This is a genomic window from bacterium, from assembly GCA_026129405.1.
Taxonomy (GTDB): domain Bacteria; phylum Desulfobacterota; class Binatia; order DP-6; family DP-6; genus JAHCID01.
This window is the reverse complement of record JAHCID010000006.1, coordinates 1-228,322: the sequence shown is the minus strand read 5'-3', so window position 1 is coordinate 228,322 and position 228,322 is coordinate 1. Positions and strand designations below refer to the sequence as shown.

At 72.9% G+C, this 228,322-nt stretch carries 199 protein-coding genes, 2 tRNA genes, 1 other RNA gene and 2 pseudogenes (1 of these 204 cut by a window edge); 132 read left to right on the top strand and 72 right to left on the bottom strand.

Annotated features, from left to right (window positions below):
- The 4 genes from KIT14_20000 to KIT14_19985 all read left to right on the top strand — a co-directional run.
- On the top strand, positions 1 to 97 hold the 3' end of the coding sequence (locus tag KIT14_20000; protein MCW5892803.1) for a dodecin domain-containing protein. 110 nt of this gene lie to the left of the window's left edge; 97 of the gene's 207 nt are visible here — the last part of the coding sequence; the start codon falls outside the window, past its left edge; the stop codon is at positions 95 to 97.
- Positions 97 to 1,578, top strand: coding sequence for a wax ester/triacylglycerol synthase family O-acyltransferase (locus KIT14_19995; GenBank protein ID MCW5892802.1), 1,482 nt, complete (start codon positions 97 to 99; stop codon positions 1,576 to 1,578). The genes KIT14_20000 and KIT14_19995 overlap by 1 nt, the downstream gene beginning before the upstream one ends.
- A 5-nt stretch (positions 1,579 to 1,583) precedes the next feature.
- The gene (locus KIT14_19990; GenBank protein ID MCW5892801.1) at positions 1,584 to 1,946 is read left to right on the top strand and encodes a hypothetical protein; all 363 of its coding nucleotides are present in this window, start codon (positions 1,584 to 1,586) and stop codon (positions 1,944 to 1,946) included.
- A 254-nt stretch (positions 1,947 to 2,200) separates the two neighbouring features.
- Positions 2,201 to 2,362: a hypothetical protein gene (locus KIT14_19985; GenBank protein MCW5892800.1), complete on the top strand. Its 162-nt coding sequence runs from the start codon at positions 2,201 to 2,203 to the stop codon at positions 2,360 to 2,362.
- Here the strand turns inward: KIT14_19985 and KIT14_19980 are convergent.
- The 3 genes from KIT14_19980 to KIT14_19970 form a co-directional block, all read right to left on the bottom strand.
- Entirely contained in the window at positions 2,351 to 2,752 is a 402-nt protein-coding gene (locus KIT14_19980; protein MCW5892799.1) for a cytochrome c, read from the bottom strand. The two genes, KIT14_19985 and KIT14_19980, sit on opposite strands and share 12 nt — an antisense overlap.
- A gap of 74 nt (positions 2,753 to 2,826) precedes the next feature.
- On the bottom strand, positions 2,827 to 4,047 hold the full coding sequence (locus KIT14_19975) for an adenylate/guanylate cyclase domain-containing protein (protein ID MCW5892798.1): 1,221 nt from the start codon (positions 4,045 to 4,047) through the stop codon (positions 2,827 to 2,829).
- Between the two features lie 94 nt (positions 4,048 to 4,141).
- On the bottom strand, positions 4,142 to 4,423 hold the full coding sequence (locus KIT14_19970) for a hypothetical protein (protein MCW5892797.1): 282 nt from the start codon (positions 4,421 to 4,423) through the stop codon (positions 4,142 to 4,144).
- A gap of 188 nt (positions 4,424 to 4,611) precedes the next feature.
- Between KIT14_19970 and KIT14_19965 the strand changes: the two genes are divergently transcribed.
- From KIT14_19965 to KIT14_19950, 4 genes are read left to right on the top strand one after another with little or no spacing between them, the layout of a single operon-like run.
- Entirely contained in the window at positions 4,612 to 6,921 is a 2,310-nt protein-coding gene (locus tag KIT14_19965; GenBank protein ID MCW5892796.1) for a DNA topoisomerase IV subunit A, read from the top strand.
- Positions 6,922 to 6,925: 4 nt separating this feature from the next.
- On the top strand, positions 6,926 to 8,836 hold the full coding sequence (locus KIT14_19960) for a type IIA DNA topoisomerase subunit B (protein MCW5892795.1): 1,911 nt from the start codon (positions 6,926 to 6,928) through the stop codon (positions 8,834 to 8,836).
- A complete protein-coding gene (gene fabF, locus KIT14_19955; GenBank protein ID MCW5892794.1) occupies positions 8,833 to 10,080 on the top strand; it encodes a beta-ketoacyl-ACP synthase II in 1,248 nt (415 codons plus the stop codon). The genes KIT14_19960 and fabF overlap by 4 nt, the downstream gene beginning before the upstream one ends.
- 5 nt (positions 10,081 to 10,085) lie before the next feature.
- Positions 10,086 to 10,565 (top strand): hypothetical protein, encoded by a 480-nt coding sequence (locus tag KIT14_19950; GenBank protein ID MCW5892793.1) that lies wholly within the window; start codon positions 10,086 to 10,088, stop codon positions 10,563 to 10,565.
- A gap of 75 nt (positions 10,566 to 10,640) precedes the next feature.
- On the opposite strand, the gene KIT14_19945 is transcribed toward KIT14_19950, so the two are convergent.
- Together KIT14_19945 and KIT14_19940 are read right to left on the bottom strand one after the other, a co-directional pair.
- A complete protein-coding gene (locus KIT14_19945; GenBank protein MCW5892792.1) occupies positions 10,641 to 11,684 on the bottom strand; it encodes an alcohol dehydrogenase catalytic domain-containing protein in 1,044 nt (347 codons plus the stop codon).
- A gap of 2 nt (positions 11,685 to 11,686) precedes the next feature.
- Positions 11,687 to 13,255, bottom strand: a complete 1,569-nt coding sequence (locus KIT14_19940; GenBank protein MCW5892791.1) for a B12-binding domain-containing radical SAM protein — start codon at positions 13,253 to 13,255, stop codon at positions 11,687 to 11,689.
- Positions 13,256 to 13,519: 264 nt separating this feature from the next.
- Here KIT14_19940 and KIT14_19935 point away from each other — a divergent pair, with 264 nt between their 5' ends.
- From KIT14_19935 to KIT14_19910, 6 genes are all read left to right on the top strand, one after another.
- Positions 13,520 to 14,152: a TetR/AcrR family transcriptional regulator gene (locus tag KIT14_19935; protein MCW5892790.1), complete on the top strand. Its 633-nt coding sequence runs from the start codon at positions 13,520 to 13,522 to the stop codon at positions 14,150 to 14,152.
- Positions 14,149 to 15,171 carry a diiron oxygenase gene (locus KIT14_19930; GenBank protein ID MCW5892789.1) on the top strand — a complete coding sequence of 341 codons (1,023 nt, stop codon included), beginning with the start codon at positions 14,149 to 14,151 and terminating at the stop codon, positions 15,169 to 15,171. The genes KIT14_19935 and KIT14_19930 overlap by 4 nt, the downstream gene beginning before the upstream one ends.
- A gap of 117 nt (positions 15,172 to 15,288) precedes the next feature.
- Complete coding sequence (locus tag KIT14_19925; protein MCW5892788.1) at positions 15,289 to 16,227, top strand: metalloregulator ArsR/SmtB family transcription factor; 939 nt, start codon at positions 15,289 to 15,291, stop codon at positions 16,225 to 16,227.
- Positions 16,224 to 19,928 (top strand): methionine synthase, encoded by a 3,705-nt coding sequence (gene metH / locus KIT14_19920; protein MCW5892787.1) that lies wholly within the window; start codon positions 16,224 to 16,226, stop codon positions 19,926 to 19,928. Before KIT14_19925 ends, metH begins: the two co-directional genes overlap by 4 nt.
- A 71-nt stretch (positions 19,929 to 19,999) precedes the next feature.
- Positions 20,000 to 20,836, top strand: coding sequence for an SDR family oxidoreductase (locus tag KIT14_19915; GenBank protein ID MCW5892786.1), 837 nt, complete (start codon positions 20,000 to 20,002; stop codon positions 20,834 to 20,836).
- A 57-nt stretch (positions 20,837 to 20,893) separates the two neighbouring features.
- Positions 20,894 to 21,853 carry a YihY/virulence factor BrkB family protein gene (locus KIT14_19910; GenBank protein ID MCW5892785.1) on the top strand — a complete coding sequence of 320 codons (960 nt, stop codon included), beginning with the start codon at positions 20,894 to 20,896 and terminating at the stop codon, positions 21,851 to 21,853.
- A gap of 5 nt (positions 21,854 to 21,858) precedes the next feature.
- Here the strand turns inward: KIT14_19910 and KIT14_19905 are convergent, their stop codons facing one another.
- A complete protein-coding gene (locus KIT14_19905) occupies positions 21,859 to 22,407 on the bottom strand; it encodes a hypothetical protein (protein ID MCW5892784.1) in 549 nt (182 codons plus the stop codon).
- Positions 22,408 to 22,508: 101 nt separating this feature from the next.
- On the opposite strand from KIT14_19905, the gene KIT14_19900 reads away from it, so the two are divergent.
- The 4 genes from KIT14_19900 (at position 22,509) to KIT14_19885 (ending at position 30,106) form a co-directional block, all read left to right on the top strand.
- Positions 22,509 to 23,981 carry a sulfotransferase gene (locus KIT14_19900; protein MCW5892783.1) on the top strand — a complete coding sequence of 491 codons (1,473 nt, stop codon included), beginning with the start codon at positions 22,509 to 22,511 and terminating at the stop codon, positions 23,979 to 23,981.
- Positions 23,982 to 24,088: 107 nt separating this feature from the next.
- Positions 24,089 to 28,069 carry a glycosyltransferase family 4 protein gene (locus KIT14_19895; GenBank protein ID MCW5892782.1) on the top strand — a complete coding sequence of 1,327 codons (3,981 nt, stop codon included), beginning with the start codon at positions 24,089 to 24,091 and terminating at the stop codon, positions 28,067 to 28,069.
- Between the two features lie 76 nt (positions 28,070 to 28,145).
- Positions 28,146 to 29,027, top strand: coding sequence for an exodeoxyribonuclease III (gene xth / locus KIT14_19890; protein ID MCW5892781.1), 882 nt, complete (start codon positions 28,146 to 28,148; stop codon positions 29,025 to 29,027).
- A complete protein-coding gene (locus KIT14_19885) occupies positions 29,027 to 30,106 on the top strand; it encodes an ATP-dependent DNA ligase (protein MCW5892780.1) in 1,080 nt (359 codons plus the stop codon). Before xth ends, KIT14_19885 begins: the two co-directional genes overlap by 1 nt.
- Here the strand turns inward: KIT14_19885 and KIT14_19880 are convergent.
- Positions 30,057 to 31,376, bottom strand: a complete 1,320-nt coding sequence (locus KIT14_19880; GenBank protein ID MCW5892779.1) for a DNA primase — start codon at positions 31,374 to 31,376, stop codon at positions 30,057 to 30,059. The genes KIT14_19885 and KIT14_19880 overlap by 50 nt on opposite strands.
- Positions 31,377 to 31,402: 26 nt before the next feature.
- Here KIT14_19880 and KIT14_19875 point away from each other — a divergent pair, with 26 nt between their 5' ends.
- From KIT14_19875 to KIT14_19835, 9 genes are all read left to right on the top strand, one after another.
- On the top strand, positions 31,403 to 32,326 hold the full coding sequence (locus tag KIT14_19875; GenBank protein MCW5892778.1) for a DUF3445 domain-containing protein: 924 nt from the start codon (positions 31,403 to 31,405) through the stop codon (positions 32,324 to 32,326).
- Positions 32,327 to 32,430: 104 nt separating this feature from the next.
- Entirely contained in the window at positions 32,431 to 33,924 is a 1,494-nt protein-coding gene (locus tag KIT14_19870; protein MCW5892777.1) for an FAD/NAD(P)-binding protein, read from the top strand.
- Between the two features lie 229 nt (positions 33,925 to 34,153).
- The gene (cysK, locus tag KIT14_19865) at positions 34,154 to 35,218 is read left to right on the top strand and encodes a cysteine synthase A (GenBank protein MCW5892776.1); all 1,065 of its coding nucleotides are present in this window, start codon (positions 34,154 to 34,156) and stop codon (positions 35,216 to 35,218) included.
- Positions 35,215 to 36,171, top strand: a complete 957-nt coding sequence (locus tag KIT14_19860) for a serine acetyltransferase (protein ID MCW5892775.1) — start codon at positions 35,215 to 35,217, stop codon at positions 36,169 to 36,171. The genes cysK (KIT14_19865) and KIT14_19860 overlap by 4 nt, the downstream gene beginning before the upstream one ends.
- A gap of 134 nt (positions 36,172 to 36,305) precedes the next feature.
- Complete coding sequence (locus tag KIT14_19855; protein MCW5892774.1) at positions 36,306 to 37,730, top strand: cyclic nucleotide-binding domain-containing protein; 1,425 nt, start codon at positions 36,306 to 36,308, stop codon at positions 37,728 to 37,730.
- Between the two features lie 489 nt (positions 37,731 to 38,219).
- Positions 38,220 to 40,037: a SufS family cysteine desulfurase gene (locus KIT14_19850; GenBank protein ID MCW5892773.1), complete on the top strand. Its 1,818-nt coding sequence runs from the start codon at positions 38,220 to 38,222 to the stop codon at positions 40,035 to 40,037.
- A gap of 11 nt (positions 40,038 to 40,048) precedes the next feature.
- The gene (locus tag KIT14_19845) at positions 40,049 to 40,657 is read left to right on the top strand and encodes a DsrE/DsrF/DrsH-like family protein (protein ID MCW5892772.1); all 609 of its coding nucleotides are present in this window, start codon (positions 40,049 to 40,051) and stop codon (positions 40,655 to 40,657) included.
- A gap of 11 nt (positions 40,658 to 40,668) precedes the next feature.
- On the top strand, positions 40,669 to 41,757 hold the full coding sequence (locus KIT14_19840) for an MBL fold metallo-hydrolase (protein MCW5892771.1): 1,089 nt from the start codon (positions 40,669 to 40,671) through the stop codon (positions 41,755 to 41,757).
- A gap of 20 nt (positions 41,758 to 41,777) precedes the next feature.
- Positions 41,778 to 42,020, top strand: a complete 243-nt coding sequence (locus KIT14_19835) for a sulfurtransferase TusA family protein (protein MCW5892770.1) — start codon at positions 41,778 to 41,780, stop codon at positions 42,018 to 42,020.
- Positions 42,021 to 42,041: 21 nt separating this feature from the next.
- Here the strand turns inward: KIT14_19835 and KIT14_19830 are convergent, their stop codons facing one another.
- From KIT14_19830 to KIT14_19815, 4 genes are all read right to left on the bottom strand, one after another.
- On the bottom strand, positions 42,042 to 42,593 hold the full coding sequence (locus KIT14_19830; GenBank protein ID MCW5892769.1) for a L,D-transpeptidase: 552 nt from the start codon (positions 42,591 to 42,593) through the stop codon (positions 42,042 to 42,044).
- An 84-nt stretch (positions 42,594 to 42,677) separates the two neighbouring features.
- Complete coding sequence (locus KIT14_19825) at positions 42,678 to 42,860, bottom strand: hypothetical protein (GenBank protein ID MCW5892768.1); 183 nt, start codon at positions 42,858 to 42,860, stop codon at positions 42,678 to 42,680.
- Between the two features lie 123 nt (positions 42,861 to 42,983).
- On the bottom strand, positions 42,984 to 44,507 hold the full coding sequence (locus KIT14_19820) for a YifB family Mg chelatase-like AAA ATPase (protein MCW5892767.1): 1,524 nt from the start codon (positions 44,505 to 44,507) through the stop codon (positions 42,984 to 42,986).
- Between the two features lie 60 nt (positions 44,508 to 44,567).
- A complete protein-coding gene (locus KIT14_19815; GenBank protein ID MCW5892766.1) occupies positions 44,568 to 44,858 on the bottom strand; it encodes a DUF493 domain-containing protein in 291 nt (96 codons plus the stop codon).
- 93 nt (positions 44,859 to 44,951) lie between these two features.
- On the opposite strand from KIT14_19815, the gene KIT14_19810 reads away from it, so the two are divergent.
- The 4 genes from KIT14_19810 (at position 44,952) to KIT14_19795 (ending at position 48,645) form a co-directional block, all read left to right on the top strand.
- Complete coding sequence (locus KIT14_19810; protein ID MCW5892765.1) at positions 44,952 to 45,584, top strand: CDP-alcohol phosphatidyltransferase family protein; 633 nt, start codon at positions 44,952 to 44,954, stop codon at positions 45,582 to 45,584.
- A gap of 49 nt (positions 45,585 to 45,633) precedes the next feature.
- Entirely contained in the window at positions 45,634 to 46,863 is a 1,230-nt protein-coding gene (locus KIT14_19805) for a M20/M25/M40 family metallo-hydrolase (GenBank protein ID MCW5892764.1), read from the top strand.
- A 224-nt stretch (positions 46,864 to 47,087) separates the two neighbouring features.
- Positions 47,088 to 47,537 (top strand): hypothetical protein, encoded by a 450-nt coding sequence (locus KIT14_19800; GenBank protein ID MCW5892763.1) that lies wholly within the window; start codon positions 47,088 to 47,090, stop codon positions 47,535 to 47,537.
- 376 nt (positions 47,538 to 47,913) lie between these two features.
- Positions 47,914 to 48,645, top strand: coding sequence for an MgtC/SapB family protein (locus KIT14_19795; protein ID MCW5892762.1), 732 nt, complete (start codon positions 47,914 to 47,916; stop codon positions 48,643 to 48,645).
- Here the strand turns inward: KIT14_19795 and aroC are convergent, their stop codons facing one another.
- From aroC to KIT14_19780, 3 genes are read right to left on the bottom strand one after another with little or no spacing between them, the layout of a single operon-like run.
- Positions 48,646 to 49,728, bottom strand: coding sequence for a chorismate synthase (aroC, locus tag KIT14_19790; protein MCW5892761.1), 1,083 nt, complete (start codon positions 49,726 to 49,728; stop codon positions 48,646 to 48,648).
- Between the two features lie 50 nt (positions 49,729 to 49,778).
- Positions 49,779 to 53,057, bottom strand: a complete 3,279-nt coding sequence (locus tag KIT14_19785; protein ID MCW5892760.1) for a hypothetical protein — start codon at positions 53,055 to 53,057, stop codon at positions 49,779 to 49,781.
- A 52-nt stretch (positions 53,058 to 53,109) separates the two neighbouring features.
- The gene (locus KIT14_19780; protein ID MCW5892759.1) at positions 53,110 to 53,538 is read right to left on the bottom strand and encodes an acyl-CoA thioesterase; all 429 of its coding nucleotides are present in this window, start codon (positions 53,536 to 53,538) and stop codon (positions 53,110 to 53,112) included.
- A 91-nt stretch (positions 53,539 to 53,629) separates the two neighbouring features.
- Here KIT14_19780 and KIT14_19775 point away from each other — a divergent pair, with 91 nt between their 5' ends.
- The 4 genes from KIT14_19775 to KIT14_19760 all read left to right on the top strand — a co-directional run bounded on the left by KIT14_19775 (position 53,630) and on the right by KIT14_19760 (position 58,073).
- Entirely contained in the window at positions 53,630 to 55,351 is a 1,722-nt protein-coding gene (locus KIT14_19775; GenBank protein ID MCW5892758.1) for an aldehyde dehydrogenase family protein, read from the top strand.
- A 15-nt stretch (positions 55,352 to 55,366) separates the two neighbouring features.
- Positions 55,367 to 56,575, top strand: coding sequence for an MFS transporter (locus KIT14_19770; GenBank protein ID MCW5892757.1), 1,209 nt, complete (start codon positions 55,367 to 55,369; stop codon positions 56,573 to 56,575).
- Positions 56,576 to 56,619: 44 nt separating this feature from the next.
- Positions 56,620 to 57,270, top strand: coding sequence for a hypothetical protein (locus KIT14_19765; GenBank protein MCW5892756.1), 651 nt, complete (start codon positions 56,620 to 56,622; stop codon positions 57,268 to 57,270).
- 128 nt (positions 57,271 to 57,398) lie between these two features.
- Entirely contained in the window at positions 57,399 to 58,073 is a 675-nt protein-coding gene (locus KIT14_19760; protein ID MCW5892755.1) for a hypothetical protein, read from the top strand.
- Positions 58,074 to 58,080: 7 nt separating this feature from the next.
- Here KIT14_19760 and KIT14_19755 read toward each other — a convergent pair whose 3' ends face one another.
- The 5 genes from KIT14_19755 to KIT14_19735 all read right to left on the bottom strand — a co-directional run bounded on the left by KIT14_19755 (position 58,081) and on the right by KIT14_19735 (position 62,605).
- Positions 58,081 to 59,235 carry an LLM class flavin-dependent oxidoreductase gene (locus tag KIT14_19755; GenBank protein ID MCW5892754.1) on the bottom strand — a complete coding sequence of 385 codons (1,155 nt, stop codon included), beginning with the start codon at positions 59,233 to 59,235 and terminating at the stop codon, positions 58,081 to 58,083.
- A gap of 79 nt (positions 59,236 to 59,314) precedes the next feature.
- The gene (locus KIT14_19750; GenBank protein ID MCW5892753.1) at positions 59,315 to 59,743 is read right to left on the bottom strand and encodes a PaaI family thioesterase; all 429 of its coding nucleotides are present in this window, start codon (positions 59,741 to 59,743) and stop codon (positions 59,315 to 59,317) included.
- Positions 59,743 to 60,510 carry an SDR family oxidoreductase gene (locus KIT14_19745; GenBank protein ID MCW5892752.1) on the bottom strand — a complete coding sequence of 256 codons (768 nt, stop codon included), beginning with the start codon at positions 60,508 to 60,510 and terminating at the stop codon, positions 59,743 to 59,745. The genes KIT14_19750 and KIT14_19745 overlap by 1 nt, the downstream gene beginning before the upstream one ends.
- Positions 60,511 to 60,518: 8 nt before the next feature.
- Positions 60,519 to 61,718: an acyl-CoA dehydrogenase family protein gene (locus tag KIT14_19740; protein MCW5892751.1), complete on the bottom strand. Its 1,200-nt coding sequence runs from the start codon at positions 61,716 to 61,718 to the stop codon at positions 60,519 to 60,521.
- A gap of 80 nt (positions 61,719 to 61,798) precedes the next feature.
- Positions 61,799 to 62,605 carry a DUF3298 domain-containing protein gene (locus tag KIT14_19735; GenBank protein ID MCW5892750.1) on the bottom strand — a complete coding sequence of 269 codons (807 nt, stop codon included), beginning with the start codon at positions 62,603 to 62,605 and terminating at the stop codon, positions 61,799 to 61,801.
- A gap of 94 nt (positions 62,606 to 62,699) precedes the next feature.
- Here KIT14_19735 and KIT14_19730 point away from each other — a divergent pair, with 94 nt between their 5' ends.
- Positions 62,700 to 65,642 (top strand): DUF748 domain-containing protein, encoded by a 2,943-nt coding sequence (locus tag KIT14_19730; GenBank protein ID MCW5892749.1) that lies wholly within the window; start codon positions 62,700 to 62,702, stop codon positions 65,640 to 65,642.
- A gap of 140 nt (positions 65,643 to 65,782) precedes the next feature.
- Here the strand turns inward: KIT14_19730 and mscL are convergent, their stop codons facing one another.
- Positions 65,783 to 66,205 carry a large conductance mechanosensitive channel protein MscL gene (gene mscL, locus KIT14_19725; GenBank protein ID MCW5892748.1) on the bottom strand — a complete coding sequence of 141 codons (423 nt, stop codon included), beginning with the start codon at positions 66,203 to 66,205 and terminating at the stop codon, positions 65,783 to 65,785.
- Positions 66,206 to 66,382: 177 nt separating this feature from the next.
- On the opposite strand from mscL, the gene KIT14_19720 reads away from it, so the two are divergent.
- From KIT14_19720 to KIT14_19690, 7 genes are all read left to right on the top strand, one after another.
- Entirely contained in the window at positions 66,383 to 67,366 is a 984-nt protein-coding gene (locus tag KIT14_19720; protein MCW5892747.1) for a hypothetical protein, read from the top strand.
- Positions 67,363 to 68,721 (top strand): sigma-54-dependent Fis family transcriptional regulator, encoded by a 1,359-nt coding sequence (locus KIT14_19715; protein ID MCW5892746.1) that lies wholly within the window; start codon positions 67,363 to 67,365, stop codon positions 68,719 to 68,721. Before KIT14_19720 ends, KIT14_19715 begins: the two co-directional genes overlap by 4 nt.
- A 43-nt stretch (positions 68,722 to 68,764) precedes the next feature.
- A complete protein-coding gene (locus KIT14_19710) occupies positions 68,765 to 69,193 on the top strand; it encodes a pyridoxamine 5'-phosphate oxidase family protein (GenBank protein ID MCW5892745.1) in 429 nt (142 codons plus the stop codon).
- Positions 69,194 to 69,237: 44 nt separating this feature from the next.
- On the top strand, positions 69,238 to 69,762 hold the full coding sequence (locus tag KIT14_19705) for a sigma-70 family RNA polymerase sigma factor (protein ID MCW5892744.1): 525 nt from the start codon (positions 69,238 to 69,240) through the stop codon (positions 69,760 to 69,762).
- Complete coding sequence (locus KIT14_19700) at positions 69,759 to 70,217, top strand: hypothetical protein (GenBank protein ID MCW5892743.1); 459 nt, start codon at positions 69,759 to 69,761, stop codon at positions 70,215 to 70,217. The genes KIT14_19705 and KIT14_19700 overlap by 4 nt, the downstream gene beginning before the upstream one ends.
- A 26-nt stretch (positions 70,218 to 70,243) precedes the next feature.
- Complete coding sequence (locus KIT14_19695; protein ID MCW5892742.1) at positions 70,244 to 70,861, top strand: periplasmic heavy metal sensor; 618 nt, start codon at positions 70,244 to 70,246, stop codon at positions 70,859 to 70,861.
- A gap of 70 nt (positions 70,862 to 70,931) precedes the next feature.
- A complete protein-coding gene (locus KIT14_19690) occupies positions 70,932 to 72,215 on the top strand; it encodes a beta-lactamase family protein (protein ID MCW5892741.1) in 1,284 nt (427 codons plus the stop codon).
- Between the two features lie 6 nt (positions 72,216 to 72,221).
- On the opposite strand, the gene KIT14_19685 is transcribed toward KIT14_19690, so the two are convergent.
- Positions 72,222 to 72,533 carry a Dabb family protein gene (locus tag KIT14_19685; GenBank protein ID MCW5892740.1) on the bottom strand — a complete coding sequence of 104 codons (312 nt, stop codon included), beginning with the start codon at positions 72,531 to 72,533 and terminating at the stop codon, positions 72,222 to 72,224.
- 2,118 nt (positions 72,534 to 74,651) lie between these two features.
- Here KIT14_19685 and KIT14_19680 point away from each other — a divergent pair.
- The 11 genes from KIT14_19680 (at position 74,652) to glnE (ending at position 88,863) form a co-directional block, all read left to right on the top strand.
- Positions 74,652 to 75,191, top strand: a complete 540-nt coding sequence (locus KIT14_19680) for a discoidin domain-containing protein (protein MCW5892739.1) — start codon at positions 74,652 to 74,654, stop codon at positions 75,189 to 75,191.
- A gap of 56 nt (positions 75,192 to 75,247) precedes the next feature.
- Entirely contained in the window at positions 75,248 to 76,795 is a 1,548-nt protein-coding gene (locus KIT14_19675; protein ID MCW5892738.1) for a hypothetical protein, read from the top strand.
- Between the two features lie 198 nt (positions 76,796 to 76,993).
- Positions 76,994 to 77,236 carry a transposase gene (locus tag KIT14_19670; GenBank protein MCW5892737.1) on the top strand — a complete coding sequence of 81 codons (243 nt, stop codon included), beginning with the start codon at positions 76,994 to 76,996 and terminating at the stop codon, positions 77,234 to 77,236.
- 397 nt (positions 77,237 to 77,633) lie between these two features.
- Entirely contained in the window at positions 77,634 to 78,113 is a 480-nt protein-coding gene (locus tag KIT14_19665; protein ID MCW5892736.1) for a hypothetical protein, read from the top strand.
- Between the two features lie 46 nt (positions 78,114 to 78,159).
- Positions 78,160 to 78,900, top strand: coding sequence for a glycosyltransferase family 2 protein (locus KIT14_19660; GenBank protein ID MCW5892735.1), 741 nt, complete (start codon positions 78,160 to 78,162; stop codon positions 78,898 to 78,900).
- On the top strand, positions 78,897 to 79,748 hold the full coding sequence (locus tag KIT14_19655) for an amidohydrolase (protein MCW5892734.1): 852 nt from the start codon (positions 78,897 to 78,899) through the stop codon (positions 79,746 to 79,748). The genes KIT14_19660 and KIT14_19655 overlap by 4 nt, the downstream gene beginning before the upstream one ends.
- Before the next feature lie 53 nt (positions 79,749 to 79,801).
- On the top strand, positions 79,802 to 80,926 hold the full coding sequence (gene dprA / locus KIT14_19650) for a DNA-processing protein DprA (protein ID MCW5892733.1): 1,125 nt from the start codon (positions 79,802 to 79,804) through the stop codon (positions 80,924 to 80,926).
- On the top strand, positions 80,926 to 83,538 hold the full coding sequence (gene topA / locus KIT14_19645) for a type I DNA topoisomerase (protein ID MCW5892732.1): 2,613 nt from the start codon (positions 80,926 to 80,928) through the stop codon (positions 83,536 to 83,538). Before dprA ends, topA begins: the two co-directional genes overlap by 1 nt.
- The gene (trmFO, locus tag KIT14_19640) at positions 83,535 to 84,875 is read left to right on the top strand and encodes a methylenetetrahydrofolate--tRNA-(uracil(54)-C(5))-methyltransferase (FADH(2)-oxidizing) TrmFO (GenBank protein MCW5892731.1); all 1,341 of its coding nucleotides are present in this window, start codon (positions 83,535 to 83,537) and stop codon (positions 84,873 to 84,875) included. Before topA ends, trmFO begins: the two co-directional genes overlap by 4 nt.
- A complete protein-coding gene (locus KIT14_19635; protein ID MCW5892730.1) occupies positions 84,875 to 85,861 on the top strand; it encodes a hypothetical protein in 987 nt (328 codons plus the stop codon). Before trmFO ends, KIT14_19635 begins: the two co-directional genes overlap by 1 nt.
- A complete protein-coding gene (gene glnE / locus KIT14_19630; GenBank protein ID MCW5892729.1) occupies positions 85,840 to 88,863 on the top strand; it encodes a bifunctional [glutamate--ammonia ligase]-adenylyl-L-tyrosine phosphorylase/[glutamate--ammonia-ligase] adenylyltransferase in 3,024 nt (1,007 codons plus the stop codon). Before KIT14_19635 ends, glnE begins: the two co-directional genes overlap by 22 nt.
- 18 nt (positions 88,864 to 88,881) lie before the next feature.
- On the opposite strand, the gene KIT14_19625 is transcribed toward glnE, so the two are convergent.
- Both KIT14_19625 and KIT14_19620 read right to left on the bottom strand, forming a co-directional pair.
- Complete coding sequence (locus KIT14_19625; protein ID MCW5892728.1) at positions 88,882 to 89,532, bottom strand: hypothetical protein; 651 nt, start codon at positions 89,530 to 89,532, stop codon at positions 88,882 to 88,884.
- Positions 89,533 to 89,602: 70 nt separating this feature from the next.
- Positions 89,603 to 91,354: a cation:proton antiporter gene (locus tag KIT14_19620; GenBank protein ID MCW5892727.1), complete on the bottom strand. Its 1,752-nt coding sequence runs from the start codon at positions 91,352 to 91,354 to the stop codon at positions 89,603 to 89,605.
- Between the two features lie 100 nt (positions 91,355 to 91,454).
- Here KIT14_19620 and KIT14_19615 point away from each other — a divergent pair, with 100 nt between their 5' ends.
- Together KIT14_19615 and KIT14_19610 are read left to right on the top strand one after the other, a co-directional pair.
- Complete coding sequence (locus KIT14_19615; GenBank protein MCW5892726.1) at positions 91,455 to 92,366, top strand: branched-chain amino acid transaminase; 912 nt, start codon at positions 91,455 to 91,457, stop codon at positions 92,364 to 92,366.
- Between the two features lie 99 nt (positions 92,367 to 92,465).
- Positions 92,466 to 92,891 carry a PKD domain-containing protein gene (locus KIT14_19610; protein ID MCW5892725.1) on the top strand — a complete coding sequence of 142 codons (426 nt, stop codon included), beginning with the start codon at positions 92,466 to 92,468 and terminating at the stop codon, positions 92,889 to 92,891.
- A 331-nt stretch (positions 92,892 to 93,222) separates the two neighbouring features.
- Here the strand turns inward: KIT14_19610 and KIT14_19605 are convergent, their stop codons facing one another.
- The gene (locus KIT14_19605; protein ID MCW5892724.1) at positions 93,223 to 93,873 is read right to left on the bottom strand and encodes a hypothetical protein; all 651 of its coding nucleotides are present in this window, start codon (positions 93,871 to 93,873) and stop codon (positions 93,223 to 93,225) included.
- 138 nt (positions 93,874 to 94,011) lie between these two features.
- Here KIT14_19605 and KIT14_19600 point away from each other — a divergent pair, with 138 nt between their 5' ends.
- Complete coding sequence (locus tag KIT14_19600; GenBank protein ID MCW5892723.1) at positions 94,012 to 94,629, top strand: hypothetical protein; 618 nt, start codon at positions 94,012 to 94,014, stop codon at positions 94,627 to 94,629.
- 14 nt (positions 94,630 to 94,643) lie between these two features.
- Here KIT14_19600 and KIT14_19595 read toward each other — a convergent pair whose 3' ends face one another.
- Positions 94,644 to 94,952 (bottom strand): DUF1232 domain-containing protein, encoded by a 309-nt coding sequence (locus tag KIT14_19595; GenBank protein MCW5892722.1) that lies wholly within the window; start codon positions 94,950 to 94,952, stop codon positions 94,644 to 94,646.
- 110 nt (positions 94,953 to 95,062) lie between these two features.
- Here KIT14_19595 and KIT14_19590 point away from each other — a divergent pair, with 110 nt between their 5' ends.
- On the top strand, positions 95,063 to 95,545 hold the full coding sequence (locus KIT14_19590; GenBank protein ID MCW5892721.1) for a MaoC family dehydratase: 483 nt from the start codon (positions 95,063 to 95,065) through the stop codon (positions 95,543 to 95,545).
- A gap of 866 nt (positions 95,546 to 96,411) precedes the next feature.
- Positions 96,412 to 96,792 (top strand): hypothetical protein, encoded by a 381-nt coding sequence (locus tag KIT14_19585; GenBank protein ID MCW5892720.1) that lies wholly within the window; start codon positions 96,412 to 96,414, stop codon positions 96,790 to 96,792.
- Positions 96,793 to 96,878: 86 nt separating this feature from the next.
- Here KIT14_19585 and KIT14_19580 read toward each other — a convergent pair whose 3' ends face one another.
- Together KIT14_19580 and KIT14_19575 are read right to left on the bottom strand one after the other, a co-directional pair.
- The gene (locus tag KIT14_19580) at positions 96,879 to 97,835 is read right to left on the bottom strand and encodes a hypothetical protein (GenBank protein MCW5892719.1); all 957 of its coding nucleotides are present in this window, start codon (positions 97,833 to 97,835) and stop codon (positions 96,879 to 96,881) included.
- Positions 97,832 to 100,300, bottom strand: coding sequence for a GAF domain-containing protein (locus KIT14_19575; protein ID MCW5892718.1), 2,469 nt, complete (start codon positions 100,298 to 100,300; stop codon positions 97,832 to 97,834). Before KIT14_19575 ends, KIT14_19580 begins: the two co-directional genes overlap by 4 nt.
- A gap of 265 nt (positions 100,301 to 100,565) precedes the next feature.
- On the opposite strand from KIT14_19575, the gene KIT14_19570 reads away from it, so the two are divergent.
- Together KIT14_19570 and KIT14_19565 are read left to right on the top strand one after the other, a co-directional pair.
- A complete protein-coding gene (locus KIT14_19570; protein MCW5892717.1) occupies positions 100,566 to 100,787 on the top strand; it encodes a hypothetical protein in 222 nt (73 codons plus the stop codon).
- Between the two features lie 26 nt (positions 100,788 to 100,813).
- Positions 100,814 to 101,593: an alpha/beta fold hydrolase gene (locus KIT14_19565; GenBank protein ID MCW5892716.1), complete on the top strand. Its 780-nt coding sequence runs from the start codon at positions 100,814 to 100,816 to the stop codon at positions 101,591 to 101,593.
- On the opposite strand, the gene cysK (KIT14_19560) is transcribed toward KIT14_19565, so the two are convergent.
- Positions 101,557 to 102,513, bottom strand: a complete 957-nt coding sequence (cysK, locus tag KIT14_19560; protein MCW5892715.1) for a cysteine synthase A — start codon at positions 102,511 to 102,513, stop codon at positions 101,557 to 101,559. The two genes, KIT14_19565 and cysK (KIT14_19560), sit on opposite strands and share 37 nt — an antisense overlap.
- A 144-nt stretch (positions 102,514 to 102,657) precedes the next feature.
- Here cysK (KIT14_19560) and KIT14_19555 point away from each other — a divergent pair, with 144 nt between their 5' ends.
- The 4 genes from KIT14_19555 to KIT14_19540 all read left to right on the top strand — a co-directional run bounded on the left by KIT14_19555 (position 102,658) and on the right by KIT14_19540 (position 109,978).
- Positions 102,658 to 104,286, top strand: a complete 1,629-nt coding sequence (locus KIT14_19555; GenBank protein MCW5892714.1) for a glycosyltransferase — start codon at positions 102,658 to 102,660, stop codon at positions 104,284 to 104,286.
- A gap of 1,347 nt (positions 104,287 to 105,633) precedes the next feature.
- Entirely contained in the window at positions 105,634 to 106,860 is a 1,227-nt protein-coding gene (locus KIT14_19550; protein MCW5892713.1) for a hypothetical protein, read from the top strand.
- Entirely contained in the window at positions 106,857 to 107,960 is a 1,104-nt protein-coding gene (locus tag KIT14_19545; GenBank protein MCW5892712.1) for a hypothetical protein, read from the top strand. The genes KIT14_19550 and KIT14_19545 overlap by 4 nt, the downstream gene beginning before the upstream one ends.
- The gene (locus KIT14_19540; GenBank protein ID MCW5892711.1) at positions 107,957 to 109,978 is read left to right on the top strand and encodes a diguanylate cyclase; all 2,022 of its coding nucleotides are present in this window, start codon (positions 107,957 to 107,959) and stop codon (positions 109,976 to 109,978) included. Before KIT14_19545 ends, KIT14_19540 begins: the two co-directional genes overlap by 4 nt.
- A 259-nt stretch (positions 109,979 to 110,237) precedes the next feature.
- Here KIT14_19540 and KIT14_19535 read toward each other — a convergent pair whose 3' ends face one another.
- Positions 110,238 to 112,571: a hypothetical protein gene (locus KIT14_19535; GenBank protein ID MCW5892710.1), complete on the bottom strand. Its 2,334-nt coding sequence runs from the start codon at positions 112,569 to 112,571 to the stop codon at positions 110,238 to 110,240.
- 233 nt (positions 112,572 to 112,804) lie between these two features.
- On the opposite strand from KIT14_19535, the gene KIT14_19530 reads away from it, so the two are divergent.
- Entirely contained in the window at positions 112,805 to 113,821 is a 1,017-nt protein-coding gene (locus KIT14_19530) for a hypothetical protein (protein ID MCW5892709.1), read from the top strand.
- Positions 113,822 to 113,876: 55 nt separating this feature from the next.
- Here KIT14_19530 and KIT14_19525 read toward each other — a convergent pair whose 3' ends face one another.
- Positions 113,877 to 114,341 carry a c-type cytochrome gene (locus KIT14_19525; GenBank protein MCW5892708.1) on the bottom strand — a complete coding sequence of 155 codons (465 nt, stop codon included), beginning with the start codon at positions 114,339 to 114,341 and terminating at the stop codon, positions 113,877 to 113,879.
- Positions 114,338 to 115,987, bottom strand: a complete 1,650-nt coding sequence (locus KIT14_19520; protein MCW5892707.1) for an AAA family ATPase — start codon at positions 115,985 to 115,987, stop codon at positions 114,338 to 114,340. The genes KIT14_19525 and KIT14_19520 overlap by 4 nt, the downstream gene beginning before the upstream one ends.
- Before the next feature lie 188 nt (positions 115,988 to 116,175).
- Here KIT14_19520 and KIT14_19515 point away from each other — a divergent pair, with 188 nt between their 5' ends.
- Both KIT14_19515 and KIT14_19510 read left to right on the top strand, forming a co-directional pair.
- Entirely contained in the window at positions 116,176 to 116,508 is a 333-nt protein-coding gene (locus KIT14_19515) for a hypothetical protein (GenBank protein MCW5892706.1), read from the top strand.
- 10 nt (positions 116,509 to 116,518) lie between these two features.
- Complete coding sequence (locus KIT14_19510; protein ID MCW5892705.1) at positions 116,519 to 117,007, top strand: universal stress protein; 489 nt, start codon at positions 116,519 to 116,521, stop codon at positions 117,005 to 117,007.
- Positions 117,008 to 117,101: 94 nt separating this feature from the next.
- On the opposite strand, the gene KIT14_19505 is transcribed toward KIT14_19510, so the two are convergent.
- Positions 117,102 to 117,590 (bottom strand): universal stress protein, encoded by a 489-nt coding sequence (locus KIT14_19505; GenBank protein ID MCW5892704.1) that lies wholly within the window; start codon positions 117,588 to 117,590, stop codon positions 117,102 to 117,104.
- A 194-nt stretch (positions 117,591 to 117,784) separates the two neighbouring features.
- Between KIT14_19505 and KIT14_19500 the strand changes: the two genes are divergently transcribed.
- Both KIT14_19500 and KIT14_19495 read left to right on the top strand, forming a co-directional pair.
- Positions 117,785 to 119,536 carry an HAD hydrolase family protein gene (locus KIT14_19500; protein MCW5892703.1) on the top strand — a complete coding sequence of 584 codons (1,752 nt, stop codon included), beginning with the start codon at positions 117,785 to 117,787 and terminating at the stop codon, positions 119,534 to 119,536.
- Between the two features lie 44 nt (positions 119,537 to 119,580).
- The gene (locus KIT14_19495) at positions 119,581 to 120,564 is read left to right on the top strand and encodes a zinc-dependent alcohol dehydrogenase family protein (protein ID MCW5892702.1); all 984 of its coding nucleotides are present in this window, start codon (positions 119,581 to 119,583) and stop codon (positions 120,562 to 120,564) included.
- A gap of 52 nt (positions 120,565 to 120,616) precedes the next feature.
- On the opposite strand, the gene KIT14_19490 is transcribed toward KIT14_19495, so the two are convergent.
- The 7 genes and pseudogenes from KIT14_19490 to KIT14_19460 all read right to left on the bottom strand — a co-directional run bounded on the left by KIT14_19490 (position 120,617) and on the right by KIT14_19460 (position 127,015).
- Entirely contained in the window at positions 120,617 to 121,927 is a 1,311-nt protein-coding gene (locus KIT14_19490) for a hypothetical protein (protein ID MCW5892701.1), read from the bottom strand.
- Positions 121,902 to 123,257: a sigma-54-dependent Fis family transcriptional regulator gene (locus KIT14_19485; protein ID MCW5892700.1), complete on the bottom strand. Its 1,356-nt coding sequence runs from the start codon at positions 123,255 to 123,257 to the stop codon at positions 121,902 to 121,904. Before KIT14_19485 ends, KIT14_19490 begins: the two co-directional genes overlap by 26 nt.
- Positions 123,258 to 123,355: 98 nt before the next feature.
- Positions 123,356 to 123,889 carry a hypothetical protein gene (locus KIT14_19480; GenBank protein ID MCW5892699.1) on the bottom strand — a complete coding sequence of 178 codons (534 nt, stop codon included), beginning with the start codon at positions 123,887 to 123,889 and terminating at the stop codon, positions 123,356 to 123,358.
- Positions 123,890 to 124,394: 505 nt separating this feature from the next.
- Positions 124,395 to 124,477, bottom strand: a tRNA-Leu gene (locus tag KIT14_19475).
- Positions 124,478 to 124,849: 372 nt separating this feature from the next.
- Positions 124,850 to 125,077, bottom strand: a pseudogene (gene secG / locus KIT14_19470) (preprotein translocase subunit SecG).
- Positions 125,074 to 125,823 carry a triose-phosphate isomerase gene (gene tpiA, locus KIT14_19465; GenBank protein MCW5892698.1) on the bottom strand — a complete coding sequence of 250 codons (750 nt, stop codon included), beginning with the start codon at positions 125,821 to 125,823 and terminating at the stop codon, positions 125,074 to 125,076. The pseudogene secG and the gene tpiA overlap by 4 nt, the downstream one beginning before the upstream one ends.
- 16 nt (positions 125,824 to 125,839) lie before the next feature.
- The gene (locus tag KIT14_19460) at positions 125,840 to 127,015 is read right to left on the bottom strand and encodes a phosphoglycerate kinase (protein ID MCW5892697.1); all 1,176 of its coding nucleotides are present in this window, start codon (positions 127,013 to 127,015) and stop codon (positions 125,840 to 125,842) included.
- Between the two features lie 224 nt (positions 127,016 to 127,239).
- Here KIT14_19460 and tolQ point away from each other — a divergent pair, with 224 nt between their 5' ends.
- From tolQ to truA, 26 genes are all read left to right on the top strand, one after another.
- Positions 127,240 to 127,920: a protein TolQ gene (gene tolQ / locus KIT14_19455; GenBank protein MCW5892696.1), complete on the top strand. Its 681-nt coding sequence runs from the start codon at positions 127,240 to 127,242 to the stop codon at positions 127,918 to 127,920.
- A 3-nt stretch (positions 127,921 to 127,923) separates the two neighbouring features.
- Positions 127,924 to 128,343: a protein TolR gene (gene tolR, locus KIT14_19450; protein ID MCW5892695.1), complete on the top strand. Its 420-nt coding sequence runs from the start codon at positions 127,924 to 127,926 to the stop codon at positions 128,341 to 128,343.
- Positions 128,344 to 128,381: 38 nt separating this feature from the next.
- Entirely contained in the window at positions 128,382 to 129,626 is a 1,245-nt protein-coding gene (gene tolA, locus KIT14_19445) for a cell envelope integrity protein TolA (GenBank protein MCW5892694.1), read from the top strand.
- Positions 129,623 to 130,936 (top strand): Tol-Pal system beta propeller repeat protein TolB, encoded by a 1,314-nt coding sequence (tolB, locus tag KIT14_19440; protein MCW5892693.1) that lies wholly within the window; start codon positions 129,623 to 129,625, stop codon positions 130,934 to 130,936. Before tolA ends, tolB begins: the two co-directional genes overlap by 4 nt.
- A 12-nt stretch (positions 130,937 to 130,948) precedes the next feature.
- Complete coding sequence (gene pal / locus KIT14_19435; GenBank protein ID MCW5892692.1) at positions 130,949 to 131,482, top strand: peptidoglycan-associated lipoprotein Pal; 534 nt, start codon at positions 130,949 to 130,951, stop codon at positions 131,480 to 131,482.
- Positions 131,479 to 132,315: a tetratricopeptide repeat protein gene (locus KIT14_19430; protein ID MCW5892691.1), complete on the top strand. Its 837-nt coding sequence runs from the start codon at positions 131,479 to 131,481 to the stop codon at positions 132,313 to 132,315. The genes pal and KIT14_19430 overlap by 4 nt, the downstream gene beginning before the upstream one ends.
- Positions 132,316 to 132,361: 46 nt before the next feature.
- Positions 132,362 to 133,294, top strand: a complete 933-nt coding sequence (locus KIT14_19425; GenBank protein MCW5892690.1) for a bifunctional riboflavin kinase/FAD synthetase — start codon at positions 132,362 to 132,364, stop codon at positions 133,292 to 133,294.
- A complete protein-coding gene (locus tag KIT14_19420; GenBank protein MCW5892689.1) occupies positions 133,291 to 134,283 on the top strand; it encodes an RluA family pseudouridine synthase in 993 nt (330 codons plus the stop codon). The genes KIT14_19425 and KIT14_19420 overlap by 4 nt, the downstream gene beginning before the upstream one ends.
- Positions 134,284 to 134,476: 193 nt before the next feature.
- The gene (gene rho, locus KIT14_19415) at positions 134,477 to 135,778 is read left to right on the top strand and encodes a transcription termination factor Rho (protein ID MCW5892688.1); all 1,302 of its coding nucleotides are present in this window, start codon (positions 134,477 to 134,479) and stop codon (positions 135,776 to 135,778) included.
- An 88-nt stretch (positions 135,779 to 135,866) separates the two neighbouring features.
- Complete coding sequence (rpsB, locus tag KIT14_19410; protein MCW5892687.1) at positions 135,867 to 136,646, top strand: 30S ribosomal protein S2; 780 nt, start codon at positions 135,867 to 135,869, stop codon at positions 136,644 to 136,646.
- Entirely contained in the window at positions 136,643 to 137,293 is a 651-nt protein-coding gene (gene tsf / locus KIT14_19405) for a translation elongation factor Ts (GenBank protein MCW5892686.1), read from the top strand. Before rpsB ends, tsf begins: the two co-directional genes overlap by 4 nt.
- Positions 137,271 to 138,038 carry a UMP kinase gene (gene pyrH, locus KIT14_19400; GenBank protein MCW5892685.1) on the top strand — a complete coding sequence of 256 codons (768 nt, stop codon included), beginning with the start codon at positions 137,271 to 137,273 and terminating at the stop codon, positions 138,036 to 138,038. The genes tsf and pyrH overlap by 23 nt, the downstream gene beginning before the upstream one ends.
- Positions 138,035 to 138,592, top strand: coding sequence for a ribosome recycling factor (frr, locus tag KIT14_19395; protein MCW5892684.1), 558 nt, complete (start codon positions 138,035 to 138,037; stop codon positions 138,590 to 138,592). Before pyrH ends, frr begins: the two co-directional genes overlap by 4 nt.
- A gap of 5 nt (positions 138,593 to 138,597) precedes the next feature.
- Entirely contained in the window at positions 138,598 to 139,350 is a 753-nt protein-coding gene (locus tag KIT14_19390; protein MCW5892683.1) for an isoprenyl transferase, read from the top strand.
- 36 nt (positions 139,351 to 139,386) lie between these two features.
- Positions 139,387 to 140,187 (top strand): phosphatidate cytidylyltransferase, encoded by an 801-nt coding sequence (locus KIT14_19385; GenBank protein ID MCW5892682.1) that lies wholly within the window; start codon positions 139,387 to 139,389, stop codon positions 140,185 to 140,187.
- A gap of 12 nt (positions 140,188 to 140,199) precedes the next feature.
- A complete protein-coding gene (gene rseP, locus KIT14_19380; GenBank protein ID MCW5892681.1) occupies positions 140,200 to 141,282 on the top strand; it encodes an RIP metalloprotease RseP in 1,083 nt (360 codons plus the stop codon).
- A 3-nt stretch (positions 141,283 to 141,285) separates the two neighbouring features.
- On the top strand, positions 141,286 to 141,972 hold the full coding sequence (tsaB, locus tag KIT14_19375) for a tRNA (adenosine(37)-N6)-threonylcarbamoyltransferase complex dimerization subunit type 1 TsaB (protein ID MCW5892680.1): 687 nt from the start codon (positions 141,286 to 141,288) through the stop codon (positions 141,970 to 141,972).
- A 57-nt stretch (positions 141,973 to 142,029) separates the two neighbouring features.
- Positions 142,030 to 142,254 (top strand): DUF465 domain-containing protein, encoded by a 225-nt coding sequence (locus KIT14_19370; GenBank protein MCW5892679.1) that lies wholly within the window; start codon positions 142,030 to 142,032, stop codon positions 142,252 to 142,254.
- Between the two features lie 8 nt (positions 142,255 to 142,262).
- The gene (gene ilvN, locus KIT14_19365) at positions 142,263 to 142,781 is read left to right on the top strand and encodes an acetolactate synthase small subunit (GenBank protein MCW5892678.1); all 519 of its coding nucleotides are present in this window, start codon (positions 142,263 to 142,265) and stop codon (positions 142,779 to 142,781) included.
- A complete protein-coding gene (ilvC, locus tag KIT14_19360) occupies positions 142,778 to 143,794 on the top strand; it encodes a ketol-acid reductoisomerase (protein ID MCW5892677.1) in 1,017 nt (338 codons plus the stop codon). Before ilvN ends, ilvC begins: the two co-directional genes overlap by 4 nt.
- A gap of 33 nt (positions 143,795 to 143,827) precedes the next feature.
- Positions 143,828 to 144,490 carry a phosphatidylserine decarboxylase family protein gene (locus tag KIT14_19355; protein MCW5892676.1) on the top strand — a complete coding sequence of 221 codons (663 nt, stop codon included), beginning with the start codon at positions 143,828 to 143,830 and terminating at the stop codon, positions 144,488 to 144,490.
- Between the two features lie 50 nt (positions 144,491 to 144,540).
- A complete protein-coding gene (gene pssA / locus KIT14_19350) occupies positions 144,541 to 145,359 on the top strand; it encodes a CDP-diacylglycerol--serine O-phosphatidyltransferase (protein MCW5892675.1) in 819 nt (272 codons plus the stop codon).
- A 210-nt stretch (positions 145,360 to 145,569) separates the two neighbouring features.
- Positions 145,570 to 147,123 carry a 2-isopropylmalate synthase gene (locus KIT14_19345; GenBank protein MCW5892674.1) on the top strand — a complete coding sequence of 518 codons (1,554 nt, stop codon included), beginning with the start codon at positions 145,570 to 145,572 and terminating at the stop codon, positions 147,121 to 147,123.
- Positions 147,120 to 148,220: a 3-isopropylmalate dehydrogenase gene (gene leuB / locus KIT14_19340; protein ID MCW5892673.1), complete on the top strand. Its 1,101-nt coding sequence runs from the start codon at positions 147,120 to 147,122 to the stop codon at positions 148,218 to 148,220. Before KIT14_19345 ends, leuB begins: the two co-directional genes overlap by 4 nt.
- A 4-nt stretch (positions 148,221 to 148,224) precedes the next feature.
- Positions 148,225 to 149,244, top strand: coding sequence for an aspartate-semialdehyde dehydrogenase (locus KIT14_19335; GenBank protein ID MCW5892672.1), 1,020 nt, complete (start codon positions 148,225 to 148,227; stop codon positions 149,242 to 149,244).
- A gap of 11 nt (positions 149,245 to 149,255) precedes the next feature.
- Positions 149,256 to 150,017: a tRNA pseudouridine(38-40) synthase TruA gene (gene truA, locus KIT14_19330; GenBank protein MCW5892671.1), complete on the top strand. Its 762-nt coding sequence runs from the start codon at positions 149,256 to 149,258 to the stop codon at positions 150,015 to 150,017.
- Positions 150,018 to 150,126: 109 nt separating this feature from the next.
- Here the strand turns inward: truA and KIT14_19325 are convergent, their stop codons facing one another.
- Entirely contained in the window at positions 150,127 to 151,479 is a 1,353-nt protein-coding gene (locus KIT14_19325) for a replication-associated recombination protein A (GenBank protein ID MCW5892670.1), read from the bottom strand.
- An 81-nt stretch (positions 151,480 to 151,560) separates the two neighbouring features.
- Here KIT14_19325 and KIT14_19320 point away from each other — a divergent pair, with 81 nt between their 5' ends.
- The 6 genes from KIT14_19320 (at position 151,561) to KIT14_19295 (ending at position 160,677) form a co-directional block, all read left to right on the top strand.
- Entirely contained in the window at positions 151,561 to 152,448 is an 888-nt protein-coding gene (locus KIT14_19320) for an NAD(+)/NADH kinase (GenBank protein ID MCW5892669.1), read from the top strand.
- Positions 152,423 to 154,108 carry a DNA repair protein RecN gene (recN, locus tag KIT14_19315; GenBank protein ID MCW5892668.1) on the top strand — a complete coding sequence of 562 codons (1,686 nt, stop codon included), beginning with the start codon at positions 152,423 to 152,425 and terminating at the stop codon, positions 154,106 to 154,108. The genes KIT14_19320 and recN overlap by 26 nt, the downstream gene beginning before the upstream one ends.
- 53 nt (positions 154,109 to 154,161) lie before the next feature.
- Positions 154,162 to 155,082 carry a peptidoglycan DD-metalloendopeptidase family protein gene (locus tag KIT14_19310; protein MCW5892667.1) on the top strand — a complete coding sequence of 307 codons (921 nt, stop codon included), beginning with the start codon at positions 154,162 to 154,164 and terminating at the stop codon, positions 155,080 to 155,082.
- Positions 155,083 to 155,168: 86 nt separating this feature from the next.
- A tRNA-Ala gene (locus tag KIT14_19305) sits at positions 155,169 to 155,241 on the top strand.
- 532 nt (positions 155,242 to 155,773) lie between these two features.
- Positions 155,774 to 158,695: a response regulator gene (locus KIT14_19300; GenBank protein ID MCW5892666.1), complete on the top strand. Its 2,922-nt coding sequence runs from the start codon at positions 155,774 to 155,776 to the stop codon at positions 158,693 to 158,695.
- Positions 158,696 to 158,874: 179 nt separating this feature from the next.
- Positions 158,875 to 160,677: an HAD family hydrolase gene (locus KIT14_19295; protein ID MCW5892665.1), complete on the top strand. Its 1,803-nt coding sequence runs from the start codon at positions 158,875 to 158,877 to the stop codon at positions 160,675 to 160,677.
- Positions 160,678 to 160,685: 8 nt separating this feature from the next.
- On the opposite strand, the gene KIT14_19290 is transcribed toward KIT14_19295, so the two are convergent.
- From KIT14_19290 to KIT14_19275, 4 genes are all read right to left on the bottom strand, one after another.
- Positions 160,686 to 161,294, bottom strand: coding sequence for a DUF4126 domain-containing protein (locus KIT14_19290; GenBank protein ID MCW5892664.1), 609 nt, complete (start codon positions 161,292 to 161,294; stop codon positions 160,686 to 160,688).
- Positions 161,295 to 161,387: 93 nt separating this feature from the next.
- Complete coding sequence (locus KIT14_19285) at positions 161,388 to 162,002, bottom strand: 3-isopropylmalate dehydratase small subunit (GenBank protein MCW5892663.1); 615 nt, start codon at positions 162,000 to 162,002, stop codon at positions 161,388 to 161,390.
- Position 162,003: 1 nt separating this feature from the next.
- Complete coding sequence (gene leuC, locus KIT14_19280) at positions 162,004 to 163,431, bottom strand: 3-isopropylmalate dehydratase large subunit (GenBank protein ID MCW5892662.1); 1,428 nt, start codon at positions 163,429 to 163,431, stop codon at positions 162,004 to 162,006.
- 66 nt (positions 163,432 to 163,497) lie between these two features.
- On the bottom strand, positions 163,498 to 163,947 hold the full coding sequence (locus KIT14_19275; GenBank protein MCW5892661.1) for a MarR family transcriptional regulator: 450 nt from the start codon (positions 163,945 to 163,947) through the stop codon (positions 163,498 to 163,500).
- A 227-nt stretch (positions 163,948 to 164,174) separates the two neighbouring features.
- Between KIT14_19275 and KIT14_19270 the strand changes: the two genes are divergently transcribed.
- A complete protein-coding gene (locus KIT14_19270; protein ID MCW5892660.1) occupies positions 164,175 to 165,638 on the top strand; it encodes a potassium/proton antiporter in 1,464 nt (487 codons plus the stop codon).
- A 25-nt stretch (positions 165,639 to 165,663) separates the two neighbouring features.
- On the opposite strand, the gene KIT14_19265 is transcribed toward KIT14_19270, so the two are convergent.
- The gene (locus KIT14_19265) at positions 165,664 to 166,551 is read right to left on the bottom strand and encodes a serine acetyltransferase (protein MCW5892659.1); all 888 of its coding nucleotides are present in this window, start codon (positions 166,549 to 166,551) and stop codon (positions 165,664 to 165,666) included.
- Between the two features lie 124 nt (positions 166,552 to 166,675).
- On the opposite strand from KIT14_19265, the gene KIT14_19260 reads away from it, so the two are divergent.
- Both KIT14_19260 and KIT14_19255 read left to right on the top strand, forming a co-directional pair.
- Positions 166,676 to 166,984 carry a hypothetical protein gene (locus KIT14_19260; protein MCW5892658.1) on the top strand — a complete coding sequence of 103 codons (309 nt, stop codon included), beginning with the start codon at positions 166,676 to 166,678 and terminating at the stop codon, positions 166,982 to 166,984.
- A 230-nt stretch (positions 166,985 to 167,214) separates the two neighbouring features.
- Positions 167,215 to 169,164 carry an ATP-dependent DNA helicase RecQ gene (locus KIT14_19255; GenBank protein ID MCW5892657.1) on the top strand — a complete coding sequence of 650 codons (1,950 nt, stop codon included), beginning with the start codon at positions 167,215 to 167,217 and terminating at the stop codon, positions 169,162 to 169,164.
- On the opposite strand, the gene KIT14_19250 is transcribed toward KIT14_19255, so the two are convergent.
- Complete coding sequence (locus KIT14_19250; protein MCW5892656.1) at positions 169,155 to 170,348, bottom strand: ABC transporter permease; 1,194 nt, start codon at positions 170,346 to 170,348, stop codon at positions 169,155 to 169,157. The genes KIT14_19255 and KIT14_19250 overlap by 10 nt on opposite strands.
- Positions 170,349 to 170,491: 143 nt before the next feature.
- Between KIT14_19250 and KIT14_19245 the strand changes: the two genes are divergently transcribed.
- Both KIT14_19245 and KIT14_19240 read left to right on the top strand, forming a co-directional pair.
- Positions 170,492 to 172,408 (top strand): heparinase II/III family protein, encoded by a 1,917-nt coding sequence (locus KIT14_19245; GenBank protein MCW5892655.1) that lies wholly within the window; start codon positions 170,492 to 170,494, stop codon positions 172,406 to 172,408.
- 13 nt (positions 172,409 to 172,421) lie between these two features.
- Positions 172,422 to 174,245, top strand: coding sequence for a hypothetical protein (locus KIT14_19240; GenBank protein MCW5892654.1), 1,824 nt, complete (start codon positions 172,422 to 172,424; stop codon positions 174,243 to 174,245).
- A gap of 6 nt (positions 174,246 to 174,251) precedes the next feature.
- Here the strand turns inward: KIT14_19240 and KIT14_19235 are convergent, their stop codons facing one another.
- The 4 genes from KIT14_19235 to KIT14_19220 are packed head-to-tail and all read right to left on the bottom strand — an operon-like array spanning position 174,252 to position 178,368.
- Positions 174,252 to 175,466, bottom strand: a complete 1,215-nt coding sequence (locus KIT14_19235) for a CoA transferase (GenBank protein ID MCW5892653.1) — start codon at positions 175,464 to 175,466, stop codon at positions 174,252 to 174,254.
- The gene (locus KIT14_19230; GenBank protein MCW5892652.1) at positions 175,463 to 176,695 is read right to left on the bottom strand and encodes a CoA transferase; all 1,233 of its coding nucleotides are present in this window, start codon (positions 176,693 to 176,695) and stop codon (positions 175,463 to 175,465) included. The genes KIT14_19235 and KIT14_19230 overlap by 4 nt, the downstream gene beginning before the upstream one ends.
- Complete coding sequence (locus tag KIT14_19225; GenBank protein MCW5892651.1) at positions 176,695 to 177,915, bottom strand: hypothetical protein; 1,221 nt, start codon at positions 177,913 to 177,915, stop codon at positions 176,695 to 176,697. Before KIT14_19225 ends, KIT14_19230 begins: the two co-directional genes overlap by 1 nt.
- 3 nt (positions 177,916 to 177,918) lie before the next feature.
- Entirely contained in the window at positions 177,919 to 178,368 is a 450-nt protein-coding gene (locus KIT14_19220; protein ID MCW5892650.1) for an SRPBCC family protein, read from the bottom strand.
- A gap of 156 nt (positions 178,369 to 178,524) precedes the next feature.
- On the opposite strand from KIT14_19220, the gene mtnA reads away from it, so the two are divergent.
- From mtnA to smpB, 6 genes are all read left to right on the top strand, one after another.
- Positions 178,525 to 179,817, top strand: a complete 1,293-nt coding sequence (gene mtnA, locus KIT14_19215; GenBank protein MCW5892649.1) for an S-methyl-5-thioribose-1-phosphate isomerase — start codon at positions 178,525 to 178,527, stop codon at positions 179,815 to 179,817.
- 1,018 nt (positions 179,818 to 180,835) lie between these two features.
- Positions 180,836 to 181,486: a deoxynucleoside kinase gene (locus KIT14_19210; GenBank protein ID MCW5892648.1), complete on the top strand. Its 651-nt coding sequence runs from the start codon at positions 180,836 to 180,838 to the stop codon at positions 181,484 to 181,486.
- Between the two features lie 228 nt (positions 181,487 to 181,714).
- Positions 181,715 to 182,563, top strand: coding sequence for a 3-methyl-2-oxobutanoate hydroxymethyltransferase (panB, locus tag KIT14_19205; protein ID MCW5892647.1), 849 nt, complete (start codon positions 181,715 to 181,717; stop codon positions 182,561 to 182,563).
- Between the two features lie 5 nt (positions 182,564 to 182,568).
- On the top strand, positions 182,569 to 183,423 hold the full coding sequence (gene panC, locus KIT14_19200; GenBank protein ID MCW5892646.1) for a pantoate--beta-alanine ligase: 855 nt from the start codon (positions 182,569 to 182,571) through the stop codon (positions 183,421 to 183,423).
- On the top strand, positions 183,420 to 183,818 hold the full coding sequence (locus tag KIT14_19195) for an aspartate 1-decarboxylase (protein ID MCW5892645.1): 399 nt from the start codon (positions 183,420 to 183,422) through the stop codon (positions 183,816 to 183,818). Before panC ends, KIT14_19195 begins: the two co-directional genes overlap by 4 nt.
- Positions 183,819 to 184,292 carry an SsrA-binding protein SmpB gene (gene smpB, locus KIT14_19190; protein MCW5892644.1) on the top strand — a complete coding sequence of 158 codons (474 nt, stop codon included), beginning with the start codon at positions 183,819 to 183,821 and terminating at the stop codon, positions 184,290 to 184,292.
- Between the two features lie 12 nt (positions 184,293 to 184,304).
- Here the strand turns inward: smpB and KIT14_19185 are convergent, their stop codons facing one another.
- A complete protein-coding gene (locus tag KIT14_19185) occupies positions 184,305 to 184,946 on the bottom strand; it encodes a hemolysin III family protein (protein ID MCW5892643.1) in 642 nt (213 codons plus the stop codon).
- A 263-nt stretch (positions 184,947 to 185,209) separates the two neighbouring features.
- Here KIT14_19185 and KIT14_19180 point away from each other — a divergent pair, with 263 nt between their 5' ends.
- Both KIT14_19180 and KIT14_19175 read left to right on the top strand, forming a co-directional pair.
- Complete coding sequence (locus tag KIT14_19180) at positions 185,210 to 185,401, top strand: hypothetical protein (protein MCW5892642.1); 192 nt, start codon at positions 185,210 to 185,212, stop codon at positions 185,399 to 185,401.
- Positions 185,398 to 185,619, top strand: coding sequence for a hypothetical protein (locus KIT14_19175; GenBank protein MCW5892641.1), 222 nt, complete (start codon positions 185,398 to 185,400; stop codon positions 185,617 to 185,619). Before KIT14_19180 ends, KIT14_19175 begins: the two co-directional genes overlap by 4 nt.
- Positions 185,620 to 185,625: 6 nt before the next feature.
- Here the strand turns inward: KIT14_19175 and KIT14_19170 are convergent, their stop codons facing one another.
- Positions 185,626 to 186,717 (bottom strand): ROK family protein, encoded by a 1,092-nt coding sequence (locus KIT14_19170; protein ID MCW5892640.1) that lies wholly within the window; start codon positions 186,715 to 186,717, stop codon positions 185,626 to 185,628.
- Between the two features lie 81 nt (positions 186,718 to 186,798).
- Here KIT14_19170 and KIT14_19165 point away from each other — a divergent pair, with 81 nt between their 5' ends.
- The 6 genes from KIT14_19165 to KIT14_19140 all read left to right on the top strand — a co-directional run bounded on the left by KIT14_19165 (position 186,799) and on the right by KIT14_19140 (position 194,804).
- Entirely contained in the window at positions 186,799 to 187,593 is a 795-nt protein-coding gene (locus KIT14_19165; protein ID MCW5892639.1) for a dienelactone hydrolase family protein, read from the top strand.
- 343 nt (positions 187,594 to 187,936) lie between these two features.
- Positions 187,937 to 189,604: a biosynthetic-type acetolactate synthase large subunit gene (gene ilvB / locus KIT14_19160; protein ID MCW5892638.1), complete on the top strand. Its 1,668-nt coding sequence runs from the start codon at positions 187,937 to 187,939 to the stop codon at positions 189,602 to 189,604.
- Positions 189,605 to 189,890: 286 nt separating this feature from the next.
- Positions 189,891 to 191,561, top strand: coding sequence for a sulfatase (locus KIT14_19155; protein ID MCW5892637.1), 1,671 nt, complete (start codon positions 189,891 to 189,893; stop codon positions 191,559 to 191,561).
- Positions 191,562 to 191,609: 48 nt separating this feature from the next.
- Positions 191,610 to 191,968: a transfer-messenger RNA gene (ssrA, locus tag KIT14_19150) on the top strand.
- Between the two features lie 131 nt (positions 191,969 to 192,099).
- Complete coding sequence (locus KIT14_19145) at positions 192,100 to 193,725, top strand: alkaline phosphatase family protein (GenBank protein ID MCW5892636.1); 1,626 nt, start codon at positions 192,100 to 192,102, stop codon at positions 193,723 to 193,725.
- Complete coding sequence (locus tag KIT14_19140; protein ID MCW5892635.1) at positions 193,722 to 194,804, top strand: glycosyltransferase; 1,083 nt, start codon at positions 193,722 to 193,724, stop codon at positions 194,802 to 194,804. Before KIT14_19145 ends, KIT14_19140 begins: the two co-directional genes overlap by 4 nt.
- Positions 194,805 to 194,816: 12 nt before the next feature.
- On the opposite strand, the gene KIT14_19135 is transcribed toward KIT14_19140, so the two are convergent.
- The gene (locus tag KIT14_19135) at positions 194,817 to 196,001 is read right to left on the bottom strand and encodes a hypothetical protein (protein MCW5892634.1); all 1,185 of its coding nucleotides are present in this window, start codon (positions 195,999 to 196,001) and stop codon (positions 194,817 to 194,819) included.
- Between the two features lie 183 nt (positions 196,002 to 196,184).
- Between KIT14_19135 and KIT14_19130 the strand changes: the two genes are divergently transcribed.
- Entirely contained in the window at positions 196,185 to 198,083 is a 1,899-nt protein-coding gene (locus KIT14_19130) for a sulfatase (GenBank protein MCW5892633.1), read from the top strand.
- 119 nt (positions 198,084 to 198,202) lie between these two features.
- On the opposite strand, the gene KIT14_19125 is transcribed toward KIT14_19130, so the two are convergent.
- Genes KIT14_19125 through KIT14_19110 form a run of 4 tightly spaced genes read right to left on the bottom strand, consistent with a single transcriptional unit; the run spans position 198,203 to position 203,262 of the window.
- Entirely contained in the window at positions 198,203 to 199,690 is a 1,488-nt protein-coding gene (locus tag KIT14_19125) for a TolC family protein (protein ID MCW5892632.1), read from the bottom strand.
- Positions 199,687 to 201,837 carry an FUSC family protein gene (locus KIT14_19120; GenBank protein MCW5892631.1) on the bottom strand — a complete coding sequence of 717 codons (2,151 nt, stop codon included), beginning with the start codon at positions 201,835 to 201,837 and terminating at the stop codon, positions 199,687 to 199,689. The genes KIT14_19125 and KIT14_19120 overlap by 4 nt, the downstream gene beginning before the upstream one ends.
- Positions 201,838 to 201,848: 11 nt before the next feature.
- Entirely contained in the window at positions 201,849 to 202,895 is a 1,047-nt protein-coding gene (locus KIT14_19115; GenBank protein ID MCW5892630.1) for a biotin/lipoyl-binding protein, read from the bottom strand.
- 7 nt (positions 202,896 to 202,902) lie between these two features.
- Positions 202,903 to 203,262 carry a hypothetical protein gene (locus KIT14_19110; GenBank protein ID MCW5892629.1) on the bottom strand — a complete coding sequence of 120 codons (360 nt, stop codon included), beginning with the start codon at positions 203,260 to 203,262 and terminating at the stop codon, positions 202,903 to 202,905.
- A gap of 227 nt (positions 203,263 to 203,489) precedes the next feature.
- Here KIT14_19110 and KIT14_19105 point away from each other — a divergent pair, with 227 nt between their 5' ends.
- From KIT14_19105 to ychF, 4 genes are all read left to right on the top strand, one after another.
- The gene (locus KIT14_19105; protein ID MCW5892628.1) at positions 203,490 to 204,656 is read left to right on the top strand and encodes an acyl-CoA dehydrogenase family protein; all 1,167 of its coding nucleotides are present in this window, start codon (positions 203,490 to 203,492) and stop codon (positions 204,654 to 204,656) included.
- A 12-nt stretch (positions 204,657 to 204,668) separates the two neighbouring features.
- A complete protein-coding gene (locus KIT14_19100) occupies positions 204,669 to 205,799 on the top strand; it encodes an acyl-CoA/acyl-ACP dehydrogenase (protein ID MCW5892627.1) in 1,131 nt (376 codons plus the stop codon).
- A gap of 202 nt (positions 205,800 to 206,001) precedes the next feature.
- A complete protein-coding gene (locus tag KIT14_19095) occupies positions 206,002 to 207,435 on the top strand; it encodes an alpha/beta hydrolase (GenBank protein MCW5892626.1) in 1,434 nt (477 codons plus the stop codon).
- A gap of 88 nt (positions 207,436 to 207,523) precedes the next feature.
- Entirely contained in the window at positions 207,524 to 208,615 is a 1,092-nt protein-coding gene (gene ychF / locus KIT14_19090; protein MCW5892625.1) for a redox-regulated ATPase YchF, read from the top strand.
- Between the two features lie 192 nt (positions 208,616 to 208,807).
- Here ychF and KIT14_19085 read toward each other — a convergent pair whose 3' ends face one another.
- The 7 genes and pseudogenes from KIT14_19085 to KIT14_19055 all read right to left on the bottom strand — a co-directional run bounded on the left by KIT14_19085 (position 208,808) and on the right by KIT14_19055 (position 215,740).
- A complete protein-coding gene (locus tag KIT14_19085) occupies positions 208,808 to 209,350 on the bottom strand; it encodes a DinB family protein (GenBank protein ID MCW5892624.1) in 543 nt (180 codons plus the stop codon).
- 86 nt (positions 209,351 to 209,436) lie between these two features.
- The gene (locus KIT14_19080) at positions 209,437 to 209,985 is read right to left on the bottom strand and encodes a hypothetical protein (GenBank protein ID MCW5892623.1); all 549 of its coding nucleotides are present in this window, start codon (positions 209,983 to 209,985) and stop codon (positions 209,437 to 209,439) included.
- 147 nt (positions 209,986 to 210,132) lie between these two features.
- Positions 210,133 to 210,573: a hypothetical protein gene (locus KIT14_19075; protein MCW5892622.1), complete on the bottom strand. Its 441-nt coding sequence runs from the start codon at positions 210,571 to 210,573 to the stop codon at positions 210,133 to 210,135.
- Positions 210,574 to 210,796: 223 nt separating this feature from the next.
- The gene (locus KIT14_19070; protein ID MCW5892621.1) at positions 210,797 to 211,084 is read right to left on the bottom strand and encodes a hypothetical protein; all 288 of its coding nucleotides are present in this window, start codon (positions 211,082 to 211,084) and stop codon (positions 210,797 to 210,799) included.
- Positions 211,085 to 211,122: 38 nt separating this feature from the next.
- The gene (locus KIT14_19065; protein ID MCW5892620.1) at positions 211,123 to 211,602 is read right to left on the bottom strand and encodes a hypothetical protein; all 480 of its coding nucleotides are present in this window, start codon (positions 211,600 to 211,602) and stop codon (positions 211,123 to 211,125) included.
- A 45-nt stretch (positions 211,603 to 211,647) separates the two neighbouring features.
- Positions 211,648 to 212,850 (bottom strand): annotated as a pseudogene (locus KIT14_19060) (integron integrase).
- A 1,261-nt stretch (positions 212,851 to 214,111) separates the two neighbouring features.
- The gene (locus KIT14_19055; protein ID MCW5892619.1) at positions 214,112 to 215,740 is read right to left on the bottom strand and encodes an amidohydrolase; all 1,629 of its coding nucleotides are present in this window, start codon (positions 215,738 to 215,740) and stop codon (positions 214,112 to 214,114) included.
- Positions 215,741 to 215,962: 222 nt separating this feature from the next.
- Here KIT14_19055 and KIT14_19050 point away from each other — a divergent pair, with 222 nt between their 5' ends.
- Positions 215,963 to 216,460 (top strand): hypothetical protein, encoded by a 498-nt coding sequence (locus KIT14_19050; protein MCW5892618.1) that lies wholly within the window; start codon positions 215,963 to 215,965, stop codon positions 216,458 to 216,460.
- Between the two features lie 23 nt (positions 216,461 to 216,483).
- Here the strand turns inward: KIT14_19050 and KIT14_19045 are convergent, their stop codons facing one another.
- Genes KIT14_19045 through KIT14_19030 form a run of 4 tightly spaced genes read right to left on the bottom strand, consistent with a single transcriptional unit; the run spans position 216,484 to position 220,733 of the window.
- A complete protein-coding gene (locus KIT14_19045; GenBank protein ID MCW5892617.1) occupies positions 216,484 to 217,053 on the bottom strand; it encodes a hypothetical protein in 570 nt (189 codons plus the stop codon).
- A gap of 50 nt (positions 217,054 to 217,103) precedes the next feature.
- On the bottom strand, positions 217,104 to 218,054 hold the full coding sequence (locus KIT14_19040) for a fumarylacetoacetate hydrolase family protein (GenBank protein ID MCW5892616.1): 951 nt from the start codon (positions 218,052 to 218,054) through the stop codon (positions 217,104 to 217,106).
- Between the two features lie 16 nt (positions 218,055 to 218,070).
- Positions 218,071 to 219,144, bottom strand: a complete 1,074-nt coding sequence (locus KIT14_19035) for a VOC family protein (protein MCW5892615.1) — start codon at positions 219,142 to 219,144, stop codon at positions 218,071 to 218,073.
- Positions 219,141 to 220,733 (bottom strand): bifunctional 3-(3-hydroxy-phenyl)propionate/3-hydroxycinnamic acid hydroxylase, encoded by a 1,593-nt coding sequence (locus KIT14_19030; protein MCW5892614.1) that lies wholly within the window; start codon positions 220,731 to 220,733, stop codon positions 219,141 to 219,143. Before KIT14_19030 ends, KIT14_19035 begins: the two co-directional genes overlap by 4 nt.
- A gap of 75 nt (positions 220,734 to 220,808) precedes the next feature.
- On the opposite strand from KIT14_19030, the gene KIT14_19025 reads away from it, so the two are divergent.
- Complete coding sequence (locus tag KIT14_19025) at positions 220,809 to 221,471, top strand: TetR/AcrR family transcriptional regulator (protein ID MCW5892613.1); 663 nt, start codon at positions 220,809 to 220,811, stop codon at positions 221,469 to 221,471.
- On the opposite strand, the gene KIT14_19020 is transcribed toward KIT14_19025, so the two are convergent.
- The 4 genes from KIT14_19020 to KIT14_19005 all read right to left on the bottom strand — a co-directional run bounded on the left by KIT14_19020 (position 221,468) and on the right by KIT14_19005 (position 224,497).
- Entirely contained in the window at positions 221,468 to 221,716 is a 249-nt protein-coding gene (locus tag KIT14_19020) for a hypothetical protein (GenBank protein ID MCW5892612.1), read from the bottom strand. The two genes, KIT14_19025 and KIT14_19020, sit on opposite strands and share 4 nt — an antisense overlap.
- 75 nt (positions 221,717 to 221,791) lie before the next feature.
- Entirely contained in the window at positions 221,792 to 222,457 is a 666-nt protein-coding gene (locus KIT14_19015) for an RNA-binding protein (protein ID MCW5892611.1), read from the bottom strand.
- Positions 222,458 to 222,483: 26 nt separating this feature from the next.
- Entirely contained in the window at positions 222,484 to 223,311 is an 828-nt protein-coding gene (locus KIT14_19010) for a DUF2092 domain-containing protein (GenBank protein ID MCW5892610.1), read from the bottom strand.
- 145 nt (positions 223,312 to 223,456) lie between these two features.
- Complete coding sequence (locus tag KIT14_19005; protein MCW5892609.1) at positions 223,457 to 224,497, bottom strand: helix-turn-helix domain-containing protein; 1,041 nt, start codon at positions 224,495 to 224,497, stop codon at positions 223,457 to 223,459.
- Positions 224,498 to 224,651: 154 nt separating this feature from the next.
- Between KIT14_19005 and KIT14_19000 the strand changes: the two genes are divergently transcribed.
- The 4 genes from KIT14_19000 to KIT14_18985 are packed head-to-tail and all read left to right on the top strand — an operon-like array spanning position 224,652 to position 228,128.
- Entirely contained in the window at positions 224,652 to 225,323 is a 672-nt protein-coding gene (locus KIT14_19000; protein ID MCW5892608.1) for a paraquat-inducible protein A, read from the top strand.
- Between the two features lie 20 nt (positions 225,324 to 225,343).
- Entirely contained in the window at positions 225,344 to 225,961 is a 618-nt protein-coding gene (locus KIT14_18995) for a paraquat-inducible protein A (protein ID MCW5892607.1), read from the top strand.
- Between the two features lie 40 nt (positions 225,962 to 226,001).
- Positions 226,002 to 227,540: an MCE family protein gene (locus KIT14_18990; GenBank protein ID MCW5892606.1), complete on the top strand. Its 1,539-nt coding sequence runs from the start codon at positions 226,002 to 226,004 to the stop codon at positions 227,538 to 227,540.
- 3 nt (positions 227,541 to 227,543) lie between these two features.
- The gene (locus KIT14_18985) at positions 227,544 to 228,128 is read left to right on the top strand and encodes a membrane integrity-associated transporter subunit PqiC (GenBank protein MCW5892605.1); all 585 of its coding nucleotides are present in this window, start codon (positions 227,544 to 227,546) and stop codon (positions 228,126 to 228,128) included.
- Positions 228,129 to 228,322: the final 194 nt, after the last annotated feature.

Here is a 228,322-nt window from a genome sequence, read left to right as displayed (position 1 = left end):
CATCGAGGTGCTGAAGGAGAACGCCGCGGTGGAGGACGGCCGGGTCGCGGAGTTCCGGGCGACCGTGCTCGTGACCTTCGTCCTCGAGGGCACCTGATGGCCGACGCGTCCCCGTCGCGCGGCGGCGACCGCATGACGGCGCTCGACGCCGCGTTCTGGAACCTCGAGCGCACGGGGCAGCTGCTGCACGTCGGCGGGCTCTACACGGTCGAGGGCGGGCTCGACTTCGCGCGCATGCTGGACGACCTCGCCGGCCGGCTGCACGTCATCCCGCGCTACACCCAGCGCGTCGTGCCGGTGCCGCTCGGCCTCGCGCATCCCACCTGGGAGCCGGCGCCGCGCTTCGACATCCGCGACCACGTGCTGCGCCACACCCTGCGCGCGCCGGGCGACGACGAGCAGCTGAAGCGGCTCGCGAGCCGGCTCTTCGCGGCCCCGCTCGACCGCACCAAGCCGCTCTGGGAGCTGCATCTCATCGACGGCTACCGCGGCGAGCGCAGCGCCATCTTCGCGAAGGTCCATCACTGCATGATCGACGGCGTCAGCGGCGTGCAGCTGCTCGGCGTGCTGTTCGATCCGACGCCCAGCCCGACGCCCTATCCGCCGCCGCCCGCGGTGGCGGAGCCGCCGCCGCCGGCGACGCCGGCGCGGCAGGTGTGGCGGGCGCTCCAGGACGGCGCGAGCGCGGGCGCGGCGCTCGCGACCAGCGTCGCCGAGCTGGCGCGTCGGCCCGCCGACCTGGTCGCGGCCGCACAGGAGCTCGGCACCACCGCCTGGCAGCTCGCCGAGCTGGCGCTCGCGCCCGTTCCCGAGACGCCGTTCAACGGCCACGTCAGCATCCTGCGACGCATCGAGTGGGCGACCTTCTCGCTGAACGAGACCAAGGGCATCAAGAACCGCCTCGGCGGCACGATGAACGACGTCGTGCTGACGACGATCGCGGCGGCCCTGCGCCGCTATCTCGAGGAGCGCGGCCTCGTGCCCGACCGCGTCGAGCTGCGCGCGATGTGTCCGGTGAACGTGCGGACGGCGTCGGAGCATCTGCGCCTCGGCAACCGCGTGTCGATGATGGTCGCGCCGCTCCCGGTCGGCATCTTCGATGCGCACGAGCGCTTCCGCCAGGTGCGGGCGGCGACCGACCAGCTGAAGCGCGCCGGCGAGTCGGTGCGCAACGAGCGGCTGCTGGCGGCGCTGGCGTGGCTGCCGGTGCCGCTCCAGACGCAGCTCGGCTGGCTCCAGCTGGTGCATTCGCCGGTGAACACCGTCTGCACCAACGTCCCCGGGCCGCCGGTGTCGCTCTACACCCAGGGCAAGCGGCTCGACGCGATGGTCGCGATGGTGCCGCTGGCCCAGGGCGTCGGCCTCGCCTTCGCGATCCTCAGCTACGCCGACACGATCACGATCTGCGCCTCGTTCGATCCGGCCCTGCTGCGCGACGGCGAGCGCATCGTCGAGCACCTCCAGACGAGCTTCGAGGAGCTGCGCACGCTCGCCGGCGTCGAGCGCGTCGAGCGCCAGGCGCCGGTGCGGCCCGAGCGGCAGCGCCGTCCAGGCGGCTCGTCGAGCCGGGTGGCCTGAGCGCCGTGCCCGACCTGGTCGCGTTCGCCGCCCTCGATTGGGAGGCGCGGGCGATGTGCGATGCCCTGGGCGGCGTCGAGCCGGCGCGCGCCGCACTCGCGTGGCAGGGACACCTCGGCGACGCCACGACCTGTCTCGTCCTCCAGATCGGCATCGGCCCGGCGCGCGCCGCGGCGGCGGCCGCCGCGGCGCCGGCGGCGCAGGCCCTCGTCTCGGTCGGCTGTGCGGGGGCGCTGGTCGCGCCGCTCGCGGCGGGCGACGCGCTCGCCGCGGGCGAGGTTCTGGCGGTGGACGCGGCAGGCGCGGTGGCGGCCCGCCTGCCGGCCGACGCCGCCGGGCCGTCGCCTGGGCGGCGGCGCGCGGCATGACGTTACCCGCGGTGCCGATCGCCTCGGGGCACGTGGTGGTCGGCGGCGCCGTCGCCAAGGCGCGGCTCGCCGCCACGGGCGCGGTGGCGGTCGAGATGGAGGAGCGCCGCGATCGCGGCCGAGGCGCAGCGGCGCGGCGTGCCGTTCGTCGGCCTGCGCGTCGTGCTCGACGGGCCCGAGGACGGCGTGCCGTCGCTGGACGGCGCGGTCGACGAGGCGACCGGCGCGCTGCGTCGCTGCGGGCCGCGGCCGCGGTGGCGGCGCGGCCCTGGGCCTGGCCCGCCGTCGCGCGGCTCGCGCGGCAGCAGCGCGTGGCCGAGCGCCAGCTCCGCCGGCTCTGTGCCGTGCTGGCCGGCGGCGGCCTGGAGGCGTTCCTGCCGCCGGCCGTCGCCGGCCGCCACCGCTCAGGGGAGTGAGCGCAGGTACGCGGCCACGGCCTCCGCGTCTTCCTGGCTCATGTGGAACGTCGGCATCGGTCGCCGCGGTACCTCGCCCGTCGTGCGCCGGCCGGTGGTCAGGATCGGCACGATGATGGTGTTGACCGCGCCGCCCGAGATCTGCGGCGCGCGCAGGGCCCAGTCGCTCGTCGCCAGGAAGGGCGGGGTGCCGACCGGAATGGGCGCGCCGCGGAAGAGCTGGCTGCGCTCGAGGTTGCCGTTGCCGTCGCGCGGCGTGTGGCACTCGACGCACTTGGCGACGTCGTTGGCGAGATAGCGTCCGCGCTCGATCTGCTCCGGATCGTTCGCCCGGACGTTGGTGGCGAGCAATGCGACGGCGATCGCCGCGATCCACAGGGAGGCATGCATGGCGGCGGTCCATAGCAACCGTCGTGGCGCGTTTCCACGGACGGGCGGGCCGCGGGCGCCCGAGGGCCGGCGTGTCAGACGACGGTGAAGACCTCGGCCGCATGCCGCACGCCGCGCAGCGCGTGCGTGCCCAGGCTGCGGAAGCGCGCCGGGGTTCCGAGCTGCTCGACGAAGCGGCGGCTGGCGACGAGCGGCACGGCCAGGGGCGCGCACAGGAGCTCGAGCCGCGCCGCCTCGTTGACGGCCGGGCCGACGACGGTGAAGTCGAGCCGGCGCTCGGAGCCGACGTTGCCGTAGAGGACGTCGCCGGCGTGCAGCGCGAGGTCGAGGGCGGCGGCGGGACGGCCGTCGCGGCGGCGCGCGGCGGCGAGCGCGTCGATGCGGGAGAGGGCGTCGAGCCCGGCGTCGAGGGCCGCGGCGCAATCCTGCGCCGGTCCGTGGGTCGAGAACGTGGCGAGGAGTCCGTCGCCGAGGAACTTCAGCACCTGGCCGCCGCGGTCCTCGATGGCGCCGACGAGCGCGTCGAGGTGGTCGTCGAGCATCGCGACCAGCTCGGCGCCGGGCGTGGCGTCGGCCAGCGCCGTGAAGCCGCGCAGATCGCCGACGACGATCGCCGCGGCGATCGTCTCGACCGAGCCGCGGCGGATCTCGCCGCTCAGCACGCGCCGGCCGACGTCGCGTCCGAGGTAGACGTCGAGGAGGCTGCGCGTGGTGTCCGCGTGGGCTGCGATCCGCAGGGCCGCGGCGAAGGACGGTATCAGGTCGGCGAGCCGTTCGACGTCGGCCTCGGCGAAGCCGCCCGGGCGGTCGGAGGTGAAGCTGACGGCGGTGCCGGAGAGATGCGGATCGACGTGGCCCGCGGTGCCGAAGACGGCGACGAAGCAGAGGTAGTCGGTTCCGCCGGCTTCGCGAAACCCCGCCAGCAGGGGAAAGCGCAGCCCCTCACCGCGCTCGAGGCGGTAGCGCGTGCGCGGCAGCGTCGTGCCGGCCGCGCCGGCGCGCGCCTGGCGCTGCGCCGCCACCACCGCGTCGTGGAAGGGGCTCGTCTGCGCGATGGCGGCGAACGAGCCGTGCCCGTACGTTTCGAGCTGCACCGCGCTGCCGCGTGTCCAGGTGACGCCGGTCGACTCGACCTGGGGATGGAGGGCGCTGGTGCCGACGTGCAGCCGCCAGAGCGGCAGGCCGAGCGCGACCAGCGTCTCGGCGAGGTGGATCACGAGGCGCTCGGCCGGCGTCGCGTCGAGCGCCTGACGCGACAGCCAGCGGGCGAGGGCGTCGAGGGACGGCTCGGGCATCGGCGAGGCGACAGTGGGCCGCGCGCACGCGCCGGGCAAGCGGCGGCCTCTGAGCCGCGCCGGGTGCCGCAGCACCCGGCGCGGCCGGCAGCGGCTAGGACCCCGAATGGCCCGGCGAGTCGGCGGCGAGGCGCCGGGCGCCGGAGGTGCTGATGGGAGTGACGGCGGCGAGGGGCACGAAGCCCCCGACCGCGCGGCCCGGCTGGGCGAGCATCTCGTCGCGCAGACGCCGGGCTCCTTCCTTGGCCTGGCCCGCGATCGCATCGACGAGCCAGGTCTGCCACCGGGGATCACCCTGATCGACGTCGAGCGCCGTGGACACGGTGGCGACGTCGCCGTCCGCGTCGGCGGCCCGCAGCTCGATCGTGACCGTCACGGGTGACCCGTCCTTCTGCACGGGGAGCGAGACGAGCAAGCACGGTGCCAGCGCGGGGCCATGCGAACCTGGCTCCCGCGTGGTGGGTCGTCTCGCAGAGCTGCATCGTCTCTGGGAATCCGTGCGGCTGCGCTCGCCTTCGCGGGTCGGGTTGCTAAGATGCGGCGGCTTTTGGGGTGGGGAGGACGATGGCAACCGCCGCAGCACAGTCGCTCGAAACAGATCTGCGCGACGCCGCCGAGGAGCGGTATCTCAGCTACGCCCTCAGCGTCATCACCTCGCGCGCCCTGCCCGACGTGCGCGACGGCCTGAAGCCGGTCCAGCGCCGCATCCTCTATGCGATGTGGTCGAACCTCCGCCTGACGGCCGGCGCGCGGCCGCGCAAGTCCGCGGCGATCGTCGGCGAGGTGCTGGGCAAGTACCATCCGCACGGCGACGTCGCCGCGTACGAGGCCATGGTGCGCATGGCCCAGGACTTTGCGCTCCGCTACCCGCTGGTCCACGGCGAGGGCAACTTCGGCTCTCTCGACGGCGACGGCGCCGCCGCCTACCGCTACACCGAGGCGAAGCTGACGGCGCTCGCCGAGGAGATGCTCGCCGATCTGGGCGCCGACACCGTCGACTTCCGCTCCACCTTCGACGCCATGCACGACGAGCCGATCGTGCTGCCGAGCGCGATCCCGCAGCTGCTGATGAACGGCTCCACCGGGATCGCCGTCGGCATGGCGACGAACATCCCGCCGCACAACCTGCGGGAGATCGTTGCCGCGCTGACGGCGATGATCGACGAGCCGGACCTCGACGTGAAGGGGCTCATGAAGCACCTCCGCGGCCCCGACTTCCCCACCGGCGGCGAGATCCTGAACGCGAAGAAGGAGCTGCGCGAGATCTACGAGAGCGGGCAGGGCGCCGTGCGCGTGCGGGGCGAGTACGGCGTCGAGGACCTCGCGCGCGGCAAGCGGCAGATCGTGGTCACCTCGATCCCGTATGCCGTCAACAAGGGGGAGCTCGTCGAGGCGATCGCGCAGGAGATCATCGCGCGCAAGGTGCCGCAGATCACCGACGTGCGCGACGAGTCGACCACCGACGTCCGCATCGTGCTCGAGCTGAAGGCCGAGGCGTCGCCCGAGGCGGCGATGGCCTACCTCTACAAGCACACGAGCCTGCAGACGAACTTCAACGTGAACCTGACGTGCCTCCTGCCGACGCAGAATCCCGCCGTCGGCCAGCCGGCGCGGGTCACGCTGCGCGACCTCTGCCGCCACTTCCTCGACCACCGCATGGTCGTGCTGGTCCGCAAGCTCGAGCACGAGAAGCGCAAGCTGCTCGAGCGGCTCCACATCCTCGAAGCGCTGGTCGAGATCTACGACGACCTCGACCGCGCCATCCGCCTGATCCGCACCGCCGACTCGCGCAGCGACGCGCAGCAGAAGCTGATGAAGGCTTTCGCCCTGGACGAGGTCCAGGCCGACGCCATCCTCGAGATCCGCCTCTACCAGCTCGCCAGGCTCGAGATCGAGAAGATCCGTGAGGAGCAGCGCGAGAAGAAGAAGCGGCTGGCCGAGATCGAGGCGCTGCTGAAGAGCCCGAAGGCGCGCTGGAAGCTCATCCGCGAGGATCTCGAGCGCATCGGCACGGCATACGGCGACAAGCGGCGCACGTCGTTCGCCGCCGGCGAGGAGCTGGCCTACGACCCCGAGGCGTACATCGTCCACGAGGAAGCCGTCGTGATCCTGTCGCGCGACGGCTGGATCAAGCGCCTGCGCGAGGTGAAGGACCCGGCGTCGACGCGCCTGCGCGAGGGCGACGCGCTCTTCGCCGTCCTGCCCGGTACGACGCGCGACCGGCTCGTGCTCTACTCGAGCCACGGCTCCATCTACGTGCTGCGCGTCGCCGACGTGCCGGCGACGACGGGCTACGGCGAGCCGGTGCAGTCGCTGCTCAAGTTCGGCGACGGCGAGCGCGTCGTCGCCGCGCACCTCGTGCAGGAGGGACCGCCGCCGCAGCCCGAGGCGGGGCAGCAGTCGCTCCTGCCCGGGATGGGCGCCGCCGCCGGCGGGGAGGCGCCGGGACCCATCCTGGTCGCGACCGCGCGCGGCTACGGCTTCCGCGCCACGCCCGACCTGTCCGAGACGACGCGCGCCGGCCGCCGCGTGGCGCGCGTCGGCGAGGGCGACGAGGTCGTGTCCGTGCACCCCGCCGCCGACAGGCACGTCGTGCTCGCGAGCGCGAAAGGCAAGATGCTGCGCTTCCCGCTCGCCGACGTCCCGGAGCTGTCGGGACCCGGGCGCGGCGTCTTCCTCATGCGGCCCGACGACGACGACCGCGTCGTCGGCGCCGTCACCGTCGCCGACCGCAGCGGGTTCTTCGTGCTGACGCCCGAGGGCGGCGAGCGCAAGCTCGGCGTCACCGAGGTGCCGCCGGGCAAGCGCGCGCAGAAGGGGCACAAGGTCGTGAAGCGGGGCGGGGTGGCCGGGCTCCGCCGGCTGGAGGAGTGAGGGGATGGCAGCGACGTACACCGCCAAGGACATCCTGGTGCTGGAGGGCCTCGAGCCCGTGCGGCGCCGTCCCGGCATGTACATCGGCGGGACCGACGCGTCCGGCCTGCACCACCTGCTCTGGGAGATCGTCGACAACTCCGTCGACGAGGCCATGAACGGGCACGCGAACCGCATCGTCGTGACGCTGCACAAGGACGGCGCCTCGGCGACGGTGGCGGACAACGGCCGCGGCATCCCCGTCGACAAGCACAGCCAGTACAAGAAGTCGGCGCTCGAGTTGATCCTCACGACGCTGCACGCCGGCGGCAAGTTCGAGGCGAAGAGCTACTTCCACTCGGGCGGCCTCCACGGCGTCGGCGCGTCGGTGGTGAACGCGCTCTCCGACAAGCTGGTCGCACGCGTGAAGCGCGACGGCGCCGAGTGGGAGCAGGCGTTCGCGCGCGGCAAGGCGACGGGCCCGCTCAAGAAGGTCGGCGCGGCGCGCGGTAGCGGCACGTCGATCTTCTTCCATCCCGATCCGCACATCTTCCCGGTCACGCGCTTCGACGCGAAGCACATCGCGGAGCGGCTCGAGTCGAAAGCGTACCTGCACGGCGGCCTCACCATCGAGCTCCGCGACGAGGCGGCCGGCACGTCGCAGACGTTCCACTACGAGGACGGCCTCAAGGCGTACCTCCAGAAGATCGTCGGCGACGCCGGCGCCGCGCCGCTGGCGGGCGAGATCCTGACGCTGCAGAAGGTGCAGGACGACCTGCATCTCGACTGCGCGCTGGCGTGGACCGAGGAGACCAGCGAGCGCGTCTGGTCGTACGTGAACGGCATCCCGACCGCGCAGGGCGGGGCGCACGAGAACGGCTTCAAGTCGGGCCTCGTGAAGGCCGTGCGCAACTACCTCACGACGCACAACCAGATCCCGCGCGGGCTCACGATCACGGCCGAGGACGTGCGCGAGGGTCTCGCCGGCCTCCTGTCGATCAAGATCGCGGCGCCGCAGTTCCAGGGCCAGACCAAGGAGCGTCTCAACAACACCGAGGTGACGCCCGTCATCGACGGCCTCGTGCGCACGGCGGTCGAGAACTGGCTCAACGGCAACCGCACCGCCGGCGACGTCATCGGAGGCCGCGTCGTGCTGGCGGCGAAGGCGCGCACGGCGTCGCGCGCGGCGGCGCAGCAGGTGCAGCGCAAGGGCGGCGTCTCGCACCGGCTCAACCTGCCCGGGAAGCTCGCCGACTGCTCCTCGACCGATCCGGGGGAATGCGAGCTGTTCCTCGTCGAGGGCGACTCGGCCGGCGGCTCGGCCAAGCAGGGGCGCGACCGCCGCTTCCAGGCGATCCTGCCGCTGCGCGGCAAGGTGCTGAACACCGAGCAGGCGTCGATGGCGAAGGTGCTGCAGAACAAGGAGCTGTCCGACATCGTCTCGGTGCTCGGCTGCGGCGCGGGGAAGGACACCGACCTCGGCAAGCTGCGCTACCACAAGGTCTGCCTGCTGATGGACGCCGACTCCGACGGCAACCACATCTGCACGCTGCTGCTGACGTTCTTCTACCGCCACCTCCCCGCGCTGATCCGCGCCGGGCACGTCTACATCGCGCAGCCGCCGCTCTACCGCGTCGACGTCGGCAAGCAGACGCACTGGGCCAAGGACGACGCGGCCAAGGACAAGCTGCTCGCGGGTTTGAACGGCAAGCGCGATCGGGTACAGGTCCAGCGCTTCAAGGGACTCGGCGAGATGAACCCGAGCACGCTGAAGGAAACCACGCTCGATCCGGCACGTCGCGCGCTCCTGCGCGTCACCATCGACGACGCCGCCGGCACCGAGCAGGCCATCCAGACCCTGATGGGGCGCGACGTCGCGCCGCGCTTCCAGTTCATCATGGAGCGGGCGCCGCGCGTGGACGAGGTGGACGTATGAGCTTGCGGCGCGTGGTGATCACCGGCATCGGCGGCGTCACCCCGATCGGCATCGGCAAGGACGCGATGTGGGAGTCGGCCTGCGCCGGCCGCTCGGGCATCGGCCCGATCACGCTGTTCGACGTCGCAAGCCAGAAGTGCCGCATCGCCGGCGAGGTGAAGGACTTCGACGCCACGAGGTGGATCCCGGCCAAGCACCTGAAGCGCATGGACGACTTCGCGCGCTACGCGGTGTCGGCCTCGGTGATGGCCGTCGACGACGCCCGGCTCGAGATCACGCCCGAGAGCGGCATGCGCATCGGCGTCATGCTCGGCAACAACAACGGCGGCGCGCGCACGATCTTCAAGACGGTGACGAAGTACAACGCCGAGGGCCCGGACTCGGTGTCGCCGTTCTACATCACGGCGATCACCACCAGCCTCGGCGCCGGCCAGGTGGCGATCCGTCTCGGCGTGCGCGGGCCGAACTACACCATCGGCAACGCCTGCGCGTCGGGCCTGAACGGCGTCGGCGAAGCGTGGCGCTGGGTGCGCGAGGGCACCTGCGACGCCGTCCTCGCCGGCGGCACCGACGCGCTGATCGACCCGACGGAGATCGCCGGCTTCTCCAACTCGCGCGCGGTGTCCTTCCGCAACCAGGAGCCCACCCGGGCGAGCCGCCCGTTCGACAAGGACCGCGACGGCTTCGTCCTCTCCGAGGGCAGCGTGATGATGGTGGTCGAGGCGCTCGAGCACGCGCAGGCGCGCGGCGCGCACATCTACGCGGAGATCATCGGCTACGCGACCGGCAGCGAGGCCTTCCACATCGCCGCGCCGGCGCCCGAGGGGATCGGCGCCGCGATGACGATGCAGGCCGCGATCGCGAGCGCCGGCATCCGGCCCGAGGAGATCGACTACGTCAACGCGCACGCCACCTCGACCCCGGCGGGCGACGTCAACGAGACGCAGGGGATCAAGAAGGCGCTCGGCGATCACGCGTACCGGGTGCCGGTGAGCGCCACCAAGTCGATGACGGGGCACCTCATCGGGGCGTCGGGCGCGCTCGAAGCCATGATCGTCGCGCGCACGCTCGAGACCGGGATCGTCACGCCGACGATCAACCTCGACGCCCCCGATCCCGCCTGCGACCTCGACTACGTCCCGCACGAGGCCCGCAAGGCCGACGTGCGCACGGCGATCACGAACTCGTTCGGGTTCGGCGGCGCGAACGCGGCGCTCGTCATGCGCCGTTGGGACGGACGCTAAGCCGGATGCGGCGTCGTCCCGGGCTCGTGCACCGCCTCGCGGCGCTGGCGCTGCTCGGGCTCGGCGCGTCGCCGGCGGTCGCGACCCGGCCGCCGCCGCTCGTGCTCTGGGCGTGGGAGCGCCCGGAGGATCTGCGGTTCGTCGATCCAGGTGAGGTCGGCGTCGCCTTCCTCGCGCGCACGGTGCGTGTCGGTGCGGACGGGCGGCTGGCGGTGCTGCCGCGCCGGCAGCCGCTGCGGGTCCCGGCCGCGACCTATCGTCGGATCGCGGTCGTCCGCCTCGAGGCGGTGCCGGCGGCGCCGGCGGTGGACGCCGTTGCCGCGGCGATCGTGCCGGCGCTGGCGGCGCTACCAGGCACGACGGCGCTGCAGATCGACTTCGACGCGCGGCGCTCGCGGCGCGCCTTCTACGTCGCGCTGCTGCGCCTGCATCGCCGCTATCCCACGAGCCCGTTCGCGGCCGACACGCCCTACTGGTTCCAGTGACGCGGCCGGGTCACGGGCGGACGAGCCCGCCCGGCGGAACCTCACGACCGTTCCCCACCTCGACGTCGGCGGTGATCAGCCGGCGGGGTCGAGCACGACCTTCAGGCATCCGTCGCGCCGCGCCGCGAAGACCCGATAGGCCTCGGCGCCGTCGCGCAGCGGCAGGCGGTGCGTGACCAGCTCGCGCGGTCGCAGGCGTCCCGCCTGCACCAGCGCGAGCAGCGGCGGCAGGTGGCGGTGGACGTCGGCGATTCCGAAGTGGAGGGTCACGTCCTTCGTGAACGCGAGGCCGGCGGCGAAGGGCAGGGCGGACTCGACGAAGACACCGACGGCCGACACGCGCCCTCCGACGCGCACGAGCGCGAGCGACGCGGCCAGCGTCGACTCGTGGCCCACGGCCTCGATCACGACGTCGGCACCCTGACCGCCGCTCGCGGCCAGGACGGCGTCGGCGGCGTCGGCGGGCGTCACGGGCTCGCCGCCGAAGCGCGCGACCGCCGCGCGGCGTCCCGGATCGGGGTCGCTGACGAAGACGCGCGCCGCACCCATCACGCGCGCCGCGAGCAGCGCCGAGAGGCCGACCGGTCCGCCGCCGACGATGGCGACGATCTCGCCCGGCGCGACCGCGCCCTTCACGGCACCCTGGTAGCCCGTCGGGAGGATGTCGGTGAGGAAGAGCACGTCCTCGTCCTCGAGGCCGTCGGGGATGGGAACGAGATTGAAGTCGGCGTGCGGGACGAAGACACGCTCCGCCTGACCGCCCGGCATGTCGTGGCCGAAGCCGTACACGCGGGTGAACGGGAAGCCCGTGCACGCCGAGACGCGTCCGGTCATGCACGCGCGGCAGCGGCCGCACCCGAATACGCCGGGTGCGATCACGCGTTGCTCGGGGCGCACGGCGGCTACCGCGGGACCGACCGCGTCGACCACGCCGACGAACTCGTGGCCGATGACGAAGCCGCCCGGCATCGGCATGCGGCCGTGGTAGAGGTGCAGGTCGGACCCGCAGATCGACGCCGCGGTCACGCGCAGCACGGCGCCGTCGGGCGTGCCGAGCACGGGCTCCGGCACGTCGTCGCAGCGCACGTCCGCCGGCCCGTGGAAGACGAGCGCGCGCACCGTCAGCCGGCGGCGGCTCGGGGCAGCTCGGCGGCCGGCGTTCCGACGGTCGACGATTGCTTGGAGCCGTGCTCGTCGGTGAGCTCGAGCGTGCCGGCGGCGAGGTCGAGCGCGCCGTTGTCGAGGTAGAAGAACGGCAGCGTCTTCGGGAGCAGCGGCTCGATGAGCTTCGGCCAGCGGCGGAAGACGCCCGTCGTCCCGACGCGACGTTTCACCCACTCGGGCCACGTCGTACGCGTGAGCAGGTAGAGACGGTGCCAGTACGCGTAGTCGTGGTCGTCGAGCGTCGCCTGCTGGTTCGTGGCCAGCACCCCGCGCTCGTAGCCGTATCCGGGAAAGCGGATCATCGGGTAGAAGCCGACGGTCTGCATCGCCTGCGGGAAGCGCAGCAGGAAGTCGAACGTCTCGCGGCAGGTGGCGTCGGTCTCGTACTCGCTGCGCGTGATGAGATCGAAGAAGCCGGAGAGGCCGCAGTCGATGATCGTCTGCGCGGCGCGGATCGCGAGGTCCTGCTCGACCGGGCGGTCGTACGCCTTCAGCACCTTCTCGCTGCCGGACTGGATGCCGACGGTCACCGAGCGCAGGCCCGCGTCCTTCAGCAGGAGCAGGTCGTCGCGGCGGGTGGTGCGCGGATACGTGTAGCACCAGAAGGGCAGGCCGATCTCCGCCTTGTAGCGGGGCGCGAACTCGCGCAGCCAGCGCGGGTTCAGGGTGAAGACGTCGTCCCAGAACATCACCGCGTGGGGATCGAACTTGCGCTTGGCCTCGACGAGCTCCGCGATGACGGCGTCGACGGAGCGGCGGCGCAGCGATTCCTTCTTGCCCCACTGCTCCTGGTACCAGCTCTCGATGCAGAAGGAGCAGGAGTACGGACAGCCCCGCTGCGTCATGATGTGGTACTGGCGCCCGAGGTTGTGCGGGTAGACGTTGCGGCGGCGCTTGTCGTCGTTGATGTAGACGCAGCGCGCGAGGTCGAAGTCCGGCACCGCGATGTCGTCGAGGTGAATCAGCGGGTACGCCTCGGGCGTGATCAGCGCCCCGTCGTGGGCGCGCGTGTGCAGCCCGGGGACGCCGACGAGGCTCTCGCCCGCGTCGAGGCGGCGCGCGACCTCGAGGATCACCTTCTCGCCCTCGCCGACGCAGACGAAGTCGGCCCACTGGAGGCAGCGCTCGGGCTCCAGCGTCGGCCCCGAGCCGCCCCACAGGATCGGAACCCGGAAGTGCCGCTTCAGGTGCTCCGTCACCTGGGCACACTCGCCGATCGGCACCGAGCACATGCTGAGCCCGATGGCGTCGGGCTGGAACTCGCGCAGGGTGTCGACGAGCAGGTCGTACTCGCGCTCGGAGAAGCGCGTGTAGAGGTTGCAGTTGAACTCCTTGCCGCGCGCCGCGACCCAGGTGCCGCACAGCTCGCTGCGCTCGAAGCGGTCCGAGTCGTCCTCCGGCGCGACCACGTAGTCCTTGAAGTAGACGATCAGGCTCTCGTGACCGGCGCGCTGGAGCTCGCCGGAGAGCTGGGAGACGCCGAGGTTGAGGCCGGTGAAGACCTTCACGAACGCGATGCGCGCCACGGCGGGAAGGTATCGCCGGCGTGCGCGCGGCGTCAACGAACTTCGCTCGGTGGCGCGATCGGGCGCTGTGCGGAGTGGGACGCGTGTGCGGCGGCGACGATCGCACGGGCGCGTCGCGGTCGTCTCGGTGGACGACGCCGTGGACGACGTGGTTCGCCGCGAGCTCCCCGAGCGGGGTCGTCATCGCTCCCGGCCGTCGCCGGAGGCCGTCGAAGGTTACGTTCAGGCTTGACTGTTTCTTTGTGCGTGCGTAGACCCGAGGACGTGAGCGAGGTCGCGGTGCTCAAGCCGGAGCGGCGGACGCAGGCGGCGCGGAGTGCGTCGACGCGGGCGAGGCTGCTCGATGCGACCATCGAGTGCCTCAACGAGCTCGGCTATGCGCACACGACGACGCCCGAGGTCGCGCGCCGGGCGGGGGTCTCGCGGGGAGCGCAGCTGCACCACTTCCCGACCAAGGCGGAGCTGGTCAGCAACGCCATCGAGCACCTCTTCGCGCGGCGGCACGAGGAGTTCCTGGCCGCGATCGCGGCGCTGCCGGCGTCGGCCGATCGGGCCTCGGCGGCCATCGACCTCCTCTGGTCGATGATCTCGGGGCCGACGTTCTACGCCTGGCTCGAGATGGCGGTGGCGGCACGCACCGACCCCGAGCTGCGGTCCCGCTTCGAGGCCTTGTCCGGGGGCTTCGCGGCGACCATCGACCGCACGTTCCGCGACATCCTGCCGCCGGCGGCGCCGGGACCGGACCTCTTCTACGACGCCGCCCCCAAGTTCGTCTTCGCTCTGCTCGACGGGCTGGCGCTGCACCGCATCCAGAGCCCCGACGATTCCACGGTCGGCGAGGTGCTCGGGGCGCTGAAGGCGCTCGCGCAGCTCGTCGGCCTGTCCCAACGCGAATGAGCCGTCACGGAGGATCCCCCATGTCGACCACTGCCGGAGCGCTGCTGGGCAGCACCTACGAGGTCCCGCAGGAGGAGTGCATCGAAGGCCGCAAGGAGAGCTACCCGCAGCTGATCCGCCGCCTGAGCCATCAGTCGGTCGTGAAGCACTTCGACGCCTACGCCGACATCGACTGGGACGCGCCCGAGATGCGCGTCGACCACGACGATCCGCGCTGGGAGCTGTCGGGCGAGGACGTGCTCGGCGGGACCGCCTGGTACCGGAACCAGCCCGCCGGCGTGCGCTCGCGCATCGGTCTCCACATGATGGCGAGCTTCGCGAAGATCGGGCTCGAGTTCGAGAACGTGCTGAAGCGCGGGCTGCTCGAGTACGCGCAGACCCTGCCGAACGGCGCGCCGGAATTCCGTTACGTCTACCACGAGGTGATCGAGGAGGCGCAGCACGGGCTCATGTTCCAGGAGTTCGTGAACCGCACCGGCTTCGATCTGCCGGGACTGCCGTGGTGGGCGCGCTTCGGGGCGCGCCAGGTCGTGCGCTTCGGACGCCGCTTCCCCGAGCTGTTCTTCGTCTTCGTGCTGGGCGGCGAGGACCCGATCGATCACGTGCAGCGCCAGGCGTTGCGCGGCGGTCGCGAGCTGCACCCGCTGCTCCGCCGCATCATGCAGATCCACGTCACCGAGGAGGCGCGGCACCTCTGCTTCGCGCGCCACTTCCTCAAGCAGAACGCGCCGAAGCTGCGCGGGCTGCGCCGTGCCGTGGTCTCGTGGCGCGCGCCGTTCATCCTCGCCACCATGGCGCAGATGATGATGCGGCCGTCGCCGCGCATCATCGCCACCTACGGCATCCCGAAGGACGTCATCGCCGCGGCGTACACGAACAACCCCGTGCACAAGGCGCGCACGCTCGAGGCGCTGGCGAAGGTGCGGGGCCTCTGCGAGGAGGTCGGGCTCGTGCCGCCGGCGGTGCAGCCGCTGTGGCGCGTGCTCGGGCTGTCGCAGGACGCCGTAGCGCCGGCGTGAGGACGCGCCGGCCCGGCACCTGCCCGTAGCGTCCGCAGGGGCTTCGGGGTTGACAGCCCGGGAGGCCTCGTCCATCTGTGTGGCTGTCTCTATCCAGTCATCAGGATGGACGGATAATTGCCTTCGCTGGCGGAAACGCTCGATCTTCTCCACCTCTTCGGTGACGCCACCCGCGTGCGCCTGGCGGCGCTCCTCGCCCGCCACGAGCTGACGGTCGCCGAGCTGACCGGGGTGACGGAGCTGGCGCAGAGCCGGGTCTCCACCCATCTCGGCAAGCTGCGCGAGGCCGGCGTGCTGCGCGATCGCCGGCAGGGCGCGTCCACCTTCTACGCCCTCAACGACGGCGCCATGCCCGCCGACGTGCGGCGCCTGTGGGCGCTCGTCGAGGGCGAGGTCGACGACGAGCTGCTGCGCTCCGACGCCGCCCGCGCCGAGCGCCTGGTGCGCGCGCGCGACGGTGCCGCAACCTGGCCGGACAGCGTCGCCGGGCAGATGGAGCGGCACTACTCGCCCGGCCGCACCTGGGAGGCGATGGCGCGCGGCTTCCTCGGCCTGCTGACGCTGGGCGACGTCCTCGACGGCGGCTCGGGCGACGGCGCCGTCGCGCAGCTGCTCGCACCGCGCGCGCGCACCGTCACCTGCCTCGACCGCAGCCGCCGCGTGCTCGAGGCCGCGCGCGCGCGGCTGCGCGGTGCCGCCAACGTGCGCTTCGCGCACGGCGCGGTCGAGGCGATGCCGCTCGCCGACGCCGCCTTCGACCAGGTGCTGCTGTTCCACGTCCTCGCCAGCACGCGCGAGCCCGGCCGCGTCCTCGCCGAGACGGCGCGGGTGCTGCGTCCCGCCGGCCGCGTCGCCCTCGTGACGCTGAACGCGCACCGGCATCTCGACGCGACCGCCCCCTACGGGCACGTCCAGCCGGGCTTCACGCCCGCCGCGCTGCGCGCGCTGCTCGCCGGCGCCGGCCTCGCCGTCGACGCCTGCGAGGTGGTCGCGCGCGAGCGCCGGCCCCCCAACTTCGAGGTCGTCACCGCGTTCGCGCGCAAGGAGACCGCATGACCACGACCGACGTCGCCCGCACCCTCGAGGGGCTGCTCACCCGGCGCATCCTCGTCCTCGACGGCGCGATGGGCACGATGATCCAGCGCTACCGGCTGGGCGAGGCGGACTACCGGGGCACGCGCTTCGCGGACCACGGCCGCGACCTGAAGGGCGACAACGAGCTGCTCGTGCTGACGCGGCCCGACGTGATCCGCGAGATCCACGACCAGTACCTCGACGCCGGCGCCGATCTCGTCGAGACCAACACCTTCAGCAGCAACGCCATCTCCCAGGCCGACTATGCGCTCGAGCCGCTCTGCCGCGAGCTGAACGTCGCCGCCGCACGCCTCGCCCGCGAGGCCGCCGACGCCGCCACGGCGCGCACGCCCGAGCGGCCGCGCTTCGTCGCCGGCGCGATCGGCCCGACGAACCGTACGCTGTCGATCTCGCCCGACGTCGACGATCCGACCTTCCGCAACGTCACCTTCGACCAGGTGCGCGAGGCGTACGCCGAGCAGGTGCACGGCCTGCTCGACGGCGGCGTCGACCTGCTCCTCGTCGAGACCATCTTCGACACGCTGAACGCGAAGGCGGCGCTGGTCGCGATCGAGGAGGTCTTCGCCGTGCGCGGCGTCCGGCTGCCGATCATGATCTCGGTGACGATCACCGACCGCAGCGGCCGCACGCTGTCCGGCCAGACGATCGACGCGTTCCACACCTCGATCGCCCACGCCCGCCCGCTGCTGGTCGGCATCAACTGCGCGCTCGGGGCGCAGGAGATGCGACCGTATCTCGCCGAGCTCGCGGCGATCACGCCCTCGTTCGTCAGCTGCTACCCGAACGCCGGGCTGCCGAACGCCTTCGGCGGCTACGACGAGACGCCCGACACGACGGGCGCGCTGCTGCGCGAGTTCGCCGCGGCGAATCTGATCAACCTGGTCGGCGGCTGCTGCGGCACGACGCCCGACCACATCCGCGCCATCGCCGAAGCGGTCGAGGGCCTGCCGCCGCGGGTCCGCGCCACGCCGCCGGCGCTCACCCGATTCAGCGGCCTCGAGACGCTGACCCTGCGCCCCGACGGCACCTTCACCATGATCGGCGAGCGCACCAACGTCACCGGCTCGGCCAGGTTCGCCGGGCTGGTGAAGCAGAGCGACTGGACCGGCGCGCTCACCGTCGCGCTCGATCAGGTGCGCGGCGGCGCGAACCTGATCGACGTCAACATGGACGAGGGTCTCCTCGACTCCGAGCGCGCCATGACGACGTTCCTGAACCTGGTCGCCACCGAGCCGGAGGTGGCGCGCGTGCCGATCGTGGTCGACAGCTCGAAGTGGTCGGTCATCGAGGCCGGCCTGAAGTGCATCCAGGGCAAGCCGGTGGTGAACTCGATCAGCCTGAAGGAGGGCGAGGCCGAGTTCCTGCACAAGGCGATGCTGGTGCGGCGCTACGGCGCCGGCGTCGTGGTCATGGCCTTCGACGAGACCGGCCAGGCCGACACCACGCCGCGGCGGGTCGCGATCTGCCAGCGCGCCTACAGGCTCCTCGTCGAGCAGGCGGGCTTCGATCCGCTCGACGTCATCTTCGATCCGAACATCCTCGCCGTCGGCACGGGGCTCGAGGAGCACGCGGACTACGCCAAGAGCTTCATCGAGGCGACGCGGATCATCAAGGCGACCTGTCCCGGCGCGAAGGTGAGCGGCGGCGTCTCGAACCTGTCGTTCGCCTTCCGCGGCAACAACGCCGTGCGCGAGGCGATGAACGCGGCGTTCCTCTACCACGCCATCGCCGCGGGCATGGACATGGGCATCGTCAACGCCGGCCAGCTCGCCGTCTACGAGGACATTCCCGCCGAGCTGCGCGAGCTCGTCGAGGACGTGCTCTGGAACCGCCGGTCCGACGCCACCGAGCGGCTCGTCGCCTACGCCGACCGCGTGAAGGGGCAGGGGAAGAAGCGCGAGCAGGATCTCGCGTGGCGTGAGGCGCCGGTCGAGAAGCGGCTCGCGTACGCGCTCGTCCACGGCGTCGTCGACTTCATCGAGGCCGACGCGGAGGAGGCGCGGCTCGCGTACCCGAAGCCGCTCGACGTCATCGAGGGGCCGCTCATGGACGGCATGAAGATCGTCGGCGACCTCTTCGGCGCCGGCAAGATGTTCCTGCCGCAGGTCGTGAAGAGCGCGCGCGCGATGAAGCGGGCGGTCGCCTGGCTGGAGCCGTTCATGGAGGCCGAGAAGGCCGCGGCGGGCGGCGGGCGCAGCGCCGGCAAGGTGCTGCTCGCCACCGTGAAGGGCGACGTGCACGACATCGGCAAGAACATCGTGGGCGTCGTCCTCGGCTGCAACAGCTACGAGGTGATCGACCTCGGCGTCATGGTGCCGTGCGAGAAGATCCTCGCGACCGCGAAGGAGCAGCAGGCGGACATCGTCGGCCTCTCCGGCCTCATCACCCCGTCGCTCGACGAGATGGTGCACGTCGCGAGCGAGATGGAACGCCTCGGCTTCGAGCTGCCGCTCTTGATCGGCGGCGCGACGACGAGCCGCGAGCACACGGCGGTGAAGGTCGCCCCGGCCTACGGGCGGCCGACGGTGCACGTGCTCGACGCCTCGCGCGCGGTGCACGTCGTGGCGAGCCTCCTCGATGCCGACAAGCGCGCCGTGCTGGACGCCGAGAACCGCAGCGAGCAGGCCCGCATCCGCGACGTCTTCGCGCAGAAGGTGGCGCGGCCGCTCGACCCGCTGGCGGCCGCGCGTGCCGCGGCGCCGAAGCTTGCCTGGAGCCCGGACGTCGTCGCGCGCCCGCAGTTCCTCGGCCGCCGCGTGGTCGACGACGTGACGCTGGAGCAGCTCGTCCCGTACGTCGACTGGCGTTTCTTCTTCACCGCCTGGGAGCTGCCCGGGAAGTTCCCCGACGTCCTCGACGACCCGAAGTACGGCGAGGCGGCCCGCGATCTGTGGACCAACGCCCAGGCGGTGCTGGACCGCATCGTGCGCGAGCGGCTGCTCACGGTGCGCGGCGTCTACGGCTTCTGGCCCGCGGCGCGCGACGGCGACGACGTCGTCCTCTTCACCGACGAGACCCGCCAGACGGAGCAGACGCGCTTCCACATGCTCCGCCAGCAGGCGAGCCGCGGCGCGGCGGAGTCGCACTGGTCGCTCGCCGATTTCGTCGCGCCGGGGGCGAGCGGGCTCGACGACCACGTCGGCGCGTTCGCCGTCACGGCCGGCATCGGCTGCGACGCGCTCGCCGCCGCCTACGAGGCGGCGCGCGACGACTACCAGGCGATCATCGTGAAGGCCCTGGCCGACCGCCTGGCCGAGGCCTTCGCCGAGCTGCTGCACGAGCGCGCACGCCGGGCCTGGTACGCCCCCGACGAGCGGCTCGACGTGCCGGCGCTGCTGCACGAGCGCTTCCGCGGCATCCGTCCGGCCTTCGGCTACCCGGCCTGCCCGGACCACACGGAGAAGACGGCGCTCTTCGCGCTGCTCGACGCGCCGGCGGTCGGCATCACGCTCACCGACCACTTCGCCATGCTGCCGGCGGCGAGCGTCAGCGGCATCTACCTCGGCCATCCCGAGGCGCGGTACTTCCCCGTCGGCCGCATCGACCGCGATCAGGTCGCCGACTACGCCCGCCGCAAGGGTATGACCGTCGCCGAGGTCGAGCGCTGGCTGGCGCCGAACCTCGGCTACGATCCGCGGGGGTCGGGCGCCGCCGCGGCGTGAGCGGCCGCCGCCGGCCCGGCTGGTGTCCGCGCCCGACCCGGGGCTAAAGGGAGGCCGGGAGGAGGCGACGCATGGCCAACGTCTTCGTCACCGGGTGCAGCAGCGGCTTCGGCGAGCTCGCCGCGCTCGCCTTCGCGCGCCGCGGCGATCACGTCACCGCCACCATGCGCACGCCGGCGAAGGGCGAGCGCCTGCGCGCGGCGGCCGCGGACGCAGCGGGTACGCTGGTCGTCGAACGCTGCGACGTCGACGACGCGGCGTCGGTCGGCGAGGCCGTCGCCGGCGCGCTGGCGCGGGGGCCGATCGACGTCCTCGTCAACAACGCCGGCATCGAGTGCCGCTCGTCGATCGAGGACGCCTCCGACGCCGACGTGCGCCGGCAGTTCGAGACCAACGTCTTCGGCACCCTGCGCCTGATCCGCGCCGTGCTGCCGGGCATGCGGGCGCGGGGGCGGGGCGCGATCGTCAACGTCTCGTCGGTCGCCGGCCTCGTGGCGCGGCCGTTCGGCGGGCTCTACTCGGCGAGCAAGCACGCGCTCGAGGGGCTCTCCGAGGCGCTGGCGCTCGAGGTCGCGCCGTTCGGCATCCGCGTCGCGCTCGTCGAGCCGGGACAGTACGCGACGCGCCTCCTCGACAACGCCTGGACCGGGGCCGGGTTCGGACCGGCGTCGCCGTACTGGGAGCGCTCCGAGCGCTTCGACCGGGCGATGCACAAGGTCGTGCCCGAGGGCAGGAGGGCCGACCCGCAGGAGGTCGCCGACCTCGTGGTGCGCGTGGCCCACGACCCGCAGGCGCCGCTGCGCACGCTCGCGGGCCGCGACGCGGAGATGATCGCGGCCGCCCATCGCCAGCTGTCGTTCGAGGATTACGTCCGGGCGATGCGCGGCACGCTCGACTGGTGGGACTGATCGCGCCGCGATCTGCTATCACGGGACGTGATGGCGATCGCCGCGTCGCGGGGCCGCGTGTCGGCCACGGCCAGCTCCTGGCATGCGCTTCGCCAGCGGGTGCGCCGGCCGGGGCAGCTCCTCAACGCCCTGCGCACGCGCATCTCCGACGATCGCATCGCGACCCTCGCGGCGGCGCTGTCGTACTACTTCTTCTTCGCGCTGTTCCCGTTCCTGCTCTTCCTGCTGTCGCTCGTCACGATGCTGCCGGGCGTGGGCGGGATCGAGGACTGGCTGCTCGAGCAGGCGGCGCAGTTCGTCCCGGATACCGCGTTCGGGATGCTCGAGACCACCATTCGGGGCATCCTGGCGCAGCCGCGTAGCGGGCTGCTGTCGCTCGGCGCGGGCCTGGCGCTGTGGAGCGCGTCGGCGGCGCTCGCCGGCGTCGCCGACGCGCTGAACGTCGCCTACGGCGTCGAGGAGACGCGGCCGTGGTGGCGGGTGCGCCTGCGCGCGCTCTGGCTCACGGTGGCGCTGTCGTTCTTCATGATCCTCGCCTTCGTGCTCGCCGTCGGCAGCACGCCGCTCGCGCGCTGGGTGGCCGGCTACCTCGGCCCCCTCGGCGGCGTCGGCCTGCTGGCGGCCAACTGGCTCGTCGTGATCGCCGCCGTGACGCTCGTCGTGGCCACCATCTACGACGCCTGCCCGGACGTCGAGCTGCCCTGGCGCTGGTTCTCGCCCGGCTCGGTGCTGTTCACGCTCGGCTTCGGGGCGACCTCGCTGGCGTTCTCGACGTACGTGTCGCGCTTCGGCTCGTACGACCGGACCTACGGGTCGCTCGGCGCGGTGATCATCCTGCTGCTGTGGATGTATCTCCTCGCGCTGTTCCTGCTGCTCGGCGGCGAGCTGAACGCGCTCCTCGATCGCGACGAGGGCGTCGGCGCGACGCCGCCGCCGCGGCCCGCGGACGAGGGGACGGCACCGCCGTCCGACGCGAACCCGCCGCTGCGTCCCGCGGGCGACGACGCTCCGGCCTGAGCCGCTCAGCGCCGCCAGAGCGAGACGGCCTCGGCGAAGCGGCGGCGCTCGTCGGCGGTCTGCTCGGGGTTCAGGTCGGGGTGGTTCTCCTTCAGGAACTTCCGCCAGACGCGCATGAAGCGCTTCTGCGTGCAGTTCGGCGGCAGGGCGAGGATGCGCAGGAGCTGCGTCGGCTGCTTCGAGAGCGGCTCCTTCGGCTTCGTCGTCTTCGTGGCGCCGGCGGCGTCGCGGGTGCCGTTGCGCTTCGGCGGGGCCTCGCGCCAGCGCTCGGCGACGGAGAGCCACCAGCGGAAGTCGGCCACCACCTCGCCGTAGGTGGGGTTGCGCCGCCACGTCTTCGGGAACCACTCCTTGTGCAGCCGGCCGAGGAAGCCCTCGAGCCGCAGCGCCAGCTCCGGCGGCATGCGGCCCTGGTAGCGCGACAGCTCCATGAGGAGATCGCCCGCCTCCTGCTGGTACAGCGCGCGGCTGCGCGACCAGCGTGCGTGCACGGCCTTCCCGAGCCACGGGTAGATACGGCGCAGCATCAGCGCGGCGGGGACGGAGTTCGGCATCGGCGCTCGGGAGCCAATGCAGATGGCGCCGGGCGCCCGGGATGTCAACGTACCCGTCGCAGTGGCAACGCGCCCCGCTCGTCGCATACTCTGCGCGCCCGATGCTCGACGGCCAGACGACCGCCGGCGCCCATCTCGTGGGCGCGTCGATCCCGCGCTCGGGGCATCATTTCCTCGTCGACCTGCTGACGGCGCTGCTGGGCGACGGCATCCGCTACTGCGAGTTCTACGCCGAGGCCGGCTGCTGCCGGCGAATCCCGTGCGCCGTGCCGACGGCGGGGGCGATCCGCTTCCAGAAGCACCACGACCTCGCGCTCGACCTGCCGACCGACGTCCCGGGCGTGCTCTACGTCGTGCAGACGCGGGATCCGGTGATGAGCACGCTCTCCGACCGCGAGCACCTCGCCCGCTTCGAGGGCGAGGCGCGTGCCGCCGATCGCGACGAGTCGGTGCTGTGGCTCGGTCGCAAGGCGTCCTACTACCAACGCTTCGTCGAGAAGTGGGTGCACCGGCCACCGGCGGCGCACCTGCACCTGCCGTACGACGACCTGGTCGCCGATCCCGCGGCGGCGTTGCGGCAGCTCACCGCCGCTTGCGGCGTCGAGGTCGACGACGCGCGCCTCGCGGCCGCCGTCGGCGCGGTCGCCGGCCATCGCGCCGCGCCGGCCGAGGAGGCGCCCGAGCGCTTCACCCGTCGCCGGCGCACCGACAGCCCGTATCTCGACGCCGAGCTGCTCGCGGCGTTCGAGTCCCTGCTCTGCGAGCATCTGCCGGAGCTGCGGCCCGGCCGCCTCCTCGCCGACGTCGACCATCGCCGCAGCCCGGTGACGCCGGTCTACGAGGCCGAGCAGGCCTGCGCCGCCGGCGATCTCCTCGGCGCGCTCGGACACCTCGACGCGGCCCGCGCCCTCGAGCCCCGCAACCGCTATCTTCTCGGCGCCCGCGCCGACCTCCTCGCGCGGCTGGGGCGCCTCGACGAGGCGATCGCCGCCGCCACCTCCGCGGCGGAGCTGGAGCCCGGCGACGCCCTCGCGTTGCGCCGGGTGAGCAACCTCCACGTCCGCCGCACGATGGCCGACCTCGTAGGCGCCCGCGCCGTCGCCGAGCGGCTGGTCGCCCTGCGTCCCGACGACGCGGGCGATCGCGTTCACCTGGCGTCGATCTGCATGCGGCTGGGCGATCGTGACGCGGCCGTGGGGCACGCGCGGCGGGCGCTGTCGGCCGGCGCGCGCGACGCCTTCGTCTGGCGGTACGCGAGCGAGGTGCTTGCGACCTTCGGGCAGCTCGAGGCCGCCTTGGCGGCCGTGCAGGGCGGCATCGAGCGTTCTCCCTTCGTCGGCGAGTTCCACCACCACGCGGCCAATCTCCTCACCGGCCTCGGGCGTCCCGGCGAGGCCGCCGCCGCGCATCGACGCGCGCTCGAGCTCGAGCCCGACCAGCCGCACTGGCACTGGAAGTACGTCGAGGACCTCCTCCGCGCCGGGGCCACGGCCGAGGCCGAGGGCGCGCTCGCCGATGCGCTCGCGCGCTTCCCCGCCGATCGGCGGCTCGTCGCGCAGCGGGCACGCCTCTGACTGGACAACGGGCGACGTGCGCGGGTACACCACCCCCCGCGCTCGAGCTGCCCGTCGGGGGGGAGGGGATCGAGGGGTCGGCGCGACCTGCGCGCGGGGTCCGACGCATGGACGGAGAATGGAGCTTCGAAGACGTCGTCGCCGCGCCGCGCGACCTGAATACCGCGGCGCCGGCTTGGGCCGTCGAGCGCCCGGCCGCCGACGCCCGCCACAATGCCGTCGTCGGCTGGCTGCTGCTGCGCGACGACGTCGTCACGCACGCGGAGGCGTACACCGACGACGGCGGCGTGGCGCCGCTCACCGTCGGCCTGCCGAGCGTCGACGTCGCGGAGGAGTACCCTGCCGAGGCAGGTGCGCGCTTCGCCCGCTTCCAGGGCTTCGTGCCGTGGGAGCCGAGCGCGCGTCTCCGCACGACCTTCCGACTGGTGTTCCACACGCAGCGGCGCGGCGAGGTCGTGCTCGGCCCGTTCGCCCTCCAGGCGAGCGACTGGTTCCTCTCGGTCGTCACCGAGGACCCGGTGACGGTGCTCGCCCGCGGCACGTGCACGCTGCGGCTGTGGTCGGCGACGCCGCTCGAGCGCGCGCCGCGGCTCGAGGGTCTGCGCGACGCGCGCGCGACGCCGGCCTGGACGCGGACGCCGGGCACCCGCGGCGAGGTGTGGACGACGTGGCTCCCGCTCGGCCAGTGGGCACACCGCGTGGGCGGGCATCCGACGAGCCTGGTGGCGCAGATGGGCCGCCAGCTCGTGCGCGAGCCGCTGCCGCTCGAGCCCACGCCCTCGTTGCCCGCGATCGGCGCGGCGCTCGGCCATCCGCACTTCGCGCGCGTCGACGCCGCGCCCGAGCCGGCCGATCCCACCGCGGTGCCCGCGTGTCTCGTCGCGGACGACGACGGCCGCTCGCGGCGCCGGACGGACACGGGAGGAGCCTGCGTCGTCACCGTGTGCACGCGCGACCATCTGCACTTCGCGAAGGTCCTCGCGGCGTCGGTGCGGGCCAAGCATCCGGAGCTGCCGGTGCTCGTCGTCCTGGCGGACGGGTACGAGCCCGAGGACCTGGGTGTGGCCGACGCGACGACCGTGCCGGCGCCGGCGCTCGGCGTCGACCGCCTGCCGTATCTCGCGCTCAAGTACTCCGCGACCGATCTCTGCTGCGCCCTCAAGCCGGCGGCGGTGCAGTTCGCCGGCCGCGAGCTGGGATTCGACCGCGTCGTGTACCTCGACGCCGATATCCGCCTGTACGCGCGCATGGACGCGCTCCTCGCGGCGCTCGACCACGCCGACGTCGTGGCGGTGCCGCACACGCTCGCGCCGCTGCCCAATCCCGAGCGGCTCTGGGAGCGGCCGTCGCTGGGCGACCTCGCGTACGCCGGCGTGCTGAACGCGGGCCTCTTCGCCATGACGATGGGGGAGGCGAGCACCCGCTTCCTCGCCCAGTGGGAGCAGCTGGTCACGCGCGAGGGCGCGTTCCTGCCGTCGCAGGGCGGGCAGATGGAGCAGAACGCGTTCAACTGGGTGATCGCGTTCGCCGACCGCGTCCACGTGTTGCGCGATCCGGCCTACGACGTCGCGTACTGGAACCTGCACGACCGCTCCGTGCGCTGGGCCGGGCTCGACGGCGGCGCGGGCTGGCTGGTCGACGGCAGGCCGCTGGTCGCGTTCCACTTCAGCGGCTTCTCGCCCTTCGACCCGACGACGCTGTCGCGGCACCAGAACCGCTACTCGCTCCTGCACCTGCCGTCGCTCGCACGCCTCTACGAGACCTACGCCGACGAGCTCCTCGGCGCGGGCGCGGCGGCGTACACCGCCCGCGGCTACGGCTTCGACCGCTTCCCCTCCGGCATTCGCATCGACACGCGGATGCGGGACATCTTCAAGGAGCACGAGGAGTTCCTCTACCGCGACCTCGATCCGTGGACGCCGGAGGGCGAGCGCTGGTACTGCCGCGCGCTGCTCTCGCCCGTGCCGTACCTCGGTAGCATCGTGCCGGTGCTGTTCGACGCGATCTATCGCGAGCGCGCCGACCTCCAGGTCGGCTATCCCGACGCGCCGCTGTCGCCGAAGGGCTTCCTCGTCTGGATCGTGCGGCACGGCCTCGTCGAGTACGACTACGAGGCGCTCTTCTGCCGCCATCGGCCGACGCTGCCGACGCGCCGGCTGCTCCAGCAGGTCGCCCGCGCCCGCGACGAGACGCCCGCGCTCGTCGCGGACATGGCCGCGCCGCTCGGCGACGACGTGCTGGCGCTCGCGGCGCGCGCGGCGACGACGGGGCACCGCCACCTGGCCGACGACCTGAACTCGCTCGCCGGCGAGTTCGCGTTGCTCGCGCCGATGCAGCTGATCCGCGACGTCTGGGAGGCGCACGACGACCTGCGCGAGGCGTATCCCGATCCGCTCTGCACGCAGGTGGAGCAGTTCGCGCACTGGCTCGACAGCTTCGGTGTCACCCTGCACGGGCTGCCGTCGAACCTCGGCGACACGCTCCGCCGCCGCGCCGGCGGGCGTGCGCTGGCGCGGGTGTTCTCGTACGTCAATCGCGACTGGGCCCTCATGGAGCGCTTCCCGCTCTGCCTCGTCGGCGTCGGGCGCGCCGAGGCGGCCCAGGCGCTCCTCGCCACCACGCGCCACGGCCTCGAGTACGACGGCGACGACGTTCTCACCTACCTCTGGCTGATGGACACCCGCCCGTGGATGGGCATCGACCTCACGCTGGAGCTGGCGGTGAATCTCCGCCGGCCGTGCTCGAGCCGGCTGCCGGAGGGACAGGACGCGCTGCTCGGCCCGCTGCTCGCGAGCGACGAGCGCTTCCGCCAGGCGCTCGTCGAGTACCGCCGGCGCTGGCACGAGGACGAGGACGGCCGGCGCGTGATCGCCCGCGTGCGCGCCGCCGCCCGCCGCAGCGAGCGCGCCGTCGTGCCCGATCGTCGCATCGACCCGCTGGCGCTGCCGGAGCAGACGGGCGACGACGCCACGACGCCGGGTCCGCGCGCCGCGCCCGGCGTCAACCTCTTCGGCTACTTTCTGAGCCCGATCGGCCTCGGCAGCATGACCCGCGGCCTTGCGAAGGCGCTGCGCGCGGCGGGCATCGCGGTGGCCGAGAACGTGGTCGGCAACGTCGCGATGGAGGCGGACGTCCGGCCGGAGCACTTCCTGCGCCGCTGGGACTGGCGCTACGAGACGAACCTGTTCGTCAGCTACCCGCACCTGCGCGAGCACCTCCTGCACGCGCTGCCGGAGTACATGGTGCGCGATCGGCGCAACGTCGCCTACCTCGCGTGGGAGCAGCGCGACGCGCTCCACTGGTGGGTCGACGCCTATCGCGACTTCGACCAGGTCTGGGCCCTCTCCGCGTTCGCGGCGACCAGCCTGACGCGGGTGCTCGAGCGCCCCGTGCTCGACGTGCCGTGCGTCCTCGATACGGCCGCGTTCCCTCCCGCGGCGACCAAGGCCGACTGGGGCCTGCCCGAGGACGCCTGCGTGTTCCTCTACGTCTTCGACGCCAACAGCTCGATCGAGCGCAAGAACCCCGAGGCGGCGCTCGAAGCCTTCGCGCAGGCGTTCGGCCGGCGGCGCGACGTTCTCCTCCTGGTGAAGGCGTCGAACGCGCACCGCCTGACGCACCGGACCCGGCTGCGCGCGCTCGCGCGCCGTGCCGAGCAGCTCGGCTGCAACGTCCGCTTCCTCACCCGCCACCTCCCGACGCCCGACATCCTGCGCCTCATCTCCGCCGTGGACTGCTACGTCTCGCTGCACCGCTCGGAGGGCTTCGGCTACACCTGCGCCGAGGCGATGGCGTACGGCCGCCCGGTGATCGCCACCGGCTACTCGGGCAACCTCGACTTCATGTCGGACGACGACTCCTTCCTGGTCATGGCCGGCGAGACGCCGGTGACGGTCGCCGACGGCCCGTTCCAGCGCGGCAGCGTCTGGGCCGAGCCCAGCATCGCGCACGCCGCCGAGCTGATGGGCCTCGTGCAGCGCGAGCCGGAGCGGGCGCGCGCGGTGGGCTGGCGCGGCCGCGAAGCGGTGCGGCAGAAGCTCTCGCCCGAGGCCATCGGCGAGCGCGTCGCGCGCGCCCTCGTCGGCTGAGGCGACGCCGGCACGCGATCTGGCGCCGCCGGGCGGCGCGGCGTAGGGGAACGGGGTCGCCCGCGGGCGGCGCGCCATGCGGATCGCGACCTGGAACGTCAACTCGCTGCACGCGCGCCTCGACAAGGTGCGCTGGTGGCTCGAGCGCGCGAAGCCCGACGTCCTCCTGGTGCAGGAGACGAAGCTCGCCGACGCCGACGCACCGGCGGACGCGTTCGCCGACGCCGGCTACAGCCTCGCCCATCACGGCGAGGGGCGCTGGAACGGCGTGGCGGTCGCGAGCCGGGTCGGTATCGCCGACGTCGTCACCAACTTCGGCGCTCCGCTCGCGCCGGCCCGGACGGCCGACACGGGCGACGACGAGCCGCTCGCCGAAGCCCGCATGCTCGCGGCGACGTGCGGCGGGGTGCGCGTCGTCTGCGTGTACGCGCCGAACGGCCGCCGGGTCGACTCGCCGTTCTACACCGCGAAGCTGGCGTGGTTCGCCCGCCTGTCGCGCTGGCTCGCCGCGACGGCCGATCCGGCCGCGCCGCTCGTCCTCGGCGGCGACCTCAACGTCGCGCCGGCCGATGCCGACGTGTGGGACCCGCAGGCGTGTCACGGCGGCACGCACGTCTCGCCGCCGGAGCGGGCGGCGTTCGCGGCGCTGTGCGCCTGGGGCCTCGTCGACGCGTACCGCCTGCGTCGTCCGGAGCCGGAGCGCTACACGTGGTGGGACTACCGCGCCGGCGCGTTCCATAAGAACCACGGCATGCGCATCGATCACCTGCTGGCGACCGCCCCGCTCGCGGCGCGCGTGGTGTGGGCCGAGATCGACCGCGAGGCGCGCAAGGGCAAGCCCATGCCGTCCGACCACGCCCCGCTCGTCGTCGACCTCGACGTACCCGGCCATCCGCTCGATGCCGGCTGGACGACCGCCGACGCCCGCATCGCCGCGCGCCGTCGCGGAGGTCGCTGATGGCGTTCCCGCTCGCGCCGCCGATCGCGCCCATGCTGGCGAAGCTCGCGAGCGCGCTGCCGCCCGGCGACGGCTGGCTCTTCGAGCCCAAGTGGGACGGCTTTCGCGCCCTCGTCTTCCGCGACCGCGAGCAGGTCTACCTCCAGAGCCGCGACGCGAAGCCGCTGGACCGCTATTTCCCCGAGCTCGCACCGATGCTGCGCGCGAGCCTGCCGGCGCGGTGCGTGGTCGACGGCGAGATCGTCATCGCCGGTCCGCGCGGGCTCGACTTCGACGCCCTCCAGATGCGTCTCCACCCCGCGGCGTCGCGCGTGCAGAAGCTGGCGGCGGCGACCCCGGCGGGGTTCGTCGCCTTCGACCTCCTCGCCGAGGGCGACGACGACCTGCGCCCGCGCGCGCAGCAGGAGCGGCGCAGGCGGCTCGAGCGCGCGCTCGCCGGCGCTCGCGCGGGCGTGCACCTGACCCCGTGCCGGCGCGAGCGTGCCGTCGCCGAGGAGTGGTTCCACCGCTTCGAGGGCGCCGGGCTCGACGGCGTGGTCGCGAAGCACGAAGGGGCGCCGTATCAGCCCGGCAAGCGCGTCATGGTGAAGGTGAAGCACCTGCGCACCGCCGACTGCGTCGTCGCCGGCTTCCGCTGGCACAAGAACGGGCTCGGCACCCTGGTGGGCTCGCTGCTCCTCGGGCTCTACGACGACGCCGGCGCGCTGCAGCACGTCGGCGTGACCTCGTCGTTCACGCTGGCGGCGCGGCGGCAGCTCGTCGCGGAGCTGTCGCCGCTGCGGGCGAACGCGCTCGCCGGCCACCCGTGGGCGGGCTGGGCGGAGCAGTCGGCGGGATCGGGCCGTATGCCGGGCGGGCAGAGCCGCTGGAGCACGGGCAAGGATCTCGCGTGGGAGCCGCTGCGCATCGAGCGCGTCTGCGAGGTGCACTACGACCACCTCCAGGGCGACCGCTTCCGCCACGCGGCGGTGTTCCAGCGCTGGCGGCCGGACAAGCCGCCCGCCGACTGCCGCTACGACCAGCTCGAGGTCATTGCGCCGGCGGAGCTGGCCGGGCTCTTCGGCGCGGACCGGCGGTAGGGCGCGCCGGGATCTCGTCGGGATCGGGCGGCTCGGGCGCGGGCCGGAGCGCCGGCGGCACGTGCTCGAGGTTCACGCGGACGCGGGTCCAGGTCGACGAGCGGCCGCGCATGGCATCCACCAGAACGTCGGCCGGGGCGAGATGCGCGGCGGCGTCGGCGTGGCGCACCTTCCAGCGCGCGAGGCCGGCGAGGGCGTCGTCCCTGCGGGCCGCACGCGCGATCTCGACGAGCGGCTTCGTCGGCACCCGGCGCCCGGTGCCGGCGGCTCGGCGTCGCGAGGGGGCGACGCGCGGCGGCTCGTCGGCCTGCTTCGCGTAGTGCGGCGGCCAGGGGGCGTCGCCGAGGCCTTCGGCTTCGTGGCGCGCGGACAGGGCGAGGAGGGCGTCCAGCGACGCGGGCTCGACGTCGATGCCCGCGTGCCGGTCGCCGACGGCGGCGAACCGAGCCGGCATCGTGCGCAGCGTGAAGTCCTCGGGCACGCAGGCGTCGAGCTCGTCCCAGGTGACGGGTGCGGAGACGCGGGCGTCGACCGTCGGGCGCACGGAGTAGGCCGCGGCGACGGTGCGGTCCTTCGCGTTCTGGTTGTAGTCGAGGAAGACCCCATGCCGTTCCTCCTTCCACCACTTGCTGGTGGCGAGCGCCGGCGCGCGTCGCTCGACCTCGCGGGCGACCGCGAGCGCCGCCCGTCGCACGGCGGTGAACGTCCAGCGCCGCAGCAGGCGGACGTTCACGTGGATGCCGCGCGAGCCCGACGTCTTCGGCCAGCCGGCGAGGGCATGCGCGGCGAGCACCTCGCGCACGACGCGGGCGACCTCCTGCAGCTGGCGCCAGGGCACGCCGGGCATCGGGTCGAGATCGATGCGCAGCTCGTCGGGGTGGTCGAGATCCTCGGCGCGCACGGGATGGGGATGCAGCTCGAGGCAGCCGAGGTTCGCCATCCAGGCGAGCGCCGCCGCGTCGCGCGGCACGACCTCCTCGGCGCTGCGCCCGGACGGGAAGCGCAGCGCCACGACCTCGAGCCACGGCGGCCGCGAGGCTGGTGCCCGCTTCTGGTAGAAGTGCGCGCCGTGGATGCCGTCCGCGTAGCGGACGAGGACGTTCGGCCGTCCGCCGGCGCCGCGCAGGGCGCCGTCGGCGACCGCGAGCCAGTAGCGCACGACGTCGAGCTTCGTGATCCCGGCCTCGGGGAAGTAGACCTTCGACGGGTTCGAGACGGCGACCTCGCGGCCGGCGACCTCGAGCACGACGCGTTCGTCCGGGCTCGGCACCGGCGTCGAGGATACGTCGTGGCGCCGTGACGGTCATCCCCGTCTCGGGCGGCTGGCCTCCGGCGCCGGAGTCGGTCAAGGAGGTCGCGATGCCGGCGCTCGACGCACCGCCCGCGCGCTACTACCCCTTCGCCTGGGACGCGGCGGGGTATCGGCGGGGCCGCTACGTCGTGGTGCCCGGGCTGACGCCGCTCACGGCGCCGCTCGTCGACCATGCGGGCGTCGTCCGCGCCGACGATCGGCTGCTCCAGGCGGATCGCGAGCGTCCGCGCTACCTGGTGCAGAAGCGGCCCGGCCCGCAGCTCGACCGCTGTGACCTCGCGCTGCGCGCCGCGGTGACGGCGCGTCTGCGTGCCGAGGCGGCGTCGGCCTACGGCCTCGCCGAGGGGGACGCGGGCGAGCTCGACGCGCTCGTCGGCCTCCTCCAGGAGGACGTCGCGGTCGTCCGGCTCGACGGTACGCGCAGCCGGCTCTGCTACCTCCACGTGAGCCTACCGAGCGGCTGGAGCCCCGACGCCGTCGCCGCCGAGCGGGTGTCGACGTTCGGGCGCGTCCACGCACCGCTCGCCGCCGACATGGGCTCGGACGCGGTCACCGGGCTGCGCGGCGAGGAGTGGCTGCGGACGCTCGTGCACGCCGGCCCGCATCGCCGCTTCACCTGGGGCCTCCAGCTCGACGCGGGGCTCGATCAGCATCCCGCGCGTCGCCCGCAGGTCGACGCCGTGCGCGGGCTGTGGCTGCGGGTCGAGCGACAGGTGACGGTCGGGCTGCCCGACGAGCAGGCGATGCTGTTCCTTATCCGTCCCTACGTCGTGGAGCTCGCCGAGGCGCGAGCCGCCGGCGTGCTCGCGGATCTGGTCGCCGCCGTGCGCGGCATGGACGCGGGGCAGGCGGCCTACAAGCTGCAGGGACGCCGCGACGAGGTGCTCGCGCTCCTCACGCGGCCCTGATTGACTCGCGCACCTGCCGCAGCGGCGGACACGGCGCGCGCGCGACTCGCGATCGTCCCCGTCAAGCGCTATTCTAGGGAACCATCTCGCATGAGGAGGTGCCGATGAGCACGGTGGCGATCGTGGGCGGAGGGTTCAGCGGGACCATGGTCGCCGCGCATCTCCTGCGCCGGGGCCTGCGCGGGCGGGTGCTCCTGGTCGAGCGGCACGGGCCGTTCTCGGGCGGCGTCGCCTACGGCACCCGCTGTCGCGCCCACTCGCTCAACGTCCCCGCCGGGCGCATGAGCGCCTTCGCCGACGACGAGGACCACTTCCTCGCCTGGATGCGGCGCCGAGAGCCGGGTACCACCGGCGCGAGCTTCGTGCCCCGACTCGCCTTCGGCCACTACCTCCGCCAGGTCCTCGCGGAGGCCGAGGCCGACGCGCCCTCGTGGACCGAGCTCGAGCGCATCCCGGGCGAGGCCGTCGGGCTCGAGCCGCTCGCCGCCGGCGGCATCCAGGTGCGGCTCGCGGACGGGCGCCGTCTCGCGAGCGACGTCACCATCCTCGCCGTCGGCAACTTTCCGCCCGCGACGCCGGCGCTCGCCGATCCGTCGGGCCTGGCCTCGCCGCGATACGCCCCCGACCCGTGGGCGCACGACGCGCTCGACGTCGATGCCGACGATCCGGTGCTGCTCGTCGGCACCGGCCTCACCATGATCGACGTCGTGCTCGGGCTGGTGGAGCAGCAGCACCGCGGGCCGATCTACGCCGTCTCGCGACGCGGCCTGCTGCCGCAGCCGCACCGCCAGTCGGCGGTGCCGCCGCCGCACTACCCGCGGCCCCGCGATCTCGACGAGTGGCCGCGCACGGCGTCGGGTCTCGTGCGCGCGCTGCGGCGTGAAGTGCTCGAGGCGACGTGCGAAGGGCACGACTGGCGCGAGGTGCTGGCGTCGATCCGCGCCGATACGCCGGCGATGTGGGCGTCGCTGGACGAGCGCGCCCGCGCCCGTCTGCTGCGCCACCTGCGGCCGTACTGGGAGACCCATCGCCACCGCGCCGCACCCGCGCCCTGGGCCGGCGTGCAGGCGACGATCGACACCGGCCAGCTCGACGTGCGGGCGGCGCGGCTTCTCGGCATGCGGCCGGTCGACGGGGCGATGGAGGTCGCGCTGCGCGGCCGCGGCGGCGCCGACGTCGAGCGGCTGCGCGTGGGGCGCGTGATCAACTGCACGGGGCCGGACACGGATCTGTCCCGCGTGCGGGAGCCCCTCATCGTCGCCCTGCGCGAGGTGGGCATGCTGCGGCCCGACGCCTTCGGCCTCGGCCTCGATACCGACGGCGATGGCGCGCTGCTCGACGCCGCCGGTCGCGCGAGCGATCGGCTGTTCCTCGTCGGGCCGCTGCGCAAGGGGCGCCTCTGGGAGAACACGGCGGTGCCCGAGCTGCGCGTCGAGGCGGCGGCGCTCGCCGAGCGTCTCGCCATGCGGCTCGCGACGACGGCACCGCCGGCCGGCAACGGCCGGATGAAGCCGGCGCCGCGGGATCAGGCGGCCGGCATGCGGTCCGCGATGCCGTTCGAGCGTGCGCGCGCCGGCGTGCGACGAACCTTCGGTTGACGCCGGAACAGCGGCCGTGTTAGCTAGCCATCCAGTGAGTTCGATCCGACAGTCGGCCCTGTGTTGTACGACCGCGGTGGTGGGCACGTGCCCGCCCGCGGCCGGATAGGCGCCGCGGCGGATCACGCGATAGCGCCCACCACCCGCGAGGGTCGGTGGGCGTTCTGCTTTCTGGAGCCGAACATCCCCCAGCGGCCCACGCCAGCGTGCGTCGGGCATCGGAGGATGCATGGCCCAGACCCCGTCGATCCAGTCCCACGACAGCAGCTACCCGCTCGGGCTCGGGTCCGCGCCCGCCCAGGGAGCGGAGGCGCTCGCGCCGTCGTGGTTCGAGGACAACGCGCAGTCGATCGGCGGCACGCCGCTGGTCCGCCTGAATCGCATCCCGGACGGCGCACCGGCGACCATCCTGGCCAAGGTCGAGGGCCGCAACCCCGCGTATTCGGTGAAGTGCCGCATCGGCGCGGCCATGGTCTGGGACGCCGAGCGCCGCGGCGTCCTCGTCCCCGGCAAGGAGCTCGTCGAGCCGACGAGCGGCAACACGGGGATCGCGCTCGCCTTCGTCGCCGCCGCCCGCGGCTACCCGCTGACACTCACGATGCCCGACACGATGAGCGTCGAGCGGCGCAAGTTGCTCGTCGCCTACGGCGCCAAGCTCGTCCTCACCGAGGGCTCGAAGGGCATGGCGGGCGCGGTCGCCCGTGCGGAGAGCATCGTGGCGTCGGACCCCGATCGCTACGTCCTGCTCCAGCAGTTCGAGAACCCGGCGAACCCGGCGATCCACGAGCGCACGACCGGCCCGGAGATCTGGGCCCAGACGGGTGGGCGGATCGACGTGTTCGTCTCCGGCGTCGGCACGGGCGGAACGATCACGGGCGTCTCGCGCTACCTGAAGCACACGCGCGGGCACGACGTCGTCTCGGTCGCCGTCGAGCCCGCCAACAGCCCGGTGCTCACGCAGCAGCGCGCGGGCGAGCCGATCGTGTCCGGCCCGCACAAGATCCAGGGCATCGGCGCGGGCTTCGTGCCCGCGGCGCTCGATCTCTCGGTCGTCGATCGGATCGAGCAGGTCACCAACGAAGAGGCGATCGCCTACGCGCGCCGGCTGGCGCGCGACGAGGGCATCATCGCCGGCATCTCGTGCGGCGCGGCGGTGGCGGTGGCGGTGCGGCTGGCGCGGCGTCCCGAGTTCGCCGGCAAGACGATCGTCACCGTGCTCCCCGATTCGGGCGAGCGCTACCTCAGCACCGCGCTGTTCGAGGGCATCTTCGACGCGCAGGGAGTTCCACTATGACGGCACTGAAAGTCATCTCCGATCGCGCGGAGAGCACGCCGCGTGCGGGCGAGCTCGCCCACGTGATCGACGCGCTCACCGACGCCAACGTCGACCTCCTGTCCGAGCGCGTGCGCCGCAACCCGCGCCAGGCGCTGCCCTCGCGCGACGCCCTCGAGCGGGTGCTGGTCGATCTGCGTGCGGTGCTGTTCCCGGCGCACTTCGGCACCACCGACCGCACGCCCGAGGGCATCCGGCACGCCATCGCCCTGCGGCTCGAGGACACCATGGCGCGCCTCCAGGACCAGGTGCGCCGCGGGCTCCTGTCGGCGTGCACGCACGGCGACGGCGACTGCGTCGTGTGCGGGCGGCGCGCGGCGGAGGTCGTCCGCGAGCTTGCGCGGCGGCTGCCGGCGATTCGCGCGCTCCTCGGCAGCGACGTGCGCGCGGCGTACGAGGGCGACCCCGCGGCGACCAGCATGGACGAGGCGATCTTCTGCTACCCGGGCATCGCCGCGATCACGCACCATCGCCTCGCGCACCAGCTCTACGAGTTCGGGGTGCCGCTCATCCCGCGTATCATCGCGGAGCTGGCGCACGCGGCGACCGGCATCGACATCCATCCCGGCGCGAACATCGCCGGCAGCTTCTTCATCGACCACGGCACGGGCGTCGTCGTGGGCGAGACCTCGGTCATCGGGCAGCGCGTGCGGCTCTACCAGGGCGTCACCCTGGGGGCGCGCAGCTTCCCGGTCGACGAGAGCGGGCGGCCCATCAAGGGGCGGCCACGGCACCCGATCGTCGAGGACGACGTCACCATCTACGCGGGGGCGACGATCCTCGGACGCATCACCATCGGTCGGGGGTCGAGCATCGGTGGGAACGTCTGGCTCACGCGCGGCGTGCCTCCGGGCAGCTACGTGAGCCAGGCGCAAAGTCGGGACGATCTGTTCGACGGAGGACTCGGAATCTGAGGCAGGGGCACCGTCCTCCGGGCCGAGACCCGGACGCAGCCATCGTGCGTGGCGCAAGGACGCGCTGACGACAACCCATCCGTGTGGGGACACGGGTCGAGGGTGCAGCGGAGCTGCACGGAGGAGACAGTTCGATGGCGGAAGCAGCACGACCGGTAGGCAACCACACCTTGACGGTGCGCGCGGCGCGGACCCTGTCCAACCCGACGCTCACCGTCCCGCAGATGCTGGCGGTGACTCCCCGCTGGCTGCTGCACCTGTTGCCGTGGGTGAACATCGAAGGCGGGACGTATCAGGTGAACCGCCGGCGCATCGTCCTGAAGCAGGGCGGGCGCATCGTCGCCGGCCTGGACGGCGATCACGCGCAGCTCGATCCGAAGGCGCTGCGCTCGCTGCCGCTCTTCCGCAACGCCGAGCCGGCGTTGCTCGACGCGGTGGCCGGTCTGCTCTTCGACGAGCGCCACAACGCCAACGAGGTGCTCTACGGCGAGGGCGATCCGGGCGCCAAGCTCTACGTCATCGTGAAGGGCAAGGTGGAGATCAGCACCACCGACGCCCACGGCGAGAAGCTCCGCCTCGCGCTCTACGGCGACGGCGACTACTTCGGCGAGCAGGCGCTCGCCGGCGACTGGCGGCACACGACCACCGCCCAGACGCTCACGCCGACCGTGTTCCTGACCCTCGAGCGCGCGCGGCTGCGCACGCTGCTGGGCGAGTCGCCGTCGCTGCGCGGCCAGTTCGAGGAGCTGCTGCGCCTGCACCAGGAGCAGGGCGTGAAGCACAACGATCAGGGCGAGGCCGGCATCGACATCGCGTCGTACCAGGAGGGCGAGCCGGAGCTGAAGCGGACCTTCGTCGACTACGACGAGGCGCCGCGCCAGTACCAGCTGAACGTGATGCAGGCCGTGATCCGCCTGCACACGCGCGTCACCGACCTCTACAACGACGTGCATGACCAGCTGCGCGAGCAGCTGCGCCTCACCTTCGAGGGCATGAAGGAGCGCCAGGAGTCCGAGATCATCAACGATCCGGAGATCGGGCTGCTGCACAACGTCGCGCCCGGCATGCGCATCCAGACGCGCTCCGGCCCGCCGACGCCGGACGATCTCGACGATCTCCTCGCCCTGGTGTGGAAGGAGCCGGCCTTCTTCCTGGCGCATCCGCGGGCGATCGCGGCCTTCGGGCGCGAGTGTACCCGCCGCGGCGTGCCGCCGCCGACCGTCAGCCTGTTCGGCTCGCCGTTCATCACCTGGCGCGGCGTGCCGCTCGTTCCCTGCGACAAGCTGCTCGTGAACCGGACCGGCGGCGACCACTCGGCGGGGCTGACGAACATCCTCCTGATGCGCGTCGGCGAGCCGAAGCAGGGCGTCGTCGGCCTGCACCAGGTCGGCATCCCGGGCGAGCAGATGCCGGGCGTGTCGGTGCGCTTCATGGGCATCGATCAGTACTCGACGGCGTCGTACCTCGTGACGCTCTACTTCTCGGCCGCGGTCCTCACCGAGGATGCGCTCGGCGTCCTCGAGAACGTCGAGGTCGGGAACTACCATGCGTACGAGTGAGCCGGGGGTGGTCGGGCTGACGTCGGCCCCGGCGGACGCGGTGGGCGGTGCGGGGCGGGGGTCGTTGGCGCAGGTCGACGACGCGGCAGTGCAGCGGATCGCGGCGAGCCTCCTCGCCGCGATGCCCACCCAGGGCATGCCGGGGGGGGCCTCCCCCGGCAGCGTCCTGTCCCAGGTGAGTGCCCCGCCGGCCGCGGCGGGGCTCGACGCGGTGCAGGCGCGGCACCTGCAGGCGACGAAGCCCGACGTGCCCGACGCCGAGCGCCACGTGCCGCAGTCGGCACCGGTGTCGTCGCCGCTGGCGGCGCCGCAGGCCGCCGCCACGGGCGGCGTGCCGATCGCCGGCACGGCGGTCTCGGCCGTGCCCGGCGTCGTCGTGCCGGGCATGGCGGCGCCGAGCCCGTCCGTGCCCGGCGCGGACGTGACGGGCGTCCCCACCCCGGCGGCGCCGGGCATCCCCGGCACGCGCAGCGGACCGGACGCGTCGCCCTGGAAGGCGCCCGCCGTCGGCGTCGACGGCGCGCACCTCCCGCCGCTCTTCACGGGCGGTGCGCCGCCGGCCTCGCCGGCGCCCGCGATCGGTGGGCGCGACTACTACTTCCTCGGGCCCTCGGGGCCCGAGACGGCGACGAGCCCGCTCGCGGCCCGGCCCGGGCGGCGGGGCTCGACGCGCTGCATATCCGGGAGCTGCCCACGACCAGACCGGACGCGCCCGACGCCGCACGCCACGCGCCGCCGTCGCCGTCGGCGGCGACGCTGCCGTCGGCGACCGCACCGTCCTCGACGGTGCCGTCGCCGGCATCGGTGCCGCAGGGCGCTGCGGCCGGCCCGCGGCCGGGCCTGTCCCTGCCCGGCGGCGCCGCGAGCGGGGCTCCGGTTCCGGCGGCTCCGGGGCTCCGCAGCAGCCACGCCCCGTGGACGTCGCCCCCGGTGGGCATCGAGGCCGCGCACCTCCCGCCGCTGTTCGGCGGCGGCTCGCCGGTGCCGGCGCCGAGCGCGAGCGGGCGCGACTACTACTTCCTGACGGCGTCCGGACCGCAGAGCGCCGCCGGCACGCCGTCGAGTCCGAAGCTCCTCACCCCGACCGGCCGCCGCATCTTCGACGTCCGCGACGTCCGCAACGACTTCCCGATCCTGCGCGAGCGCATCAACGGCCGCCCGCTCGTGTGGCTCGACAACGCCGCGACGACGCACAAGCCGCAGGCGGTGCTCGACCGCATCGCGCACTACTACACGCACGAGTACTCGAACGTGCACCGCGCCGCGCACACGCTGGCGGCGCGCTCGACGGACGCCTACGAGGGGGCCCGCACGAAGGTGCAGCGGTTCATCGGGGCCGCGTCGCCGAGCGAGATCGTCTTCGTGCGCGGCACCACCGAGGGCGTGAACCTCGTCGCCAACGGCTGGGGGCGACGCAACGTCCGCGCCGGCGACGAGATCGTTCTCACCACGCTCGAGCACCACTCGAACATCGTGCCCTGGCAGTTTCTCGCCGAGGCGGTCGGCGCGCGCATCCGCGTCGTGCCGGTGTCGGACCGCGGCGAGGTGCTGGTCGACGAGTACGAGAAGCTCCTCAACGACCGCACCCGGATCGTCGCCATCACCCAGGTGTCGAACGCCCTCGGCACCATCGTGCCGGTGCGCGAGATGGCGCAGATGGCGCACCGCTACGACGCGCGCGTGCTGGTCGACGGCGCGCAGGCCGTGTCGCACTTCCCCGTGAACGTGCAGCAGCTCGACGCCGACTTCTACGTCTTCTCCGGCCACAAGCTCTTCGCCCCGACGGGCGTCGGCGTGGTGTACGGGAAGCGGGCGCTGCTCGACGCGATGCCGCCCTGGCAGGGCGGCGGCAACATGATCGATCGCGTGACCTTCGAGCGCAGCACGTTCGCCGACCCGCCGGCGCGCTTCGAGGCCGGCACCGCGACGCTCGCGGACGCCGTCGGGCTCGGGGCGGCCGTCGACTATCTCGATCAGCTCGGGATGGAGAACGTCGCCTGGCACGAGCGCGAGCTGCTGGCGCACGCGACCGAGGCATTGCGCTGCATCCCGGGTCTGCATCTCGTCGGCACCGCACCCGACAAAGCGGGTGTCGTGTCGTTCGTCGTCGACGACTTTTCTGTCGAGGACATGGGCCGTATCCTCGATCGGGACGGCATCGCGGTGCGGGCCGGGCATCACTGCGCGCAGCCCACCATGGATCGCTTCGGCCTCGCAGGCACCGTGCGACCGTCGCTCGCGCTCTACAACACCCACGACGACGTCGACCAGCTCGAGCGGGCGATCCGCCGCGCGCTGCAACGATGACGGAGGACCCGATGCCGAACGCCAACGCTGCGCAGCACACGGACGGGAGCGATCTCTCGTCCGCCGTCGCCGCCGAGGTCGCCCGCCAGGTCGGCAGCCTGCGCGCCGACCTGGAGCGCGCGATCGCCGAGGTGCGCGAGCGCACCCCGGACGACAAAGTGTCCCTGATCGTCTTCAGCGGCGACCTCGACAAGGTGCTCGCCTCGTTCGTCATCGCCACCGGGGCGGCCGCGTCCGGCCTCGAGGTGTCGATGTTCTTCACCTTCTGGGGCCTCTCGACCCTGAAGAGCACGACCGCGAGCGCGGTGCAGAAGGGGCTCAAGCAGAAGCTCTTCACGATGATGACGCCCGCGAGCTCCGAAGGCCTCGGCACCTCGAAGCTGAACTTCTTCGGCATGGGTGCCGTCATGCTGCGCGCGATGATGAAGGAGCAGGGCATCGCGTCGCTCGAGGAGCTGATGGCGATGGCGCGCGACCTCGGCGTCAAGATCACCGCCTGCACGATGTCGATGGACGCGATGGGCGTGACGCGAGAGGAGCTGGTGGACGACATCCAGTACGGCGGCGTGGCGGCCTTCATGGCCGACGCGTCGAAGTCGCGCGTGTCGCTCTTCATCTGAGCGTGCGAGCCGTGGAGACGCCCGAGATCGGCATCGGCGAGCTGCTGCGGGCCGTCGACGACGGTGCGTCCCTCGTGCTCCTCGACCTGCGCAACGCGGACGAGCACGCCGCCTGGCGTGTCGAGGGACGCCGGCCGGTCACGACCGTCCACGTGCCGTACTTCGACTTCATCGAGGATGCGGAGGCGGCGATCGCCCGCGTCCCGCGCGACCGCGACGTCGTCGCCATCTGTGCGAAGGGCGGCTCGTCGGCGATGGTGGTCGACCTGCTGCGGGACGCCGGCGTCCCGGCGCGCAACGTCGCCGGCGGGATGGTCGCCTACGGCGAGCATCTGGAGCCGGTCCGGGTGCCGGCGCCGTTCGGGCTCTGGCAGGTGAACCGCCGCGGCAAGGGGTGCCTCTCGTACGTCGTCGTGGTCGACGGGGAGGCGCTGGTCGTCGACCCGTCGCGCGACGCCGCCTGGTACGCGCGCTTCGTCGCGGACCTCGGGGCCCAGGTCGTGGGGGTGGTCGACACGCACGTCCACGCGGACCACGTGAGCGGGGCGCCCGCGCTGGCGGCGCGCTGGGGGGTGCCGTACGCGGCGCCGGTCGAGGCGCCGGCCGGGGAGGGCGGGCTCGCCGTCGGCAGCCTCGACGTCCGCGTGCTGGCGACGCCGGGCCACACGCCGGGATCGGTCGGGTATCGCGTCGGCCGGCACCTGCTGTGCGGCGACACGTTGTTCGTCCGCGGCGTCGGGCGGCCGGACCTCGGGGATCGCGCCGACGAGTGGGGGCGCGCCCTGCACCGCACGCTGCACGGGCCGCTCGCGGCGCTGGCCGACGACACGATCGTGCTCCCGGCCCACGCGGCCGGCGTGCACGACGCCGGGCCGGACGGCACCGTGGGCGCGCGGCTGGCGGCCCTGCGGGCGCTGCCCGAGTTCCGCCTCGCGTCGGAGGACGCCTTCGTGCGCGCCATCACCGCGCGCATCGCGCCGCCGCCGGCGGCATACGCCGAGATCGTCCGCGCCAACCTCGGGCTCGCCACCATCGCGCCCGACGCGGCGACGGAGTGGGAGCTCGGCCGCAACCAGTGCGCGAGCGCTCGCGTCGCGTGAGACCGGGAAGGGAGCATTCCATGGAGGACGAGGTTCTCGACGTTCGCGGCGCCAAGTGTCCGGTGCCGATCGTCAAGGCGAAGCAGGCGCTCGACGCGATGGCGCCGGGGCAGCAGCTGCGCGTGCTGGCGACCGACCCGGGCTCGGTGCCCGACTTCCAGGGCTGGGCGAAGACGAGCAAGCTCGCGTCGCTCGAGTCGCAGGCGGAGGAGACCGACGGCGGCGCCACGGTCTACGTCCACGTGCTCCGCCGCAAGGGCTGATCCGCGGCGCCGGCGCCGCCTCTACTCCTCGACCACGACCGGCGTGCCGAGCTGCACGCGCTCGTAGATGCGCACGACGTCCGCGTTGCGCATGCGGACGCAGCCGTTGCTGACGGCCTGGCCGAGCAGCTCCGGGCGCGGCGTCCCGTGGATGCCGAGCGTCCAGCCGGGGCCGTGCGTGATGCCGATCCAGCGCTTCCCGAGCGGGTTGTCCGGGGCGCCCGGCGGGATGCGCCGGACGATCTTGGGCGGATCCACCGAGCGGTCGTACTTCGTGAAGTCGGGATCGACGACCAGCTCCTCGACGTGGAAGCTGCCGGTCGGCGTCTCGGTGCCCGGCTTGCCGATGGCGATCGGGAAGGACTCGGCCGGCGTCTCGGGGTCGTGGTGGAGTAGATAGAGCCGCCGCTCGCGCAGCTTCAGCAGCAGGCGCACCGGCGACGGCGGCGCCACGGCCTCGACGGCGGGCGGCGGGGGCGGCGGAGCCGGGGGCGGCGTCGCCGCGCAGCCGGCCAGGAGGACCGCGGCGAGGAGCACGGGGACGGGTCGGCGGAGCAGGGAGGGTCGGCGCATGCAGGTTCGTCGGTGCCCGGGGCGCACCCCTCGGCCTCGTCCTGTATGCCAGAGGGCCGCGCCCGGGTGAAAGCAGCGCGGCCGTCACTCCTGCGCCACGACGGTCGCCGCATCCCAGCCGCCGCCGAGCGCCTTGTAGGTCGCGATCAGCGCCTCGACGACGGCCTGGTCGGACTGCACCAGCGAATCCTCGCTGGCGTACTCGGCGGCCGGGGGCGGCGCGGCGGTGTCGGCACGGTCGGCGGTGGTCGGCATGCTGTCGGTCACGGCGGAAGTCGGGTGGGCGTGGTGTTGCACCAATCGCGCCAGCGACGTCGGCGCATGCGACGCAGCCGCGTGGGCCGGTCGCGGCGAAGACTCGGCTGGCGTGCCGACGAGATGTCGTCGCGCTCACGGACGCGGCGGCGTGCGGTCGAGGCTGCGGTACTGGATCGCTTCGGCGAGATGCCCGGTGGTGATTCGGGCGTCTCCCGCGAGGTCGGCGATCGTCCGGGCCATGCGCACGATGCGCGTCCAGGCACGCGCCGACAGGCCGAGTCGTTCGCTCGCCGCCTCGAGCAGCTGGCGCCCGCGTGCGTCGAGCGTCGCCACCCGCCGCAGCTCGCGTGCGGGCAGCTGCGCGTTGAGCGCCGGCCCGCGCGCCCGCTGGCGCGTCCGCGCCCGCTCGACGCGGGCGCGGACGGCGGCCGACGGCTCGCCGCGAACCTCCGCGTCGCCGAGGAGGGCAACGGAGACGCGCGGCACCTCGACGTGGAGGTCGATGCGGTCGAGGAGCGGTCCGGAGACCTGCGTGCGGTAGCGCGCGATCTGCGGCGGCGCGCAGCGGCAGCGGTCGGCGGCGTCGCCGAGCCAGCCGCACGGGCACGGGTTCATCGCTGCGACCAGCACGACGTCGGCGGGGAAGCGTACGGCGCCGGCGCCGCGCGACACGGTGATGGTGCGCTCCTCCAGCGGCTGGCGCAGCGGCTCGAGCGCGTTGCGGCGGAACTCCGGCAGCTCGTCGAGGAAGAGGACGCCGCGATGCGCCAGCGTCAGCTCGCCGGGACGGATGGGATGGCCACCGCCGAGGAGGGCGGCGTCGGAGATGGTGGAGTGCGGGGCACGCACGGGACGCGCCGCGACCAGCGGGGCGTCGCGCAGCAGACCGGCGACGCTGTGGACCGCCGTCACCTCGATCGCTTCGGCCAGCGACAGCGGCGGCAGGATCGAGGGCAGACGGCGCGCGAGCATGGTCTTGCCCGAGCCGGGCGGGCCGAGGAGGAGGAGGTTGTGGCCGCCCGCCGCCGCCACCTCGAGGGCCCGCTTCGCGTGCTCCTGGCCGCGCACCTCGGCGAGGTCGCCCCACGCCGCCGGCGCGGTGGCGAGCAGCGCCGCCGCGTCGACGACGGTCGGGCTGCGCACGGTCTCGCCGCGGAGGTGGGCCACCGCGTCGGCGAGCGTGTCGACGCCGATCACCGGCGGGCCGCCCGCCAGCGCCGCCTCGGCCGCGTTCGCCGACGGCACCATCACGTGGGGAATGCCCGCCTGCGCCGCCGCCGCCGCGACGGGCAGGGCGCCGCGCACCGGCTGGACGCGGCCGTCGAGCCCGAGCTCGCCGAGGACGCACCACACGGCGAGGTCGGGGAGCGGCGGCTTCGCTTCGGCCGCGAGCAGCGCGAGCGCGATCGGCAGGTCGTAGGCGGCGCCCTCCTTGCGCACGCCGGCCGGCGCGAGGTTCACGGTCACGCGCCGCTGCGGGTACTCGAAGCCGAGATTGCGCAGGGCCGCGCGGATGCGGTCGCGGCTCTCGCGCACGGCGCCGTCGGGGAGCCCGACCGTGGTCGTCTGCGGCAGGCCGGGTGCGACGTCGACCTCGACGTCGACGAGGACCGCGTCGATGCCGCGCAGCGCGGCGGAGCGGATGCGGGCGAGCATGCGTCCCGCCGTGCCTGCCGCCGCCCGGTGCGGCAATCGCTGCGGGCGCGATAGCGCGCCTCAGAGTATGGTGACCACCCCCGTCACGGCGCGCACGCGCGCGTAGAGCGCCAGCACCGCGTCGGCGTCCGTGCACGGCACCGTCACGCGGTGGCTCACGTACTTCGCGTTGGCGCTCTCGCGCGTCTCCCAGTCGAGCCTCGGCGTCGCGAGACCGTCTTCGATGGCGGCGCGCAGCGCGACGAAGACGTCGGGGTCGTTGTGGGTGATCACGGACAGGAAGAACGGGCCGGGGAACGTATGGGTCGATTGGAGGAGCGCCAGCAGGCGCTCCTCGTCGGCGGTGGACATGGGGCCGAGCGTAGCCGGTGCGAGCGGCATCGTCACCACGGTGCGTGCGTGTAGTTTGCGGCCGGCGGGCGGGCGCGTCATACGGGGCGCTCGATGGACGTCCCGACGCCCGCCGGCTCGTCGCGCTCGCTCGTGCGCTCCCTCGTGCCCGCCGACTTCCTGACGCTGGGCAACGCCATCTGCGGCACCGTGTCGATCTTCCTGTGCCTCAACTACCTCGAGGGCGGACGGCATCGTCCCGACCTCTTCGGCGCGTTCGTCCTCCTGCCGCTGGCGGCGGTGCTCGACGCGGCCGACGGCTTCGTCGCCCGCCGGCAGCGGCGCGCGTCGGCCTACGGCGCCGACCTCGACTCCCTCGCCGACGTCGTCTCCTTCGGCGTCGCGCCCGCCGTGCTCGGCTTCACCGTCGGGCTGCGCGGGGTGTGGGACTCGCTGATCCTGTCGCTGTTCGTGTGCTGCGGCGTCGCCCGGCTGGCGCGCTACAACGTGACGGCGGCGACGCTCGCCGCCGGCACCGGGAAGGTGCGCTACTACGAGGGCACGCCGATCCCGACGAGCCTCGTCATCGTCGCGCTGCTCGGCGTCGCGTGGTGGTCCGGGGCCACGGGCGACGCCGTCTGGTTCGGGCGCCTCCAGCTCGGGCCGGCCGGCTTCCATCCCCTCGTCCTCGTCTACCTCCTGAGCGGCATGCTCATGGTGAGTCGCGTGCGCATCCCCAAGCCCTGACGACGGTTTTCCTTGACCCCCGCGGCGGCGGCGACGTACCACCCCGCCCATGCGGATCCGTTTCCTCGCCGTCGCCCTCTGCTGCGCCATTGCCACCAGCGCCCTCGCGCTCACCCAGGCCGAGATCGACCGCGGCTCGCGGCGGGCGGCGGGCGGCCTGAAGGGCGTCACCCGCACGCTGGCCGGCGACCGCTTCCAGGGCCGCGACAACGACACGCAGGGCTCGTTCGATACCCAGGCCTACCTCGTAAAGAAGCTCCGCCGCCTCGGCGCCGGGCCGGCGCCGGGCGCCGGCGACGCCGCCTACAAGCAGCCCTTCACGCTCTCGGGGCAGACGGGCACGAACCTCCTCGCCGTCATCCCCGGCCGCGACCTGCCGCACGAGTACGTCGTCGTCGGCGCGCACTACGACCACCTCGACACGCGCAGCAACGCCGCCGGCAACTGCTCGGCGAACGGCGCGCCGGGCGGCGCGGTCTGCCACGGCGCCACGGACAACGCCGCCGGCGTCGCCGCGGTGCTCGCGATCGGCCGCGCCGTGAAGAAGCTGCGGACGCCGCCGCGGCGCTCGATCGTCCTGGCGCTGTGGGACAGCGAGGAGGACGGCCTCGTCGGCTCGCGCTACTACACGCAGAATCCGCTCGTGCCGCTGGTGCAGACGAAGGGCTACATCAACTTCGACATCATGGGGCAGAACCTGCTCCCGAGCCTGCGCAACACGAGCTTCTCGATCGGTGCCGAGACCGGCGGCTCGGCGTTCCAGGCCTTCGTCGCCGAGGCCGCCGAGGCCGAGGGCCTCGGCACGCTGCCGCTGAGCTTCATCTTCGGACAGCTGCGCAGCGACTACGTGAACTTCGTCACCGCGAGCGTGCCGACGGTCTTCTTCTCCGACGCCGACGGCGCCTGCTACCACACCGTCGGCGACACCATCCGCATCGTCAACATGAAGAAGCTGAAGGCGCAGAGCCGCATCGCCTACCGCGTCGCCATGGCGCTCGCCGAGGGCGCGACCACGCCGGCGTTCGTGGCCCCGAACCCGGCGCTCGCGGTCTACGCCGACGCGCTCTCGCTCGGGCAGGCGGTGGCGCTCGGTCAGACCGACCTCGGCCTCTTCGCGCCGCCGCAGCAGGCCACGCTGACCGGCCTCCAGGCGACGCTCTCGCAGATCATCGCCGACGGCCCCGCGGCCTTCGACGCGAGCGACGTGAACGCGCTGCTCGGCGCCGCGGTCCAGACCGTCGGTACGATCAAGACGCTCGAGTGCGGCCCGATGAAATAGCCGCGCGGAGTCGACCCTGCCGGGCTTTCCCGCTAGTGTCCCGAGTCCGAAGTTCGTCGCCGAAGATCGGGTGGGATCGCACCGTCCGGCGCGGCGCGACGACGAGGCATAGCCGTCGCTATGGTGAGGAGGAGCAACGCAGGCGGGCGGCGTGAGACCGCCCGAGATTCGGCGACGAACTTCGGACTCGAGACACTAGATGCGCGGGAAGGAGGAGCTTCGCGATGCGGACGATCCGGTGGACGACGACGATGACGATGACGGTGGTGCTGGCCGTGGGGGCGCTCATGCTGCCCGCCGCGGTGCGCGCCGAGGAGAAGGCCGACGGCACGCTCACGCTCGAGGTGAAGCAGGTGGCGGTGGGTGTGGGATGGACGTGGGGCAGCGGCGTGCTGCACTACAAGGGGGCCAAGCACCGCTTCAAGGTCGACGGCTTCTCGGTCAATGCGGTCGGCGTGTCCAGCGCCGAGATCGACGGCTTCGTCTACGACCTCCACAAGCTGAGCGACTTCGCGGGCACCTACACGGCCATCTCCGCCAGCGCGACCGCGGGCGGCGGCGTCGGCATCACCAGCCTGAAGAACGCCAGCGGCGTGCGGCTGACGTTCCGCAAGACCACGCAGGGTCTCGAGGCGCAGGCCGGCCCCGAAGGCATCAAGATCACGCTCGAGTAGCGCAGCGGGCCGCCGGCGGGTCGGGACGACGGCGCCCGCCCGCCGGCGAGCTCGCTCGGCCGCCGGCAACGGGAGAGCGACCGGTGCGCGGCTGTCGGTCCTCGAGACGACGCGGCGCCGATCGAAGCAGACGCCATGCGCGCGCGAGCGCGTGAAAGTCGTTGCCAGGGGGCGCCCGGGGGCGTAGGGTCGCGCCCGTGACGGCTCGGACGCAGTGTCGCTGTACGTGGCTCCGGTGGTCGGGCGGCTGCCCGGCCGCGGCTGCGTAGGCGGCGGCGGACCGACGGCAACGACGCACCACCGGCCAGCGGGCGGTGCGTCGCATGGGGTGATCGCCGTCCCTGGTGTGGTGGGCGTCGCATGAGGCGACCCATCGATGAACGGCACCCTGCTCGATCTGCTCCTCGGCTCCGTGCGCGCCGACGCCGCGCTCGACGTGTGCATCCACCTCGGCACCGCGCTGGTCGCGGGCGGGCTGATCGGGCTCGAGCGCAGCTACCACGGCCGCCCGGCGGGTTTTCGCACGCACGCGCTCGTGTGCATGGCGTCGAGCCTGCTGATGCTGGTGACGCTCTACCAGGAGCGCTGGTTCGCCGCGGCGGCGCCCGAGAGCGTCCGCGTCGACCCGACGCGCATGGCCCAGGGCGTGATGACCGGCATCGGCTTCCTCGGTGCCGGCGTCATCATGCAGGAGGGGCTGTCGGTGCGCGGCCTCACCACCGCGGCGTCGATCTGGATGACGGCGGCGATCGGCATCCTCGCGGGCGTCGGCTTCCACGTCGCGGTGGTGATCGCGACCGCGCTGTCGCTCGGCACGCTGTCGGTCTTCCGCTGGATCGAGTCGGCGATGCCGACGCTCCTCTACGCGCACCACCAGATCCGCTTCCGCCGCGACGCCGTGATGCCGGAGCCGCAGCTGCGGGCGCTGCTCGTCGAGCACGGGTTCAGCGTGGCGAACGTCAGCTACCGCCTGAACGGCGACGGCACGACCTTCGAGTATCGCATGACCATCCGCACGCACGCCGAGCGCAACGCCGACGCGCTGGCGCGCACGCTCCGCGCACGGCCCGACGTCGTCGAGTTCCGCATCGCCCCGACGGGCGATTGATCAGCGGCCGCGCGCGGTCTCGTTGCGGAGGGCGTGGTCGGCGAGGACCAGCGCGGCCATCGCCTCGACCATCGGCACGGCGCGCGGCAGCACGCACGGATCGTGGCGCCCGCGGCCGGTGATGGTCGTGTCCTCGCCGGCGACGCTGACGGTGCGCTGCTCGCGCATCACGGTGGCCGTCGGCTTGAACGCCGTGTGGAACCAGATCGTCTCGCCCGTCGAGATGCCGCCCTGGACGCCGCCGCTGCGGTTCGTGCGCGTCCGCACGCGGCCCGCGTCCATGTAGAACTCGTCGTTGTGCTCGAGGCCGGTCAGCTCGGTGCCGCGGAAGCCGGAGCCGATCTCGAAGCCCTTGCTGGCGGGCAGGCTCATCATGGCCTTGGCCAGGTCGGCTTCGAGGCGGTCGAACACCGGCGCGCCCCAGCCGGGCGGGCAGCCGCGAACGGCGCAGGCGACGACGCCGCCGAGCGAGTTGCCGGCCTTGCGGGCCTGCTCGACGGCGGCGACCATCTCGGCGGCGGCGGCGGGATCGGGGCAGCGCACCGGCGTGCGCTCGACGTCGGCGCGCGTCACCGTCTCCGTGTCGCAGACGGCGGTCAGCGTCGCGATCTTCGTCACCCAGGCGACGATCTCGACGCCGAAGCGCGCGTGCAGCAGCTTGCGGGCGACGGCGCCGCCCGCGACCCGCGCCGCCGTCTCGCGCGCGCTCGTGCGGCCGCCGCCGCGCCAGTCGCGGATGCCGTACTTGGCGTCGTAGGTGTAGTCGGCGTGGCTCGGGCGGTATTTCGTCTGCACCTCGGCGTAGTCGCCGGAGCGCTGGTCCTGGTTCGGGATCATGAGCGCGATCGGCGTGCCGAGCGTCTTGCCCTCGAACACGCCCGAGAGGATGCGGACGGTGTCCGATTCCTTCCGTTGCGTGGTGAGGCGGCTCTGGCCCGGCGCGCGGCGGTCGAGGTCGGGCTGGATGTCGGCCTCGGAGAGCGGCAGGAGCGACGGGCAGCCGTCGACCACGGCGCCGATCGTGGGGCCGTGCGACTCGCCCCACGTCGTCACGCGAAAGAGCCTGCCGAACGTGTTCCCCACCGTGCGGCGATCCTAGCGGCGGGGCGAGGGGGGTCACAAGGGCGCGCGCCTCACGGTGCCGGGGTGATCGCCCAGGCGACGGGCGTGCCGTCGTCGGCGGGCAGGACGAGCACGACGGCGCCGTCGACGACCGCCGCGGTCGTGACGGCGCCGCCCACCGTCGCCTGGACCGACGGCGCGGCGGCGAGCAGCGACGGCAGCCCCACCGTGAGCGTGAGGGGAGCCGTCGCCGCCGTGCGCAGCGTGCCGGCGATGCGGTCGGGCCGGCTCTCCAACGTGAGCTGCGGCCAGCGCACATGGAACGTCTCGGTGGGGAGCACCGGCGCGAGGCGCAGGCCGTCCGCCGTGCCCTCGACGCCGACGAGGCGTTGGAGGGCGCGCAGCGGTCCGGCGTGCACGTGCACGTTCAGCGCCGGGTAGTCGGTGAGCGCGGTGGCGGGATGCGCGTCCGCTTCGCCGGGGCGCTCCTTGTCGGGGCCGTTGAACGAGTCGGGCCCGGTCCAGATGCCGTACCAGAGCTCCGGGAACGCGGCGGCGTGGGCGGCAAGCGTGTTGCGGCGGAAGCTATCCCAGCCCGCGGCGGGGTCGCGCCGCGCCCAGGCCGCGGTGAGCCAGGCGTTCGCGACCGGCCAGACGCCGCCGATGAGCGGCAGGTCAATGCCCGTCGGTGGGCCGGCGTCGCCGATCGCGACGTTGCTGATGGCGCCGTACGGCGTCTCGAGCAGCGCGGCGACCTCGTCGAGCGCGCTCGCGGTCATGGTCGGGTCGGCGAGCCCGGCCAGGATGGGCAGCACCTGCGGCTCGAGGAAGAAGATGTCCGGCGCCAGCGGATTGCCGCTGTCGACGAAGCCGCGCAGGAAGTATCGGCCGGTCCACGCCTCGCTGCGGAGCGCAGCGGCCTGCCCGTCGGCGATCGCGCGCATGCGCGTGGCGAGTTCGGGGTCGATCGCCTCGATCACGTCGGCGGCGGGCGGAAAGCCGAGCGCGATCATGCCGGCGTTGTAGGCCGACGAGGTTCCGTTCGGCGTGACCGGCTCCTGCGCCAGCGCGTTGACGCCGTCGGCGTAGTCGTTGGTGCCCATGGCGACGAGCCCGCGGGCGCCATACCCGAGCACGCTCTCCAGCTCCGCGAAGTCGAGCCCGCGCGCGACGTGCTCGAGCACCGTGCCGGTGTCGCCGGCGTGCTTCGGCCAGAAGGGCAGGGGCGTCTCGAGGAAGGCGCGGTCGCGCGTCAGCCCGACGTAGGTGCCGAGCGCGGAGGGCAGGAACCAGTACGCGTCGCTGCGCAGATCGTAGATGATCACGTCGCTGAACTGGCCGACGCCGGTGGTGGCGTACGGGAAGCGGCCGGGCCTCGTCTGGCCGGCGGCGTGCTGGGTCGTGAAGGCATAGGCGAGCGTGTCGCGTGCGACCTCGGGATCGACGAGGACCACCGCCTCGGCGAAGAGCGCGAGATCGCCCATGGCGCCGTCGAGGCCGTGGATGAAGCGGTACGCGCCGCCCTGTCCGAGGACGCGGCGGCCGCGGTACTCGTCCTGCGACACGCTCGCGAGCGCACCGTAGCTGGCCCACGCGAGCTCGCGCTGGATGGTGGCCGCGTCGGGAAGGCCGGGGAAGGCGGCCCACACGAGACGATCCCGCCAGGCGGCGGCCGTGTCGGCGGCGAGGGTCGGGCCGGCGGCACGAAGTGCGGCGACGGACGCGGCCGGGGCGGCGCCGCCGCGCGTGTGGCCGAAGGCGAAGCGGCGCGTGACGCGGCCGCCCGCCGGCACCGTCGCCGGCACGCGCAGTGCGAGCACCGCCGGTTGGCCGGCGCCGTCGAGCGCGCGCGTGCGAGCCGGGGCGCCGTCGCCGTCGGCGAGCACGGTCGCGGGCGGGCGGCGCGTGCCGTCGGGCCACAGCTCGGCGTCGGCGAGCCAGACGCGATCGGGCGCGGGGCCGTCGTCGAGCACGGCGAGGAAGACGGGGTCGGGGAAGAAGTCGACGAAGGACGGGTCGTCGCGGCTCGTCACGTCGCCGGGGAGCGTCTTCGCGGCGGTGGTGAGGACGGCGGTGCGCGCTGCCGGGTCCCAGGTCGCCGCGTGCGTGAAGGCGGCGGCCTGCGCACGGCGACGGCGCGCGATGCCGTCCGTGGTGCCGGGGATGAGCACGTCGCTCGTCAGCAGCTCGAGCGAGACCTGATGCAGGTTCACGTCCCACAGCTCGACGAGCCCGATCTGGGCGTCGGCACCGCCGGCGTTCTCGATGGTGACGTCGACGGCGAGCGCGGCCGTGCCGAGGCCGGGCGCGTAGGTGCGACGGCGGATCGTGAGCGCGCCGTCGTGCGTCACCGTCTCGACGTAGCCGACGCCGAAGCGCCGCGCCTGCATGCCGGTGGCGACGTCGATCGGCAGGTCCTCGAAGCGCGTCGAGCCGACGCGGTCGTCGACGCCGTAGTAGGAGAAGCCGCCGCCGACCTGCGGCGGGTAGCCCGGGTTCTCGGGGTCGGTCCAGGTGTCGACCCGGTTGATCCACTTGTGGCCGCGGTCCTGCGAGTACAGCTCGACGGCGCCGGACGCGTGCGCCATGGCGATCGTGCCGCGGCCGTCGGCGACGACGTGGATGGGATCGCGCAGCGGGGTCGGGCGCGGCGAGAACGCGTGCGCGGCGGCGTCGCAGCGCTGGTCGACGGCGAAGTCGTAGGCGGGGAGACCGTCGGCGTCGACCACCCAGGCGCCGAGGTGCCCGGCGCCGGCGCCGCAGCCGGCGAGCGCCGCCGGCGCGGCGACGTTCGGATCGGGGCAGGCGGCGACCGCGAGGGTGGGGCGGGTGTACGCGGCGCAGTCCGCGATGCAGGTGTCGGCGCTGGTGCAGTCGGCGGAGCAGCCGTCGCAGGGCGTGGTGTTGCCGTCGTCGCAGATCTCGCCCGCCGAGCCGTCGACGACGCCGTCGCCGCAGCGCGAGCGTGTCGCGGTGAAGCGCATCTTCTTGCGGCCGCGCACCTTCACCGTGCCCTCGAGGGTATCGCACGCCGGCGCCGCGACGCGGGCGCGGAGGCGTACCCGCTTCACGACCGCGTCGCCCGCGGTGCAGCGCTTCCAGCGCGCCGCGAGGCGGTCGCGTGCGGCGCGGCTGCGGCGCCGGAGCTTGGTCGCGTCGCAGCCGCTCGCGAGCCGCACCTGCTTGCCCACGACGAAGACGCCGTCGCTCGAGCCGGGGAGTCCGGTGAGCGTCGTGCCGGTCACGATGAAGCCGCCGTCGGGGCAGGCGGGCGGACGCTTGCGGGCGGCGGCGGGCGCCGCGAGCACGAGGACGGCGAGGGCGAGCACGGCCGGTAGCGCGCGGAGCATCGTGTCACGGGCTACCACGCCGCCGGCGCGGCGCGGAAGGCTGGGCCGGCGCTCAGGGCTGTGCGGCGCCCGGCATGCGCGCCAGCACGACCTGCCGGAACGCCTCCGGGATGCGCTGCGGGCGGCCGGCGTCGTCGAGGACGGCGTGGTCGGTACGGCCGTCGACCAGCAGCTCGCCGTCGCGGTGGATGGCGTAGACGAAGCTCAGCCGGGCGCGCCGCATGTCGACGATGGCGGCGCGGATGTCGAGCACCTCGTCGTAGCGGGCGGGGCGGCGGTACTGGCAGGAGGCGCCGGTGACGGCGAGGTAGAGGCCGCGGTCGACGTAGAAGCCGAAGTCGTGCCCGAGCGAGCGGCACAGCTCGGCGCGCCCGATCTCGAAGAAGCGGAAGTAGTTGGCGTAGTACACGACCCGCATGGGGTCGCAGTCGGCGAACAGGACGCGATGGCGGGCCACCGTCTCGAGGACCGGCTCGGGCATGGCCGCCCGGGTAGCGCCGCCCCGGTTCCGGCGCAACCGCGGCCGCGCGAGGGTTGTTCCCGTCGGAGCGGCCCTCTATCTTCCCCCGGCCATGTCGAGTGCCTCCCTCAAGATGAGCGCCGATGCGTCGAGCCGGAAGTCGACCGATCGGCGCACGATGGACGAGGCGGTCGCCGCCACCCGCGCGACCGCGACCGCGTTCGCGCGGCTCGCGCCGGCGGCCAAGGCTCAGCTCGTGCGCGACTGCATCCCGCGCCTGCTCGCGGAGGCGCCGGCGTGGGTCGCCGAGGGTGCGACGCAGCGGGGCGCGTCGCCGGCCGAGGAGTGGCTCGGCGGGCCGTCGGCGACGATCCGCATGTTCCGGCTCCTCGCGGAGAGCCTCGAGACGATCGCCCGCGAGGGCAAGCCGCCGCTCGGCCGCAAGGTGCGGGTGCGGCCCGACGGTCGCACCGAGATCGACCTCTTCCCGGCGAGCACGATCGACGGGATCACCTTCGGCGGCTTCACCGGCTACGCGCTGATGGAGCCCGGCGTGACGCCCGAGATCGCGCGCGCGCGGCAGGCGTCGTTCTACGCCCAGCGGGACCCCGAGGGCGGCGTGTCGGTGATCCTCGGCGCGGGCAACGTGTCGAGCATCCCGCCGATGGACGTCGCCTCGAAGCTCTTCGTCGAGGGGCTCACCTGCGTCCTCAAGATGAATCCGGTGAACGAGTGGGTCGGCCCGTTCCTCGAGCGCGCGCTCGAGCCGCTCATCCGCCCGGGCTACCTGCGCGTGGTCTACGGCGGCGCCGAGGTCGGCGCGCACCTCGTCTATCATCCCGACGTCGGCGACGTGCACATCACCGGCTCCGACCGCACGCACGACCTCATCGTCTGGGGCGCGCCGGGCCCGGAGCGCGATCGCCGCATCGCCACCAACGAGCCGCTGCTGCGCGTGCCGATCAGCTCCGAGCTGGGCAACGTCAGCCCGGTCGCGATCGTGCCGTGGACGTACTCCGACGCCGAGCTGCACTTCGTCGCGAAGAACGTCGTGTCGATGGTGTGGAACAACGGCTCGTTCAACTGCAACGCCGCCAAGGTGCTGCTCACGGCGAAGGGTTGGCCGCAGCGTGACCGCTTCCTCGACCTCGTCGCCGAGGGCCTGGCCGCGGCGCCGACGCGCGAGGCGTACTACCCGGGCGCGTTCGACCGTTACCGCACGCTGCTCGGCCGGCATCCGGAGGCCGAGAAGTTCGGCGCGGGCAGCGACACGAAGCTCCAATGGGCGCTCGTGCGCGGCCTCGACGCGAACGATCCGGACGAGCCGCTCTTCCGCACCGAGCCGTTCTGCGGGCTCCTCAGCGAGGCGCCGCTCGGGCCGACCGATCCGGCTGCGTTCCTCGACCTGGCCACCGATTTCATGAACGAGCGCCTGTGGGGCACGCTCAACGCGATGATCGTCGTCCACCCGAAGTGCGAGGCGCAGCCGCCGGTGGCGGCGGCGCTCGATCGCGCGATCGTCGGCCTGCGCTACGGCACGGTCGCGATCAACCATTGGCCGGCCCTCTGCTACGCGTGGGGCGTCATGCCGTGGGGCGGGCACCAGAGCGCCACGCTGCGCGACATCCAGAGCGGCCTCGGCTGGGTGCACAACACGTACATGCTGGAGGGGGTCGACAAGTCGGTGATCCGCGGCCCGCTCACGGTGTGGCCGTATCCGACCTGGTTCTGGGACGCGCCCAAGGCGGCGGCGGTGGCGCCGCGCGTGGCCGAGCTCGAGGCCACCGGCAGCGTCTGGAAGCTCCCCGGCGTGCTCGCGCGAGTCCTCTTCTAGGCGACGGCGCGCCCGTTGCCGCGCTTCCTCGGCGAGTCGGGCCGCGCCTGGGCGGCGCTCGGGGTCGGCGTGCTGGCCGTCAGCGCCCACTCGGCCTCGTCGCTCGCCGTGTCCGTCCTGATGAAGTCGATCGTCGCCGACTTCGGCTGGCAGCGCGCCGACTTCGCCTGGGCGATGACCGGGCGCATCCTCGCCATCACCGTGATGATGCCGGTCGCCGGCAAGCTCGCCGACGCGGTCGGCGCCCGCGTGGTGCTGGCCGGCGGGGCGCTGCTGGTCGGGACGTGCGTCGCGCTGGCGTCGCTGGTGACCGAGCACTGGCAGTTCGTCGCCGTGAACGTGGCGATGGGGCCGGGGCAGGCGTGCATCGGCTCGGTGGCGGCGTCGGCGCTCGTGCTGCGGCTGTTCGAGCGGCACCGCGGCGTCGCCATCGGCGTGCTCAACGGCGGCGACAACCTCGTGAACAGCATGGTGCCGTTCGCCGCGGCGTCGCTGCTCGGCATCGGCGGCTGGCGCTTCTCGCTACGCGGCCTCGCGGTGGCCTACGTGCTCCTCGCCGTGCTGATCGCGCTGACGCTGCGCCGCGAGGACGGCCGCACGGCGCCGGCGGCGGGCCGGCCGGACGAGCCGATGCCCTGGAAGGATGCACGGCTGTGGGCGGTATGCCTCACCTACGCGCTGATCTACGCCTTCATCACGTCGCTCCAGCTGCACTTCCACGCCTTCCAGACCGACGGCGGGCGCAGCATGGCGGAGGCGTCGCGGCTGCTGTCGATCCAGATCCTCGTGGGCGCGATCGGCGCGCCGCTCTTCGGCTGGATCGCCGAGCGCACGAGCGCACGCACGGCGCTGTGCTGGAACGTCGGCGGGCTCGTGCTGTCCGCGCTCGGCATCTGGACGCTGCGCAGCCCCGACGCGGTGGTCGCGTGGGCGGTGTTCCATGGCATCGTCAACAGCGGCGTCGTCGCGGTGCTGGCGCTGGTCCTGCACGAGATCTTCGGGCCGCGGCGCATCGGCGAGATCATCGGCGTCGCGATGGTGTTCTGCATGGGCGCGACGCTGATCGGCAACCAGTGGACGGCCTTCGAGTTCGACCGGGCGGGCAGCTATCTGCCGGTCTGGCAGACCTACACCGGGGTGATGGTGCTGGCGCTCGCCCCGGCGTGGTGGCTGTGGCTGGCCGGACGGCCGCGCGGCGTGTCCGCGGGACCCTCGGCACCCTAGGCAAGCGACGTCCGGTCCGGGTATGAGCCGCCGAGGAGGTGGGTATGCGAGTCCTGCGTCTGGCGGTCCTTCCGGTTGCCGTCCTCGTGCATGGCGGCCTCGCCCTGGCCGACGCCGACCGTGAGTGCGCGGTCAGCCTGCAGACCAGGCCCGCCGCGACCCGCAACCGCGTCGTGCAGACGGCCTGCGAGGGACGCTGCCGCTTCGACGTGGTCGTCTGTCGAGCCGTGAACGGCTGCGCCGCACCGCCCGCGAGCGCGGTGCGGGTTCGCCTGCAGCCCCCGGCCGACGGCCTGGCCGTGCCGGAGACGGACGGCAGGTGCGGTGGGAGCACCTCCGTCGTCCTCAGGCCCGGCGAGCGGCGCCGCATCCGGGTGACGAGCGTCGACCGCGACGGACGCCCGCTGGACCGCGATCGCCTCGTGCTCGTCTGTCGGCCGGAGAGCGCGCCGTGCCCGGGGACGACGACCACCACCACCACGCTCCCTGTCGGCGGTTGCGTGGTGACCGGGTGCAGCGGCGAGATCTGCGCCAAGGAGCCGCTGATGAGCGTCTGCTGGTGGTTCCCGGCGTTCGTCTGCTTCTCGAGCGCGACCTGCGCCCCCCAGGCGGACGGGCAGTGCGGCTGGATCATCGACGAGGCCTTGCGGACGTGCCTCGGTCGGTATGGCGGCGCCGTTCCGCCCGGGTCGTGACGGGTGGCCCCGTGGGTTCTAGGGGTCTAGATCGGTGGCTGTCTGCGGTCACGGCTTGCGCGATCCCGGCCGCGGAGTAGGAGGAACCCGACGACCCGGCGGCGCCGGGCGGGAGGGCTCCTCTGGCGGTGTCTCGTGCCTGCGTGCTGATGCTCACGACGATCGCGGCGGTCGGGCTGCTGGTGCGGCCGGCCCGGGCCGCGGAGTGCGCGCTGCGCGTCCATGTCACCCCGCCGACGCGGACCACGCGCGCCGTCGCCCATGCCTGTGGGGCGGGCTGCGAGTTCTCGTTGCAGGTGTGCCGCGCCCGCGCGGGCGACGGCTGTCCCGGCGATGTGGTGAGCCGGGTGCGCCTGACCTCGTATCCCGATGCCGCCCTCGCCGCGGCCGTCACCCCGCCACCCGCGGATACCGCGTGCGGGCCGCCGGCCGCGATCGTGGTGCCGCCCGAGACCCGCACCCGCTTCCGTGCGGTCGCCCTCGACGCCTGCGACCGACCGCTCGACCGCGATCAGCTCCTGCTCGAATGCCTGCCCGACGGCGGCTGGCTCGGCTGCGTGCCGGTGACGACGACGAGCACGACGCGGCCGGCGGCGACGACGAGCACGCTGCCGTCGGGCGGCTGCCTCGTCTCCGGCTGCAACGCCGAGGTGTGCGCCGAGGCGCCGGTCGCGAGCGCGTGCGTGTGGACGCCGGCGTTCGCCTGCTACCGCAGCGCGACCTGCGCGCGGCAGCCGGACGGCGCCTGCGGCTGGACGCCGGCCCCCGCGCTCGGCGAGTGCTTGCGGCAGCACGAGGGATGAGGCGGCGTCACCCCGCCTTCGCCGCGCGCTCCGCGGCGTCCTTCTGGATCGCCTCGAGCACGCCCTGGGTGGCGGCGCCGAGGAGGGCGCCGCGGTTCGCGCCCACCCAGTCCGCGCTGCGCGCGCCGTACGTGCCCGCATCCTGGAAGTGCGGCGCGACGTGGCGCTGGATGAGGTCGTAGCTGCGCCACGTCGCCTCGCGGCTCGCCCAGTCGTGGGCGATCGAGAGGTACGCGCCGAAGCCGCCCGACTGCTCCTCGAGGCGCGTGATCTGTGTCACGAGGTCGTCGGGCGTGCCGACGACGGCGACGCCCAGGTTGGTCATGGCGTCGAGACACTCCTCGGGCGTGCCGGTCTCGGGGATGCCGGGCAGGGCGACGACCTGCTGGAAGTAGCGCAGGAACGCCGGCAGGCCCTGGAGGACCTCCTTGCGGGCCTGCTCGCGCGACTCCGCGACGTGGCACCAGCCGGCGAGACGCCAGCGGTCGCGCGACACCGCCTGGCCGTGCTCCGCGGCCGTCTCCTCGACCATGCCCCAGTGGTACTGGAGCGCATTGAAGCCGCCCGAGGTGGTGGCGGCGGGGGAGAGCATGGAGATGCCGTAGCGGCCGGCGGTGCGCGGGCCCGACGGCGTCACCGAGGCGGCGACGGCGACCTCGAGGTGGGGGCGCGAGAACGGCGAGATGTGCAGCTTCGCCTCGCGCAGCTCGAAGCGGTCGGTCTTCTCGGTGACGACCTCGCCGCGCAGCAGGCGCAGGATGACGTCGAGCGACTCGCCCATCATGCGCCGCTGCTCGCGCGGGTCGATGCCGAGCATGTGCGCGTCGGACGGCAGCAGGCCCGGTCCGACGCCGAGCATGGCGCGCCCGCGCGTCAGATGGTCGAGGAGGTTCATGCGCTCCGCGACCATGAAGGGGTTGTGGTAGGGCAGGGAGACGACGCCCGTGCCCAGGCGGATGCTGCGCGTGCGGGCCGCGACGTCGGCGATGAAGAGCTCGGGGCTGGCGATGATCTCGTAGCCGGCCGAGTGGTGCTCGCCGATCCACGCCTCGTCGTAGCCGAGCTCGTCGAGCCACTGGATGAGCGCGCGATCGCGCTCGAGGTGGGCCGTCGGGCTCTCGTACGGGGAGTGGTAGGGGGCCATGAAGACGCCGAAGCGCAGGCGGGGACGCAGCATGCGGGCGTCTATGACACAGCCGTCATCGGCGTGCACCCCCGCGCGCATGCCCCGCCGCACCGGGTCACGTGCGGCCCGGCGGGATGGCGTAGGTGGCGACGACGTGCGCCACGGGACCGTCGGCGAGGCCGTCGGAGCGGATGACGACCTCGGCGACGGCGAGCTTCTGCCCGCACTTGAGGAGCCGCGCCTCGGCGATCAGGTCCGCGCCGGGCGCGGGGCGGCGCAGGAAGTGCGCGGTGAGATCGGTCGTGACCGCGAGCGGCACGAGCCCGATCGCGGCGAGGACGACGAGGTAGGCCGCCATGTCGCCGACGGCCATCAGCACCGGGCCCGAGATCGTGCCGCCGGGGCGGAGGTCGTCGGCGTCGACCCGGCGACGCAGGCACACGAAGCCGTCGTCGATCGTCTCGATCGTGTAGCGCTCGGGCCGGCTCTGCGGGAACTCGGCGCGCAGGAACGCGTCCAACTCGGCGGCGGTGACCTGCGACATCAGCCGCCGCGGACGTACGGCGTCGCGGGACGGATCCAGCCCGCCTTGCGCATCTCGGTCAGCTTGAGGATGCGCGCCGTGACCTCGAGCGGCTGGGCGACGAGCCAGAGGAGGGCGTCCGACATGACCACCGGATCCTCGAACCCCGTCGTGTCGAAGTCGTCCGGCAGCGTCGCGTCGAAGCCTTCCGTCCAGATCGGGAAGTCGATGCGGATGCAGTTCACCGCGACGCTGCCCTTCAGATCGTGGCCCAGCGCCTCGGTGAGCCCCTCGAGCCCGCGCTTGGTCGCGGTGTACGACGCGCGGCCGAACTCGGGCAGGTCCGCCGCCTGCGACGAGACGTTGACGATGCGGCCCGCGCCCGCGGCACGCATGCGCCGCCCGAAGTGCCACGACAGATAGAACGGCCCGTTCAGGTTGACGTCGACCGCGGTGCGCCAGCGCTTGATGGTGTCGTCGAGCGCCGGCCGCGGCGGCGCCAGCGCGGCGTTGTTGACGAGGAGGTCGCAGCGGCCCCACTCGCGCTGCACCTGCTCGGCCATCGCGGCGCACGACGATTCGCTGCCGACGTCGAGCGCGATCGGCAGCGCGCGCCGGCCGGCGGCCTCGACGAGGGCCGCGGTCTCCTCGACGCTGCCCGGCAGCTTGCCGGGCGAGCCCGCGGCGCTGCGCGCGGCGCAGACGACGTCCCAGCCGGCCGCCGCCAGGTCGACGCACAGCCGCTTGCCGATGCCGCGGCTGGCGCCCGTGACGACGGCGACCGGCACGGCGCCGCTCATTCGTGCTCCCGCAGCTCGAGCTGGGCGATCTGGTTGCGGTGCACCTCGTCGGGACCGTCGGCGAGGCGCAGCGTGCGCACGCCGGCCCACGCCCTGGCGAGGCCGAAGTCGTCGGAGACGCCGCCGCCGCCGTGCGCCTGGATCGCCCAGTCGATCACCTGCAGCGCCATGTTCGGGGCGGCGACCTTGATCATGGCGATCTCCTTGCGCGCCACCTTGTTGCCGACCGTGTCCATCATGTAGGCGGCCTTCAGGACGAGGAGGCGCGCCTGCTCGATCATGATGCGCGATTCGGCGATGCGCTCCTGCGTGACGGTGCGCTCGGCCAGCGTCTTGCCGAAGGCGACGCGCGTCTTCACCCGCCGGCACATGGCGTCGAGCGCGCGCTCGGCGACGCCGATGACGCGCATGCAGTGGTGGATCCGGCCCGGCCCGAGACGGCCCTGCGCGATCTCGAAGCCGCGCCCCTCGCCGAGGACGATGCTCGACACGGGCACGCGCACGTTCTCGAACACGACCTCGCCGTGCCCGTGCGGCGCGTCGTCGTAGCCGAACACGGGCAGGTGGCGCACGACGGTGATGCCGGGCGTGTCGCGCGGCACGAGGATCTGCGACTGCTGCTGGTGACGCGGCGCCGACGGATCGGTCTTGCCCATCACGATCAGGATCTTGCAGTGCGGATGGAGGATGCCCGACGTCCACCACTTGCGGCCGTTGATGACGTAGTGGTCGCCGTCGCGCGTGATCGAGGTCTCGATGTTGGTGGCGTCGGACGAGGCGACCCCGGGCTCGGTCATGGCGAAGGCGGAGCGGATCTCGCCGTCGAGCAGCGGCTTCAGCCAGCGCTCCTGCTGCTCGGCGCTCCCGTAGCGGTCGATCACCTCCATGTTGCCGGTGTCGGGTGCGGCGCAGTTGAAGACCTCCGGCGCGATGCCGGAGCGGCCCATGATCTCGCACAGCGGCGCATACTCGAGGTTCGTGAGGCCGGCGCCGCGCTTGCTCTCGGGGAGGAACAGGTTCCACAGCCCCGCCTCGCGCGCCCGCTTCTTCAGGTACTCCATGACGGGCGGCTGCCCCCAGCGGTTCTGCGCGACCTCGTCCGCGTAGGTCCGCTCCGCCGGATAGACGTGCTCGGCCATGAACTCCGCGACCTGCTTGCGAAGCCGCTCCACCTTCTCCGAGTATGCGAAATGCACCGCGTGCCTCCTTCCGTATGGGACGGGGCAGACTCGCCCGGAGCGCCGGCAGCGTGCAAGCCCCGCCGTGCGCGGCGGCGTCAGCGCGGCGGGAGGGCGCTGTCCTCGCGCAGCAGCGGCTGCACGGCGGACCACGACAGCAGGAGGTCGGTCGCCCCGCTCGCATACGGCGCGATCGCCGCCGCGTCCCAGTGCACGGCGACGCCCTCGCGCAGGACGCCGACGTCGTCGGGCAGCGCGAAGCGATCGTCGGGGAACGTGAAGCCGGCGGCGGCGAGAGACGTGCCGGGCGCGACGCCGCGCGTGGCGCGGAAGGCCTGCTCGGCGAGCGCCGCCAGCTGCCCGGTCCCGCCGTCGATCAACAGGTCGCCGATCGCGAGACGCGCGCCGGTCGCCGGCCGTAGCAGCCGATAGCGCAGCGCCTCGAAGGTGTGCTCGGGCCCGGTCTCGCCGACGTTCTCGAGTCCCAGCGTGAGGACGGTCGGGGTTTCGAAGAGGACGCGGATCGAGCGGCGTACCTGCCAGTCGCCGGTGGCGTCGGGATACTCTTCGCGGAAGCGGCGCCACTCGGCGATCGAGGCGTCGGCCAGCGCCTCGGGCGACGCGGCGCTCGGTCCGTCGGGCCAGGGCTTCAGCAGCAGGGCGAGGACCTCGGCGTCGATCGCCGCCGACCGCGTGTCGTCGCCACCGGCGACCACGGGCCACACGATCTGCACGCGCGCGCAGCCGCCGTCCCGACCGCAGACGCCGTCCTGGCGCTCGACCATGCGACTCGTCCAGGGAATGCCCGGCGGCGGCGCGGGCGGCTCGGGCGACGGCAGGAGGCGCGCGCAGCCGGCACCGAGGAGGACGACGAGAATCGGCAGCAGACGCCGTGCGGGAGACATGCCGAGGAGGAGGATGGCGGCGGCCCGGGAGGGGTGCAAACGCACGCACGACCCCGATGGGCAGCCGGGCTCACTCTGCTATGGTGCGAGCAGAATGGGATTGTGGCGTCGTCGCTGGGTACGTTGGCTCGCGATCGGCGTGGTGGTCCTTCTGGTCGCGTTGCGCATCGCGCTGCCGGAGATCGTGCGTCGGGTCGCCGTGGCGCAGGCGAATCAGGCGATCGCGGGCCGCCTCGACATCGGCGACGTCGATCTGTGGCTGCTGCGCGGCGCGATCGCGCTCGAGCGCGTCGCCGTCCGCGGCGAGATCGGGCCGCCCGTCGCCAAGCTGCATCGCCTCTACGTGAACCTCGCCTGGCGGCCGCTGCTCTCGCGCATCGTGCAGGTCGAGGAGCTGGACATCGACGGCCCCGCGCTCTACCCCGTGCGCGAGCGCGACGGCTCGGTGCCGCTCCCCGGGCTGCGCGAGGCCCCGGCGGCCGGGGAAGCCGCGCCGGCGGCGGGTGCGGCGCCGGCCGCGGAAGCGGCGCCGGCCGAGACGGGCACGCCGTGGAGCGTCGTCATCGACCTCGCGACCCTGCGCCAGGGACGCGTGCGCCTGCGCGACCGCGTGGCGGAGCCGCCCCAGGACGCCGAGCTCGACCTCGGCACCTTCGTGCTACGCAACTTCGCGCTCCAGGCCGGGCCCGACGGCAAGCCGGGCAGCGGCGAGATCCTCGCGACCTTCGGCGACGGCTCGCTGCGCATCAAGGCGAGCGTCCAGCGCCGTCCGAAGGGCTTCACCACCACCGCCTGGATCGACGCCCGCAACCTGCCGCTCGACCGCACCCAGACACACGTCCCGCAGCTCGGCTGGAGCAGCTTCCAGGGACGCCTCGACCTCCAGCTCGCGATGCGCCTCGGCGCCGGCGAGCTGCCCGTGGTGCGCGGCGCGACCACCCTGCGCGACCTCGTGGTCTCGGTACAGGACGAGCCCGACCCGGTGCTGGCGTGGCGCTCGTTGCGCATCGAGCTGGAGAGCGTCGACCCGAACGCGCGCCGCGCGGTGGTGTCGCGGGTCGCGCTCGACGGGGCGGGGGTGCTGGCTCGCCCGCGCGATCCGGTCGCGCTGCCGCTCCTGCGCGGGCTCCTCGGCTCGCCGGCGGTGAAGCCTGCGCCGGAGCCCGGCACGACGACGGCGCCGGCCCCCGAGGCGAAGCCCTGGGCCTGGCAGGTGCACACGGTCGAGGTCACGGACTCCGGCGTGCGGCTCGTGCTCGATCCGCCGCCGCTGGCGATCGTCATCCCGCACGCCACCGTCACCGGGCTCTCGAGCGAGCCGGGCAGCGTCGTGAAGGTCGATCTCCGGGTGACGGAGTCGAATGCCGCCCTCGGCGTGGTCGGCTCCGTGCGGCTCGATCCGCCGGCGCCGGACGTCCAGGTGACCCTGGCCGGCGTCGAGCTCGGCCATCTCCTCGCGGCGGTGGGCGGCGCGCCGGTGCAGCTACCGACGAGTCGGCTCGACGCCGACCTCCACGTCGCCACGGCCGAGACGGCGGCCACGGTGAAGGGCACCGTCACGCTGGGCGACGTCACGGTGCTGCCGCTCCAGGGCGGCGACGAGTTCCGCGCGGCGTGGGAGCGGCTCGCGGTCGCGATCGACGGGCTGCGGGTGCCCGGAGCGCTCGGCGGCCCGAGCCCGGCGACGGAGCCGATCACCGTCGACCTCGCCAGCGTGGAGCTGGTGGCGCCGAAGGTGGTGCTGACGCGCACCGAGACGGGCATCGTCCTGCCGGCCGCCGGGGCGACGCCCGCGCCGGCGGGCGAGGAGGGCGCCCCGGCCGCAGCGCCCACGCCGGCGCCCGCCGCCGAGGCGGCATCGCCGGCCGCCGCTGCGGCCCCGGCGCCGCAGGTGAAGATCGCGGGCCTGAGCCTCACGAAGGGCGAGGTGTCGGTCACGGATCGCACGACCAGGCCGTTCTACCGCGGCGCGATCACCGACCTCGGCGTGCAGGCGCGCGACGTCGCGCTGCCCGCGGGCACGTTCGCCGAGTTCGAGGTGCGGGCGAAGGCGCCCGGCGGCGCGCCCATCCAGGTGACGGGCAAGCGCCAGGGCAGCCGCGTCGCGTACCAGGTGAGCACGCAGAAGCTCGGCCTCGCGCAGTTCAACCCCTACGTGATCCCGCGCGCCGGCTACAGCATCGCGCCGCGCGGCACGTTCACGTTCGACAGCAGGGTGACGTGGGGAGCCGACGCGTTCGAGAGCACGAACCAGCTGACGCTCGACCAGTTCGACCTGAAAGGCGCGCAGGGCGACAGCCTCTTCCTCCAGCAGTTCGGCGTGCCGCTCACGCTGGCGCTGGCGCTCATGCGCGACGTCAACGGGCGTATCGCCCTCGGCGTCCCGGTCGCCGGCGACCAGCGGGGGACGCGCGTCGACCTGGGAGTCGTCGTCGGCCAGGCGCTCGCGCGCGCCATCGTCAACGCGCTGGCCTCGCCGCTGAAGCTGCTCGGCGCGGTCACCATGCAGGGCGACCGGATCGCCTCGTTCCAGCCCGAGCCGGTGGCGTTCCCGCCCGGGCGCGCGACGCCCGCGCCCGAGGCGACCGAGAAGGTGGAGCAGCTGGCCGGGCTCGTCGGCAGCGCGCCGGGCGTCACGCTGACGCTGCACGGCCGCGCCGGCGGCGCCGACGACGTGCGCGCGCTCCAGGAGGCGGCGCTGCTCGCGAGCCTGCGCAACGAGGGCGGCGTCATGGGCACGTTCCGCAACCTCGCCACGCTGGGCGACCGCAAGGCCATCCGCCAGGCGCTCGAGGAGAAGGCGCGCGGCGGGACGCCGGCGCTCGAGCCGGGCGCCCAGGCCCGGCTCGACGAGTGGGCGCAGGAGCAGGAGGTGAGCGACGGCGCCCTCACGGAGCTGGCGCAGCAGCGGGCCGAGGCGCTGCGCCGGCTGCTCGCCGAGCAGCACGGCGTCGCCGCCGACCGCATCACGATGGGGGCGGTGCAGGTCGAGCGCGCGGACGGGACGCCGTCGGTCGCGATGGAGGTGTCGAGCTAGTCCCGGGTGCGAAGCTCGTCACCCCACGCCGCCCGGCTGCGTTGCTCCCCCTCACCGTGGTGACGGCCATGCCTCGTCGTCGCGCCGCGCCGGGCGGCGCGATCCCACCCGATCTTCGGCAACCAGCTTCGGGCTCGGGACTAGCGGCTCTTCAGGAGGTCGCGGATCTCGCGCAGCAGGATCTCCTCGGCCGGGGGCGGCGGCGGCTCGGCGGCGGGCGCCTCGCGGCGGAGCGCGTTCATCGCCTTCACCACCGCGAAGAGCGCGACCGCGACGATGAGGAAGCTCAGGACCGCGTTCAGGAACACCCCCAGGTTCAGGGTGACCGCGCCGGCCTCGGCGGCCCGCGGCAGGGACGGGTAGGGACCCGCCGGCGAGCCGTCGCGCAGGACGAAGAAAAGGTTCGAGAAATCGGTGCCGCCGGTGACGAGGCCGAGCAGGGGCGTGATGAGGTCGGTCACGAAGGACGTGACGATGGTGCCGAAGGCCGCGCCGATGACGATGCCGACGGCCATGTCGACGACGTTTCCGCGCAGCGCGAACTCCTTGAACTCCTTCAGCATGGCGACGCCTCCTCGCAGCGAGATTGCTGGCGATGCGGATAGCGCGCTGGTGCGGGGTGTCAATCCCGAGGCCGAGGGGCGCGCCGTGGCGCCGCCGCCACGGCGTGGTGGCGGCGCCACGCCGGGTTGCGCCCGCGTGCCCGCGGGGACGATGATCCGAGCCGGCGGAGCGCTTGCATGACCCGACCCCTCACCGCGCTGGCCCCGCTCGCCGCGGGTCTCGACCGCTGGACCGGCCTCGTCGTCGGCATCGTGTGGGCGGGCGTCGACACGTTGCTCGCGAGCGCCCTCGGCTTCCGCTTCGAGATCGGCGGGCGGGACGCGACGGCCCTCGTCGCGCTGTGGTTCGGCGTCTCGTTCGCGGCCCTCGGCTTCGCCGTCGGGTACGCGGTGGAGGCGCGGCGGCGCGACCGGGCGGCGAGCGCCACGATCCAGGCCCAGCAGGACGTGCTCGCGGCGACGCGCGGGCGGCTGGCACAGCAGGAGAAGCTGGCGGCGCTCGGCCAGCTCGCGAGCTCGATCGCGCACGAGGTGCGCAACCCGCTCGCCGTGATCCGCTCCGCCGCGCAGGGGCTCCAGGAGGAGGCGGCGCCGGACGACGGCCACACGCGCCGGGCGTGCGGGTTCGTCATCACGGAGATCGATCGGCTCTCGAGCGTCGTCACCTCGCTGCTCGCCTTCGCGCGGCCGCTCCAGCCGGCGCTGCGCCCGGTGGCCGTCGGCGACGTCGTCGCGCGGGCGCTGGCGCTGGCCGACGAGGAGCTGCGCGACCGCGGCGTGCGCGTCGAGCGTGCGGCGGCGCCCGGCCTGCCCGCGCTGCGCGTCGATCCCGACCTCGTCTGCCAGCTGCTGCTCGGCCTCCTGTCGAACGCGGGGGAAGCGGCCGGACGGGCCGGCCTGGTGACGATCGACGCACGCTCGGCCGGCGACGCCGTCGAGCTCGAGGTCGCGGACAGTGGGCCCGGCGTGCCCGCGGAGCTGCGCGAGCGGGTCTTCGAGCCGTTCTTCACGACGCGCCAACGCGGCACGGGACTCGGGTTGGCCGTCGCAAGGCAGATCGCGGAGGCGCACGGCGGCGCGATCCACGTCGGCGAGCGCGCCGGCGGCGGCGCCCGCTTCGTCGTGCGGCTGCCGGCAACGGCCGCGGCGGTGGCGGCGTGAGCGTCGCGCCCCGCATCCTCGTGGTCGACGACGAGCCGCGCATGGCGAGCGTGGTCGCGGGTGCGCTCGGGCGCGCCGGGTGGATCTGCGAGGTCGCTTCCGGCGGCGCCGCCGCGCTGGCGGCGCTCGAGGCACGCGACGCGGACGCCGTCGTCACCGACTGGAAGATGCCGGAGATGGACGGCCTCGAGCTGCTGACGCGTCTGAAGGCGCAGCGGCCGAACCGCCCCGTGGTCCTGCTCACCGCCTACGGCGACGTGCGCGCCGCGGTGGCGGCGATGCGGGCGGGCGCGTTCGACTACGTGACCAAGCCCTTCGACAACGAGGAGCTGCGCGCGGTGGTCGGTCGCGCGCTCGAGCTGGGCCGGCTCGAGCGCGAGAACCGCTGGCTGCGGCAGGAGGTCGCGAGCCGCTACGCGCCGGCGGCCGTGGTCGCGGAGAGCGAGAAGAGCCGGGCGGTGCTCGACCTCGTCCGCCGCGTGGCGCCGAGCCGCGCGACGGTCCTGGTGCAGGGCGAGAGCGGCACCGGCAAGGAGCTCGTCGCGCGCCTGCTGCACTACTGGAGCGAGCGGGTGGGACGGCCGTTCGTGGCCGTCAACCTGAAGGCGTTCGCCGAGGGGGTGGTCGAGAGCGAGCTCTTCGGGCACGAGAAGGGCGCGTTCACCGGCGCGCAGGCGACGCGCGCCGGCTGCTTCGAGCGCGCCTCGGGCGGGACGCTGTTCCTCGACGAGATCGGCGAGATCGCACCCGACCTGCAGGCGAAGCTGCTGCGCGTGCTCCAGGAGGGCGAGGTGCTGCGCGTCGGCGGCAACGAGCCGCGGCCGATCGACGTGCGCGTCGTCGCCGCCACCAATCGCGTCCTGCGCGAGGAGATCGCGGCGGGCCGCTTCCGTGAGGATCTCTACTTCCGTCTGCACGTCATCCCGATCCAGCTCGCGCCGCTGCGCGAGCGCCGGGAGGACGTGCTCCCGCTCGCGCGGCACGTCCTCGCGCGCCATGCGGCGGAGGCGGGGCGCGCGCTCGCGTTCGCACCGGCGGCGCTCGCGGCGCTCGAGTCCCACGCGTGGCCGGGCAACGTCCGTGAGCTCGAGAACGCCGTGGAGCGCGCCGTGGTCCTCGCGCGCGGCGGCGCCATCGAGCCCGAGGACCTCCTGCTCGAGACGCCCGCGGCGGCGCCGACGGGCGGCGAGGAGACGCTCCAGGCGGCGGTCGAGCGCGCGACGGCGGCGCGCGTGCGCGGCGCGCTCGAGGCGGCGGCCGGCAACCGGGCGGAGGCGGCGCGGGTCCTCGGGATCGATCGCACGACGCTCTACCGCCTCATGCGCCGGCTCGGTCTCGACCCGACGCACGGTTGACTCGTCCGCCCGCGGCGGACAGGTCCGGCTCATGAGCCTTGCGATGACGCGCGCGGAGCGGGAGGCCTTCCTGGCGGCGACGCGGGTGGCCGTGGTGTCGATCGTCGATCCCGGCAACGGGCCGCTGACGGTTCCCGTGTGGTACGCGTACGAGCCGGGCGGCGTCGTGCGCCTCGTCACCGGGACGCGCTCCCGCAAGGCGGCGTTGCTGCGGGCGGCGGGCCGCATGGGGCTGTGCGTGCAGGACGAGACGCCGCCCTACCGCTACGTCAGCATCGAAGGTCCGGTGCGCCTCGTCGAGGTGGACTTCGGGCGCGACGTCGAGGCCGTCGCGCTACGCTACCTCGGCCCCGAGATGGGACGCCGCTACGTCCAGATGACCGAGGCCGAGCGCGCCGCCGAGCCGAACGTCCTGGTCGAGCTGACGCCGGAGCGCTGGCGCACCGTCGACTATCGCAAGATGATGGGCTGAGCGGTCAACCGTTTGCGGCCGGCGTACGTCGAAGGGGCGTGCGCATGGCGACGATTCCCGCGCCGGACGACCCCGAAGCGCTCTACCGGCGTCACCGTCCCCGGGTGGTGCGCCTCTGCCAGCTGCTGCTCCGCGACCCGGCCGAGGCGCAGGACGTCGCGCAGGAGGTCTTCCTCCGTCTCCTGCGTGCGGCCGAGGCCGGGCGGACGCCCGCCGCATGGGGGGCGTGGCTCTCGCGCGTGACGGTGAACGCCTGTCGCGACCGGCGGCGCGGACGCTGGTGGCGGTGGTGGCGCGACGCGGGCCTCGAGATCGACGTCGCGAGCCTGGCGGCGCCGGGGGGGACGCCCGAGCTGACCGCCCTGCGCACCGAGCTCCGGGGCGCCGTGTGGACGGCGTTCCGCCGGCTGCCCGCGCGCCAGCGCGAGGTGTTCGTCCTGCGGCACGTCGAAGGCTTCACCACGCAGGAGGTCGCCGACGCCCTGGGCCTGCGGACGGGGAGCGTGAAGCGACATCTCTTCCGCGCCGTGCACACGCTGCGCGGCGCGCTCGGAGGAGCGATCCGATGACCTGCCTCAGCGAGCGCGTGCTCCAGGATCTCGTCGAGGGCACGGTCGCCGATCCGTCGGCGCGCGGGCACCTCGCGGACTGCGTCCCCTGCCGGCGCCGGCGCGACGCGCTGGTCGCCGACACCGCGCTGGTGGCGGCGTTGCTGCGCGACGGACCGGCCCCCGTGCTGCGGCCGCCTGCGCGGCCCGGGGCGGCGTGGCTGTCCCTCGCCCTCGCCCTCGCCGGCGCGGCGGCGTTGCTCGCCGGCGTCCTCCTCGTACCCGATGCGACGCCGCCCCGGGCGTACGCCGAGGTCTCGATCGGCGACGTCTCGCAGGCGCTCTTCGCGCTCGACGACACGGAATGGCTGGCACGGCCCGTCCAGCGCTCGAGCCTCCAGCCGCTCGCGGCGGCCTTGCGCGGGGGATGGCCCTGCGCCCGCCCGGATCCCTGGACGGACCGGGGATGCGAGTGACCGTCAACCAACCAAGGAGACACGCAATGCGACTCGTACGTTCCACGTGCACGCTCACCGCCGTCGCGCTGAGCAGCCTCCTCGCGATCGCCGGGCCGGCCCAGGCGCAGCCGGACGCTTCGCCGCCCGCGACGCCGGCCATGGCGGCGCCGCACCCGTGCCTGCCGCCGCAGGGCGGCGGCAGGCACATGCGTGTGAAGGGCTTCGGCGGCCCGTTCGGCGACCACATGCTGCTCGACGGCGACCCCGGCATGATGCTGCCCGCGATGCTCCAGGGCGTCGGGCTCACCGCCGAGCAGCAGGCGCAGGTGCGGGCGATCCTGCAGCGTCATCACGAGACGCTCTCCGAGCTCTTCGCCAAGCTGCGGACGGCGAACCAGGCCGTGGCCGACACCCTCATCGTTCCGGACACGACGCCCGAGGCCGCCACCCAGAAGCTCGACGACGCGATCGCGGTGCGCGCGCAGCTGATGCGCGAGGGCCTCGCGATCGCGCTCGAGGTGCGGGCCATCCTCACCCCCGAGCAGCTGGCCAAGGGCGCCGCGGTGAAGACCCGGATGCGCGAGCTGCGCGAGGAGATGCGTCAGCTGGTCGGCGACCCGGTCGAGATCGGGCTGCCCCCACCGCCCCCCCCGCCGCAGTAGCGCGGGCCGCACCCCCATCTGTCTCGGGCCGCCGCCGGCCCGCACGGCGCACTGCTCGCAACCGCGGGCGGTGCGCCGTACCATTCCGGGGGCCGTGTCGTTGGTCCGCTGTGTCGCCCGCGCCCGCGTTCCGCGGGACCTCGAGAGTGTCACGGTGGTGCGCTGGGAGGCGGAGACGGCGCCGCGGGCGCTCGGGGTCGAGGCGGCCGGCGTCGAGGCGATCTGGAGCGCCGTCCAGCGCCTCTACCGCAGCGGCCTCCATCCCGCCATCGGCCTCTGCGTGCGCCGGCACGGCCGCGTGCTCCTCGACCGTACGATCGGCCACGCGGCCGGCAACGGCCCGGACGATCTGCCCGACGCCCCCAAGCGGCCGCTCACGCCCGACACGCCGTTCCTCACGCTGTCGGCGTCGAAGGCGGTGACGGCGATGCTGATCCACCTGCTCGATCAGCGGAACCTGATCCGCCTCGACGACCCGGTCTGCGAGTACATCCCCGAGTTCGGCGTGTACGGAAAGCAGTGGATCACGATCCGTCACGTCCTCTGCCATCGCGCCGGCATCCCGAACCTGCCGCCGGAGGTGATGGCGCTCGAGCACTTCGACGAGACCGCGCCGGTGATCCGTATCCTCTGCGACGCCCGTCCGACGTGGCGCCCCGGACGCGAGCTCGCCTATCACGCGGTGAGCGGCGGCTTCCTGCTCGGCGAGATCATCCGCCGCGTCACCGGGCGCGACCCGCGCACGTTCCTCGACGAGGAGCTGCGGCGGCCGCTCGGGTTCCGCTGGCTGTCCTACGGCGTGCCGGCGGAGCGGACCGATCAGGTCGTCCGCAACTACTTCACCGGGCCGCCGTTGATCCCGCCCGCGAATCTCCTCTTCGCGCGCGTGCTCGGCGTCGGCTTCCACGAGGCGATCGCGCTCTCGAACGACGCGCGCTTCCTGCGCGGCGTGATCCCCTCGGCGAACGTCGTCGCGACGGCGAACGAGATGAGCCGCTTCTACCAGCTGCTCCTCGACGGCGGCGAGCTCGACGGCGTGCGCGTGTTCGATCCGCGCACGATCCGGCGCGCGACCGGTGAGCAGTCGTATCTCGAGTTCGACTTCTCGCTCGTCCTGCCGTTCCGCTACGGCATGGGCTTCATGCTCGGCGCCGAGTGGTTCAGCCTCTACGGACCCGACACGCAGCACGCCTTCGGCCACCTCGGCTTCACGAACGTCGTCTGCTGGGCCGATCCCGAGCGCGAGCTGGCGGTGGCGCTGCTGACGAGCGGCAAGCCGTTCGTCTATCCCGAGCTGTGGTACCTGTGGGACGTGCTGCGTCAGATCGGGCGGGCCTGCCCCACGGTCGACTGAGGTGGGTCAGGCCGCGGCGACCTCGAAGTTCCAGCTCTTCTTCACCTCGAGCCGCGGCACCATGAACTCGTCGACGAAGCGCCGGTGGCCCGGGGCGGCCCGGTAGGTCGCGGCGGCGGCGAGGTCGTCGAAGCGCACGACGAGGCTGACGTCCCAGGCGGCGAGGGCCTCGTCGTCGGCGGGGATGCCGGCGACGACGCCGCGTACGCCCGGCAGGCCGGGCAGGACCGCGAGGAGCCGGTCGCGCGTCTCGCGGCGCCCTGCGGTGGTCGCAAAGGCCGGCTTCAGCTTGAAGAAGTGATAGCGCTCGATGGGCATGCCGCGTTCTCCTCGTCGTTCGCGCGGCGACGGCCGCCGCCGGCGCGGGCTCTAGACTAGGGACTCACGAAGTCCTTGAGCAACGTCTCGCGTCGGCGCGAGGTGGATCAAGTAAATACCTGCTATTCGCGCCGCGCGCTTGGGAGACTTGCTAGCAGCTGTCGTCCGTCGCCTGCGACGTTAGCCGCCGCCTCAGGACTTCAACCGGCTCCTCATCGCCGCGTGGCGCAGGGGCGCTCCTTCCTCGACGTCGGATGCCTGGGGACGGTCGATGGGGACTATGCGTTCGGTGACGTCAGCCTTGACAAGCCGCCAGCCTATCGTGGACATGAGTGCACGCTTCAGGGCTTGCAGCGAGGAGGGGGGGAGATGCTTCGCTGGGTATTGGCGTTAGTGATGGTGGTTGGCCTGAATGCCTCGGGCCACGCTCAGCCGCTTATTCATCAGCCGGCGATTGCCCTGGTGAACTCTGCAGCCTCCTTTCTTGCAGTAGCGATGACCGGTGCCGGCTTTGGTACTCCGGACCCCGGGTCGGCGCTCTTGGTGCTCGATCCAACCGGAATATCGGTCGTGTTCTCGCAGGATGACTGCGATTCTCACCCAGTGCCTTGCGTCGTGTCGTGGGAGCCGGAGGTGGTCGTCGTCAAGCTCCCAACAACGATACAGCGCGGACGAATGTACATCACCGTCGGCGGCGGGGCCCTAGTCAGCGAGCCGTCTCGGGCACAGTACTGGGAGTACGAATGGCAGAAGACTCCTGCCGGTCCGATCAGCAGCAATCCCCTCGCGATTGCAGTTAACAACAATGCCGCTCCCTATGACGACCCACTCCACCGGGTATGGTTGAATGACGAGGTTCACGTGGGTTTCAAGGTCCTGACTCCAGGGAGCCCGATTTCGTTTCTCCCCGTTTCGGCCCCAACCCCAGGCCCGTTCTACCGAGGGGGCGTTCAGACGAATGTGAGCGGCAACGGAGAAGACACCCTCGTCGACCCCTATGGCCGAGTGTGGTTCAACCAGGGCGGCGATCACCTGCCTCCTCTGGCCTCGGGTAACCATAGTCGCGTCGTGCTTTACGATCCGGCGAGCATCGCATTCCCACGCGTGTGGAATATCCCTGGGAACCAGACGGAGACGTTCGGGCTCGCGTACGAGAAGGACTACGAGCCGGGACGAGATCGTGTGTGGTACAACGCTCGGTCACAAACGACCGGGGTCAGTACGATTCTCCCTGCCAGGATCGGGTGGTTCGACACTGACGACGCAACATTGTGGCACGACGGGTCGCTCTCATTTGATCCGCCAGCCAGCTGTACTGCGGGATTCTGCTCGGATAACCCCACGCGACCGTGTGCGCAGTCGTCTGACTGCGCACACACGGACCAAGTGTGCTGGTGGAACGAAGTCGGCTCGTCCTCGCATGCAAATTGCGGATTCGTGGAGTATCCCCTTGAGCCCGTCGGCTCCTTCCCGCATTTCGGAGGTACTCTAACGTCCTTTCTCGGCCACATGGCCATTGGTTCCGACGGGAGCGTGTGGGCCGCCGACTACTGGGGCCAAAGTGGGCTAGTTCGATTGGATCCAGTTTCCGCCACCGTAACGCGATATCCGCTTGGCGACAACGCAGGACGAGGGCCGGCAACGCCCCGTGGTGCGGCCCCATGGGAGATATCGATCGCGCGAAATGGAGATGTCGTTGTTGGGGAATTCCTCGACTTCTCCGCGAGCCGCCTTGACGTAAGCCAGCTAGGCCCACCTGGGGCATGTGAATCCCTGATAGGTGGAGCCAATCCGTGCGTCACCACGATAGACATTCCGGGACCCCTCACTGCGGTTCCTCCGAGCCCCTCCCCCCCGGCATGCACGAACCCTGAACCTTACGTGCTTCACTCGCTAAATCTCGACGCATACGGAAGCACCTGGTTCACTACTTGGGGCAGCCCGCGTGATCCAAAGTCCCGGGCTACGGTTGGCTTCGTATCGCCCCGATGGAACTCTCTGTCGCTCTTCCCGCCGCTATCGTTGTATCCCCTTGCGCCCGGTGAGGCCGTCAATAACGCATGCCTTGATCCCTGCTTTCCGTCGCAGCCGGTCGCACCCCTCTTAGCTGGCATTGCCGTGGATGATTCCACGGGCGACACGTGGTTCGCTGACTACTGCCGGTGGCGTCTTGGCCGGCTGTCCCCAATCGTTACCAATCTTGCCCTCGCCAGGCCTGGTGTCGTCGCATCCATGTCGGACCCTGGATTATGCTTCTTTGGGATTTGCGGGACTGCATCAAATGCGATCGACGGGGATATCGATGGAAACTGGGCGAATGAGTCGGTGGCGCATTCGTTCTTTACCAACAAGCCATACTGGCAGGTGGATCTTGGCAACTCATTCGCCTTGGAGGAGCTCGAGCTGTGGAACCGAACGGATTGCTGCGCAGCTCGCCTGCAGAACTTTGATGTGTTCGTGTCAGACAATCCATTCGTCTCGACCGATCCCGCGGTGACCGCCATGCAGCCGGGTGTCTTGCGGATTCATCAGGGGCCGGCGCCGGGAAGGGTGTTCGCCTCGCCAATCAACCGTAGCGGGCGATACATTCGCATACAGCTGTTGGGGTCGAGCGACCCCCTGCAGTTGGCAGAGGTGCTCGTCTACGGGGTGCGGTAGGACGCCGGCCGCGCCATTCCCGAGGCCGCCTTCGTGCAGTCGCAAAGTGAGATCGCATGCCCCGCGCCGTTTGGCTAGGTGCTATCGGCGCAGCCGTTGCCTCTGGATGTTACTATCGCCACAGCATCGGCGCCTACTTCTGGAACGACGATTTCGTATGGCTGTACCTGCTTCACGATCGGCCGATCCTTGAGGTGCTGCTCACTCCGCTTGGAGGCCACACCTTGGTGGCTCGCAATCTCGTATTTGCGGCGCTTGATCGATTCGCGGGGCTAGACGCCCAGCCATACTTCGCAACCGTTCTGCTAACGCATGCGGTCAATGTCGTCCTGCTAGCGCGGATCATCTGGTTGCTAACCGACAGCGCAGTCATTGCTGCGTTGGGTGCTCTCGCATGGGGGGTGTGCCTGACGGCGAGCGAATCGCTCACCTGGTACTCCGTCTATGCGCAGCTGGCGGCGACCGGCTGCGTACTCTTGGGCATGGGCCGGCTGGCCGCATGTCGAGCCAACTCGGGTGCGCTGCTGCCCGGCGATCTGCTTGTCGTGGGCTTCTGGCTTGTGCTGGGCAATCTGTTCTTCGGCACTGCCATGATCGTTGCGATTACATTGCCTGCGGTCATTGTCCTACTGTTTCCTAACATACTTCGCGGGCCGCATAAGGGCCGCCTCCGTCTTGCTCTGGTGTGTGCAGCCGCGACGCCAGCGTTCGTTCATGTTGTTCTGCATTGGATCGCTTCTTCAGTGTACTCGGTTCCCTCCATCCATGGCGACAGCATTCTTTGGCTTGTGCACGGGGTCCGGGCAGCGGGACTGTCCTTCGTTGAACTGCTCCGTGTCGGGGTGACGTCCCTTTTCGCGGGACCCTGGTGGCACCCGTCAAGCGAGACGTCACCTCTGGGGTGGGTCATCCTGAGCTCGGCTGTCATTCTGTGTTGTGGGTTGCTCAGCAAGGCTAAGGCAGCCACCCGCACGGTATGCGTCGCGTTCGCAGTTCCGGCAGTGGCACTCTATGCGTCAGTCGCTCTCTCCCGTGGGCCCATGCTGGTCGGATTGCTCCATGAGACTCCAGCGCAGGTAGCTGCCACGCTACGGTACCACTACTCGGCGCAGGCATTCATGGCGGTGACCGTATGCGTGGCGCTGTCGACATTGCCCATCAGGTGGCGAGATGCATGCGCGTATCTGGCGATAGTGACCCTCCTGGTCGGTGTCAGCGTCCGCCCCGTCCCCGCGCAACTGCTCGACCTCCATTCCGTCACCCGCAATCGAGTCGAGCGCGCGCTGAGCGGCGTGGGTGATGCGATTCGGGCAGCTCCGCCTGGCGATACCGTAGTGCTCCAGAATCACATGATTCCGCATCTCGGATGGATGCCAAACACGACGATTGCGCTCCCTGGGCTCGCCGCGCTATTCGTGATTGCATTTCCTTCGAACGAGGTCGCTGGTCGTATTGTGCGCTTTGAGGAGCGAAACCAAGTCGTATTCGAAGCATTCACGGCCCGGCCCAGTCGCCTTGCCCGTGTGCTTGTACGCCCAGGTGGCGCAGCTATTGAGTCCGACAGGGATGCTGTGAGGGAGCGCCTGGATGGACCCAAGCGCTAGCCTGCGCTCGGCCGCTGATCGTCGCCCGTCGCAGGGCTAAGCGCTACCGGAACGCAGTCACTCGAATCCGGGACGCGAACAAAGGCGGTACCTCGACTCTCCCCGAAGCCCAGGTCGTGGGCGGGCTCTTGGTCTTCACCCCGCTTCCTGAGCCGCGGCGACTCGCGCAAAGGACTCGGCGCGGTCCCCAACCGGGCGATGAGGGAGCCGCGGCGATGCGGACGAGCAAGTTCACGCCCGAGCAGATGGTGCACATCGTTCGGCAAGGGGGTAGCGGCGTGCCGGTGGCGGAGCCGCCAGCATGGGATCAGCGAGCAGACCTACTACCGCTGGAAGAAGAAGTTCAGCGACCTGGGGACGGCCGAGGTACGAGAGCTGCGCCAGCTGCGCGAGGAGAACCGCAAGCTGAAGCAGGTCGGAGGCGCTGGGAAAAAGTGGTAGCGTCGGTCCGACGGCGGGAGATCGTCGCGGGGGTGCAGGCGGCGTACCGCCTGAGCCAGCGGCGCGCCTGCCGGGCGCTCGAGGTCGCGCGCTTGAGCGTGCAGTACATCGGTCGCCGGCCGCCACACACGGCCCTGCGTCGTCGCCTGCGGGAGATCGCCGAGGTGCGCGTTCGAGACGCCCACGCTGCGTTGCGTCTGGAACGGCCCGTTCCCGAGCCTCGCCGCCTGCGACGGCCTCGTCTACGGGGCGGTCCACTTCCGAGGGACCCGATAGGGCGGCGCCGTGCCCGCGGTGGGCCAGACTGCGCGGGTCGCTCGTACCTCCGACCGAGGCTCTCCATGTATGTAGGGCGACCCCCCTTCACGCGGTACACCACGCAGCGTAGGATTCGCGCGTGATTGGGGTGTCGGCAGCGTCGCGAGCGGTCATCGCCGGAGCGCTGGCGGTGCTGCTCTGGACCGGGGCGGCGGGCGCGACCGAGAGCACCGAGCTGGTCGACATCGACGCCATCTTCGAGCCCGTGGAGCCCTGCCACGACGACTCCCCAGGCTGCTTTCAGCGGCGCATCTTCGGCTACTTCACCATCTTCGTGCTGGCGTTCGGCGGCAGCGTGGTCACGGGCGGCGTGGTCGGTACCTGGATCGCGATGGTCGGGCTGCGGCGCAACCAGCACGTCGGCCGCGTCCCGCGTGCGCGGCGGCCGCCGGTCGTGATCGCCGGGCCGGTGCACGAGGACGGTACCTGGGCGCGCATGGTGGAGGAGGACGGCCAGCGGCGGATGGAGGTCCTCGGGCCCGACGGGTGGAAGTCGGCGGGGCGCGATCCCTCACGGATGATGATGGCGATGCGGCTCGCCGGCTCCGGGCGCAGCTGACGACGGTTGCAAGCGGCGCCCGGCCTCCCTATTGGGCTGGCCGTCCGTGCAGCGCGCCGATCATGCTGTGGCCCTCGCCTCCAGCGAAGCGGTCCCGCGACTTCCGGGTCTGAGCGCCGTCGTCCCGCTGCACGACGAGGTCGAGAACGTCGCTGCGGTGGTCGCCGGTCTGCGGGCCGTCCTGCCGGAGGTCGCGGAGCACTGGGAGGTGGTCCTCGTCGACGACGGCAGCCGCGACGGCACCGGCGCGCTGGTCGACGCGCTGGCCGCGGCGGATGCCGGCGTGCGCGTGGTGCGCCACGCCCGCAACCGCGGCTACGGGGCCGCCATCCGCACCGGCTTCGCCGCCGCCCGCCACGGCTGGCTCTTCCTCATGGACGGCGACGGGCAGTTCGATCCGGGCGAGCTGCCGCGCCTGTGCGCCGCCCACGCCGATGCCGACGCGGTGGTCGGCTGGCGCGAGCGCCGCGCCGATCCATGGGTGCGGCGGGTGAACACCGCGGGGTGGAACCGGCTCGTGCGCACGCTGTTCCGCCTGCCGGTGCGCGATGTCAACTGCGCCTTCAAGCTGCTGCGGCGCGAGGCCCTGGGCGCCGCGGCGACGGTCGCCGACGGCGCCATGATCTCGACCGAGCTGCTCGCGCGCCTGCGGCAACGCGGCGCGCGCATCGTCGAGGTGTCGGTGACGCACCTGCCGCGCCGGGCGGGGCAGGCATCGGGCGCGGCGCCGGCGGTGGTGCTGCGCGCCTTCCTCGAGCTCGCGCGGCTCACGCGGGAGCTGCGATGAGCGACCGGCTGGGCGCGATCGACTGCTGGGTGAACGTCCCGGTCGGGTTCGCCGCCTACCGGCCCGACTTCCTCGTCCGCGTCGCCCGCGACTACTTCAGACGCGAGCGCGAGATCCTCGAGCCCGCGCCGCTGCCCGACCTCCTCACGGCCATGGACGCCGCCGGCATCGAGCGCGCGATCATCTCCATGGACGCGCACGATCCGGCGCCGTTCGACGAGATCGTGAGCGCCTTCCCGGGCAAGTTCGTGTGCGCCGCGGTCATCGACCCGACGACGGGCATGGAGGCGGTGCGGCTGGTCGAGAAGCTCGCGACCCGCCACAGCATGCGGCTCGTGCGGATGATCCCGTTCCTCGTGAACCGGCCGCCGAACGACAAGGCCTACTACCCGGTGTACGCGAAGTGCGTCGAGCTCGGCATCCCGGTCTCCATCAACACCGGCATTCCGGGGCCGCCGATGCCCGCCGAGCCGCAGCGGCCGCTCTACCTGGACGAGGTCTGCCTCTTCTTCCCCGAGCTGACGCTGGTCATGGCCCACGGCGCCGATCCGTGGTGGGGCGAGGCGATCCGACTCCTCCTCAAGTACCCGAACCTCTACATGATGACCTCGGCCTACGCGCCGAAGTACCTGCCGCCGGAGCTGATCCAGTTCATGAACACGCGCGGGCAGGGCAAAGTCATATTCGCCTCGGACCATCCGGTCCTATCCTTCGCGCGCTGCCGGGCCGAGGCCGAGGCGCTGCCGCTGCGTCCCGGGGTGCTCGAGAAGTACCTGCGGGAGAACGCGCTCGGGGTGTTCCGCTGGGATCGATCCGACCCGGGTCGACCTCATGCGAATCTCGTGTGACGATACGCCACAGGTTGCTTCCCCCCGGAGCCTGTATTATCGGCCTCGCTTCCATGAAGGCCGGCACGCTGCGCACGGACGGCGCCGCGGCGTGGCTGGGGCTGGCGCTCCTGCCCGCTCTCGGGCCGCGACAAGCGCTGCGGATGGCGGATCACCTCGGTGGTCCGGCCGCGGTGCTCGGTTCCTCCGACGCCGCTCTGCGCTCCGCGGGCATGCGCGACGCCGCCCGGACGACGTTCCTGGCCGCGCGCGACGGCATCGCCGCCCGCATCCGCGACGAGGTCGAGGCGCTCGAGCGTGCGCAAGCCGTGCTGATCGCCTGGGACGACGCCGCCTATCCCGAGCCCCTGCGCACGCTTCCCGATCCGCCGCTGGTCCTGGCCGTGCGTGGCGACGTCGCCGCCCTCGCGGCTCCGGCCGTCGCCATCGTCGGCGCCCGGCGATGCAGCGACTACGGCCGGCGGGTAGCGGGCGAGCTGGCGCGGGCCCTCGCCGGGGCCGGGCTCGTCGTGGTGAGCGGGCTCGCCGCCGGCATCGACGCCGCGGCGCATCGCGGGGCGCTCGAGGCGGGCGGGCGTACCACCGCCGTGCTCGGCACCGGCATCGATCGCGTCTATCCGGCCTGGCATCGGCCGCTGGCGCGGCAGGTGGCGGGGCAGGGGGCGCTGGTCAGCGAGCTGCCCTGCGGCGCGCCGGCGCTGCCGCATCACTTCCCCCGCCGCAACCGCGTGGTGAGCGGGCTCGCGCTGGGCACCGTCGTCGTCGAGGCGGCCGAGCGCAGCGGCTCGCTCGGAACGGCGCGGCTGGCGCTGGAGCAGGGGCGCGAGGTGTTCGCGGTGCCGGGCCCGGTCGGCGTCGCCGGCCACGTCGGCTGTCATCGCCTGATCCAGGAGGGCGCGCAGCTCGTCACCGGGGCGGCCGACGTGCTCGCCGTGCTCGCGCCGGCCCTGGTGCCGCAGATGCAGGCGGCGCGCGCCGCGGCGGAGGCCGCCGCGCTGGGCGCGGACGAGCGGGCGGCGCTGGCGGCGCTCGAGGGCGGGCCGGCGCACGTCGACGACGTGATCCGGACGACCGGCCTCGGACCGCAGGCGGCGCTCGAGACCCTGCTCGCGCTCGAGCTGCGCGGCCTCGTCGAGCAACGACCCGGGATGCGCTTCGCGCGGAGGTGGGCGGCCTGATGGCGAAGCATCTCGTGATCGTCGAGTCGCCTGCGAAGGCGAAGACGCTGTCGAAGTACCTGGGGCGCGACTACCAGGTGAAGGCCTCGGTCGGTCACGTCGTCGACCTGCCGAAGTCGAAGATCGGCGTCGACATCGAGGACGACTTCGCGCCCGAGTACCACGTCATCCCCGGCAAGACGTCGATCCTCTCCGAGATCAAGTCGGCGGCGAAGGACAAGGAAACGATCTACCTCGCGCCCGACCCGGATCGCGAAGGCGAGGCGATCGCCTGGCACATCGCGAAGAAGCTCGGGCATCCGAAGAAGACCAACATCCGCCGCGTCCTCTTCAACGAGATCACCAAGCGCGCGGTGCTCGAAGCGCTCGAGCATCCGCGCGACATCGACCAGCACCGCTTCGAGGCGCAGCAGGCGCGCCGCGTGCTCGACCGGCTGGTCGGCTATCGGCTTTCGCCGCTGCTCTGGGACAAGGTCCGCCGCGGGCTCTCCGCCGGCCGCGTGCAGTCGGTCGCGGTGCGCGTCATCGTCGAGCGCGAGCGCGAGATCCGCGCCTTCGTCCCCGAGGAGTACTGGACGGTCGAGGCGCGGCTCGAGGCCGACCAGCCGCCGCAGTTCATCGCGCGCCTGACGGAGGTCGACGGGCAGAAGGTCGACAAGGACCTCCAGCTCGACACCAAGGAGCGCGTCGACGGCATCCTCGCCCGCCTCGGCGACGCGCCGTGGACGGTCACCAGGGTCGAGAAGAAGGAGCGCCGCCGGCATCCGACGCCGCCCTTCATCACCTCGCGCCTGCAGCAGGAGGCGTCGCGCAAGCTCGGCTTCTCGCCGTCGCGCACCATGCGCATCGCGCAGCGGCTGTACGAGGGCATCGAGCTCGGCGACGCCGGCTCCGTCGGTCTCATCACCTACATGCGCACGGACTCGACGCGCATCTCGGCGGACGCCATCGCCGCCGCGCGCGACTACATCCCGAAGCGCTACGGGCCGACCTACCTCCCCGAGACGCCGAACTTCTACCGCTCGAAGAAGGACGCGCAGGACGCCCACGAGGCGATCCGCCCCACGTCCATGGAGTGGGAGCCCGACAAGCTCGCCGGCTTCCTCGAGCGCGACGAGCTGGCCGTCTACACGCTCATCTGGAACCGCTTCGTCGCCAGCCAGATGGCGTCGGCGGTGTACGACGCGACCGCCGTCGATCTCGAGGCCGGCCCGTGCCGCTTTCGCGCCAACGGCCAGGTCCTCAAGTTCGACGGCTTCATCCGCGTGTACACCGAGGGCCGCGACGACAGCGGCCCCGACGAGGACGCCGAGGGCCAGCTGCCGCCGCTCACCGAGGGCCAGGCCGTCGCGCTCGTCGAGCTGCTGCCCGAGCAGCACTTCACCCAGCCCCCGCCGCGCTTCTCGCAGGCGACGCTCATCAAGGAGCTGGAGGAGAAGGGCATCGGCCGGCCGTCGACCTACGCCAGCATCATGACGACGATCCTCGACAAGGAGTACGTGGTCGAGGACGACCAGCGGCGGCTCAAGCCCACCGAGCTCGGCATGCTGGTGACCGACCTCCTCGTCGAGTCGTTCCCCGACGTGCTGAACGTCGAGTTCACCGCCGGCATGGAGGACCAGCTCGACCGCATCGAGGAGGGCACCGAGAACTGGGTGCAGGCGATGCGCCGGTTCTGGGATCCGTTCGCGAAGGACCTCGAGCGCGCCAAGGCCGAGATGCGCGACGTGAAGCGCGAGGAGCGTCCGACCGACCTCGCGTGCGAGAAGTGCGGCAAGCCCATGGTCATCAAGTGGGGCCGCCGCGGCGAGTTCCTCGCCTGCAGCGGCTACCCCGAGTGCCGCACGACGACGAACTTCACGCGCGACGAGGACGGCACCATCAAGCCGGTCGAGCCCGAGATCACCGACCGCATGTGCGAGCTGTGCGGCAAGCCGCTCCAGGTGCGCTTCGGCCGCTTCGGCAAGTTCCTCGGCTGCTCCGGCTACCCGGAGTGCAAGGGCATCGAGCCGCTCTTCAAGCCGGTGCCGACCGGCATCACGTGTCTCCAGTGCGGCCAGGGCGAGCTGTTCGAGCGCCGCTCGCGGCGCGGCAACCCGTTCTTCAGCTGCAACCGCTATCCCGACTGCCGCTTCGTCGTCTTCGATCCGCCGGTCGCGCAGCCGTGCCCGCGCTGCGCGGCGCCGTTCACCACCGAGAAGGCGACCAAGCGTCTCGGCACCGTGCGTCGCTGCGCCCGCGAGGGCTGCAACTGGCAGGCGCAGGTGGAGGAGGACGGCTCGCTGACGCCGCTCCCCGACCGCAAGCCGCCGGCGCCGACGCGCCTGCGGCCGGACACGGACGCCGCGGCGCTGCGCCCGAGGGCGAGGGGCGAAGGCCCGCGCGTGGCGGCCCGCGCGGTACGTCGCGGCGGGCGGGCCGCGTCCGGCGACGGGGCGGCCGCCGCGAAGCCGGCGCGCAAGCCGCCGGCGCGCAAGGCACCGGCCCGCAAGAAGGCACCCGCCAAGAAGAAGGTGGCGGGCAAAGCGGCGGGTAAGTCGGTGGGCCGGAAGGCGCCGCGCGCCGGCAGCGCCGCGGCTGCGGAGCCCGGCGAGCCGCAGGTCGAGTCGTGAGCGCGCCGCGCGTCACCATCGTCGGCGGCGGGCTCGCGGGCTGCGAGGCCGCCTGGCAGCTCGCGCACGCGGGCGTCGGCGTCGACCTCTACGAGATGCGTCCGGTGCGCGGCACCGCGGCGCACACGGGCGACCGGCTCGGTGAGCTGGTCTGCTCGAACTCCTTTCGCAACGCCACGCTCGAGACGGCGGTCGGGCTCCTCAAGGAGGAGATGCGGCACCTGGGCTCGCTGGTCATGCAGGTGGCCGACCGCCACCAGGTGCCGGCGGGTGCGTGTCTCGCGGTCGATCGCGGGCGCTTCGCGGAGAGCGTCACCGAGGCGATCGCGGCGTTGCCGTCGGTGCGGCTCGTGCGCGAGGAGGTCACCGCGCTTCCCGACGGCCTCACGATCCTCGCGTCCGGCCCGCTGACGTCGCCCGCGCTGTCCGAGGCGCTGGCGAGCGTGCTCGGCACCAAGCACCTCTACTTCTACGACGCCATCGCGCCGACGATCACCACCGAGTCGATCGACATGTCGGTCGCGTGGAAGGCGTCGCGCTGGGACAAGGGCGGCGAGGACTACGTCAACTGCCCGCTCGATCGCGAGCGCTACTACGCCTTCGTCGAGGCGGTGGCGGCGGCCGAGAAGGTGCCGACGCGCGAGTTCGAGCGCTGCATCTACTTCGAGGGCTGCATGCCCATCGAGGAGATGGTGCGCCGTGGCCCCGACACGCTCGCGTTCGGCCCCATGCGTCCCGTCGGCCTCGACGATCCGCGCACCGGCCGCCGCCCGTTCGCCTGCGTGCAGCTGCGCCAGGACGACGCCGAGGGCCGGCTGTTCAACATGGTGGGCTTCCAGACCAAGATGACCCACCCCGAGCAGCGCCGCATCTTCCGCATGATCCCGGGGCTCGAGAAGGCGGAATTCGTGCGGCTCGGCAGCCTGCACCGCAACACGTACGTCGACTCGCCCTCGCTCCTGCTGCCGACGCTCCAGGTGGTGCAGCGGCGCTCGCTGATGCTCGCCGGACAGATCGTTGGCGTCGAGGGGTACGTCGAGTCCGCGGCGACGGGGCTGCTCGCGGGACTCAACGCCGCGCGCCTCCTGGCCGGCCGCCCGCTCGCCGTACCGCCCGCGAGCACCGCGCTCGGCTCGCTGCTCGCCTACGTGTCGCAGCGCGGGAAGAAGGACTTCCAGCCCATGAACGCCAACTACGGGCTCTTCCCGCCGCTCGCGCGCGGGCTGCGCGGGCGCGAGAAGAAGCTGGCGTTCGCCGACCGCGCGCTGCGCGATCTCGCCGCCTGGCGCGACGAGCAGGGCGTCGCCCCGGCCCCCGGCTCCGCCTCGGTGGCGTGATGCCGGCCGCCGACGGCGGCCTGGTCGCGTCGGTGATCGACGTCGGCAGCAACTCGGTGCTGCTGCTGACGGTCGCGGTGAGCGGCGGCCGCGCGCGCCAGATCGACGCCGCCCTGGCGACGACGCAGCTCGGCACGGGGCTCTCCCCGGGACGGCCCCTCGACCGTGTCGCGGCGGGGCGCACCGGCGAGGCGGTGGTCGCGTTCGCGCGCCGGGCGCGGGCGCTGGGTGCGCGCTTCGTCTGGGCCTTCGCCACCGGCGCCGCGCGCACGGCCGCCGACGGCGCCGCGTTCGTGCAGGCGCTGGCGCTGCGAGCCGGCTGCCCGATCGCACTGCTGAGCGGACGCGACGAGGCGCGCTTCGCCTGGGAGGCGGTGGCCGCGGGCGCCGGCGCCGGCGCGTCGCAGCTGCTCGCCGTCGACGTCGGCGGGGCGACCACCGAGCTGACGCGCGGCGAGGACGGCGCCGTCGTCGCCGCGGTGAGCCTGCCGATCGGCGCGCTCGTGCTGACGGAGCGCCACGTCGGCGACGACCCGCCGTCGGCCGGCGACGTCGCGCGCGTCGCGCGTGCGATCGCCGCCGCGCTGACCGAGGTCGCGCCCCTGCGGGTGGACGCGCCGGCGCCGCGCGTCGTCGCCTCCGGCGGCACGGCGAGCGCGCTCGCGGCGATCGACCTCGACCTCGCGGCGTACGACCCGGCCCGCGTGCACGGCCATGCCATCGGCCGCGACCGTCTGGCGGCGCTCTGCGCGATGCTGTGGGGGATGTCGCTGGCCGAGCGTACGCGGCGGACCGCGCTCGATGCGGGCCGGGCGCGCATCCTGCCCGCCGGTGCGGCGATCCTCGACGCGGTGCTGGCAAGCAGCGGCGCCGCCGCCCTCGTGATCAGCGATCACGGCGTCCGCCACGCGCTCCTGCGTAGCCGGCTCGCGGGCGCAGGCGTGCCGTGCGATCTGGGAGCCCTATGGGAGCCGACGGGGGGCTGACGCGCGAGGCGCTCGCGGCGGCGGGCGTGCCGGAGCCGGCACGGGTGCTCGAGGTCGCGGAGCGGCAGGGCGCCTGGCTGGCCGCGCTGCCGCTGCCGGCGATCGTCGGTGGGCTCGCACGCGCCGCCGACCCGGCCGCCGCGTTGCACGCCGTGGGGCGGCTCGCCGAGCATGCGGCCATCGCCGCCGGCGAGGTCACGGCGCTGCTCGCGGTGTGCGGCGGCAGCCCGGCGATCGCGGCAGGGCTCCTCGCCGAAGGCCCGGCGTGGCCGGCGTTGTTCGCGACCGTCGCGGACGTGCCGTCACGCCTCGCCGACGAGCACGCGACGCTGCTCGCCGATCAGACGCCGGAGCCCGTGTCGCGCCCGGCGCTCCAGAACCGGCTGCGCGTCCACCGCCGGCGCGAGCTGGTGCGCATCGGCGGCCGCGATCTCCTCGGGCTCGGCGTGGTCGACGACACCGTGCGCGAGCTGAGCGCGCTCGCCGACGGCGTCATCGCCGCCGCGGTGGCGAGCACCCGCCGGCGTCTCGCCGCCGAGTGGGGCGGCGATCCCGACGTGCCGTTCGTCGTGCTCGGCATGGGAAAGCTCGGCGGCGGTGAGCTCAACTACAGCTCCGACGTCGACCTCGTGTACGTCTACGAGCGCGACGAGGAGCTGCCGTCCGGCCGCACGGCACGCGAGTTCTTCGTGCGCCTCGCCGAGGAGGTGACCCGCGTCGTCGCCGAGGTGACCGAGGACGGGTTCTGCTTCCGCGTCGATCTGCGGCTGCGCCCGGGCGGCGCCGAGGGGCCGCTCGCGGTGTCCCTGCCGGCGGCGATCTCGTACTACGAGACCTGGGGCCAGACCTGGGAGCGCGCCGTCTGGCTGAAGGGCCGCCCGGTGGGCGGCACCGCGGCGCTGGGCCACGACCTGCTGCGCCAGCTCGACCCGTTCGTGTTCCGGCGCTTCCTCGACTTCGCGACCCTCGACGACCTGAAGGCGATGAAGCGCAAGGTGGACGCCTCGCTGCGCGGCCCCGACGCGCACGCCCGCGACGTGAAGCTCGGCCGCGGCGGCATCCGCAGCGTCGAGTTCTGGGTCCAGGCGCATCAGCTGGTCCACGGCGGCAAGGACGCCCGCCTGCGCGTGCGCGGCACGCTGCCCGCGCTCGAGCGCCTGGCTGCCTGCGGCTATGCCGAGCCCGGGCTCGTGCGGACGCTCGCCGCCGCCTACCGGTTCCTGCGCGACGTCGAGCACAAGCTCCAGATCGTCCATGAGCGCCAGACGCAGCGCCTGCCGACGGACCCCGAGGAGCGCGCGCTGCTGGCGCGCCGCCTGCGGCTCTTCGCTCCCGATCCGGCGGCGGCGTTCCAGGCGGCCTACGTGCAGCACACCGGCGCCGTGGACGAGGCGTTCTCGGCGCTGTTCCACGCCGCCGAGGAGGAGCGGCGTCGCGACGAGCGCCCCGAGCTGGCCGCGCTGCTCGACTTGCTGGAGCAGGCCGATGCCGCACGCTGGCAGCTGGGGCAGCTCGGCTTCCGCGACCCTGCCGCGGCCTACGAAGACCTGCGCCTGCTGCGCGACGGCCCGCCGCACGCGCCGTCGTCGCCGCGTCGCCGGGCCGCGCTCACCGCGCTCGCCCCGCGGCTCCTCGGCGAGATCGCCGCCTCGGCCGATCCCGATCGCGCCCTCCACCTGCTCGCGAGCTTCATCGCCAGCATCGGCGCGCGCACGAGCTACCTGCACCTGCTGCTCGAGAACCCCGGGGTCATGCGGCTGCTCGTGCGTCTGTTCGCGACCAGCGAGTTCCTCTCCCGCTACTTCCTGCGCCATCCCGAGCTGCTCGACAGCCTCGTGCGCGCGGACCTCGTCCGCCTGGTGCGCACGCGTGACGAGCTCGTCGACGAGCTGTTCGAGCGGCTCGCCGCCACCGGCGACGACTTCGAGGCCGAGCTCGACACCCTGCGCCGCTTCCGTCACGAGGAGTTCCTCCGCATCGGCGTGCACGACATCCAGGGCGAGCTCGACGCGCCCGACGTCGGCAGCCAGCTGTCGCTCCTCGCCGACGTGTGCCTGTCGGCCGCGCTCGCGATCGCACGGCGCGACGTCGGGCGGAAGCTCGAGCTGTCGGCACGGGTGCCGACCGAGAACCTCGTCGTGCTGGCCATGGGCAAGCTCGGCGGCGCCGAGCTGGCCTACCACTCCGACCTCGACCTCATCTTCGTCTACGATCCCGGCGACCCCGCGCTGTGGCCGCCGGGCGTCGGCGCGCACGAGGTCTTCACCCGCATCGCGCAGCGCACGATCAGCGTGCTCCAGACGCCGACGCGCGAGGGGATCGTCTACAAGATCGACACGCGTCTGCGTCCGTCCGGCAACAAGGGCACGCTGGTCTCGTCGATCGAGGCGTTCGAGACCTACCATCGCACCGAGGCCGCGCTGTGGGAGCGGCAGGCGCTGGTGAAGGCGCGCGCCGCAACCGGGCCGGCGCCGCTGCGCGTGCACGTCGAGGCGATCATCGCCCGCGTCGTCTACGGTCGCGGGCTGACGCCGGACGAGGCACGCGAGGTGGCGCACATGCGCGAGCGCATCGCCGCCGAACGCGGCGCGGCGGCGGGACGGGTCAACATCAAGACGGACTGGGGCGGGCTGGTCGACGTCGAGTTCCTCGTCCAGATGCTGCAGCTCGCGCACGGCCATGCCGAGCCGCGGCTCCGCGTACGCTCGACCCGTGCCGCGCTCGACGTGCTGGCGGAGACCGGGCTGCTCCCCGCCGCCGACGCGCAGGCCCTCCGTGACGGCTGGGCGTTCCTCCAGCAGCTCGGCGCCCGCCTGCGCATCGAGCGCGATCAGGCGGTCGAAGCGCTCGACGAGCAGCCCGAGGCGCTCCGCGCGCTCGCCCGCCGTCTCGGCTACGATGGCGATGACGCACCGGCGCGACTCCGTGCGGACGTCGCGCGGCACCGCGCCGCGATCCGGGAGACCTGGGCGCGGGCGGTGGCCCGACTCACCGCCGTCTGAGCCGGGGCGCGCCCGGGCTCAGTCTGCCGCGACGCGCGTCATCGGGCCGATCGCCAGGCGCGTCCGGCAGGCTCGCACGAGCAGCGGGGTTCCGATCCAGAGCTCCACGTCCGTCAGGGTCTCGCCCGAGACGATCCCGCTCCAGTGCCGGGAGCTCTGATCGGAGATGCTCGGGGGCGCGATGGTGAAGCGGACGGGATCGGTGTCCCCCAGCACACCCGAGGCGCGGTCCGTGGCAAGCTGCCGGCAGTCCTGCCAGGCGACGACGAGGGACTGTACCGGGGCGACCGGCGGCTCGCAGGGCTCGACGACGATGCCGTCGGGATCGGTGACCGGGTCGGAGCAGACGACCTCGCAGGAGAGGGTCGGCCCCTGCCAGGTCCCGAGGACGTTCGGGACACCCTGGCAGGGATCGGGATCACCCGCGGGGTCCCGCGGGGGCGGGCATTCGCCGAGCCCCACGCGCATGCAACGCCGGATGGTGCGGTGCCGGCATCGCCGCTCGGCCCGCGGGCGCGTGGCAGGGCCGGCGCTGGCGACGCAGGCGGCCGTGGCGCGGTCGCAGGCGGCGCGGCACGCGCTGCGGCTCGCGGCGCGCGGCTTCGCGTCGAGGTCCGGGGTCGCGAGCAGCAGCACGGCGAGCATACCGACGAGCGCGAGCGGCGTCATGCAAATCGTACTACGGCATGCGAGGCACATTCGTCTAGGGCCGGGCACGCGGCGATCCCCGCGCCAGGACTCAGTCGGACTCGCCGTCGGCGCGCGCGTCGAGCAGTGCGATCTGGAGCCGCGCGTGCAGGCGCACCATGCGGTGCCAGAGGAGCCCGGTGAGCAGCGCGCCCAACGCCAGCGTCAGCATGAGCAGCTCGGCGGGCGGCAGGATGCTGCCGCTCGCGGCCGTGATGAGGACGAAGAGCAGGGCCAGGCCGATCACCGGGATGACCTCCGCGACCACGCGGCGCGCGGGCTCGGTGTACTGGCCGGCGCGCGCGGGCGTCACCTGCACTTCGGCGAGGAGGAGGCTCAGGGCCTTCAGCTTGCGATAGGCCGCGACCAGGAAGGGTAGGGACACGAGGAAGGTCGCGCCCCAGAGGCCGGCGTTGCGCACGCGTGCGTCGGGGACCCAGGCCTCGAGCATCTCCACGCGCGGCCCGACGTGCCCGCTCGCGACGAAGAGGGCGAGGACGAGCGCACAGTTGACGGCGACGTGGATCACGATGCGCCGGACGATGCGCGCCAGCGCGGCGCGGTCGCCGCTCGGCTGCAGGCTGCCGAGCCACGCCGTGTAGGTCTCGAAGACGCGCGCGACCGGCGGCGGCATCACGCGCGCCAGGGCGTCGGCCAACGGATCGGCGGCGCGGATGAGGTAGGGCGTCAGCAGCGTCGTCACGGCGGAGACCGCGACCGCGATGGGATAGAGGAAGTGGCTGGTCACGCCGAGGGCGAGGCCCATCGAGGCGATGATGAAGGAGAACTCGCCGATCTGGGCGAGGCCCATGCCGACGCGCAGCGAGGTCCGCCCGTCCTGCCCGGAGACGAAGGCTCCGAGGCCGCAGGACAGGACCTTGCCGGCGACGACGGCGAGCGTGAGGATCGCGATCGGGCCTGCGTAGGTCACCAGCGCGCGCGGATCGAGCAGGATGCCGATCGCGACGAAGAAGATGGCGCTGAACATGTCGCGCACCGGCTCGATCAGCGCCTCGATCGTGTGCCGCTGGCGCGATTCCGCCATGATCGCGCCGATCACGAAGGCCCCGAGCGCGACGCTGTAGCCCATCGAGAGCACCAGCAGGCAGAAGCCGAAGCAGAGGCCGAGCACCGTGACGAGGAGCATCTCCCGGCTCTCGAAGGCCGCCACGTATGCGAGGAGTCGTGGTACGAGCAGAATGCCGACGACGAACGACACCACGAGGAAGAGCACCAGTGCGCCGATCGTCGTCGCCGTCTGGGCGGCGCTGAGGGCGCCGGTGACCGCGAGCCCGGAGAGCAGCGCGATCATGCCGATGGCGAGGATGTCCTCGACGATGAGGATGCCGAAGACGAGCTGCGCGAAGCGCTCCTGCTTCATGCCGAGCTCGTCGAGTGCCTTCACGATGATCGTGGTCGAGGAGATGGCGAGGATGGCACCGAGGAAGAGGGCGTCCATCGGCCCCCAGCCGAAGGCGGTTCCCAACGTCCAGCCGAGCCATGCCATGAGGAGGATCTCGGCGAGTGCCGCGACCACGGCGGTCACGCCGACCCGCGCCAGCTTGCGCAGGCTGAACTCGAGGCCGAGCGAGAAGAGCAAGAAGACCACGCCCAGCTCGGCGAGCGTCTCGATCGTCTTCTCGTCGTGGACCAGGCTGAAGGGCGGGGTGTGCGGCCCGACGATGACGCCCGCGACGATGTAGCCGAGGACGACGGGTTGGCGCAGGCGGTGGAAGACCACCGTCACCACCCCGGCGGTGAACATGATGATGGCCAGATCGCGGATGAGCTCGGCGCCGTGCATTGCCCGGAAGCGATGGTAGCAGCCGCCCGTTCCGACGGCGATCCGAAAGCCGTCTGGCGCGTGGTTGCCTGACCCGGGCGCGGCGGGCTACCTCCTCCCGATGCAGACGACCGATCGTATCTGGCTCGACGGCCGCCTGGTCCCGTGGGCCGAGGCCAACGTGCACGTCCTCACCCACACCCTGCACTACGGGCTCGGCGTCTTCGAGGGCATCCGCTGCTACCGCGGTCGGGGCGGCGTGTCGGCCATCTTCCGGCTGGGCGAGCACGTCGAGCGCCTGTTCGGCTCGGCCCACGTCCTCGACCTGGCGATGCCGTGGAGCCGCGAGGAGGTGGTGGCGGCGTGCATCGAGACGGTGCGCGCGAACCGCATGGAGGAGTGCTACATCCGGCCCCTGGCGTTCATGGGCGACGGGGAGATGGGGCTCTCCGCCCGCCCGCAGACCCGGCTCGCCATCGCGGTCTGGCCCTGGGGCTCGTACCTCGGCGACGAGGGCCTCCGCAACGGCATCCGTCTCAAGACCAGCTCCTTCCAGCGCTTCCACCCGAACACGATGATGACCAAGGCCAAGGCCGTCGGGCACTACGTCAACTCGATCCTCGCGGCGCGCGAGGCGCGCGGGGCGGGATACGACGAGGCGCTCCTGCTCGACGTCGACGGCTACGTCTCCGAGGCGAGCGGCGAGAACATCTTCGTCGTGCGCGACGGCGTCGTGCGGACGACGGCGCTCCCCACCGTGCTCTCCGGGATCACCCGCGACGCGGTGCTGACGATGTGCGCCGACCTCGGCATCCCCAGCCGCGAGGAGCGGTTCACGCGCGACGAGGTGTATCTCGCCGACGAGGCCTTCTTCACCGGAACGGCGGCGGAGGTCACACCCATCCGGGAGCTCGACGACCGCCGCGTCGGGGCAGGGAAGCCGGGCGAGATCACGACCCGCATCCAGCAGCTGTTCTTCGCCGCCGTGCGCGGCGAGGAGCGTCGCTACGCCCACTGGCTGACCCCCGTCTGAGCCTGCGGCGGGGAGCGGACCAGCTTGCGGTCCCCGGGGACCCTGGGTTAGCTAGCGCGCGCGGACCGGCGGTCAGGCCGGCTGCCTCGAGGAGGAGGGATGATGCGAACGAAGCGCTGGCTCGCGTGCCTGGCGGTGGCACCGCTGATCCTCGCCGGATGCGGCGGAAGCAGCGAGCCCCCTGCGACCACCACGACGACCGCGCCGGCCGCGACCGCGCCCACGGCGGCCGCAGGGGACGAGGAAGAGTACGAGCTCGACGTCATCGCCGAGGCCGAGCCCGACGAGGGCGCCCCGCCGCTCAAGGTGCAGTTCACCGCTTCGGTCGAAGAGGACGAGGGCGGGCCGTGGAAGTTCCTGTGGGACTTCGGCGACGGCAAGACGAGCACCGAGCAGAACCCCGTCCACACCTACGACAAGATCGGCGAGTACACGGCGACCCTGACGGTCACCGACTCCCGCAACTACAAGGGCAACGACGAGATCGACGTCTTCGTCGAGACCGAAGAGGACGCCGCCGAGTAGGCGAGCGGTGGAGGCGCGCTGCGGCTCACTCGCAGCGCGCCTCCACCTCCTGCTCCGCCCACTCGAGCGCGGTCAGCGCCGGCCCGAGCGGCGCCGCGGTGTCGCGGCAGCGATAGCCGCCGGCCCGCAGGCAGCTCCCGAGTGCGGCGGTCCGCGCCTCGAGGGCGGCCGCGGCCTCGCGCCACTTCGCGCGCGCTTCCTCGCAGGGGTCGGCCCGCGGCCACAGCCGCGTCGGCTCCTCGGCGGCGGGCTCGTCGAGATCCTTCGCCCTCGGGGCGGGTGCCGGCGGAACGGTGACCGGCGGCGTCGCCGGCGCGGCCGGCGGGCAGCGTCACCGGCGGGGTGCGGCGGGGGCGGCGGTGGTGGGCGCCGGCGCGGGGATGGGCGCCGCTGCGGCGGCCGCCGGCGCGGCGCGGCGCCGTGGCGGGCGGCGGGGCGGGGGCGGACATGCCCGCCGCGGCGGCCGGCGGCGCGCGGGCGCGGAATCCGGCGCGGGCGGCGGCGCGGCCTGGACGGCCGGCGCCGGTATCGGCGACAGGGTCGTCGTGAGCGCGGCCGGCGGCGGCGTGGTCGTCGTCGTGTCGGTCGAGATCGGCGCGGCGACGCCGGTGGCGACGTCGACGACCTGGATGACGTCGGGATCGCGCACGATGATCTCGGGACGGCGCTTGAAGACGTCGATGCGCCCGGTGATGCGCACGCGTTTCCCCTCGTACAGACGATCGGGGCGTCGCGGCAGGTCCGAGATCATCGGGATGACGATCACCACGCGAAAGCCCTTCGGGTCGTCGGGCGCGAATTCGAGCACGCAGCCGATCGTCTCCATGCGCGCCGCGACCACGTCGCCCTCGACGACGACGGTTTCGCCGTCGTGGTCGGCGGCCTGCTCCCAGGAGATGGTCTCCCAGCCGGCCGCCGGGAGTGCGACCGCGAGCACGAGCCCGATCACCGTGAGGGCTCGCAGCGGCAAGCGGAGGCGCATGGGCGCCACGCTCTAGCGGGCGCGTGCCGGCCGGCGCAAGCTCGGCCGCGACGTCGGTGGCGGTCGAGATGCCCCGCCCGTCACGGCGGCACGTGCGCGCTTGACGCTCCGGCGGTCGACTCGTAGCAGAGGCGCCCGATGCGAGGGGGATGGGCGCTCGTGCTGACGCTGGCCGCGGTCGCGCCGGCGCTCGCGGCCGGCCGGCCGGAGGGGACGCCGGCGTCGCGGGACGCCATGGCGGCATGTGCTCGCGCGCGCGCCGCTCCCGCGGCCGAGCAGGAGCGTCTCTTCACCGACGCGTTGGCGGCGGCGGAGCGCGCCGTCGCCGCCGCCGCCGACGACGCGCTCGCCCACTTCGCGGTGTTCTGCGCGCTCGGCGGCAGGATGGAGCGCCAGGGCATCTCGCTCGCGGCGCTGACGAGCCTGCGCCGCCTGCGTCAGGCCGTCGATCGCACGCTCGCGCTCGCGCCGGACTATGCGGCCGCGCTTGCCGGTAAGGGCTCGCTGCTGTGCGAGACGCCGCGCCTGCTCGGCGGCGACTGCGCCGAGGGCGAGGCGCTGCTGCGGCGGGCGATCCGCCTCGATCCGGGCTGGGTGCGACCGCGTCTGACGCTCGCCGAGGCGCTGCTCGCGCGCGGCGCACGCGCCGAGGCCGCGAGCGTGGCCCGCGCGGCGGTCGCCGTAGCGGAGCGGGACGGTGACGCCGCGGACACCGCCGAGGCGAAGGCGCTGGTCGCCAGGATCGGGACGCCCTGAGACGCCGGGCGCTGTCAGCCCGCGGCGTCGCCGTCGATCGCGCGCAGGTGCTCGGCGACGACGTCGGGCGGACACTGGTGCACGAACCACCAGCCGGCGGCGACCAGCAGCCCGAGGTCGTCGAGCTGTCCCGGGCCGACGAGGATGTCGGGCACGAGGTCGAAGGGCAGGATCAGATAGAGGAGCGCGGCGAGCAGCACCATCTTCGACCAGGGCGTGACGCGGCGCTCGCCGAGGAGGCGCCAGCAGAGACGCACCTGGCGCGGCAGCTGGAGCAGGAGGCGCATCGACACGGGGCGCATCGGGCGGCTCGCCGCGGGCATGGCTCGAAGGTAGCACGCGCCGTTCGTCGTGCCAGCCCGCGGTCCGTTCGGCTTGAGGCCGCCGGCGCTCCTGGGCTACAGGGTCGGCCTTTCCCGCAAGGAGGAAGCCCGTGGAAGATATCCGCTTCGACGACATTCCCGCCCTACAGGCGAAGATCAGCGACACGTTCGGGGACTGGAGCGATCCGCTCGAGGTCACCCAGGAGAAGATCAACCAGTTCGCCGACCTGACGGGCGACCACCAGTGGATCCACGTCGACGTCGAGCGGGCGAAGACGCAGAGCCCGTTCGGCGGCACGATCGCGCACGGCTTCCTCACGCTGAGCCTGCTGCCGGCGCTGCGCAGCAAGCAGACGTGGAAGATCGTCGGCTACGGCAACGCCACGAACTACGGCGCCAACAAGCTGCGCTTCGTGTCGCCCGTCCCGGCCGGCTCGAAGCTGCACGCGCATGCGCGGCTGGTCGGCGCGGAGGCGCACCCGAAGGGCACCCAGGTGACCCAGGAGATCAACGTGCACGTGGTCGGCAACGAGCGGCCGGCGCTGATCTACGAGATGGTCGTGCTGTACCATCCGTCCATGAAGCGGGGTTGACGCCGTCCGCGGTCGGGCCGCTCCGTGCGGACCCGGCCGCGGCGCGCACCGCGCGCTCATGGTCCTCCCGATCGGCGACGCGCCGAACCCGCGCAGCACGCCCGTCGTCACCTGGGCGCTGATCGCGGTGAACGTCGCCGTCTACGTGCTGGTGACGATGCCGCTCTCGGCGCGGCCCGTCGATCCCGGCGACCCCGCGCTGCACGAGTACCTGCGGGTGATGGTGGAGGCGACGCGCGGGCAGGTGGCGCCGGCGCGCCTTCTGCACGAGGCGACGGCGTACGACCTCTTCGTCTTCACGCACGGCTTCCGGCCGGTCGCGCCGTCGGCGGTCGACCTCGTCGTCTCGATGTTCCTGCACGGGGGCTTCCTGCACCTCGCGGGGAACATGCTGTTCCTGTGGATCTACGGCGACAACGTCGAGCATCGGCTCGGCGCCCCGGCCTATCTCGTCGCCTACCTCGCGACCGGGGTGGCGGCGACCGCCTTCCACGCCGTCGGCGAGCGCGGCTCCGCCATTCCGATGGTGGGCGCGTCGGGCGCCATCTCGGGCGTGCTCGGCTTCTACTTCGCCTGGTTTCCGCGCAACCAGGTGCGCCTGCTGTGGCTGCTGCCGCCGTTCGTGATGCAGGTCTTCGAGGTGCCGGCGCGGCTCGTCCTCGGCATCTACCTGGTGCTCGAGAACCTGCTGCCCTACCTGGTCCGCGACGCCGGCGGCGCGGGCATCGCGCACGGCGCGCACATCGGCGGCTTCGTCGCCGGGCTCGCCGCCGCCTGGGTGCTCGATCGCCGCAGGCTCGGCGAGCGCCCGCCCGAGTACGCCCCGCTGCACGAGCCGGCCGGGCCGGCGCGGACCCGTCTCGACGATGCGCTCGCGGCGGCGGCCGAGGCGGCGGCGCCACTGGTTCTGGCGCGGCCGCTCGCCCGCCCGGCGCGGCGCCCTCGGTGCCGCCGACTCGCTCGCCCTCGCCGGCTGGCTCGCCGAGCACGGCCACGGCGAGGGCGCGCTCGTCGTCGCGCGCAACCACCTGCGGGACCATCCCCGCGGCCCCGGCGCGGCGGAGGCGCAGCTGCTCGCGGGCGAGATCCTCCTGGCTCGCGGCGAGTGGGCGTCGGCATATCAGTACCTGCGGGCCGTGCTCGACGCCGATCCGCACGGCTGCGTCGGCGCGCAGGCGCGCGGGGCGCTCGCGCGCCTCGAGGCGGCGCAGCAGCCGCGCATCGGCCACCTGCACACCCGGCGGTAGCCGAGTGTCCCGCGTGCGAAGCGCGTCACCATATCTCGGGCGGCGCGATCCCACCCGATCTTCGGCAACGAGCTTCGGACTCGGGACTAGCGCAGGGCGCGGACGGTGCGCTTCTTCTCGGGCGCGGTGCTCTTCGCGCTGAGCACGGCCTGGAGGTAACGGTCCCGGGGCTGCTGGCGCTCGGCGAGCGCCGGATCGCCGACCAGGGCGGCGAGGCGCGGAGCGGGGTCGTCGGCCCCGACGACGAGCAGCGTCGCGGGGACCGTCGCCATCGCCGCGAGCCGCGCGACGATGCCGTAGCCGTCGCGGCCGGGCAGGTCGAGATCGACGACGACGACCTGCGGGCGCACCATGCCGAGGAGATCGTCGGCCTGCTTCGCGTTCCAGGCCATGGAGACGGACATGCCCTGCCGGGCGAGGGCCTGGCGGGCGCTGATCAGGGCATCGACGTCGGCGCCGACCATGACGACGCGCGTGCCCTGACCGCCGTGGTTGCCGAGCGAGGCGATGACCGCGTCGGGGTCGAGCGGGCGGCTGCCCAGCTCGATCGCGGCGAGCGGCAGGACGGCGCGCGCCGCCGGCGCCGCGAGATAGCCGTGGAGTCGGCCGGGGTAGCCGGCGGCACGCAGCCGCAGCAGCTGATCGACGACGCCGGGGCGTGCGAGGTTGGCGATCACGCGCGCGGGCGAGAGGACGAGCGTCTCGGCGACCGTGTCGGGCGCAGGACAGCGCAGGCACAGCTCACGATCCTCGCCCGGCGCGATCCCGTCCCAGGCGGCGAGATCGTCGTCGAGGACGACGGTGCGGGTGGCGACCTCGGGGCCGGGCGGCGGCAGGGTGCCGCCTGCGCCGGCCGGCGCTTCGACGGGAGCGTCCGCGCCGGCCGCCGGCGGTGCCTCGTCCTGGAGGGCGGGAGCCGGAGCCATCTCGCCGGCGGCGAGCGGGTCGACGACGAGCGCGTCGGGCTCGTCCGAGCCGGCCGCGGCGACGGGAGTCTCGGGCGGCGGGGGAACGGCGTCGGCGGGCGTCTCCCGCCAGATCACCCAAGTGGCTCGTCCGTCGGCGGCGCGACGATGCGCCGAGCGGCGCCGCGACCCGCATCGCCCGTGGGCAGGGTGCCGGTGCGCGCCGCCGTCAGCTCCGCCGCCAGGCGGGCGCGCTCGGCGTGCAGCGTCGCGGCGGCCTCGTCACGCGTGGCACGCAGCGTCGCCTCGAGCTCGGCACGCGCGGTGGCGTGGACGTCGCGCTCCGCGGTGAGCGTGGCCGTGGCGGCGCGCAGCTCGTCGCGCTCGCCGGCCAGCGCGTCGACACGAGCGAGGAGATCGTCGTGCGCGGCCTTCAGGGCGTCGCGCTCGCTGCGCAGCGGCGCGAGCTCTGCGTGGGCGGCATCGAGCTCGCTGCGTGCGGCCGCCTGGGCGGCCTCGACCGCGGCCCGCAGCGCGGCGTCCGCTTCCTCGGCCGCGCGGGCCTGCGCCGCGGTCAGCTCTTCGGTGCGCGCTACGAGGGCGTCGCGCTCGGCGGCGAGCGTGCCGAGCTGCTCCGCGGCGGCGGCTGCTGCCGCGTCGCGCTCCGCGAGCATGGTCGCGTGCTCCGTGCGCAGCCCGTCGAGCGCGACGGCGTGCTCGCTCTCGAGCCCTGCGAGGGCGGCGTCGTGGTCCCGACGCAGGCTCGCGAGCGTGCCCTCGTGCTCACCGCGCAGACCCGCGAGCGCGCGCTCGTGCTCGCCGCGCAGCGACTCGACGGCGGTGGTCTGCGCCGTCAGGGCGGCGTCGAGCGCCGCCCGCGCTTCGGCTGCCGCCGCCCGCTGTGGCCGGCAATAATGGCGCTCGCGCGCTCCGCCTCGGCGCGCAGGCGGTCGGCGCGTCGGCCTGGAGCGACTGGCGGCGCCGCGGGTGGCATCGAGCTCCGCGCGCAGCACTTGTGCTCCTCGGCCGCGCGGCGGCGGCGCGCAGCGCGTCGGCGTCGGCGAGTGGCCTGACCGCGCTCGGCGCGGTGCGCCGGTGAGCCGCGCCGAGATCATCGACCCGCATGCGGGCGGTGCCGGCCTCGGCGAGCGCGCGCGTCGCCTGGGCCCGTGCTCGGCTTGCGCGGCGCGGGCCGCGTCGGCGGCCAGCGCGCGCCGGTCGCGGCCCCGCGCCCAGGCGCTCGGACCTCGGCGCTCAGCGTGGCGAGCTGCGCGCGGGCCTGGGCGAGGTCGGCGCGCGCCGTGTCGGCGTCGCCGGCGGCCTCCGGCCTGGCGCAGGCTGTCGCGCTCGGCGACGAGGGCGTCGCGCTCGCGCTGCAGCGCGGCCGTCTCCGACGCAGCGGCTTCGGCGCGGGCGGTGGCGGCAGCGAGGGCCTCGTCCTGCGGCCCGCGTGCGGCGCTCGCCGCATCGAGCCGGCCCTCGAGGTCCGTGATCGTGCGCTCGAGGCGACCGCGCTCCTCGCGGGCCTCGCGCTCGGAGGTCTGGAGACGCTGGATCTCGGAGCGGGCGCGCGTGGCCTCGACGCGCGCCGCCTCGGCTTCGACCGCGGCGGTCGCCCGCGCCGTCTCGGCGAGCTGGGCGGCCTCGAGAGCCCGCCGCAGATCCTCGGCCCCTTCGCGCGGCGACGTGCCGGTCTGGCGGGCGCCGGCGCTCTCGGCGTCGAGCAGCCGCGTCATGAGCCGGGTCACGTCGGCGGCCCGCTCGGCGGCGGCCTTCTCGAGCGCGGCGGCGAGCCGGACGCGGTCGCGTGCTCGGCCTCCTCGAGCCGCGCGGCGAGCGCGGCCGGCTCGCCGCCGCGCTCGGCCTCCGCCTTCGAGCGCGGTGGCGGCGCCGGGCAGGGCGCGTGGCGCCGCGGCGCGCCGCGTGTCGCGGCTCAGCTCGGGCGACAGGGTGGCGCGCTGCGGACGGCGGGCACCTGGGGGCAGCGGCGGCGGGGCGGGAGCGGATGCCGGGGCCGGTTCGCTCCGCTCGGCGCCGGCGCCGCCGGGGACGCGCTTGCGGACCGACTCGATGATCGTGATCAGCTCGCGCAGCGCGGGGTCGAGGACCCGGATCTCGCGTTCGCCGAACGACTGCGGCGTCATCGCCACCAGGACGAGGCTCGCGAGCGCGGTGGAGCCGGTGTAGAGCGGGATGCACGCGAGCGTCCGCACCGAAGACGCGGGCTCGACGAGGGGCGGCACGTAGCGGTTCCGCGCCGCGCTCTCGATCAGGTACGCGCGCCGGTTGAGCAGGCTGTGGAGCGGCATGTCCCAGGTGCCGACGCCGCCGCGCCGCACGCTGCGCAGCTGCCGGCAGCCCTCGTCGGACAGGCCCACCTCGGCCGCCAGCCGCAGCAGCTCCTGGCGCTGGTCGAAGAGACAGATGGCGCCCGCGGTGGCGCCGACCGCTTCGAGCAGGATGCGCAGGGCCGGCTCGATCGCGTCCTCGGGCGCGTGCGCGTCCCGGGCGATGGCACGCAGCTCGTCCGCGGCCTTCTCCCCGAGCGGATTCTTCGGGGGCGTACGCGGTGGGGGCCCGCTCCGGGCGCGCGAGTCGGGCATGGCGGCCATCCGGAGTACATTGCAACCCATGTGCCGCCACCCCATACCAAGCGGCAAACGCTCCAGCGCGCCGCAGACGACGAAAACGGGACGCCGCGGTACGGTTGCGTCGCGTCGCCCCCCAGATGCCGTGCCGCCTGCCGTGCGCGGGGCCGTCGGCACGCGCACGGCATCCGCATCATGCAGCCCCGTGTGCATCCCCCCGGCCGTCCAGACATCACCGCCGGCGGACGCACGGCATGCGCGTTGCTCGCCGAGCCGCAGCATGCACAGCCTGCGGCCCCATCGACAGCCCGAGCGCTGCGACAACATGAACCACAGCCGTCCGAACGCGCCGGTCGCACACTGTCCGCAGTGCGGCGCGACGGTGAACCCGCACGTCGATCCGTCGCCGTGCGACGACGACAAGCACGCCGCCGCCCGCCGACGGCAGAGCGCCTGGTGCATCGATTGCGGCGAGCGCCTGATCGCGACCTTCCTCAAGTAGGGCGGGCGGTGTAAGAGCCGCCCCACGTGCAGGGGCGGGTGGCGATCGGTCTGGCGCTCTCCGGGGCCGCGCTCGCCGTCGCCTGCGGAGCGGGAGGGTCGACGATGGACGCAGCGGCTCCGGACTGGGTGGTGCGCACGCGCGCGCCGCGGGCGTCGAGCCCGGGACGCCCCCCGTTGCTGGTGCTCCTGCACGGCATCGGCACCGACGAGAACGACCTCTTCCCCGTCGCCGACCTGCTCGACCCGCGCTTCCAGGTGGTGAGCCTGCGTGCGCCCGGCGCCTACGTGATGGGGCACAGCTGGTTCCACATCGAGTTCGGGCGCGACGGCACCATCGTGCCCGACGTCGCCGGCGCGCGCCGCACGCTCGCCGAGCTGCGTCGCTGGCTCACCGCGGCGCCGGCGCGCTTCGGCACCGATCCCGGGCGCACCGTGCTGCTCGGCTTCAGCCAGGGGGCGATGATGAGCCTCGGCGTCGTGCGCACCGAGCCCGTGCTGACGTTCGCCGTCGTCGCACTGAGCGGCCGCGCCCCGGGTGACCTGTTCCCGCCCGCCGCGACGGCCGCGGCCGTCGCCGCGGTGCCGCTCTTCGTCGGCCACGGCCTGTACGACGACGTGCTGCCGGTGGCGCAGGGCCGGGCCACGCGCGAGGCGTTCGCCGGCGGGGCCGACGTCACCTACCGGGAGTACCCGGTGGCGCACGGCATCACCGACGCCGAGCTGCGCGACGTCGCCGCCTGGCTGACGGCGCGCCTCGACGGGCGGCGTCAGGCGAGGTCGGCGAACAGCGCCGACGACAAGTAGCGCTCGCCCGAGTCGGGCAGGACCGTGACGATGGTCTTGCCGGCGAACGCGGGATCGTGCGCGATGCGCAGCGACGCGACCACGGCGGCGCCGCACGAGATGCCGCAGAGGATGCCTTCCTCCTTGGCGAGGCGCCGCGCCATCGCGAGCGCCTCGTCGTCGGAGACGCGCTCGACGCGGTCGACGAGCGAGAGGTCGAGGTTCTCGGGGACGAAGCCGGCGCCGATGCCCTGGATCTTGTGCGGTGCCGGCGCCGGGGTCTGGCCCGCGAGCGTCTGCGTGATGACGGGGCTGCTCTCGGGCTCGACCGCCACCGAGACGATGCTCCTGCCGCGCGTGTGCTTCAGGTAGCGCGACACGCCGGTGATGGTCCCGCCCGTGCCGACGCCGGCGACGAAGACGTCGATCGCGCCGTCGGTGTCGTTCCAGATCTCGGGACCGGTGGTGCGCTCGTGGATCGCCGGGTTCGCCGGGTTGGCGAACTGCTGCGGCATGAACCACTTGTCCGGCTCGGCCGCCATGATCTCCTCGGCCTTGCGGATCGCACCGCGCATGCCCTCGGCGCCGGGCGTCAGCACCAGGTTGGCGCCGAAGGCGGCGAGGACCTTGCGGCGCTCGAGGCTCATGGTCTCGGGCATGGTGAGCGTCAGGCGGTAGCCGCGCGACGCGCACACGAAGGCGAGGGCGATGCCGGTGTTGCCGCTGGTCGGCTCGATCACCTCGACATCCGGCGTGAGGACGCCCTCCTCCTCGGCGGCCCAGATCATCGCGGCGCCGATACGACACTTCACCGAGTAGGCGGGATTGCGCCCCTCGACCTTGGCGAGGAGGCGTGCCGGCGCGCCGGCGGTGACGCGCCGGAGCTCCACGAGCGGCGTGCCGCCGATGGAGCGGGAGTTGTCCTCGAAGACGTGACCCATGGGTCGTTGCTATCCCGCCGCCGCGCATCGTTCCAGCATCGGCGGACGCCGGGTGCACGGCGCCCACCGCCGCCCGGCGGCGGCGGCAAGGATTGCCGCCGCCAGGGCGTGCCGGGCTCAACTACGGGCGCCCTCCGACCGAGAATGACCGTGATGGAGCGCCCGCGGCGTTGGTACGGTCGGGTGCCGGTGATCGGTGGGTTGCTCGAGGAGGCGCTGCGTCCCGAGGAGATCACGTACCGGCGCTTCGGGGACGGGGAGGATCGGCCGCGGCGCATCCGCGCCCAGGCCCTCGTCCTCCTCACCGTCGTCACCGGCGGCGTCTACATCGGGTGGGTCGCGACGGCGATCAACCCGGCGCATCTCCTCATGGGGATCGCGTTCCTGCTCAGCGAGAGCGCCTGCCTCGTCCTGTTCACCATCGGCGGCTCCAGCCTCTGGCGGCTGCGCTTCAAGCCGCGGCGATCGCCGGTGCCGGAGAAGGCGTACGCCATCGACGTGCTCGTGCCGGTGTGCGGCGAGCCGATCGAGGTGATCACGACCACGCTCGAGGCGGTGACGCGCATCCGCTGGTCGGGGCCGCTCGCCGTGCACGTGCTCGACGACGGCGGCTCGGCCGACGTCGAGGCCGTCGTGCGGCGGCTCGGCTTCGCCTACCACTCGCGGCCCCGCGACGGCGTCGCGAAGGACGACGCCAAGGCCGGGAACATGAACTTCGGTCTCGCGCGCTCGCACGGCGATCTCGTGCTCGTGCTCGACGCGGACCAGGTCCCGCACCCCGACATCCTCGAGTCGCTGGCCGGCTACTTCCGCTTCGAGCGCCTCGCGTTCGTCCAGTCGCGGCAGTCGTACCTCGTCGCCGAGGGCGATCCGCTCTTCAACGAGGACCGCGTGTTCTACGGCGCCGTGCAACTCGCCATGGATGCGCACGACACCGTGATCTCGTGCGGCTCCGGCGTACTCTACCGGCGTGCGGCGCTCGAGGACATCGGCGGCTTCGCGACCTGGAACCTGGTCGAGGATCTGACGACCTCGTACCACCTGCACGCGAAGGGCTGGAAGTCGTTCTACTATCCGTACCCGCTCTCGGAGGGTCTCGCGCCCGAGGACGTGTGGGGCGTGTACCGGCAGCGCGGACAGTGGGCGCTCGACACCATGCGCCTCTTCTTCTGGGACAACCCGCTGGTGAAGCGCGGGCTCCCGTGGCGCAAGCGGCTCAACTACTTCCTCATCGGTTTCACCTATCTCACCGTCGGCTTCGCGGTGCCGTTCCTCTTCGTGGTGCCGCCGTGGACCTACGTCACCGGGCAGGAGGTCCTGCTCTGCTCCGCCGTGCACTTCGCGATCGCGCGCGGCGTCTACTTCGGCGCCATGGCCTGGGCGCTGCGCTATCTCGCCCGCGGCGAGCAGCCGGGGCGCCAGTTCCAGATGCTCGTCGGCTTCTTCCCGATCTACCTCATGGGGACGCTGCGGGCCCTGCGCTGGCGTCGCGGTAAGCCGGGCTATCGGCCCAACAACGCCGGCAAGCGTCGCCGCCGTCCGGCGGTCCTCGCAGTGCTGCCGCAGGTCGTGCTCATCGCTGCGAACCTCTTCCTGCCGCTCTATGCCGCGCTGGCGCACACCACGTCGGCGCGGGTGATCGCCGTCAACGCGCTCGTGTCCGCGGTCGCCATCTGGACGCTGTGGAGCGCGCTCGATGCGGCGCTGGGACGCCATCGCTGGGCGCCGCGCCGCCACCCGCTCGAGTTCTATGGTCGCTCGAAAGTCGCTTAGGCGCGCACTCCTGCTCGGCCTCTGGGCCGGGGCCATCATGCTGCTCCTCGATCGCCTCGAGCCGGGCTTCTGGGTCGACGCCGGGCGCGAGCTCGCGGCCGGCTCGCGGCCCCGGCGCGCGACCGCCACACCGGCGGCGCCGGCCGTGGCGGCGGCGCGCGCCAATGCCGGTGGGCGGCGGGCACGCCGGCGCTGTGGGCGCGGCGGCGGCGCGGGGCGCGGCGGCGGACGACGACGAGCAGGTCGCCGGGCCGCGGAGACGGCCGGCGCCGGTGCGGCCGACGCTGCGACCGGCGCGGCGGCGGCGGGGGCCCTGGCGGGCGGTGGCGTGGCTGCGGGCAGCGTCGCCGCTGCGGGAGGCCGCGGCGGCGGAGCGCGGAGCGCGTCTGCGGCACCGCCTCGCCCCGCCGGTAAGCAGCGTCGCCGCCCGCGTCGCCCGCGTGCACGCGCTCAACGTCGCGGGGCGCTGGGGACGAGGCCTGGCCGATCGCGCGCACGCTGCCGCGGACGACCCGGTGGCGCTCCGGCTCGCCGCGCACACCGCGCTCTGGGCCGGCCGCGGCGCGGAGGTGGGCGCCGCTCACTGACGCTGGTTGACGCGCCGGCCGCGCGACCCGGACGCGCGCATGGTGCAGGCCGAGGTCGCGCTCGTGAGCGGGGGACTGCGCGGCGGCGCGCGAGGCGCTGTCGCACGTGCGGCCCCGGACGGGTTGCTCATCGCCGAGCGCGTCCGCTGCCGGGCTCGAGGAATGGGCCGGCGACCACGGCGCAGGCGTCGCAGGAGGCCGTGCTGGCGGCCCGCCCCGACGATCCCACGGCGCTGCGAGCGCTCGCCCGCGTGGCGCGCTGGCGGCAGCCGAGGATGCGCTCGCCGCGGCGACGCTCGCCCGCCCGAGCGGCGCGCGCCGCTCGACCTCGACGAGCGGGCCTGGCTCGCCGACCACGATCGCCGGATCGGCGACGAAGACGCCGCGCGCGCAGGGCGGCGTTGCGGCCGCGGCGGCGACGCTGCCGGCGAGCCCGGAGAAGATGCTGGCCGCGGCCCGCGCCGCCGCCGGCCTCGGCGCGCATGGCCGCGGTCGACGGCTACGCGCGCTACCTCGCCGCGCGTCCCGACGACGTGGCGGCACGGCTCGAGGCTGCACGGACGGGTCAACGCCGGCGAGCCGGGCGCGCGCGCTCGCGGCCTATCGGCGGTCGAGGCTGCGCGCGGCGGCGACGGCCTGCATACCGAGATCGCCCGCACCGCGCCGCCGGCGGCCGCTACGCCGAGGCCGAAGCCGAGGCGTTGCGGGCACTGCCGAGGGCACGGGCGACGCCGAGACCCGGCTCGCGCTGGCGCAGAGCGTGGCGCTCCAGGGCCGGCGCGGCGAGGTGGAGCCGCTGTTCGCGGTCGCCGCGGTCGCCGCCAGCGACGATCCCGCCTGCCGCGCGCGGCGATGGCGCGCGACCGCCATCTCGCCGCCGAGGAGGACGCGCCGCGCGCTGGTGGCGGCCTGCGACGGGTGCACGCCGCCGCTGCGTGCCGACCTGGCGCTGCTCGAAGGCGACGCGGCCGTGCGCCGCGGCGACTACGCGCGCGCCGCCGGGGCCTACCACGACGCTGTCGCCGGCGGCGCCGTGCTGCGCGGGGTCGTCGCCGCGGACCGTCTGGCGCGCGCGCTCGCGCCCGGCGCCGGGTTGCGCCCCGTGTTCTTCGGCGACGCCAACGACATCCGTCTCTCCGAGGGCGTCGCCAGCGGCTTCTTCTGGCCGTCGCCGGCGCTGCGGCTGACGGCGCAGGCGCTCGCCGGCGTGGTCGAGCAGCGCGACGTCGACTACACCCGCACCGGCGCCACGATCGGTGTCGACCGCTGGTACGTGCGCCCCGACCTCGAGCTCGCCGGCCGCGCCGGCTTCGAGAACTATGCCGGGGGGGCCGGGAGCGGCGCGCTCGCGATCGCCGACGCCAGCGTGCGCAAGTACTTCCGCGACACCTCCACGCTGACGCTCACGGGCCGGCGCGAGTCGCTCCTGACGGCGCACGACGACAACGAGATCCGCGCCTGGAACCGCATCATCGACCTTGAGGCCCTGGGTCCGAGCTTCGCCGTCGACGGCGGCCGCCTCGGGCTCGACAAGCACCTGCGCGACGGCGCCGACGACCGGCTCTACGCCGAGCTGGGCATCCAGCACTACGAGGACGGCAACGTGCGCGGCACCGGCTACGTACACTACCAGCTGCCGCTCGACGCGCGCCCGGGCTCGTGGACCGTCCTGCGCCCGAACGGCTACGTGGAAGCCTTCTCCGATCCGGATCGGCCGGCCTACTTCAGCCCGCGCGTCCACTCCGCGATCGGCCTCATGGGGCACACGATCCAGGAGCACGGCCGGGTGCGGCTCGAAGCGGAGCTGAACCCGCAGATGATCATCGGCAGCGCCGGCGACGTCGCGCCGGGCGGGCACGCGCTCGTCGATCTCAGCGTGCAGGTCGGCCCGGCGCGCGTCGGCGTCGCGGGGTTCGGTTTCTGGGACGGCACCGACGACTACTGGCTCTGGCGGGCGATGGCCCGCGTCGAGGTGGCCTTCCGATGAGCCGCACGTTCCCGGCGTTCGTCGGCCTCGGCCTCGCCATCCTGCTCGCCGGCTGCGCGTCGCGCACCGAGGTCCCGTTGCCCACCTTCCTGCGCACGGCGTGGACCGACTACGTGGCGACGTACGTGTCGCCCGAGGGCTACGTCCTCGATCGCACGCGCGGGGAGGGCGAGGTGATCTCGGAAGGGCAGGGCTACGCCCTCCTGCGCGCCGCCTGGGAGGGCGACACCGAGACCTTCGACCGCGTCTTCGCCTGGACCGAGCGCACGCTGCGGCGCCCCGACGGCATGTACGCCTGGCGCTGGACGCCGCGCGACGGCGGCCGCATCCTCGACGCCAACACCGCCACCGACGGCGACCAGGAGATCGCGGAAGCGCTGCTGATGGCGGCGAGACGCTTCGAGCGTCCCTGGCTCGTCGCGCGTGCGGCGGAGATCCTGCGCGCGGTGCGGACGCACACCGGCATCCCGGTCGGTGCGGGCTGGTTCCCGAGCGCCGGCAACTGGGCGGTCGGCGAGCGCATCGTCAACCTCTCGTACTTCCTGCCGTACGCCTACGGCGACTTCGCCCGCGCCGATCCCGACGGGGGCTGGGAGCAGGCACTCGACACCGGCTACGCGCTCCTCGCCGCCGCGATGGCGCGACCGGGCGTCGTGTTCCCGCCCGACTTCATGGTGGCGACGCCGGACGGCGGCGTGGCGCCGCTGCCGGCCGGGTCGACGCTGAGCCGGGCGTTCTCGTTCGACGCGGTCCGCCTCTACATGCGCCTGGCCGCCGACTGCCGGCTGCACGGTCGGCCCGTCGCGTGCGCCGATCCGCTCCACGCCGCGGCGCTGGCCGCACGCCTCGAGCGCGACGGCCGGCTCGTCACGCGCTACGCGCTCGACGGTAGGGCGGAGAGCGACGAGGAGTCGCTCAGCTTCTACGGCTGCGTGCTCCCGGCGTTCGAGCAGCACGCGCCGGAAGCCGCACGCCGGCTGCGCGCGGGACGGCTCTCGCAGGCCGCGCTGCGGCCGATCCTGCGCGCGCCAGACCGTTACTACGACCTCAACTGGGCCTGGTTCGGGCTCGCGGTCGGGGAGGGCTATCCGGGCGTATGAAGGCAGGTCCGCGCATCCTCATCGTCGAAGACAGCGCCGCGACCGCGCTCGCGATGCGCGTGGCGTTGGAACGGGCCGGCTTCTGCTGCGACGTCGCCGCGAGCGGCGAAGAGGCCTGGCACAAGCTCGCGTCCGACACCGCGCTCGTGCTGCTCGACATCGAGCTGCCGGGCGAGAGCGGGCCCGACGTGCTGCGCCGGCTCCAGGCCGACCCGACGCTCGCCAAGATCCCGGTGGTGTTCTCGTCGAGCCGCAGCGACGCGGCCACGCGCATCCAGTGCCTGGCGATGGGCGCGCGCGCGTTCCTCGCCAAGCCCGTGGCCACCGTCGACCTGGTCGTGGCCGTCACCGAGGTGCTCGCCCGCGACCCCGAGGATCCGAACGACGATCCGCTCGCCGACGTGCTCGGCGACGAGATCATGGACGTCCGTGGGGTGCCGGCCAACGATCTCGTGCGCTCGCTGCTGGCCGAGCGCCAGCGGCTGCGCACCCAGGTGGCGAGCCACGGGCGGCTCGTGTCGGCCGTCCTGCGCCTGCACCAGACCGTCGCCGCCGGCGTCACCGCCGATCGCGTCGCGCAGACCGTCGTCCAGCTGGCCGAGCCCCTGCTCGGTGCGGAGGCCGCGACGCTGTGGGTGTCGGCCGGGCCGAGCCTCGTGCCGCTCGCGACCAGCGCGCCGGCGCCGCCGGCGCCGGTGGCCCTCGCCGGCGAGGGGCCTGTCGCCGAGGCATGGCGTACGCGCCGCGCGGTGGAGGCGGACGACGTGCAGCACGTGCCGCTCACCGTGGCCGCCGAGCCGATCGGCGTGCTCTCGATCCAGGGCCCGGGGCCGGCGCGCGCGTCGAGCAGCCTCGCCGGCTTCTTCTGCGTCGAGGCCGCTCTGGCGCTGGACGCCGCGCAGCGCTTCGCCGCCGCGGAGGCGGCGGCGCGCACCGACGCCGTCACCGGCCTCGCGAACCGGCGCTACCTCGACCGGCGGCTCGGCGAGGAGCTGCGGCGCGCGCGTCTCCATCGCCAGCCCCTCGCCGTGCTCTTTCTCGACCTCGACCACTTCAAGCGCGTCAACGACACGCTCGGGCACGACCGCGGCGACGCCGTCCTGCGCGCGGTCGGCACGGCGCTGCGCAGCGCGCTGCGGGCGGCCGACGTGATTGCGCGCTACGGCGGCGAGGAATTCGTCGTCCTCCTGCCGGAGGTCGACCGTGCCGGCGCCGCTATCGCGGCGGAGCGGGTGCGGGCCGCCGTCGCGGCGGAGACCATGCGCGCCATCCCGGACGGGCCGGCGGTGACGGCGACGATCGGCGTGGCGACGTTTCCCGACGACGGCTCCGACGCGGCGTCCCTCGTGACGCTCGCCGACGCGGCGATGCTGCGCGGCAAGCAGGCGGGTCGCAACCGCGTCGAGGTGGCGGCCGGTCCCGTGCCGGTGCCGGCGCCCGAGCCGGGCTACCGAGGCACCGCCGGCATCGTGCGGGCGCTCTTCCATGCGCTGACGCTGAAGGACCCTGCGACGGCCGAGCACTCGGCGCGGGTGGGCGGCCTCGCCGCCCGGCTTGCCCGATTCCTCGACCTGCCGCAGGACCAGATCGCGCTCGCGGCCCAGGCCGGGGTCCTGCACGACGTCGGCAAGCTGCACGTGCCCGACGAGGTGCTCCTCAAGCCGGGGCCGCTCGACGACACGGAGCGTATCGTCATGGAGCGCCACGTCCCGCTCGGCACGGCGCTGCTCACCGCGGTACCGGAAACGCGCCATCTCGCGGCGGTGGCGCACGCCTGCCAGGAGCACTGGGACGGCGGCGGCTATCCGGAGCAGCTGTGCGGCGAGGACATCCCGATCGCCGCGCGCATCATCGCCGTGGTCGACGCCTGGCACGCGATGACGACCGATCGGCCGTACCGGCGCGCGATGCCGGCGGCGGACGCCGTCGCCGAGCTGCGCCGCTGCGCCGGGAGCCAGTTCGATCCCACCCTCACGGAAGCGCTGCTCTCGATGCTCGACGCCGATCTGCGCGCCTGAGGCGCCGGGTGGCGGCGCAGCGTCAGGATGCCGTGGGGCGACGGCCGTGCCGCACGTCGCGATCGACCTAGGCCCGAAGCTCGTCGGGGTCGCCTGCCGCTCGCGGGGGCGCCGCATGCCGAGCGCGCGCAAGTCGTGTGCGCGGCGGCGCCCCAAAAGCGAAGCGGGACCCGAGGGTCCCGCTTCCTGTCTCACTGGGGGTTTCGGGCCACCGGTCGCGGTCCCTACGAGGAACCGCGACCGGCGTCCGTGCTGGTTGCTACTTGCAGGTCACCTTGCTGCCGGAGAGCACGCAGCTCGGCTTGGCGGGCGCGGTGGCGGGGAACTGCAGCTCGCAGCACTCGCCGTTCGCCGCCGGGAACGCGGTGGCAATCGTGAACTTCACGGGGATGCCGTTGACGGCCAGCGGGAAGGCGCCGTTCTTCGCCACCGCCGTGAACTTCGTGATGCCGACGCCGGCCTTGGTGACGAACTTCACGCGCTGGAAGCCGTTCACCAGCGGAACCACCGTGCCGGCGTTGAAGTAGGAGGCCGTGAAGCCCGTCGGGAAGCCGTGCGACTTCCAGCCGGCCTTCTGGCTCTGATTCCAGGCGCCGCCCGGGATCTGAGCGTCGAAGATCACGGTCCCGTTCGAAGCCGTGCCGACGAGGCGGACGCCGTTGGCCACCACGTCGATGTTCTCGACGTTCGGGTAGCCGAGGCAGCGGGCCTGCGCCTTCAGGCGCTGCTGACCCACCGGCTTGTTGAGGCTCGTGATCTGCACCTTGTGGCGGTCGCCGAAGGTACCCGGCGGCAGCTGGGTGCAGACGTCACACAGGTCGCCCTGACCGTCGTTGTCGCTGTCCAGCTGGAGCGGGTCGGGGACCAGCGGGCAGAGGTCGATGGCGTCGCAGAAGCCGTCGCCGTCGGTGTCGGGCACGACCTGGTCGGCCGGGCAGTCGACGTTGCCGTCGCAGTAGTCGGTCACGTCACACGCGTCGACCGCCGGGCGGCAGACGGTAGTGTTGGGCTGACGCGCATCCGCGGGGCAGTCGTTGTTCACACCGTCGCAGAAGTCGACGATGTCGCAGACGCCGGCCGAGCCGCGGCAGACCGCGGTGCTCTTGGCGTCGGCGGGGCAGGCGACATTGGTGCCGTCGCAGAAGTCGGCGACGTCACAGACGCCGGCAGCGGCACGGCAGAGCGTGGTGTTGGGCTCGCGCGCGTCGCCGGGGCAGGCCTCGCCGGCGTTGCCGGTGCAGAACTCGGCCGGGTCGCAGTCGCCGGCGCTGGCGCGGCAGGTGACGAACGCGCCGGAGACACTGTCGGGCGGACAGGCCTGGTCGGCGATGCCGGTGCAGTACTCGTCCGGATCGCAGAGGTCGCCCGAGCCCGGACGGCAGACTACGAAGGCGCCCGTCACGCTGTCGGCGGGGCAGGCCTTGTTGACGCCGTCACAGTACTCGTCGGGGTCGCAGAGATCGCCCGATCCCGGGTTGCAGACGACGGTGTCGTCGGCGACCGCGTCGGCCGGGCAGACGGTGCTGGCGCCGTCGCAGACCTCGACCACGTCACAGATGCCGCCGGAGGCGCGGCAGGTGGCACCGGCGTTGCCGGCGGGATGCTGACAGGCGTCGTTCACGCCGTCGCAGACGTCGAGGCTGCACGGGTTGCCGTCCGACGGGCAGGCCGCGCCGTTCGGCTGCTTGATGTCGGCCGGGCAGGTGTCGCTGCTGCCGCTGCAGAAGTCGGCGACGTCGCAGACGCCGGCGACGTCGCGACAGAGGGTCGACGAGGGAGCGAACTGGCAGCTCGTGGTGCAGCAGGAGCCGGGCTGGCCGTTGAAGGCTCCGAGGTCGCACTGCTCACCGCGGCCGCCCTCGACCGTGCCGTTGCCGCACAGGGAGACGAAGGAGATGGTCACGAAGTGACCGTCGTCCGCCTGGACGCGGTTGCCGACACCCGGGTACACGCCGGCGGTCTGGCCGCCGATCGTGGCGGGGAGACCGAGGCGCACGGCGCACTCGTCGCCGCCCGTCAGCCCGCTGCCGCTCTGACACTGGGTGGTCCAGGTGAAGCGCAGCGAGTGCGGCTGGGCCACACCGTAGCTCGACCCCTGGATGGTGGCCTGGTTGGTGCGGTTGAACGGCACGTCGCCGCCGTTGTTGCTCGAGAACGAGCCGGGCGAGGTCAGCGCGAGGCCGCCGCTCGCGAGTGTGCCGCCCGTATAGCTCACGGCCGTGCCGCTCGCCGTCGCGGCGGCGCTGCCGTCGTTCACGAGCGTGAAGGCGCCGTTGAGGCTCGTGGTGATGATGAGGTCGTAGGCGCCGGGGGCATCGACGTTGAAGTTGATGTTGTAGTCCGAGTTCAGCGTCTCGGTACGGCTGGTGAGGAGACCGGTGTCGGTCGCCACGGTGGACGCGTACCGGACGCGCGCCACGAGGCCGGGGCTCAGGTTGGTGACCGCGACCGTCGAGGTACGCTGGTAGCTCGACAGGAGGCCGTCAGAGATTTCGTCCGGACTGTTGCCGGCGTTCTTGCTCGCGCTCAGTCCGATGATGCCTGCCCATGCCGGCGCCGTTGCCATGACGGCGAAGGCCGTCACGGCGAGCATCGCCGTCCTACAAAAACCTGTCCGCGTCCTCATGGAGTCCCCCTTATCGGTGGCCGTGATCTGAACCAGCGCGGGCGGTGTACCCGGCGTCGGATTCCGATGTCAATCTGAATTCTGGCAAACTTTCGTGATCGGGCGCCGTGGGGCTGTATGCACTGCGGCATATCGTGCACAGGAGTCATCGAACGCACCGAACCTGGCGAAGCTGCACGATGTGGCGTAGGTCGGCGTCCGTGCCCAGCATCGCGCGGCTCGCCGAGACGTGGTCCTGGCTCAACGCGCGGGTGATGCCGTGGGTGTCCCTGGCGAGCGGTGTCGCGTTCGCGGTCTTGTGGCGGGAGGGCGTCGACGGTGTGCGCGCCGCCTTCGTGCTGGCGTCGCTGTTCGGGGCGGTGACCCTCCTCGTCGTCGCGCCGCCGTGGCGGCGCGGTGCGGGCGGCGGGGTCGCGACGTGGCTCGGCGAGGCGGCCTGGTGGGCCACGGTGGGCCTGGCCCAGAACGCGATCTGGTTCGTCCTGCCGTTCGTCGTGCTCGCCACCACGTGGCCGTCGCGCAACGCGCCCTGGACGCTGCTGCTCGTGGCGCTCGCCGTGATCTCGTGCTTCGATCTCGTCCTGCGCGAGCATTTGCTGCGCCGTCCGGCGCTGACCGCCGCCTTCGTCGGGCCCGTCGCGCTCACGACCCTGCAGCTCTTCCTGCCCGTGCTGACGGGCGTCCCGCCGCGCCACACCGCCTGGGCGGCGGGGGCGCTCGCCGGCCCGGCAGTCGTGTTGCTCGTCGTACGCCGCGGTCGCCCCGTCACGATGGTCGCGGCGACCCTGGGGGCGGCGGCCGTGGGCGCGGTCGTCGGGCGCCTGGCGCTGCCGCTGCTCGCGCCGGCACCGATGCGGCTCGTATCCGCGACCTTCGCGCTCGGTCGCGACGGCCTCGATCCGGTGGCGCCGGTCGCCGCGCTGCCGGCCGGACGGGACGAGCCGGCCTACGTCTTCGTCGCCGTCGAGGCGCCGCGCGGACTCCACGAGACGGTGCACCTCGTGATCGGCGACGCCGCCAGCCGGCCGCTCGCGGTCGAAGGGGGTCGTGCGGGCGGCTATCGGCTCTGGGGACCCGTGCCGGTGCCTGCGGACGGGACGGTCGAGACCAAGGTGCTCACCGAAGGCGGGCAGCTCGTCGGCCGCGTCGCGGCGGGCGTCGGACCGCCCGCGCCCGACCCGTCGGCGCCGGAGGCACCATCCGCCGCGGCGCCGTGAGCAGCGCCACCGCGCACATCCGGACCGAACCTCGTCCGCGCTCGCGGCCGCGAGCTCACCGGCTACCTGCGGGCGATGTCGCGGCGCTCGCCGGTACCTGGATCGTCTCCAGGTATGATGTCAGCAGCTCGAGCTGTCGCGTGCTCCACAGGCTGGCCGCCGTGGCGGCGCCCGACGATGGACGGAAGCGCAGGCTCCAGACCGGCATGTCGCGCGTGCCGTGCGCGGCGATGGGTATCTCGCCGCTGACGACGTCGATCACGCGCGTGCGCGGGAAGACGCCGCCGTTGTCCGCCGCGAGGCGGGTCAGATCGGGCGGCGGCGTGCGCAGCGTCGGTGCCACCGGCCCGTCGCCACGCGCATCGTCGCCGTGGCAGGCCGCGCAACGCCGGTGGAAGATGGCGCCCGCATCGGCCGCCGCTGCCGCCGCGGGCGGCGCGGCCGGCGTGGTCGGGCGGGCGCAGGCGCCGACGACGGTCGCGAGCGCGGCCAGCGCGAGCCCGGTCGCGGTGCGCCTCATCGCCGCGCCTGCCGCAGGCTGCGCCGGCCGGAGCGCGGCAGCGCGTGGCGTCCGTACCAGCTCCAGCACGCAGCGAGCGCCGCATCGGCGACCAGCGTGCGCTCGTGGTTCGTGTCGAGGGTGATCACCAGCTCGTCGGGCGCGAACGGGTCGCGGGTCTGCTGCTGTCGCACGTACACCTCCCAGGTGGCGTCGGACCAGCCCGGCGGGCGGGTCGCGAGACGAGAGCGGATGGTCGCGGGACGCGCGTCGCACGCCACGAAGCACAGGGGCGCGCCGTGGCGGGCCGCGACGGCGGCGAGCCGGGCGCGCTCCTCGCGGCGTAGGAACGTCGCATCGGCGACCACGCCCCGACCGGCGGCGAGCTGCCGGCCGATGGCGCGCCCGAGCGCGTCGTAGACAGCCGCGCGCGCCGCTCGCGTCAGGCGGCGGCGGCGCGCGCGCTCGCCGGCGCGCAGGCCGGCGCGCTGCTTGCGCAGCCGGTCCGAGCTCACGTGCGCGAAGCCCGTCGCCGCTGCGAGCGCTTCGGCGACGGTGCTCTTGCCGCTGCCGCTCGGCCCGGCGCAGGCGAGGATCGGCGGTGGGCCCGTGCGCCAGACCGCCTGCAGCGCAACGGCGAAGAAGCGGCGCGCGCGCACCCGCGCCGCCTCGGCGTCGGCGGCGTCGACCTCGGGCTCCTGCGCCTTCATGCCCTCGACGGCGCCGCGGATGCAGGCGCGGTACGCGACGTAGAACGGCAGCACGTCGTCGATCTCGGTATCGCCGCTGGCGGTGCGATACGCGGCCACGAAGGCGTCGCCGAGGTCGCGACGGCCGAGCCGCTCGAGGTCCATCGCCAGGAACGCGACCTCCGAGGCGACGTCGCAGCAGCGCAGCGCCTGCGAGAACTCCAGCCGATCGACGAGCCACGGTCCCGCGGGCACGCGCGGGTAGGGCGGGAGCGCCGGCAACGCGGTCGCGAGGACATATACCTGCTCGGCGTGCAGGTCGCCGTGTCCTTCCCGGATGCGGCCGCGCGCGCGACGGCGATCGAAGCAGGCCGCCCGCGCGCCGAGCACCGTCGGCCCGGCGTCGGTGAGGAGGCGGCGTTCGAGCGGCCGCAGCACGGCGGGCGGGAGCGACGCGGTCAGCGCCAGCACGCGGTCCCAGTTCGCGCGCACGCGCCGGCGGGTGCCCTCGCGGGCCGCGCCGGCGCCGGACGGGGCGGTCGTATGGAAGGCGGCGAGGCGCTGGGCGATCGCGGTCATCATGCGCACGTCGGCGAGGCCGCGCTCGACCAGGCGCGCGAGGGCGCGCTGGTCCGGAAGGCGGCGCATGTGGACGAGCGTCTCGACGGGCGTCCCGCCGCCGCCGAGCGCGAGTCGGCCGTCCCGCTCGCGCGTGACGGTGACGCAGCCGAGATAGACCGGCGCCGCGAGCTGGCGGTTCAGCTCCACCTCGGCCGTGCACAGCGCCGCGCGGCGGGCCGTCGTGCTCTGATCGACGAACGGCAGCTGCGCTGCCTTCTTCAGCTTGTAGACGTGCGCGCCGGCGAGGAACACGTGGGAGATGTGCGTCTGCACGTGCACGGGCTCCGGCGCGGCGTGCGGATAGGCCGCGGGGCGCGCGAGCAGGGCGAGCACGTCCCGCTGGTCGGTCGCCGGCATGGTCCGACGTCACAAGGCAAGAAACCTGCCGCGGGGCAAGCGCCGAGGCGCAGCACAGTGGGGCGCAGGGGCGAGAACGCGGCCGCCGTGCGTTTCGCGCCGCTGCGAACGGCGCCCGCGCCCGGGTGCGATTCGATTCGGCACGGACGCGATGGGTGCTGGCATGCGGCGTGCTCTTCGAGGCTCGCATGCGGAGCCATCCTACCGAGCCATTGCTCACGACCCTCTGCGCCGGCGCCGCCGCCGGGCCGCTGCTGCTCGCCGCCACCGAGCGTCCGACGCGAGGGGAGGACCGTCTCCTGGCGGCGGTGCTGGAGGATGCAGTGCGCTGCTGGCGCAGCTATGCGCATGCCCACGGTCGCCGGGCCGTTCGCCTGCGCGGCGAGCTGCGCGACTGGTTCCGGTCCGACGCGCTCGACTCGCCGTTCGACTTCGCGGCCGTGTGCGACCACTTCCACCTCGACCCCGCCGCCGTGCGCACGCGTCTCGGTCTCGACGCCGCGACGCCGGTGGCGGCCTGAGGTGGGAGCGATGGCCGGGGCCGGATCTCCGCTGCCGGGCGAGCAGGCGACGGCGCCCCTACCGCAACGCCTCCTCGTTCCCTTCGACGGTTCGGACCCCGCGCTGCGGGCGGCGGTGATGGCCTGTCGCCTGGCGCGTGCCGGGGGCGGTACCGTGCGGCTGCTGTCGGCGATCGAGCCGCAGGGCCTGCGCGGCCTCGGCGCCGTGCTGCCGTCGGGGACCATCGGCGAGGCCATCCGCGGCATCGAGCAGGCGCTGCGGGCGGCTGCGGAGACGGACCTCCAGCGCGTGCGCGACGTCTGCGCCGCCGCCGGCGTGCCGTGCACGAGCGCGGTCGTGTTCGATATCCCCGTGCGTGCCATCGTCGCCGCCGCCGCGGATGCGGATCTCATCGTGATGGGCAGCCGCGGCCACGGGGCCGTCGCGGGGGCGGTGTTGGGGAGCGTCGCGCATCGCATCCTCGGCGCGACGGACCGGCCCGTTCTGGTGGTGCATTGAGCCCCCGCCGAGCCGTCCGCCGTTCGTCCGAGCTCGGGACGAACGGCGGGCGGCTCGGCGCACGCGAATCCCGGGGTGCGTCGGCCCCGCCGAATCAGGCGGCGCGCCGGGTGCGGCTGGGGCGCGGCTTGCGCGCGCGTCGTGACGGCGTGGGCCGCACGGTGAGGACGGGGATGGGCGAGGCGCGGACGACGCGCTCGGCGACGCTGCCGAGGAGCAGATGGCGCAGGCCGGTGCGGCCGTGGGTCGACATCACGATCGAGTCCGCGCGCCGCGCGGCCTCGAGGATGGCGACAGTGGGCTGCGCGACGCGCACCTCGACCGTGAAGGGCGGTGCCCCCGAGCCGAGCAGCTTGCGGACGTGCTGCTCGAGCGCGGCCTGCTGGGTCGGCACGAGCGCGTACGGATCCGGCAGCGCCTGGCCCGGCACGTTGATCGGCACGTACATCGGCTCGAGCACGTGGAGCACGCGCAGGCGGCCACGCGCGGCGCGTGCGAGCGCGGCGGCCTGTCGCAGGGCGTGGTCTGCAGCGGCGGAGAAATCGTGTGGGACGAGAATCCGGCGGAAGGGACTCGACGGCATCGGGGGATCCTTTCGTTGGAGTCGTCGTTCGCAGGAGCAACTTCGTGGCCATCCCGCGCGCCGCATGCGGGGGTGGCACGCTTCCGGGATCCGGCAATGCGACGCGGGGCACGGTCCCGGCGATGGGAACGCGCGTTGCGCCTCGGGTTCGCCGCGACGTGGAGACGTTCTTGCAAAGGGTCGGGCGGGCTCCCATGTACACGCGCGTCCTCGCTTGCGACTTCGACGGAACCGGCGCCGCCGGGGGCCGGCTGGCGCCCGAGGTGTGCGACGCGCTGATCGCCGCGCGCGCGGCGGGCGTCGCCACGCTCCTCGTCACCGGCCGGGTGCTCGAGGATCTCCGCCTCGGCAACGTCGACTTCGGCGCCTTCGATGCGGTCGTCGCCGAGAATGGTGCGATGGTCTGGCTTCCCGAGTCGGATCGCATCATCCAGCTCGGCGGGGCGCCGTCACCCGACTTCCTCGGCCGGCTGCGCGCGGCGGGCGTGCCGTTCCACGTCGGCGCGGTCGTCGTCGGGACGTGGGAAGGCCACGCCGCGCAGGCGCTCCAGCTGATCCGCGACGAGGGGGCCGACCTCCAGCTGGTGTTCAACCGCGCGGCGGTGATGCTCCTCCCGACCGGGGTCAACAAGGCCGTCGGCGTGCGCCGCGCGCTCGGCGAGCTCGGGCGCTCGGCGCACAACATGGTCGCGTTCGGCGACGCCGAGAACGACCTGCCGCTCTTCGCCCTCGCCGAGGTGGGGGTCGCCGCGCGCGGCGCGGTACCGGCGGTGGCGCGGATCGCGGACGATCACCTGTCGCAGCCGGGGACGAGCGGCGTGGCGCACTACGTCCGCCGGCTCGCCGCGAGCGGCTGGGAGCTGCCGACGCCAGCGCGTCACGCGCTCGCCCTCGGCCGCGCCACCGACGGCGCGCCGGCGCGGCTGCCGGTCGGGGGCAACGTCCTCGTGAGCGGCGATCCACGCTCGGGCAAGTCGTGGCTGAGCGGCCTCGTCGCCGAGCGGCTCGTCGAGGCGGGCTACGGCATCTGTGTGATCGATCCGGAGGGCGAATACGACACCCTCGGCGAGCGTCCCGGGGTGCTCGTGCTCGGGCGGAACCTGCCGCTGCCTGCGCCCGAAGCGGTGCCGGCGCTGCTGCGGCGCACGGGCTGCGGCGTGGTGCTGACGTTGAGCGCGCTTTCCGCGGACGAGCGCTGCGCCTGGGCGTGCGCCGTGCTCGCGGCGCTGGCCGCCGAGCGCCGGCGCAGCGGCCTGCCGCACTGGATCGTCGTCGACGAGGCGCAGTACTTCTTCCACGACGGTGCCCCGTCGTGCGCCGGGCTCGTGTCCGAGACGGGCAACCTCGTGCTCGTCACCTATCGCCCGAGCCTCCTCGCCGAGGCGGTGCACGCCTCCGTCACCGCCCACGTCGTCACGCGCACGGTAGTCGACGAGGAGCGCTACTTCGTCGACGGCCTGCTGCGCAGTCACGGGCCTCCCGGTCTGGTGCCGCCGGACGCGCTCGCCCGGCTGTGCATGCCGCGCGCCGGCCTCCTCGTGCAGACGCCCGGGGGACCGCGGTGGCAGGTGTTCGAGCCCGGGCAGCGCGCGTCGCCGCACGTGCATCACCGGCGCAAGTACGCCGACGGCGAATTGCCCCCGGAGAAGGGGTTCGCGTTCCGCCTGCCGCCGGACGGCGTGATCTGCGTCGCGCGCAACGTGCGGGAGTTCTGCGACGCGGTCCGCCGGGTGCCGCTCGCGTCGCTCCAGCACCATCTCGCCGCGGGCGACTTCTCGCGCTGGGCGGAGGCGGTGCTGGGCGAGCCGCTGCTCGCCGCGGGCCTGGCGAAGCTCGAGCACGCGGCCGCCGCCGGTGCCGCCGCCAGCCGGGACGAGATCGTGGCGCACGTCGAGGACCGCTACGTGATCTCGCCGCGGAGCTTCGGCGAGGCGGTCTCGGCATGATCGCCGACTTGTCGCGGGGCCGCGGCGGACGGCATGGAGCGCTGATGCGCGCCATGGTGCTCGAGGCATCCGGCCGGCCGCTGGCCCTGTGCGACGTCCCGTCCCCGGTCGCCGGCCCGGGCCAGGTGGTGCTGCGCGTGCTGGCGTGCGCCGTCTGTCGCACCGACCTGCACGTCGTCGACGGCGAGCTGCCGCATCCCGCGCTGCCGCTGGTTCCGGGGCACGAGATCGTCGGGACCGTGGTCGAGGTCGGCGCCGGGGTGTCGGCGCCGCGCGAGGGCGACGTCGTCGGCGTGCCGTGGCTCGGGTGGACCTGCGGCGTCTGCCGCTGGTGCACGAGCGGCCGCGAGAATCTCTGCGAGCGGGCGCGCTTCACCGGCTATCAGCACGACGGCGGCTACGCGGAGCTGGTGGCGGCGGACCACCGCTTCTGCTTCCCGATCCCCGCCGGCTATACGCCGGTCGCGGCCGCGCCGCTGCTCTGTGCCGGGCTGATCGGCCATCGCAGCCTGCGCATGGCGGGCGCCGCACGTCGTCTCGGCATCTACGGGTTCGGCGCGGCGGCCCACATCGTGACCCAGGTGGCGCGGTACGAGGGCCGCGAGGTATATGCCTTCGTGCGTCCGGGCGACACGGCGGCGACGGCGTTCGCGCGGCGCTGCGGCGCCGCCTGGGCCGGCGGCTCGGACGCGCCGGCGCCGGTGCCGCTCGACGCCGCCATCCTGTTCGCGCCGGTGGGCGCGCTCGTGCCGTCCGCGCTGCGGGCCGTCGATCGCGCCGGCGTCGTGGTGTGCGGCGGCATCCACATGAGCGACATCCCGGCGTTCTCCTACGACCTCCTGTGGAGCGAGCGGGTGGTGCGCTCGGTGGCGAACCTGACACGCGCCGATGCGAGCGACTTCCTGGCGATCGCGCCACGCGTGCCCGTCGAGACGACCACCTGCACGTATCCGCTCGAGGCGGCGAACGCGGCACTCGACGATCTGCGCGCCGGGCGCTTCGAGGGCGCCGCGGTGCTCGTGCCCTGACGGCCGTCGCAGCGGTGTCGGGCCGAGGCGGCCCGCGGCCGGATTGCGATCTTCAGCCCGCGCTCGCGGGGAGCGTCACGCCGAAGACGGTCTCGCCGGGGCGGCTGCTGACGGCGATCTGTCCACCCATGTGCTCGACGGCGAGGCGACAGAACGCGAGCCCGAGCCCGGTGTCGCCGCCGGGATCGCCGATCGGGGAGCGCCGGCCGCTGCGGAACTTCTCGAAGATCGCCGCCTGGTCCTCCTCGGGGATGCCGCGGCCGAAGTCGGTCACGCGCAGCGTGACGGTGTCCGCGGCGGCGTCGACCGCGGCGTCGATCACCACGTCCTGGCTGCCGCTGTGGCGCACGGCGTTCACGAGGAGATTGGTGAGCACCCGGCGCAGCAGCCAGCGGTCGGCGACGAGCGCGGGGACGCCGTCCGGCAGCGCGACGCGGATCGTCCGCCGTCCGTCGGCGGCCCCGGGCGCGAGCTCGGCGACGACCTCGTCGACGACCGGGCCCAGGGGCACCGGCTCGAGCACCACCGGCATCTTGCCCTCCTCGATCTTCGCGATCTCGAGGAGGTTCTGGATGAGCCGCATCATCTCGCCACAGGTACGGTCGATCTGCTGGAGATAGCCGCGATGCGCGGCCCCGAGGTCCTGTCCCTTGCGCAGCGCCAGCTGCGCCAGCATCGAGATGCCGCTCACGGGATTCTTGAGATCGTGCACGACCATGCGCGCGAGGTCGTCCTTCAGCTGCTCGACCTCGGCGTGGACGCGGAGGGCCTCTTCGGCGACGGCGGCGGCGCGCTCGAGCTCGGCCGCGAACTCGCGCTGGACGAAGCCGCCGTAGATGTAGGTGTTCATCGCCAGCGACATGTCGAGAAACACGACCTTGATGAGCGCTTCGGCGGCGGGCAGGAGGCGGGCCCCCTCGGGCGAGTCGGCGAACACCGTGTGCAGCGCCAGCCGCAGGTAGAGCGAGAAGGCGCCGAGGTACCAGGCGGGTCGCAGGCCGACCCGCTGATGGGCATCGCCGACGCGGAGCCGGCTCTCGAAGTAGGTTTCGTCGAAGCGGCCCTCGGTGATGGCGAGGAAGTAGGCGCGCTGCGCCTCCTTCACCCGCGCCACGCGGCCGGGCTCGGCGTTGAGGAGCGTGGCGAGCTCGGGGAACTGCAGGAGGTGCTCGTAGAAGCGCTCGACCACCTCGTCGACGTTGCGCTCCGCCGACGCCGCGAGGCCGCGCAGCTGGGCGGCGTCGTCGGGGCCGAGGTCGAAGTACGCGAGACGTTCCGCCTGCTGCGCCGGATCGAGGCCGGTGAGCTCGCTGAGGAGCGGGTGGCGCGTCCCGACGTCAGTCGAGCGGGATCCCGAGCTCATTCATCTTCCGGTAGAGCGACGACAGCGACAGCCCGAGGGCATCGGCGGCCGCCCGCTTGTCTGCGCCGAGGCGGCGCAGCACGGTCTCGATGTGGATCTTCTCGTACGCGCGCAGCGCGTCGCGGAGATCGTCGCCGACGGGCGGCAGCTGCTCCTGCCCGTCACGGAGGCTGCGCGGCAGGTCGGCGACGGTGATCCATTCGCCGGCCCCGAGAATCATCGCGTGCTCGATGACGTTGTCGAGCTCGCGCACGTTGCCCTTCCACGGGCGCGCCATGAGGAGCTTCAGCGTCGCGTTGTCGACACCGCGGTAGTTGCGATTCATCTCGCGGTTGTGCCGCCGCACGAGGAACTCGACGAGGTCGGGGATGTCCTCGCGGCGGTCGCGCAGGGGCGGGAGCCGTATCTCGACGACGTTCAGGCGATAGTAGAGGTCTTCACGGAACGTGCCCTGCTCGACCATCGCGCCGAGATCGCGGTTCGTCGCGGTCACGATGCGGACCTCGACCGTCATCGGCTGGGTGCCGCCGACGGGAAGGATCTCCTTCGCCTCGATCGCCCGCAGCAGCTTCGACTGCAGGCCGATGGGCAGATCGCCGATCTCGTCGAGGAAGATCGTGCCGCCCCGCGCGCGGGCGAAGAGCCCCTCCTGCGCGGCGACGGCGCCGGTGAACGCACCGCGCACGTGGCCGAAGAGCTGGCTCTCGAGCAGCGTCTCGGGGATGGCGGCGCAGTTCACCGGGAGGAAGAGCTTGTCGGCGGCCGCACTGTGGTGGTGGATCGCACGCGCGACGACTTCCTTGCCGGTGCCGCTCTCGCCGGTGATGAGCACGGTGGTGTGGGTCGGGGCGACCTTGCGGACCAGGTGGAACACCTCGGTCATCGCGGCACCCTTGCCCACCATGCGGTCGAACTCGTAGTGCCGCTCGACCTCGCGTCGCAGCTGCTGCGTCTGCCAGCTGAGCTGGCGATGCTCGACCAGCCGTGCGACCTTCGCGAGCACGTCGTCGAAGACGACCGGCTTGAGGACGTAGTCCGCGGCGCCGGCGTGCAGCGCCTCGACGGCGGTCTCGAGGCTGCCGTGCGCCGTCATGACGAGCGGGATCGTCTGCGGCGAGACCTCGGCGACGTGTCGCAGCACCGCGAGGCCGTCGGCGCCGGGCATACGCAGGTCGGTGATGACGACCGCGAAATCGTGTCCGTCGATGGCGGCCATGGCCGCCGTGCCGTCGACCGCCGCCTCGACGTGGTAGCCCGCGTCGCGCAGGACCTCGGCCAGACTCTCGCGGACGCCCGGCTCGTCATCGGCCACGAGAATGGCCTCGGCCATGGGCTGGCTTCTAGTCCCGGGCCGCGCGACGGGGCAAGTGCCACCGCAACGTGCGTGGCGGCGCACGCAACGAAATCGGCGTCGATGACGCGGCGACGTCAGCGCGGGAGGCTGCCGCGTAGCGTGCGCCGGGTGAGGAGGAGGGCGGCCGCCAGGCGGACGCCGCGATTCTGCGAGCGCTTGACGGCGAGGTCGGCGAGGGCACGTACGTGGATGCCGTCCCGCTGCTCGGCATCGTCGCGGCGGCGCATGAGCTCGAGGCGTGCGAGCTCGATCCCGAGAGCGGCGCCGAGCCGGCGATCGCGGTGATCATGCACGCCGAGTCGCTCGGCAGCGGCCAGGCGGCGGGCCGTCTCAAGGACGCTCGCTTCGAGCCCGTCGATGGCGACGGAGCCGCCGTGGCCGTTGCGGCTCGGGGCGGCGGCGACGCGGGCGTCGTCGTCGAGCGCGAGGGCCATCCACAGCTCATGCAGCTCGGCGTCGCCGCAGTCGAGCTCGGCGAAGCGCCGATACACCGCGCCCGCGCGCCGCGTGAGCTGATCGATCCGGGTCGACAGGGCAGCGGACGGCACGCAATCCTCGACGTGCAAGACGAGTGCCGGCGACCCGTCGCCGGTGACCCAGTCGTCCATTCTCACACCTCGGACGAGGATTCTGCGTTTTTCGTGAACGCGGCCAGGGAAACCTGCCGGCCGGGCGTCCGTCACGAATCGGTGGAAGGTGGCAGGTACCTTCGGACGAGCTTGACGGGCGTGCGGAAGTCTTGACCCGCGAGGCTGTAGTCCGTGCTCGGACAAGGGGCAGTGACTGGGATCGAGATGCTCCTGTCAGGCACTCGAGCAGGCACCGGGGCGACGATCACGTCGTGCGGGTCCCACCGTAAGCCGAGGTGCGCGGGGCCCGCGTCGAGCGGCGCCGCGTCGACGCTCTTCGAGCAGGCCTGCGTAGTGCGCCCGGCACGCGCGCGTCGCGTCGTAGGGCGAGGTCTTCGCCGGGACGCCGGATGCGCCCGTCCGTCGCTGTCGGGAACGCGCATGGCGGAGGCGACCGCGCCGCCTCGAGCGTCGCGACGGAACGCGCGCCGCGGCGCGCGGGGATCGACGGGGAGGGCGCCGTCGACCCGGGCGGCGTGATGAGTGCGAGGAGGGGGACTTGAACCCCCACGGGTGTTACCCCACTAGCCCCTCAATCTAGCGCGTCTGCCATTCCGCCACTTTCGCGTGGGCGCGTCGGAGGTGACGGAAATAGCGGCGGGGCTGGCGGGCGTCAAGACGAGGTCGGCGACGGCGCCGATGAGGCGCGGGTGGCGGCGGTTTGGCTCGTTACGGCTTGACTCACTCGCGCCGCCCCCCTAGCGGCAGGGGATGCGCGCGTTCTCGTTCGGGATGGGGGGGCTGGTCGCGCTGGCGCTCGTGGCGCCGGCCTGGGCGACGCCGGACCCGGGGTCGCAACTGATCGATTGCAGCCACGCGAACGAGCGGGTCGACGTCACGCTGAGCTCGCACCTCGATCCGTCCTGCACCTGGACGCGCGGGGTGCGGATCCTCGCCTCCGACGTCACCCTCGACTGCCAGGGGGCCCGCCTGGCCGTGGGTGAGGATGAGCGACGTCAGCATGAAGACGATCGCACCACCGGTGGTGAGCTTGGTGAGAAAGTTGCCGGCGCCGCTCGAGCCGAAGAACGTCTGGCTGCTGCCGCCGCCGAAGACGGCACCCATGTCGGCGCCCTTGCCCGTCTGGAGCAGCACCACGACCACCAGCAGCACGCAGGTGAGGATGTGGATGGTCGGGACGACGTACGAGAACAACACGTAGCTCATTGCGGCTCCTGGAACTCCACGATGCGGGCGAATCCCTCGGCGTCGAGGCTGGCCCCGCCGACGAGCGCACCGTCGATGTCGGGCTGGGCCATGAGGGTATCGATGTTGTCGGGCTTGACGCTGCCGCCGTACAGGATGCGGACGCGGGACGCCACCGCCGCGCCTGTGAGGTCGGCGAGGAGCGCGCGGATGGCGGCGTGCACGTCCTGGGCCTGGTCCGGGGTCGCGGTGCGGCCGGTGCCGATCGCCCAGACCGGCTCGTAGGCGATCACGCAGGCGTCGACCTGCTCGGGCGTGAGGCCTGCAAGGCCGCCGCGCACCTGGCGTGCGACGATCGTGTCGGTGGTGCCCGCCTCGCGCTCGGCGAGCGTCTCGCCGACGCAGACGATCGGCGTGAGCGCGGCGCCGAGCGCGCCGAGGACGCGCGCATTGACGCTCGCGTCGGTCTCGCCGAAGTGCTGGCGGCGCTCGGAGTGGCCGACGATGACGTGCGAGCAGCCGGCCTCGACCAGCATGGCCGCCGACACCTCGCCGGTGAACGCGCCCTTCGGCTCGCCGTGGACGTTCTGCGCCGCGAGGCGGATGGCCGTGCCGCGGATCGCGTCGGCCGCCGCCGAGAGCGCGGTGAAGGGCGGGGCGATCACCACCTCGCGGCTCTGCACCCGGCCGACCCGCTGCGCGAGCGCACCGGCGAGCGCCGTCGCTTCGGTGCGCGTGCCGTGCATCTTCCAGTTGCCGGCGAGCATCGGGACGCGCGCCACGTCAGTCCTCCAGTGCCGCCACGCCGGGCAGCGTCTTGCCCTCGAGGAACTCGAGCGACGCGCCCCCGCCGGTCGACACGTGCGTCACCGCGTCGCTCTTGCCGGCGCGTGCGAGCGCCGCCACCGAGTCGCCGCCGCCGACGACGGTGGTGCCCGTGCAGCGCGCCAGCGCCTCGGCGATCGCCATCGTGCCCTGGGCGAAGGCGTCGATCTCGAAGATGCCCATGGGGCCGTTCCAGAGGACCGTGCGGGCCGCCGCCACCACGTCGCCGTAACGCTTCGCGGTGTCAGGGCCGATGTCGACGCCGAGGAGGTCGTCGGGAAAGGCGTCGGCGGAGACGATCTGTGTCGTGGCGCCGGCTTCGGGTTTGTCGGCGGCGAGGTGGTCCGACGGTAGCAGCAGGTCGACGCCGGCCTGCCGGGCGCGCGCCAGCGTCTCGCGCGCCAGCTCGATGCGGTCCTCCTCGACGCGGGAGCGGCCGATCGGCTTCCCCTGCGCGCGCAGGAACGTGTAGGCCATCGCCCCGCCGATGACGAGGGTCTGCACGCGGCCGAGGAGATGCTCGATGACGGCGATCTTGTCGGAGACCTTGGCGCCGCCGAGGATCGCGACGAAGGGCTTCTCGGGCGCGGCGAGCAGCCGACCCAGCACCGCGACCTCGCGCGCCAGCAGCAGGCCGGCCGCGCGCTGCGGCATCAGCCGCGCGATGCCTTCGGTCGAGGCGTGCGCGCGGTGCGCGGCGCCGAAGGCGTCGTTCACGTAGACGTCGGCGAGCGTCGCGAGCCGGGCGGCGAAGGCGGGGTCGTTCTTCTCCTCCTCGGCGTGGAAGCGCAGGTTCTCCAGCAGGAGGACGTCGCCGGGATTCAGTGCGCTCGCCAGCGCTTCGGTCTCGGCGCCGACGCAGTCGGGGGCGAGCCGGACCTCGCGCCCCAGCTCCTTCGCGAGCACGGCGACCACCGGCGCCAGCGAGTAGTCGGGGTTGCGCTTCCCCTTCGGACGGCCGAGATGCGACGCCAGGACGAGCGCCGCGCCGCGATCGAGCAGCGCGCGCAGCGTCGGCAGGGTGGCCGTGATTCGCGTCGCATCGGTCACACGCCCATCCTGCAGCGGGACGTTGAAGTCGACGCGGACGAACACGCGCTTGCCGGTGACGTCGACCTGGTCGAGCGTGCGCATGGCGGGATCGGTCCGTATCCCACGCGTGCAGGAGGCGGTCAAGAAAACGAAACGCCAGGAATTTGACGCCTTCGGACCCCTTCGGTAGGACGGTCGCACGTTGGTGTGGGGAGGGGCGGCACGCGGCCGCACGGTGCATGGTCGCTGACATCCTGGGGATCCTGATCGGGCTGGGAACGGCAGCGGCGCAGGTCGCGCCTCCGCCGGCTGCGGCGCCGCCGCAGATGGAATTCTGGCACCTCGTCTGGGGCTCGGGATGGCTCGTCCGCCTGGTCCTGCTCACGCTGATCGGCATGTCGGTCGGCTGCTGGGGGATGGCGCTCGCCAAGGGTCGCGAGATGCGGCGCGCGCGCACCCAGTCGGAGCGCTTCATCGACATCTTCTGGGAGGCGAAGAACCTCGCCACCATCCAGGCCGCAAGCACCGACCTGAAGGAGAGCCCCGTTGCCCAGGTGTTCCGGGCCGGCTACCAGGAGCTGCAGCGCCTGACCAAGATCAAGCGCCAGGCCGCGGAGGACGAAGAGGATCTCGGCTTCGGCGGCATCGAGAACGTGCAGCGGGCCATGCAGCGGGCACGGACGCAGGAAGTGACGCGGCTCGAGCGCGGGCTGACGTTCCTCGCCACCACGTCGAGCACGGCGCCGTTCATCGGCCTGTTCGGCACGGTCTGGGGCATCATGACCGCCTTCATGGGGCTGTCGACGACGACCTCCTCGAGCATCCAGGCGGTCGCGCCGGGCATCGCCGAGGCCCTGATCGCCACCGCGGTGGGCCTCGCGGCCGCGATTCCGGCGGTCGTCATGTACAACCGTTTCGCGCGGCAGCTTCGCGTGTTGACGGCCGAGATGGACACCTTTGGCAACGAGTTCCTCAACATCGCCGAGCGGCATTTCCTCAAGAAGTAGAGCATGGCGTTCGGATCGCAGGGCGAGAGCGGCGGCGCGATCTCCGACATCAACGTCACCCCGCTGGTCGACGTGATGCTGGTGCTCCTCGTCATCTTCATGGTGACCGCGCCCATCCTCCAGCAGGGCGTGCCTATCGACCTGCCCAAGGTCGCCGCGGCTCCGCTCGCGGGCGAGGAGGAGCAGCTCGTCGTCAACGTCGCGCGGACGGGCGAGGTGTATCTCAACGACACGCCGTATGCGCTGCCGCAGCTGACGGAGAAGCTGCAGGCGATCGCCGCCGCCCGTCCCGACCGCACCATCTACGTGCGTGCCGATCAGGCCGTGCCGTATGGCGACGTCATGCGCGCCATGGCCGCGGTCCGCGACGCCGGCATGCAGCGGGTCGGCCTCGTCACCGAGCCGCCGCCCGACGCGAGGTGAGACGTGGCGCGCCCCCGGCCGCTGCGGCTCGCTCCGGAGTGGGACCCGCAGTACACGCGCATGATGGGGGTCTCGGCGGCGGGTCACGTCGCCGTGCTCCTCGTGATCGTCGTCGCGCAGCTGCTGACGCCGCTGCGCTCGCGTCCGCTGACCGCCTACACGGTCGAGCTCATGGACGGCGCGTCGCTCGGCGGACGGCTTGCGGCAGGCCCGCTCGATCGCGAGCCGGGGGCGCCGCCGCGCAAGACTGCCGGCAGCGCCAGCGCGAAGCCGACCGTGACGCCGAGCCCGGCGCCGCCGGTACGCCGGCGCCGCGAGCCGCCGAGCCGCCGGTCGCGGCGCCTGAGCCGCCCGCTCCGCCGGTGGCGAAGCCCGAGCCCGCGGCGCCGAAGCCGCCCGAGCAGGTCGCGCCACCGCCCCGGCCGGAGCCGGCATCGAAGCCTGAGCCAACGCCGGCGCCCAAGCCCGAGCCGAAGCCGGCGCCCAAGCCCGAACCGAAGCCGGAACCCAAACCCGAACCCAAGCCGGAACCCAAGCCCGAGCCGAAGCCGGAACCCAAGCCCGAGCCCAAGCCCGAGCCCAAGCCACAACCGAAGCCCGAGCCCAAGGCCGCGGCGAAACCCGAACCGAAGCCCGCGCCGGCAGCGACGCCCGACGCGAAGAAGGCGGACGCGCCCAGGCCGACGGAGACGGCGAAGCCCGACGCGTCGAAGCCATCGACCTCCGCCGCCTCGAAGCCGGATGTGAAGCCCGAGACGTCCGCCCGGCCGGCCACCCCGACGTCCGCGGCCGCCGACGCGGGCAAGAAGCCCGCGGTCGCCGCCGGGGCCGGGGCGGCCGGGGCAGGCGAGGGCGCGAGCGACGCGTACGCCGCCGCGGCGGAGCGTTGGCGCTCACGCGCCGGCGAGGGCGGTGGGTTGGGGGGCAAGCCGGCCGAGGGGCCGATGGGAGCGGGCGGTGACGGGGGCGGCGGTGGGCAGGCGACCGGGGTCGAGTTCCTTGCCTATCGTCAGCGCGTGGTCGCGACGGTGAAGGGCGTGTGGGCGAATCCGATCCGGCGGCCGGGGCTCGTCGCCAAGGTCCAGTTCCAGATCGGGCCCGACGGCGTCATCAGCGCCGTGCGGCTGGTGCAGCCGTCGGGCGATCAGACCTACGATCTCTCGGCGACGCGGGCCGTGCAGCGCGCGAATCCGCTGCCGCCGCCGCCGCCGCGCTACAAGAACGAGTTTCGCGAGTTCCTGATCGAGTTCCATTCCGAAGAAGGAGGGCAGGGTACGGGATGACGTTCCGTCGCTGGTTCGTGGTGATGACGCTGGTGCTCGGTGTGGCGATGCGCACTGACGCCGTGGTCACGGGATCCATCTTCGGTCCCGGCAGCGAGGCCTTCCCGATCGCGGTGATGCCGCTGAAGGACGCCGGCGGCGACGCGGGTGGCGCGCTCGGCCGCGAGTTCGCGCGCGTGCTCTCGCGCGACCTCGACCTCTCCGGCTACTTCCGCCTGGTCGATCCGAAGACCTTCGTGGAAGATTCCCGGACCGCCGGCGTGACGGCCGAGACCACCGACTTCGTCGGCTGGGCCGCCATCGGCGCGGCCGAGGTGGTGAAGGGCACGGTCGCGGTCTCCGGCGACACGATCACCGTCGAGGTGCGGCTCTTCGACGTCGCGGAGCGCCGGGACGTCCCGCAGGTGAGCCGGCGCTTCTCGGGCGCCCGTGCCGATCTGCCGCGCATGGCGCACCGGATGGCCGACGGCATCCTCGAGCTGATGACGGGCGAGCGCGGGCCTTTCGATTCGAAGATCACCCTCACCAGCACGCGCGGCGGTCCGCTGAAGGAGATCTATACGTACACCTTCGACCAGACGGCGCCGACGAAGGTCACGAACGTGCGCTCGCTCGTCGTCGCCCCGAGCTGGCGCCCGGACCTGCGCGCGATCCTCTTCACCGCCTACAGCGAGCACCAGCCGAAGCTGTTCCAGGTCGATCTGGCGACGCGCGGCGTGTCGCGTCTGATCGCCGGCGGTGGAACCTGGATCGGCGGCGCCTGGTCGCCCGACGGCACCAGGTTGCTCGCGGTTCGCGAGGAGGCGGGCAACTCGGACATCTACCTCGTCGATCGCTCCGGCGCGGTCGTGCGCCGCCTGACGGATCATTGGGGCATCGACGTCTCGCCGTCCTGGGCGCCCGACGGTCGGCGCTTCGTCTTCTGCTCGGCGCGCGGCGGCGCGCCGCAGATCTATGCGATGTCGGTCGACGGCGGCGAGCCGCGGCGCGTATCGCGGCTCGGCAACTACAACACCTCGCCGTCCTGGTCGCCGAAGGGCGACTACATCGCCTACGCGATGCGCGGCGGTGGTGGATTCCAGATCGTCGTCGCGCCGGCCGACGGCAGCGGCGCGGGCCGCGCGATCACGTCGAGCGGCAGCAACGAGGATCCGTCGTGGGCGCCCGACGGTCGCTATCTCGTGTTCTCGTCGACGCGCGGTCGCGGACGCAAGTTGTGGCTCGCCGATCGTGATGGACGGGTCCAGAAAGAATTGACCACCGGAGCGGGCGATGATACGTCGCCCAACTGGTCGCGGCGGATGGACTGAGAGGATGTGGGAATGATGAGGCGGCGCAGCTCGATCTTGCTCGTGACGCTCTGCCTGTGCGTGCCGCTCGTCGGCGCGTGCAAGAAGAAGGGCCCCGGTCCGGAAGATGGCGTCGGCGGTCCGGACTCCACCTACGGCATGGGCGAGGAAGGTCTCGCCGGTGGCTCGAGCCTCGGTCGCGCGCAGAAGGGACTGGCGCCCGAGGAAGACGGCATCCTCAAGGACGTCAACTTCGGCTACGACAGCGACGACGTCGAGCCTGGCGAAACTTCCGTGCTCGAGCAGAACCTCGACTGGCTCCAGCAGAACCCGCGCGCGAAGGTCGAGCTCGAGGGGCACTGTGACAGCCGCGGGACGATCGAGTACAACCTCGCGCTCGGCGCCAAGCGTGCGAAGTCGGTCAAGGATTGGCTGATCGGGCACGGCGTCGCACCGGATCGCATCTCGACCATCAGCTACGGTAAGGAGCTTCCCCTCTGCCAGGAGGAAACGGAATCGTGTTGGGCGCGCAATCGGCGCGTGCACTTCGTCGTCCTCGGCCAATGACGTCGCCGCGCCTGGCGCTGGTCGCGGCGTTGCTCGCGGCCGTCGCGTCGGGTTGTGCCACGCGGGCCGACCTTCTCCAGCAGGATCGTCGCGTCCGGGCGATGCTGAACGAGCAGCGCAAGGCGATCGATCAGCTCCGGCGCGAGGTCGAGCGGCTGCGCGCCGACGTCGACGAGGGCGGAGGCGGACGCGCGCGCGGCGGCGACGACCGCGTCGCGCTTCTCGAGCAACGCCTCGCGACGCTCGAGCGCGAGCGCGCGGGACACCCGTCGGAAGCCCTCACCGGCGAGACGCCGGTTCCGCCCGACGTCGCGCTGCCGGGCGACGATACGGCGCCGCCCGAGATCGCCGCGCAGACGCCGCCCACGACGATCCCACCGCCCGCGCGGCCGCCGGTCGACGACGCCTGGGCCCGCGACGTGGCGCAGGAGCAGGCCGCGGTCGGCACCATGAACGTGCCGGAGAAGGCCGAATACCTCGCGGCGCTCGACGGCGTCGCGCGCAAGGACTGCGTGTCGTCGGTTCCGCAGCTGAACGGGATCGCGTCCAAGTCGAAGGGTTCGGCACTCGCCGACAACGCGCTCTACTGGGCGGCCCGCTGCTACGCCGCCCGCGGCGACCAGAACCAGGCGATCTCGAAGTTCTACGACGTGGTCACGCGCTATCCAAAGAGCGACAAGGCGCCGGCCGCGCTCTGGCAGCAGGGCAACCTCTTCCTCCAGATCGGCGACACGCCCGACGCCCGTCTCGCCCTCGGCAAGCTGATCCGTGACTACCCGAACTCGCCCGAGGCCGCGCAGGCGCGCCAGAAGCTCTCCGAGATCGACCAGTAGGCGATCCTTCAAAGGCCCCGATCGCTGGGCTATGAAGGCCGGACCGATGCGGGTCGTCCGCCATCTCGAGCACGTGTCGCCACGGCTCGGCCCGGTGGTGCTGACCCTGGGGAACTTCGACGGGGTCCATCGTGGGCACGAGGCGATCATCTGCCGCGCCGTGGACGAGGCGCGTTCGCGCGCCGCTGCCGCCGCCGTCCTGACCTTTCATCCGCACCCGGTGGCCGTGCTCGCTCCGGAGCGGGCGTCGGCGCGTATCCAGCCGCTGCACGATCGGCTCGAGCGCTTTTGCGACCTCGGGGTCGATCTCGCCGTCGTGCGCCGCTTCACCCCCGCTTTCGCCGCCGTCGGTGCCGAGGCCTTCGTCACCGACTTCCTGCTCCCACGTCTCGCGGTGGTCCACGTCGTCGTGGGGCACAACGTCAGCTTCGGGCGACGCCGCGAAGGCACGGTGGACACGCTGCGCATGCTCGGCGCGCGGCATGGGTTCACGGTCGAGGACGTAGGCCCCGTGACCGCAGCCGGTGCCGAGGTGAGCAGCACCGCGCTGCGCCGGGAGCTGGCTGCGGGCGACGTCGGACGCGCCGCCGAGCTGCTCGGCCGCCCGCACGTGCTGCGGGGACGGGTCATGGCGGGCGATCGCCGCGGCCGGACCCTCGGCTTTCCGACCGCGAACCTGCACCTGAAGCCCGGGGTCCTCCTGCCGCCTGACGGCGTCTACGCGGTGCGGGCACGGCTCGACGGCACGACACGGTCCGCCGTCATGAACGTCGGCGTCCGCCCGACCTTCGGTGGTCTGCGGCACACGGTCGAGGCGTACCTGCTCGACTTCGACGGCGATCTCTACGGGCGCTGGCTTGCGGTCGAGCTCGTCGCGCGCCTGCGCGGCGAGCAGCGCTTCGCCGGCGTCGAGGCCCTGCAGGCCCAGATCGCGGCCGACGTGGCGCAGGCGCGCGGCGTGCTCGGCACGGGCACCTGACGAGTCCGGTGGACGCCACGGACGAGCGGGTCGAGGTGGTGGTCCCGCCGGCGGCCGTCGGCGAGCGGCTCGACCGATTCCTCGGCGGGTTGCCCGCGGTGGGCACTCGCTCGCGGGCGCAGCAGCTGCTGCTCGCCGAGCGGGTGACCGTAGACGGCCGGGCGCGGCGGGCGTCGTACACGCTGCGCGGCGGCGAGCGCGTCGTCGCTCTCGTGCCCCCGCCGCCCCCCTCGACGCTGCTTGCCGAAGCGCTGCCGCTCTCGGTGCTGTTCGAGGACGCGCATCTCGTCGCGCTCGACAAGGCACCGGGAATGGTCGTCCATCCGGCGCCCGGGGCACGGACGGGTACGGTGGTGAATGCGCTGCTGCATCGGCTCGGCGCACTCGAGGGCGGCGATCCCGCGCGCCCGGGCATCGTACATCGGCTCGACCGCGACACGTCCGGCGTGCTCGTCGTCGCGCGCACGCCGCGCGCGCACGAGTACCTCGCGCGACAATTCCGCAAGCGCACGCTGTCGAAGCGCTACGTCGCGGTCGTGCACGGCCGGCTCGCGCCGGCGCGCGGCACCGTCGATCGGGCGATCGCGCGCGACGTCGTCGACCGCAAACGGATGCGCGTCGTCCGCGAGGGGGGGCGGGCCGCGGTGACGCGTTGGGAGGTGCTGGAGTATCTGCCCGGCGCGACGCTGGTCGCGCTGGTGCCGGAGACGGGGCGAACGCACCAGCTACGCGTGCACCTGGCGTCGCTCGGGCATCCCATCGCCGCCGATCGCGTGTACGGCGGCGACCGCCTTCGGACGGCCGGCGTGTCCGCACGGGTCGCCGCCGTTCTCGGCGCCTGTCCCCGGCAAGCACTGCATGCAGAAGCGCTGCGCTTCCGGCATCCCGGAAGCGGCGAGGCGATGGAGATCGCCGCGCCGTGGCCCGCGGACCTCCGGGCGCTCGTCGAGGGCCTGCGCGCGCTCGGCGGCGGCCACGATCCAGCTTGACACCCTGGGGGGGCTTCCATAACTTCGGCGCGGGCTTGTCGCCCATCCCGCCGTATCGCATCCCCCTCGTTCAGTCGTTCTTTTTCCCGACGCGCATGCTCCGATTCCCGCAGGTTGCCGCGCCGTGAGCTCGCGCGAGCGTTCGGCCAGCGAGGCTCGCGCCCGCAGCCGCGTGGCGGCCGTCGAGCCGCCGATGCCGGAGCCGGCCGAGGCGCCGCCGCCGGCGCCGTCACCCGACGTTCCGCCGCTCAACCTGAAGGAGCTGAAGGACAGGAAGATCGCCGACCTGGCGGCGCTCGCGCGTTCGATGCGGGTCGAGGGCGCGGCGGCGTTGCGCAAGCAGGAGCTGATCTTCGCGATCCTCCAGGCCCAGGCGGAGCAGAACGGCGCCGTGAGCGGGGAGGGCGTCCTCGAGATCCTGCCCGACGGCTTCGGCTTCCTGCGCGCCCCGGACTGCAACTATCTGCCCGGCCCAGACGACATCTACGTCTCTCCGAGCCAGGTCCGGCGCTTCAATCTCCGCACCGGCGACGTCGTCTATGGTCAGATCCGCCCACCCAAGGAGGGCGAGCGCTACTTCGCGCTCCTCAAGGTCGAGACCATCAACTTCGAGGAGCCGGAGCGGGCGCGCGACAAGATCCTCTTCGACAACCTGACGCCGCTGTATCCGCAGGAGCAGCTCCGGCTCGAGTTCGAGCCCGAGGAGCTGACGACGCGCATCATCGATCTCCTCGTGCCGGTGGGCAAAGGGCAGCGCGGGCTCATCGTCGCCGCGCCGCGGACCGGCAAGACGATGATGCTCCAGAACATCGCTCACGGCATCACCGCGAACCATCCCGAGGTCGTGCTGATCGTTCTCCTCATCGACGAGCGGCCCGAGGAGGTCACCGACATGCAGCGCTCGGTGCAGGGCGAGGTGGTGAGCTCCACCTTCGACGAGCCGCCGACGCGCCACGTCCAGGTTGCCGAGATGGTGATCGAGAAGGCCAAACGGCTGGTCGAGCACGGACGCGACGTCGTCATCCTGCTCGACTCGATCACCCGTCTGGCGCGGGCCTACAACGCCGTCGTGCCGCCGAGCGGCAAGATACTCTCCGGCGGCGTCGACTCGAACGCGCTGCGCGGTCCGAAGAAGTTCTTCGGCGCGGCGCGCAACATCGAGGAGGGCGGCAGCCTCACGATCCTCGGAACCGCCCTCGTCGACACGGGCAGCCGCATGGACGAGGTGATCTTCGAGGAGTTCAAGGGCACCGGCAACATGGAGGTGCACCTCGATCGCCGGCTGATGGACCGCCGCATGTTCCCGGCCATGGACGTCACCCGCTCGGGCACCCGCAAGGAGGAGTTGCTGGTGGCCCCCGGCGTGATGAACCGGGTGTGGATCCTGCGCAAGCTGCTTACCCAGCAGAACACCATCGAGGCGATGGAGTTCCTGGTCGACCGGCTGAAGGGCACGAAGGGCAACCGCGAGTTCCTGGACTCGATGAGCCAGTGACCGTACGTTGCGCCGGCCGCGCGGTTTCTGCTACAGGCCAACATTTCGCCAGTTACGCTTGGAAGGAGGGCCGTCCCCCGGAGCGCGTATGACCGACGTGACGATGAAGAACCTGCTCGAGGCCGGTGTCCACTTCGGACACCAGACCAGCCGCTGGAACCCGAAGATGAAGCCGTACATCTTCGGGGCCCGTAACGGCATCTACATCATCGATCTCCAGCAGACGGTGAAGATGTTCCGCGACGCGTACGGCTTCGTACGCGACCGGACCGCGCAGGGCGGGCAGCTGCTCTTCGTCGGCACCAAGAGTCAGGCGCAGGACGCCATCCGCGAAGAGGCGGAGCGCTGCGGCGCGTTCTACGTGAACACGCGCTGGCTCGGCGGCACCCTCACGAACTTCCAGACCATCCGCCAGTCGATCGACCGGCTGAAGAAGCTGGACGAGATGCTGGAAGACCCGATCGTCGCCGAGGCGCTGACCAAGCGCGAGCTGATCGGGATGCGGCGCGAGCGCGACAAGCTCCTCGCGTCGCTCGGCGGCATCAAGGGCATGCGCAAGCTGCCCGACGCCATCTTCGTGATCGACCCCAAGAAGGAGGAGATCGCGATCAAGGAGGCGAACAAGCTCGGCATCCCGGTCGTGGGGGTGGTCGACACCAACTGCGACCCGGACATGATCGACTACAAGATCCCGGGCAACGACGACGCCATCCGCGCCATCCGCCTCTTCTGTGCGGCGATCGCGGAAGCGGTCATCGAGGGTCGCAACGTCCACGAGGAGCGCCAGCGCGGCGGATTCGAGCCCGGCACGCCGGCCAGCGAAGACGTGGGCGGCGGCGACGAGCCCATGGAGGCCTCGCCCGGATGAGCCTCTCCCTGGTGAAGGAGCTGCGCGAGAAGACCGGCGCGGGCCTCCTCGACTGTCAGAAGGCGCTCGGCGAGGCCGAGGGCGACGTCGAGAAGGCGCTGCGGCTGCTGCGCGAGCGCGGACTGGCGAAGGCGGCGAAGCGCTCGGGCCGCGTCGCCTCGGAGGGCGCGGTCGGAACCTACATCCACCCCGGCGGCAAGATCGGCGTTCTGCTCGAGCTCAACTGCGAGACCGACTTCGTCGCGAAGACGGACGAGTTCCAGCAGCTGCTGCGCGAGCTCGCGATGCAGGTTGCCGCGGCGAGCCCGCGCTTCGTGCGCCGCGAGGAGGTGCCGGAGGCCGAGATCGAGAACGAGCGCGCGATCTACCGCAAGCAGGCCGAGCAGAGCGGCAAGCCGGCGCAGGTGATCGAGCGTATCGTGACCGGCCAGCTCGATCGCTTCTACAAGGATGCCTGCCTCCTCGAGCAGCCCTACATCAAGCAGGGCGACCGCTCGGTGCAGGACGTCGTGCAGGAGGCGGTCGCCCGCCTCGGTGAGAACATCAGCATTCGGCGGTTCGCACGCTTCCAGCTCGGCGAGGGACTCGAGCGGGGTGCGGAGCAGACCGAGAAGGAGAGCGCCCCTGGAGGCGAGGCCGGAGCCTGAGCCGACGGCAGAGAGCGCCGGCCAGGGAAGGTACCGCCGCGTTCTCTTGAAGATCAGCGGGGAGGCCCTCGCGGGCACCGCTGGCTACGGCATCGACCCGACCGTGCTCGGCCGTTTCTCGGCCGAGCTGCGTGACGTCCACGCCGCGGGTTGCGAGCTCGCGCTCGTCATCGGCGGCGGCAACATCTTCCGCGGGATCGCCGCGAGCGCGCGCGGCGTCGATCGCGCGACCGGCGACTACATGGGGATGCTGGCCACGGTGATCAACGCCTTGGCCCTGCAAGACGCGCTCGAGAAGCTCGGCGTGCCGACGCGCGTGCTGTCGGCGATCGACATGCAGCAGATCGCGGAGCCGTACATCCGGCGCCGCGCCACGCGGCATCTCGAGAAGGGACGCGTCGTCATCTTCGCCGCCGGGACGGGCAACCCGTTCTTCACCACCGATACGGCCGCCAGCCTGCGCGCGATGGAGATCGGCGCCGAAGTGATCTTCAAGGCGACGCGCGTCGACGGCGTCTACGACGCCGATCCCGAGAAGGTTCCGACGGCGCAGCGCTTCGAGTCCCTCACCTACATCGACGTGCTCAATCGCGGCCTTGCGGTCATGGACTCGACGGCGATCTCGCTGTGCATGGACAACGCCCTGCCGATCCTCGTGTTCAACATGATGGAGCCGGGCAACATCCAGCGCGCCGTCTCGGGCGACCGTATCGGCACGCTGGTCCATGGGGGAGGCCGCTCATGACCGACGACGTCATCGCGTCCTGCCGGCAGGACATGGAGAAGACGTTCGCGGCCTTCAAGAAGGAGCTGTCGCACGTCCGCACCGGCCGCGCGTCGACCGCGCTGCTCGATGGCCTCCTGGTCGAGCACTACGGCACGCGCATGCCGCTCAACCAGGTGGCGACGCTCTCGGCGCCCGAGGCCACGCTCCTCGTCGTCCAGCCGTTCGACAAAGGCGCCATCGGCGCGATCGAGAAGGCCATCCATGGCTCGAACCTCGGGCTCAACCCGGTCAACGACGGCAAGCTGATCCGCGTCCCGATCCCGAGCCTCACCGAGGAGCGCCGCAAGGATCTCGTGAAGCACGTCCGCAAGCTGGCCGAGGACTTCCGCGTCTCCGTCCGCAGCCATCGTCGCGACGCGCTCGAGATGCTGAAGGAGCTCGAGAAGGACAAGTCGATCACCGAGGACGACCGGCGGCACGCGGCCGAGAAGATCGAAGGCGTCACCAAGGATTCGATCGATCGCCTCGAGGAGATTCTCAAGGCGAAAGAAAAAGAGATCATGGCGGTGTGAGCGAGATGGTGGAGCTTGATCTCACGCGACTGCCGCGCCACGTCGCGGTGATCATGGACGGCAACGGCCGATGGGCGGAACAGCGTGGCCTGTCCCGTCTCCACGGCCATCGCGTCGGCAAGGACTCCGTCCGTGCGATCGTCGAGCAGAGTCGCCAGCTCGGCATTCGCTATCTCTCGCTGTTCGCCTTCTCCACCGAGAATTGGCACCGGCCGCCGCGTGAGGTCGACGGCCTCATGACGCTTCTCCGCAAGTACCTCGCGAGCGAGCTGGGGAAGATGATGAAGCACCAGATCCGGCTCCTCGCCGTCGGCAGCCTGCGACGCTTGCCGCCGGCGGTACGCGAGGCGCTGCGGGCCAGCATCGAGGCGACGCGTCACAACACGGGCATGACGGTCATTCTCGCGGTCAGCTACGGCGGCCGCGAGGAGATCGTGCGGGCGACGCGGGCGATCGCGCGGCGCGTGCAGCGCGGCGAGCTGCGTCCCAGCCAGATCAGCGAGGGCATGTTCTCCGAGGCGCTCGGCACTCGCGACATCCCGGACCCCGACCTGCTGATCCGCACCAGCGGCGAGATGCGGATCAGCAACTTCTTCCTCTGGCAGCTGGCCTACACCGAGATCGTGGTCACCGACACGCTGTGGCCGGACTTCCGCGAGCGCGACTATCTCCAGACGCTCGCGCTCTACCAGCAGCGCCAGCGGCGTTTCGGCCGCACCCAGGCGCAGGCGGAGCAGGAGCGGCGGCGCGCGGTCTGAGCGCGCGACGTCCGACGGTCGCGCCGCCCCCGAGTCATGCTGCGGACCCGTCTCGCGACGGCCGCGGTCGCCCTGCCGGCGCTGTGGCTGATCATCCAGTACCTCTGGACGCCGCTGTTCAACGGCTTCATCGTCTCCGTCGCCGCGGTCGCCCTGTACGAGTACTTCACGATGGCGTTCCCCGACGACTCGCCGATGGTGGCGGTCGGCGTCGGCCTAGGACTCCTCATCGCCGCCACGGTCCTCACCGGGCAGCTGGCGTGGGTCGGCGGGGCGCTCTCGGTGACGGTGATCGGCGGCCTCGCGCTGCCGCTCGTGCGTCACGCGGACATGCGCCGCTCGGTCGAAGCGCTCGGGCTGATCGTCCTCGGGGTGCTCTACGTCGGCTTCTTCGTCCCCCACATGATCCTGCTGCGCCAGGAACCGGAGGGATGGCGCTGGGTGCTCTTCACCGTCTACACGGCGATGGGCTCGGACTCGGGCGGCTACTTTGCCGGACGGTACTTCGGCAGGCGCAAGCTCGCGCCGGCGATCAGTCCCAGCAAGACGGTCGAAGGCGCGCTCGGGGCGGTGGCGGGGGCGATCGTGATCGCGCTCTTCTGCCGCGCGATGTTCTTCGATCGCATGGCCCTGGGGCCGACGATCGGGTTCGCGCTCGGCATCGGGCTGCTCGCGCAGTTCGGCGACCTCTGCGAGTCCGCGCTCAAGCGTGCGTTCGGGGCCAAGGACTCGGGGTGGATTATCCCGGGGCACGGTGGCATCCTGGACCGTCTGGACAGCCTGCTGTTCCCGTTCGTCTTCGCCTACTACTACGCGGCCGTGGTCGCGCGCGGCTGAGGTTTCCGGCGCATGGAGCTTCCCGCACCCGTCGTCACCGTCGTCGCGTTCGTCGTCGCGCTCGGGGTGCTCGTGTTCGTGCACGAGCTCGGCCACTTCGGCGTGGCGAAGCGTCTCGGCGTGAAGGTCCTGCGCTTCTCGATCGGCTTCGGGCCGATCCTGTGGCGCCGCCAGCGCGGCGAGACGGAGTACGCGCTGTCCGCCGTTCCGCTCGGCGGCTACGTGAAGATGCTGGGCGAGGACGAGGACGGCGAGCCGGTGACGGAGCCGGAGCGCGCCTTCGGGAACCAGAAGCCGTGGCGGCGCGCGGCGATCGTCATCGCCGGCCCGGCCATGAACTTCCTGTTCGCGTTCCTCGTCTACACGGTCCTGTTCGCGGCCGTCGGCGCCGAGATCCCGTCCACGGAGCCACGCATCGGCGGGGTCGGGCAGGGGACGCCTGCCGAGCAAGCCGGCCTCGCGGTCGGCGACCGTGTCACGAAGATCGACGGCACGTCCGTCGAGACCTGGGACGCGCTCGCCACGCGCGTGCGTGAGTCCGACGGCAAGACGCTGACGCTCGACGTCGATCGCGACGGGACGCCGATGGCCATCACCGTCACGCCGGCGCTGCGCGAGACGCGCAACCTCTTCGGCGAGGAGACGGGGAAGAGCTGGCTCATCGGCATCGAGGGCTCGCACGACTGGAAGGCGGTAGGCCCGGCCGAGGCGGTGTCCATGGCGGGGCAGCAGACGGTGATGGCGTCCTGGGTCGTGCTCCAGGGCCTCGTACTGATGGTCCAGGGTCGCGTCCCCCTGCGCGAGCTCGGCGGGCCGATCGCGATCGCACGCGCGGCAGGCCAGCAGGCGCGCGCCGGTCTCAAGTACTTCCTCAGTATGCTCGCGTTCCTGTCGATCAACCTGGGCGTGCTCAACCTGCTTCCGGTGCCGGTGCTCGACGGCGGGCATCTGGCGTTGCTCGGCGTCGAGACGGCGATGGGGCGCCCGCTGCGGCCCCGGCATCGCGAGATCGCGCAGCAGGTCGGTCTGCTGCTGCTCCTCAGCCTGATGGTGTTCGTGTTCTACAACGACATCCACCGGCTGGTGCAGGGCTGAGCCCTGGTCGTTCTCGGGCTCGATACCGCGACTTGGACGGCCGCCGTCGGTGTCGCACGCGACGACACCGTTCTGGCGGCGGCGTCGCGCCGCGCCGCGGCTTCGCACGTGCGCATGGTGCCGGCCCTGATCGACGAGGTGCTTGCGCAGGCCGGCCTCGAGCTGGCTGACGTCGACGCCGTGGCGGTGTCGATCGGCCCGGGCTCGTTCACCGGCCTGCGCATCGGCCTCGGTCTCGCCAAGGGGCTCTGCTATGCCCGCGGGCTCGCGCTGGTGGCGGTGCCGACGCTGGAGGCGCTGGCGCACGTCGCCGGGGCGCCGGCCGGGGCGACCGTGTGCGCGGCGCTCGATGCGCGCCGGCGGGAGTGCTGGGCGGCGCTGTTCCGCGTCGGCGAAGGCGGGGATCTGATCCGGCTGGGGGACGACTTCACCGCGACACCCGACGACCTCGCCGCGCGGCTGCCGGTGGGAGCCGTCGTGGTCGGCGATGCGGGCGCCGCCTACGCCGACGCGCTGGCGCCGCGCGCCGCCGCCGTGCTGCCGGCGGACGCGTCCGAGCCGTCGGGCGGCATCGTCGCGCGGCTCGGAGCGCGACGTCTCGCGCGCGGGGAGCGGGCCGAACCGGGAACGCTCGAGCCCACGTACGTGCGTCCTCCCGACGCGCAGCTGCCGCACGGTGCATCGCGTTGACAACCCCTTTTGGCGCGTAATACCGTCGCCGAACGCCCGATCTCGAGGGAGTGGAGCATGGAAAAACGCGACGAGGAGCTGATCTCGACCCTCCTGGACCGGGAGCCGGAGTTGCGCCGCTACTACGAGGAGCACGCCCTCCTCGAACGCCAGCTGGGATCGCTCCAGTCGAAGATGTACCTGACGCCGGAGGAGGAGGTGGAGAAGAAGCGCCTCCAGAAGCGGAAGCTCCAGGGCAAGGACAAGATCATGGAGATCCTCGCCCGCCACCGCGCCCATTGATGGCTCCCGTGCGTCACACCATCTCCATCCTGGTCGAGAACGAGTTCGGCGTCCTGGCGCGCGTCGCCGGGATGTTCAGTGGGCGCGGCTACAACATCGAGAGCCTCTCCGTGGGCGAGACGATGGATCCGACCGTCTCCCGCATCACGCTCGTCACGCGTGGCGACGCGCAGGTCCTCGAGCAGATCGAGAAGCAGCTGAACAAGCTCATCAGCGTCATCAAGGTGGTCGACTTCACGCCCCAGCCCCACGTCGAGCGCGAGCTCGTGCTCATCAAGGTCCGGGTCGACGACACGACGCGCGGCGAGGTGGCCTCCATCGTCGAGATCTTCCGCGGGAAGATCGTCGACGTGGCCGGCACGTCCTACGTCGTCGAAGCCACCGGAACCGAAGACAAGATCGACGCGCTGATCGAGCTGCTACGGCCGATCGGCATCCTCGAGATCGTGCGCACCGGACGGGTGGCGACGTTCCGCGGCTCGCAGGTTTTCACCGTCGACGGCAAGGAGAAGGAACACGCCGCATGAACATCTACCACGATCAGGACGCCAGCCTCGAGCCGCTCCAGGGCAAGAAGATCGCCGTCATCGGTTACGGCAGCCAGGGCCACGCACACGCGCTCAACCTGCGTGACAGCGGCCTCGACGTCCGCGTCGGGCTGCGTCCGGACAGCGCCTCGGTGAAGAAGGCCCAGGCCGAAGGGCTGCGGGTGGTCGATGCCGCCACGGCTGCGCAGGAGGCCGACATCGTCATGATGCTCGTTCCCGACGAGCAGGGCGGCGAGATCTACGAGAAGGAGATCGCGCCGGCGATGAAGGCCGGCAAGTACCTGGCCTTCGGTCACGGCTTCAACATCCACTTCAAGAAGATCGTGCCGCCGGCCGACGTCAACGTCCTCATGATCGCGCCGAAGGGGCCCGGGCATCTCGTGCGCGGCGAGTACCAGAAGGGGCGCGGCGTGCCGTGCCTCATCGCCATCCACCAGGATCCGAGCGGCGACACGAAGCAGATCGCGCTCGCCTGGGCGAAGGGCATCGGCGGCACGCGCGCGGCGGCGCTCGAGACCACCTTCAAGGAAGAGACCGAGACGGACCTCTTCGGCGAGCAGGCGGTGCTGTGCGGCGGGCTCACCGAGCTCATCCGCGCCGGCTACGAGACGCTCGTCAGCCGCGGCTACTCACCCGAGATGGCCTACTTCGAGTGCCTGCACGAGGTGAAGCTCATCGTCGATCTCATCTACGAGGGCGGCATCGCCAACATGCGCTACTCGATCAGCAACACGGCGGAGTACGGCGACATGACCCGCGGCAAGCGCATCGTCACCGACGAGACGCGCAAGGCCATGGGCCAGATCCTCGACGAGATCCAGTCCGGCAAGTTCGCGGACGAGTGGATCACGGAGTACCGGTGCGGCATGCCGCACTTCCGCGAGCTGCGCCAGGAGCAGTCGAAGCATCCGATCGAAGGGGTGGGCGAGAAGCTGCGGGGCCTGATGCCGTGGCTGAAGCACGACCGCCTCGTCGATCGTTCCCGTAACTGAGCCGGACGCCGCGGCGTTCCGGCGACGCCCCGCATGCCTGCTCGTCTCCCATTCGCCCGCGAGGGCGTGCCGGTGATCGCGACCGTGGCCGGAGTGCTCGGCCTGGTCGCGACCGTCGGCACGGCCGCGGGCCATCCGATCGCGGTGCTGCCGCTCGTGCTGGCGCTCGGCTTCAGCCTGTGGTTCTTCCGCGACCCCGAGCGCCAGCCGCCCCTGGACGACGCCCTCATGGTTTCGCCCGCCGACGGTCGTGTGCTCGACGTCACGCCGATGCGTGAGGAGACGTTCCTCAAGGCGCCGGCCACCCGCATCAGCATCTTCATGTCGCCGCTCGATGTGCACGTGAACCGGGCCCCGCTCGACGGTACGGTCGAGGAGGTGCGGCACACCGACGGAAGGTTCCGCGCCGCCTTCGCCGACAAGGCGTCGGTCGACAACGAGCGTACCGCGATGGTGCTGCGCAGCCACGGCCGGCGCTTCCTCGTCGTGCAGATCGCCGGCGCGGTCGCCCGGCGCATCGTCTGCCACCGCACGGCGGGCGACCAGCTCCGCCGCGGCGAGCGCTACGGCATGATCATGTTCGGGTCGCGTGTCGACGTGTACGTACCGCCCGACGTGACCCCGCGCGTCGGACGCGGCGATCGCGTCGTCGCCGGGGCCACCGTCATCGCGGAGCTGCCGCGGGGAGCGGCGTGAGGGTGCGCCGTCTCGGGCGCCTCGAGGCGGCGCCACGGGCGCGGCGACGCATTCCGCCGCTGCGCAAGGGCGTCTACCTCCTTCCCAACCTGATCACGACCGCCGGCCTCTTCTCGGGCTTCTACTCGATCATCGCGACCCTGAACCACGACTACCGGCTGGCGGCGATCATGATCCTCGTCGCCCAGCTGTGCGACGTGCTCGACGGCCGCATCGCGCGTCTGACGCGCTCGTCGAGCTCGTTCGGCGTGCAGTACGACTCGCTCGCCGATCTGATCGCGTTCGGCGTCGCGCCGGGCATCCTCGTCTACACCTGGGCGCTCAAACCCTGGGGCCGCTGGGGGTGGCTCGCGGCCACGCTCTACGTCACCTGCGGCGCGCTGCGCCTGGCCCGCTTCAACGTCCAGGTCGGCACCGTCGAGCGGCGGCATTTCCTCGGCCTCCCGATTCCGGCGGCGGCGAACGTCATCGCTGCCACCGTGCTGATGTACTTCTACCTGGGCGGGCAGGGGGCGGCGCACAAGCGGGTCATGATGCTCATCGTCATCTACGCGGTGGCGGCGCTCATGGTGAGCGAGTTCCGCTATTTCTCCTTCAAGGAGGTACAGCTCCACCGCCGCCACCCGTTCCCGGTGCTGCTGGGCATCATCATCGTCGCGATGCTGACCATCGCCGAGCCCGAGCCGATGCTCTTCCTCGGCATCACGACGTACGCGCTGTCGGCGCCGGTCGCCTCGCTGTGGCGCGTCCTGACGGGACGGGGCGGGGCGGCGCCGCCGGCGGAGCCGCCGCAAGCGGGAACCCAATCCGGTCCGCAAGTGGGCGGATCCGCGTCCGTCGTGCTTGACACGCCGGGGGGCCGCGGTTAAGCCCGACGACGGAATGTCCCGTGCGTTTCTCCTCCTCGATGCGGCCCTGCTCGGCGAGCTCCTCCTTACGAGCCCGTCCGTGGCCGACGTCGTGGTCTGAGACGCAGGGACCGAAACGTCGCAAAGCCACGGGCGGGTCATCCGCTCCGTGGCATTTCTGTTTCTGGGCCCTGGGTGGTTGACCCGAAGGTGGCGGAAGGGAGACCCCCGATGGACCGAGTACAGATCTTCGACACGACGCTGCGCGACGGCGAGCAATCGCCGGGCGCCACCATGAACATGGAGGAGAAGGTGGCGATCGCGCGCCAGCTCGAGCGGCTGGGCGTCGACGTCATCGAGGCCGGCTTCGCCGCCTCGTCCGACGGCGACTTCGAAGCCGTCCGGCGCGTCGCCTCCGCAGTCACGAAGCCGATCGTGCTGTCGCTGGCGCGGACCCGGGAGCAGGACATCGACCGCGCCATCGCCGCCGTCGAGAAGGCCAAGAACCCGGGGATCCACATCTTCATCGCCACCTCCGACATCCACCTGAAGCACAAGCTCATGATGAGCCGGCAGGACGTGCGTGACGCCGCCGTCTGGGCCATCACCCGCGCGAAGCAGCATCTCGACTACGTCGAGTTCTCCGCCGAGGACGCCTCGCGCAGCGATCTCGATTATCTCGTCGAGGTCTTCACGGCCGTCATCGAGGCCGGGGCCCGCGTCATCAACGTCCCCGACACCACCGGCTACGCCATGCCCCACGAGTACGGGGAGCTGTTCCGCATGCTGCGCGAGCGGGTGCCGGGCGCCGACGAGGTGATCTGGAGCGCGCACTGCCACAACGACCTCGGGCTGGCGACCGCCAACTCGCTGTCGGCGGTCGAGAACGGCTGCCGCCAGATCGAGTGCACCGTCAACGGCATCGGCGAGCGCGCCGGTAACACCGCCATGGAAGAGGTCGTGATGGCCATGCGCACGCGCGGCCCGCACTTCGGCGTCGACACCGGCATCGTGTCGCAGGAGATCTACCCGACGAGCCGCCTGGTGACGCAGATCACGGGCCTCGCCGTGCAGGTGAACAAGGCCATCGTCGGCGAGAACGCCTTCGCCCACGAGGCCGGCATCCACCAGGACGGCGTCCTCAAGTACCGGCAGAACTACGAGATCATGAATCCCGAAGACGTCGGGCTGAGCTCGAATCGCCTGGTCCTGGGCAAGCACTCGGGCCGCCACGCGCTGGTGAACCGCATCCGCGAGCTGGGGCTCGACACGACGTCGGTCGACATGAACCGCCTGTTCGACGCCTTCAAGGCGCTCGCCGACGCGAAGAAGACGGTCTACGACGAGGACATCATCGCCCTCGTCGCGCAGGAGTCGGTGCGCCACCCCGGCATCCGCGATCGCTACGAGCTGGTGTACCTGAACGTCACCTCGTCGAGCATGGCCGTTCCCTACGCGACCGTGAAGCTCAGGATCGACGGCGACGAGGTCACCGGCTCGGGCGCCGGCGACGGCATGGTCGACGCCTGCTTCAAGGTGATCGGCGACCTCACCGGGCAGCACCCGCGCCTCGACCGCTACGCCGTGAAGGCGATCACCGGCGGCACCGACGCGCTGGGCGAGGTGAGCTGCCTCCTCACCGAGGACGGCGTCACCGTCACCGGGCAGGGTAGCCACACCGACATCATCCAGGCCAGCGCGCTGGCCTATCTGAACGCGCTGAACAAGCTGGAGTACCGGCGTCTGCACCGCCAGCTGCATCCGCAGGTCGAGGTGGGTCCGTGAGCACGAAGGCGACCATCGCAGTCTTTCCCGGGGACGGCATCGGACCGGAGGTGACGGCCGAGGCGCAGGCCGTGCTCGAGCTGGTGGCGCCGCGCCACGACTTCTCGCTGAGGTTCGATCCGGGCGTCGTGGGCGGCGCCGCGATCGACGCCACCGGCGAGCCGCTCCCCGCTGCGGAGCTCGCCCGCGCCCGGCAGGCCGACGCCGTCCTCCTCGGCGCCGTCGGCGGCCCGAAGTGGGACGACCCGAAGGCGAAGGTTCGGCCGGAGCAGGCGCTCCTCGGGCTGCGCAAGGGCCTCAACGTCTACGCCAACCTCCGCCCCGTGTGGACGGTGCCCGCGCTCGTCGAGTCCTCGACGCTCAAGCCCGAGACGCTCGACGGCGTCGACCTCGTAGTCGTGCGCGAGCTGACGGGTGGCGTCTACTTCGGCAAGCCGAGCGAGCGCCGCGGCGAGGCGCCCAACCGCGAGGCGGTCGACACCATGATCTACGGCGAGGGCGAGGTCGCGCGCCTCATGCACGCGTCCTTCGCGCTCGCGCGCCAGCGGCGGAAGAAGCTGACGTCGGTCGACAAGGCCAACGTGCTCTCGTCGTCGCGCCTGTGGCGCGAGGTCGCGACGGAGGTGTCGCGCGACTACCCCGACGTGCAGTTCGAGCACGTCCTGGTCGACGCCATGGCGATGCATCTCATCCGTCGCCCGAAGGACTTCGACGTCATCGCCACGGAGAACCTCTTCGGCGACATCCTCACCGACGAGGCGTCGATGCTGGCGGGCTCGATGGGCATGCTGCCGTCGGCGTCGCTCGCGGGCGCGCCGACGCCCGGCACGCGCTGCGCGGGGCTCTACGAGCCGATCCACGGGTCGGCGCCCGACATCGCCGGGCAGGACCGTGCGAATCCGCTCGCGGCGATCCTGTCCGCGGCGATGCTCTGCCGCTACTCGCTGGGCTGCGCACCGGCTGCGGCCGCCATCGAGGCCGCCGTCGCCGCCGTGCTCGACGAGGGCCATCGCACGGCCGACCTGGCGCAGGCCGGCGAGACGACGATCGGCTGCCGCGCGATGGGCAAGCTCGTGCGCGATCGGCTGGTGCGGTAGCACCATGGCCGACGACGCACTCACGGTCGCGGTTCTCGGCGCGGCGGGCCTCGCCGGCCGCGAGGTCGTTCGGCTCCTCGACGAGCGCCAGTTCCCCATGCGCGCGCTGCGCCTGCTGGGCTCGCCCCGCACGGCCGGTGCGCCCTTCGAGGAGGGCGAGCGAAGCGGACGCGTCGACCTCGTGCGTGCGGAGGCGTTCGAGGACGTCGACGTCGCGATCTTCTCCGGGGGGCCGGCGCTGGCGGGCGAGTGGGCGGCCGCCGCGACGGCCGCCGGTGCGGCGGTGATCGACACCTCGAGCCGCTTCCGCTTCGACCCGCACATTCCGCTCGTGGTGCCCGAGGTGAACGCGCCGGCGATCGCGGCGTGGCGCGAGCAGGGTATCGTCGCCAGCCCGAGCAGCACGGCGATCGGGCTCGCGGTGGTGCTGGCGCCGATCCTCGCCGAAGCCGGCCTGCGCCGCGTGACCGCCATCACCTACCAGAGCATCGCGCCGCGCGGCCGGCGGGCACTCGACGCGCTCGCGCGCCAGTCGGCGGCGTTGCTGAGCGGCCGGGGCAGCCGCCGCAACAAGCTCGTGCACAACCTCGCGTTCAACGTCGTGCCGCAGGTCGGCGCGCTCGAGCCGGGCGGTGCGACGACGCACGAGGTGCAGGTCCTGGCCGAGGTGCGTCGCGTGCTGGAGCAGCCCGCGCTGCGGCTCCACGTCGGCGCGGCGCGCGTGCCGACCTTCTTCGGCACCGGCATCGACTGCACCATCGAGACGGAGCGCGCGCTGCCGCCCGACGCCGCCGCAGCGCTGCTGCGCGACGCGCGCGGCATCGTGCTGCACCGGGGCGATGCCGATCCGTACCCCACGCCGGCCGACGTCATCGGCACCGGCGCCACCCACGTCGGCCGCGTGCGCATCGATCCCACGGTCGAGCACGGACTCGCGTGTTGGATCGCGATCGACAACGTGGGCAAGGGCAGCGCCCTCAACGCGGTCCAGATCGCCGAGATCCTCGTCCGCGATCACCGCTGACCGGCGCAGCGATGCAGCTGCGCCTGCTCGTGGAGTACGAGGGCACCCGGTACCTCGGGTGGCAGCTGCAACCCGACGGCCCGACGGTGCAGGGCGTGCTCGAGCAGGCCCTGCACACGGCGCTGCGCGAGCGGGTGCGGGTTCGCGGTGCGGGGCGCACCGACGCGGGCGTGCACGCGTGGGGCCAGGTGGCCGCCGCCGCGATCACCACGGCGCCGCCCGACCTCCGCCGTCTGTCGCGCAGCCTGAACGCGCTCACGCCCGACGACGTCGCGATCCGCGAGGTGACCCTGGTCGACGACGCGTTCGACCCGCGGCGCGACGCCAGCAGCCGCGTGTACGAGTACCGCATCTGGCGCGAGTCCGCGCCGTCGGTGTTCTGGCGACGCTGGTGCTGGCACTATCCGCGCCCGCTCGACGTCGCGGCGATGGCGGCGGCGGCGGCGGAGCTCGTCGGCGAGCACGACTTCGCGACCTTCTGCGGCGCCGATCCCGCGGCGCCGGTCCAGTCGACGGTGCGTCGCGTGCTCGCATGCCGATTCGTCGACGAGGGGCCGATTCTCCTCCTGCGCATCGAGGCCACCGCTTTCCTGAAGCACATGGTGCGCAACGTGGTCGGGACGCTCGTCGAGATCGGGCTCGGCGAGCGGCCGGCGACGGCCATGCCGGCCCTGCTCGCAGCGCGCGATCGGACCCGCGCCGGGCAGACGTGCCCGCCCGAGGGACTCGTCCTCGCGGCGGTGCGCTACGGTCCCCGAGGGTCAACCGGCTGACACCGCGTTCAGGCGCGTGCAGTCCCGCGCACGGTATCCCCCGAGTTGCGGGCGCTCGGCGCTGGCACCGGGCTTGCTCGCGTGGAACGCGGTGGTGGTGTGGTGGCGGTCAGCGCGGCGGGTTGCCGCGCCGGGCGGCGCGCCAGATGGCGAGCCGTTCGGCGATGACGCGTTCGTGTCCACGGTCCGTGGGCTCGTAGTACTGGGCCTCGCCCAGCGCCTCGGGCAGGTGGCCCTGCTCGGCGACCGCATCCGGCTGGTCGTGGGCGTACTGGTAGCCCGCGCCGTAGCCGAGCCCCTTCATGAGCGGCGTCGGCGCGTTGCGGAGATGCATGGGCACGGGCAAGGCACCGCTGCGTTCGACCTCCGCGGCGGCGGCGTTCATGGCCACGTAGGCGGCGTTCGATTTGGGGCAGGTGGCGAGGTAGGTCGCCGCCTGCGCGAGCGGGATGCGGCCCTCGGGCAGGCCGACGAAGTGGACGGCGTCCTTCGCGGCGAGCGCGAGCGCGAGCGCCTGCGGCTCGGCGTTGCCGACGTCCTCGGCCGCGAAGATCACCATGCGCCGGGCCACGAAGAGCGGGTCCTCGCCCGCAGCGAGCATCCGCATGAGCCAGTAGACGGCGGCGTCGGGGTCGCTGCCGCGCATGCTCTTGATGAACGCGGAGACGACGTTGTAGTGCTCCTCGCCGCCCTTGTCGTAGCGCAGCGCGCGCTGCTGCGCGGCCTCTTCGAGGAGCGCGAGGTCGAGGGTGCGCGTGCGGCGTCCCGCGGCGATGCGGCCCGCGACCTCGAGGGTGCCGAGCGCGACGCGCGCGTCGCCCTGGGCGTGGTCCAGAAGGAAGCCGCGCGCGTCACCCGCGAGCGTCAGCCGCTGGCCGCCGAGCCCGCGCTCCGCGTCGGCGAGCGCGCGGTCGACGAGGTCGCCCAGGTCGTCCGCCGCGAGGGGCTCCAGCACGAGCACGCGGCTGCGCGAGAGCAGCGCCGGGATCACCTCGAAGGACGGGTTCTCGGTGGTGGCGCCGATCAGGATGACGGTGCCCGCCTCGACGTGCGGCAGGAAGGCGTCCTGCTGCGCCTTGTTGAGGCGGTGGATCTCGTCGACGAACAGCACGGTGGGCCGGCCGCTGCGGCGCAGCTCGTCGGTGGCCTGGTCGATGATCTGGCGCAGCTCCTTGATGCCGTGGAGCACGCCGGAGAAGGACGCGGTGGGTGCGTTGCTGGCTGCCCCGAGCAGGCGCGCGAGCGTCGTCTTGCCGGTCCCGGGCGGGCCCCAGAGGATGAGCGACTCGAGCGTGCCCGCGGCGAGCAGGTCGTGCAGGACGCGACCCGGCGCGAGCAGGTGGCGCTGGCCGACGAACTCCGCGACCGTCCGCGGCCGCATCCGCTCGGCGAGCGGGGCATGCGCGGCGGGAGGCCGGGGCGCGGGATCCGGACGCGAGAAGAGCTCGGGCTGCTGCGCCATGACGTCTCGTGTAGCACGCGGGTTTCGGACTGGAACAGGCATGGGGTGCGTGGTACGTCTGCGCCCCGCCTGGGGGTGGAGATGGGGCGCATCCGGACCGTCGGCCTGGTGGTGAAGCGCGACCGGCCCCGTGCCGTGCGTCTCGCGCAGCGCCTGCACGCGTATCTGCGGCGCCGGCGTATCGCCGTCGTGGTCGACGACTCGGGCGCGCCGGAAGCGCCGCCGCGCCCGAAGAGCGCCCGCCCGCAGCGGGTGGACCTCATCGTCGTGCTGGGCGGCGACGGGACGCTCCTCTCGGTCGCCCGCCGCGCCGACCAGCACACGCCGATCCTGGGCGTCAACATGGGCGAGCTCGGCTATCTCACCGAGATCGCCGAGGCCGAGGCGCTGCCGATGCTCCAGCGCGTGCTCGCCGGCGACTACGAAGTCGAACGCCGCATGATGCTGCGCGCCGAGCTCGAGCGCCCGGGGGCGCCTCGGCAGCGGTGGCGGGCGCTGAACGACGTCGTCATCGCCAACGGCGCGCGCGCCCGCATCATCCGCTTCACGATGCTGGTCGACGGCCTGCCGCTGGCGGAGTACCGCGCCGACGGCGTCATCGTCGCGACGCCGACCGGCTCGACGGCGTATTCGCTGTCGGCCGGCGGGCCGATCGTCGAGCCCACCGTCGAGGTCATCCTCGTGTCGCCGATCTCGCCGCACACGCTGACGAACCGGCCGATGGTCCTGCGGCCCGACTCGGTCGTTCGCCTGGAGGTCGCGCCGCGGCAGCAGGACGTGGTGCTCACGGTCGACGGGCAGGAGGGCATGGCCCTCGAGGGGGGCGACGCGATCGTCGTGCGGCGTGCCCGGACGGCGGTGTCGCTGATCCGCTCGCCGGATCGCACCCACTACGACGTGCTGCGCTCGAAGCTGGGCTGGGGCACGAACCACGGAGGCGGTCATGCTGCGCGCGCTGCGCGTCTCTGATCTCGCGATCATCGACGAGATCGAGCTCATCCTCGAACCCGGGTTCAACGTCGTCACGGGCGAGACGGGCGCGGGCAAGTCGATCCTGCTCCAGGCGCTCGACGTCGCGCTCGGCGGTCGTCCCGACGCGGATCTCGTGCGCACGGGCAAGGACGAGGCCGTCGTCGAGGCGTTGTTCACCGACGTCCCCGAGGCGGCGCGCGAGGTCCTGAAGGCCGGCGGGCTCCCCGGCCAGGACGGCGGCGACGACCTCGTGATCCGCCGGGTGATCGCGGCCGGAGGCCGCACGCGCTGCTACGTGAACGGCTCGATGGGCACGCTGGCGCTGCTGCGCGACCTCGCGCCGCACCTCGTCCGCGTCTACGGCCAGGACGAGCACCAGGCGCTGCGCCGGGTGGAGAGCCACCGCGAGCTGCTCGACGCCGCCGGCGGTCTCGCCAGCACGGTCGAGGAGATGCGCCGCCGTCACGCCACGTACACGGCGGCGAAGCAGGCGTTGGAAGACGCGAAGAAGAGCCGCGCCGCCGTCACCGAGCGCGCCGAGCTGCTGCGCTTCCAGGCCGAGGAGCTGGCGAAGTCGAACCCGGAGGCCGGGGAAGAGGCGGCGCTCACGGCGGAGCGCACGCGTCTCGCGCACGCCGAGCGGCTCGGCATGCTCGCCGGCTCGGCCGAGCGCACGCTGTACTCCGACGACGGCGCGGCGGTCGACGCCATCGGGCGCGCGCTCGGCTTCCTGCGCGAAGCGGAGAAGGTCGATGCGGCCGTCGAGCCGGTGCGTACCCTCGTCGAAGGCGCGCTCGCCGAGCTCGAGGAGGCCGGCGCCGCGCTGGGCAAGTACACGCGCGGTCTCCAGCACGATCCGGCGCGGCTCGAGCAGGTCGAGGACCGGCTCGCGGAGCTGGGCCGTCTCAAGCGCAAGTACGGCGTCGGCATCGACGAGCTGGTGCATCGCCGCGACCAGGTCGTGCTCGAGCTCCAGGCGCTCGAGCGCGGCGACGAGGCGCTCGACGAGCTGGTCGCCACGCTCGACGCTGCCGAGCGCGATGCGCGCGAGTGGGCGAAACGGCTGTCGGTCGAGCGGCGGCGCGTGGCGATGTCGCTCGAGCGCTCGCTCGTCGCCGAGCTGAAGCAGCTCTCGTTCGACGGCGCGCGGTTCCAGGTCCGCTTCACCGAGGGCGAGAACAAGCCCCTGTGGCCGACCGGGTGGGACGAGGTCGAGTTCTATCTCGCCGCCAACCGCGGCGAGGAGCTCCGCCCGCTGGCGAAGGTGGCGTCGGGCGGCGAGCTGTCGCGCATCATGCTCGCCCTGAAGACGCTCACCGCGGCCGAGGAGCACGGCGCGACGCTGATCTTCGACGAGGTCGACGCCGGCGTCGGCGGGGCCGTCGCCGAGACCATCGGCAAGAAGCTCCGCCAGCTGGGGCGTCGCCGCCAGGTGCTGAACGTCACGCACCTGCCGGTGATCGCCGCCTTCGCGGAGCATCACGTGATGGTGGCGAAGGACGTGGTGGAGGGACGCACGGTCTCGTCGGCCAAGCCGCTCTCGAACTCGGAGCGGGTGACGGAGCTGGCGAGGATGCTGGGTGGCGCGCGGCTGACGCGCGAGGCGCAGGAGCACGCGGAAGAGCTGCTGCGTCAGGGTGGAAATCGGCCGGGTTGACCGGGGTGGGCCCTTCGCGGTAGCCGACCCGACCCGACCGAGAAGGAGGACCGATGCTCGCAGGACGTCTCACCCTGCTGGCCGGGGCCCGCAGCGCGGCCTGGCCGGCGGCGACGGCGCTGGTCGCGATCGCGGCCGCCGTGGCGCTCCACGGCGCGTGGAGCGCCCGCAAGGCAACCGAAGAGGAGCTCGCACAGATCCGCGCGCGGCTGGCCGAGAAGCGGACGCTGGTGCGACGCCAGCAGCAGGAGATCGTGCAGCTGTCGGGGCAGGTGGACCGCGTGGCGAAGCTGGTCGGCGGTGCGCGTGAGCGCGCGGCCCAGCTTCGCCGGGCGGCCCACCTCGAGGAGAGTCGCGAGCCCGAGCAGTCGCCGCTGAAGGTCCTGACGGGGCTCGTGCCCGGCGGCCCGCTGTGGACCGAGGAGGGCGGCCGGGCCTTCGAGCAGCTCGCGGTGGTGGAGTCGCAGTCCGCCGCGCTGAGCGAGTCGGTGAGCCTCCTGTCGGCGCTCCTCAAGAATGCGCGTGTGCAGGGCGACGGCCTGCCGACGCGTTGGCCCGTGCGGGGCGAGGTCTCGTCGAGCTTCGGGACCCGTGCCGTGAGCCACGGCGCGGGCTTCCACCGCGGCGTCGACATCCGGGCCCGCTACGGCACGCCGGTGACCGCGTCCGCCGGCGGACAGGTCGTCTTCAGCGGCGCCATGAGCGGCTACGGAAGCATGGTGGTCGTCGATCACGGCAACGACGTGAAGACGCTCTACGCCCATCTCTCCGCGATCTATGCGACCGAGGGCCGTCGTATCCGCCGCGGCGACGTCATCGGCGCCGTCGGCACGAGCGGCCGCTCGTCGGGCCCGCACCTGCACTACGAGGTTCGCGTCGGCGGCGAGCCGATCGACCCCGCCTGCTATCTCCAGTCGGCCAGCCGCGCCCAGCACGACCGCCTGGCGCCGGCGCTCTTCATGGCGGGAGGCTGAAACCCGCGTCCGCGTTGACCGTCTGGGAGAGGGCGGCTATATCGGCGGTCCTCGCACCACCGCCCGTATCCATCCCATCGATCTGTGGGGCCGTAGCTCAGTTGGGAGAGCGCTTGAATGGCATTCAAGAGGTCGTGGGTTCGACTCCCATCGGCTCCACTCCACTTCTCGCGGGCGTGGAAGAGTTCGCCGTCCTGTGCTGCTTCGGTTGAGGCGGGGTCGTCTTCGCGGTGCCCGAGAACCCCGGACTCGTGACCGTGCTCGGTACCTGGGCCGTAACGGGCTACTGACGGCCCACGAGGGCGACGCGCTCGCGCCGCATGGGGGGCGGGGTGCGTCACGGCGGCACAGGGATCGCCGTGCCTGCGCGCTTCGAGGCGCGGCATGTGGGGGTCGAACGATCCGCATCGGGCCGGGCCGGGCGTGGCGCCGCCGCCTGCGGCGAGAGCATGGCCCGCTGCGCGGTCGCCCTGCGATGCTGCCGATGCGCCCGCTCATCCATGGGTGAGTGCCGTGGTCTTGCTAGCTGGAAGAGTGGGCGCCGCGGTCGACACCGCCGCGTGTGGTACCACCTCGTCTCCTCCGCCACGGAAATGCCGGCTTTGCGCCGGTTCGCCCCGGGATGAGTGCGTGCGGCTCGCGCACGACAGGGGCATGCGCCTTGCAAAAGGCGCGAGGCCAACCGGACCGTATGTCTGCCCGCATTCGCGACATCCTTCACGCAGAAACGCGTACGCTGGTCGTCGAGCGCACGACCGCCATCCTCTACATCGCCGTCGCGTCGGTGCTGCTGAGTCTGCTCGCGGAGGCGGACCGGGCGCCGGAGTTCCAGCGGCTGGCGCTCGGCCTGAAGCTCGGCGCGGCGGTGCTCTACGTCGGGGCGCTGGTCGCGCTGCGCGTGGTGCGCAAGCGCTCCTGGCGAGTCGTCGTCGGGACGGCCGTCGTCGGCGCGGCGCTGCCGTGCGTGGTCGTGGGCACGATCGGCGCGGAGCTCGGGGACCATCTGATGGCGGGCCTGTCGTCGACGATCATCGTGATCGGCGCCGCGGTGATCGTCCCCTGGGGGCTCGCGACCCAGTGCGTGCTCGTGGCCATCGCCGTTCTCGCCATGCTGCCGAACGTGTCGGCGCTTCCGCCGAACCTCCTCGCGGCGGTGTTCTGCGCCTTCGGCGCGTCGCTCTACGTGGCGGCGACGCTCGACCGTCACCGCCTCGAGCGCAAGGCGACGGAGCTGCTACGGGCGAGCGAGCAGGCGGTGCTCGAGCGGGTGGCCGCCGACGCCGGCCTCTCGACCATCCTCGACGAGATCCTCGCGATGCTGGCGGTGCAGCTCCCGGCGGTACGCGCGGCGCTCTTCCTGGTCGACGGCGACGGCTGCCTGCGCGCGGGCGCCGCGAGCGGCATCGCGGAGGTGAGCGTGGCGGGCGTCGCCGGCATGCGACCGGCCTCGGACCTCCAGGCCGGGCGCATCCTGCGCGAGCGCGTGGTGGCGTCGGACGCCCGCGGCGAGGCGCGCTGCCGGCCGTTCCAGGCGCTGCTCGAGCGCGAGGGCCTCGCTGCCTGCTGCACGCTGCCGATCACGACCGCGTCGGGGCGGACGCTCGGTCTGCTGTTCGCAGCGACGACCGAGCCGCAGGAGCCGAGCCCGGCCGAGGTCGATCTGCTGGTGGGCGCCGCGCGCCTCGCCCGCGTCGCCATCGAGCGGCGCCGTGCGCACGAGGAGCTCGCCCGGCACGTCGACACGATCGAGGCCGCGCGGGCGCAGGCCGAGCGCCAGGCGGCGCAGCTGCGCGAGCAGGCCGCCGAGCTGGCCTCGGCGCGCGACGAGGCACTCGCCTCGACCCGCGCGAAATCCGAGTTCCTCGCGAACATGAGCCACGAGATCCGCACGCCGCTGAACGGCATCATCGGCATGACCCAGATCCTCGTCGACGCCGACCTGCCCGCGGAGGAGCGCGGCTTCGCGCTCACCGTGCAGCGCTGCGGCGAGCATCTCCTCGGGGTCATCAACGACATCCTCGACTTCTCGAAGATCGAGGCCGGCAAGCTGACCATCGAGCACGTCGATCTCGATCTCGGCACCGTGGTCGAGGAGGTCGCGGAGCTGTTGGCGTCGCGCGCCGACGAGAAAGGGCTCGAGCTGCTGGCGATCCTGCCGCCCGCGCTCCAGGTCGGCGTGCGCGGCGATCCGTCGCGGCTGCGCCAGGTGCTCGTGAACCTCGCCGGCAACGCCATCAAGTTCACGCCGCGGGGGGAGGTCGTCCTCGAGGCCGCGCTTCTCTACCAGACCGCGACCCACCTGCGCGTGCGCCTGTCCGTGCGCGACACCGGGACCGGCATCCCGAAGGAGCGCCAGGCGGCGATCTTCGAGAGCTTCACGCAGGCGGACGGCAGCACGACGCGCCAGCACGGCGGCACCGGCCTGGGCCTCACCATCTGTCGCCAGCTCACCGAGCTGATGGGCGGCGAGATCGGCGTCGAGAGCGAGCCGGGGAAGGGCAGCACGTTCTGGATCGAGCTGTCGCTGGAGAAGGCCGCCGGCCTGCCGGCTCCGGTGCGGCCGGTGGTGCTCGAGGGGCTGCGCGTCCTCGTCGTCGACGACAATGCGACGAACCGCTTCATCGTGCAGCAGGCGGTGGCGTCGTGGGGCTGCGTGGTCGACGAGGTAGACGGGGGCAGCGCCGCGGTCGCGCGCCTGCGTGCGGCGGCCGCCGCCGGCACGCCGTTCGATCTCGTCGTCCTCGACATGCAGATGCCGGACGTCGACGGCGCGGCGACCGCCCGTCTGGTGCGCTGCGATCCGGCCATCTCGACGACGCCGATCATCCTGCTGTCGTCGATCGGCGCGGTGCGGAGCGCGAGCGCGTTCCGCGCGATGGGCTTCGACGCAGCGCTGACGAAGCCGGTGCGGCAATCGGCGCTCTTCGACGCCATCGCCGAGGTGCTCGGCCGGCAGCCCGCGGCCGGACCGGTGCGCCACGCGCCGAAGGAGGCGCTACCCGCCGCCGCCGTGTCGCTGGGGCTGCGCGTCCTCCTCGTGGAGGACAACCCGGTGAACCAGGCCGTCGCCGTGCAGATGTTGCAGCGTCAGCTGGGCTGCGAGGTCGACACCGCGCACGACGGCCGCGAAGCGGTCGCCGCGGTCGCGCGGGCCGCCTACGACGTCGTCCTGATGGACGTGCAGATGCCCGAGATGGACGGCTTCGCCGCCACAGCGGAGATCCGCCGCAACGAGGCCGCGGGGGCACGCCTGCCGATCATCGCGATGACCGCGCACGCTCTCGAAGGCGACCGCGAGCGCTGCCTCGCGGCCGGTATGGACGACTACCTGTCGAAGCCGGTGCAGCGTGCCCGCCTGGTGGAGAAGCTGGCCGCGTGGGGGCCGGCTCGCGCCCATGCTCCGGGTCCGAGGCGCATGTCCGTCCCGGCGCGGGCGACTCCCGAGCCGGGGGCCCTACCGACGGCGGAGCTGTCGGTGCTCTGTGCCGAGCTCGATCGTCAGGCGCGCGGCGGTGCGCTCGACGCCGCCCGGGAGACGGTCCTGCGCGCGCAGCGCGAGCTGGACCGGCTGCGCATCGCCCTCGACGAGCGGGAGCTGGCCGCGCACGACTGACGCCCGTCGCGCCGGCGCGTGCTTGCGACTCCGCCGGTCTTCACGGTAACTCCAGAGGAATCGCCGCGCCCGGCGCCGAGTCCATGCCGCCGTCCGAATCCGCACCGACCCGGCCCGCCGCGCCCCCCCGCGGGCGCGACCGGCTCGCCGCCGCCCTCGGAGCTCCGTCGCGCCGAGCGATGCTGCGGGCGCTGCGCCCGCGCCGCGACGATCTCGGCATGGCCGACGTCCAGCGCCTCGCCGCCCGCCTGGCGGCGCTGGACGAGCCGCGGCAGCCGCTGCGGGTCGCCGTCCTGCGCACCTATGCGAGCGAGCCGCTGGCGCCGTACTGGCGCTTCGAGGCGCTGCTCCAGGGCTTCGACCTCGCGCTCTACGACGCCCCGTACGGCGCGCTCCTGCAGGAGTGTCAGCCGGGCTCCGGGCTCGCCGCCCACGAGCCCGACGTCACCTGCCTGCTCCTGCGCTGGGAGGACGTCGACCCGCGGCTCGCGGGACCGGTGATGGCGGGGAACGGGGCGCAGCGCGCCCGCCTCGTCGACGACGCCGTCGCGCGCGTCGAGCAGCTCCTCGCCGCCGTGCGGGGTCTCGTGCCGGGCCTCGTCGTGGTGACGCTGCTGCCGCCCTTCGCGGGGCCGGAGCTGGGCGCGTTCGACGCCATGGCGGCGGACTCCGAGGCCGCGTTCCGCGGCGCCCTGAAGGCGCGGCTCGCCGAGCGTGTCGCCGCCGCGCTGCCGTCGGTCTACCTCTGTGACCTCGACGCGCTCGTGGATCAGCTCGGCCGGCGTGGCGCGTTCGAGGCGCGCATGTGGCACATGGCGCGCTTCCCGTTCTCGGTCGCCGGCGCGCAGTCGCTGGTGCGGCGCCTGCTCGCCTACGGCGTCCTCCTGAAGCAGCCGAAGGCCAAGGTGATCGCGCTCGACGCCGACAACACGCTCTGGGGCGGGATCGTGGGCGAGGACGGCCCGGACGGCATCAAGCTCGGTCCCGACTACCCCGGCTCGGGCTTCGTCGCGTTCCAGCGTCGCCTGCTCGCCTATCAGCAGCGCGGCTTCCTCCTCGTCCTCAACTCGAAGAACAATCCCGACGACGTGCAGGAGATCCTGACCGGGCACCCGCACCAGGTGCTGCGGCCCGAGCACTTCGCCGCCGTGCGTGTGAACTGGCAGCCGAAGCCGCAGAACCTGCGCGAGCTCGCCCGGGAGCTCAATCTCGGGCTCGAGGCGTTCGTCTTCGTCGACGACAGCGATCACGAGTGCGGCCACGTCGAGGCCGAGCTGCCGCAGGTGACCGTCGTGCAGACGCCGCACGATGCGCTCCTCGTGGCGGAGATCCTGGAGGATCTGCCGCAGCTGGAGATCCTCGGGCTCACCGCCGAGGACCGTGCCCGCACGGCGATGTACGCGCAGGAGCGCGAGCGCAAGGAGCGGCAGGCCGCGGTGGGCAACCTGGAGGAGTACCTCCAGAGCCTCGACATGGTGATGACCGTCGGCCTCGACGACCCGCGGCACGCGCCGCGCATCGCGCAGCTGACGCAGAAGACGAACCAGTTCAACGTCACCACCCGCCGCTACACCGAGGCCGACATCCGCGCGCGCATGGGCGACCCGGCCTGGATCGTCGCCCACTTCTCGCTCGCCGACGCGTTCGGCGACAGCGGCCTCGTCGGCGTCACCATGCTGCAGGTGGACGGCGACACGGCCGACGTCGACACCCTGCTCATGTCCTGTCGCGTGATCGGCCGCGGCGCGGAGACCGCGTTCCTGGGCCATCTCCTCGACGAGCTGGCGCGCCGGGGAGTGCGCACGGTGCGCGCCGCCTTCGTGCCGACGCCGAAGAACGCGCTCGTCGCGCGCTTCTGGGACGACCACGGCTTCACGCCGGCGGGCGAGGGCGCCTATACGCTCGACCTGGGCGCACGTCCCCCTCGCACGCCGCCGCCGATCCGCATCCGGCGCGACGATCCCGCGTCCCTCGCGAGCTGACGCGAGGGTCAGGCGGCCGGCGCCGGTCCGGTGCGGCGGCCGCCGAGGGCGCGGAGCGCGCCGCGCAGGAAGCGGAAGAGCAGCGCCAGCAGCACGATCGCGCCGACCAGCAGCACGGCGACGAGACCGGCGGCGAGGAACGGATGCGCGAGCGCGAGCCAGGTGAGGCCGACGGCGGCGGCGTCCTCGCCCAGGCTGAGCGTCCAGTTCGTGAACGGCTCGGGGCTGACGTTCACCGCGGCGCGCGTCGACGCCTTGGCGCCGTGGGCGGTGAGCGCGACGCCGCCGGCGAGCAGGGCGGCGACGAGCGGCCACGGCTCGGGCACGGTGCTCACCGCTGCGAACGCGAGCAGCGCGGCGGCGGGCGGGCGGATCAGCGTGTGGGCGACGTCCCAAGCCGTGTCGACGATCGGCAGCTTGTCGGCGACGAACTCGACGGCGAACAGCACCGTCGCGAGGACGATCACGGCGGGGTGCGCGAGCGGCAGGAGCGGCGCCGGCAGCGTCACCACGCCGTACTCGTGCAGGAGCCCCAGCGTGGCGACGGTCGCATAGATGTTGAGCCCCGAGGCGAAGGCGGTGCCGAGCACGAGGCCGAGGCTCTGGATCGTCTCCACGACCCGTTCCGGTTAGCGTGCCGCGGCCCGGGCCGCCAGGGGCCACGGCGGCGGCCGGGCCTACGGACGGCCCGGGCCGCGCCGCGGCGGACGTCAGGCGAAGGTCGAGAAGTAGGGCAGGGACGCCGCGGTCTGCGCGATCGCATCGCGCCCCGCGAGCAGCTCGCCGGTCGAGTCCCAGGTTCCCGCCAGGAGCTGGGAGCGGGGGCCTTCGGGAATCGTCACCGGCACGACCAGGTCGCCGGTGCTGATCGTCCCCGCCGCGAGGTCGAGGCGGAACTCGGCCGCCGGTTCGGCCTCGGCGCGGGCCATGAGCGCGCGCACGCCGGCTTCGTCGGCGACGGCGCAGGGGATGCCGAGTGCCAGGCAGTTGCCGAAGAAGATCTCGGCGAACGACTCGCCGACGATCGCCTGGATGCCCTTGCCCCAGCGCATGATCGCCTGCGGGGCGTGCTCGCGCGACGACCCGCAGCCGAAGTTGCGGTTGGCGAAGAGGATGCGGCCGCGCGCGAAACGCGGGTCGTCGAAGGGATGCGGCTGGCCCTTCGCGGCCGTCTGCGCGCGGTCGTCCTCGAACGCGTGCGCCCCGAGCCCGTCGAAGACGACGCAGCGAAGGAAGCGTGCGGGGATGATGCGGTCGGTGTCGATGTCGTGGCCGCGGACCGGGACGGCCGGGCCGATGACGACGGTGCGCTTCGAATCGTCCATGTCAGCGGGCCTCCTGCGGGATGTGGAACACCTGACGGGCGTCCGCGACCTCGCCCGCGATCGCCGCCGCGGCGACCATGACCGGCGACATCAGGAGCGTGCGGCCGGTGGGCGAGCCCTGGCGGCCCTTGAAGTTGCGGTTCGACGAAGAGGCGCAGAGCTGCGCGCCCTCGAGCTTGTCGGGGTTCATCGCGAGGCACATCGAGCAGCCGGCCTCGCGAAACTCGAAGCCGGCCTCGCGGAAGACGTCGTCGTAGCCGCGGCGGACGAGCTCGTTGCGGACCGCCTGCGAGCCCGGGACGATCAGCGCCTTCACGTGCGGGGCGACCTTCAGACCGCGACCCTGGATGTGGCGCACCACCTCCTCGAAGTCGGAGACGCGGCCGTTCGTGCACGAGCCGATGAACGCGACGTCGATCTTCGTGCCGAGGATCGGCGCGCCCGGTCGCAGCTGCATGTACTGGTAGGCCTCGTCGATGAGCGCCCGCTCCTCGGCCTCGAACTGCTCCGGCCGGGGCAGGGGCGCGCCGATCGGCGTCGACTGCGCGGGGGTGATGCCCCAGGTGACGACGGGCTCGATGTCCTCGCCGCGCAGCGTGACGACGTCGTCGTAGTGCGCGTCGGCGTCCGAGCGCATGGAGTCCCACCACGCCACGGCGCGATCCCAGGCGGAGCCCTTCGGCGCGTAGGGGCGTCCCTGGAGATAGGCGTAGGTCGTCTGGTCGGGATTCACGTAGCCGCAGCGCGCGCCGCCCTCGATCGACATGTTGCAGACGGTCATGCGCTCCTCCATGGAGAAGCGGTCGAAGACCTCGCCGGCGTACTCGTAGGCGTAACCGACGCCGCCCTGCACGCCGAGCTCGGCGATGATCGCGAGGGCCACGTCCTTGGCGTAGACGCCGGGGCGCAGGCGACCCGTCACCTCGATACGGCGCACCTTCAGGCGGTCGAGCGCGAGACACTGCGTCGCCAGCACGTCGCGCACCTGCGACGTGCCGATGCCGAAGGCGATGGCGCCGAAGGCCCCGTGCGTCGAGGTGTGCGAGTCGCCGCAGCAGATCGTCATGCCCGGCTGGGTGAGGCCCTGCTCGGGGCCGATGACGTGCACGATCCCCTGCTCGCCGCCCGTGGGCGCGAAGAAGCGGATGCCGTGCTCGGCGACGTTCTTCTCCAGCTCGACCAGCATCTCCTCGGCGAGCGCGTCGGCGAGCGGGCGCGTCTGGCGGTGCGTCGGGACGATGTGGTCGACGGTCGCGAACGTGCGCTCGGGGTGGAGGACGGAAAGGCCCCGCTGGCGGAGCATCGAGAAGGCCTGCGGCGACGTCACCTCGTGGATGAGGTGGAGGCCCATCAGCACCTGGTACTGCCCGGACGGCAGCCGGCGCACCGTGTGGCGTTCGAACACCTTGTCGTACAGCGTCTGTCCCATCGGACCTCCTCCGGTCTCTCGCGTGTCGGCGTGGTCGGTGACGGCTCTGCGGTCACGTCGCGTCGGCTACTTCTCGTCGGCGGCATAGGCCTCGAGGCGCGTCGCCAGCTCGCCGCTGAAGCGGGTGAAGGCGTCGAGCTGGGCGGGATCGAGATCCATCCAGATGGCGTCGATCGCGGCGCGCCGGCGCTCGCGCAGGCCGTCGAGGGTGCGCGTGCCCTTCGCCGTCGGCACGTAGCGGCGCTGGCGGCCGTCGTCGCGGGCCACGCTCACCGACACCAGCTTCTTGTCGAGCAGCTGCCGGATCGTGCGCGACACGGCCGCCGCCGACGTCTCGCGGCGGCGGGCGAACAGCGACGGCATGAAGTGCTCGGTCGCGATCTGCTCCAGCACGCGCCACTGCTCCTCGGTGAGCCCGACCGCCTGCGCCAGCTGCACGCGGCGCCGCCGGAAGAGCTCGGCGAGGCGCTGGAGCTGGACGATGGCTCCGTGCACGGCGTCTGGAGATGGCTTCACGCTGGCAAATGATTAACTATGGTTAAGTATCGGAGTCAAGGCCGCCGGCGCTGCCGGGTGCGACCGGGCAGGCACGGTCGCCACACCCCTCGTGCACGTGGGCGCCGGCGGGCCGTGCGCCTCGCTCCGGTACCGGCCCTCTGCTAGCCACGGTTCGCCATGCGCCGCCGCTGTTCCGTTCGCTCGACCATGTCGCGGCGCTGCCACGCGTCCAGGGCGCACTGAGCGTGGGGCACGATCCGACCGCCCTCGTGCTCGCGGCGACGGGAACGTTGCTGCTCGTCGCGACGCTCGTGAGCCCGGTGTCGCAGCGCCTCGGCGTGCCGGCGCTCGTGCTGTTCATCGTCCTCGGCATGATCGCCGGCTCCGACGGGCTCGGCGGCATTCCGTTCGACGACTACGCCTTCGCCTTTCGCATCGGCTCGATCGCGCTCGTGCTGATTCTCTTCGACGGCGGTCTCAATACGCCGCTCGCGGTGTTGCGGGGCGTGGTGGCCCGCGCCGTTTCGCTCGCCACGCTCGGCGTGGTGATCACGGCGGCGGTGGTGGCCGGGGCCGGGATCCTCGTCGGCCTGCCGGTGCCGCTCGCGGTGCTGGTGGGTGCCGTGGTGTCGTCGACCGATGCGGCCGCGGTCTTCTCCGTCCTGCGGGGAAGCGGCGTGCGTCTCGAGGAGCGCACGAACGCCACGGTCGAGGTCGAGTCGGGCCTCAACGATCCGATGGCGGTCGTGCTGACGACGGTGGCGGCGCGGGTCGTGCTCGGGGAGGCGCAGCTCGGCGTCGACACCGTGCTGTTCGTGCTCCAGGAGTTCGTGGTCGGCGTCGTCGGCGGCCTCCTGTTCGGCGGCCTCGGGCGTCTGATCCTGCCGGGCGCGACGCTGCCGGCCGCGGGGCTCTATCCGGTCGTGACGGTGGGGCTGGCGTTCCTCGCGTACGGCGCGACGACGCTGGTCGACGGCAGCGGCTTCCTCGCGGTGTACGTCGCGGCCATCGTCATCGGCGCGGGGCCGCTGCCGTACCGTGCGGGGGTGCGCCGCGTCCACGACGGGCTCGCCTGGCTCGCGCAGCTCTCGATGTTCCTGCTGCTCGGGCTCCTCGTCTCGCCGTCGCGGCTCTGGCCGTTGGCCGACGAGGGGCTGATCCTCGGGCTGACGCTCGCGTTCGTCGCCCGGCCGCTCGCCGTGCTCGTGTCGCTGGCGCCGTTTCCCACGCCGTGGCGGGAGCGGGGGTTCATCGCCTGGGTCGGGCTGCGCGGCGCAGTGCCGATCGTGCTCGCGATCTATCCGGTGCTGGGCGGCGCGCACCGCGGCGAGGAGATATTCCACCTCGTCTTCTTCATCGTGCTGGTATCGAGCCTGATTCCGGGGGCCACCGTGTCGCTCGTCGCCCGTCGGCTCGGGCTCACGATGGGCGGCCCGGAATCGCCCACGGCGACGGTCGAGCTGGTCTCGCACCGGGACTACCGCGGCGAGTTCGTCTGGTTCCACGTCGATGCCGCGTCGGCGGTGGCGGGGGCGCCGGTCCGCGACCTGCCGATCCCGGAGGCGTGCGTGCTCGTGCTCGTGCTGCGTGGGGATCGGGTGATCGCGCCGCGCGGCGACACCGAGCTGCGGGCAGGGGACCACGTCTGCGTCTTCGTGACGCCGGAGCACCGGACGCTGCTGGATCTCCTCTTCGGCCGCGAGGTGTGAGTCCAGGCAACGGCCGACGCGCGCGTCAGCGCTTCGGATGCGTCTCGGAGGTGACGCGGCTGTTGGGCTCGACGGAGTGCACCAGCCAGACGTTGCCGCCGATGATCGAGTGCGCACCGATGACCGTGTCGCCGCCGAGGATGGTCGCGCCGGCGTAGATCGTGACGTGGTCCTCGATGGTCGGGTGGCGCTTCGTGCCCCGATTGGCGGCGCCGCCGCGCTCGAGGCTGAGCGCCCCCAGCGTCACGCCCTGGTAGATCTTCACGTGCCTGCCGATCGCCGACGTCTCGCCGATGACGACGCCGGTGCCGTGGTCGATGAAGAACGACTCGCCGATCTCGGCGCCGGGATGGATGTCGATACCGGAGCACGAGTGCGCGTGCTCGGTCATGATCCGCGGCAGCATCGGCACCCCGCGCCGGTGCAGCTCGTGCGCGATGCGGTGCACGGTGATCGCCTCGATGGAGGGGTAGCTGAAGATCACCTCCTCGACGCTGTTCGCGGCCGGGTCGCCCTGGAAGGCGGCGAGGACGTCCTTCGAGAGGAGAGCGCGCAGCGTGGGGATGGTGCGCAGGAAGTCGATCGTGACCTGCCGCGGCCAGTCGGGGTCGTTCGGGGTCCCGGTGGTGCGGAAGCCCTCGTAGCTGGCGGCGCGCCGGATCTGCTCCACGAGCATCTCGTGCGCCGGATAGAGGTGGGCCGAGACGGCGTAGCGCAGCTTGTCCGGGTCGAGGTGGCCGGTGGCGTAGTAGCCGAGGTACATGACCGCCTTCAGGTGGTTCAGGGCCTCGATCACCTGGCGCTTGTTCGGGAGTTGCGCACTGCTCAGGCTGTCGATGAGGCGTCCCTCGGCATAGCTGTCGGCCACCTGACCGATGACCTCCTCGAGCTCGCCCGCGTGCTGTGTCGGCATCCCTGGAACCCCCTGTGTGATGGTCGGGATCCGTGTTAGCCGGGGCCTCCTGCAGGGGCAAACCTCGGCTCGGGGCCGATTTTTCGCTCGCAAGCGTGCGCGGGTTGGTTTATCCTCCGGCCCGATGCGCAGGTTCATCGCGCCCCTCGTCCTGGTCGTCGTCGTCGGTGCCGCCGTGCACGCCGAGGACGTCAACATCCAGCAGATCACGCCGATCAACACGGGCGTGCAGCAGGGCATCGAGGTGCTGCACCCCGCCGCGCCCGTGCAGGGCGTGCAGGAAGTGACGGCGGTCGCGTCGCAGGACGTCGAGCCCAACGTCGTCCCGACCGGTGCCGAGCGCACCGCGAAGACGGCGGGCAAGGTGGCGCTGGGCGTCCTCTCGGCCGGCGTATCCCTCGGCGCCGCCGCCGCGATGCTCATGTTCCTCTGACCCGTAGCGATCATCGGGGCAGGGTGGATTTCGTCCCGGTAATCGGTTAGACGCTTCCCGTCCTCGAGGGGTTGCGCGTCCTGGGGACGCGCTCCGAGGCCCCACCCGCATGCGGCCCGTTCGGATCTCGTCCGGCGGGGCGAGCGGCCGCGAGGTCCGGTTAGACCTCGAAGAACCGGCGGTCGATCCCTACGGAGCGGCGTCCGGAGGCACACCGGAGAGGGACCAGAGTGGACTTGCAGAGCGTCGATCCGGACGAGACGGCCGGGGAGCAGACCCCCGGACCAGGTCTCGACGACATCCGCCGTGCCGCCCGCGAGCGGTTCGGGATCAATCGGCTGCATCGCGAGCAGGAGCGCGCGATCCTCTCCGTCCTCGGCGGGCGCGACACGCTGCTCATCATGCCGACGGGCGGCGGCAAGTCGCTCTGCTACCAGCTGCCGTCGGTCCTGCTGCCCGACCCCACGGTCGTCGTCTCGCCGCTGCTGGCGCTGCTCGAGGACCAGTACAACAAGATGGTCCAGCTCGGCATCCCGACGGTACGCCTCGACAGCACCGTCGGCGCCGCCGACCGTCGCGAGGGCCTCGCGCGCATCGCCAAAGGCGGGCCGCTGCTGATCCTCACCACGCCGGAGACGCTCGCCGGCAAGGAGCTCGGGCGGCTGCTCGAGATCGTCCCGCCGGCGATGGTCGCCGTCGACGAGGCGCACTGCATCTCGGAGTGGGGCCACGATTTCCGGCCCGCGTATCTCGCGCTCGGCCAGCGCGTGCAGCAGCTGAAGGTGGGGCGTGTGCTCGCACTCACCGCCACGGCGACGCCTCCGGTGCGCGACGACATCGTCCGCTACCTGGCGCTGCGCGAGCCCGAGGTCATCGCGGCGTCTCCCGACCGCCGCAACCTCATCTTCGAGGTCCGGCGCGCGCGCGGCGACGAGAAGCTGCGCCAGCTCGCGAAGCTCGCCCGTCGCATGCCGCGGCCGGGCATCGTGTACTGCTCGACGACCAAAGCCGTCGAGGACGTGTGGCTCGGGCTGCGCCTCATCAAGGTCCCGTGCGCCCGCTACCACGGCAAGATGACCGACAAGGACCGCACGGCGCACCAGGCGCGCTTCATGCGCAAGGGCAAGCGCATCGTGATGGTCGCGACCAGCGCCTTCGGCCTCGGCATCGACAAGCCGGACATCCGCTACATCGTGCACTACCACGCGCCCGCGTCGCTCGAGCGCTACGTGCAGGAGGCGGGACGCGCGGGCCGCGACGGCCAGTCCGCGCGCTGCATCCTCCTCTACGACGACAGCGACCTCGAGATCCAGGAGCATCTGCTCGCGCTCTCGCGCCTCTCGCCGTCGCTGCTCGGCAACTTCGGCCGCGCGCTCGCCGCCTGGGCGGGGGAAGACCGCGATCCCAACATCGAGGAGCTGGCGCTCTCCGCCGGCATCTCGCAGCGCGCCGCGAGCTCACTGGTGACGACGCTCGTCGAGGCGGGCGTCGCCGAGCGCCTGCCCGAGAATCGCGTGCGCCCGACGGTACCGCTCGAGGAGCTCGTCGATCGCGTCGAGGGCCTGCGCAGCCGCTTCGAGGTGCTGCGCCGGGAGGACGCGCGCCGCCTGCGTGCGGTCACCGAGTACGCCGACGACACCGTCTGCCGCAGCGTCGCGATCCGTCGCTACTTCGGCGACGACGACGCGCGCGTCTGCGGGCGCTGCGACCTCTGCCGCGCGAACGGCGTCGCCGAGCCGGCGGCGCGCGGGAATCGCCGCGGCCGTGGGGGCAAGCGCCGCGAGCGCGAGCGACGCGCCCGGGCGGCGGCGCACCGCAGCCGCTCGCCGCGCAGCGCCGGTGAACGGGCAGGGAGCGACCGACGGGCGCAAGCGCCGCCGGCGCCGTCGCCGCGGCGGGCGCCAGAAGAGGGCGGGGAAGCCCAGGTCCAGGCCCAGGTCGCCGACGCCCACCTTCTCGCTGCCACCGGCATCGACGCCGCCGCCGCCGACCTCGCCGCCAGCTGGGCGCCCCCGGCCTGCCACCGCCCAGGCCCGGAGGCTCCCGCCGGGGCGGGCGTGCCCGCAGCCACGGCCGCTCACGGCGCCGCCGGCGGCGCCGGCGCGGTCACGGGCGCCAGGGCGGCGCTTCTGCAACCGAGTCGCCCGAGCCCTCCACGCAGGTCTGACGCTCAGGCGTAGCGGACGGCATCGGTCGGTGGCATGCGCGCCGCCCGCCAGGCCGGCCACAGCCCCGCCAACGCCGCGAGGAGCGGCGGGGCGAGCGCGGCCGCCAACGCCAGCCGCCCGGTGAGGAGGAAGACCGGTGCACCCATGCGCGAGGTGACGGCGTTGAGCCCCTGCACGGCGAGGGTGCCGAGCAGGAGCCCGAGCCCGGCGCCGGCGAGGCCGAGGGTCAGCGCCTCGAGCACGAGCTGGGTCACCACCTGGCGCCGCGTCGCACCGACCACGCGCCGGAGCCCGATCTCGCGCCGCCGCTCGACGACGGCGGTGAACATGGTGTTCGTCACCGCCAGCGACGCGACCACGAGCGCGACGACGCCGCTGCCGACGATCATGCTGATCAGGAACGCGAGGGCCCGGTCGATGTCGGCCTCGGCCTGCGCCGGCGAGAGTACCGAGAGGCCCTCGACGTCGGTCCGCAGGCGCGCGGACAGCTCCTCGGGATCGGTGCCCTCCGCCCAGAAGACCGCCGCCGCGGTGGCGATGGGCAGTACCTTGCTACCGGGGGCCATGACGAGCCGGCGCAGCAGCGGCTCGCCGTCGATCAGCATCCGCTGCGCCGTCGGGTAGGGCAGGAAGACGAAGCTGTCGGGACCGGTGAAGGTCGGCTCGAGGACGCCGATCACCCGCAGCGTCTGCCCGCGCACGTCGAGCGTGTCGCCGACGCCGATGCCGAAATGTGCCGCGACCTGGCTGCCGATCACGATCTCGTCGGCCCCTTCCGGCTGGAGCCGGCCGGCGGCCGCGCGCGGCGGCGGCGCGCGCCGGTTGTTGAGCAGGATGGGCAGATCGACCCCGAACGCCATCGGGGCGAGCGTGAAGGGCAGCGCGGCGGGGGTCTGCGAGAGCGGGAACATGACGATGGGCGCCACCGCGGCGACGCCGGGCTCCGCCCGCACCCGCTCCATCTGCTCGCCCGACACGAGCCCGCCGCCCATCATGCCGGTCGCCGTGCCGGCGCCGGCGCCGCTGATCGTGATCTGGCCCGCGGCGAAGTCGCGCCCGCCGGCGACGAGCCGCCCCATCTTCTCGCCGAGCGAGCCCAGCAGGACGAGGGCCATGACGCCGATCGCGATGCCGCCCGCGGTGAGGAGGCTGCGCAGCCGGCGACGACGCAGCTCGCGGATCGCCATGGCCAGCATGGCGGCGGCTTCTAGTCGACGCGCCGCAGCGGGTGCAACCGAGGCGGGTTTTTCCGCGCCCGGCTGTCGACCTCCAGCCGAGCCTGCGCTACAGTGCAACGCGTTGATGTAGCGGAGGGGGTGGCGTGGCGCAGCAGAGCACGTTGGAGGTTCCCCGGCACGCCGAGCGGCGCGCCGGCTTGCCGACCGGCTTCCAGGCGCGACTGCGGTCGGCCTTCCTCACCCGGGGTTGGACGCGCGCCCCCGAGCCCCGCGTCCGCTTCGGCCAGCCCTTCCTCCCCGGCCTCGCGGCCCTCGGCGCGGAGCATCGCGGGGTCGCCGGCGAGATCCTCGCGCGTGCGAACGACGCCGTGGCGCTGCGCTTCCGCCACCTCGGCGAGGAACGTGTCTTCGCGGGACGGATCGACTGGGCCGTGCGCGACGCGTCCGACGCCTGGCGCGCGGCGCTTCACCGGCTCGACGAGGGGCTCGCGATGGCGCTCGCCGCCGCGATGGCCGAGTCGCCGGCCGAGCGCACGCAGTGGTGGGAGGCGGCCTCCGCGCACGTCGGCGACTGGATGGCGCGCGGTCGCGGTGCCGGTGGGGCGGCCGACGTCGGCGCGCAGGCGCGACGGATCGCCAACCTGATCCACGTGCACGCCGTGTTCGCGAACGAGCTGCGCGCCGACGCGAACCGGCGTCGCGCGCTCCTCGACGCGCTCTACGCCGAGGCGGTCGCGCTCGCGGTCGCGGTGCCTCGCCTGGGGCCCGATCAGGGCCTCGTCCCCGCCGGGCGTGCGCTCATCATGGCCGGCCGTTTCTTCGACGGGATGGAAGCCCGCGAATGGCTCGAAGCGGGCACCAACCTCCTGTGGGGGCTGCTGCGCGAGCAGGTGGCCGACGACGGCGGCGTGCGCGGCGGCTCGCCGGCGCGTCACGCCCAGGTGCTCGGCGATTTCCTCGACGTGCTCGCGCTGATGCGCGCGAGCAACGACGACGTCCCGCCCTGGGGCCGCAAGCGCGTCAAGGCGATGGCCGACTTCCTCGCGCGCATCCTCCATCCCGACGGCAGCCTGCCGCTCGGCGACGGGACGCCCGCCGAGATGGCGCGACCGGCCTTCGAGCTGCTCGCGATCGCCGCCGTCGTGCTGCACGACGCCGCCTTCGCCGCGCCGGGCGAGCTGCCCGGGGTCTGGCCGCTGCTCGTGCTCGGCGAGAGCGGCCGCCGCGCGTGGAACGCGTTCGTGCGCGAGGAGACGGTGGCGGAGCCGCGCGGGCTGCGTCGCACGGGGCTCTACGTCCTGCCGGGCGGGGCGCGCGACCTCATGGTCGTCGACGGCCGCGGCGCCGCCGAGGGGCGGGCCGCGTTCGGCTACGAGCTATCCGTGGGCGGCCTGCCGCTCGTCGTCGGGCCGGGGTGTGGGGCGGACGTCACGCACGTGCTGGCGGCCCATGCGCGCTCCCCGCAGGCGCAGAACGTCCTCGTCGGCGGCCCGGCCCCGGTGCGATGCGAGAGCCCGCCGGCCACGAGCGTGGTGTGGGCGGTGCGCGACGGCCTCGTCTACTTCGGCGCCACCGACGACAGCGGCGAGCGCTTGCGCCACCGCCGGCACGTCTTCTGCCTGCCGGGCCGCTTCTGGGTCGTCTGCGACCAGCTGCTGGGCAGCGGCGAGTGGGACGGCGAATCGCTCGTCCACCTCCATCCGCAGACGCTCGTGCGCGCGGAGTGCGCGGGCAAGCCGGCGTTCATCGCCGGGCGCAACGAGACCTGCTGGGTGACCATGACGTTCGCCGGCGCGCGCGACGTCCGGCTCACCACGGCGACCATGGAGCCGCAGCCGCAGGGCTGGCACGCTCCCGCCGTCGGCGAGTTCGAGCCTGCGCCGACGATCGCGTTGTCGGTCGCCGGATCGCTGCCGCTGGTCGCGGGCTACGCGTTGATGCCGCGCGGGCGCACCAACGCCGAGCTGGAGTTCACGCACGACGCCTTCGAGCTGCGCGGGCGGCTGCGCGTCGAGCGCAGCGAGTACCTCTTCACCGTGGTCCAGGACGAGGTCGAGTTCACGAGCCGGCGGCTCTGAACGGACCGCGGGCATGCTGCTCCTCGTCGGCTGGCCGGATGCGGCCCCGGACGCGAGCCCCCACGCGGGCGGCGTCCCGGACGCGACTGCCTTCGAGGGCACGCTGCCGAACGGCGCCGCGGTCTCGCTCGCCAGCGGACGCATCGCGACCAGCCCGAGCGGGCAGGTGCGGGTGCTCTTCGCCGGCACCCTCTACAACCGCGCGGAGCTCGCGGGCGGGCTCGGCCCGAGCGACGCACCCGGGCGGCGGGGCGCCGCGGAGATCGCGCTCGCGTTCTACCTGGAACGCGGCACGCAGGCGGTCACGGCGTTGCGCGGGGCGTTCGCGCTCGCCGTCGTCGACCAGCGCCGCGGCCGGGTGGTCGTGGTGCGCGACCAGCTCGGGCTCCGCCCCCTCTACGTCGTCGCCGACGGGGGGCGCTTCGCCGCGTCCGACTCGCTGACGACGCTGCTCGCGCTCCCGGGCGTGTCGAGCGCCTGGGACCTCGCGGCCCTCGATGCCATCCTCACGCTGGGGGCGGTGCCCGCGCCGGCGACGCCGTACCTCGCGGTGCGCCAGGTGCGTCCCGGCGAGCTCCTCCAGTGGGACGCGGGCCGGCTGCGGCACCATCGCTACTGGCATCTCACCTTCCCCGAGCGGCGGCTGCTCCGCGTCGATGCGCCGACGCTCGTGCGTGAGCGGCTGCGCGAGGCGCTGCGCCTCCGCCAGGCGGGCATCGTCACGGGGCTCCTGCTCTCCGACGGGCTCGTCTCGACGGCGCTGCTCGGCGAGGTGGCCGCGGAGCGCCGGCCGCCGGCGCACGCCTATGTCGTGGCCACCGGCCGCGGCGGTGCGGAGGTCGCCCGGCGCGCGACGCGGTTCGCGGCGCGCCACGGCGTGGCGTCGGTCGTCGGCGAGGCCGATCCGGACTGGCCGGCGCTGGCCGAGCGGCTGCTCGACGTCCACGGGCTGCCGGCCGTGGGGCTCGATCTGGCGCTGCTGGCGCCGCTCCTCGAAGGCGGCATCCGCGAGCGCGTGCTCCTGTCCGGTCACGGCGGCGCCGAGATCCTGGGCGGAGCCGACGACGCGGGCGAGTGGGCGGCGGTCGACGCCTTCCGGCGCCTTCCGGGGCTCGCGCGCGAGACGGCGGAGCTGTGGGCGCGCCTGGCGTCCCGCGGTCGGATCGCGTCGCTCGTGCGTGCGGCGCCGCTGGCACCGGTCGCGTTCCTCGCGCGACGCAGCGGCCTCCTCACGCCGGCCGACCGGCTCGCGCTGTGGACGCCCGACGCCATGGCCCTGCTCGGCGAGACGGCGGCCGAGGAGCGTCTCGCGGGCCTTTGCGCCGACGCGATGACGGCAGGCGCCGGCGACCCGCTCGACGCGATTCACCACGTGGCGCTCCACCTGCGGCTGCCGGCGCTCACGCAGCTCCACGAGCTCGCGGCGTCGTACGGCGTCGACCTGCGCTTCCCGCTCGCCGATCACCGGCTCGCCAAAGTGGCGGCGAGCGTTCCGGCGGACCGCCGTGGCGGCGGCCGCAAGCGCGTGCAGCTGCTGCGCGGCGCGCTCGCCGACGTGCTGCCGGCGTCGGTGCTCCGCCGCGCCCACGAGCCGCTAGTCCCGACGCCGGCCGCGTGGCGCCGCGAGCCGCTGGCCGCGCTCGTCGACGACGCGCTGTCGCCCGCCCGGCTCGAGGCCCAGGGGCTCTTCCGCCCCGAGACGATCGCCCGCTTCCGTGCCGAGCACGACGGCGGCAGCCGCGATCGGGGCGGCCTCCTGTGGACGCTCGTGCTCGTCAGCCGGTGGCTCGAGCGCTGCCGGGCGCAGGAGCCGGCGGCGCGGCGCGCGGCCGGCTGAGCGCGCTCACTCGAGCGCGCCCGCGGCGACGAGCTCGGTGATGCGCGCGTCGTCGTAGCCGAGCAGCGTGCGCAGGACCCAGTCAGTGTCGGCGCCCCAGGTCGGCGCCGGCCCGCGCACGGCGGCCGGGGTGCGCGAGAGCCGGAAGCGGGCGTTCTCGAGGGTGACGGTCTCCCGCTCGGGGTGCGGCACCGCGACGAAGTGCTCGCGGTGGCGGAGCTGCGGATCCGCGAGCAGCTCGGCGCTGTTCTGCACCGCGTGTGCGGCGACGCCGGCCGCCTGCAGGCGGCCGGCGAGATCGTGCATGTCGTGCGCGGCGGTGGCCGCGGCGACGGCCTCGTCGAGCGCGTCGGTGTGGGCATGGCGGGCGTCGCGGGTGGCGAAGCGCGCGTCCGCGGCGAGGGCGGGGCGCTCCAGCACCGCGCACAGGGCCGCGAAGGCGGCGTCGCCGTCGACCGCGATCGCGATCCAGCGATCGCGGCCCGCGGCCGGGTATACGCCGTGCGGCGTGAGCTCGGGATCGCGATTGCCCCGCCGCGTCATGGTGCGGCCGTTCACCTGACGGTCGAGCAGCGCCGGGCCGAGGAAGTGCAGCGACGCCTCGGCCTGCGACAGATCGACGAGCTGTCCCTCCCCGGTGCGCCGCCGGTGCTCCAGCGCGGCGAGGATCGCGACGGCGAGGAAGCGCGGCGAGACGTAGTCGGTGTAGGCGCTGAACGGTCCTGCCGGTGGCCGATCGGGCCAGCCGCCGAGGTTCGAGAAGCCGGAGATCGCGGCGGCGAGGTTGCCGTAGCCGGCGAAGCCCGCGAGCGGCCCCGTCTGCCCCATGAGGCACGAGCTCACCATCACGAGATCGGGCTTCACGCCGCGCAGCACCGGCCAGTCGAGCCCCCAGCGCGCCATCGTCCCCGGCGCGAACGACTCGGTGACGACGTCGGCCCAGCGCACGAGGTCGAGGAAGACGCCGCGCCCGGCCGGCGTCGTCGGGTCGAGCGTCAGCATGCGCTTGCCGACGTTGAGGTTCTGGAAGCAGCCGGAGCGCTCCGGGCCGGGGACGGCGTCGAAGAACGGCGCCAGCGTGCGCGCCGTGTCGATGCGGCGGGTGGACTCGATCCGCACCACGGTGGCGCCGTGATCGGCGAGCATGCGGGTGGCGGCCGGGCCGGCCATCACCCACATCAGGTCGAGGACCTTCACGTCCGACAGCGCACCGCCCGTCATACGGCCCCCCGCGCGCGCAGCGTCGCGACGTCGAGCCCGAGCTCGCCCCCGAGCACCTCGTCGGTGTGCTCGCCCACGCGCGGCGGTCGCCGGCGCCAGCGCAGCGGCGACGCCTCGAAGCGCGCGAAGGCGCCCGGGTAGCGCACGGTCGTGCCGAGCTCGGGATGGTCGAGCGGCTGCCAGTACTCGCGGGCAGCCAGCTGCGGGCTCGCGAGCACCTCGCCCAGCGTCGACACCGGGGCGATGAGGAGGCCGCGTGCGAGCGCGGCGGCGAGCAGCTCGGCCTTCGGACGCGCCGCCGTGAACGCGGCGATCACGGCCTTCACCCGCTCGAACTCGGCGAGCGGCTCCTCGTCGGAGAGCAGCAGCTGCGAGTAGCGCAGCCAGTCCTTGTCGCGCGTCGCGGCGTCGCAGCCGCCCTCCTCGTGGATCCACTCCATGAGCCGGCGCGAGAACGGTCCGATCGCGGAGCCGAAGAGGAACGTGATCGCGACGTGGCCGTCCTTCGCCGGGAACAGCAGGCGCACGCTGACCGCCCCCATCGTGAGCCCGCCCGCGGCGCGCTGCACCTCGGGCGCGTCGAAGGCGGCGGCGAGGATGTACGACTGCGTCGCCAGCGCGACCGACTGCTGCGCCGACACGTCGACGTGCTGCCCGTGTCCGGAGCGCATGCGCGCGTGGTGCGCGATCATCGCGCCGACGGCGGCGTCGGCGCCGGCGTGGAGCCAGGCCTGCGGCACGGGCAGGCGGACCGGCGGGCGGTCGGCGTCGCCGGTGAGGATCAGCGGGCCGCCGGCGGCGAGGAGGACGATGTCCGCGCCGGCCCAGCCCGCCTTGGGGCCGGTCTGTCCGAACGCCGTGATCGAGACGTGGACGAGACGCGGATGGGTGGCGGCGACCGTCGCCGGATCGAGCCCCGCGTCGGCCAGCGTCCCGGGCGGCGCCGAGTCGACGAGGAAGTCCGCGGTCTCGAGCAGGCGGGCCAGGGCCTCGCGGCCGGGGGGGTGCGCGACGTCGAGGGTCACACTGCGCTGGTTGCGCGTGAAGGCCCACCAGAAGAGGGAGCGGTCGGGATGGACCACGTCGCCGTGGAACGGCCCGAGGCGCCGCGCCGGCGAGCCGCCGGGCGGCTCCACGTGGATCACGTCGGCGCCGAGGTCGCCGAGGATCTGGCCGCAGAGCAGCCCGCGGTGATCCGTGAGGTCGACGACCCGCAGCGCCGACAGCATCAGCCGACGCCGACGCGGACGAGGCGCGCGAACGAGCAGTAGTAGAGGTCGCGCCGTGCGCCCATGGCCGGGAAGACGACCGACTGCACCGGGCTGCCGGTGGCGACGCGGCCGCGCTCCGCGCCGGTCTCGACGTCGACGACGACGACGTGGTCCTCGCCGTCGCGGTGGTCGTTGACGACCAGCTCGCCCGTGTCGGCACCGAGGACGAGGTGGCTCGCGACGTCGAGGGGTTGCGACCAGAGCGGCTCCAGCCGGTCGGCGAAGCGGAAGGCGGCGAGGACGGCGTTGGCCGAGTCGAACGCGATCGCGATGCGGCGCGCGGGGTCGTAGAGCGGCGGATTGGTGATCGCGCCGCGCGGGACGCCGCAGACCGGCACCAGCTCGAAGTCGCCGCTGTCGACCGCGGCGCGCACGAGGTGCAGCGGCCCCTCGGCGACGCCGGCGTCGCGCATCGTGCCGGCGTAGCGGTGGTCGCCGTTGTCCATGAACCACACCTGGCCGCCGGCGACGACGGGATCCCAGCCGAAGGACTGGTCGGTGAACTGCCGGTAGGGCACGCGCCAGGCGTCGTCGAGCCGCAGGCGCCCGGCGGCGGCGTCCCAGTGGAAGCGGAACGCGGTGTGATCGCCGACGACGTAGACGGTCGCCGCGTCGGCGCCGAGCCGCGCGATCGAGCCCTCGGGTACCGCTGTCTCCGGCGCGACGGGCCCGAGGCGCTCGGGCTCGAGCACCATGAGGCGCGACGGCGAGCCGTCGCGCACCAGGTCTTTCATGACGAGGCAGCCGTCGGGCAGCACGACGAAGGAGTTGTAGGGGCGGTCCTGCGGCAGCTCGCGCGAGGCGCGCAGGCTGAGGTCCGGGCCGAGCCGGTGACACCAGCGGCCGCAGGTGACGTAGACGTCGCCGTTGGCGTGCGCGGCGATGCCCCCGGGCCACCACGGGCCGGCGTCGAGGTCGCGCGCCGGGGCGCGTGGGGCGAGCGTCTCGGGGTCGAGCAGCAGCACCTGCGCCTGCGGGTTGCCGAGCGCCTGCACGAGGACGAAGAGCTCGTCCGGCGTGCGCAGGATCGGCATGACGCCGCCGAGCACGTCGGCGCTGGCGGCGGCGACGAGGCGCTCGCCGGGGCGCAGCGCGAGGCCCCGGGCGACGGTCGCGGTGCGGCGTGGCCCGGCGTCCTCGGCGGGCCACGGGCCGGACCAGTAGCCGGCGAGGTCCACCGCTCAGCTCGCGCGGCGCGCGCGGGCCTCGACCGCGGCGCGGAATTCCTCGACGGAATCGCGCAGGGCCTTCTTCTCGGCCGCGCTGCGCAGGAAGCCGGGGACCCAGAAGCCGAGGTCGATGGCCTGCGTGCAGGTGGCGGTGATGCCGTCGTCCCCGGGCTCGAAGCGATAGGCGCCCTGCACGGAGGTGAGGTCGCCCTCGACGAGGTGCCACTTGCCGCCGTGGGGCGGGTCCCAGGTGTACTCGAGGACGTAGCGCACCGTCTTGATCGTCATGTCGAGCGCGAACCCGACCCGCTTCGGCAGCCCGTCGGGCCAGCGCTCGAGCACGCGGCATTCGGTGATCGGGCTCGACCAGCGCGGGTAGTCGTCGAAGTCGGTGAGAACCGCGAAGCACTCGTCGAGCGAGGCGGCCACGCGCGTCGCGTACGACTGACTGAAGTCGCTCACCCGCGCCGTGTAGCGGGGGCCCCGACGCAGCGTCAAGGGACCGACGCCGATGCGCCGGCGAAGGGTCTCGGCTCCGGCATGGCGTTCGCCGCAGCGCGGGAGATTTCGCTGTCACGTCGGGGGACGTTGCGGTATGGTCGATCCCCGGAGCAACGAATGGCGGTACGAACCATCGAGTGGAAGAACGGCGGCGTGGTGATGCTCGATCAGCGACTGCTGCCGACCCGGGAAGTCTATCGCGTCTATCGCGATCATCGTGAGGTCGCGAAGGCGATCAAGGAGATGGTGATCCGCGGCGCACCCGCGATCGGCGTCGCCACCGCGATGGGCATCGCCCTCGGCGCGCGCTCGCTGCGTCCCGGCGATCTCCACCGCGACTTCGAGCGTCTCTGCCGTACGTTCGCGGCGACGCGGCCCACGGCCGTGAACCTGTTCTGGGCGATCGAGCGCATGCGCCGCATCTTCCAGCGCAACCAGCACCGCCCGCTCGACACGCTGCGCACGCTGCTCGAGCGCGAGGCGCTGGCGATGCACGACGAGGACATCGCCGCCAACCGCCGCATGGGCGAGTTCGGCGCGGCCCTCATCGAGGACGGCTGGACGATCCTCACGCACTGCAACGCCGGCGCGCTCGCGACCGCGGGCTACGGCACCGCGCTCGGCGTCATCCGCGGCGCGCGCGAGGCGGGCAAGCGCGTCCAGGTGATCGCCTGCGAGACCCGACCCTTCCTCCAGGGCGCGCGCCTCACCGCCTGGGAGCTGAAGCGCGACCGCATCCCGGTGACGCTGATCACCGACAACATGGCCGCCCACATGATGCAGCGCGGGCGCGTCCACTGCGTCGTCGTCGGCGCCGACCGCGTGGCGGCGAACGGCGACGTCGCGAACAAGATCGGCACCTACGGGCACGCCGTGCTGGCGCATCGGCACGGCATCCCGTTCTACGTCGCGGCGCCCACGTCCACCGTCGACCTCGCCTGCCCGCGCGGCGACATGATCCCGATCGAGGAGCGGCCGACGCGCGAGGTGTCGCACGTCTTCGACCGCCAGATCGCGCCCACCGGCGTGAAGATCATGAACCCGGCCTTCGACGTGACGCCGAACGAGCTGGTCACGGGGATCATCACCGAGCGCGGCGTGGCGCGTTCGCCGTACCTGCGGGCGCTGTCGCGCATGGTGGCCGACGCGACGCCCGCCGCCGCGTCGTCGCCGGCGCGGCCCGCCGCCGCGTCGCGTGCGGTGCGGGCACCGGCCCGGCGCGCCGAGGCGCCTGCCGCCAGCGGCGGCGTTAGACGATCAGGCGCCCGCGTCGTCGAGGGCGCGGGCGAGGCGGGCCGCCAGGCGGAGATGGGCCGGCCAGCCGTTGGTCATGGCCGGCCGCCGGCGCGGGCGCAGCGTGCGGAGCCCGTGGAGACGCGTCGCTGCCTCGACGACGCGCGCCGCCGGTAGCTTCCCGCGCAGGACGGCCTGCTCGATGCCCAGCATCGCCTCGCGCGCCGCGGGCAGGGAGCCGCAGGCGAGGAGGGCGTCGCACCCGGCCGCGAGGGCGCCGACTGCGACGCGCGCCGGCGTCCAGCGCGCCGACACGGCGCGCATGTCGAGGTCGTCGCTGAACAGCACGCCGCGGAACCCGAGCGTGCGGCGGAGCAGCGTCGTGGCGATGCGCGGCGACATGGTGGCGGGGCGGCGCGGGTCGAGCCCCGGGTAGACGACGTGCGACGTCATCAGCGCGGGGAAGCCGGCGCGGACGGCGCGCACGAAGGGCGGCAGGTCGCGGCGGCGCAGCACGGCGGCGGCGGCGCGGTAGCGCGGCCGCACGCGGTGCGAGTCGCCGACGGTCGCGCCGTGGCCGGGGAAGTGCTTGCCGCAGGGGATGATGCCGCCTGCCTGGAGCCCGCGCGCGAAGGGCAGCGCGAGGCGGATCACCTGGGCCGGCGTGGTGCCGAAGGCGCGGTCGCCGATGACGCGGTTGCGCGGGTTCGAGTCGACGTCGAGGACGGGCGCGAAGTTCAGGTCGAAGCCGACGGCCGCGAGCTCGCGGCCCATGGCCCGACCGACGGCCAGCGCGAGCACCGGGTCGTCGGCTGCGGCCACCGCGGCCATGGGCGGGAAGTGGGTGAAGGGCCGGCCGAGCCGATGCACCCGACCGCCCTCGTGGTCGATGCCGATGAGCGGCTCGGGGCCGGCGCCGGTTGCCTTCAGCGCAGCCACCAGGCGGCGCAGCTGCGCCGCGCTGCGGACGTTGCGTTTGAAGAGCACGAACCCGGCGACCGGGAACTCGGCCAGGAAATCCCGCGCCTCGGCGTCGATCGCCGGCCCCGGGATACCGACCAGGAAGCACTGGGCAACGGTCCGGCGGAGCACGGCGGTCGGCATGGCCGGGCGCATATAGTCGAAGGAACGCGGTTCTACTACTGGACAGAACCTTTCACGACGTGGTACGGCGCGCGGCGTAACCCGGGTGGGGATGGTGGACCGAGCGGCGGCGCGCTACATCGCGGTTGAGGGTCCGATCGGCGTCGGAAAGACGGCCCTCGCACGGCGACTCGCGACGGAGTTCGGATCCCGCACCGTCCTCGAACGGGTCGAAGACAACCCGTTCCTGAAGCGGTTCTACGACGACCCCGAACGCCATGCCCTCCAGGCTCAGCTTTCCTTCACGCTCGGCCGCTACCGCCAGCAGGTGGAGCTGGACGCCGACGACCTCGCCCGCACCGGCGCCGTCGCCGACTACCTCTTCGCGAAGGACGGCATCTTTGCCGGCATCACGCTCTCCGTGGAGGAGCTGCACCTCTACCGCGAGATCTTCCAGCTCCTCGACCGCCGCATCCCGCGCCCGGATCTGGTCATCTACCTGGAGGCCCGCCCCGACGTTCTCCTGCGGCGTATCCGCAAGCGCGATCGCGAGTTCGAACGCAGCATCAGCCCACAGTATCTCGAACGGCTGACGGAGGCCTTCCGCACCTTCTTCCACTCCTACACCGAAACCCCGCTCCTCGTGGTCAATTGCTCGGAGATCGACTTCGTCGAGCACGTCGGCGATCTGGCCGATCTGGTCCGGGAGGTGCGGGGTATGAAGCAGGGGGTACAGCACTACATTCCGCTTGGATCCTTGTGACGACCCCGACCCATTCCGGGCGGGGATTGAACGGACCGAGACGGGCAGCTGCGAAGACGACGCAAGCGCGCGCACGGCGAGCACGCCACACCCACTGACGGCACCGGCGGACCGCGATCCATGACGGACGGGGATCGGCAGGTGGAGTCCCGATGGGGGAGCTCTCCGCGAGCCTTTTGCGATCCGCTTCGACAGCCTCCCGGACACCCGGTCCAGGAGGCTCTTTTCATGGACGCGAAGCGGATCACGGTTCCCGAACTGGGCCGCATGAAGGCAGCGGGAGAGCGGATCACGATGGTGACCGCCTACGACTGGACCTTCGCCCGGCTGCTCGACGCTGCAGGCGTCGAGATGCTCCTCGTCGGCGACTCGCTCGGCAACGTCGTGCAGGGCCACGACACGACGCTGCCGGTCACACTCGACGAGATGGTCTATCACACGCGCATGGTCGCCCGCGGGGCGCGCCGGGCGCTCGTCGTCGGCGACCTGCCGTTCGGCGCCTATCACGCCAGCGCCGCGCAGGCGGTCGAGAGCGCGGTGCGGCTGGTGAAGGACGGTGGTGCGCAGGCCGTCAAGCTCGAGGGCGGCGTTCGCATGGCGCACGCCATCGAGGCGATCGGCAGCTGCGACATACCGGTGATCGGCCACGTCGGGCTCACGCCCCAGTCGGTCCACCGCATGGGCGGGCACAAGGTGCAGGGCCGGCGGCACGGCTCCGGCGCCGACAGCCGCGAGCGCGTCCTCGACGACGCGCGCGCGGTGGAGGAGGCGGGCGCCTGCGCGGTGGTGCTCGAAGGCATCCCGCTCGACCTCGCCGCGGAGATCACCGCCGAGCTGGCGATCCCCACCATCGGCATCGGCGCCGGCGTCTTCTGCGACGGCCAGGTGCTCGTCCTCCACGACCTGCTCGGCCTCACCGAGCGGGCGCCGAAGTTCGCCAAGGCGTACGCCGATCTGGGCACGACCATCGTCGAGGCGGCGCGGGCCTACGTCGGCGAGGTGAAGGGCGGCGTCTTCCCCACCGACGCGCACGCCTTCCACGCCCTGAAGCCCGTCACGGCGGCGACGGGTAGCTGAGCGCCATGCGCATCATCGACGAGCCCCGGGCCATGCAGGCCTGGGCCGACGCCGCGCGCGCGGCGGGCCGGCGGATCGCGCTGGTCCCGACCATGGGCGCGCTCCACGACGGACACCTGGAGCTCATGCGCCAGGGTCGGGCACGCGCCGACGAGGTGGTCGTCTCGATCTTCGTGAACCCGATCCAGTTCGATCGACGCGACGACTTCGAGAAGTATCCGCGTACCCTCGACGCCGATGCGGCCCGCTGCCGCGAGGCCGGCGTCGACGCGATCTACGCACCGTCCGCGGGCGCCATGTACCCCGAGGGGTTCCACACCGCGGTCGACGTGTCGCATCTCACCGAGCCGCTCTGCGGGGCCCAGCGGCCGGGGCATTTCCGCGGCGTGACCACCGTGGTCACGAAGCTGTTCCACGCCGTCCGCCCGCACGTGGCGGTGTTCGGCGAGAAGGACTTCCAGCAGCTCGCGGTCGTCCGTCGCATGACGGCCGACCTCGACTTCGGCATCGACGTCGTGGGCGTGCCGACCGTTCGGGAAGCCGACGGCCTCGCCCTCTCCAGCCGCAACCAGCGGCTCGCGCCCGAGGCCCGGATCGCGGCGCGCTGTGTGCCGCGGGCGCTGGGCGCCGCGGTGGAAGCCGTGCGCGTGGGCGAGACCCGGGCGGCGGCGGTCGTCGACCGGGCGGCGCGGGTGATCGCGGCCGAGCCGCAGGCGCGGCTCGAGTACGCCGAGCTGCGCGATCCGGAGACGCTCGACGGTGTGGCGGAGGTGCGGGGCCCGGCGTTGCTCGCCCTGGCAGTGTGGGTGGGCGGCGTGCGGCTGATCGACAATCGAATCCTCGGGGGGACCAACCCATGACCAAGGCCACTCGCAAGATGATGCGCGCCAAGATCCACCGCGCCACCGTGACCCAGGCGGAGCTGCACTACGAGGGCTCCATCACCATCGACCGCACGCTCATGGACCTGACGGACCTGCTCCCGAACGAGGCGGTCTGCGTGTGGAACGTCACCAACGGCAACCGCTTCGAGACCTACGTGGTCGAGGGCGAGCGCGACTCCGGCGTCATCTGCGTCAACGGCGCCGCCGCGCACATGGTGAACAAGGGCGACCTCGTCATCATCGCCGCGTTCACCTGGCTCGACGAGGACGCGGCCCGCAGGCACGAGCCGAAGGTCGTCTTCGTCGACGAGCAGAACCGCATGCGCGCGAAGCGGGCCGAGATTCCCGGCCCGCAGGTGGTGGCGGCGTAGATGGCGGACAAGGCCCACGATCGCGACATCACCGTCAATCGGCGGGCCTTCCACGAGTACCACATCGACGAGAAGGTCGAGGCGGGCCTGGCCCTCCGCGGCAGCGAGGTGAAGTCGCTGCGGGAGGGCCGGGTCCAGCTGAAGGACGCCTACGCGCGCTTCGTCGGCGACGAGCTGTTCCTGTTCGCCGCGCACATCTCGCCCTACGGCCCGTCGAGCCAGTTCGGGCACGCGCCCGAGCGCGAGCGCAAGCTGCTGCTCCACCGGCGCGAGCTCGACAAGCTGCGCGCCCAGCTGCAGGAGAAGGGCCTGACGCTGATCCCGCTGCGGCTCTATTGGGTGAAGGGCCGCGCCAAGGTCGAGATGGGCCTCGGCCGCGGCAAGAAGATGCACGACAAGCGCGAGGCGATCCGCGAGCGCTCCGAGAAGCGCGAGATCGACCGCGCGCTGGCCGCCGGGCGCCGCCGCGGCTGAGCGACGGCGCGCTCAGGCGACGGCGAGCACCACCGCGGCCCAGTGTACGCCGGCCGCCACGACCACGAGAGCGTGGAAGACCTCGTGGTAGCCGAAGACGGCCGGCACGGGATCGGGGCGGCGGAGCGCGTAGACCGCCGCGCCGAGGGAGTAGAGCAGCCCGCCGATCAGAAGCAGGATCGGGATGGTCCACCCGGCGGCGAGCAGCGTCGGCGTCGCGACGACGCCGACCCAGCCGAGCACGACGTAGGAGAGGGCGCTCAGCCACTTCGGAATGTCGGCCCAGAGCACGTGCAGCAGCGTGCCGACCGCGGCGCCGATCCACACCACGAGCAGCAGCGTCGGCCCGAGGTGGTCGGGCAGGGCGAGCATCGCGAACGGGGTGAACGTGCCGGCGATGAGGACGGCGATCATGGTGTGGTCGAGCCGTCCCATCCAGCGGCGCGCGCCGGGCGTCGTCCAGGTGACGCGGTGGAAGAGCGTGCTCACCCCGAGCAGCGCCGACAGGCTGGCGCCGTACACGAGCGCGGCCGTACGCGCGCGCGGGCTGGGCGCGATCGCGACCAGCAGCGTGCCCGCGAACAGCGAGGCGAAGAAGGCATACTGGTGGAGAACGCCGCGCAGGCGCGGGCGGGTGCGGGGCGGCGGGAGCATCGCGGAGCCTTGTCCCGCATGGGCGCTCGCCGCGCCAGTGAAATCCCCACGACGGTCGCCGTTTGACCAGCCCCGGTCGCGGCGCGTAGCGTGCATCGCAGGTTGGCTCTGCGACCCGGAGGCTCATCGCGGTCCCGGGCGTCACGAGCGAGCCCTCCAGCGCGCGGATGTTGGCCTCCGCGCGGTGGCCGCCAGGACCAGGCCGCGATGCCGGGCCGGCGTCTGCCGACGGCGCCCGGCAGCGACGTCATGAGGAGTGCGCCATGTCCACTGCCTGGTTCGGACCCTGTCCCCACTGCGGGGCCGCCCTGTCGTATCTGCACGGCGTCGCAGGAAGCTCGATGAGCCCGACCTGCCCGCGCTGCCACGCCGTGGTCGCGGTCACGCGCGCGACCTTCCTCATGGTCGACACGTCCGGGGTGACGCGCGCCCCGGAGCGCGGCAAGCCGTCGTGATCGACCGTCCGCCCGGACGCCCCCGGCGGCCGATCGCCTGCGACAACATGAACCACCGCCGGGCCGGCGCACCCGTGGGGCACTGCCCCCAGTGCGGGGTGGTGGTGAACCCACAGGTCGCCGCGCCCGACTGCACCGCGGAGCGGCACGCCGCCGCCCGCCGCCGGCAGTCGGTGTACTGCGTCGACTGTGGGCAGCAGCTGATCGTCGCGCGGTAGGCGGCGTCAGCGCCGCGCGCCGGCGGGCTTGCCGTTCCCGGCCTTGCCCGCCTTGGGGTCGCTGCGGTTCGTGAAGCGGGCGTTGCCGAGGCCGGTGCCGATCGTCAGCACGCCCCAGTGCTGCACGTCGGTCATGAACGGCACCTCGCTGAGGCCCTGCACCACGGCGTCGTTGTGCAGCACGACGACGGTCTCGTGGTCGCCGATCTTCGGGATCGCCTCGTAGAGACAGGTGGGCAGGTTGAAGCGCGCGCTCTCCCAGTTGCCGGGCAGGTTCTGCGCGCCGCGGTCGATCGAGCCGTCCTCCTCGATCTTTCCCGGACAGCCGATGCCGATGAACGGGGCGAGGGCGAGCTCCTTGCGCGTCGTGCGGCGGATCAGGCCCTCGAGCATCGCGACGAGGCGGGCGACGGCCTCGTCGCGCTTCACGTCCTCGTCGCCGTGGCGCCACAGCTCCGACTTCCAGACGCAGGCCTTCGACGCGTCGGCGGCCTTCCTGAGGTTGGTCTCGACGATGCCGGCGCGGATGTTCGTGCCGCCGATGTCGACGGCGAGGATGGCGTCGTGGGCCTCGAAGATCCACGACGGCGCCAGGTGCACCGCACCGATGAGCCCCGCCTCGTCGGGATGGTTGCGGATGGGCCGCACCTCGACCTCGATGCCCTCGGCCGCCAGCAGGCTGCCGGCCCGCGCGATGGCGAGCTCACCGATGCGGCCCCAGCGGAAGCCGCCGCCGACGACGATGCGCTCGGTGTCCCGCCACGCCTTCAGCTTCTGGAAGCGGCGGGTGACGCCGGCGAACTCGTGCGCGAAGTCCTCGATCGCGCCGTGCACGACGGCCGCGGCCGCCGCGTCGTCGCCGACGAGGATGGCCTCGAGGTCCCTCTTGCCGAGGCCGTCGGTCTCGCGGTCGCCGAACGGGTCGTCGCCGAGCTGGCGCAGCGGCTCGCGCCACTTCTCGAGGCTCGCGCCGAAGGCGGCGCGGCTGGCGCGGTCGCCGAGAAAGCCGCCGTCGTCGTCCTTGATCTCGAGGTTGTAGGAGTCGACGCGCACGGACGGCAGCTCCTCGCTGCCGTGCTGCGCGACCGAAGCGGGCATGCGGGGATTGTGCGCCAAACGCGCCGACCCGCAATATCGTTCGATGTGACGCGGGGACGTCGCCGGTGCTAAGGCGGCCGCATGGCGGATCTCGAACGCAACGACGCGCTCGACGACTTCGAACGGCGCCCGCTGTCCCTGCTCGGGGTGGAGAGGCCGGTCTTCGTCGCGGGCAGCGGGCCGGCGGTGATCGTCATGGCCGAGATGCCCGGCATCTCGCCCTACGTGGCGCGCTTCGCGCGCTGGGTGCGCGACGCCGGCTTCACGGTGTGGATGCCCAGCCTCTTCGGCGAGCCGGGGCGGGCGATCTCGCCGCTCTATGGGGCGTCGACGATCCTGCGTGCCTGCATCAGCCGCGAATTCGCGGCTCTCGCCGCGAACCGCTCGAGCCCCGTGATCGACTGGCTGCGGGCGCTCGCGGCACACGCGCATCCGCTCTGCGGTGGCCGCGGCGTCGGCGCGATCGGCATGTGCTTCACCGGCAACTTCGCGCTGTCGATGATGCTCGAGCCCGCGGTGCGCGCACCCGTCCTGTCGCAGCCGTCGCTGCCGATCTTCCAGAAGGGCGGCATGCACATCGCGCCCGGCGAGCTGGCGGCGGTGAAGGCGCGCATGGAGCGCGAGGACCTGACGGTCCTCGCGTACCGCTTCGCCGGCGACGCCTTCTGCCGCGCCGAGCGCTTCGCGGCCTACGAGGCGGCGCTCGGCGATCGCTTCCAGGGGCGGGTCCTGCCGGACAGCGCCGCCGGACCCAACAAGCACATGAAGAACCCGCACAGCGTCGTGACGTTGCACCTCGTCGACGAGGCCGGCCAGCCGACGGTGCAGGCGCGCGACGATATCCTCGCCTTCTTCGCGCAGCGCCTGCGCGCGTGAGGCGCTGGGGTGAGAAGGCAAGCATGCGGCCCGGCCGGGAGGCGCTGCCGGGCTGCGCGCGCAGCCGAACGATCGGGGCCGCGCAGATACCGCTTGCGTTTCCGCGAGCCGCACGGGTACACAGGACGGCAGTGGCTCCTCGCACCGATCTGCTGACGCGCGTCGCCGGACTCGTCGTGGTCCTCGTCGTCGTCATGCGGGTCGTCGTGCCCAGCGCGTCGTAGCGGGGAGCTCGGAAGAGACGAGACCAGAGCCCCTGCCGGCGCGAAGCCGGCAGGGGCTTTTCGTTGCGGCCCACCGGCTCCGGATCGGCAGAGGCTCCCGACCAGACGGAGGGAGACTCATGAAGACGACGGGCGCGGGACTCATCACGCGGCTGCTGGAACGGCAGGGCGTGACCACGGTCGCCGGCATCCCCGGCGGCGCCAACCTGCCGCTCTACGACGCCCTGCGGACGAGCGGCATCCGCCACGTCCTCGCACGGCACGAGCAGGGTGCGGGCTTCATCGCCCAGGGCATGGCGCGGGCGAGCGGGCGCGCGGCGGCGTGTCTCGCCAGCTCGGGTCCGGGGGCGACGAACCTCGTCACCGCGCTCGCCGACGCGCACATGGACTCGATCCCGCTGGTGGCCATCACCGGCCAGGTGCCGCGGGCGCTGCTCGGGACGAACGCGTTCCAGGAGATCGACACGCCGGGTCTCGCCGAGCCGATCACGAAGCACGTGCGCCAGGTGCGCTCTGCGGCCGAGCTGGTCGAGGCGGTGCCCGAGGCCTTCCGCCTCGCGACCTCGGGCCGCCGCGGGCCGGTCGTGCTCGACGTGCCCAAGGACGTGCAGCTCGAATCGATCGACGTGGGGCCGCTGCCGGCGCCGGCGACGAGCGACCCGCCGCCGATCGCGTCGGAGGACGCGATGAGCCGTGCGCTGGCGCTGCTCGAGGCCGCGGAGCGGCCGACGATGCTCGTCGGCGCCGGCGTCGTCGCCGCCGGTGCGAGCGACCTCGTGCGCATGCTCGCCGAGCGTGCGACCGTCCCCGTCGCCGCGACGCTGCACGGGCTGGGCGTGTTGCCGCCCGACCATCCGCTCTGGCTGGGTATGGTCGGGATGCACGCGGCGCGCTGCACGAACATGGTGCTGGACGAGTGCGATCTGCTGCTCGGGCTCGGCGTGCGCTTCGACGACCGCGCCACCGGCAAGCTCTCCGAGTTCGCGCCGCACGCGCACATCGTCCACGTCGACATCGATGCGCGCGAGCTGGGCAAGCTCGTGCGTCCGACCGTGGGCATCCGTGCCGACGTGGGCGCCGTGCTCGCGGAGCTGACGACGCGCGTGCGGCCTGCGCCGCGCCCCGCCTGGCGGGCGCGGCTGAGCGAGCTGCGCACGCGCCATCCGCTCGCCACCCCGGGAGCCGACGATCCGCGCGCGGTGTACGGCCTCATCCGCGCCGTCGGCGGTCTGCTCGAGCCCGACGACCTGGTCGCGACCGACGTGGGACAGCACCAGATGTGGGTGGCGCAGGCCTACCCGCTGTCGCGTCCGCGGCGCTGGCTCACCTCGGGAGGCCTCGGGACGATGGGCTTCGGCGTGCCCGCGGCCATCGGTGCGGCGCTCGCGTGCCCGGAGCGCCGCGTGGTGTGCTTCACCGGCGACGGCAGCGTGCTGATGAATCTCCAGGAGCTGGGCACGGCGGCGGAGGAGGGCGTGTCGGTGACGGTGGTCGTGCTCGACAACGGTCACCTGGGGCTCGTGCGCCAGCAGCAGGAGCTGTTCTACGGCGGCCGCTTCCACGCCTCGCGCTTCCGGCGCGAGCCCGACTTCGTCGCGATCGCGCGCGGCTTCGGCGTGTCGGCCTGGGACATGGGCGCGTCGGACGACCCGATCGGCACGCTCGCCCGCGCGCTCGGGACCCCTGGTCCGAGCCTCGTGCGTGTGCCGGTGCTGCACGAAGAGAAGGTGTGGCCGATGGTGCCGCCCGGGGCAGCGAACCGCGAGATGCTGGAGGCGGCTCCATGATGCCGGCGCGGAACGGAAACGGGCCTCGGCGCCTCGGCAGCGCCGAGGGGCCGGCGCGCCCGCCGCTGCGTGGGGTGCGCCGCGGCGTTCCCATGTGCTGTGGCGGACGACAAGGTGCGCGGTCGTTCATTCCCTGCTTCCGACTGTTCGCCACACGCGGGTGGTGAGTGCAGCAGACGGGAGACACACTTCGAGCGTGTGGGTTCGGGTTCTGCGGTTCGTGTTCCTCGTCTCTTTGGTCAGCTGTGGATGGTCGCCCCCCGAGCCGACGCGGCACGGCGGGCAGGTGGGCCAGTTGCCCGTGCGTCTCGATGGGCAGGCCGGCGAGCAGGCGATCCGCGCCGTGCGGCTCGGATCGGAGGTGCGGCCGACGCTGCCTCCGGGCGCGAGCTCGATCGTGTATCCGCTCGCCGATGCGCCCAATGCGCCCACGCTGTGGGTCGGGCTCGGCCTCGAGCCGAAGGGCGACGCCGCACGCTGGCGTGCGGAGGTGCGGATCGAGCGTGACGGCGTCCCGCCCGCCACCTTCCTCAGCGAGTCGATCGCGACTTCCGGCGCGTGGCGCGATCTACGTCTGCCGCTCGAGCCGACGATTTCGCAGGACGCGCGCCTCGTGCTGTACGCGACGCTCGAGGAGGCGAGCGGCGACAGCCCGCGCCGGCTTCTCTGGGGCGATCCGGTGCTCCTGCCGGAGCAGCCGCTTGCGCGGCCGTCGGTGATCCTCGTCTCGCTCGACACGTTGCGCGCCGACCACGTCGGCTCGCGGCTCAAAGGCCGCTCGCGCACGCCGCGGCTCGACGCCTTCGCCGCGGAGGCCGTTCGCTACACCCACGCGTACAGTCCGTCGCACTGGACGTTGCCGTCGCACGTGTCGCTCTTGTGGGGGCGCCACCCGGGCGTGCTCGATCGCGTCAAGGCGGCGGACGGCCTTGCGCCGCCGGACGTCCTCGGGCCGGTCGCGTCGCTGGCCGAGCGCTTCGCCGACGAAGGCTATCTGACCGGCGCCATGACGGGCGGCGGATGGATGTCGAACACCCTCGGGCTCGGACCCTGGCACCCGTTCTCGCGCGGCTTCGACGTCTTCAAGAGCTTCGAGGTGCCGCACCAGAAGGCCGGCGAGTGCGACCCGCGGCGCTTCGACGGCGACACCGTCTTCGGCTGGGCGGAGGAGTGGGTGCGGACGCAGGCGGAGCATCCGTACTTCCTCTTCGTCCACACGTACGAAGCCCACGATCGATGCCCCTTCTTCCCGCCGGGGGACGACGCAGGGCTCGTGTGGCGGTACGACGCCGAGCGCCAGCCGAAGCTGCTGGCGTATTACGACGAGCTGGTCGAGCGCACGGATGCCCTCTTCGGCCGCCTCCTCGACGCCGTCGCGGCGAGCGGTCAGGCCGATCGGACGATCATCGCCGTCACGTCCGATCACGGCGAAGCGTTCTTCGAGCACGGCGCCGGCGGGCACGGGTGCGGCATCCGCGGCTACGACGAGCTGACCCGTGTGCCGCTCATCGTCCGCCCGGCGAAGGACACGGCGGCGCCCGCGATCGTCGCGGCGCCGGTCTCGGTCGTGCAAATGGCGCCGACGCTGACGGCGCTCGCCGGCATCGCCGACGGCCCGCCGTTCGACGAGCCGCCGCTTCCGGGGCTGGATATCCGGGGAGGCAGGGCGCCGGACGCGGTCGTCGTCCAGTGCGAGGATCAGCTCGCCGTGCGGAGCGGCAGCTACAAGCTGCTGAGCGATCGCCGCCGGCGTCGCCCCGACCAGCTGTACGACCTCGCAGCCGATCCCGGGGAGACGGTCGACATCGCGACCCGACCCGGCACGGTGCACCCGACGCTCGCCGCCGTGGCGGAGGCGTACTGGGCGACGTTGGACGGTGCCGCGGGCATCGTTCGTCCGAGCGACGTCGACGCGGAGACCCGCAAGCAGCTGCACGCGCTCGGCTACGTGGAGTGAGTGGTTGCCCGTCCGGACCACCGTCCCTATAGTCGCAACATCGCCAATGGGGGCGACCTGGTTTCGACGGGGGTGAAGAAGCGAACGTTGCGTGCCGGGCGTGCTGTTCCGCTCGTCAAAAAGGACAGAACGGCTTAACTGCCGACTACGATTACGCACTGGCTGCCTAATTAGGCGACCACGTCTCCCCGACCCGCGCCCGTAAGGCCGGACGAGACGTCATCTTCTCGGGCTGGGCCCCCGCCACGTCGGCCGGGTGGGGGCCGAGACCAAAGGCCGGCTGGTTGCTGGCGATCCCGTCGGTGGGAGCAAGAGCGACGACACGCAGCAAGGTACGCCGACTACGCACGTAGACGCGCTCGGGGACGCACTTTCGGACGGGGGTTCGATTCCCCCCGCCTCCACTCACGCATCGTCGCGTCGCCGACGACACGCCATCGCCGACGAGCTGTCCCTGCCGGGGTGGTCTCGGCGATGACGTGCGCGGCGCGCCGCTCGCCCTTGCAGGTCCGTCGCGCGCACGGCAATAGTCTCGCGCGTGGGGTCCCCGAGGGTCCTGATCATCGGTCTCGACGGGGCCACCTGGGACCTGTTCGAGCCGTGGGCCAAGTCCGGCAGGCTGCCCGCGCTCGCCCGGCTCATGGGGCGCGGGACGTGGGGCGGGCTGCGCTCGACGGTGCCGGCGCTGACGCTGCCGGCGTGGGCGACGTTCATGACCGGGAAGAACCCGGGCGGCCATGGCGTGTACGGCTTCCGGCGGCTGCCCTGGGATCGCTACGAGGCCACCGGGCTCGCGAACGCCCATGACCTGCGCACCGCGACCATGTGGAACGTCGCCGCCGCGGCGGGGCTGCGGGTCGGGGTGGTGAACGTGCCGCCGTCGTATCCGTTGACGCCGATCCCGAACGGGTTCGTCGTCGGCTGCATGCTGACGCCGCCGGGCGAGCCCTTCACGAGCCCGCCCGAGGTCGAGGCCGAGCTCGGCGAGTACGTGATCGACGTGCCGCCGCCGAAGAACCTGCGCCGCACCGACGCCGACTATCGTACGCGCTCGCTCGACTACCTGGAGGCCCTGGCGCGGCAGACGCGGCTGCGCGGCGACGCGTCGCTGCGGCTGCTGGACGCGCGGCCGGTGGACGCGCTGTGCGTCGTCTTCTACGCACCCGATCGCGCGCAGCACTACTTCTGGGAGTACCTCGACCCGACCGGCACGGCGACGGTGCCGGACGAGCCGCAGGTGCAGGCGGCGCTCGAGAACGTCTTCACCGAGCTCGATGGTGCGGTGGGGCGGCTGGTCGACGCCGTCGGCGACGACACCACCATCGTCCTGGTGTCCGACCACGGCTTCGGGCTCAAGCCGGAGCGCTCGATCCGCCTGAACCGCTGGCTGGCCGACCATGGCCATCTGCGGCGGCGTCCGCTCTGGAAGCAGCGCCGTCGCGTCGTGCGCGGCCTGCTCCCCGAGCCCTGGCGGAGCCGCTACGACACGACCGATTTCATCCTCGTCGACCGCGCCCGCAGCCGGGCGTGGGCGGAGACCATCTTCACCGGCACCGCCGGCGTCTGGATCAACGTCCGTGGACGCTATCCCCTCGGCTGCGTGGAGCCCGGGACGGAGTACGAGGCGGTGCGCGAGGAGATCCGCCGGGGGCTCGCCGAGCTGCGCGACGAGCACGGGCGCGCGGTGTGCGCGCAGGTGCGGCGGCGCGAGGACGTCTACCGCGGGCCGTTCGTCGAGGAGGCGCCCGACCTGGTCGTCGAATGCTCGGACGCGTACGGCGTGCTCTTCGAGAGCCTGCGGCGCGAGCTGCGCACACCGGAGCTGTTCGGGCCGTTCGACGAGCTGGGCTACACGGGTACGCATCGGCCCGAGGGCCTGTATCTGTTCGCCGGGCCGCCGTTCGCGGCGCTCGGGCAGCACGCGTCGCGTCCCATCGAGGCGATCGCGCCGCTCGTGCTCTACACCCTCGGGGTGCCGATCCCGACCGACTTCGAGGCGCCGCTCTGCACCGAGGTCGTGCGCCCGGAGCACCTGGCCGCGAACGCACCCCGCTATCAGGACCCGGTCCCCGTCGACCGCGACGACGCGGACGGTGGCTGGCGATCCGGAGACGACGAAGAGAAGATCGCCGAGCGCCTGCGCGCGCTCGGCTACCTCGCATGACGGTCGTCCCCGGGCGGGTGAGCGTCCTCGTCCCGTGTCACAACGGCGCCCGCTACCTCGGGGAGGCGCTCGACAGCGCGCTCGGGCAGACCCACGGCGACGTCGAGATCCTGGTCGCGGACGACGGCTCGACCGACACGAGCGCCGCCGTCGCGCGCGCCTACGGCCCGCGCGTGCGCTGCCTCGCGCAGGAGAACCGCGGCCCGTCGGCGGCACGCAACCTGGCGCTCGGCGCGTCCACCGGCGAGTACGTCGCGCTGCTCGACGCCGACGACCGCTTCCATCCGCGCAAGCTCGCGCGACAGGTCGAGCTGCTGGCGGCGCGCCCCGACGCCGGCGCCGCGTACTGCGGATGGCGCTTCATCGACGCCGACGGCGACGAGCTGCCCGAGCGGGGCTGGCCCCGCGTCGAAGGCGATCTCCTCCCGCAGCTGCTGCTCGGGAACCTCTTCCACCCGGTGTCGGTGGTGCTCCGGCGCGAGGTGGTGGAGCGTGCGGGCGGCTTCGACGAGCGCTGGCGCGTCAACGAGGACTGGGCCCTCTTCCTCGAGGCGAGCCGGCAGGGTGCGCGCTGGGTCTGCGTCGACGAGGCGCTGTGCGACTATCGCCTCCACCCGGGGCAGAGCCATCAACGGCTGGCCCTGGTGCACGCGGTCGCGCTCGAGATCCTGGAGCGCTTCTTCGCCGACCCGACGCTGCCCGCGGCGCTGCGGCGGCTCGAGCCCGAGGCGTACGAGCAGGCCGACCTCCGCGCCGCCGCCGAGTTCTACGCCGCCGACGCCCAGGTCGACGGCGACCGCGCCCTCGCGCGGGCGATCACCCGGCGTCCGGCGATCCTCGGCGATGCGGCGTTCGCCCTGCGGCTGCTGCGCATGCTGCTGCCCGACGGCCATCGCAGCCGCGCGGCCGTGGTGTCCCAGCGGCGCCGGCTGCTCGCCATGCTTCGGCCGGCGCTGGTCCGCGTCGCCCGCAGCCCGGCGGAGCGGTGGCGCGGCCGTGCGATGCTGCTCCGGCTGGCGCTGCGTCTGCGATGGCGAGCGCTGACCCGGGGAGCGGGCGCCGTGTCGCGCGCGTCCTGACGCCAGCCCGCGTCAGGATCCGGAGCCGCTCCGCCGCGCTCGGGTCCCGGCCGTGGCCGGGACGGCGGGCGGAAGCGACGGGCAGCGCGCGCCCACCGTTGCGTCGCCGTCGCACAGCGCGCGCAGGAGGTGGTGCGCGATCTCGTCGTGACCGCGCGCGTTCCAGTGCGGATCGCCGGGGACCCGGAGCGCGACGCCCGCCGAGCGCAGCTCGGCGAGCCGCGGCCGCACGTCGATCCACTCGGCTCCGAGCGTGGTGGCGAGCTCCGCCGTGGCGTCACCGACGTCGAGCGCCGCGTCGCCGACGTTGGCGATGACGAAGCGCGCGCCCTGTGCGTGCACCGAGGCCGCGAAGCGCGTGAGGATCGCCGCCGTCAGCCGCCACGGATCGGAGGTCGGCGTGAACATGGCGTCCTCGTCGAGGCGCAGGTGGCGCTCCCACAGCCAGCGCAGCAGGACCAGGTGATCGAGCCCGGGGAGGGGCGCAGGCCCCGGCTGCGCGACGACGACGTCCGGGGGCGGGATCGGCACCCCGATCAGCTCGAGCTCGCCGTCCGCGTCGCGCAGGGCGAAGCGCGGCTTCTCGAAGTAGCGGAACGCCACGGCGTTGCGGCTCAAGTGGTAGTACGCGAACGCGAGCACGACGACGTCCGGCTTCCAGTGGACGCCCTCGCTCTCCCAGCGCAGCAGCATCTGGTCGGTGCCGTAGCCGTGGACGGCGAAGTTCAGGACCTCGGCCCCGGGCACGAGGTCGGCGAGACGCGCGGAGACGGTGCGGGTGTCGTCGATGAGGCCGCCGAAGGTCTGCGAGCAGCCGAAGAGCGCGATGCGCGGCGTGCCGGGCGTGCGCTCCATGGGCACCTCGACGGGTCCCCGCAGCGCGGCCCCGTTGGTGCTGACGAGGATGCGCTCGCCGGCCACCGTGCGCTCGCGCCGCAGGTTGGCGCGCGGGCGCCAGCCGAGCAGCGGGTCGTAGACGTCGAACGCCATGCCGGTGGGATGCTGGGTGTGGACGCGATCGCGCCACCGCAGCCGGTCGCTGTCCTCGAGGTCGAGCCCCGGCCGGCCGAGCGTCGCCTGCTCCCGCTCCGTGAGCGACAGGCGCAGCGTCGCCTCGATCGCGCCCAGCGTGACGAGGACGGCCAGCACGGCCATGAGCGGGCCGGCGAGCCGGGTGTGCAGGTTCCTCACGGACACGGCGTCGGCGGAGGATAGCAAGGCACACGCCGGGCCGCGACCGATGCGGTCGTCGCTGCTCTGCGCGGCAGGCAGGCCGGCAGACGCGCATCGTGCGCGGGGTCGCTCGTCCTCGCGGGGGAGATTGGCTACTCTCCCGCGTCCCAGATGCAGACGCGCGCGCGAGGGAGGAAGCTCGGATGGGTGCTCGGGCTCGTCGGGGCGGCGACGGCGCTGGCGATCGCGGCGCGCACCCTGCGCTCGCACGACGAGCGGCCGCTGCCGCCGGAGGTGCAGGTGACCGACGTCCTGCATCAGCTGTCCGATCGCCTCGACGCGACCACGGTGGTCGCAGAGGATTCCGAGGCGCCGGTGTCCGCGGGCGGCCTCCAGCCGTCGCCGTCGCGCGGCTACCGCCGCGCCATCGTGGCGCCGCCGCCGGCGACGCTGCGCTTCCCCGTGCCGCCGACGCCCGGAGCCGCGCTGCGCATCGGCTTCGGGATGGAGCCGGCGAAGAAACCGCCGGCGACGGCGGCGGGCGTCCGCTTCGTCGCGACGCTGAACGAGCGCACCGTGCTCGACCAGGTGGTGGACCCGGTCGGCGCGAGCGGCGATCGCCGCTGGTTCGACGTCACCATCCCGCTCCCCGCCGAGGTCGCCGAGCCGCTCACGCTCACGCTCGCGACGACGCGGCACGGCAGCGGGCCGCTCGCGGGGACGCCGGGCTGGAGCCGCGTGCAGCTGGTGCGCGAGGCGCACATCCCGCGACAGGCGTCCGGCCCCGCCGCACCCAACGTCCTCGTGCTGCTGGTGGACACGCTGCGCGCCGACCACCTCGGCGTCTACGGCGCGCAGCCCAGCCCGAGCCCGCGGCTCGACCGGCTGGCCGCGCAGGGCCGCGTCTTCGAGCAGGCGGTGGCGCAGGCGCCGTGGACGCTGCCCTCGGTCGCGACGCTGTTCACCGGCCTGCATCCGCGCTCGCACGGCGTGGTGGGACGCTCGTGGCGCTTCGGCCGTCCCGCCGGCGTCACCGGCGATGCGGACTGGGCCTTCCTGTCCGACAGCCTGCCGACCATCGCCACCCAGGCCCGGCGCGCGGGCATCAGCACGATCGGCGTCTCCGCCAACGGGCTCGTGTCGCGCGAGAACAATCTCGCGCGCGGCTTCGAGACCTTCGTCGAGCTGCCACGACGCGAGCGCGGCGACGACGTCGTCTGGGCCCGCGGCGCCGAGGTGAACGCGCCGTTCCTCGACTGGCTGCGCCGCAATCGCGGCCGGCGGTTCTTCGCCTGGCTCCAGTACATGGAGGCGCACGAGCCCTATCAGCCGGTGCCCGGGACGCGGCCGCCGGCGCCGCCCGGCATCGATCCGCAGGTGCGTGACGGCGTGATCCGCCGCCTGGCGGAGGAGATCCGCAAGGGCGAGCGCCCGCCGCTCTCCGCGGTCGAGGTCGCGTATCTGCGCACCCTCTACCACGGCGCGATCGCGGCATGGGACGGCGCGCTGGGCGAGCTGGTGGCCGCGCTCGAAGCGGAAGGCGTGCTACGCGACACGATCGTCGTCGTCACCGCCGACCACGGCGAGGAGTTCCAGGAGCACGGCCTCCTCGGCCATCGCAAGCATCTCTACGACGAGTCGCTGCACGTGCCGATGATCGTCTTCGGGCCCGGGGTGACGCCGGGCCGCGAGCCGGCGCAGGTCCAGGGCATCGACCTCTTCCCCACCGTCGCCGCGGTGCTCGGCCTGGAGCTTCCGCGCGGGCTGCCGGGCAAGAACGTCCTCGCTCCGGACCTGGCGCGCGACCGCGAGGCCTGGTCGGAGACGCGCTACGGCGCCGGTCCCGACGGCTCCGAGGTCGAGCTGGACGCGCTGCGGACGCCCGAGCGCAAGCTCATCTGGGCCCCGCCAAGCGACCTCGGCGTGATCTACGATCTGGTGCGCGACCCCGGCGAGCAGGCGAACGCCTGGAGCGGCGACGCCGCGGACGCCGCGATGCGCGAGCGCCTGTCGGCGCTGCGCGCCGCGGCCGCACCGCCGCCGCCCGTGGGCGGCGCCGATCCGGGGCTCGAGGACAAGCTGCGCGCCCTCGGCTACCTCGACTGACCTCCGGCCTCCCGCGCGCCGCGGGCGACGCACCGGGCCGGGCACGCGCCCGGCGGCTCTCGGCCGCCGGGGCCACCGCAAGCGGTTGGCGCCGGCCGCCGTCGATCGTGCCGTCCGGCTCACCGTCCGGCGGTCGGGACCGGGCGCGCCAGATCGCCCGTGCTGAACGCCAGCGCCGCCGCGGCGGTGAACACCTGCGCTCTCGCCTGCGTGTCGAGCATACGCGCGCGGGCGAGGTTGCGGTCCGCCTCGCGCAGGTCGGGATACGTGGCCAGGCCGTGATCGTAGGACGACAGGACGGCGCTCCAGCTCTTCTCGGAGGCGGCGAGGAGGGCTGCACCGGCCTGCTGCCGCGCGATCGCCACCTTCACCTCCTGGTACGCCTTCCACACCTCGCGCACCGCCTTGTCGCGCGCGAGCGTGAGCTCGTCGGCGGCCGCGCGCCGCGCGGACTCGGCGAGGCTCAGGCGGTTGCGGCGCTCGAAGCCCTCGAACAGCGTCCATTCGAGGCGCAGCCCGGCGTCCCACTGCTGCGCGTCGACCGTATCGTAGGGCCCGCCGAGGACGCTGACCCGGCCGAGGTTGCGGCCGGTGGCGGCGCGGACGCCGAGCTTGGGGAAGAAGTCGGCGCGGGCACCGCGTACCTCGGCCTCCTTCGCCTGCAGGGCGGCGAGGCTCGCGAGCAGATCGGGTCGCTGGGCGAGGGCGCGGTCGACGGCGTCGTCGACCGATTCCGCGACCCCGGGCGGGAGCGGCTGCGTGGACAGGTCGACCACCCGGATCGCCGTCGTGGGCGCGACGCCCATGCTCTCGGCGAGGGCCATGCGCGCGTCGATCTCGGCCGCCAGCGCGTCGTCGACCTCGTACTGTGCGCGCACCGCCTCCTCGTGCGCCTGCAACGCCTCCGGTAGCGTCCCCTCGCCGCGCGCGCGGTGCGCCTCGGCAGCGCGCTCCAGCGTCTGCGCCGAGGCGAGGGCGGCGCGGGCGGCGGCGACTTTGCCGCGCACCGCGGTGAGCGCATAGAAGGCGCGGGTCACGGCGAACACGATCTGCTGATGCTCGGCGTTGAACCCGATGGTCGCCTCCAGCGCGAGGGCCCTGGCTGCGTCGACGGCGGCGCCGCGGCGGCCGAAGTCGAGCAGCAGCCACTCGAGCGAGACGATCGGGAGCACCGCCTGGGTCTTCGCGGTGAGATAGCCGTCGGGGAGGCCGCCGGGGATCAGGTTCGGGGGGAAGGGCGCCGCGACCCGAGCCGCACCGCCGGTCGCCGACACGGCGAGCAGCGGATAGTAGGTTCCCGCGGCCATGCCGACCGCGATGGCTGCCTGACGCGCCCGCTCCCAGGCGACCCGCGTCGCCGGATGCACGCGTTGGGCGATGTCGACGAGCTCGGGCAGGTCGTACGTCTTCGCGGGATCGATCTCGACGGGCTCGGCGGGGGCGAGCTGCTGCCGGGCCACGAGGTCGGCCGCGTGCTGCGCCAGCTCGGGCGGCGCCCAGGGACGGTCGGGCGAGGGCGGGGCGTCGCGCAGCGGGCTCCACGCCGCGCAGCCCACGCACAGGATCGGCATCGCCAGGGTGGCGATCCGCCGCGCGACCCGCGTCACCGCACGACTCCGGCGCCGGGTGCCGGCACGCCGAGCTGCTCGACGCGCAGCACGAGCGTGCGGTACAGCGCGAGCCGCGCCTGCGCCTCCGCCGCCAGGTCCGGATCGGCGCGGTGGCCCCGGAGCGGCTCGACGACGTCCGCGAGCGCGTCGAAGGCTGCGCGCACGTCCGGGAGGGGCGTGGTCGTCGCACCCTCGAGGCGGTCGGCCACCGCGTCCACCCGCGCGGCGATGGCGTGGTTCAGGTTGCGGACGGCGGTGCGCAGCGTCGGCGGCAGCCGCCGTGGGGCGATGTCGGGCCGGTGCCGCGCGACGGCGAGCTGGGTGAGGAAGAGCGCTTGTGCCTCGGTCATGCGGCGCTGGGCCTGGTCGCGGAGCGCGGCGTCGCCCGTGCCCGGAAGGACCACCTCGAACGCCGCCTCCGCCAGCGCCTGCTGGACGGCACCGAACTGGCGATCGGCCTGCGCGCGCAGCGCGCCGGTGGCGCGGCCCACCGCCGCCGGGTCCTCGCTTTCGTCCTCGACCGTGGCAAGGCGCGCCGTCGTGCGCAGCGCCGCGGCCAGCTGCCGCCACAGCGAGCGGGTCGCGTCGACCGGCCACACGAAGAGGAACACCAGCGTGATGACGACGTTGCCGAGCAGGATGCCGACCAGGCGGTCGCGGATGGTGTCGAAGTGCCAGCTCGGCGTGAAGCCCTGGATCACGCAGACGTAGAACGCGAACGCGATCTGCACCCCGGCGTACGAGATGCGCGCGCTCCCGAGGTCGACCCAGGCGGCGAGCACGGTCCCGGCGGCGACCAGCAGCGCCAGCGAGGTGATCGACTCCAGCTCGGGGACGAGGAAGAGGATCGACAGGAAGCCGAGGAGGGCGCCGACCAGCGCGCCGCCGAGGCGCAGCGTCGCCTTCTGGATCGTGCCTCCCTGGCTCGTGAGCGCGACGATCATGCAGGTCACGATGCAGGTGCGGATGCCGGGCCAGTCGACCGCGCTCTGGAGCACGTAGCAGATCATCACCGCGAGGGCGCCCTTGGCGGCGTAGCGCAGGTATTCCGGGTTCGTCAGGGCGTCGGGCACGAACGCGCGCCGGGGCTCGGGCGGGGGCGCGTCGGCGAGCGAGGCGTCGTCGCTCGCGAGGGTGTGCGCGAGGAGGCCGACGACGCGCTCCAGCTCGACGACGGCGGGTGGACCGCCCGGGGGGGCGTCGGTGGGCGGCAGGTCGAGCGAGCGCGTCGCGGGTGCGGCACCGGGCGCGCCGGCGAGCATGCGTCGCAGCTCGTCGCACGCGGCGACGAGCCGCTCGAGCCGGACGCGCTCGCCGGGCTCGAGGCGGTCGGGCGCCGTCAGCTCGAGCGCCACGGCGGCGGTGACGAGGCGGTCCGCGAGCGTGACGAGGGCGCTCTGCGCGGCGTGTCGCCGCGCCAGCGACGGGTGCACGATCTCGGCGCTGCGCAGGAGCGACAGCATCCGCGCCATGCCGGCGGTGACCAGCTCCGTGAGCGGCGTCGGGTCGGACGTGGGCGCTCGCCCCAGGCGGCGCGCGAGCGCGTGCTCGGCCGCCTCGACGCGCAGGCGGAGCTCTTCGGCGAGGAGCGCCGCCGGATCGCTGGGCGCCACGAGCAGATTGACGGCCACCGACGCCGCGATGCCCAGCGCGAACACCGGCCACAGCCACAGGCTCGCCCGGACCACGAGCTCGGGATCGGGTACGAAGTCCGGCACGGTCATGATGAGCGTGCCCACGAGGCCGATCACGAATCCGAGCGCGCCGATCACGAAGGTGCGGCGCAGGAACAGCCCGAGGGCCGCGAGCGCGGCCATCGCGCAGAAGCGCAGCCACGCCTGGTCCATGGCCACCATCAGGAGCAGGAGCGAGCCGGCGATCCCGATGGTCAGCGCGAGCAGGGCGAGGACGCCGAAGAGCAGCGTCTCGCCCGCCTCCTCGGTCGCCGTCCGCAGCGCCACCCAGACCGCGAGGTGCGCCTCCGGAACCTGGAGCGCCATGCACAGGACGAGCGTCACGACGCAGGCGACGACGATGCGCACGGTGCCGAGCCCACGCCCCGGCAGGGGCGCGAGCTCGGCACGGAGGAACTCGAGCAGGCGCGACGGCTGGGTCGGCAGCCGGGTGGTTTCCGCGATCGCCATCCGGCCGTCGATCAGCGCCCCGCGGGCCGCCCCTGGTCGTCGGGATGTCCGAGCACGATGGCGACCGCAGAGGCGCCGACCCGAAACACCTCCGCCGGGCGGGGATCCTCGATCGCGATGCGTACCGGGAAGCGCTGCGCGATGTGGACCCAGTTGAGCTCGCGCCGGATGGAGGGGATCCCCGGCGTGATGCGTTGATCCTCCGGGTTCACCGCCCAGCCGATGCCCTGCACCGTGCCGCGGTAGCTGCGCCGCGGATCCGACATGAGATAGACGCGCGCATCCATGCCCGGGGCGATGCGGTCGAGCTCGGACTCGCGATAGTTGGCGACGACGTACCAGCGCCGGCGGTCGACGAGGGCGAAGACGGGAATCGGCCCCGGCCCGACGAACGCCCCGACGGCGGTGTACAGGTTGACGACGAGCGCGTCGAAGGGCGCCTCCACCCGCGTGTGGCCGAGGTCCAGCTCCGCCTTGCCGAGCGCCGCGGCGGCGGCATCGCGTTGCGCGATGAGGGCGTCGAGGTCGCCGACGTCCTTCTCCGCCTGCATCATCCGCCGCCGGGCCTCGTCGAGCGTCGCCTCGGTCGAGCGCATCGCCGCCTGCGCCTCGTCGAGACGCTCGGCCGTGACGTACTGCTCGCGCGCCAGCGGCCGCAGGCGGTGGTACGTGTCGGCCGCGCTGCGCGCCTGCGCCTCCGCACGCTGCACGGCGGCCCGCGCGGCCGCGGTCGCGTACTCCTGGCCCTCGATGTGCCGCTTCGTCAGCGCGATCTGCGCGTCGAGCGCTTGCACCTCGGCCCGCGCCCGTTCCACGGCGAGGGCGTACGGCCGCGGGTCGATGACGAAGAGCAGGTCGCCCTGCTGCACGGCCTGGTTGTCGGCCACGTGCAGCTCGACGATGCGCCCCGAGACTTCGGGCACGACGTTGACGACGTCGGCCATGACCGTCGCGTCGTCGGTCTTGGGATGGCGCACGACCCGCGTCAGGACGACGATGCCGAGCAGCACCGCCGCCGCGACGATGCCGATACTGAGAAGGCGCCCGGCGGTCTGCATCGGCCGCTCAGCTCGCGAACAGGGTCAGCCAGGTGGCGAAGATCAAGGTCGCGACCAGGCAGGGATACACGAGCGCCGGCGGCGAGAGCCGCGCGGCGACGCCGGCGGCGACGAGGATCCGCCAGACGACGAGCGACAGGAGCAGGCCGGTGACGATCGAGATGAGCCAGGCCGGGAAGAACGAGCCGAGAACGTTCACCGACGGCGACAGGCCGCAGCCGGCGGTGGTGGCCGCGAGGCAGGCGAAGGTGACGGCCGTCGATCGGAGCCCGTGCAGCGTCCGCCCGGCCGGCGTCGCCGCGTCGCGCGTGCCGATCGCGAGGGAAAGGCAGCGTGCGCGTCGCGTGTCGTCGTTCCGCTCGTTCATGCAGCGCTGCTCCGACCAGGTCTCGGGGCGCAATACGTCGTGCTCGGACCCTAGTAAAGTATCCCCCGACGACACGCGCGACGGGCACGGCGCACGATCGCAACGCACGCGGCGCCGCGGCTCGTCGGAGCGCGCACGCCGCACCTGCCCGCCGGCGGACGGATCACACGGTTTGACCGCGAGCGCTCGGGCGCGGCAAGGTCGCGCGCCGACGAGCGAGGAGGCCGATGTACATCGCCTATACCCCGGAGCAGGACGCCCTGCGCGCCGAGCTGCGCGCCTACTTCGCCGCGCTGATGACGCCCGCGGTCGAAGCCGAGGTCGCGCGCGGCGACACCGGCGGCCCGCACTGTCTCGAAGCGGTGCGCCGGATGGGGCGCGACGGCTGGCTCGGCATCGGCTGGCCGCGCGAGTACGGCGGCCAGGGCCGCGGGCTGGTGGAGCAGTTCATCTTCTACGACGAGGCCTGGCGCGCGCTGGCGCCGATCCCCGCGCTCACCATCAACGCCATCGCGCACACGATCATGGCGTTCGGCAGCGAGGAGCAGAAGCAGTTCTTCCTGCCCCGCATCCTGCGCGGCGAGCTCCACTTCGCGGTCGGCTACACCGAGCCGCAGGCGGGCACCGACCTCGCGTCGCTGCGCACGCGTGCGGTGCGAGACGGCGACGACTGGATCATCAGCGGCCAGAAGATCTACACCAGCCTCGCCGGCTACGCCGACTACGTCTGGCTCGCCGCGCGCACCGACCCCGAGGCGCCGAAGCACAAGGGCATCTCGATCTTCGCCATGCCGACGACCGCGCCCGGCTTCTCGCACTCGATCATCCACACCCTGGTCGACTCGGGCACGACGAACACCTTCTACGACAACGTCCGTGTGCCCGGCACGGCGCTGATCGGCGAGGCGAACAAGGGCTGGAAGCTGATCACGAACCAGCTCAACTACGAGCGCGTCGCGATCGCCCCGCCGGGCATGGTCGAGAAGGTCTACGAGGACACCGTCGGCTGGGCGGCGACGACGCGGCTGGCCGACGGCCGCCGCGTCATCGACCAGGAGTGGGTGCGCCTCGACCTCGCCCGCGTCCACGCCAAGCTCGAGTTCCTGCGCCTCGCCAACTGGAAGGCGGTGACGAGCCCGACGCAGAACCCCGCCGACGCCAGCGCCACGAAGGTCTTCGGCAGCGAGTTCTTCTGCGAGGCGTATCGCCTCCTGCTCGGCGTGTTCGGCGCCGCGGGCGCGCTGCGCGGCAGCGACCACGCGCCGCTGCGCGGGCGTCTCGAGCGCGCCTACCAGGGCACGCTCTTCCTCACCTTCGGAGGCGGCACGAACGAGGTGCAGCGCGATCTCATCGCGCTCTTCGGGCTCGGGATGCCGCGCATCCCGCGCCACTGAGGGACCGACGTCATGGACCTCGAGCTCGACGACGACCAGCGCGCCATCGCCGACCTGGCGCTCCAGATCCTGCGCGAGTCGCTGACCCGCGAGCGCCTGCGCGCGATCGAGGCGAGCGACGACCGCGTCGCCGACGCGGAGTGGCGGCGCCTCGCCGAGGCCGGGCTGCTCGGCGTGCCGCTGGCGGAAGACGTCGGCGGCAGCGGGCTCGGGATCGTCGAGGCCTGCCTCGTGCTCGAGCAGGTGGGACGCACCGTCGCGCCGCTGCCGTATCTGCCCACCGTCGTCGGCGGGGCGATGGCGATCGACCGCTTCGGCACCACGGACCAGCGTGCTCGCCTCTTGCCGCGCGTGTGCGACGGCTCGCTCGTGCTGGCGCCGGCCCTTACCGAGGACGGCGACGAGCTGGCGGCGGGCACGCCGCGCACGACGGCGCGGCGGGACGGCGACGGCTGGCGGCTCGACGGCGAGAAGCGCGTCGTGCCCGCGGCGCACGTGGCCGGGCTGCTGCTCGTGCCGGCACGCACGGCTGACGATGCGAGCGCCGTCTTCCTCGTCGACCCGCGCGCCGCCGGGGTGACGCTGGCGCGCGCCGAGAGCACCGCCCGCGACGTGCTCGCGAGCGTGCGGCTCGCCGGCGTGCCGGTGCCGGCGGGCGACGTCCTCGGCGCGGTGGGGGCGGGGACCGAGATCGTGGCGTGGATCGTCCGCCGGCTGACGGCGGGCCTCTGTGCCATGCAGGCCGGCGTCTGCGCCGAGGCGCTGCGCATGACCGCCGCGCACGTCTCGGAGCGCGAGCAGTTCGGACAGAAGATCGCGACCTTCCAGGCGGTCGCCCAGCGCGCCGCCGACGCCTACGTCGACACCGAGGCGGTCATGCTGACGGCGCGCCAGGCGGCGTGGCGCCTCGGCGCCGGGCTCGACGCCGACGACGCGCTCGACACCGCCAAGTTCTGGGCGGCGGAGGGCGGCTTCCGCGTCGCGCACGCGGCGCAGCACCTCCACGGCGGCATCGGCGTCGACACCGAGTATCCGCTCTTCCGCTACTTCCGCCGCACCCGCCAGATCGAGCTGACGCTCGGCGGCGCGGCGCAGCACCTGAGCCGCCTCGGCGAGCGGCTCGCGGCGCGCGCGGGCGGGTGACGAGCCGAGGTCCCGCCACGCGTTCCGTGCGCGCCGAGCCGCCGATGGCGCCGGCCGTGCACCGTTGGGCCGGCGCCGATGGCGCCATCGGTCAGGGGGGCGGCGCGGCCCGCTCGACTGCTTGGCGAGAATCTCATTGACCGGGCCTGCGCCGTCGATGGTAGGGTCCGCGCCTCGCTCCAACGCCCGAGGGGGAATGCCAATGGTCGGTCGCGTGCTGCTCGTCCTGTCCTTCGTCCTGTCCCTGCTGCCGCCCGTACACGCGGCGGATCAGACGGTTCTGGGTCAGACCCTCACCGTCAAGAGTCCCGGCGCGCCCGAGAAGCGCGCGGTCACGGTGAAGGCAAAGGAGACCGCCACCGACGCCACCCTCGTCGGCAACCCGGTCACCGCCGGCGCCACCGTCGCCGTGACGCTGACGGGCCCGTCGCCGAGCGCCGCGACCTACGCGCTGCCCGCCGGCGCGAGCGCCGTCACCGGCAAGCCGTTCTGGTCGGGCGACGCCGCCAAGGGCTTCAGCTACCGCGACCCGAAGGGGGAGAACGGCCCCGTCAAGGCGGCGCAGATCAAGCGCCGCGGCACGACGTTCCAGATCAGCGTCGCCATCGACGGCAAGCACGCCGCGGTGGCCCTGGTCCCGCCCGGCACCGGCACCGGCTGCGTGCTGCTCACCATCGGCGGCGGCGACTCGTACAGCGTCGCCTTCGCGAACGGCGGCAAGATCACCTCGACGCCGACGCTCTTCAAGTACACGAAGCCGTCGAGCGAGGCCTCGTGCGTTCCGACCACGACCACGACCACCACGACGTCGACGACGACCACGTCGACCACGGTGCCCGACCTGCCGAACCTCGTGCCCCCCGGTGCGGCGCCGCTGCGCTACCGCGACCTCGTCTTCGCCGGCGCGACGGTGACGAGCAACATCGTCTACGGCAGCGCCGTCAACAACTCCGGCCAGACGGTGACGCTGCTCATGGACCGCTACGAGCCGACCGGTGACAGCGTGACGGCGCGGCCGGCGATCGTGTGGATCCACGGCGGCAGCTTCTCCTCGGGCAGCAAGACGTCGGCGGAGCTGGTCGACCAGGCGACGGTGTTCGCGCGCAAGGGCTACCTGAACGTGTCCATCAGCTACCGGCTCGAGCCCGGCGGCTGCGCCTCGTCGGTACCGACGGCGGTCTGCCTCATCGCCATCGGGGAGGCGCTCGACGACGCGCAGACCGCGATCCGCTTCCTGCGCACGAACGCGGCGGCCTGGGGCATCGATGCGACGCGCATCGCGGTCGCGGGGACGTCGGCGGGCGCGATCACCGCCCTGAACGTCGGCTACTCGAACAACGAGGAGCCGGACGCGGCGGTGGCGGCGGCGGTGTCGCTCTCCGGGGCGCGCATCCTGACGACCCCGAACCCGGGCGAGGCGCCGGCGCTCCTCTTCCACGGCACGTCGGACGTCGTGGTCCCGTACCAGTGGGCCGTCGACACCGTGAATGCGGCCTCGGCCGCCGGCCTCGACGTCTTCCTCACCACCTGGCCGGGCGCCGGGCACGTCCCGTACGCCGCGAACCGCACGCAGATCATCGACCAGACGACGAACTTCCTCTTCTGGGAGATGGACCTCGCGAACGCCGCGCACTGACGTCGGAGGCGGCCCGGTTTCGCCGGGCCGCCGCATCCGGCATGCTGCGTGATCCGCCGGCGTCCGGCGGATCAGCGAGGTACAGCGCGTGGCACTCCAATGCGGCATCGTCGGGCTCCCGAACGTCGGCAAGTCGACGCTCTTCAACGCCCTCACCAAGGCCGGCATCGCGGCCGAGAACTACCCCTTCTGCACCATCGAGCCGAACGTCGGCGTGGTCGAGGTGCCCGACGCGCGGCTGGCGCAGCTGGCGGCGATCGTCTCGCCGCAGCGGATCCTCCCGGCGACGGTGGAGTTCGTCGACATCGCGGGCCTGGTCGCGGGCGCGTCGAAGGGTGAGGGCCTCGGCAACCAGTTCCTCGCGAACATCCGCGAGACCGACGCCGTCGTGCACGTCGTGCGCTGCTTCGCCGACGACAACGTCGTCCACGTCGCCGGCAAGATCGACCCCGTCTCCGACATCGCCGTCATCGACACGGAGCTCGGCCTCGCCGACCTCGCGACGGCCGAGAAGGGCGTCCTGCGCTACAAGAAGCAGGCGCAGTCCGGCGACAAGGACGCGAAGCTCCTCTTCGGGCTCCTCGAGCGCGTCATCGCGCAGCTGAACGAGGGCAAGCCGGTCCGTGCGCTCCCGTTGACGAAGGAGGAGCGCGCCGCCCTGAAGCCGTTCTGCTTCATCACCGCGAAGCCCGTTCTCTACGCCGCGAACGTCACCGAGCACGGCTTCGAGGGGAACCCGCACCTCGACGCCGTCCGCGCGCTGGCGGCGGAGCAGGGCGCCGAGGTCGTCGCCATCTGCGCCGCCACCGAGGCCGAGATCGCCGGTCTCGACGACGAGGAGAAGCAGCTCTTCCTCGCCGACATGGGCCTCGACGAGCCGGGGCTGAACCGACTCATCCGCGCGGGCTACAAGCTCCTCGGGCTGCGCACGTACTTCACCGCCGGCGAGAAGGAGGTTCGCGCGTGGACCATCCACGCCGGGGACACGGCGCCGCAGGCGGCGGGCGTGATCCACACGGACTTCGAGCGCGGGTTCATCCGCGCGCAGACGATCGGGTTCGAGGACTACGTCGCGGGGAAGGGCGAGCAGGGGGCGAAGGAGGCGGGGAAGCTGCGGGCCGAGGGGAAGGAGTACGTGGTGCAGGACGGGGACGTGATGAACTTCCTCTTCAAGGTCTGAGCAGGGGAGGCGGTTCCGCTCCGGGACTGGACCGGGTGCAGCGCCCGCGTCCAGGTGGAAGGAAACACCGCGTTCCCCATCGCAGCGTCCTACGCTGGTCCGCGTCTAACCTGGCGATGAGCCGCCGGTGCACCGACGGTCGCACCCATCCCTTGGATGCATGCCGGTCGGCTCCATCGCCTTGTTAGGCGGCTACTCTTCGAGACCAAGAGCACGGACCTCGGCATCTCGAAGCGGTCCGTCGCAGGACAAGAGGAACTCGTCGAACTGGGGCGGCCGATCCCCTGCGACCGAAAGCATATTGTGAACCTGCCCCCTATGGTGAATCTGGTGAAGGAAGAGATGCGCGAGAACTATGTGAATCGGGTCTGCGCACGTAAGACCTTTCGTATCGGTCCAACGAACGACGAGCACGAGGGACTTGTCCGTTAGCGAATCGCAGAACGCCAGGAGTGCACGGTCGCTCGTTGACTGGATCGCCACGAGGGTGCGTAGGTCGACGCAGGGTTGCTCGTCTAGCCGGCCTCCTGTGGGGGCATCGCCTCGCAGGGCAGCGAGATAGAACTGATCGACAACCAAAATGTGATTCAGAGTACCGTGAATCGATTGGAAAAACGCGCCGCAGTTGCGGAAGTAGACGGTAGACGACAGGCGTGCACAGGCCTGATGGAGCCGGTGGTTGCTCCACAGATTGTTACGGGACATCCGGCGGAAGTAGTCGACAAGTTCAGCCATGGTTCTCACGCATCAAGCGTCTCGTTGAGCTGCCTAACGACACGGGCGATCAGCGGCCGGCGAAGCCGGTCCGCTGCGTCGCCAGATTAGCTGGCCTTTCCCCCCTTCAACTGCTGATCGATATCGTTCACGAACAGGGCAAGTACATCGCCCGTACGCAGGTTCTGATTTTTGTGCCCGAGGTCGCGGCGAATCGTCAGGATCAGTTGTTCGTAGAGCAACATGAGTGTCATCGGATTCGTCTTGAGTGCCTCAGCGTTCACCGCCGTCCGACGCCATTTCACCCATGCTGCGAGCACATCATCCGAGCCCCACACTATAACGCGTTGGGTGAAGTCGGACATGAAGTCGAGCATCTCCTTCTCGGTTGGCGCCTTGCCAGTCTTCGCGCCCATCAGAATTCGGAACATGAACTTGATCAGGTCTTCGTAGACGGGGGTCTTCTTCTCCCGATGCTCTTTCAAGACGAGCGCACGGGCCTCGTACGCCTTTGCCAGCACGATGGAGAGGACCGAGACAAAGGCCGTGGCGGCGGCCGCAATGATGGCTACCGCAATGTCGGAATCGAGCGATGCCAGAACCCGAGCACCCGCCCGCACCGCAACGATGGTTCCATACAAGAGCGCCGCAAGCACGGCGGCGCCTACTATCGCGGACAGAATCGGACGAGCCTTCGGTTGCATGGTGATGTCCAGCTAACGGCTCAAGGTTGAGCCGCGCGCCCATGAACACTCACCACGACGTGGCCATGTCGCGCGCGTCGGCTCCAAGCTTCAGTTAGACTACGATCCGACGGCATTGAAGATGTCCTCCCACCGCAACACATAGCCCTGGACGCGGCTCCCGCGGTCGGTGTGAGCGAGTGTCGTCTCGAATACCCGAGAGTAGTTCATTGTCCGGAGGCATTCAGCGCTCGTGAGAAGCACAAGGCTGGCAGATGCGAGACCGCGACGCTCTTTCCACCGACACAGGTATTCAGCTTGTCGGGCTAGCTGACCCAGCTCTACGTGCGCGCCGCCGCTGGTGAAGCGACTACCGATCTTGTTCTCGATGATGACGATGCTGCGATTGTCTGCTGAGACGTAAAGCAGATCCGCCGGCATCGCCCCCCAGATCTTGATGTCTTCAAGGTCATGCGCGCAGAGCGGATACTCTGCCAGCATCGTACCGGCCGCGGAGAAGAGGGTGTCTGCCCCCACGTCAGCTAGGCTTTGGTCGGCCATGTGAAGAGGAACTCGACCCCACGGAACGCCCCCTCGATCGTGAAGCAGACAGAGGCAAGCACTCAGCTCTCGCTCGTTCGCCGGCTTGAGTCCTGTCACCGGATCCACAAAGGCAGGCGGAACGAGATCCCAGAAATCACTGCTCGCCAAAATGCGTCCTCCTTCAGCTGTCTAACGTCCAGCATCAGCGGCGGCGCACAGCGCCGTCCGCTGCATGCTGTTGTTAGGCGGCGTCTGGTTTTCCACTCTCACCCCTGGGCTTGAGAGCAAAGACAGAGGCCGCCGCGATACCGATTGTGACGATGTTGACCACCGACCAGATGTCCCTCGTCAGATGTACTCGGAGGATTGGGTTGTACACGGCGGCCGTGACCCCGAGAACCCAGATCCAGCCTTGATGCCCTTGCTCGAACGCCCTGAAGGCGAGGTAGGCGAAGATGCCGCAGCAGACCCAGCGAAGGAGAATGTAGTAGCCGTACGGGTTTTCTGGGTTCAGGGCCCAGAGGAGCATCAGGGAAGCTACGAGTTGGGGAACCCAGATTCGGCGCATCACTGTTCGAGGCTCTCCGCAAGGGACATGGCACCGATCCTGGTTCCGAAGGTCATGATCGTGAGCAGCACGAGTTCGATAAGAGGGCCCCACATTCCCTTGATCAGGGTGGCGAGCATCGCGATGGGTACCACGCCGACCCCAGCGAGGAAGAGACCGATGAATACAGCGCCCACACCCCAGATTGCCAGCGTGAACAGAAGTCCCTCCATCCAGAGTGTCGCGCCGAACACGTAGGACGCGACGAACAGCGCCACGCTTGAGAATCCGCGAGTCGCTTTCGGAATCGCGAGGGGCAGAAGGATGAAGACGACGATGCCGAAGGCCACCCATGTCAGAACGGAGAACCACGGCAGGAGCTTCGTACTCGCCCAAGCCGCACCGAAGATGAAGACACCAGCGATTGCGAGACCCACGACGAGGAAAGCCCCCATGATGAGGAGGCCACCGAGCCCGGCCAGCGTGTCCTTTACGTTCATCGCGCGATCCTCATAGCCGCCTAACGAACCCTTCGACCGACCTGCCTAATCCCGGCCCCCACGCGGCGCTCGCGGCCTATCCGCGGCGCCGGGCGGGCGGGAAGGAACAGGCAAACTCCGAATATCCCGGCGGGCCTCGACCGCACGTGTGGCCGACTTCGCGCGGATAGGCGGCGACGTCTCGCAGCCTATCGGCACCGGACCTGCAGCGCCCGACCGCGCTGGCGCCAGTCCATCGACAGGACTTCGCACGCCCAGGCCGCCGCGGTTGAGGACGTGCGTGTATATCTGTCGTCGTCCGGGCGTCGCGGTGGCCGAGCAGCTCCTGCACGGTGCGGATGTCGTATCCGTCCTCCAGCAGGTGCGTTGCGAACGAGTGCCGGAACGTGTGGCAGCCCGCCGGCTTCGCGATGCCCGCCGCCAGGACGGCCTCGCGTACGACGCGCTGGAGGGCTGACTCGTGGAAGTGGTGCCGTCGCCGCTGCCCGTCTCGGGGTGCCGGTAGGTACGCGTTGCGGGAAACACCCACTGCCACGGCCATGAGCGGCCCGCGCTGACGTACTTCCGGTCGAGGGCGTGCGGTAGCTCCACCCATCCGGCGTCCCGGGCCAGGTCGTCACCGTGCTGCCGCCGCACGCGTACGAGGTGGGCGGCCAGCGGTTCCCGCACGACCGCCGGCAGCATCGTGCGCCGGTCGCGCCCGCCCTTGCCGCTGCGCACGACGATCTCTCCACGCTCGAAGTCGACGTCCTTCACCCGCAGTCGCAGGCACTCGAGCAGGCGGAGGCCGGCCCCGTAGAGCAGCGCCGCCATGAGCCACCGGCTTCCACCGAGCTGCCCGAGGACGGCGGCCACCTCGGGGCGGCTCAGCACGACGGGCACGTGCGCCGGCCGCTGCGCGCGGACGAGGCCGTCGAGCCACGGCAGATCGACGTCGAGCACGTGCCGGTAGAGGAAGAGCAGGGCGCTCAGCGCCTGGTTCTGCGTCGACGCTGCCACCCGCCGCTCCACCGCAAGCGCCGAGAGGAGCGCCGGCACCTCGTCCGCGCCGAGCGTCGGCGGGTGCCGCCGGCCGTGGAACAGGATGTAGCGTCGGATCCAGAAGACGTAGGCCTGCTCGGTTCGGCGGCTCATGTGCCGCGTCTGCAGCGCGATGCGCACGCGATCGAGCAGGCGCGGCTGACGCTGCCCGTACGCCGGCGGCTGCTCGGCGACGGCGAACGCGACGGCGGTGGCCGGAATAGGCATGCGAGGAATGAAACTACCCCGCCAAGTGGCGCGCGTCCATGGTCGCGACCGCATCATGCCGATCCCGGACGCTGGCGAGCCAGATGGGCCGCGCCGGGGATGCCGGACGGTTCGGCGCCGTGCGCGGCGAACGGAACTGCGGCGCACCGCGGACATGTCGGCGCGCGCGGTGGCCGCGCAAGCCGGTGGGCGGTGGAGTGGGCGGAGACGCCACGATGGGGACGTCCGCGCAAGCTGGGGTACGGGGCGTGTGGAGGAATCGCCGGACTGGGAGGAACGTCCGATCCGTGCGGGCCCGCTGAACGTTCCGGGGGTGTTCTCCTGTCCTCCCTATGCCGACTCTGATGTCGGACGGCGAGACGGCGGCGCTCCCGGGGCCGCGTTGCGTATACCGCACGCGTGGTGCTGCGGGTTCCCGACGACGATCCCGACTGCACGGCCGGTGCGGTCCTCGAGTGCCCCCGCACGCCGAGGAAGGAGTCGTCGCGAGCCCATGCACGTGCCGTGTCCTCCATCGCGACACGCGCCGCCTCCTGCTGCGCCGTGTCCGACGAGGCGGTGATCGTCGTGGCCTGCGTCCACGTGTGCCGATCACCGCGTGGCGCCAACGATCGACGCTGATGGCTGGAGCAACCCTCCGGACGAGATCACCCGCGCGCCGCGCGCGTGCGGGCCGCCTTCTTCGCCGCCGCCGAGCGCCCGCGCGGCCCCTTCGTCGCGACCCCCTTCCGCGCCGCGACCGAGCGCGCCTTCGCGCCGCGCTTCCGCGCCGAGTTCTCCACCTGGCGCGAGAGCGCCTTCTTCGAAGCCGCCTGCGTGCCCTCGCGCTGCAGCGCCTTCTTCGTCGCGCGCGACCGCTTGGCCGACGTCTTGCGGCCGCGGCGCGCGGCCTTCTCGTCCTGGGCCGCCTTGCGCTTCGTCGCGCGGGACGTCCCCTCGCCGGGCGGCGGAGGTCGATGCCGGCGCGGCGGGCCTTCGACAGCCCGATCGCGATGGCCTGCGTCGCCGAGCGCGCGCCGTGCTTGCCCTCGCGGACGTGCTTGATCTCCTCGCGCACGAACTCGCCGGCCTGGGTGCTCGGCGCCTTGCCCTCGCGGGCGTCGCGGCGCGCGCGCGCGATCGTCTTCTTCTCCGGCATGCGGTCCTCCTAAAGGCCGGAAGAGCGTGCATCACGCGTGCCAGCGCAGGAGCTATGCACGTCCCCGTTGCGCCGGCGCGCGACGGCAGCTTCTTCAACCACGATGGAGAACGTGCAGGCGGCTCAGCGGCGGATCTCGCTCGCCGGCAGGACGCGCCCGCCGAGCACGGTCCCCCACACCCGCACGTTGCGCAGCTGCTCCGGGGCGACCTCAAAGGGGTCCTGATCGAGCACGGCGAAGTCGGCGAGCTTGCCCGCGGCGATGCTGCCGACGCGATCCTCGACGCCCAGCGTGTACGCCGCGTCGATCGTCACCATGCGCAACGCCTGCTCGAGCGTGATGCGCTCGTCCGGCCCGCGCACGGCGCCCGAGAGCCCGCGGCGGTTCACCGCGATCCACACGGACTCGAGCGGCACCGGCGGGGCGACCGGCGTGTCGGTGTGGAGCGACGTCGGCACCCCCGCGTCGACGAGCGTGCGAAGGCGCGCGGCCGTGTAGGCGCGGTCGCTGCCGATGTAGGGCGCCGTCAGCTCGGCGCGCGCGTAGAGGTAGAACGGGTTCACGCTGACGACGCCGCCGAGGGCGCGGATGCGGCGCACCTGCTCGGGCGTCGAGATGCCGAAGTGCTCGAGCGTGTAGCGGTGGTCCGCGCGCGGCTGGACCGCCATGAGGCCGGCGAGGGCGTCGACCGTCGCCTGGTTCCCGGCGTTGCCGTTGGTGTGCACGTGGATGTGGAAGCCGGCGCGCCACCAGGGGAGGAAGCGCTCCACCATCCGATCCGGCGGCGTGTTGAAGAAGCCGCTGCGGCCGTCGATGTAGCCGGGGTTCCGGATCTCCATGCCGAGGCTCAGGAACGAGTCGTCGGCGAAGAACTTGACGCCGCGGAAGACGAGCGTGTCCGTGTTCCGGTCGGGCAGCGACTGCACGTACGGGATCGCCTGGTCGCCCTTCGCGGCGGTCATCGAGACGGCGTCGCTCACGACGACGCAGCGGACCGGCGTGGCCGGGTCGTTGAAGTACCGCGGGAAGAGGTCCTCCTCCGCGGCGAGGTTCGTGATGCCGAAGGCCAGCTCGGACGTCGTCGTGATGCCGTTCCGGCGGCTCAGGTCCATGAGGAACTTGATGTTCGCCAGCGCGACGTCGGGCGCGAGGAGCGGCGCGAGCGCCGGATCGAGGATGCGCGCGGCGGCGGCCGTGCCGAGGAACTGCCCGTTGGGCTCGCCGTCGGGACCGGCGGCGATGCCGGTCGTGGTCGTGTCGGCCTTCGTCACGCCGAACTTCTGCAAGGCCGCGGAGTTCGCGAAGACGAAGTGCTCCGACGCGTCCCACACGAGGATCGGCTGCGTCGCGCTGATCGCGTCGAGCGCGGTCTTGTCGAGGTGCTTCCCGCCCATCGCGACGACGTCGTAGCCCCACGTGAGCACCGTCTCGTCGGGCGAGTTCGCCTGGGCCACGTACTCGCGCAGCTTCTTCATGGCGGCGTCGGGCGTCTTCACGCCGGGGAAGTCGGGGCCGTAGGGATTCGGGACGGGCAGGTACGAGAGCAGCGGCCGGGTGAGGGCCGTCGCGCCGAGGAGCGGATGGCCGTGTGCCTCGACGAAGCCGGGCACGAGAACCTTGTTCGCGAACCTGCGGTCGATCGTGTGCGCCGAGCCGACGAGCCATGGGCGCAGGTCGCCGAGCGAGCCGACGGAGAGGATGCGGCCGTCGCGCACGGCGACGGCGGTCGCCGTCGGCCAGCCCGGGTCCATGGTGACGATCTTGCGCGCGACGAAGACCGTGATCGGCTTCGCCGGCGGCGTCTGCGCCGCCGCCGTCCCCGCGCCGAGCACGACCGCCGTGACGAGCGCTCCAAGCCCCTTCCACATGCGTCCGACGCCTCCCGAGCGCCGCGTCCCAGCGTCCGGGATGCCCCGCGACTGTCAAACCGCGGGCGGCTCGCGCCGCCGCGCGGATGGGCGTAGGGCGGAGGCATGGCGGCGGCGGAGCGGCTCGGCTGGGACGAGGCGTCGGGCCGCGACCTCTGGCTCCTCGCCCCGGGCGATCCGGCGACGTGGCCGGCGGCGGTGCGCCTGCCGGCGCGTCACGCGATCGCCATCGTCGCCGGTCCCACGCATGCGCTGCCCGACGCCGCCCTGCACGCGCTCGCGCGCACCCTGCTCGACGCCGGCGCGATCTGGCTCGTCGTCTGGGGCCCCGGCGCCGAGCGCGCCCACGCGCTCTTCCGCGACGCCGTGCTGATCGCGGAGCGCTCGCAGGCCGAGGAGACGGTCGTCATGACGGCGGCCGAGGGCGGCACGCTCGACGAGGCGCTCCTGTTCGCGCTCGCCGAGGCGCGGCCGTCGGCGGCCTACACCGACGCCTGCGATGCGCTGCTGGTCGTCGCCCTCGACGCGGCCGCGGCGGCACGGGCGCGGGCGGCGCTCGCCGCGCCGGCGGAGTTCATGGCCCGTATGACGACGGGCGGCTGACCGCGCCCCGGCGCCGGCGTCGCTCAGACCTCGGGGCGCGCGAGCACGAAGTAGTTCGGCGTCGCCTTGCCCTTGCGGAAGGCGCGGCCGATGAGGACGCGGCCGTACACGCGGCGCAGGTAGTCCTTCATGTGCCCGTAGATGAACTGCGTGATGCCGGTGTCGTTCGGGCGGATCGCGGGCCAGGCGGCGGGCTTGTCGCTCGGCAGCTCGGTGTAGTCGACGTAGGTGCCCGAGTCGTCGCGCTTCAGGAGATAGTAGCCGGGGCCTGCGAACCAGGCGGCGCCGCTCTCGTTGTAGCCGCCGATCGCGCCGCTCGGCGTGCGGTAGAAGACCTTGCGGAAAGGCCGGTAGAGCGGCTGGTTGTTCTGGCCCTCGAAGGGGACCGGATCGAGCGGCGGCCGCTCCGGCGCGACGACCTCCTCGAGGCGGATCGGCTCGGTGCCCGCCGAGAGATCCCACAGCGTCTTCTGGTGCCGGCGGTCGAGGGTGGTCGCCTGGCGGACGCGCTCCTCGCCCGAGAGGGCGGCGAGGTGCTGCTGGACCTGTACCGGCGTGACGCCGGAGGTGGCGAGGAGGTCGTTCAGGGTCATGGTCCTCCCTTAGCCAGGCCGCGCGCGCCGGGCCAGCGCCGGCCCACGGCTCAATCCTCGGCGACGATGCGGTTCTGCTGCACGCCGAGGTCGAGCCGGCCGTCCGCGCTCGCGATGCGGGCCTCGACGACGTCGCCGGGCTGGAGGTAGGGGCGACGCGCCTGCGCGGCGAGGAAGAGGCTCCATTTCGTCGCCTCGGGTAGGAGGCCGACGAAGCGCTGCACGAGCGGCGGCGGGATCGCGAGCGCGCAGCCCGCCGGCGTGCCGGTGGCGAGGAGGTCGCCGGCGTAGAGGTCGTGGACGCCCGCCAGCTCGGTGAGCGTCTCGGCCGGGCCGTAGACCAGGTTGGCCGTCGTGTCCTGTTGGCGGACCTCGCCGTTCACGGTGAGTCTGAGGCGGAGGTCGCGCAGCAACGGCACGTCCGCCGGCTCCAGCAGGCAGAGCCACGGCCCGACGGGGCCGAAGGTGCGGAAGCTCTTCCCCTTGTAGAACTGCATCTGCGGGATCTGCACGTCGCGCGCGGAGTAGTCGTTGACGATGACCGCGCCGGCGACGAACTCGTGCAGGGTCGCGTCGGTGACGGTCACCGGCGCGGTCACGTCGCGGCGGAGCACGAGCCCGAGCTCGATCTCCCAGTCGAGGAAGCGTACCGTCTTCGGCCGTACGACGTCGCTGTCCGCCGGGACGATGCAGCTCGGCGCCTTCGTGAAGATCATGTTGAAGGTCTTGGCGTCGGGATCGACGCCCGAGTCGATCATGTGCTGGCGGTAGTTCGCGCCCTGGCACACGAAGCGCTGGTTGCGCGTGACCGGCGCCAGGAGACGCACCGTGGCCGCGTCGATGCCGTCGCCGCCGAGCGCGCGCAGCGCGGCCGGCGTCACCCGGCGGACGAGGTCGCCCGTGGTGGGGAAGTCGCCGGGGATCGGCGTGATCCGTCCGGCGGCGATCACGCCCCAACGGATCGCGGCCTCGTGCTCGTAGCGGACGACGGGAACGGCCATCGGATCTCCTTCGCGCTCAGCCGAGGCCGCGCGCCATCGCGACCAGCTTGCCGAGGCTCAGGTCGGGGCTGCGCCACAGGTTGCGGGCGACGTCGACGAGCAGCCCGGCCGACAGCGGCGGGCGCACGAAGCTCGCCGGCATCGGCGGGCCCCACTGCGCCATGGCGTCACGGCCGACGGCATGGACGCCCATCGGCTGGTCGGCGGTGAAGACGTCGCCGTCGCCGTAGTGCTCGTGCTTGTCGCCGCAGGCGTCCTCCCAGTAGTCGAAGACCTGGCTGCCGAGGATGTGGCGGCCGACGCCCCAGGCGTGCGTCCAGCCGCGCTCACGCAGCACGCGCCCGCCCATCGCCACGGCGTCGGTGTCGCACACCTCGTAGGCGCTGTGCGAGTAGCGCGGCACGAGCCCTTGGGCGAGGGCGAGGGTGTGGTGGTCGGCCGGCGTGTCGCCGAGGTCGAGGCGCAGGAAGGCGACCGCGGGCGAGCCGTCGGGGAGCACCTGCACGTCGCTCGGAATCAGGCCGAAGTGGCGCGTGTACCAGGCGCAGGTCGCCTGCCAGTCGGCCAGCTCCAGCACGACGTGGCCGAGGCGCACGACCTCGGGCGGCGCCACCGGCGGGCGCTGCCCGGCGTTCACGCGCGGGCGCGCGTCCGGCGTGTTGATCGGCAGCGCGGGACGACGCGGCAGCGGCGTCGCGCGGGCACGCCCGTGGACGGCGTCGACGGCGAAGCCGGAGGGATCGACGAGCCGCACGCGTGCGCCGCCGCCCGGGGTGGCGAGGGCCTCGATCGGGCCGGCGTCCGGCAGCGCCGCGAGGCGCTCGAGGTCGGCGCGCGACCCGACCTCGAGCGCGAAGCCGGCGAAGCGCGGCGTCGTTCCCCGCTGGACGAGGTAGCAGAACGCCTCCGGGCCGGTCCCGCGCAGCACGAGCAGCTCGGGCGTGCGCGTCACCACCCGAAGGCCGAAGTCGACGAGGAAGCGCTCCGCCTGCGCGAGGTCGGGGCGCGTGAACGCGACCCAGGCGAGGGCGCGCGCGCGCACCGTCGGGTCGGGATGGCGGGCCGGCTGGGCAGTGGCGAGCGTGCTCATGGGCGTCGTCCTTCGAGGAGGTCGCGGCTCTCGCGCACGAGCCGGGCGGCGTCGGTCGCGGGGCCGTCGTGGAGCACGGCGCGGTCGGGACGGACCACGAAGGCTCGGCCGACGGGTGCCGCGCGCGGCACGATGGTGCCGGAGACGTCCTCCCACACGTGCGGGGCCAGGGTGCGATGGAGGCGCTGGCCGCGGTGGCAGAGCTGGACGCAGCGGCCGCCGAGCCGCGCCCAGGCGGGCGCGGCGTCGCCGAGGTGGAGCGCCGGGTCGACGCCGAGGCCGACCAGCGTGAGGCCGGGGCCGAGGGCGTCGTCGCTCCAGCCACCGCGGCCGTCGGCGTGCTGCACCCACGCCTGCGGGAAGAGCCCGCCGCGGTGCGGCCCGTCGCCGGCGGCGAAGAGGCCGCGGCGGAAACGCGGCTGCGGCTTCATCGCCAGGCCGTCGAAGAGCGTCCGCACCGGCGCGAGGAGGCGCGCCGTGCGCAGCGCGCCGTGCAGGGCGAGCGCGACGGCGGTGTTGCGCGGCGCGATCAGGTGTCCGAGCCGCTGCGCGAGCGCGATCATGGCCTTGGCGTGCGGGCGGCGCTCCTCGTCGTAGCTCGCGAGGATCGTCGCGTCGGCCGTCCCGCCGAGCACCCAGGCGAGCTTCCAGGCGAGGTTGGCGGCGTCGCGCAGGCCGGCGCAGAGGCCCTGGCCGGCGAAGGGCGGCGTGATGTGGGCGGCGTCGCCGGCGAGGAAGACCGGGCCCCTCTGGAACGTTTCGACCACGCGGGCGTGGAAGCGATAGACCGCCGTGCGCTCGATCTCCATCTCCTCGGGCCTGCCCCAGGGCGCGAGCAGCTCGCGCACGCGCTCGGGCCGCTCCATTTCCTCGGGCGACTCGCCGGGCTGGAGCATGAACTCCCAGCGCTCGCGGCCCCCGGGCGCCGGCATGTGCGGTGTCGGACGGCGCGGGTCGCACAGGAACTCGGTATGGTCGATCGGCCGCGGCGTGTGGCGCGCGTCGACGATGAGCCAGTCCTCGGGATAGCTGGTGCCGTCGAAGCCGAGGCCGAGGAAGCCGCGCACCGGCGAGGCGGCCCCGTCGGCGCCGACGAGGAAGCGCCCGGCGACGGTGGCGGCGGCGCCGTCGTGGCCGCGCAGCGTGGCGCGCACGCCGTCGGTGTCGATGGTGAGCCCCGTGAGCTCCTGCCCGAGGGCGGTCGTGACCGACGCCTCGGCGGCGAGGCGGGTGCGCAGCACCTGCTCCAGCTCGGGCTGGTGGAACATGACGAGCTTCGGATGGCCGTCGAGCACACCCGCCGTCTCGACGCGCGCGAACTCGCCGATCCACGGCGAGCGCAGCCGCACCTCGGGAATCGCGAGGGTGGCGAACGACCCCTCGCCGAGGCCGGCGAGCTGGAGGATGCGCAGCGCCTCGTTGTCGAGCGCGATGGCGCGCGGCTGCGGGAAGACGTCGAGCGCCTTGTCGGCGACGAGCGTGCGCACGCCGTGACGGCCGAGCAGGAGAGCCAGCGTCGCGCCGACGGGGCCGAGGCCCACGACGACGACGTCGACCTCGGCCGGGAGCGTTGGTGCGACGGGCGGCACGGACGGCAGAGGTCGCGCAAACTGAGAAAAATGTCAAACCATGGCGACACGCTCACTCCTGGGCTAGAAGGGCGCATGGCCACGCGACCCCGGCCCGCCCCGGCGCAGCGTCCCGGCATCCGCGCGCGGACCCGCGCGCTGCTCCTCGAGGCGGCGGCGCGCGTGTTCGCCGAGAAGGGCGTCGGCGGAACGGCGATCCACGAGATCGCGGCGGCGGCAGGGGTCGCGAACGGGACCTTCTACAACTACTTCCGCACGCGCGAGGAGGTGGCCGAGGCGGTGGCGGGCAGCCTGGTCGGCCAGGTCCACGTCGAGATCACCGCCAGCTACCGCGACGTCGCCGACCCCGCCGAGCGCATGGCGATCGGCTGCCGCCGCTTCCTGGGGCGGGCGCTCGACGATGCGAGCTCGGCCAGGGCGATGCTACGCGTGTGGGCCAGCACGGAGACGCTGCCGCGCGAGGCGGTCGCGAGCGTCGCCGCCGATCTCCGCGCCGGCAAGCGGCGCGGCCGTTTCCGCTACCGCAGCGAGGTCGCGGCGCTCGATCTCATCCAGGGCGCCGTGCTCGCGGGCATGCGCAGCGTCCTCGAGGGCCGGGCCGGACCGGAGCATCCGGCGGCGGTGGCGGCGCTCGTGCTGCGCGGCCTCGGGGTCGAGGCGGCGGAGGCCGATGCGCTGGTGCGCCGCGCGCTGCCCGCGCCGGCGGGGCCGCGGCGCCGAGCCCGGCCCAGCGCTTAGAGCCCCGGCTCCTCGGCGTCGTGCGCGTGCCCGATCGCGGCGCGCACGTCGGGCGGCAGCTTGCGGCAGTCGAAGACGACCTTCTGCGCGTGCACCGCCGTCACCGCGGCGCGCGGCAGGCTGACGTCGCCGCTGTTCTCGATCCACACCACGACGGCATCCTCGTCGACGCTGCGTACGGCGCCGAACTCCTCGCCGCCGTCGGCCGCGAAGGCCTGGTAGCCGATCTCGATGCGCTCCGGCACGTCGATACCTCCCGTCGGAGAGTTGCGAGGTCGAGGCAACACCCGCTCCGGAGCCCGGTCAAGACGGGTCCGGCGTCAGGGCGCCGCGACGACCCGGTAGTAGACGCCGTTGGCGCCGAACGAGGGCTGCATCCAGGCGCTGCCGCAGGAGTAGTAGGTGACGCCGCCGACCGGGGTGTAGACGCAGCCCGCCGGCAGGGCGGCGTAGATCGCGCCGAGCGAGTAGGCGCTGCCGGCGGCGACGCCGGCGGCGTACGCGTTGGCGCTCGCCGCGCTGGCCCCGGCCGCTCCGAGGACGGTGCCGGCCGCGAGCCCGACGGCGGCGGCGCCCGCGGCGGACCAGCCGCCGCAGCTGCCGCAGCCGCTGGCGTAGTAGTGGTTCACCACCGTGGGCGGGTGGTAGCCGCCGTAGTAGCTGCCGCCGTAGTAGCGGTTGTAGCCGCCGTACGCCGTCGTGCCGTTGGCGCTGGTGCCGTGCCAGTAGCCGTCGCCGCCGGAGGCGTGGCCGCCGTACGCGCCGGTCGCGTGCCAGGAGCCGCCGCCGCCCGACGCCGTGCCGCCGCGCCAGCCGGAGGCGTTCCAGGAGCCGTCGCCCCCGGAGGCGTGGCCGCCGCGCCAGCCCTGGGCGTGCCAGGAGCCGCCGCCGCCGGACGCGGTGCCGTAGCGGCCGGCGTGGACCCACGCGGTGGCGGGCTGGGCGCAGAGGGCGGTGACCAGCAGGGCGGACAGGATGGTGCGCATGGCGAGTCTCCTCGAGAGCGGTGCGGTCAGCGGGGGGACGTCGGCTTCGGCGCGGGCGCGCCGTCCGGCAGGCGGACGTCCGGACGCGCGAAGGCGATGCGCTTCGCGCTCGCGGCCTTCGCCGTCGTGAAGCTGTCGCCGGGGACCGCCTCGCCGCGCCGCCAGTCGGCGAACGCGACCTCCTGGCGCAGGCGCGAGGGATCGCGACGGAAGACGGCCCGGCCGAGGCGCGGCAGATGGTCCTTGACGCCGATCCAGAGCTGGACGAAGACGTCGTCGTTCGCGATCGCCACGATGTCGGTGGGGACGCCCCCGACCAGCTGCGAGCGGCCGACCACGAAGGCCCATTGCAGCCCCTGCGCCATGTCGGCGTAGGGATCGGCGACCAGGACGTCGGTGAAGGGGAAGTAGATCGAGGCGGCGTCGAACGCCGCCTTCAGCGTCGCGTCGATCGTCGGCGGCGCGTCGGCCACGGCGAGCAGGTCCTCGGCGGGCGCGTACGCCATCATCGTCTTGCCGTCGTAATAGAACTCGAACGGCGGTCCGTCGCCGGGCGAGACGATGCGCAGCTTGTCGGGACGCTGGAGCGTCACCTCGGATTTCGTGAAGTAGACGAGCGCGGGGCCCGGGAGGCTCGGGCTCTCCCAGCTGGCGACTGCGGTGAAGCGCAGGGTGCGCGCCGCCGCGAGCGTGGCGCTCATGGCCCTGAGGAGATCGAGGGCCTTCGGCTCGACGACCGCCACGATCGCGGGCGGTGCGGGGTGCGTCGCCGTCGCCTGCGCAGCGTCCTGCGCGAGCACGTGGGGCGCCGCGGCAAGCAGCAGCGCGAGGGCGGGTGGCAGAAGCGGCCGCATGCATCTCCGCTAGCAGCGCGCGGCCGGAGCCGCCTTGCCATTTCCTGCCATCACCGGCGCCTGGCATGCGCGGGCAAGACGTGCGAGCGGTCGCGCGGGCAATGTGTCGTGCGGCGATGGAGCGAGACGGAGCGGAGCGTCGCCGTCAGACCGCGAGACGCGACGCGTACGCGCGCCGGTACTCGAGCGGGGAGACACCGGTCCAGCGACGGAACGCGCGCGTGAAATGGGCATGGTCCGAGTAGCCGAGGTCGAGCGCGATATCGAGCACGCGGGCGTCGGTGTGCTCGAGCAGATCGCGCGCCGACTGGAGGCGGCTGCGCTCGATGAGGTCGTCGAAGCTCTGGCCGTCGCCGGCGAGCCACCGTTGCAGCGTGCGCACGCTGAGCCCCAGCGCGCGGGCCACCGCGGCGATGCTCGGCCAGGCCCCGCCGGCGGACAGGCTCTCGATCGCCTGCCCGACGAGGTCGGCGAAGCGGCTGGCAGGTGACTCTTCGCCCCACGGCGTGAGCGCACTCGGAGTGACGCGGGTGGGCGGGGCGAGTGGGCGGGCGAGCAGGGCCGGCTCGAAGGTGATCGCGCTCACCCGCGGATCGAGCCGCAGGGGCGTGTCGACGAGGAGCGCATGCTGCGCCACCCGGGCGCCCGACGGGCCGACGGCGAGCTGCGTCGCCAGAGGGCGCCAGCGCGGACCACCCGCCAGGCGCAGCGCCTTCAGGGCGGTCGCCAGTGCGAACTGCTCGGCCTGGGCGTAGGGGTCGTCGCGGGTGCCGAGGAAGACGTGGCAGAGGGTCACGCTGTCGCCGCGGTGCTCGATCCACCAGCGCGCCCCGGAGTTGTAGGAGGGCACGGCGAGGAGGAGGCTCTCCAGCAGCATGCGCACCGTCGGAGCGCGCCGGATCATGGCGCCGAAGGCGCCGAGGTCCTCGAGGGCGGCGGCGTGAGCGGCCTCGAGGCCGAGGTGCTCGATGCCTTCGGCGCGGGCGACGTCGCGGAGGAAGGTCCGTACCTGGTGCAGCGGGAGGAGCGCCTCGCGTCGCTCGAAGGCGCGCAACGGCACGCCGGTGCGCTCGAGATGCCGCTGGACGGGCACCCCAGCCGCGGTGAGGAACCGCAGGAACGGTCGATAGACCTCGTTGCGGATCAGCGCGACCCGGCCCATCGGCATGATCGGGGGTCGCGGCACGGGGCGCATTAGTGCTCGCGGTGGCGTGACATGGCAAGACGAGCCCAAATCCCGCTTGGTACATTATCCTGCTCGCGCTGCCGCGAGGCTCCGACCGGCGGCTTCGCGCCGACCTTCGGTCGGGGGCGCTGACGTGCGGCGGCTCCGCATGCCCATGTACAGCGATCCCGCGCCCGACCGCCGCCTCGTCGCCTGCCCGGACTGCGACCTCCTGCTCCGCCTGCCGGTGCTGGAGGACGGCGCGTCGGCGCGCTGCCCGCGCTGCGACTACGAGCTCTGGCGGCGGCGGGCCGGGTCGCGGGCGCGCTGCCTGCCGCTCGCGCTCGCGGCGGCGGTGCTCTACGTGCTCGCCAACGCGGTTCCGATGCTCGGGCTCGAAGCCGTCGGGCATCGCGCTTCGACCACGGTCGTCGGCGGCGCCCTCGAGCTCTGGGCCGACGGGCGGGAGCTCGTGGCCGTGCTCGTCCTCTTCACGGCGGTGGTGGCGCCGGCCCTCCAGATCGGGCTCATGCTCGCGATCCTCGTCGGCTCGCGACGCGCGCCGGCGCCGCGCTGGGTGGGGACGCTGCTGCGTCACCACCCGGCGGCCGTTCTCTGGAGCATGATCGAGGTGATGATGCTCGGCGTTCTCGTCGCGCTCATCAAGATCGCCGACTACGCGACGGTGGTGCCCGGTCCGGCACTGTGGATGCTCGCCGTCCTCGTGGTGCTGCTGGCGACGATGCAGTCGCTCTTCGACCCGCGCGAGGTGTGGGCGCGGGTCGGGTGGGCGGCGGACGGGGCGACGGACGCGGCCGCGCCGGATACCGCCGAGGCCCGGCCGTGAGCAGTGCGGTCGCGTCCGCGATGGCCGCGGGGCTGCAGCGCTGCGAAGGCTGCGGCCTCGTGTCCCGACCGCCGGCACACGCGCCGGAGCCGCGCTGTCCGCGCTGCGACACGGCGCTCGAGTTCCGCAAGCCCGACAGCCTCCAGCGCACCGTCGCCTACCTCGTCGCCGCCGCCATCTGCTACGTGCCGGCCAACCTGCTGCCCGTGCTGACCACGCGGACGGCGGCGGGGGAGAGCTCCGACACGATCCTCGAGGGCGTCGTGCTGCTCTGGTCGCCCACCGGATGGCCGCTGTCCCTCATCGTGCTGTTCGCCAGCATCATGATTCCGAGCGCCAAGATCGTCGCCCTCGGCTACCTGGTCCTGTCCGTGCGCCGCGGCTGGGCGCAGTCACCGGCGCAGCGGACCCGGCTCTACCGGATGGTCGGCTTCATCGGTCGCTGGTCGATGGTCGACGTCTTCGTCGACACGTTCACCGCGGCGCTCGTGCAGCTCCAGCCCCTCATGTCCGTCGAGCCCGCGGTCGGGCTGGTGTTCTTCGCCGCCGTGGTCGTGCTCACCATGCTCGCCGTCGAATCCTTCGATCCCCGCCTCATCTGGGACGCCGCCGGCGCCAACGAGGTCCGTCATGCCTGAGTCGCCTCCTCCCCTCCCGCCGGTCTCGGAAGCGCGTGCCGTGCCGCGCCGCCGGACCCGGATGTCGCTCGTCTGGGTCGTCCCCATCGTGGCGGCGATCGTCGGCGTCTGGGTCGCCGTCGCGAAGATCATGGGCGAGGGGCCGACCATCACGATCGTCTTCGACTCCGCCGAGGGCATGGAGGCCGGAAAGACCGAGATCCACTACAACGGCGTGACGGTCGGGACGCTGGCGACGCTGCGTATCGCCAAGGATCATCGCAAAGTGGTGGCGACGGCGCGCATGCAGCCAGAGACGGCGAGCTTCCTGGTCGAGGACACGCACTTCTGGGTGGTGCGCCCGCGCATCTCCGGCGCCACCGTGTCGGGCCTCGGGACGCTGATCTCCGGGGCCTACGTCGGCATGGAGATCGGCAAGTCGACGCGGAGCGAGCGCTCCTTCGTGGCGCTCGCGAGCCCGCCCGTCGTGAGCCAGGACGTCGCCGGCACCTTCTTCGTGCTGCGCACCTCGCAGCTCGGGTCGCTCGACTACGGGACGCCGATCTACTTCCGGCGCCTCCAGGTGGGCGAGGTCGCGTCGTACGAGCTCGACGCCGACGGCCGGGCGCTCACCGTGCGCATCTTCGTGCAGGCGCCGTACGACGGGTACGTCACCACGGCGACGCGCTTCTGGCAGGCGTCCGGCATCGACGTCTCGCTCACGGCTGCCGGCCTCACCGTGCAGACGCAGTCGCTGCTCTCGATCCTCGTCGGCGGCATCGCCTTCGAGGCGCCGCCGGGCGCCGCGGCGGGGGCGGCCGCACCGGCGGAGACCACGTTCACGCTCTACGACGACCGCACGCAGGCGTTCCAGCCCCCGCGCGGCGTGTCGCAGACGTACGAGCTGGTGTTCAGGCAGTCGGTCCGCGGGCTCGCGGTGGGGGCGCCGGTGGAGTTCTGGGGCATCCCGATCGGCGAGGTGGTCGACGTCCGCCCCGAGGTCGACACGACGAAGATGGCATTGACGGTGCACGTCACCGTCGAGGTCCATCCCGAGCTGCTGCACGTGACCGCGCCGAGCCAGGCGACGCCCGGCGGCGTCGAGGAGCACCGGGTGCGGGTCGACGGCCTCGTCGCGCACGGCATGCGCGCGCAGCTCCAGACCGGCAACCTCCTCACCGGGGCGCTCTTCGTCGCCCTCGACTTCTTCCCCGACGCGCCGCAGGCGAGCATCGACTGGAGCCTGACGCCGCCGCGCATCCCGACCACCGCGGGCGAGATCGCGGCGCTGGAGGCGAAGATCACGAGGCTGGTCACGAAGCTCGAGGCCCTGCCCATCGACGCGATCGGCAAGGACGTAACCGAGGTCCTCCGCACCCTCGACGCGACCCTCGCCGAAGCGCGGCGCACCCTCGCCGCCGCGGACAAGGCGCTCGCGGACGCGGGCACGCTGGTCGCCCCGGACTCGGCGCTCCGGGTCGAGCTGAGCGGCATGCTGCAGGAGATGAGCCGCGCCATGCGCTCGCTGCGCGTGCTCACCGACTACCTCGAACGACATCCGGAATCGCTCCTGCGCGGCAAGAGCGGGGAGGCCAAGTAGGTGATGACGGCGATCATCAGGCGTATGGGGATGTGCGCGCTCCTGGCGGCGTGTGCGACGGGATGCGCCTCGGCGAGCGCGCGCTTCTACACCCTCAGCGCGACCGCCACGGCCGACGGGTCGCCCGCGGTACCCTGGGCCGTGACGGTGGGCCCGGTGACGGTGCCGGCGGCGGTCGACCGCCCGCAGTTCGTCGTCGAGGTCTCGCCGAACCGGCTCCAGCTCGACGAGTTCAACCGCTGGGCGGCGCCGCTCGACGACAACATCGCCCGCGTCGTGGCCGCGGACCTCGCGGTGCTGCTGGCCACGGATCGGGTGGTGCCGGGACCGATCCCGAGCTTCGCGGCGACCTACCGCGTGACGATCGACGTGCAGCAGTTCGTCTCGGTGCCGGGGGGATCGGCGCTGGTCGACGCGGTGTGGTCGGTGCAGCCCGTGAGCGGCGGCACGCCGCGCGTCGGACGCACGGTGGCGCGCGAGGACGTGACGGGGCCGGGCTTCGACGCGCTCGCGGCGGCGCACAGCCGCGCACTCGCCAGGGTGAGTGCCGACGTCGCTGCGGCGCTGCGCGCACAGGCGCCACGCTGACCGCTCGCCTCTGGCACCAAGTGGCAAGACCGGGACGCGCGGCAGGGGATACGCGATCTCGCAACGATGTGCGTCCGCTCCACGAAGCGCCCGCCGGCTCGCGCCGGCGCGCCGTCCACGCCTCGATCGCCCGCGCCGTCCGCCCGTGAGCCGGGCGGCATGCGATGGCCGGCGCGTCCGCCGCGGGCGGCCGT

What these genes read in the sequence shown, in the direction of transcription:
- KIT14_19235 (MCW5892653.1), bottom strand. Translation starts at nt 175,466, where the DNA reads ATGACGGGCGGTGCGCTGTCGGACGTGAAGGTCCTCGACCTGATGTGG.
- KIT14_19065 (MCW5892620.1), bottom strand. Translation starts at nt 211,602, where the DNA reads ATGAACGTAAAGGACACGCTGGCCGGGCTCGGTGGCCTCCTCATCATG.
- KIT14_19750 (MCW5892753.1), bottom strand. Translation starts at nt 59,743, where the DNA reads ATGTCGCAGGTCACCGCCGCCGAGTTGGACGCGTTCCTGCGCGCCGAG.
- KIT14_19535 (MCW5892710.1), bottom strand. Translation starts at nt 112,571, where the DNA reads ATGCTCGCCGTGACGGCCTTCGCCGTCATGGCAACGGCGCCGGCATGG.
- dprA (MCW5892733.1), top strand. Translation starts at nt 79,802, where the DNA reads ATGAAGGCCGGCACGCTGCGCACGGACGGCGCCGCGGCGTGGCTGGGG.
- smpB (MCW5892644.1), top strand. Translation starts at nt 183,819, where the DNA reads ATGGCGGACAAGGCCCACGATCGCGACATCACCGTCAATCGGCGGGCC.
- KIT14_19870 (MCW5892777.1), top strand. Translation starts at nt 32,431, where the DNA reads ATGAGCACGGTGGCGATCGTGGGCGGAGGGTTCAGCGGGACCATGGTC.
- KIT14_19185 (MCW5892643.1), bottom strand. Translation starts at nt 184,946, where the DNA reads ATGCTCCCGCCGCCCCGCACCCGCCCGCGCCTGCGCGGCGTTCTCCAC.
- KIT14_19170 (MCW5892640.1), bottom strand. Translation starts at nt 186,717, where the DNA reads ATGCCCGCTTCGGTCGCGCAGCACGGCAGCGAGGAGCTGCCGTCCGTG.
- KIT14_19045 (MCW5892617.1), bottom strand. Translation starts at nt 217,053, where the DNA reads ATGACCCTGAACGACCTCCTCGCCACCTCCGGCGTCACGCCGGTACAG.
- KIT14_19540 (MCW5892711.1), top strand. Translation starts at nt 107,957, where the DNA reads ATGAAGGCAGGTCCGCGCATCCTCATCGTCGAAGACAGCGCCGCGACC.
- KIT14_19785 (MCW5892760.1), bottom strand. Translation starts at nt 53,057, where the DNA reads ATGCTCCGCGCGCTACCGGCCGTGCTCGCCCTCGCCGTCCTCGTGCTC.
- tolB (MCW5892693.1), top strand. Translation starts at nt 129,623, where the DNA reads ATGACGTTCCGTCGCTGGTTCGTGGTGATGACGCTGGTGCTCGGTGTG.
- KIT14_19230 (MCW5892652.1), bottom strand. Translation starts at nt 176,695, where the DNA reads ATGCTGTCGGCGCTGCGGGTCGTCGACCTCACGGATCACCGCGGGCTG.
- KIT14_19000 (MCW5892608.1), top strand. Translation starts at nt 224,652, where the DNA reads ATGTACAGCGATCCCGCGCCCGACCGCCGCCTCGTCGCCTGCCCGGAC.
- KIT14_19855 (MCW5892774.1), top strand. Translation starts at nt 36,306, where the DNA reads ATGGCGGAAGCAGCACGACCGGTAGGCAACCACACCTTGACGGTGCGC.
- KIT14_19915 (MCW5892786.1), top strand. Translation starts at nt 20,000, where the DNA reads ATGGCCAACGTCTTCGTCACCGGGTGCAGCAGCGGCTTCGGCGAGCTC.
- KIT14_19210 (MCW5892648.1), top strand. Translation starts at nt 180,836, where the DNA reads ATGGTGGACCGAGCGGCGGCGCGCTACATCGCGGTTGAGGGTCCGATC.
- KIT14_19710 (MCW5892745.1), top strand. Translation starts at nt 68,765, where the DNA reads ATGACGCGCGCGGAGCGGGAGGCCTTCCTGGCGGCGACGCGGGTGGCC.
- KIT14_18995 (MCW5892607.1), top strand. Translation starts at nt 225,344, where the DNA reads ATGGCCGCGGGGCTGCAGCGCTGCGAAGGCTGCGGCCTCGTGTCCCGA.
- KIT14_19885 (MCW5892780.1), top strand. Translation starts at nt 29,027, where the DNA reads ATGGCGTTCCCGCTCGCGCCGCCGATCGCGCCCATGCTGGCGAAGCTC.
- KIT14_19075 (MCW5892622.1), bottom strand. Translation starts at nt 210,573, where the DNA reads ATGGCCGACCAAAGCCTAGCTGACGTGGGGGCAGACACCCTCTTCTCC.
- frr (MCW5892684.1), top strand. Translation starts at nt 138,035, where the DNA reads ATGACCGACGACGTCATCGCGTCCTGCCGGCAGGACATGGAGAAGACG.
- KIT14_19900 (MCW5892783.1), top strand. Translation starts at nt 22,509, where the DNA reads ATGCTCGACGGCCAGACGACCGCCGGCGCCCATCTCGTGGGCGCGTCG.
- KIT14_19510 (MCW5892705.1), top strand. Translation starts at nt 116,519, where the DNA reads ATGGCCGGGGCCGGATCTCCGCTGCCGGGCGAGCAGGCGACGGCGCCC.
- KIT14_19905 (MCW5892784.1), bottom strand. Translation starts at nt 22,407, where the DNA reads ATGCCGAACTCCGTCCCCGCCGCGCTGATGCTGCGCCGTATCTACCCG.
- ilvC (MCW5892677.1), top strand. Translation starts at nt 142,778, where the DNA reads ATGAACATCTACCACGATCAGGACGCCAGCCTCGAGCCGCTCCAGGGC.
- KIT14_19780 (MCW5892759.1), bottom strand. Translation starts at nt 53,538, where the DNA reads ATGCCCGAGCCGGTCCTCGAGACGGTGGCCCGCCATCGCGTCCTGTTC.
- KIT14_19675 (MCW5892738.1), top strand. Translation starts at nt 75,248, where the DNA reads ATGCCCCGCGCCGTTTGGCTAGGTGCTATCGGCGCAGCCGTTGCCTCT.
- KIT14_19730 (MCW5892749.1), top strand. Translation starts at nt 62,700, where the DNA reads ATGGGATTGTGGCGTCGTCGCTGGGTACGTTGGCTCGCGATCGGCGTG.
- KIT14_19035 (MCW5892615.1), bottom strand. Translation starts at nt 219,144, where the DNA reads ATGAGCACGCTCGCCACTGCCCAGCCGGCCCGCCATCCCGACCCGACG.
- KIT14_19555 (MCW5892714.1), top strand. Translation starts at nt 102,658, where the DNA reads ATGACCGTGATGGAGCGCCCGCGGCGTTGGTACGGTCGGGTGCCGGTG.
- KIT14_19615 (MCW5892726.1), top strand. Translation starts at nt 91,455, where the DNA reads ATGCAGACGACCGATCGTATCTGGCTCGACGGCCGCCTGGTCCCGTGG.
- KIT14_19700 (MCW5892743.1), top strand. Translation starts at nt 69,759, where the DNA reads ATGACCTGCCTCAGCGAGCGCGTGCTCCAGGATCTCGTCGAGGGCACG.
- KIT14_19670 (MCW5892737.1), top strand. Translation starts at nt 76,994, where the DNA reads ATGAGGGAGCCGCGGCGATGCGGACGAGCAAGTTCACGCCCGAGCAGA.
- KIT14_19765 (MCW5892756.1), top strand. Translation starts at nt 56,620, where the DNA reads ATGCGAGTCCTGCGTCTGGCGGTCCTTCCGGTTGCCGTCCTCGTGCAT.
- KIT14_19055 (MCW5892619.1), bottom strand. Translation starts at nt 215,740, where the DNA reads ATGGACCCGGGCTGGCCGACGGCGACCGCCGTCGCCGTGCGCGACGGC.
- metH (MCW5892787.1), top strand. Translation starts at nt 16,224, where the DNA reads ATGACCACGACCGACGTCGCCCGCACCCTCGAGGGGCTGCTCACCCGG.
- KIT14_19600 (MCW5892723.1), top strand. Translation starts at nt 94,012, where the DNA reads ATGCGAGGGGGATGGGCGCTCGTGCTGACGCTGGCCGCGGTCGCGCCG.
- tolR (MCW5892695.1), top strand. Translation starts at nt 127,924, where the DNA reads ATGGCGTTCGGATCGCAGGGCGAGAGCGGCGGCGCGATCTCCGACATC.
- KIT14_19815 (MCW5892766.1), bottom strand. Translation starts at nt 44,858, where the DNA reads ATGTCCACCGCCGACGAGGAGCGCCTGCTGGCGCTCCTCCAATCGACC.
- KIT14_19635 (MCW5892730.1), top strand. Translation starts at nt 84,875, where the DNA reads ATGCCGGCCGCCGACGGCGGCCTGGTCGCGTCGGTGATCGACGTCGGC.
- KIT14_19295 (MCW5892665.1), top strand. Translation starts at nt 158,875, where the DNA reads ATGCTGCGGGCGCTGCGCCCGCGCCGCGACGATCTCGGCATGGCCGAC.
- KIT14_19095 (MCW5892626.1), top strand. Translation starts at nt 206,002, where the DNA reads ATGGTCGGTCGCGTGCTGCTCGTCCTGTCCTTCGTCCTGTCCCTGCTG.
- cysK (MCW5892776.1), top strand. Translation starts at nt 34,154, where the DNA reads ATGGCCCAGACCCCGTCGATCCAGTCCCACGACAGCAGCTACCCGCTC.
- KIT14_19950 (MCW5892793.1), top strand. Translation starts at nt 10,086, where the DNA reads ATGCGGCGTCGTCCCGGGCTCGTGCACCGCCTCGCGGCGCTGGCGCTG.
- mscL (MCW5892748.1), bottom strand. Translation starts at nt 66,205, where the DNA reads ATGCTGAAGGAGTTCAAGGAGTTCGCGCTGCGCGGAAACGTCGTCGAC.
- KIT14_19655 (MCW5892734.1), top strand. Translation starts at nt 78,897, where the DNA reads ATGAGCGACCGGCTGGGCGCGATCGACTGCTGGGTGAACGTCCCGGTC.
- KIT14_19015 (MCW5892611.1), bottom strand. Translation starts at nt 222,457, where the DNA reads ATGCGCACCATCCTGTCCGCCCTGCTGGTCACCGCCCTCTGCGCCCAG.
- KIT14_18985 (MCW5892605.1), top strand. Translation starts at nt 227,544, where the DNA reads ATGACGGCGATCATCAGGCGTATGGGGATGTGCGCGCTCCTGGCGGCG.
- KIT14_19165 (MCW5892639.1), top strand. Translation starts at nt 186,799, where the DNA reads ATGGCGGATCTCGAACGCAACGACGCGCTCGACGACTTCGAACGGCGC.
- KIT14_19140 (MCW5892635.1), top strand. Translation starts at nt 193,722, where the DNA reads ATGACGGTCGTCCCCGGGCGGGTGAGCGTCCTCGTCCCGTGTCACAAC.
- KIT14_19960 (MCW5892795.1), top strand. Translation starts at nt 6,926, where the DNA reads ATGGCAGCGACGTACACCGCCAAGGACATCCTGGTGCTGGAGGGCCTC.
- KIT14_19310 (MCW5892667.1), top strand. Translation starts at nt 154,162, where the DNA reads ATGCTCGCAGGACGTCTCACCCTGCTGGCCGGGGCCCGCAGCGCGGCC.
- KIT14_19370 (MCW5892679.1), top strand. Translation starts at nt 142,030, where the DNA reads ATGGAAAAACGCGACGAGGAGCTGATCTCGACCCTCCTGGACCGGGAG.
- KIT14_19425 (MCW5892690.1), top strand. Translation starts at nt 132,362, where the DNA reads ATGCGGGTCGTCCGCCATCTCGAGCACGTGTCGCCACGGCTCGGCCCG.
- cysK (MCW5892715.1), bottom strand. Translation starts at nt 102,513, where the DNA reads ATGGGTCACGTCTTCGAGGACAACTCCCGCTCCATCGGCGGCACGCCG.
- KIT14_19285 (MCW5892663.1), bottom strand. Translation starts at nt 162,002, where the DNA reads ATGGACGATTCGAAGCGCACCGTCGTCATCGGCCCGGCCGTCCCGGTC.
- KIT14_19480 (MCW5892699.1), bottom strand. Translation starts at nt 123,889, where the DNA reads ATGGACGACTGGGTCACCGGCGACGGGTCGCCGGCACTCGTCTTGCAC.
- KIT14_19495 (MCW5892702.1), top strand. Translation starts at nt 119,581, where the DNA reads ATGCGCGCCATGGTGCTCGAGGCATCCGGCCGGCCGCTGGCCCTGTGC.
- KIT14_19320 (MCW5892669.1), top strand. Translation starts at nt 151,561, where the DNA reads ATGGGGCGCATCCGGACCGTCGGCCTGGTGGTGAAGCGCGACCGGCCC.
- pal (MCW5892692.1), top strand. Translation starts at nt 130,949, where the DNA reads ATGATGAGGCGGCGCAGCTCGATCTTGCTCGTGACGCTCTGCCTGTGC.
- KIT14_19385 (MCW5892682.1), top strand. Translation starts at nt 139,387, where the DNA reads ATGCTGCGGACCCGTCTCGCGACGGCCGCGGTCGCCCTGCCGGCGCTG.
- KIT14_19575 (MCW5892718.1), bottom strand. Translation starts at nt 100,300, where the DNA reads ATGCCCGACTCGCGCGCCCGGAGCGGGCCCCCACCGCGTACGCCCCCG.
- KIT14_19335 (MCW5892672.1), top strand. Translation starts at nt 148,225, where the DNA reads ATGGCCGACGACGCACTCACGGTCGCGGTTCTCGGCGCGGCGGGCCTC.
- KIT14_19695 (MCW5892742.1), top strand. Translation starts at nt 70,244, where the DNA reads ATGCGACTCGTACGTTCCACGTGCACGCTCACCGCCGTCGCGCTGAGC.
- tolQ (MCW5892696.1), top strand. Translation starts at nt 127,240, where the DNA reads ATGGAATTCTGGCACCTCGTCTGGGGCTCGGGATGGCTCGTCCGCCTG.
- KIT14_19930 (MCW5892789.1), top strand. Translation starts at nt 14,149, where the DNA reads ATGAGCCGTCACGGAGGATCCCCCATGTCGACCACTGCCGGAGCGCTG.
- KIT14_19845 (MCW5892772.1), top strand. Translation starts at nt 40,049, where the DNA reads ATGCCGAACGCCAACGCTGCGCAGCACACGGACGGGAGCGATCTCTCG.
- KIT14_19050 (MCW5892618.1), top strand. Translation starts at nt 215,963, where the DNA reads ATGGCGGCGGCGGAGCGGCTCGGCTGGGACGAGGCGTCGGGCCGCGAC.
- KIT14_19775 (MCW5892758.1), top strand. Translation starts at nt 53,630, where the DNA reads ATGTCGAGTGCCTCCCTCAAGATGAGCGCCGATGCGTCGAGCCGGAAG.
- KIT14_19300 (MCW5892666.1), top strand. Translation starts at nt 155,774, where the DNA reads ATGTCTGCCCGCATTCGCGACATCCTTCACGCAGAAACGCGTACGCTG.
- mtnA (MCW5892649.1), top strand. Translation starts at nt 178,525, where the DNA reads ATGGCGGTACGAACCATCGAGTGGAAGAACGGCGGCGTGGTGATGCTC.
- KIT14_19040 (MCW5892616.1), bottom strand. Translation starts at nt 218,054, where the DNA reads ATGGCCGTTCCCGTCGTCCGCTACGAGCACGAGGCCGCGATCCGTTGG.
- KIT14_19610 (MCW5892725.1), top strand. Translation starts at nt 92,466, where the DNA reads ATGATGCGAACGAAGCGCTGGCTCGCGTGCCTGGCGGTGGCACCGCTG.
- KIT14_19805 (MCW5892764.1), top strand. Translation starts at nt 45,634, where the DNA reads ATGCGGATCCGTTTCCTCGCCGTCGCCCTCTGCTGCGCCATTGCCACC.
- KIT14_19265 (MCW5892659.1), bottom strand. Translation starts at nt 166,551, where the DNA reads ATGCCGACACAGCACGCGGGCGAGCTCGAGGAGGTCATCGGTCAGGTG.
- KIT14_19620 (MCW5892727.1), bottom strand. Translation starts at nt 91,354, where the DNA reads ATGCACGGCGCCGAGCTCATCCGCGATCTGGCCATCATCATGTTCACC.
- KIT14_19545 (MCW5892712.1), top strand. Translation starts at nt 106,857, where the DNA reads ATGAGCCGCACGTTCCCGGCGTTCGTCGGCCTCGGCCTCGCCATCCTG.
- KIT14_19685 (MCW5892740.1), bottom strand. Translation starts at nt 72,533, where the DNA reads ATGCCCATCGAGCGCTATCACTTCTTCAAGCTGAAGCCGGCCTTTGCG.
- KIT14_19835 (MCW5892770.1), top strand. Translation starts at nt 41,778, where the DNA reads ATGGAGGACGAGGTTCTCGACGTTCGCGGCGCCAAGTGTCCGGTGCCG.
- xth (MCW5892781.1), top strand. Translation starts at nt 28,146, where the DNA reads ATGCGGATCGCGACCTGGAACGTCAACTCGCTGCACGCGCGCCTCGAC.
- KIT14_19430 (MCW5892691.1), top strand. Translation starts at nt 131,479, where the DNA reads ATGACGTCGCCGCGCCTGGCGCTGGTCGCGGCGTTGCTCGCGGCCGTC.
- KIT14_19975 (MCW5892798.1), bottom strand. Translation starts at nt 4,047, where the DNA reads ATGCCCGAGCCGTCCCTCGACGCCCTCGCCCGCTGGCTGTCGCGTCAG.
- KIT14_19830 (MCW5892769.1), bottom strand. Translation starts at nt 42,593, where the DNA reads ATGCGCCGACCCTCCCTGCTCCGCCGACCCGTCCCCGTGCTCCTCGCC.
- KIT14_19010 (MCW5892610.1), bottom strand. Translation starts at nt 223,311, where the DNA reads ATGCGGCCGCTTCTGCCACCCGCCCTCGCGCTGCTGCTTGCCGCGGCG.
- tpiA (MCW5892698.1), bottom strand. Translation starts at nt 125,823, where the DNA reads ATGCTCGCCGGCAACTGGAAGATGCACGGCACGCGCACCGAAGCGACG.
- KIT14_19810 (MCW5892765.1), top strand. Translation starts at nt 44,952, where the DNA reads ATGGACGTCCCGACGCCCGCCGGCTCGTCGCGCTCGCTCGTGCGCTCC.
- KIT14_19705 (MCW5892744.1), top strand. Translation starts at nt 69,238, where the DNA reads ATGGCGACGATTCCCGCGCCGGACGACCCCGAAGCGCTCTACCGGCGT.
- KIT14_19795 (MCW5892762.1), top strand. Translation starts at nt 47,914, where the DNA reads ATGAACGGCACCCTGCTCGATCTGCTCCTCGGCTCCGTGCGCGCCGAC.
- recN (MCW5892668.1), top strand. Translation starts at nt 152,423, where the DNA reads ATGCTGCGCGCGCTGCGCGTCTCTGATCTCGCGATCATCGACGAGATC.
- KIT14_19085 (MCW5892624.1), bottom strand. Translation starts at nt 209,350, where the DNA reads ATGGCTGAACTTGTCGACTACTTCCGCCGGATGTCCCGTAACAATCTG.
- panC (MCW5892646.1), top strand. Translation starts at nt 182,569, where the DNA reads ATGCGCATCATCGACGAGCCCCGGGCCATGCAGGCCTGGGCCGACGCC.
- KIT14_19180 (MCW5892642.1), top strand. Translation starts at nt 185,210, where the DNA reads ATGTCCACTGCCTGGTTCGGACCCTGTCCCCACTGCGGGGCCGCCCTG.
- KIT14_19110 (MCW5892629.1), bottom strand. Translation starts at nt 203,262, where the DNA reads ATGAACGAGCGGAACGACGACACGCGACGCGCACGCTGCCTTTCCCTC.
- KIT14_19240 (MCW5892654.1), top strand. Translation starts at nt 172,422, where the DNA reads ATGCTGCTCCTCGTCGGCTGGCCGGATGCGGCCCCGGACGCGAGCCCC.
- KIT14_19570 (MCW5892717.1), top strand. Translation starts at nt 100,566, where the DNA reads ATGCACAGCCTGCGGCCCCATCGACAGCCCGAGCGCTGCGACAACATG.
- KIT14_19515 (MCW5892706.1), top strand. Translation starts at nt 116,176, where the DNA reads ATGCGGAGCCATCCTACCGAGCCATTGCTCACGACCCTCTGCGCCGGC.
- KIT14_19250 (MCW5892656.1), bottom strand. Translation starts at nt 170,348, where the DNA reads ATGCTGGCCATGGCGATCCGCGAGCTGCGTCGTCGCCGGCTGCGCAGC.
- KIT14_19995 (MCW5892802.1), top strand. Translation starts at nt 97, where the DNA reads ATGGCCGACGCGTCCCCGTCGCGCGGCGGCGACCGCATGACGGCGCTC.
- glnE (MCW5892729.1), top strand. Translation starts at nt 85,840, where the DNA reads ATGGGAGCCGACGGGGGGCTGACGCGCGAGGCGCTCGCGGCGGCGGGC.
- KIT14_19625 (MCW5892728.1), bottom strand. Translation starts at nt 89,532, where the DNA reads ATGACGCCGCTCGCGCTCGTCGGTATGCTCGCCGTGCTGCTGCTCGCG.
- KIT14_19345 (MCW5892674.1), top strand. Translation starts at nt 145,570, where the DNA reads ATGGACCGAGTACAGATCTTCGACACGACGCTGCGCGACGGCGAGCAA.
- KIT14_19100 (MCW5892627.1), top strand. Translation starts at nt 204,669, where the DNA reads ATGGACCTCGAGCTCGACGACGACCAGCGCGCCATCGCCGACCTGGCG.
- fabF (MCW5892794.1), top strand. Translation starts at nt 8,833, where the DNA reads ATGAGCTTGCGGCGCGTGGTGATCACCGGCATCGGCGGCGTCACCCCG.
- KIT14_19895 (MCW5892782.1), top strand. Translation starts at nt 24,089, where the DNA reads ATGGACGGAGAATGGAGCTTCGAAGACGTCGTCGCCGCGCCGCGCGAC.
- tsf (MCW5892686.1), top strand. Translation starts at nt 136,643, where the DNA reads ATGAGCCTCTCCCTGGTGAAGGAGCTGCGCGAGAAGACCGGCGCGGGC.
- KIT14_19505 (MCW5892704.1), bottom strand. Translation starts at nt 117,590, where the DNA reads ATGCCGTCGAGTCCCTTCCGCCGGATTCTCGTCCCACACGATTTCTCC.
- KIT14_19520 (MCW5892707.1), bottom strand. Translation starts at nt 115,987, where the DNA reads ATGCCGGCGACCGACCAGCGGGACGTGCTCGCCCTGCTCGCGCGCCCC.
- leuC (MCW5892662.1), bottom strand. Translation starts at nt 163,431, where the DNA reads ATGGGACAGACGCTGTACGACAAGGTGTTCGAACGCCACACGGTGCGC.
- KIT14_19965 (MCW5892796.1), top strand. Translation starts at nt 4,612, where the DNA reads ATGGCAACCGCCGCAGCACAGTCGCTCGAAACAGATCTGCGCGACGCC.
- rpsB (MCW5892687.1), top strand. Translation starts at nt 135,867, where the DNA reads ATGACCGACGTGACGATGAAGAACCTGCTCGAGGCCGGTGTCCACTTC.
- KIT14_19735 (MCW5892750.1), bottom strand. Translation starts at nt 62,605, where the DNA reads ATGTCTCCCGCACGGCGTCTGCTGCCGATTCTCGTCGTCCTCCTCGGT.
- KIT14_19460 (MCW5892697.1), bottom strand. Translation starts at nt 127,015, where the DNA reads ATGCGCACGCTCGACCAGGTCGACGTCACCGGCAAGCGCGTGTTCGTC.
- KIT14_19800 (MCW5892763.1), top strand. Translation starts at nt 47,088, where the DNA reads ATGCGGACGATCCGGTGGACGACGACGATGACGATGACGGTGGTGCTG.
- KIT14_19070 (MCW5892621.1), bottom strand. Translation starts at nt 211,084, where the DNA reads ATGCTCCTCTGGGCCCTGAACCCAGAAAACCCGTACGGCTACTACATT.
- KIT14_19820 (MCW5892767.1), bottom strand. Translation starts at nt 44,507, where the DNA reads ATGCTCGCCCGCATCCGCTCCGCCGCGCTGCGCGGCATCGACGCGGTC.
- rho (MCW5892688.1), top strand. Translation starts at nt 134,477, where the DNA reads ATGCCGGAGCCGGCCGAGGCGCCGCCGCCGGCGCCGTCACCCGACGTT.
- truA (MCW5892671.1), top strand. Translation starts at nt 149,256, where the DNA reads ATGCAGCTGCGCCTGCTCGTGGAGTACGAGGGCACCCGGTACCTCGGG.
- KIT14_19720 (MCW5892747.1), top strand. Translation starts at nt 66,383, where the DNA reads ATGACCCGACCCCTCACCGCGCTGGCCCCGCTCGCCGCGGGTCTCGAC.
- KIT14_19585 (MCW5892720.1), top strand. Translation starts at nt 96,412, where the DNA reads ATGCGCTCGCGGCGGCGGCCGAGGCGGCGGCGCCACTGGTTCTGGCGC.
- KIT14_19605 (MCW5892724.1), bottom strand. Translation starts at nt 93,873, where the DNA reads ATGCGCCTCCGCTTGCCGCTGCGAGCCCTCACGGTGATCGGGCTCGTG.
- KIT14_19485 (MCW5892700.1), bottom strand. Translation starts at nt 123,257, where the DNA reads ATGGCCGAGGCCATTCTCGTGGCCGATGACGAGCCGGGCGTCCGCGAG.
- panB (MCW5892647.1), top strand. Translation starts at nt 181,715, where the DNA reads ATGGACGCGAAGCGGATCACGGTTCCCGAACTGGGCCGCATGAAGGCA.
- KIT14_19525 (MCW5892708.1), bottom strand. Translation starts at nt 114,341, where the DNA reads ATGAGGCGCACCGCGACCGGGCTCGCGCTGGCCGCGCTCGCGACCGTC.
- KIT14_19390 (MCW5892683.1), top strand. Translation starts at nt 138,598, where the DNA reads ATGGTGGAGCTTGATCTCACGCGACTGCCGCGCCACGTCGCGGTGATC.
- KIT14_19355 (MCW5892676.1), top strand. Translation starts at nt 143,828, where the DNA reads ATGCCTGCTCGTCTCCCATTCGCCCGCGAGGGCGTGCCGGTGATCGCG.
- KIT14_19325 (MCW5892670.1), bottom strand. Translation starts at nt 151,479, where the DNA reads ATGGCGCAGCAGCCCGAGCTCTTCTCGCGTCCGGATCCCGCGCCCCGG.
- KIT14_19500 (MCW5892703.1), top strand. Translation starts at nt 117,785, where the DNA reads ATGTACACGCGCGTCCTCGCTTGCGACTTCGACGGAACCGGCGCCGCC.
- KIT14_19115 (MCW5892630.1), bottom strand. Translation starts at nt 202,895, where the DNA reads ATGCAGACCGCCGGGCGCCTTCTCAGTATCGGCATCGTCGCGGCGGCG.
- KIT14_19860 (MCW5892775.1), top strand. Translation starts at nt 35,215, where the DNA reads ATGACGGCACTGAAAGTCATCTCCGATCGCGCGGAGAGCACGCCGCGT.
- topA (MCW5892732.1), top strand. Translation starts at nt 80,926, where the DNA reads ATGGCGAAGCATCTCGTGATCGTCGAGTCGCCTGCGAAGGCGAAGACG.
- KIT14_19120 (MCW5892631.1), bottom strand. Translation starts at nt 201,837, where the DNA reads ATGGCGATCGCGGAAACCACCCGGCTGCCGACCCAGCCGTCGCGCCTG.
- KIT14_19980 (MCW5892799.1), bottom strand. Translation starts at nt 2,752, where the DNA reads ATGCATGCCTCCCTGTGGATCGCGGCGATCGCCGTCGCATTGCTCGCC.
- KIT14_19195 (MCW5892645.1), top strand. Translation starts at nt 183,420, where the DNA reads ATGACCAAGGCCACTCGCAAGATGATGCGCGCCAAGATCCACCGCGCC.
- KIT14_19025 (MCW5892613.1), top strand. Translation starts at nt 220,809, where the DNA reads ATGGCCACGCGACCCCGGCCCGCCCCGGCGCAGCGTCCCGGCATCCGC.
- KIT14_19260 (MCW5892658.1), top strand. Translation starts at nt 166,676, where the DNA reads ATGCGCAGGTTCATCGCGCCCCTCGTCCTGGTCGTCGTCGTCGGTGCC.
- rseP (MCW5892681.1), top strand. Translation starts at nt 140,200, where the DNA reads ATGGAGCTTCCCGCACCCGTCGTCACCGTCGTCGCGTTCGTCGTCGCG.
- KIT14_19595 (MCW5892722.1), bottom strand. Translation starts at nt 94,952, where the DNA reads ATGCCCGCGGCGAGCCGCCCGATGCGCCCCGTGTCGATGCGCCTCCTG.
- KIT14_19490 (MCW5892701.1), bottom strand. Translation starts at nt 121,927, where the DNA reads ATGAGCTCGGGATCCCGCTCGACTGACGTCGGGACGCGCCACCCGCTC.
- KIT14_19105 (MCW5892628.1), top strand. Translation starts at nt 203,490, where the DNA reads ATGTACATCGCCTATACCCCGGAGCAGGACGCCCTGCGCGCCGAGCTG.
- ilvB (MCW5892638.1), top strand. Translation starts at nt 187,937, where the DNA reads ATGAAGACGACGGGCGCGGGACTCATCACGCGGCTGCTGGAACGGCAG.